Genomic DNA, 178900 nt, shown 5'->3' on the forward strand with positions numbered 1-178900 from the left:
TGGTGAAGGCGCGAAAGCATCACTGTCAGCGTTTGATTACATCATTCGTTCTGGACAGTAATTTCAGCCTTAACATACCGCATTAAAGTGTAGCCCTGAGAAAACTCTTTCTCGGGGCTTTTTTATAAGCCAATATTATCTTTACAATTTTTGAATAAAACTTTATTTAAAATCTGCTTATATTGTTCTCATCCATGCTACTTGGATACTCATTGAATTAAAAAAGGAAGATAAAATGAATAAGATTCTTGTTGCTTTAGGTCTTGCTGCTACAGTTGCTTTGGTTGGGTGTAATAAGGATAAAGCTCCTGAAACTGGCGCGACAACTGGTGAACATTTAGAAAATGCTGCTGAACAAGCAGGTGCAGATATTCAAAATGCGACTGAAGATGCAGCTCAATCAACTGCAACTGCAGTCGACAATGCTGCTGATGCGACAGCACAAGCTGCAGATAATGCTGCTGCACATGCTGAAAACGCTGCGCACAACGCTTCAGAAGCGGCTAAAGAAGCAACTGCTAATGCTGCGGCAGCTGTAGAAGAAGGTGCAGCGAATGTAAAAGAAAAAGCTCAACAATAATTTGATTTTTACCAATTAAAGCCTCTTTAGAGGCTTTAATTTTTTCTCTAACAGAGCAATTATACAGCCCCAAAATACGAATCAAGCCTATACTGTATGAATAACAACTCATTTTTGAATAACATTTTCAGATAATAAGACAAAATCCTATGAGCTATTCGCACCATACAGAACCACATTATATACATCGCACAGGTTGGTTAAGAGCTGCTGTTCTTGGTGCCAACGACGGTATAATTTCAGTCACTAGTTTAATCATGGGGATGGCAGCAAGTGGCGCGAATCAACATACCCTTTTAATCACTTGTATTGCTGGTTTGATTGCAGGCGCAACGTCCATGGCAGCTGGTGAATATATTTCAGTAAAATCTCAGTCTGATATCGAAGAAGCTGATCTAAAGTTTGAAGCAAGTGAGTTAGCACGCAATCCACAAATAGAACTGAAAGAATTAACGCATATTTATATACAAAGAGGACTATCACCCGAACTTGCTCATCAAGTTGCTATACAACTGAGCGAGCATGATGCGTTAGCTGCACATGCACGTGATGAAATTGGTATCCATGAAAATACAACAGCTCAACCTTTTCAAGCCGCTTGGTCTTCTGCCACCGCCTTTTCAATAGGTGCAGCTTGCCCTATGATCGCTATACTGATCAGTCCTCCTGCATATTTAGAATACAGTGTTGCCTTTTTTTGCATTTTAGCGTTATTTATTCTAGGGGCTTTATCTGGATATTTTGCTGGAACGTCTAAAGTAAAATCTGCATTGCGAATTACGCTTTGGGGAATCGCAGCGATGGCATTTTCAAGTTGGATTGGCTCACTGTTTAATGTACATGTCGGCTAACATATAAGAATTACAAATATATAAAATCAATATTACTCAGCAGCATTTAATGCATAAATGCAGTGTAGGACTATCAACCCACAATCAATCAATTAAAATACTGATGTGTTTTATCAGCTTTTCTTATCTTCATGTCCATTATTGCAGCTCAATCTGACCGATCACACTCATCGGTCTGGATCGCTATTGTTTTATTGATTGTAGGCACCCTTGGTGCTTATCAAATTGTGGGAATTAATCAAGCCCTGTTATTCCTTATTGGTGGTGCGCTTGGTATGACGCTCTACCATGCATCATTTGGTTTTACATCGAGCTGGCGCGTTTTTATTAAAGAACGCAAAGGTCGTGGTTTACGTGCACAAATGATTATGCTCGCACTGGCAGTGCTGCTCTTCTTCCCAGCTTTAGGTGCAGGTGAATTATTTGGTCAACCCGTTAAAGGCAACGTCAATCCCGTATCGATGTCCGTGATGATTGGTGCATTTATTTTCGGAATTGGCATGCAACTGGGTGGTGGTTGCGCATCTGGGACACTCTATACAGTCGGTGGTGGTAGCTCACGTATGCTGATCACTCTATTCTTTTTCTGTTTAGGCTCACTGATCGCTACTTCACATATTGAATGGTGGTTTGCACTGCCACACTTAGCCCCTATTTCAGTAGTACAAAGCTTTGGTGTTATTCCAGCGCTAATACTCAATTTCGTGCTATTTGGTTTGATCGCATTAGCAACAGTCTACTTCGAGAAAAAACGCCACGGTCAGCTTGAACAAGAACCTGTTGCAGCACATCAAGGCTGGAAACGTTTCTTAAAGGGACCATGGCCTTTAATTTGGGGTGGTATTATTCTCACCCTGCTTAATTTCGCCACGCTTGCATTGGCTGGTCGCCCATGGGGTGTCACATCTGCACTCGCAGTATGGGCAGCGAAAGGTGCAACATTAGTCGGAATTGATGTAACAGCTTGGGACTATTGGCAACAACCTGGAAATGCTAAAGCTTTAGCAAATTCGTTGTGGTTTGATATCACCTCTATGATGAATTTTGGCATCATGCTCGGCGCTTTACTTGCAGCAGGTCTCGCTGGAAAATTTGCACCGAGTCTCAATATCCCTAAACGCTCAATTCTAGCAGCTGTCATTGGGGGGATCATGTTGGGTTATGGCGCTCGATTAGCATACGGTTGTAACATCGGTGCTTATTTCAGCGGCATTGCATCAGGCAGTCTACATGGGTGGTTATGGCTGATTTTCGCTTTTATTGGTAATGGTATAGGTGTGAAACTTCGTCCACTATTTTTCCCGAATGAAAAGCCTCAGCCTGAAAAAATTACAGGTTGCTAATCAGCAAATATCGATATTTGAGAACGCCTAATTTCAATTGGGCGTTTTTATCTTTCTATAGTGCAATTACAACCACTTAATAGAATAAGAAAAAGAAAGGAGTATTAAATTTCAGCCGATTGAAATCAGCTAAGTCACCAAAGTTTGTTCTTATAATAAGTCTTTATGTGCTTACTTTGAGTTTGTTAAATGCTGCATCATCTATATAAAAACCCATCCGAAGATGGGCTTAAGATTTAGATATTAAAAGTGAAGTCAAGCCTCTACTTTCTTTTTCAAAGTTGCATCTAATTGTTCTTTATCTAATGCATTATCCCAACGTGCTACAACGATTGCTGCACAAGCATTGCCAACAAGATTAGTTAATGCGCGGCATTCAGACATAAAACGATCGATACCTAAAATAAGTGCCATCCCTGCAACAGGTAATGCTGGAACAACGGATAATGTAGCTGCCAGAGTAATAAAGCCCGCACCCGTTACACCTGCAGCCCCTTTTGAACTAATCATCGCAACCAACAAAATTGTGATCTGTTCCCAAATGGTCAAATCGATATTACAGGCTTGAGCAATAAAAAGAGCAGCCATCGTCATATAGATATTTGTACCATCTAAATTAAATGAATATCCAGTTGGAATGACCAAACCAACGACCGACTTTTCACAACCCGCTTTTTCCATTTTATTCATCAGCGTTGGCAGTGCAGCTTCAGAAGAGCTCGTGCCTAATACTAACCATAATTCATCTTTGATATAGCGGATGAGATCAATGATAGAAAATCCATTGTATCGTGCAACTGCTCCCAGAATAAGCAGAACAAATAAAAGTGAAGTAATATAGAACGTTACGATTAATAATAGTAAATTTCCAATACTCGAAATACCGAAAGCACCAATCGTATACGCCATCGCACCAAATGCACCAATTGGAGCTAGTTTCATCAACATACCGACAAGGTAAAATACCGGAGCGGTCAGTGTCGTTAAGAAGTCTGTAACTGGTTTCCCTTTTTCACCCACCGCTGCAAGCGCTAAACCAAATAGAACAGCAACAAACAAAACCTGAAGAATATCACCACCCGCCAAAGGACTGATTAAAGTCTTTGGTATGATATTCATGAAGAAGTCAACAATAGAGGCATCCTGAGCTTTTTCAACATAAGTTGAAACTTTGTCACCTTCTAAAGCAGCAGGATCGATATTAAGACCTTTACCCGGCTGAATAAGATTAGCAACAATCATGCCCACAATCAGCGCAAGCGTAGAGAAAGTTAAAAAGTAAGCCATTGCTTTACCCGTCACTCGCCCCACTGCGCCCATATTCGTCATACCAGCAATACCCGTGACCACAGTCAAGAAAATAACGGGTGCAATGATCATTTTGACGATTTTAATAAAAGCATCGCCAAGAGGTTTTAAACTTGCCCCCAACTCCGGCATAAAATGTCCAAGTGTGACACCCGCAATAATTGCAAAGATGACTTGAACATATAAAATTTGATAAAACTTTTGCTTCTTAGGTGGTTGAGATTGCTCATCAACGTGAATATCCATGGAAGACCCTTCTAATTCAAAAAAGTGAATCCATTGTTAAATGCAATAAATTTCACACTCAAAAATGAATTGCGCGTTAAATAATTTCAAAGGTCGAAATTCTAGTGACATTCACTTTTTGAATGAAAAAGTCGGGCTTAACTATTAGTCTAAGAAAAAAAGATTTATAGAGTCCAATTGGGCTGAGATGACTAAATATGAATCGTCATAAAAATTAACTCATATAAAATTAAGTTTTGATATTTTTAGAAAAAAATGAAAATTAAAAATTCATAAGTTAATTTTGAATATTAAAAATACAAATAATTTTATTTTATGACCCAATATATACCTATAAAGTATAATTAAATTTCAATGCAATCTAAGAACAATATATATAAATATATAATTCAATATCTTATGTAAATAACCCTTAAAGAAATATAATCAAAAAATATTAATAATTTTAGTAGTATAAATTTAAAACACTCTTACAAAATTGTTTTTATTATATTTTATCAAATAAATTCAATAACTTATTTTTAAAAAATCGTACTAAACCTGCTTTTCATTCATATATCTCCAATACCTTTTAGGTACGTATTGAACATGCAACTTAGGATTATCACGTGCCACTATATTTACACTCTTAAAATAATCCTTCCAAAGTTGATCATATAGCTCTTCTTGATCATCGAGTTCAATCATGAATGATTGACTAGAACCTATATGGATATTTTGATCAATTTCGGCTGCATTCAAATTAACTTGATGGACTTGCTTCAAATCATAGTAAATTCCGTAGCGTCGCTTTTCATCATAAATTAACCAACGCTGGTCTTGATAACGTGCTTTGAAATGCTTAGAGATTAAAGGCAGAACATTAAAATCTGGTCTTACTAATGATAAAAATAAACCATCCTTACACTTTTTAAAGCGAACAAATGCCTCCATTCGGTGCTTTTCACGACCAACTTGTTTAGCCCATTGTGCAAGCGCTAAAACATCACGATGACCGAAATTTTTTTCAACGGCGTATTGATGCTTAAAGATATAAATGGAATAATCAAATAGATGTTGGTATGCCACTTCCTGCTCAGACAAAAAAGTAAAATACCAATTACGTAAACTTGAAGCAGAAATTTTAGATTTTAAACCTTGCCAGACTCGTTCAGCTTGCTTTTCTTCACTGTAAACTCGGACTGACTCATCAAACAAATTCTGGTGAGCGTTTCCTTCAGTTTGAACTTTTACGTCGAACTCTTTGAATTGAAAAGCTCTAAAAACACAGCACAGCAACCCAGTCATGGTACCATCAAAAACATACACAGCCATTTAAAACCCAAATCCTAGTTGAGGTGACAGTTGTTTCACATATTTTGATTGCCCACTTTGTAAAATTTGCTGGCGGATCTGATGAGCGTGCTGTTCTCTTTTAAACTTAGGTGTATCAGCACATCGAATAAAATGTTGAGCACGATTATAAGCAACGCCTAAGCGCTTTAACTGATCGATATGAATTTTTCCAAAACGGCGAGCCTGTACAATTTTCTTAGCAGATCTCACACCAATGCCAGGAACACGTAAAATCATTTTATATTCAGCAGTATTAATATCCACTGGAAACTGCTCTGGATGTCTTAAAGCCCAACCTAATTTAGGATCAACCTCTAAATCTAAATTGGGATGTGCTTCATCCACAATTTCGTTGGCTTCAAATCCATAAAAACGCATTAACCAATCTGATTGATATAAGCGATTTTCTCGCAATAACGGCGGTGCAGAACCTACGGCAGGTAAAGCAGACTCTTCTGGATTGATAGGTATATATCCTGAGTAATACACCCGTTTTAATTTAAAATCTTTATAGTGCTTGTCAGCCATCAAGATTACATCACGATCTGTTTCGTGATGCGCACCGACCACCATTTGTGTTGTCTGACCAGCAGGCACAAATTTAGGAACCGACTTGATTAGTTTTCTCTCATCTTTCAATTCAATCAAACGGTCTCTCACAATACCTAAATCTTTCTGCACTTCTGCATGCGACTTTTCAGGTGCAAATTTCACTAAGCCTTCTTCTGTCGGCATTTCTAAGTTAATGCTCATCCGATCGACATACAGTCCAGCCTCATGAATAATTTCTTGCGAAGCGCCCGGAATAGTTTTGAGATGAATGTACCCATTAAAATTTTCTTCCAGTCTTAATTTTTTTACGACTTGAAGCATTCTCTCCATGGTGTAATCCGCGGATTTAAAAATTCCTGAACTTAAAAATAACCCTTCTATATAGTTTCGACGATAAAAATTAATGGTCAGATCTACCACTTCTTGGACGGTAAATGCTGCTCGCTTTACGTCATTTGAACGGCGAGAGACACAATACGCACAATCATAAATACAGACATTTGAGAATAAAATTTTTAATAATGAAACACAGCGACCATCTTCGGTATAACTATGGCAAATTCCGGAACCTGTATTACCAAGACCTTTATCTTTGTTCTTGCGGTTACTACCACTTGAGGAACAAGACACATCATATTTGGCAGCATCAGCTAAAATCTGTAATTTTTCACGGATACGATCAGACATATATGTAAGGGGAAACAATGAGATTTCGAATATTATAATTGTTTATTTATTCTACTAAATGTCGCTGATCATTCATGCGACACAGTTTGACGCTTTGCATTTTCGCACTAAATAATGAATATAATTTGATTCTCCGATCATGATTGTGCAAAGTGAAATTAAATCATGGAGCTTGATTATGTCTTTACTCGAACAATTATCCATTCAGCATCCCATTTTTTTGGCGCCAATGGCTGGGGTATCCACACCAGAACTGGCAGCTGAAGTATCCAATCAAGGTGGTTTAGGGTCTCTTGGTTTAGGTGCTGCCAGTATCGAAAGTGCTCGACAACAAATTTTTGCAACTCAAAAATTAACAGATTTACCCTTTCAGGTTAATTTCTTTTGCCACAAACCAGCTCAACTTGATTCTGAACGTAATCAAAACTGGATAAATTATCTAAAACCCCACTTTGATAACTTTAATACTGAACCACCCAAAGAATTAAAATGTATTTACCCCAGTTTTTTAGATAATGATGATTTTTTAGATTTAGTCTTAGAAACTCGACCTAAGGCGGTGAGTTTTCACTTTGGGATACCTCATGCACATCAAATAGCTGCCCTCAAAGAGGCTGGTATTATTACGATGGTATCAGCAACGAACTTAGCGGAAGCTAGAGCAATTGAAGACGCTGGGATTGATATCATCATTGCACAAGGTATTGAAGCGGGAGGACACCGTGGTATTTTTAATGAGCATTTTGACAGTGCAATCAAAACAGCAGATTTAATAAAATTACTTGTTCCTACCTGCAAGATACCTGTCGTAGCAGCTGGTGGAATCATGAATGGCTTTCAAGCTAAATATATGATGAATCTCGGAGCTTCAGCCGTACAACTCGGTACTGCATTTGTACAATGCAAGAGTTCAGCTGCAAATGCAGCTTATCGTAATGCATTATTAAGTAAGCCTTTAACTCAAATTACATCAAGCATCTCTGGGCGACCAGCGAGAGGGATAATCAACAGTTGGTCAACTCTCGTAGATTTACCTCAGCGTGAGTTAGTTGCTCCCTACCCTTATGCATATGATTTAGGTAAACAACTAAATGCAGCAGCATTAACCAACAAAGATGAAAGTTTTGGTGCATTCTGGGCAGGAAGTAATGTAAATCAAATCAGAGTTTTAGAAGCACCTGATTTAATCAATCAAATCATATTAGAAATTGATCAATATGATGCTTAAATAATCGATAAAACCCATACCGAACTGAAGTTTTTTTATTTACAATGAATTGTTAAATTATGTAGCGAAAAGTATGGGTTTTGTATTATTAGCACTTGTGGCGATTGGATTTGGAATAGACAGCTATTCACATGCTCAAGATAAAGATCAGTCCACTCAACATAATGTTGAGCAGTTAGATGCTCAAATTTTAAATTAAGATCAATAACAATCTCCTGAAGAGAAAAAATCGGATTCTCAAGTAAATTTACAACCTCTTGAATCTCAACAGTAGAATGTATGAATAACTTATCTCAGTTGAGTGCTGACATATAGAAACTCAACCTGATTTTAATAAATCCACAGATTCCACTTGAACATCACTCATAATTTGCCCTTCCGACAAAAGTAAATCGAAATAATTGGCTACGACCTTGGCTTGTTCCGCTGTACTTTCTACTTTGTAAATATTCTGACGAAATTCATTACTTGAGTGGAGACCTTTGGTGTACCACGCGATATGTTTACGTGCAATGCGACAGCCTGAATACTCACCGTAAAATTCATATAGCTCATTCAGATGTCCCAATAGAACTTCTTTCACTTCAGCAATCGATGGCGCTGCAAGTGGCTGTCCCGTTTTTAAATAATGAGCAATTTCTCTAAAAATCCATGGACGACCTTGTGCTGCTCGACCAATCATCACGGCATCAGCACCAGTATGATCTAATACATACTTGGCTTTTTCTGGGCTATCAATATCTCCATTTGCAATGACTGGAATAGAGATATTTTGCTTCACTTCTTTAATTAGATCATAACGTGCAGTATTTAAATACATATCTTCCCGTGTACGACCATGCAATGCTAAAGCTGCAATACCCGCTTGTTCTGCGCGCTTCGACACACGCATAATATTTTCATGTCCGTTTAAAAATCCTAAGCGCGTTTTAAGTGTTACAGGGACATCCACTGCCTCGACCACCGCATCTAAAATTCTGGCTACCAAGTCTTCATCCTGTAGCAGTGCAGAACCTGCTAATTTATTGCACACCTTTTTCGCTGGACAACCCATATTGATGTCAACGATTTGAGCACCATTTGACACTTGATATCGTGCAGCTTCAGCTAAATCCCGTGGGTCTGATCCTGCTATTTGTGCTGAAATTGGAGCAATTTCACCATCAAAGTTGGCTCGGTAGAGACTTTTCTTGCTCATACGCAGCGTTTTGTCAGAAGTCATCATTTCACTAACTGCATGTCCTGCACCAAAATATTTACACAAGGTTCTAAATGGTCGATCCGTTACACCTGCCATGGGTGCTACAAAAACAGGAGTTGTTTTTTCGCGATCAAATAAATCACGGATCACAGGATGTTGAGACATGAATAATACCAATGATGATGAAACAGTTTCAGAATGCTTAACTTTTTAAATCTGCACTCATTGAGAGATTGAAATTAGATACAAGCATTAAATTATATAACGTTTGAAACTAAAAATATGTTTTATCTCATTTTGCTTGAATGTTAATGGATGAACTTAAGCTCAACACTTAGATTTATATTTGAAGCATGCTGCCATTATCTTGTATACATATAAGTTCTCACAAATCGTGAATGAAATAGTATACTTCGCTAGAATCTTTATCCCTGATACTTTGCATTTATGAAAAATAGCTTTCGCTCTAATGTAATTTTTAAAGCCTGTAGTGTTGCTACATTAAGTTTATTCATGAGTGCTTGTGGTGACTCATCATGGTGGAACACACAAGATAAAACGATTGATGCAGAACAAATCTCAAAACTCATTCCTGGCCGCGTTAATAATCGTGGTTCATGGGCCGAGGATATTTATAAAATAACCGAGCAACTCGGTATACCCCAAACGAAAGAAAATGTGTGTACCATTATTGCTGTAGTCGATCAAGAATCTAATTTTGTTGCAGATCCCCATGTACCCGGACTAGGTGCCAAAGCAGTTAAAGAAATTGAAGATCGTTTAGATGAAAAATTTAAAGATAAATTAGGAGATAGTATCGGAGGCACCGTTGCGGGGTATTTCCAAGAAGTCTTAAAAAATCAACCAACACCTGAAGACAATTATCTAAAACAAATGCGAAAAGTCTCCACCGAACGAGAATTAGATGAATTGTATCGTGAGATTTTTGCTCACATGGCAAAACACTACCATGTCAGTGCACTCACTGGTGCAGCTAAACTCGTTGGTCAAGATATTGGTGAAAAACTAAATCCCATTACCACTTTAGGCTCTATGCAAGTTCATATTAGCTATGCAAAAGATCATAAGCGCCAAGGTGGAAGTATCGCAGATCTAAGATCAGACCTTTATAGTCAATATGGCGGACTCTATTATGGTATTCACCGCCTGATGATGTATCCAGCAGATTATGATCAACCCATATATCGCTTTGCAGACTACAATTCAGGCATGTATTCAAGTCGTAACGCCGCTTTCCAAAGCATGCTCAATGAATTAACAGCAGCGGAGTTAACGCTTGATGGAGACTTATTACTGTACAATAAAAATGGCAATCCAAAAGCTGAAAAGAGTCAATCTGAACAAGAACTTATCAATGTATTTGCCGCAAATAATGTATTTATTACACCTCGTCAAATTCGAGCTGATTTAAAGAAAGAAAAAGAGAAAAAGTTTGAAGATACGCAAACCTATAAAGCTGTGACTGAGCTTTACGAAAAGAAAATTGGAAAAGAAAAATTTTATGCCATTATGCCTGAAGTGGTTATTTCAGGTCCTAAGCTTAGTCGCGACTACAATACCAACTGGTTTGCTACGCGAGTTAACGGTCGATATCAAACATGTATGCAGAAAGCAAAAAGAATCAAAACCTAGCGTTATTTGATTTTGATGGAACACTGTGTGAAAAAGATAGTTTTACGAGCTTTATCTTTTACGCCTTATCAAAACGACATATTGTTAAGCAAGGACTAAAAACCCTGCCTTGGATTCAAGCCTATTTTTTAAATATTTACCCCGCGCACGCAATGCGCCCTAAGCTATTCAAGGCAATGTTTACTGGATTTTCTAGGTCTGATGCAGATCCGATTGCACTTGAATACGCCCATTCATTACAACAACACTTAAACTCACCCATTTATGAACAATTGATCAAGCATCAACTCCGTGGTGACCGCATTGCGATTGTCTCTGCATCCATTGATATTTATTTAAAACCCATTTCTCAGATTTTAAATGTAGATTTGATTTGTACTGAAACTGAAGTGCTCAATCAGTTTTATACGGGTCATTATTCTTCTCCTGATTGTAGTGGCGAAGAAAAAAGACAGCGCATACTCAAGCAATATGATGTAGACCAATTTCAATCAATTTATGCTTATGGAAATTCTTATGAGGATCAAGCGATGTTGGATATGGCTGATTATCCTTATATGGTCGGATCATCTCATCAATTACCCGATCTTGACCCACAAAAAAAGCTCGCCTAAGCGAGCTTTTATTAAATAAGAAATTAATAGATCGCCATATGATTGCGATGGATCATTTCTAATGAACGTGCTTCACCTAGAACTTGGTGTACCTTATCTGAGGGTAAGCCTTTGACAATTTCAGCGCTACGTGAACTAAAGTTGACACGACCAACTGCGACGCGATGCCGTTGCTGATCCACACACTCCACCACATCACCACGCTCGAAATGCCCTTCAACTGCTTTCACACCTACAGGCAATAAACTCCGATGATTTTCTTTGATCGCTTTCACAGCACCATCATCAATCACCAATCGCCCTGCAGTCTGCAAATGCGCAGCTAACCATTGTTGGTGAGCAGTGATTCGATCATTATCAGTGATAAACAACGTACCTAGCATCTCACCCGACATTAATCGAGTTAACACATGATTACTGTCTCCACTGGCAATCAGTGTAGGACATCCTGATTTCGCAGCTAAACGAGCAGCACGTACTTTGGTCAGCATTCCACCTCGACCAAACTTACCACCACCACCTGCCATATCAAACAAACTTTCATCTAATGCGCGAACTGTATGAAACAACTTCGCATTAGGATTTGAGCGAGGATCTGAATCAAACATCCCCTCTTGGTCTGTCAAAATAATCAATAAATCAGCATGAACTTGGCCTGCAACCATTGCAGCTAAAGTATCATTGTCTCCGAATCGAATCTCATCAGTAGATACAGTGTCATTTTCATTAATCACTGGAATCACTTTCCAATCGATTAAATGTTGTAAAGCATCACAAGAATTCAAATAACGGCGACGGTCAGCCAAGTCATCATGAGTCAATAAAACTTGTGCAGACTGAATATTGTGATTCAACAATACACTAGACCAAGTTTGTATCAGCCCCATTTGACCAATGGCAGCACAAGCTTGAAGACTGGGTAGATCCGTGGGTCGATTCTCAAGTTTCATTCGAACCATACCTTCAGCCACAGCACCGGAAGACACAAGAATAATCTCATGCCCTGCATTGTGTAGATCTGCAATTTGCCCCGCCCAATGCGAGATTGCATCTATATCTAAACCTTTTCCGTTTGCTGTGAGTAAAGATGATCCGATTTTAACAACGATTCTTTTGCAACCCTTGAGCTGACGTTGCCCATCTACCACTTCTATCATCTTGTCCTCTGTCTCTTATATAAAGAGATTAACGTACGTAGTACACTTCCATTTCGCCATCATCTTCATCATCGTCAAAATCGTCATCCTCTTGACTGGCAAGACGTTGTTTACGACGCATTTCACGATAAGCCTCTTTAGCTGCAATGGTTTGTTCACGTGTTTCAGCTTCAAGCTGATCACGGAATGCTTGCATTTCTGCTGCATACTCTGGATCTTCAACTTCGCGTTCGCGCTGTTGTTCAATTTGATCCATTAAATAATAAACGACTTCTTTGGTTCCCTCAGACATCAAGCCTGAAGTCTTAAATACTGGACCCTCCCATTTCAACTCTTCAAGGATGTGATTGCACCACTCATCTCTTGAGTCTTCAGGCAACTGATCTACTTTATTTAAAACCAACACCACTGGGAGTTTTGACAATGTTGGAGAGAACTTTAAAAGTTCATTTAAAATTGCCTTAGCATTATAAGCTGGATCTGATCCATCAATTGGCTGTACATCCACGATATGTAGAAGAATACGAGTACGCGCCAAATGTTTTAAGAAGCGAATACCAAGACCTGCACCTTCTGCAGCACCTTCGATCAAACCTGGAATATCAGCCATTACAAATGAACGGTGACGATCTGCATCTACAACACCAAGATTAGGTACCATAGTTGTAAATGGGTAATCTGCTACTTTTGGTTTTGCTGCAGAGACAGCACGAATAAATGTTGATTTGCCCGCATTTGGCATACCTAATAAGCCAACATCTGCCAAAACTTTCAGCTCTAGGCGAATTTCGCGGAACTCACCTTTGTTGCCATGTGTACATTTACGTGGAGAACGGTTCGTTGATGACTTAAAGTGAGTGTTACCTAAACCACCGTCACCACCTTGAGCAACAAGAACACGTTGACCATTTTCAATTAAATCACCAATGATGTCGCCAGACTCAGTATCTACAATTGTTGTTCCTACTGGAACATATAGTGTTACGGATTCACCACCGCGACCTGCACAGTTTGCGCCAGCACCATTTTTACCACGTTCAGCACGAAATCTACGGGTATAACGATAATCTACAAGCGTACTGGTGTTGTCATCAGCTTGAATATATACGCTGCCACCACGACCACCATCACCACCATCTGGACCACCAAATGGTACGAATTTTTCACGGCGAAAACTGGCTACGCCATTGCCACCGTCGCCAGCCTCTACGGTAATGACTGCTTCATCAACAAAGCGCATAATGCCAATCCTCTAAAAACTTTAAAACCGCCTATTCTGCCATATTTTAAAGTATTTCTCGACTATATTTATGCTGGTTGAGAATAAGTTAGCGACTTTTTTCATAAATTGAGTCTTTAATATTTTGGTGTATCACTGCATTAAATTTGATTTATTCATTACTCATTGTTTTATCAAATAACATCATTGGTTTTATTTATTTCTGAAACCACAAAATAATGCCTATAGTGCATTAAATTGCACTCTAAGATTTTGACATGGATCGCTCTGCTACCCCTTTATCCTCACAATTCGTGCTTATTATGGCTTTGGCCTGTGGTGTCTGTGCAGGTTCAGCCTATTTCAATCAACCACTGATTTATTCAATCGAAAGAAGTTTAGAAATTTCGACCAGCCAAGCTGGATTTACCGTGGTTATCGCTCAAGTGGGTTATATGCTCGGACTCATGCTTTTGGTACCCCTTGGAGATTTTTTTAATAAACGAAAACTCATTGTGAGTTTAATGATATTTGCGGCAATTTCGCAGATCCTTTTGTCTTTCAGCTCAGATATTAGCACTTTATATATCTTTACCCTTTGTGCAACATTTGGAGCCATATCAGCACAAGTATTAATTCCATTTGCTTCTTCCATTAGCCCACCGGAATTAAGCTCGGCAGTTGTAGGTAAACTCATGAGCGGATTGGTCATGGGGATTATTTTATCTAGGACATTTGCCGGCTTTGTTTCAACTTATTGGTCTTGGGAAGGCGTTTATTTCATTAGTGGTATTTTGACTTTATGTTTTGCATGTTTAATGTGGAAAAAACTCCCCAACACTCAACCTGCTTCGCATTTACAAGTCACCGATATTTACAAATCACTTTGGAGCATCGCAAAGCATAATCCGCATCTCATACGCCGTGCCTGCGCGGGTGCCCTAGGATTTGGCATTCTCTCAATGGTGTTTACATCGATGACTTTTGTTTTAGGGAGTGCCCCATATCAATTTACTGATTTTCAAATTGGTCTATTTGGTCTGCTAGGTATTATCGGAATTTATTCCTCGAGTTGGTCTGGTAAAACAGTTGGCAAAGGGAAAGAAGAATTTGTCGCTCAATTATGTATCACCTTGATGCTGTTCTCTTGTATTCCATTATATTTCGCGCAACAGAACATCTTCATTTATGCACTTGGCGTATTGATGAGCTATTTTGGTCTCACTGCATTTCATGTTTTAAATCAAAATCTAGTTTATCGTATTGATGGTCAAGCACGCTCACGAATTAATGCTGTCTATATGACCATTTACTTTTCAGGCGCTGCATTAGGTTCTTTAGGTGCTGTCTATGCTTGGGAACATTATGCATGGATTGGTTGCGTTGCTTTGGGACTGTTTTTCTCAATTTTAATTTTATGTATTGATCGTTATGATTTTAAGATCATGAAAACCATATAAACATCTCGCTCAGTACACACTTTAAACTGAGCGATAACGAAATGATGAAATATAACTATCGCGTAATAATTGCCTTACTTTCCAAAATCTCGGGTAAATTTCGCTCAATCCAATGGATCAACTCATTTAATTTCATCGCTGCATTTGAACCCAATACAGTGAGTTGATACTCCACCTTTGGAGGAACTACTGGATAGACAGTGCGCAAAATAAAACCATCTTTTTCTAAGGTTTTTAGTGTCTGAGCCAACATTTTTTCGCTCACCCCCTCAATTCTTTGTTTTAGCTCACTAAAACGATGCACACCATCACTCAAGCAACTTAGGACGAGAACTGACCATTTACTGGTGAGATGCTCCAAAATTTCACGAGAAGGACATTCACTGGATAAAACTTGACCTAATAAATCACTATGCGCATATGTATTCATCATTTTTCTCTTAACAGTTAATAACTTACTTTTAGGTACGTACTTTCATTAAGTAAGTTAACAGATTAATATGCCTTCATCAAGTTTATTTTTTAGCCACAATGAGAGGAAATTAAAATGAAAATTGCGATTACAGGTGCAACTGGTGAATTAGGTCGTTTAGTTGTTCAAGAACTTAAAAAACTTCATAGCAAGCATGAAATTATTGCTTTGGTTCGCAACCCAGAAAAAGCTAAAATTTTATTTTCTGAAGATATTCAAGTACGCAAATTTGATTATGATCAGCCAGATGATCTCGCAAATTCCCTTCAGGATATTGATAAACTCCTGCTCATTTCTGCCAATGAAATTGGTCGTCGCACTCCACAACACAAGGCTGTTATTGATGCTGCAATTAAAGCTAGAGTTCCTCACTTAATCTATACCAGCTTACTGAACGCAGATCATTCTCCGCTTGGCTTAGCCAATGAACATCGAGAAACGGAAAAATTAATACGTGAAAGTTCTATTACCTACACCTTTTTAAGAAATAATTGGTATAGCGAAAACTATTTATCTGCGCTCACCCATCAAATCGAGACAGGCATTGTGTACGGAGCGGCTCAAGATGGTTTAATTAGTTCAGCTTCTCGTTTGGATTATGCCACTGCTGCAGCTCAAGTATTAAATGATGAATCCACTCAACATTTCAATAAAGTTTACGAGCTTGCTGGTAGCGAAAGCTTTAGCTTAAATGATTTTGCGACCTTACTTTCTGAGTTTTCACAACAGCCTGTGAAATATCAAAACTTATCTCCAGAAGATTATCGTCAAGGATTAATTCAAGCTGGTTTACCACTAGGTCTCATTGACGTCATTGTAGATGCAGATCTTCACACCGCCCATGGTGCGATGTACAGTGAACACAAAGATCTTGAACATTTAATTGGTCGAAAAACCACATCGATTCGTGAAAGCATTCAGCAAGCCCTGAATGCTTAGAGGATAGACTCCCCTTAAAGGGGAGTTTTTACTTTTTAATATTGCGCAGAGGTAAATCCAAGTTCATATCTAAATTCGCCTTTGTTTCTCGCTCCAAGTTATACATTGTTGCTCTAAAACTAGATACATCCTTCATCAAAATTGGATCATTTAAATGCAATACCGGTTTGAAAACATGATCAATATCCACATCAAGCTGCTCATGCAAATCTAAATAGACAGGACCATCAAAATCAATCGTAATCGGAACCTGATAAGTACGCTTTAAATGAAATGGAACTTCAAGCTGAATAGGCAAATCTAAATTTAACGGAAATTTAGGTAAAAGTCGTGTTTTATACACCAAATCTGTTGTTGCACTAATTGGAATCGTTTGATCGATTTTTACTTTCGTTTGATAATCCACACTCACAGAAACAGGGACTTCGACTTTAAACTTGAGATTGGTTTTGTATTTACCCTGCAAATCTAAATCAATATTTTCCTGCACTTTAATTTGTGTATTTAGCGCACCAATCGCTTGTACCTCAAGATAATTCCCAACATCAATTTTTGTCGGCAATGATTCTGATAATTGTACACTTGCATTCTTCGCAGTGACTTGAATGGATGCTTGAATATTGAGATATAGCCAAAAACCTACGGCGACAATGCTTGCCACGATAATAAACAAGAGCGAACCATATCCCACGATTTTTTTAGCACTCATGCTTCTCGAGCTCACTGGGCTTTCACCGATTCAGCAGATTGATCATCCTTCTGAACTTTAATGGGTGATGCTGCTTCCACTTTTTGATTTTTTTGTAATGTTAAGGTATTGAGTGGGATAACCAACTCACCTTTTTGTATTTTAATTGGCAAAGTATTTTGTACGTTGACTGAAGCCTCTAACGCAGTTTTAATTGGTGCATTCAAATGACCTTGTACTGGTATATCCACATCTAAATCCTTATTTAATGGGATGCGTAGATTCTCTTTTAAATCCGCTTGAACAGGTGCTTGAAATTTCAAGTGAACCATTTGATCTAAGGGAACATCCATTTCAACAGGTACATCAAGTTTAATTGGAATCGTCCCTTTCAATGGCAGTGTAATATCTTTGCCCAAAATGCGAACCTTAACTTTAGTATCTACTGCTAAATTTTGATCCACAATCAAATTTTCACGGACTGGAATAACCGTTTTAATTGGTACTTGATTGTCGAAATGAACCATAGGATTCAATGTTTGTTGTACAGGAATAGAAAGATTTTCACGTATAGGAATGGTCGTTTTCACACGACCTGTCACATTCACATCCAAAGCATCATGGATTTGAACTTTCGCTTGCAATGGCTCTTGAAGATCAATATTCACGGCTTGATCTTCAAGTGGAATGTAAATTTTAAAATGTTGAAAAACCCATAAGGCAATTGCTATACCACTCGCGGCAGCCAAAGCAATCAGCACGAAGCCAATGACAAGATATTTGATGCGCAAAAATATAATCCTTTAACACTTATTTTTTTAATCACCTGCTCACAATCCATATTTTATGTGAACAAATACACAATTTTTCAATATTAAACCACTTATTTTGAAGAAACCATATTGCTCTAAAGTCTTAATTACGTAAATTTAGGCAAATAAAAAAGAGCCTCGAAAGAGGCTCTTTTTATGTCTTACAAATTATGCATTTGTTTCAGCAGGAACTTTTGGATAGCTTACGCCGCCCATTTGTTCAGCAATACGCAGAACTTGGCAGCTATAACCTACTTCGTTGTCGTACCATACATATGCTGTTAAACGGTTACCAGACGTAATTGTTGCTTGCGCATCAAAAACACCTGCAGTGCGTGAACCGATAAAGTCAGATGATACAACTTCAGTAGAGTTTGTATAACCAATTTGACCTTGTAGATTAGAGTTGATAGAAATTTGACGAATATATTCGTTCACTTCATCACGATCAACTTCTTTATCTAAAGTCAGATTAAGGATTGCTAAAGACACGTTAGGTGTTGGAACACGTACAGAGTTACCAGTTAATTTGCCTTTAAGCGCTGGAAGTGCTTTAGCAACTGCTTTAGCAGCACCCGTTTCAGTGATCACCATGTTCAACGTTGCAGCACGGCCACGACGGTCAGCTTTATGGTAGTTGTCGATCAAGTTTTGGTCATTCGTGAATGAGTGAACTGTTTCAACGTGACCATTAATCACTGTATATTTGTCATGAAGTACTTTCAACGTCGGTGTAATCGCGTTTGTAGTACAGCTTGCAGCAGAGATGATTGTATCTTCATCAAGAATGTCAGCTTGGTTAACACCAAACACAACGTTCTTCATATCACCTTTACCAGGTGCAGTTAAAATTACACGTGCAGCGCCTGGGCATTTAAGGTGCTGAGCAAGACCTTCAGCGTCACGCCATTTACCAGTGTTATCAATCACCAATGCATTTTCAATACCATATGCAGTGTAATCCACTTCTGATGGATTAGATGCATAGATCACTTTGATGAATTGACCATTCGCAATAATTGCTTCGTTCTCTTCATCTACAGAAATCGTACCTGCAAATGGACCATGAATAGAGTCACGACGAAGTAAAGAAGCACGTTTCTCTAAATCACCATCAGATGATTTACGAACAACAATCGCTTTAAGATTTAGACCACGACCAAGACCAGACTGACCAATCATAAGACGTGCAAGGATACGACCAATACGACCAAAACCATAAAGCACAACATCTTTATGCTCAACAGATGCAGCATTGCCTTGTAGTGATTTAACAGCGTCAGCAACGAATGCATCTACATCGCCACCTTTTGCTTTAAATTCTACAGCAAGTTTGCCTAAATCGATTTCAGCTGTGCCGATATTTTGTACTTTAACCAATGCTTCGAGGATTGGGAAAGTATCTACAGCAGAAAGTTCAACGTCTAAAACACGTGTACGACGATGAGCTTTAAGAATTTGGATAACCGAGCGGTTAATTAAAGAGCGACCGTATACTGTAGCTACGATGTTTTTTTCACGGTATAACTGACCAACAAGGGCAATCATACGTTCCGCGAGTTCTTCACGGTTTTTCCAGCGACCTTGGTGCTCTGCATGTAGGGCAACGATAGTGTCTTTGCTCACAGATACGTCCTCTAATTAATTGTAAATCTAAGCATAAATTTCAAAACCCCATAATTGTAAAGGAATTAACTCAGAGTTGAAATGAAAACTCGTTTTATTTTTTACTAAAGCAATTTTCTCTTTGTAAAAAATATATTTTAGCAATTGAATTACAATATAATTTTTTGAGTAAATGATTTCATTTAGATATCAAATACTGATCATTAAGCCTACAAATCCAATTTCGTCACTGAGTTACAGCCTGTTCAACTAAATACTGGTGAAGCCGAAATATCCTGACTCAACATCATATTTAAATCTTCTAAATTAAAATCTTCTAAGTTTTCTGGGAGTTTGACCAATACTGGAAGCTTAGTTAAACCATTTTGCCCCGAAGGGAATGCATAATGTCGTTCAAACTCACTTGTAGCTGAAAAACTTTCAAATTCAATAAATACACTATATTTTCGATAGTTTTTAGGCACACTTAAAATATCTAGATAAGCCTGCTTCTTGATTTTCACCATGGCCAATGAAGTTTGTTGAAGTTCTTTTTCTAACTTTTCTCCAGCCACCATTCTTTTTAAAAATGAGCCTTGAACTTCAGCATAATCTCGTTTCAAACGCATCGTATGAGACAGCATTTCTCGGTAATCTTGAATATGTTGGCTTAAATCTTCTTGTAATGCATTTAACGGTTTCTTGGAGCGCTCATGCATGACTCCACGCTCATACATATTCAATGGTACAAATATTTCATCTTTACGCTTTTCAAGTAGTTTTAAATAGGCTAACAACTTGTATTCAAACAATTGGACTGAGGAATTAAAAAATAATGAAGGCTGTTGTTTAAAATCTTTATAATTCGCCAGAATATCTGAAAATATGCGATGCACACTTTTAAACAGATACTCATATTCTTCAATATGTGATAAATGCTGTTCTAAAGCCACCACGAGAGGTTGTAGCAATTCGACAGTCAATGCTTGCTCAATCTTCCGTAAATGCTGTTTGGCTACAAAATCACTATTACTTCCAGCCATCCCTAAATTTTGTGTCAAAAGCGGTAATATCTTCTGTTCAGCAACATCTTCAAATTCTTGCACAATTTGAATGACATCTTTATGCACTTGATGCTGAATAGTAACCATCATCTGCACGTGTTCCATAAACTGTTTGATATACCCCTCTTCATTGTAACGGCGCATATCCAAAACCAACCCATTGAGATAAATTTGCTGGTTGTATTCCATTCGATCTTCAAATAAAAAACGACGGATCGAAAATGGATTTTGTTCAAACTGACTGGTTGGTGCGATGACGAATAGAAATTCAGAGGTTTTAACAATATCAAAGTGTCGAATGGACTGTTCTTTCAGCAACCATTGTGCAAAAAAAGGATGCTCCATGATCGATGAGCTTCTAGGTAGAAGGGGTTTAAACCAATACCCCAATAATTGTTGCTTAATAAATACTTCTATCATAAAGCTCTTAATCTGAGCTGAAGTTAACTGACGAGCTCCAACTGGTGTTTCAAGATTTAATTCACGAATTAACTTAGCAACATCTTGCAAAAAAACCCGACGCATTAACATTTTTTCGCGTTGTAATTTTAAATTGTCCTCAACAGCAATCTGGTCAATTTGATACAGCGCATTTTCCAAATAGTCCGCCACTTGTACGCAATCCGTCATCTCCTTCAACCATTGGATAGATTGACATAACTTTGCTGCAATAGAGCGCATTCTTTCACTAGAAAAACTGTGCTTTAAAATTCCCAGCGACGTCGTGACTTTATATTCGAACGTGTTATTCACACGATTCCAAAATATATCTTTAGGTTTTAGAATTTGACGATCAATTTCTTCGCGAACATCACTATCAGAATGTTGAAATATACGCTCTATGAGTCTTTGCCAGTTTAAATCCAGACTAGGCTCCATCTGTAATAATGCTGCTCTTGTTTGGTACTGAATCATGATTGTTAAATTAGAATTATTATTGATTTAATAAATTTATCACATTTTTATATTTTAGTTAATTGTGTCACAAATATTTTTAAAGAATAAGTAATTATTCTTATCATTCAGTCAAAAACTCTTATGTACAACTCATCCTTATGTAATGATATGAAACTTAGTGCTCATCATTTTGGGCTAGACGCGATTGTAGTTTCTTATGTTGATATTGAAGTAACTTTTCAGTTCTTCTTTGACGATAGAGATAAATTGCACCCTCCAAAATAAGGAGCAATACAGCAAACCAAATTGGAATATAAGTCAACCATTCTCCTGCTTCCACGCGTTCACCCATTGCCATTGATGCTCCTGCCAACAAAATCGGCTCTAAATAACTCAATAACCCAAAAATCACAAATGGAAGATATCTGCTCGCCAAGATGTAACTTCCAAGCCCTAAGGCACTTAAGCAACCTAGACCTAGTACGGCTAAAATGAGATATTTAAACTCAATAATCAGGGGCAATGTGTTTGAATAAAAAAATGCTAGAAAAATAGCAACTGGAATCACCAGCAATAAATCCCACCAGAATCCACCTAAATGATCTGTTCCAAATTTTCTTCTTAAAAAAAAGTAGATCGGATAAGCCACAGCAACATACATGGTCTCCCATGCCACAGTACCGATGCGCCAGATTTCATGGCTGACACCAAGAATTGCAAAAAACACAGCTGCAATTTGCCACTTTGAGAGCTTTTCTTTGTAAAGAACGCAACCAAAGAGAACCATCACCAGAGGCAACAAAAAATATCCTAAAGAAACCTCAAGCCCCCGACCATTGATTGGCCCCCACAAAAATAACCAGAGTTGAGTTGTACACAAAAATGAACTGATCAAGAGCCAAATTAAAATAGATGGTTGTTTGCAAATTTTATTATAAATTTCTCGAACATATTTTAGATCACCCGACCACCACATAAACAGCGTTAAGAAAGGTAACGTGGCTAACATTCGCCAAGCAAAGGTTTGCTCGCTGTCTAGTGGTCTAAGAAAATACGTATAAAAATATAGCACCCCAAATGTCACTGATGCCATAACTGACAATGCTATACCTTTTAACATATCTGAACCTAAATTTTACCAAACGATATTATAGCTAGAATTCGTAGCAATAGATGTTGATGCATAAAAAAACCACGCCTTAGCGTGGTTCTCATCATTTTCAACATTATTTTGTTGAACCAGGTGCTTGACCCGTTTGCTTTGTACGTATCACATCGCTTAAGTCATAACCAACGGATTTAGCATAATCAAGATACTCATTCACAACTGCTTGATCAGGATTATGCGTGCGAGAAAGCACCCACATATACTTACGTTTAGGCTCACCCACAAGTACAGTTTGATAATCCTCATCCAGTTTCAGCACCCAATAATCTCCACGACCAACTGGTAACCATCGAATAGCACTCGGCAAGAAACTAACTTTCAATTTTGTATTAAATGGCTGATTTTGTACAAATGCCTCACCCACTGACTGAGTAACTTTACCGTCAGCAGTAAAACAACGGTTATCAACATTGACATTACCATTTTCATTTAATGTATATGTCGCAGTCACATCACGATCACACTTGTTTTGGAAATAAAGTGGCTTACGTGCTACTTCATACCAAACACCTAAGTATTTATCGAGTTCAACTTTTTCAACAGTATTGAGTGGCTTGTCCTGAGCATAAACCATCGTTGCTGCCCCTAAACCAACCAATAAGGCACCACCCAATACAATCTTGCTAACATTGAAACCAGCAGATGGGAGATTCTTGATCATCTAAATAACCCCTATTTATTGAATTTGTTTGTGAGTATTCATTTACTCTTCAACAATAACGGTTATTTTTCGGCTTAATGTTACGTTATGTGATGATTTTACAGTGTTTTCTGTAAATTAAATCACTGAATTAACTGTGCTTTTAAACGCACGATCTCATCACGGAAACGCGCTGCTTGCTCAAACTGAAGCTCTTTCGAAGCTTTGAGCATTTCCTTCTCCAATTTAGCCAAATGTTTTGCCAATAGTTTTGGATCGGAAACTATATGGCGCTCATCCGCACTTAATGCACGTGCTTGTCCTGATACATTCTCATCAATTGACTCATCATCATACACTTCACCAGTATCAATTTCTTTGATGACTTGGCGGACTGCTGAACGCGGAGTGATGCCATGTTCTAAGTTAAAATTAATTTGTTTGGTACGGCGACGCTCCGTTTCATCAATTGCTTTTTGCATTGAATCCGTAATCCGATCTGCATATAAAATAGCCTTTCCTTCAACATTTCGAGCAGCACGACCAATGGTTTGGATAAGTGAACGTTCTGAGCGTAAAAAGCCTTCTTTGTCGGCATCTAAAATTGCGACTAAAGATACCTCAGGCATGTCTAAACCTTCACGGAGTAAGTTAATTCCAATCAATGCATCGTAGACACCTGTTCGTAATTCATGAATGATCTTCACACGTTCAACAGTATCGATATCAGAGTGTAAATAAGCCACTTTGATCCCGTACTCTTTTAAATATGACGTCAAATCTTCAGCCATGCGTTTGGTTAACGTTGTGACCAAGACACGTTCATTTTTGTCTTTACGTTGATTAATCTCCGAAAGGACATCGTCCACCTGAGTTAATACTGGACGAATTTCAATGACGGGATCAATCAATCCTGTTGGACGCACCACCTGCTCGGCAATTTGTTCTGATTTTTCTAATTCATAATTGGCAGGCGTCGCACTGACATAAATTGTAGTAGGAATAATACGTTCCCACTCTTCAAACTTCATTGGTCGATTATCCAGTGCACTTGGTAAGCGGAAACCATAATTCACTAGATTTTCTTTACGTGATCGATCGCCTTTATACATCGCACCAATTTGAGGAACCGTAACATGCGATTCATCAATAATAAGTAATGCATCCTCAGGCAGGTAGTCGAAAAGCGTTGGCGGGGCCTCTCCAGCTGGTCGACCTGATAAATGTCTCGAGTAATTCTCAATACCATTGGTATAACCAAGCTGTTGCATCATCTCAAGGTCATATCGAGTACGCTGTTCAATACGTTGAGCTTCAAGCAATTTATCTTCAGCTCTGAAATATGCCAAGCGCTCTTTGAGTTCTTCACGAATCGTTTCGATGGCACGCTGTAAGTTATCTTTAGGCGTCACATAGTGACTTTTTGGATAAATCGTGATTCGTGGAACTTTACGAATCATTTTTCCAGTCAAAGGATCAAACCAGCGGATCGAATCCACTTCATCATCAAATAGCTCAATCCGCACTGCATTTTGTTCTGACTCTGCGGGGAAAATATCAAGAATTTCTCCACGAATTCGATAAGTACCTCGTAAAAATTCGAGTTCATTACGCGTATATTGCATTTCTACCAATCGACGAATCAACTCATCACGGCTGACTCGATCACCTGTCACAATATGTAAGAGCATATTCATATATGCGTTAGGATCACCTAAACCATAAATGGCGGACACCGAAGCAACGATAATGGCATCCTTACGCTCAAGCAAAGCACGCGTTGCGGACAACCGCATCTGATCGATGTGATCATTAATAGCAGAATCCTTCTCAATAAAAGTATCAGATGACGGAACGTATGCTTCTGGCTGATAGTAATCGTAATAACTTACAAAATACTCAACAGCATTATGTGGAAAAAAAGCTTTAAATTCTCCATAGAGTTGAGCCGCAAGGGTTTTATTGTGTGCCATTACAATAGTAGGACGTTGTAATTGCATAATCACATTCGCCATCGTATAGGTCTTACCAGAGCCTGTTACCCCTAATAGCAATTGATCCTTAAAACCTTGATGTACTCCTTTAACAAGTTTCTCAATCGCTTGAGGTTGATCTCCTGCAGGCTCGTAATTAGTTACTAATTCAAATGGACGACTGTCACTCACTCGATAATTCTCGCTATACAGATGAAGAAAATATGCAATAACACTGGTAATGCATGGCTTGCTTGCTCAAATCTTTATGATTTACTCATCTGATGATGAGGGTGAAAACCATAAATTCAATCAATTTTACTTGACCCTTACAGCAATCAATTGCACCATGAACTTAAATTGCATGTTGATGTAAAAAACTATGACTTACCAATATCACGATGAAACGATTATCAACAGTTTAAATGAAGATACAGTATTTGTATTTGGTAGTAATTTAGCAGGCACGCATGCAGGTGGTGCTGCAAAAATTGCACTTCAACATTTCGGTGCGGTTAAAGGTGCTGGCCGCGGCTGGGCTGGACAGAGCTATGCAATACCTACCATGAATGAGCATTTGCAACAAATGCCTCTATCCCAGATTGAACACTACATCAATGATTTTAAGATCTATACAAAAAACCACCCCAAGATTAAGTATTTTATTACAGCCGTTGGTTGTGGTGTAGCAGGTTACAAAGTTGCTGAAATAGCCCCCATGTTCAAAGGTATATCAAAAAATGTGATTTTCCCGATTTCGTTTAAACCTTTCGTTGAACGAACCTTTCCTAAATTAAGCCAACCTTTATTACATGCCATTTTTTCTTCTGAACTACTGTTCGCGGATTCTTTAGAAACGGCATTTGAGCAACTTAATTTAAATGAATCTGAAAAGAAACTAGCGAATATTTTGATCGAAACGCCGATGTTCCCCGTAGACAGTAATGGACGTGAACGCATCTTTGAAATCGAAGATATTCTCTACCACCTAAAAGATCAAACCTTCCAATATGAACCTAAGTCCGATCGTGCATTTATGATGGGTGGTGTGGTATTGGCCTTACTTGAACTCTACCAAATGAATGAACAAGATTTTGTTGATGTTTGGCAAGGGCTTAAGTCAATTTCTGCGCCAAAACCTGAGCATCGAGCAAAAAAATCAGTTTAATAAGATGTTGATTTTATAAGATTCATTCACTTATATTGTATAAATGAATGAATTTTAAACACCAAGGCTCGCATCTATGGATCATTTAGATCTGACCATCTTTGATTTATCTCCAATTGCGATGTGGCTACAAGACTTCAGCGGTGTTAAACAAATTTTTGAACAATGGACTGCTGAAGGTATTGAAGATATTGAAGCATATTTGATGGAGGATCACAGTCGTCTCCACCTTTGCTTGAGTACGATTCATACCTTACGTGTTAACCAAAGTACGCTTAAACTGTATGAAGCAAAAAACTTAGAAGAAATTTTAGAAAGTTTTCAGAAGTTCCTTCATCCTGAAGTCAGCACTTTCCAAATCCAATTTTTTGTATCACTTTGGAAGAATACTGAACATCATATTCCAGTGATCAATTATACGACCAATGGAAAGCGTTTAGATGTTCAATTACGCGGTATGAAATTAAAAGGTTATGAGGATAATTGGAAATGCCTACTCATGACCACCGAAGATATTTCCCAATATCAAAAAGCACGTCATTTTGCCGAATCTTTATTTACTTATAATCCAACAGCACTATGGATCATGGATTTTAGCCAAATTAAAAAAAGATTTGAGCTGCTCCGTATGCAAAACATTGAGAATTTAGACCAACACATTCATCAACATCCAGAATTTGTTGTGGAATGCTTTGAGCAAATAAATTTCATTGATGTCAATGAAGCGGCGCTCAAACTTTTTGCTGTGAAAGATAAATCTCAATTTTTACATCATTCTCATGATTTATTTGATATTAAACGTTTGGAAAATTTTAAAAGCCAGTTACTACAATTGTGGAATCATGAAGAATATCAACAGCGAGAAAGTAGTTTCTACAACGCGAATGGAGAACAAATCTTCGTTTTAGAACAATTAAATATTTTTCCACATAATTTAGATGATTGGGCGGTGATACAAGTCGCCCTTACAGATATCACTGAGCGAAAAAAATTAGAAAATCACTTACATTATTTGGGTCAACATGACATTTTAACGGATTTACATAACAGAACTTATTTTAATGAAGAAATTGAACGGATTGAGCAACTTGATCTCTATCCAGTGTCTTGTATTTACATTGACATGAACGGTTTAAAAATCATCAATGATCAGTTCGGACATGATGTCGGTGATCAGTATCTAAAAAACTTTGCCGAAATTCTTCAATTTGTCACTCACAAAAAAGATTTTTCAATTTCTAGAATAGGTGGCGATGAATTTGTATTATTGATGCCTCATGCCGATGTTGAGCAAGTTAAAATCCTTGTTCATGATCTTGAAACTCAAATACATCAACATAATCTAGATCACCCTCATCTTTCTATCAGCGTTTCACTCGGACATGCCACAAGACTTAAAGGCGAAACCTTAGAAGATATGTTACGCCGTGCAGATAAATGCATGTATATTAACAAGCATCATTTTTATCAAAATAAAAATCTAACGAATTGAGCTTAGGATTTAGCTCAACGTTAGCTTAGCTTAAAAAAGTGTCTTAAATCACGTAAATAATAAAAAATTTGAATTTTATATCAAAATAATTTAGTGCTATATTATCCACAATTTATTGTTTTAAAAGAAAAGTTCAAGGATAGTTATGGAGATACTTGATTCATCAATTTTTGATTTATCTCCTATCCCAATGTGGTTGGAAGATTTTAGTGCCATTCAAACCATCTTTAACCAATGGCGTAGTGATGGGGTTACTGATTTAGCTTTACATCTGCAACAAAATCCAGATCTTGTGACTTTATGCGCACATCAAATTAAGATTGTTAAAGTAAATCAAAAAACACTCGATCTTTTTGAAGCACAAAGCCTTAAACATCTCACCCAAAATTTAAGCACCATTTTCCAACATCAAATGTTTGATGCACATGTAGCGGAATTAGTTGCACTTTGGAAGGGTGAATTAGAGTTTACAAGTACAACCACTAATTTCACCTTGAGTGGTCAACCCTTAGACATAAAACTGCGAGCTGTCGTTTTACCTGGTTCAGAACAAAGTTTAGACCGTATTTTGCTTACTACAGAAGATATTAGTGGTTATATGCAAGCTCGGCGTTTAGAAGAAAAAAATCGTCTATTAGCTGAAGCAAGATTTAGTTATTCACCCACATCATTATGGGTTGAAGACTTTAGTCGCATTAAATTAAGACTCGATCATCTTAAATCAATTGGTATTGATGATTTCAGAACTTTTTTAGATGTGCATCAAGATTTCGTACAACAATGCATTGAAGACATTGTATTACTTGACGTCAACCAAGCAACATTGGATTTGTTCAAGGCATCGACGAAATCAGATTTATTTCAAAATCTAAAAAAAGTTTTCTCGAAAGAAATGCATCAAACTTTTAAGGAACAATTGATCGAACTATGGAATGGGAAAATTCATCATAGTCGTGAAGCGATCAATTATGCTTTGGATGGTTCAATTCGCTATGTTTTACTTCAATTCACTGTGTTTCCAGGTTATGAAGAAGATTGGGGACTTGTACAACTTGCCCTAACGGACATTACAGCGCGAAAAAAAGCTGAGAGCTATTTAGAATATTTAGGTAAACACGACGTTTTAACAAAACTCAAAAATCGCTCGTTCTACACTGAAGAAATCCATCGATTGGAACGCGCACTTATTCGCCCAGTTTCTGCAATTTTTCTAGATATGAATGGCCTTAAACCGATTAATGATCAATTTGGTCATGATGTAGGTGATGAGATTTTACGCAGAATGGGTAATATCTTAAGTAGAACGATTCACAATACCAGTTATACAGCCTCTCGAATTGGAGGTGATGAATTTGTTATCCTGATGCAAGGTGCAAATGAAACTACCGTTCAGTCGACGATTTTGACCATTCAAGAATTATTGAATATCGATAATCAATATTATTCTAACCATATCATCAGTGCATCAATGGGATTTGCTACAAGCCTTGAGAATGAAACAATTGAGGATATGTTAAAGCGTGCAGACCAATCCATGTATGATCACAAGAGACAATACTACAAATATTTATCCAATAAAAATCAATAATTTACAGTATTTATATTTTTAGATCATACATTTTATTTGCTCTTGAAACACTAGTCATTGCACTGGTGTTTTTTTTTAAAAAATCAATCTTATTTAGTTCTCATATAAGCTTTACTATATTTTTCATTAAATTATGACAAAAAATTCATGATCTTGTCTAACAAAAGCAATTGATTTTAAATTAATAAAGTGTGATTCTCATCACACTTTAATCACGTACAATGATTAAAAACACTTTATTTTTATAAGAGACTATAACAATGGCTTTGTTCAATTATAAATCATTCGATTACTTACCTAACTTTAAATTAAGTTCAGTTCTCTCAATTCCAGCTCAACTCGTTGGTAATGGTCTAATCGCTGCCACCAATGCTGTGAATACTGTTCTTGATGTAGTATCTCCTATTGGTTTAGCAGGTAATGCTTTACTTGGCAAACCTTTCGAAGCAGTGCACGAACTTGGTGATAAAATTATTGATGCAGCTTCAGATGCAGTGAATTCAGTGGGTAAAGCACTTGGTGCAACCATCGAACCGAATGACACTCATCATAAAAATGAGTGGGAAGACAAAGAACTCAGCTTAGATAACATTTTAAGCCTTCCTGGGGATTTAATTGGAAACACCATTATCGGTGCAACCAATATTGCCAATGATATTCTTGATGCTGCTGCACCGATTGCTATTGCAGGAAATGCGCTTATCCCTGGTTTTGATGTTGTTCATAAAGCAGGTGATACGATTATTGATGCTGTCTCTGATGTGGCTCATGACATTGGCTCAGCGATTGGCGGGACAATTGAACCTAAAGATACTCATTATGATAATGAATGGTCTCAAGAGCTTCCATCAGCTACTGAAAACCTAAAATCAATTGTGAATACAGTTGCAAATCAAGTTGAAAATGCACTTGAACCTATTTTCGATTATGTTCCTGATTTCAAATTTAGCTCAGTACTTTCTATTCCAGCTCAGTTACTAGGTAATGGTTTAGTCACGACAGCAAATTTAGTCAATACAGTTTTAGATGTGGCTTCGCCTATTGGCCTAGCAGGTAATGCTCTACTTGGTAAACCATTTGAAGTTGTTCATGAGTTAGGTGACCGCATTATCGATGCAGCATCGAATTTACTCAGTGGTGCTGGTGAGGCCCTCGGCTCAAATGTAGAAGCAAAAGATACACACCACAAAAATGAATGGAAAGATGGCGAACTTAGCCTTGATTCAATTTTAAAAATTCCAAGTGAGCTGGTTGGTAATTTGATTATCGGCAAAGATGGCATCGTGAATGATTTATTAGATAGCGTTGCGCCATTGGTTAAAGTTGGTGATAAATTCATTCCTGGTTTCGAAGAAATTCATAAAGCCGGTGATGCAATCATTGATCAAATTTCAGACATTATCGTAAATATTGGTAAGGATATTGGTGCCACTCTTCCACCTTCAGACTCACATTTTGATCGAGAATGGGGGCAACCAAAACAACCAGATCAATCTAATCCATCAGATGACGGTCGTCCTAAATTCTACAAAATTGACAATCAATTCAGTTACCGCGTAAGTGAATCTGCATTTAAACAAGTTCAAGAACTATATAACAAGTTTATCTCAACTGGTTCTTTACAAGGTAAAAATTTCTGGCGCCCTATTTATACCGTGATCAAAGAAGATTTAGCATCAAATGACGCAGTTGATCAGGGTACTAAAAACTGGTTAAAAGTTGCTGAAGCTGTTGCAATAGCTGATCCTCAGAGCTTCCTTTATCAATATGTTCGCTTAGGAACAGGTAAATCACTCGCAGATAAAGGCATCTATATTACGGATGAACAATTCTGGCAAGCATCAAATGTATTGATCAAAACTTTAGCTGACAATTTCTTGAATGGCGTTAAAAATGCTGATGGCGAGACTGTTGTTCCAGCAGGATATTTACCAAGCTCTGATGGTAAGTTTGGATTGGTACTTATGGATGCAACTCAAGCTCTTGAAAACTTGGGTGGCGAGCTAGGTGATTGGACAGGTATCACACCATTAAGTATTCTTGATCACTATTTAGGTGTTGATACTTCACAATTGAATGGTGGTGATAGCCGTCCGTTTACTTGGTATTTAGAGCTATTGGGTGATGTAGTTAAAGCCAACTTAAAAGCTGGTGCGAGTATCTTTGATGTTGTGAATCAGATCGTGACTGAGGGCTTAAACTTCGTTGGACAATTCATCAAAGGTGAAATATTTGATGATGGCTTCTCTTCACGTGATCAACTTGTAAATACATTGACTCAACTTGCTTACGCATATGCAGGTGATTTGGCCGGTTCTGTAGCAGTAGCGACAAACTTATTTAATCCTAACACCAACATTATTACCACTTACTCAGTTTTCGGACGTACCTTAAACGGTAAAGATGGTAATGACATCATTAAAGGCGGTGTCGGTAACGATACGCTTGTAGGTGGTAAAGGTGATGACTTGCTCTTTGGTGGTTGGGGCAATGACATTCTAAAAGGTGGTGAAGGCATCAATGTCCTCGTAGGTGGTCGTGGTGACGATACCTATTATGTACAATCAAAATATGACTTCGTACTTGAACACAACTATGAAGGTACAGACACTGTCATTAGTTCTGCAGATCAGTATCAATTAACCGAAAATATTGAAAACCTTACGCTGATCAATCCAATCAAAGAACTTTTGATTGCTGGATCAGAAATTCAACAAAGTGGTACGGGTAACCAATCTGACAACATTATCACAGGTAGCAAATTCGTAAATAACGAATTAAAAGGCCTCGCTGGAGATGACACCTTAATCGCAAACGGGGGTCTAATTAACATCTTAAATGGTGGTATTGGTAACGACAAATTGTATGGAGATCTTGGTAACGAGACATACTATTTTGATCAAGGCTTTGGAGTAGATACAATCTATGAAAAAGGTGGTCAAGATACCATTCAATTTGGTGCTGGTATCTCAATTGATGATTTACTCGTTCAAGACTCTGGGAATGATCGTATCATCAATCTTAAAGATTCTGCTGATCAAATCACTATTAAAGATTGGGCAAAAGGTGAAGCACATCAAGTTGAATCAATCGTATTTAAAGACGGTTCTACATTCAACTTACTGACTCTAGATCAAAGCTTAAGTTACGTGTAATTCTTTCCCACAAAAAAATAGGTGCTTAAAGCACCTATTTTTTTATCTTTTACCCATTGAGCGACGTGTACCACGTGGCGGCATCCATGTGCGATCAGCATAGCGCTGAGGCTTTGGACGTAGATCTTCGATTTCTTCATCAGCTTGCTTTGCGTCATTCACTTGCTTGATAGGAAATGGAAGATTCACTACAGGCTTCTTTTTGGGAGAATTTTCCGAACTCATTTGAGACCACTCATTTCAATCTAACGCTATTGTACGGAAATTTGTTTTTTTATGCGACCCACGTTGTTTAATATGGATATGTATCATTGCATTAAAATTCGATGAATTTCGTGATTTTTTGCTAATTTGCCTAGATATTGGACGACTAAAACATTCAATTTAAGCTAAGATAGTGTGCTTTTTATTTTTTAATCCCTATAAGAAGGAATACTGCCGTGGACGTACGTCTCTCTGATCGTGTCAATGCCATCAAACCGTCCCCAACGCTTGCTGTGACCAATAAAGCTGCAGAACTTAAAGCTGCTGGTAAAAACGTTATTGGTTTAGGTGCAGGCGAACCGGATTTCGATACACCACAACACATCAAAGATGCAGCAATTGCAGCGATTAACAACGGTTTTACTAAATACACCGCAGTTGACGGTACGCCAGGTCTTAAAAAAGCAATTATCGCTAAATTAAAACGTGATAATAACCTTGATTATGCTGCTAACCAGATTCTCGTTTCTTGTGGCGGTAAGCAATCATTCTTTAACCTTGCGCTTGCATTGTTAAATAAAGGCGATGAAGTAATCATCCCTGCTCCATTCTGGGTAAGCTATCCAGATATGGTGATCATTGCAGAAGGTGTGCCAGTTATTGTTAAATGTGGTGAAGAACAACGTTTCAAAATCACACCAGCTCAATTAGAAGCTGCAATTACTGATAAAACTCGCCTAGTTGTTTTAAACAGCCCTTCTAACCCAACAGGTATGATTTATACCAAAGAAGAATTAGAAGCATTAGCTGAAGTTCTTCGTAAATATCCTGAAGTATATGTTGCTTCTGATGATATGTACGAACCAATTCGTTGGGACGACGAGTTTTATAACATTGCTACAGTTGCACCAGATCTTTACGATCGCGTAATCGTTCTCAACGGTGTATCTAAAGCATATGCAATGACAGGTTGGCGTATCGGCTATGCAGCAGGTCCTGCTAAATTAATCGGCGCAATGAAGAAAATTCAATCACAATCTACTTCTAACCCAACTTCAATTTCGCAAGTTGCGGCAGAAGCTGCATTGAATGGTCCTCAAGATGTACTTAAACCAATGATTGAAGCTTTCAAACGCCGTCATGATTTGGTTGTTAATGGCTTGAATGATATCAAAGGCATTACATGCTTACCTGCTGACGGTGCATTCTATGCTTATGCAAACATTCGTCCATTGATCCGTGCAAAAGGTTTAAAATCTTGCACAGAATTCTCTGCATGGTTATTGGAAGAAACTGGTGTTGCGGTTGTTCCTGGTGATGCATTCGGTTTAGGCGGTTATATGCGTATTTCATATGCAACAGCAGATGAAGTATTGGTTGATGCGCTTGCACGTATCAAAAAAGCAGCTAACTCAATCGAAGGCGTAGATGCAGCAATTGCTTCTATCGCAGCTGAAAAATAATCTGATAAATTAATCAGATCAAAAACCCGCGATTTTCGCGGGTTTTTTTTATTAAATCTAAACCCTTCATGCACCTACATAACCCAATACGCAACATAAAACCTTTTGGTTAATACGCTCTCTCACTGAAGCGTAAAAAGTGTGCTTTTAGGATTGGATAAAAGTCAGAGATTTTTTAAAAAGCAACTCAAACATGATCCAACAGTTGTCTAAGTAGCCCGCTGATAAATTAAGCTTTATACACTATTCATAGTATCGATAGCCCAATCTGAAACATCATATTTATCACTGAAAAATCCCATTTATAGATATGCTTTGCACCATCATATAGAAGTTGGAACTGATCTAAGTAACCATAATATGGGATTTAATTAATGAAAAATAAGTTCTAGAAACACCAATTCACCCTACTAAAGAAGATAAAATGACACAGGCTAACTTGGACTATATTTAAAAAAAATCAATTCATTCAACAATTTCAGATTTGACTTGTGAAAATTTGCCTAAACCGCAAGCTGTTTATTAAACAAATGCTTTGAAGGACGAGAACAACTTAGGCATTCAACATAATATTTAAGTGGTGACTTTAATAAAATCTCGCTCACCGCATTCGACTCATTTAACCAAGCAAGCGATTTATTCGTGCCAAGAATGGCATTCCCTTTTATGGAGTAGATATAGACTTTATTTACGTTAGGTGTTAAGTCATTTGCTGCCAAATACTGTTCAAGCGTGAATGATTGATCGTGATCAACAGACCATTTTTCAGAAAACCACAGCTGTAATAACTCACCCAAAACCAGATGATGTTTTTTAAAAGGAAATACATCAATTACCGCGCCCTCTACTTCAATGAAATAAGAACTAGGCGAATTTAAGATAGACAGGTAATTTTGTTTATAGAATTCAAGATTAGAAAAGATCTGAGAAATGGTAAGCGTATTCATTCGCTTTCTCCTATTTTAGCCATTTAGTGCTGGCAAGTTGGTATAAATCCACACTGCTTAAAACTCTGTTTCAAGCGCTCTGTTGTTAAATAAATCTAACAAGCTCATTCTAAATTGGCAAGTAAATTTAAAAAAAACATTTTATTTGAGCAAATAAACAACATGCGGCTCAAAAGTGACAATTGTATGGCAATTTACACTTGACCCAATCTTAAATCCCCTTATAATCGCATTCAGATTCTCCAATAGCTCAGTCGGTAGAGCGACGGACTGTTAATCCGCAGGTCCCTGGTTCGAGCCCAGGTTGGAGAGCCAAATACTAAAAAGCCCAAGCATTTAAGACTTGGGCTTTTTTTTGCCAAAAAAATCCCCCACTTGGGAGGATTTTCTCAACCATATTTTAAGCTGCTTTTGCTGGAACTCCACTGTGAAAACGGAAGGTTTCATCAGGTGTTAAGATGAGTTGCTTTTCAACTTTTCGAATGTGCTCTATACGACTTTGAATATCCTCCTCAGGATCTTTCAATTTCGCAGTTTTAGCCACATCCAGAGCTAGAGCCAAATAATCCTCGTAATGGCGTGATTCAGATTTTAGTAAGTAGCGATAATAGCGCCCTAATTCCTCATCGACTCTGGGCGCTAATGCATAAAAACGTTCACATGAGCGTGCTTCCACAAACGCACCAATAATTAAAACATCAATTAGCGCTTCTGGTTCATACGTTCGAATTTCTTTGCGTAAGCCACCCGCATAACGCCCAGCACTTAAACCAACCCATTGCTGCCCGCGCTTATTCATAAACTCTAAAACCTGCTCATAATGCAGCATTTCCTCACGCACTAATTGAGCGAGCTTGACTTGTAAATCTACAAAAAAGCTGTATCTAAACATGAGATTCATGGCTGTACTGGCTGCTTTCTTTTCACAGTTCGCATGATCTTGCATCAAAATATCAAGATTATTTACAGCCTCATCTAACCAAGCTTGTGGAGTTTCGCAACCAAGGAAGCCTATGACAGGCTTCATTAATTCATCATAATCAATATTTGACATAGTACTCATCAATCTTATCGTGCAGCTTTGATTGCTGCTTTCATATCTTGAACTGCTTGCGTAAGTCCTTTAAAAACAGCATCGGCAATCAGAGAATGTCCAATATTCAATTCGTGTATTTGAGGAATTGCTGCAATAGGAGCAACATTGTCAAGATTAAGTCCATGCCCAGCATTTACAACCAAACCTTTAGCAGCAGCGTATTCTGTTCCACGGATAATACGTTGTAACTCTACCTGCTGTGCTTCTTCTGTTTCAGCATCTGCATAAGCACCTGTATGAATCTCAATAGTTGGCGCACCACAGGCAATTGCAGCATCAATTTGTTCAATATCAGCATCGATAAATAACGATACATCACATCCAATCGCTGCTAATTCCTGTGTAGCAGACTTAACAGCCTCAAAATTACCAACAACATCTAAGCCACCTTCGGTCGTGACTTCTTGACGCTTTTCAGGCACAAAACACACGTGATGCGGCTTTATTTCTTTAGCAAATGCCACCATCTCATCTGTCACTGCCATTTCAAGGTTCATGCGTGTTTTAAGTACAGGGCGCATGCGACGGACATCATCATCATGAATATGACGACGATCCTCACGTAAATGTAATGTAATGCCTTCAGCCCCTGCCTCTTCACAAATTAGTGCTGCCTGTACTGGATCCGGGTAGCGTGTGCCTCGAGCCTGTCTTAGAGTTGCAACATGATCAATGTTCACACCAAGCAATGCAGCCATAACATTTTCCTAATTTGATTTTGATTGAGCGTTTTGAATCCACAATTGACGACTTTTTAGTGGGCGATCACCCAATAATGAAGTAATCATTTGACGATATAATTTATTCAGTAATTGTAACTGTTCAGCGTTGAAATCTGTACCATTTTCATAATTTATCATGCTGCGAATTTGCTCACCTGTCAGTGTAGCAGCGCTTAAATAATGAACTGGTACGAATCCTTCATTTAATTGAAATTGATATTTTTGTGAAGTTAAAATTTCATTTTGGTGTGCATCTATCGAGTAATCAATCGCATAACCAAGCTCTTCTAGAAGTACGTATTCAAATTGACGAAGAATTTGCTTCAAGAATTCGTTAGGATTTGAATGTTGAGCTAATTTTTGTAAACTTTCTAATGTCTTGTGGTACTGTGCAAAAGTATCTGGCATTGCCTCTTCTAATGGGCATAATCTCAATAAGATTTCATTTAAATAAAATCCTGAAAAGAATGCATCACCATGAAAAAAAATGGGATGATTAACAATTTCTAATTTTGTGAAATTTTTTAATTCAGACTTTCCTGTCGCTTGAAGTGCGATAGGCTGATATTGCGGTGGTGGAGGTTGTCTTAGTATGCCATCTACTCGTCCATACTCTTCAGTGAATAAATGGACAATATGACTCCGCTCTCGATACTTTCGATGATGGATTAAGTATCCATGCAAAAATTCATTTCGCATCGACTAATCTTATTATTTATCTTTCTTTAGTTCTTTTTCATCATCGTCATCACCATCGGGAATAACAGCCCCAACTACTGCTGCAGTACCTTTGACGACTCCTTTGGTGGTTTTATACGCAACTTTTACAGGAACTGTGACAACTTTATGAATGCAACCTTGTAAAACCAAAGCACATACAATTATCGCAACCATCTTCATCATCATCAGCTCCTATAACCGTTTAATCCTTAGATATCACTATATCCTAGGCTTTTTAATGCACGCTCATCATCAGACCAACCGCCTTTGACTTTAACCCAAAGGGTGAGCATGATCTTTTCTTCGAACATTTTTTCCATATCAGCACGTGCATCCATACCAATTTTTTTCAACTTTGATCCTTTTTCACCGATGACAATGGCTTTTTGCCCAGGGCGATCAACAAAAATCGTAGCATCAATATAGGTACAAGCGGGCTTCATACGACCAGTTTTCTCATTTAGAGTCGCTTCTTCTGTTTTAAACGATTCAATTTGAACCGTTAAATCATATGGAAGCTCTTCACCCAGTTGACGCATGATTTTTTCACGAATAATTTCAGAAGCTAAGAAGCGTTCAGAACGATCTGTGAGTTGATCTAGTGCATACAATGGTGGTTGAAACGGTAAGTATTTTTCGATCGTATCTCTAAGATGATCAAGGTTAGCACCACGCAATGCCGATACCGGAACGATCTCAGCAAAATTCATTAATTTAGTACGTTCTTGAATTAGTGGTAATGCCTGATTTTTATTCTCAAATGTGTCCAATTTATTAATGACCAAGATGACAGGCATTTCGGCATTTTTGAGCTTCTCAAGGACTAATTCATCATTTTGAGTCCATTTGTCAGCGTCTACAACAAACAGTACAAGATTTACATCACGTAAGGCTGAATGAGCTGCACGATTCATCATTTTATTGATAGCACGGACTTCTTTCTTATGCATTCCAGGGGTGTCAACAAATACTGCCTGAGATTTCTCACGCGTATCAATACCCACAATCTTGTGTCGAGTTGTTTGAGGCTTACGAGACGTAATCGAAAGCTTCTGACCCAAAATATGGTTCATTAATGTAGATTTACCTACATTCGGACGACCTACAATTGCTACAAAGCCACTTTTGTAGTCTGAGGGAATTGTAGTACCTTGAGAACTAAAAAATTGATTGATTAAATCATTGCCGCTGTCTTGCGACTCGTGATCAGCATCGATGTGATCGGAATGAGTAGTCATGAAGACTTTTGCTCCAAAAATTTTAAAATTTCCGCCGCTACTGCTTGCTCAGCAAAACGACGACTTGAACCCTCACCCATACATTTTGGCAAGCCTTCAACCATACACTCCACTTTAAAATGTTGGTTTGGTGCATCACCCTGAATATCAACAACCTCATACACTGGGAGAGGTTTTTTACGAGCTTGAAGATACTCTTGTAAACGGGACTTAGGGTCTTTCAATTGATCTGTTGGTTCAATATGATCTAAATAAGGTTCATACCATTTCAACACAATTGATTCTAACAACTTTAAATCTTGGCTATCAGTATAAATTGCACCAATAATCGCTTCGACTGTGTCAGCGAGTATCGACTCTCTATGATGACCACCAGATTTTAATTCACCAGTACTGAGTATTAAACTCTGACTAAGTTTCAAATCTGTTGCAATTTTGCCTAACGCTTCTTGTCGAACCAAAGTAGCTCGCATACGCGTCAGACGACCTTCGTTTTCATGTGGATAAGCATGATAAAGGTAATTGGCAATAATCATACCTAACAATGAATCGCCTAGAAACTCTAGGCGTTCATAGTTATGTTTATGGCTAACCGATCGGTGTGTCAATGCAAGTTGAAGTAATTCAATTTTCTTAAACTGATAACCGATGCGACTCAGTAAGCGAGAATCACTTACTTTGAACTGACCTTTGATCAAAACTTTTCTCGAATGTGAGGACTAAATCAATATTAAATAAGAATGGCTTTCTTACTTCATATTTCTTTGTCACTTGTAAACCTTGTTTAGATTTGACAGTCGCAATATCTTTGAACTCAATGTCACGGATATTGTTCATGCTAAATTTCTGCCCCATTGTTGAAGCAAACTGTTGTGGTGTTGTCGCCTTTGAGCTGATTGCAACTTGTTCTTCAATCAATTGATTGATTAGTCGGTCATCCCAATAAGGCTGCCACAATGCTACGAGCACTTTAAGTCCAAATGCCGCAACAATTACCCCTAATAAAATCGCTGTATACGATGCACCACGTTGAGTGTTACGCATTTTTTATTATCCATATATTTGAAGATTACTGAATTTGACCATTACGACTGAATGATGGCAATTTCAAACCAGCTTCTTTATGCATCCATACATAAATTGCTTGTCCTGTTAAATTTGCCTCAGGTACGAATCCCCAGATTCGACTATCAGCACTCTGATCACGGTTGTCACCCATGGCAAAATAATATCCTTTCGGAACAGTTACTTCCCAGCTTTGACCATTTGTTCTCACAAAGCGATCATTCGCAGTGGCAACATAAGGAAGATCTTGTTTGGTTTGTGCATAATTGAAATGCGCAATAATCGGGTTTTGACCTTCCAAATTACGAACCAAATACTTATGATCACCTAAAGTTTCATAATGATAAATTGAATTTGGCGTGTCTGAAACATCTTTTTCACGATTAAATTCAGCCGGTTCCGTTACAACTTTTTCACCATTGATGGTTAATTGATTATTCTCAAAAACGATATGATCACCAGGTAAACCAATAATACGCTTAATATAGCTAATTGATGGGTTTGGTGGATATCTAAATACCGCCACATCACCACGTTCAGGCTCATTGACATTCAAGACTTTGGTGTTGCTAATCGGTAAACGAACACCATATTGATATTTGTTCACCAAGATATAATCACCCGTTTCCAATGCCGGAACCATGGATTCAGAAGGAATATTATAAGGTTCAAAGAAGAATGAACGCAGCACTAACACAACTGCAAGTACAGGCCAAAAATCATATGCCCATGTAATAATGAAATTTTCATTCCCTTTTCCTTTGGTTGCTCTTTGTTTGAGCACCAATTTATCCAGCAACCATAATCCAAAAAAGATTAGGGTTGCAGGTACGAGAATGAGGTTAAAATCAAAATCCATGGGATATTCCTTGTTGTTATCGCTCTACTTTTAAAACAGCTAAGAAAGCTTCTTGTGGGATCTCTACACTACCCACCTGCTTCATACGTTTCTTACCTTCTTTCTGTTTAGCGAGAAGTTTCTTCTTACGTGAAACGTCACCACCATAACATTTTGCCAATACGTTCTTACGCATTGCTTTTACTGTTGAACGCGCGATAATTTGAGCACCAATCGCAGCTTGAATCGCCACATCAAACATTTGACGAGGAATCAAATCTTTCATTTTTTCTACAAGTGCAATACCACGATGACGCGCATCTTGACGGTGACAAATCATTGCCAATGCATCAACTTTTTCACCATTGATCAAGACATCTACTTTTACAAGAGAAGAAGACTCAAAACGGATGAAGTTATAATCTAATGATGCAAAACCACGTGAACATGATTTCAATTTATCAAAGAAATCCATCACGACTTCAGCCATTGGTATCTCAAATGTAATGGCTACTTGGTTTGCCATAAACTTCATATCTTTTTGAACACCACGTCGCTCAACACACAACGTCATTACATTGCCAAGATATTCTTGTGGCACAAGGATATTACATTCTGCGATCGGCTCACGAAGGTCTTCTACAGTAGATCCATCTGGCATTTTTGATGGACTGTCGATATAAACTGTCTCACCACTCTTCATGACAGCTTCGTAAATTACAGTCGGTGCCGATGAAATCAGGTCTAGATCATATTCACGCTCTAAACGCTCTTGAACAATCTCCATGTGCAGCATACCCAAGAAACCGCAACGGAAACCAAATCCTAATGCATCTGAACTTTCAGGTTCAAAGAATAATGCTGAATCGTTAATTTGCAGTTTTTGTAATGCTTCACGGAAAGGTTCAAATTCACTCGAATCAATTGGAAATAAACCAGCATATACCTGTGGTTTAACTTTTTTGAACCCAGGTAAAGTTTCTACTTCCGGCGTTGTAGCAAGTGTAATCGTATCACCAACTGGCGCACCAAAAATATCTTTGATACCAGCAATCACAAAGCCGACTTCACCTGCTTCTAAAATATCAGTTTCTGTATGTTTAGGATTGAAAATACCGACAGAGGTAATGATGTGCGTTTGACCTGTTGATTTCATCAACATTTTATCGCCTTTACGCACACGACCTTGCTTAATACGAACTAAGGATACAACACCTAGATAGTTGTCAAACCATGAGTCAATAATTAAAGCTTGAAGCGGCGCTTCACGGTCACCCGTCGGAGCAGGAATGGTATTCACAAGTGTTTCTAAAACACCTTCGATTCCTAATCCAGTTTTAGCTGAACACGTAGGTGCTTCAGTTGCTTCAATTCCGATAATGTCTTCAATTTCTTGAATAACACGCTCTGGTTCAGCTTGAGGTAAATCAATTTTATTAAGTACTGGAAGAACCTCAAGACCTTGCTCAATAGCTGTATAACAGTTTGCAACTGACTGAGCTTCAACACCCTGAGCTGCGTCAACAACTAAAAGTGCACCTTCACAAGCAGCAAGCGAGCGCGAAACTTCATATGAGAAGTCAACGTGCCCAGGTGTATCAATAAAGTTCAGTTGATATTCTTCGCCATTTGGGTGTGTATAATAAAGCGTCACAGATGCAGCTTTAATGGTAATCCCGCGCTCACGCTCAAGCTCCATTGAGTCTAGAACTTGCGCTTGCATTTCGCGATCTTGCAAACCACCACAGGTCTGAATAAAACGGTCAGCTAAAGTTGACTTCCCGTGATCAATGTGAGCAATGATCGAAAAGTTACGTATATTTTTGATATTTACGGATTTTTTAGCTTGCGCCATGGGTTACCTTGAACAATAAATTGCGCTATGCATGAAATAAAAACTACATAGCAAAAGCTGTTTAACAAATTGCGGACGATTATAGCAGATGGATTTTTCAAAGTATTCATAATAATGAACACCATGTGGTGAAATATTTAATTCGTCCGACTCAAGCAATTCTTTAATTAGCGGGTAAAGAATAATCTTGAGTGAAATCCAAAGGATTTAATACCTCAGAAATAGGCTGATAAGCTTGAGTAAATGTTGGCGATAATCGTTTAGGTCTGCCTGTCGCAATCTCTACACAGGCCCATTTGGTATTTCCCACAAATAATAATGATTGGTCTGAAGGTCTAAAAAAAGCGTACTGACGGAATGAATACATCGCATTCAAATCATTAAGCCAAGTTCTTAAAATAATTTCATCATTTTCAAAACACGCCTTTCTGTAATTCATGTGATGCTCAACTGCAACCATGGCATGTTTGAGTTCTAGATATTGCTCAACCCCTAAACCCAGTTGTTCAATATGTGCTGTTGCAACATCTTGCATCCATTTTACATACACCACATTATTCACATGACCTAAAATATCAATGTCTTGTGCTGTTGCTTTTATTTTAAGGTCAAAGATTGTACTCACTGTATTCCCTTGTATTGCGTATTCATCATCAACATTCGAAAAGAGTTTAATATAATTTTAGGGTTAAATAAAAAAGACCTTGCTATCGCAAGGCCTTTTATTCAATTCATGTTTACATGATTCTTAATCCGATCATGGCATTTCGCCCTTCACGGATGATACCCACTCGTGCAACTGTATTCGTTTTAAGATTAGCCACCGCTTCCACAAAATCTTGTGTTGTACTTACATTCTTACCATTAATCGAGGTGATCACATCACCAGCCATAATACGAGATTGTGCCGCCAAACCTCCGCGTACAACCTCTTGAATGTAGACACCACCTTTAACACCAAGACGTGTTTTTTCAACAGGTGCAAGTTCGCGAATCGCAACACCTAGTGTAGGTCCGCGTTTTTTGGCTTCACTTACATTTTGCGCTTGTGCTGGTGTTTCATCTGGTGCTGATGCAAGTGTTGCTGTAATCGTACGTACACGTTCATCACGCAATATTTCTAACTGAATTTTTTGATTTGGCTGTGTTCTATTTAAGTAATTTAATAGCTCACTCGTTCTTGAAATTGCAGTTCCGTTGTACTTCAAAATAATATCATTTTGCTTTAAGCCAGCGCGCTCTGCTGGGGAATTTGGCGCAATTTCTGTGATTAAAGCACCTTCAGGTTTTGGTAGTTTATAAGCTTCTGCGAGGTTACGATCAATCTCTTGTAAATGAATACCAAGATATGAGCGAGTAACTTTACCATTTTTCTTTAATTGATCCGCCACATCCATGGCTACATCGATTGGAATGGAGAACGACAATCCCATATATCCGCCAGTACCACTGAAAATACGAGAGTTCACACCAATCACTTGACCTTGTTGATTAAACAATGGTCCCCCAGAGTTACCAGGGTTTAATGCGACATCGGTTTGAATAAACGGAACTGATGTTTCACCCAACATATTTCTTGATTTGGCACTGACAATCCCTGCAGATGCCGAGTACTCAAAACCAAACGGTGAGCCAATGGCGAGAACAGGTTCCCCAACTCTTAATTGGTCGATATTCCCCGTTGAAAGTGCTGGGTAGTTCGTACCTTCAACTTTCAGTAATGCCACATCAGTACGTTCATCACTACCAATAACTTTGGCATCAATCTCGCGACGATCATTTAACATGATGGTGATTTGTGAAGCATTTTCTACAACATGATGGTTGGTAATCAGGTAACCATCACGGCTAATAAAAAATGCACTTCCAAAACCCGTTTTCTCTTGAGGAGCTTGGCGCTGCGGAATAATAATTTGGTTGCCGAAGAATCGTTTCAGTAGTTCAGGTACTTGTTGTTGAAGAATTTCTTCTTGTGTCATTTTCTTAACAACATTCACGCTGACGACACCCGGACTTACTCGCTCTACAAGATTTGAAAAGTCAACAGTAGCCGCCGCTTGAGTTTGCACTGCCGCAGTAAAGACTGCAGCAAAAAGTCCTGATGCTATAACGCGATTTTTCATGTTAAGTGAACTCTCATTTATGATTCTTGGATAAAATAATTTTTAGCACAATCAAAATTCTCTGTGCGTAAATAAATGTTTCTATATTAATAGAAAACAATACTTTACTTAAAATATGATTAAAAACTAATAGTTCAAGTGCATAAAAAAAAAATTGATCAATCAAACTCTTGAATTTTGCTTTGAAAAAGAGCCATATTAACGCACTTTTAAAATTCAGTTTGCGAATGGAAATGCCGAAAAATACAAGTACGCATCAATTTGATGTGATTATTGTGGGCAGTGGCGGTGCGGGTTTAAGTCTAGCACTCTCATTACCTGATCATTTTAATATCGCAGTGTTAGCAAAATCTCATTTGAAAGATGCCAGCACGTATTATGCACAAGGCGGCGTTGCAGCTGTTCTTGATGAGGCTGATTCTATTCAACAACATATTGATGACACGCTCATTGCAGGTGCATATCTCTGTGAAAAACAAGCTGTTCAACACACGGTTGAAGGAGGAAAACCCTCTGTTGATTTTTTACTGAAACAAGGCGTTAAATTCACACTAGATGATGAAGATAACTTGCATCTCACACGTGAAGGTGGGCATTCTCAGCGCCGCATTATTCATTCCGCAGATGCAACAGGGAAAGCAATTTCAACCACTTTAGTTGAACGGGCACAAGAAAAAAACAATATTCACATCTTTGAAAATTACATTGCGATTGACCTCATTACAGCGCATAAGCTGGGGCATTTGAATCAGGAAAATCGTGCTTTAGGCTTATATGCTTTAGATGAGCAAACCGAGCAAGTGCATACTTTCTTAGCACCATTTACTGCACTGGCATGTGGCGGTGCCATGAAAGCATATTTATATACCTCTAACCCTGATATCGCTACAGGCGATGGTATTGCAATGGCATATCGTGCTGGATGCCGCGTCGCCAATATGGAATTTAATCAATTCCACCCAACCTGTTTATATCATCCTCAAGCACGTTCCTTCTTAATTACTGAAGCAATGCGTGGTGAAGGCGCTTATCTTCGTTTGCCTGACGGCGAACGCTTCATGCTTCGTTTCGATGAACGTGCAGAGTTAGCACCACGTGATATTGTAGCTCGAGCTATCGACTACGAAATTAAAAGATTGGGTATACGACATGTATGGCTAGATATTACCCACAAAACCCCTGAGTTCATTAAAGAGCACTTCCCCACTTTGTATGCTCGCCTACTCGAGCTGGGTATTGATATTACCAAAGATATGATCCCAGTTGTGCCAGCAGCGCACTACACCTGTGGTGGTGTCGTAGTCGATGAACATAGTCAAACGGACATTCAAGGTCTATATGCGATTGGTGAGACGTCTTATACGGGTTTACACGGCGCCAACCGTATGGCAAGTAACTCACTTTTAGAATGTTTTGTTTATGGCATGAGTGCAGCAAAGCATATTCAAGATCAACATCAAAATATTATAGATCACTATGAAGTTCCTGAATGGGATGCTTCTCAAGTCATGAATCCTGATGAAGACGTTGTCATTTTGCAAAACTGGGATGAGTTACGTCAGACCATGTGGAACTATGTAGGTATTGTACGAACGACCAAACGTTTAGAACGTGCATTACATCGCGTTGAAATGCTGAAACATGAAATCACCGAATATTATCAAGATTATCATGTCAGTAAAAATCTAATTGAGCTTCGTAACCTTGTACTCGTTTCTGAGATGATTATACGTTGTGCGATGCAAAGAAAAGAATCACGCGGATTACATTACACTTTGGACTATCCTGAGCCTTCGCAAGAATTACGAAAAACCGTACTCACCCCACCAAATTTTGAAGTGGAAACACCTTTAGTTGAGGTTTAAGTTCAAAATAAAAAAAGCGAGTTCATACTCGCTTTTTTATGCCCTTTTGGGAGGAATTGAGTAAGTCCCAGTAACGTGAGCTATCGGCTCATCATCCCCAATAGAGTACAAGTAAACCTCTCCGACAACTAGAGTTTTGCCAACTTTCATTAATTTACAAACACCCTTGATGTCACAACCACCTTTCGGTTTTTTAAGAAAGTTTATATTCATATTGGTCGTCACTGTAAGACCTACAATACCAATTTCTCCCAGTATTGCGATATACAATCCATAATCGGCTGCTGTCATCATAGTCGGACCTGAAACTGTCCCTCCAGGTCTTAAATCATTTTCATCAACATGATAAATGACTGTAGCACCACGTGGCTCTACTGACACTATTTCACATTTTTGGAGACTTTGTGGAAATTCGGTTTGTAGGAATTTGAATATTTCTTCTTTATTACTGATCATATTGAGTCTAATCGTTTTTCCATAAACAATGACTCAATATAAATCATATTTGCTTTTTTAATTAGCACTTATGCTCAGCTTTCCATGAACTAATTCGTTCAATTGCATCATTAAATACTTGCTCAGGACTTTGTGTTGCATCAATACGCTTAACACGATTCGGCTCTAACTGATGCAATTCAGCAAATCCTGCACGTACTTTTTCAAAAAAAGCTGCTTTTTCTTGTTCAAACCGATCCAATGCTCCACGCGCTCGTGCTCGTTGCATCCCGAGTTCTGTCGGAGCATCCAACCAAAATGTCAGGTCTGGCATTTTTAGGACAAAGTTTTGGTTTAAAAGCGCTAATTTTTCACGGCTTAATCCACGACCTGTACACTGATACGCGAAACTGCTATCACAAAATCGGTCACATAACACAATCGAACCATTTTCAAGTGCAGGTATTATGACTTGTTGCAAATGTTGCGCTCGAGCTGCGTACATCAATAATAGTTCAGTATCATTACTCATTCTTTCTTCATGATTCACCGTCAGAAGTACGGAACGAATTTGCTCAGCGAGCGGAGTACCACCTGGTTCACGAGTTAGAACAACTTGCTTTGATTGCTCAAGGAAGTAGTCACGAATTTTATGGATCAATGTCGTTTTACCAACACCTTCTGTGCCTTCAAAGCTAATAAACACGTCTATTTTACCCCTTATTTTTTAGATCGAATCACAGTAAGATATTCTTGAACAGCGCGATTATGGTCATCTAGATTGGTACTGAATTTGTGACCTCCATTTCCAGTCGCCACAAAATAAATATAGTCAGAATGATCTGGATGCATTGCCGCTTCGATCGCTTTATCACTTGGTAATGCGATCGGTGTTGGTGGCAATCCGTAAATCGTATATGTGTTATATGGTGTCGGCGTTCTTAAATCTTTACGGGTAATGTTGCCCGTATATTCATCGCCCATACCATAAATTACGGTTGGATCAGTTTGTAAACGCATACCTATTTTTAATCGACGAACGAATACGCCCGAGACTTTATCTAACTCATGATCAACATTGGTTTCTTTCTCAATAATTGATGCCATGATGAGCGCTTCATATTTATTTTTATAAGGCAAATCAGAAGCTCGATTTTCCCAGGCTTTATCTAGTGCCTTCATCTGATGTTGATACAAATCAGTTAAAATTTTACGATCTGTTTCACCCTTCGCAAAAAAATAAGTATTAGGCGCAAATAAACCTTCTGGATGTGAAAATGGAATATTCAATTCCTTTAATATTTCTGCATCACTCAAATGAACCAGCTCTTTCGTCACCAATTCATCATTTTTGAGTGCATTTTTTAACTGCTTAAATGTTGTCCCCTCAATGACCAAAATTCGATTCAGTTGTGCATTTTCAGAATTCGAAATCATGTCTAGAACTTGACGGACACTCATTCCCTCTTTAACTTCATAAACTCCAGCTTTCATGCTGTCATGAATCATCAATCGTTGATAAATCTTTAAAATAATGGGAAATGAAACTTGTTTATTTTGAGCTAAACGATCAATAAATTGTGAGTAAGTATCACCATGATTAATCGCGAGCATTTGCTTTTTACCCTCTACAGGATAATCCTTCCATAGACTTGTAGATAGAATCATGGTTGCAAGCAACATTAGGCCTGCAATAATGAGTAAAAGCGCTTTAGGTTTAAAGGATGTCTTGCTGTTCTTTTTCTTTGTTGATTTCTGAGGAGAGGACATAAGCTTTAAATCTGATTAAGTTGAAGGTGGTGAAAAAGATCAATACACGCTTGTGTATCTAATCGACGATCATCAAGGCAAGAGGCGATTTTCATTGGGTGGAGCGCATTACAATAAAATACACTTTGAATGTGAGGAAGCTCATTCAAATCAATTACTCTTTTTTGGAACGTTATACCATAATGATTCATGCGCTCCAAAATTTCAGCACGCATCACCCCATGAACGCCATTATAACGAAGTTCAGGGCAAATCCACGTATCATTCAATCGTATAAAGCAGTTGCTGCTGATTCCTTCAACAATATAGCCTTGCACATCTGTAACTAAGGCTTCTTGAAAACCCTTCTCATCAGCTTCCTGCTTTAGTAACACTTGTTCTAACCGATTCAGTGATTTAATTCCCACCAATTGTGGCATGGTTAAACCCATCGCTCGCTCAAGTAAACCACTCACAATGACTTCATAGTGATGATCAGTCACTTTCTGCGGATAATAATACAACCAAAGATCTGCTGAATGATGAGGTAAACTGTATCCTCGTTGCCCCTCGCCTCGACTCAGTACAATTTTAATGGTCCCGTTTAATTGATCATACTTTTGCTGTAAATACTGGATAGACTCAGAAATATAGTCAAGATTAGCTTGAAGTGACAATCGCTCAATGGCGGTATTCAATCTTTTTAAATGACGTTCAAATAATTCAATTTTATTATTTCGAATTCTTGCCGTGGTAAAACAGCCATCTCCATAATGGAAGCCTCGATCAAAAATAGATATTGCATCCATTGGCTTGGCATTTTTTAAACAGATCATTTCAAGCAACCTCATTCCGTTCTCATAGTGTAAAAAGTCACTCACAAAATGAATAGCTGTTTTGATCATAACTTTTTCATTTCTTCTTATTTTTTTATTTTAAAAAATTTCCCTATGCTCAAATCATCAAAAAACGACAAACACATAGGAATAATGATGCGTTCTTTTAAAATTGGGGTCATTGCAGCTTTACTTTCAGTCACTTCTGTTTCTACACTCGCAAAAGATTTTTTAAATGTTTCATATGATCCAACTCGCGAACTTTATGACAACTTTAATAAAGAGTTTGGAGCATATTGGAAAAAGCAGACTGGTCAAGATTTGAATTTTAAACAATCTCATGGTGGATCTGGTAAACAAGCGCGTGCGGTAATTGATGGCCTAGATGGAGACGTCGTGACTCTCGCACTCTCAGCAGATATTGATGCGATTGCTGAAAAAACCAATTTATTACCAAAAGACTGGCAGAAAAAATTTCCACAGAACTCTACACCCTATACCTCAACCATCGTGTTTTTAGTCAAAAAAGGCAATCCCAAAGGGATCAAAGACTGGGGAGACTTGATTAAAAATGATGTTGGAATTATTACGCCAAACCCTAAGACATCAGGTGGTGCGCGTTGGAATTACTTAGCAGCATGGGCTTGGGCAAAACACCAACCCGGCGGTAACGATGCTAAAGCACAAGAATTTGTACGAAAAATTTATAAAAATACTAAAGTGCTAGACTCTGGTGCACGTGGTGCAACAACAACTTTTGCAGAGCGTGGCATTGGAGATGTACTCCTGGCTTGGGAGAATGAAGCACATTTAGCTCTTCGTGAACAACCTGGAAAATTTGAAATCATTACACCAACACTTTCCATTCTTGCTGAGCCCCCTGTAGCAATTGTTGAGAAAAATGCGCAAAAAGATGGCAACCTCAATGTAGCAAAAGCCTATTTGAATTATCTGTATTCTCCAGCTGGTCAAACCATTGCTGCCAAAAACTTTTATCGACCACGAAATGCAACGGTACTTTCAAAATATCAATCCGTGTTTAAACCTTTAAAATTAGTCACGATTGATAAAGAGTTTGGAGGTTGGACAAAAGTCCAAAAACAACATTTTGATAATGGCGGGATATTCGATCAAATTGTCAAAGCAAACAGTAATAAATAAATTAAGATTTAAGCTTTAACTTATGGCTTGCCGATCATATTCATGATCGGCATTTTTTTAACAACACACCTAAATCTTTTTTTTTCATATAAAATTCATTTTTAATTATTTTTTATGCATAAAGATTAGATTTATTCTAGCGCCATGTAACAGAATATTTTCTTTTGAGGTTGCCATGCGCTTTTCAGCTAAATTAAAACTTGGGGTTCTCGCAGCTTTTGTTTCGGCTGCTTCGCTTAGCGCTTCCGCTAAAGATTTATTAAACGTCTCTTACGATCCTACTCGTGAACTCTACGTAGAAGTAAATAAAGAATTTGGTGCGTATTGGAAATCTCGGACTGGGCAAAACGTCAACTTTCGTCAGTCACATGGCGGTTCAGGTAAACAAGCGCGTGCAGTCATTGATGGTTTAAATGCAGATGTCGTGACTCTCGCACTTGCAGCTGACATTGATGCGATTGCTGAAAAAACCAATTTATTACCAAAAGATTGGCAGAAAAAATTCCCACATAACTCAACACCCTACACTTCCACAATTGTTTTCCTCGTCAAAAAAGGAAATCCAAAAAATATTAAAGACTGGGGTGATTTAGTAAAACCGGGTGTGGACATTATTACACCAAACCCTAAGACGTCAGGTGGCGCACGTTGGAATTATTTAGCGGCTTGGGCATGGGCCAAACACCAACCAGGTGGAAATGACGCCAAAGCACAACAATTTGTTCAGCAAATTTATAAACAAACTAAGGTCTTAGATTCAGGTGCTCGTGGCTCAACTACAACTTTTGCTGAACGCGGTATTGGCGATGTTTTGCTTGCTTGGGAAAATGAAGCTCATTTAGCACTGCGTGAACAACCAGGTAAATTTGAAATTGTCACGCCAACACTTTCTATACTTGCTGAACCACCTGTAGCGATCGTTGAAAAAAATGCAGAAAAATTAGGCAATAAATATTTGGCGCAAGGTTATTTGAATTTCCTTTACTCACCTAAGGGACAACATATTGCCGCGAAGAATTTCTATCGTCCGCGTAATCAAGCTGTATTAAAACAATATTCATCAACATTTAAGCCATTGAAATTGGTCACAATTGATCAAGAGTTTGGTGGCTGGGCGAAAGTACAAAAAGCTCATTTTGAGAATAATGGTATTTTTGACCAAATTACCGAAGCCAATAACACAAAAAAATAATCAGTGGAGCATGACATGATACATACACTCATTGTACCCGGCGTCGGCGGAAGTGATGAAAATCATTGGCAATCATGGTTGCAACGTCAAGTCATGCCATGCTCACGTGTTCAACAAGATGATTGGAACTTTCCCTTACTTTCAGATTGGATCAATCGTTTTGTAGAAAAAATTTCGCAGATTGATGAACCCGTACAGATTGTTGCACATAGTTTTGGCTGTTTAACGTCAGTCGCTGCTTTGCATCAACACCCAGAAATAGCACAGAAGGTTAAACAACTGGTTTTAGTTGCTCCAGCCAATCCAAGTCGTTTTGGTGAGAATGGTTTTGCTCGTTTGAGTTTGACTGATTATAGTTTTTACTTTCATCAAATTAAGATTAGCGTTCCCACAAAAATGATCATCAGTGAAAATGATCCGTGGTTAGGTTTTGAGGATGCAAAAAAACTAGCAAAATCATGGGGTGTAAAGCCGATTAACTTAGGTCAAGTCGGTCATATTAATGTTGATTCAGGATTTGGACCATTTCCAGAGATCTTCGATTTTTTGATTCATGAAAAGTTGTCGAACTATATCAATAGTATTGATAATGGCAAGTTGTATTACAAATTTGCAATTTAAAGTTCGCCACTTATTCTTGATAAATTTTTCAATTCAATTGCTTATTGATTACGGTAAGCTTTTTCTCTCATTTGAGGAGTAGTCATGTCGCAGCGATCCCGAGTGCTGCCAGGATTTGGTCTATCTCTAGGCTTTACCCTAGCGTATTTATCTTTAATTGTGCTCATACCCTTGTCGGCTGTTTTTATTAAGTCTTTAGGTATTGGCTGGGAAGGTTTATGGGAGATTTTAAGTTCTGAGCGTATCTTAAAATCATTACAACTAAGTTTCAGTGCTGCACTCATTGCTGCCTTCATTAATGTTGTATTTGGCTTATTACTCGCTTGGTGTCTCGTGCGCTATAGTTTCCCTGGTAAAAGAATTGTTGATGCATTAGTTGATTTACCCTTTGCGTTACCAACAGCTGTTGCTGGGATTGCATTAACATCTTTATATGCTCCGACAGGCTGGATTGGTCAATATCTTGAACCCTTAGGAATTAAAGTCGCTTATAGCCCTATTGGGATTACATTAGCCCTGATATTTATTGGCTTACCTTTTGTGGTTCGTACAGTACAACCTGTACTAAGTGACTTAGAGACTGAACTTGAAGAAGCAGCGTCAGCATTGGGTGCAAATCGACTACAAATTGTAACCAAAGTGATTTTACCGATTCTTTTCCCTGCATTAATCACAGGATTTGCTCTCGCATTTGCCCGTGGCGTGGGTGAATATGGTTCGGTCATCTTTATCGCAGGTAACCAACCCTTCGAAACTGAAATTGCGCCATTAATGATTATTTCTCGATTGGAAGAATATGACTATGCAGGTGCAACAACGATCGCCGTTGTCATGCTCCTTATTTCATTCGCTATCTTGTTCTTGATTAACTTGTTACAAGCATGGGCGAGTCGTCGTACAGGGAGAACTGCACAATGAGTTTGAATACAAATAGCAATGCTTTAGCGGAAAAATTGCAATCTCGTGATGCGACGCGTGAACCGACTTGGGTTCGTTATACACTCATTGTCATTGCCATGATTTTCTTCCTCAGTTGCTTAATCCTGCCTTTGATTTTAGTTTTTGTTGAAGCATTCAAACAGGGTATCGGCGTTTATGCGCAAGCTTTAGTTCATCCAGACACGTTGTCGGCTGTAAAGCTCACCTTACTAACAGCTGCAATTGCTGTACCGCTCAACGTAGTATTTGGTGTGGCTGCAGCTTGGTCTGTTGCGAAATTTAATTTCCGTGGAAAATCCATATTGACCACGATTATTGATATGCCTTTCTCAGTATCTCCCGTAATCGCAGGTTTGATGTTGGTATTGATGTTTGGTACGCAAGGTTGGTTCGGTGGATGGCTGATGGATAACGACATTAAGATTCTATATGCCGTTCCAGCAATTGTACTAGCAACCATCTTTATTACAGTTCCTTTTGTGGCGCGTGAGCTCATCCCACTGATGGAAGCGCAAGGTACAGAAGAAGAGGAAGCGGCAATCGTTTTAGGTGCTTCAGGCTGGCAAACTTTTTGGAAAATCACGATTCCAAATATTAAATGGGGCTTGATATACGGGGTTATTCTTTGTAACGCACGTGCAATGGGTGAATTCGGGGCAGTCTCTGTAGTATCGGGTCATATTCGTGGAGAGACCAATACATTGCCACTGCATGTAGAGATTCTCTACAACGAATATACCTTTAGTGCAGCATTTGCTGTTTCATCCCTCTTGGCTTTATTGGCGATTGTGACATTGATTCTTAAAACATGGGTCGAAATTCGCCAAGAGAAATTAAGCAAACGTAATGAAGATTCTACAGTTTAAAGGAAGTATCCGATGAGTATTCAAGTTAAAAATATTGAAAAACACTTTGGTGCTTTCCATGCACTAAACAATATCTCCCTAGATTTTCCTGATGGTCAACTCGTTGCATTGTTAGGACCTTCAGGCTGCGGTAAAACGACTTTACTTCGCATTATTGCTGGTCTTGAATCTGCTGACAGCGGTCAAGTGATCCTTGAAGGTCAAGACTCAACGAATGTTCATGTTCGTGAACGTCAAGTTGGCTTCGTATTCCAACATTATGCTTTATTCCGTCATATGACAGTATTTGACAATATTGCTTTTGGTTTACGTGTTCGTCCACGTTCTACACGCCCCTCAGAATCTGAAATCAAAAAACGGGTTACACGACTACTCGATTTAGTTCAATTAGGATTCTTAGCAGATCGTTATCCAGCACAATTGTCTGGTGGACAGCGTCAACGTATTGCACTTGCACGTGCGCTTGCAGTTGAACCTCGTGTGCTACTTCTGGATGAGCCATTTGGCGCACTTGATGCTAAAGTTCGTAAAGAGTTACGTCGCTGGCTGAGAACTTTACACGATGAACTTCACATCACCTCGATTTTTGTAACTCACGATCAAGAAGAAGCGCTTGAAGTTGCAGATCAAATCATTGTAATGAATAAAGGCAATGTTGAACAAATTGGCTCACCTCGTGAAGTTTATGAAAAACCAGCAACGCCTTTTGTATTTGACTTCTTAGGTCAAGCGAATAAGTTCGAAGGTCATAATCAAGCGGGAATCGTACAGATCGGAAATGATCGCATTCAACTGCCTTTAGCTAAAGATGCGCCTGAAGGTAAAGTGATTGCCTTCATTCGACCAGATGAGTTCCAAATTCATGCTCAACCTACAGATAATGCAATTCAAGCAACGTTCTTACGTGAAGTTTGGATTGCAGGAAAAGTGGTTGCCGAACTTCAAGGTCAATATGGCAATCTCATCGAAATTCTACTCACTCCAGATGAAGCTAAACTGCATCAATTCCGCCCAAATCAATCGGTTTGGTTAACGACTAATACATTGCACTTATTTGCACAAGAAAACGCATAAAAATGTGTAGATGGGGCTTTTATATAGCCCCATCATTTTAAAGGTAACAAAGACTATGAACTTTCAACAATTAAGAATTATTCGAGAAACCGTCAGACAAAATTTTAATTTAACGGAAGCTTCCGCTGCCCTTTACACGTCTCAATCAGGCGTAAGTAAGCATATTAAAGATTTAGAAGATGAATTAGGTGTTCAACTATTTATCCGAAAAGGTAAACGCTTATTAGGGTTAACTGAACCTGGTCAAGCTTTGCTCGGTATTGTGGAGCGCATGCTGGTCGATGCAGACAATATTAAAAGATTAGCCGATGATTTTAATCGTGTAGATGAAGGTACATTAACCATCGCAACCACTCATACTCAAGCGCGATATGTATTACCACCAATCGTAAATTCATTCAAAAAATTATTTCCGAAAGTCCATTTGATTTTGCAACAAGCAAGTCCAACTGAAATCACTGAAATGTTACTTTTAGGCGATGCTGATATTGGTATTGCGACTGAGAATCTGACTACTGAAGAAAACTTAGCAAGTGTTCCTTTTTATAACTGGAAACACAGTATTATTACGCCTCAAGGTCATCCACTTACTCAAATAGCAGCGAGAGAGATTAGCTTAGAACATTTGGCAGAGTATCCGATTATTACCTATCACGGTGGTTTTACGGGACGTTCAAAGATTGATAAAGCCTTTGAAGACTCAGGACTTGATGTTGATTTAGTGATGTCTGCGCTTGATGCTGATGTAATCAAAACTTATGTTGAATTAGGTATGGGTGTCGGGATTGTCAACGATGTTGCCTACGATACAGAACGAGATCATCGCTTAAAACAAATTGATACTGATTTATTCGGGGTGAATACCACTTGGATTGCTGTACGTAAAGGTCATTTGTTACGTGGATATGGTTACGAGTTTATTTCGCTATGTGCACCTAGTGCTGATATCAAAGCGTTAAAGCGTGTGGCTTATCCTGAAGATTAACAAGCTACAAATAATAAAGGCGCCTATAGCGCCTTTATTATTTGCATTAACTTGCATAAAAAAACGAGCCGAAGCTCGTTTTTTTAATTGGATCTTACCAGTGGAAGCTCACACCCACTTTACCAACTGGAAGCCATTCGTATTTGTCATCATTACGGATTTTATCTGCTTCGGCTGCAATAGATTGCTCAATTGTTGGAGCTCCAGCCGCACCAGTCAAATTACCATACGAGGTTAAGTTAACAGATGGATTACCAGTATAGAAGGCACCAACTTCACCAAACACACCGAAGTTTTTGTTGATTTTAGGAGCAAAACCAAAACCTACATATGGAGCAATTTCATTATCATAAGATAATTTACCATTCACACCACCGTTACCAACGTAAGCAACATTGTTAACCTCGATTGAGCCCTGTGCATTTTTATTACGTTTATCTAGATCATATTTTGTATCAACATAACCCACACCCGCTGCCATATATAAGCCTTGAGCCCATGGATTTTCGCTCGCACCCCAAGGACGAATTTCAGCGTTTAAATAAGCTACATTATTATCCATTTCAGCATCATACTTAGTACCGTTGATTGATAAATCATCAGACCAAGAGATATCACCACCGTTGTAACCTAAAGCAAGACCAACGTATGGGTTAGCAGTCCAAAGTAATGCACCACCGTAACCAGTTGTACCAACTTCAGCACGAACACCAGTAGGGATTAATTGATTAGCTTCAAATACATTACCTGTACGTACTACTTGAGTGTCCGCCATAGCGAAGCCTGAAACAGATAATGCTGTTGTAACAGCGAGTAATTTTAACACTTTCATTTTTTTCTCCTCAAAGAAATGAGTTGTTCTTTAATCATTAATGTGTTCGACTCGGAAGCATCTTAATGGAGATTTCAAAGCTGGTTAATATTCAAATTGATGCTTTTTTGTTATTTTTTGATACAATTTTGATTTAGTTGTTGTTTTATAAATAATTTGCACTTAAGTCTTTTATTAACTTTTATTAACATACTTATAAAGAATAGTCATTATTGTCGGACATTTTTTCAGGATTAATTGTAATTTTTATAATCAATTTAGTGTAAAATCTTTGAAATTTTTTTTGGAAGAGAAGATTATGTCTCAGCTTTCGTCAATCATCGAACAAGCGTTTGAAGATCGTGCAAACTTCACAGCTACAGATTGCCCTGCTGAAATTCGCCAAGCAGTCGAGGAAGCAATTGCTGGCTTAGATAATGGTTCATTACGTGTTGCTGAAAAGATTGATGGTGAATGGGTTGTTCATCAATGGTTAAAAAAAGCTGTTCTATTGTCATTCAAACTCAATGATAATAAACCAATCGAATCATGCGATCTCCAATTCTATGACAAAGTAGACACTAAATTTACAGGTTGGACTGAAGAGCAATTTAAAGCAGCTGGTGTACGTGTTGTACCGCCTGCAGTTGCACGCAAAGGTTCTTATCAAGCTAAGAATGTTGTACTTATGCCATCTTATGTCAACATTGGTGCTTATGTTGATGAAGGTACAATGGTTGATACATGGGCGACTGTAGGTTCATGTGCGCAAATTGGTAAAAATGTTCACCTTTCTGGTGGTGTTGGGATTGGCGGTGTACTTGAGCCTCTTCAAGCGAACCCTACGATCATTGAAGACAATTGTTTTATCGGTGCACGTTCTGAAATCGTTGAAGGTGTAATCGTTGAAGAAGGCTCAGTGATTTCAATGGGTGTTTACATTGGTCAATCAACTAAGATTTATGACCGTGAAACAGGTGAAATTCACTACGGTCGTGTTCCAGCAGGTTCAGTGGTAGTTTCTGGTAGCCTTCCTTCTAAATGCGGTAAATACAGCTTGTATGCTGCAATTATCGTGAAAAAAGTCGATGCTCAGACTCGTGCTAAAACAAGTTTGAACGACTTATTACGCGCTGACTAATTTTTTTATACTTTATAGTATTTGGAGTACACTCCACATCTCTACGGTTAGTAATAATCGTAGAGATTTTTCTTTTATATAATCTCTATTTTAGTTTGGTTTTGTCGATATGAGTAATTTACGATCTTCCGCTATTCCTGTTTCTGATCCGTCTGCGGGGTTACGTATTACGGAGATCTTCTATTCATTACAAGGTGAAGCCAACACTTCAGGCTTACCTACAGTGTTTATACGCTTAACAGGTTGTCCGCTGCGTTGTACTTATTGTGATACCACCTATTCTTTTGAAGGTGGTGAACGACACTCTTTAGAGGATATTATCCAGACCACGCTTGATTTTAAGACACCTTATATTTGTGTTACTGGTGGTGAACCATTAGCCCAACCCAATGCGTTACCACTCATGGAGCGTCTAGCAGATTTAGGCTGTGAAGTTTCCCTTGAAACGAGTGGAGCGCTAGATGTTTCAAAAGTGGATCGTAGAGTTTCCAAAGTCCTAGATTTAAAGACACCGACTTCAGGTGAAGACTCACGTAATTTAATGAGTAATTTAGACCATTTAACTCAACATGATCAGATTAAATTTGTCATATGCAATCGTGAAGATTATGAATGGTCTAAACAACAAGTGAATCAATATGAATTGCACAAGCGTGTAAGTACCGTTTGGTTCTCACCTGCGTTTGCTGTTGAAAAAGGTGCTGCAAAGTTACCGCAACTTGCGCGTGATTTAGCACAATGGATCTTAGAGGATCACTTACCAGTTCGTTTCCAGCTTCAATTACATAAGTTGCTCTGGAATGACGAAACAGGTCGTTAAAATGTAACAAATAGCTCAAATTAAAAACAGTACAGCACTTTTTGTGCTGTTTTTTTTAAGAGAAAATGATCTTTTAGTGCGCTGACACTTTAATGGTCGTGCCATTTAAATTAATCCCTTTCATTGAAATATCCCCAATTTTATTATTTATTGATGATGCATCTCCAACGCCTACTCCCCATAACATTGCATTAAAGCCATTTTGATCTCCAAGACGATTTATTTTGAGTTCCAGTCCATCTGTACGTATCGAACCTGCAACATCGAAATCAAGATTATTGATGCCGAAACGCCCTGGTTGAGTATTTTTTAAATTAATAAATTCTATTCCGAATGCGCCACCACCATCATGATCGTGGACTTTGAAGCCCTCTAAACGTAAGCCGTCTTTAAATATTCCATTCAGTTTTAAAAGACTGCCTTGAGGTGCTGAACCGAGCTGAATATTGGTAGAGAGATTGGATACATAAAATTTCATATTATCCATTATTTTAACGGGGTCACTATAGCCTCGTCCTGTTGGACTAACTTGACCCGATTTACCAACCCAAATATCACCGGTATTAATAATAATATCTTCAGGAACAAATACACCTAAATTCAGAAAAGGGCCTGTAGTACTACTCCCTCCTTGAGCATCGATTTTTAAGGTAATACTAATATCTGCCGAACCAGAAGAAAGTGATAATGGATTCTTACTACGTCCATTCGCTGTACCGAAAATTAAGGCACCTGCTTTTGTGTTTCCTTCGTTGTAATCTGGCCCGAATCCACTGTTATCGTGCCAAATCAAATCAGCTTGAATGGGTCCACCTGGTAAAAGGCTAATCGTAATACCATCTTGTGCTGCATATGTTGACAATTCTTGATCTGAAAGCTCCTCAAATGCAAAAGAATTTGTACTGATCAACGCAGCAGTGGTTAAAATTAAAGTATTAATTTGATTCATTTTCATTCCGTAAAAATTATTTTTGTAAGTTTTAATCAAGTGTTTGTTAAATTATATTTAATATTTAAACAAAAACAACAACTGTTTAAACTTTATTCGACTCAAAAGAGAGTTTTATCTCATCTTCTAAAACGAACATTTCGCGTTCTTTATAATGATCTCATTTAGTTTTGTGACTTATGCAGATCTATATATTCAAAAAATTTATACCCCATTATTCTTTATATAATCAGTTATAATTCATTTTTTATTTACTTTAATTTTTTGGAGTTCTCCTATGCGCCCTCGTGCCATTGTATTGTTATCAGGTGGTTTAGACTCAACGACTTGCTTGGCTTGGGCGCAAGCACGCTATGAATGTATCGCTTTAAGTTTTATGTATGGTCAACGCTCAACAACTGAATTGGATGCTGCACGTAAACTGACACAACAAGCAGGCGTTGAACATCGCGTGATTAATATAGATTTGGGTAATTTAGGTGGTTCTGCATTAACTGATCATTCCATTGATGTTCCTGATCAAGAACAAGAAGGGATCCCTGTCACTTATGTTCCAGCACGTAATACGATTTTCCTGTCTTATGCACTTGCAGCAGCAGAAGTGTTTGACGCAGAAGCCATCGTAATTGGAATTAATGCGGTAGATTATTCTGGTTATCCAGATTGTCGACCAGAATTTATTGAAGCATTTGCCAATATGGCAAGATTAGCGACAAAAGTAGGTGTGGAAGGAAAACCTCTTAAATTTGAAACACCTTTACTACAATTATCCAAAGCAAATATTATTCGCTTAGGCATCGAACATGGCGTAGACTACAGTCAAACGGTGTCATGCTATCAAGCAGATGACCAAGGACGAGCTTGTGGAAAATGCGACAGCTGTCGTTTGCGTAAACAAGGTTTTGCAGATGCTGGCGTTGAAGACCCAACTCGTTATATACCGTAATAACAGGGTGCCATATATGAAAAATTTAAAATCAAACATTATTCTTTCAGCGATTGTTTCTGCTGCAGCACTTTTCGGTTCTGCGGCTCAAGCAAATGAGCCGAATAATAAAATGCAGCAAGCCTACAAAAGTACTAACGTAAAATCTGCACTGATTAATGTTTGTAAGGAAGAAACTGCTAAAGGGAACAAGCTTTCTGCTACTGAAGTCAGCAAATATTGTACATGTGCAATTGAAGCAGACGGCAAGCTAACTAATGCTCAAAAATGGGAAATCCAAAGTGCGATTAACCAAAAGAAAAGCCCTTCTACTTTAGCTATCGTGAAGAAACAGAACGCTGATCTTCAAGCATGCTTCGGCCCACAGTTAACGTCTAAGCTACAGTCGTTAACAGAGGAAGCAATGAAAGCAGCACAAGCTAAAAAATAATCGCAATTTACATAAGATAGCCACCTCGTGTGGCTATTTTTTTTGAATTCCCCTATAAATGTAGTGACAAATTTTGAGGAAAATATAATGTCTACGGAAACGATTAGTTTACCCAATCAAACATTCCTAACGACTACAGGTTCTGTGAATTTAACTGAGTTGAATACAGATTGGCTCATCATTTATTTTTATCCAAAAGATTCAACGCCTGGGTGTACAACGCAAGCTGTTGTTTTTTCATGTTTGAAAGATCAGTTTGATGCGCTTCATACCACTATTTTCGGTGTTTCTAGGGACTCAGTGAAAGCCCATCAAAACTTCACCGAAAAGCAATCTTTAACAATTGATTTGATTAGCGATAAAGAAGAAGTGCTTTGCCAACACTTTGATGTGATTAAAGAGAAAAATATGTATGGAAAAAAAGTGATGGGGATTGAGCGCTCAACTTTTATTTTTCATCAAGGAAAACTCGTTAAAGAATATCGTAAAGTCAAAGCTGCAGGGCATGCTGAACAAGTGCTTGAAGATTTAAAAGCTTTGCAAAACTAATAAAAAACCCACGATTGACGTGGGTTTCATCTACTTATAATTTTTTTTAACTACAATTAGAAATCAAAGCTTACGCCAAGTTTATAAGTTCTTGATCCACCAATCAGCGCATAATTCGAGTTAAAAGCACCTTCCCAATATTTTTTATCTGTAATGTTATCAACATTAGCTAAGAACGTCGTATTCACGCCACCAAGCTTGGTCTTATAACGTGCACCTAGATCGATGACGGTATAATCTGGAAGTTGCAAGGTATTGGTATCATTTAAATACTGTTCGCTGACATAACTTGCTCTGGCATTTAAATTTAATCCTTCGAGTTGTGGGACATCATAATCCACCCCAAGCGTTGCAGTAAAATCAGGTACACCAAAAACTTGATTTCCTTGATTCATTTGAGCTTTGGAATATTTTGCATCAATATAAGCCATACTTCCCATTAGGTTTAAATCTTCAGTAATCGCTCCAGAAAATGACCACTCAATGCCGCGTGATCGAGTTTCAGCACCATCTGTTGTAATTTGATTAATTGTTACACCATTTTCTGTATAAGGTTCAATCGACTTGCTCATCGTGCTTGGTTTTTCAATTTGATAAAGTGCCAGCGTATTCAGCCAAGTTCCATGCTGATGTTTTGCACCTAACTCATATTGCTTCGTCACAAACGGCGCAAAAGTGACTTTGTCGTTTGCATCATTGACATTATCAACGGTCGATCCTTCTGATAACCCTTCTACATAGCTTGCATATAGTGACAAGTCTTCACCAAAAGGTTTAACGACGATCCCTAAACTTGGTGAAATACGGTCTTCTTGGTAATTTTTTTTGGTCTGTAAATTATTCGTTTCAATATCTTGATAACGAGCGCCTACAATCAATTGAAGCTGATCATTCAATAATGAAATTTGATCAGTCAATGTATAACTGATGTACTTATTATCTGCTAAAGGTGCAATTTCTGGACGCTGTAAAGGCATATTGCCTTCTTTACTTGGGTCATAAAGATTGGTGTTAAAATCTACAGGAGGAGCTCCACGTCCTTTATGTTGATCCGATTTTTTATTTAAATAATCTGCACGCAATCCAACATTATGCTGTATTCCAGCAGTATCAAATTTTCCTTCAACCCCAATGTGTGCTGTTTTATTTTTTTCATTTGCACCCACTCGGTAATATTGTGAAGAGGCATCGCCGTCTTCATTCTTTACGATCATTCGTGTACCGAATAAATGACCATCATATGATTTTTCAGCATATCCTAGACCAGCAAAGGTTTTCAAATAGGGAGTAAATTGATATTCACCTGATAAGCTAGCAAATTTACTGTCAGAATTCCCTTCTAACCACGGAAAATAGTTTTGGCCACCTTTAGGCGGTGCAATGACTTTGTTAACTGTATCTTTTCCACCCAGTGCAACCATTGTCGGTGACCCACCATCGCGATTTTGCTTAATAGCATAACTATCAAAATTAATTTTAAGTTTATCCGTGGTGTAATCCGCAGCGATGGAACCAAGAACTAGGCGATCATTCATATCATTAATGATATGTTCACCATCACCATATGTACCATTGACCCGGACACCAAACTCACGGTTTGCACCAAATCGTCTTGACACATCAATACCTGATTGATAGTAGCCGCCATCTTGGTATTCTGTGTTTAGTCTTGTGATGTCTTTGTCAGCGCGTTTAGAGTTGGCAATGACCACACCACCAACGCCTCCATTCGGTGCCATACCAGCGACAATTGCATTTGGTCCTTTCAAAACTGTCACTGATTCTAAAAATTCAGTCGGCACTTTTCCGTATGGTGCAACACCATAAAATCCGTTGTAGTTCATATCCTCATGATTTAAGTCAAAACCACGAATTTTGAAGTTTTCGTTTAAATGACCTTGATTTGTCGTCAGTCGAATACTGGCATCATTTTTTAAAACATCACCTACGGTGGATGCCTGTCTTTCTCGTATTAATTGCTCCTCATATTGCGTTACAGTGAATGGTGTATCGATTAATTTTTTTTCACCTAAAGCACCCAACTTAGATACATTGCTTAATTTTCCATCTGCATATGCATTTATCGCTTCAGCTTGTGTTGTAATCGTAGGAAGTTGGTTTTGATCATTTGCCCATGTGATAGTCGCTATACCGCCACTCATCATAAGAACACTTACAGATTGAGAGAGTAATTTGATACTGTAATTTTTCATTTTCGGAACAATTAATAATAATGAGAATCATTATTATATGATTCTCATTATTATCTTTATGTGAGTTTTTGTTCATTAAATGTTGTTATCTAACGACGTACAAGCTTTAGAGGAATTTATTTAATCAATATTCATATAATTAAGTTATAGGCGATGTACCACATGATTAGAGCAATCAAAATATCCAAGGCTTGCCATGCGCGGGGATTGTGAAAGTAAGCTGATAGATATTGCGCACCAAAACCCAAACTAAAGAAAAATAACCATGATGCCGTGATCGCACCTATGGCAAACGATAATAAGTGATCTTCAAATTGCGTCGATATTGCGCCTACAAGCACGACAGTATCTAGATACACATGGGGATTCAGCCATGTGAATGCCAAGCAAAAGAGAATAATTTTAAACCATGAAACAGCCGTATGATGATCAAGACACATCGATTTTTTGGTCGAAAATGCTTGATAAAAATGATGGGCACCATATACCACTAGAAATGCGGCACCACCCCATTGTGCATACGTCATTATTTGTGGATGGCCTGAGATAAACTTCCCAAATCCAAATACGCCAGCCAAAATTAGAAGTGAGTCTGAAAAGGCACAAATGAGGCAAATGGATAAAACATATTCTTTTTTTAAGCCCTGTTTAAGCACAAAAGCATTCTGAGCACCTATCGCCATAATCAAACTTAAACTCGTTACAAAGCCATTAAACAGTACGAATAAAGACATAAAACACCTAATATTTATCATTAGGCGGATTATGAACAATTCAATCTTAAATTGAGTATTATTAAATTAATATTAAGTTCATTAAGTTTTATTAAATCATGATTTTCAATTATAAAGACTGTGTCGCGTTTATCACCGTGGCGGAAACTGGAAGTTTTGATCTGGCTGCTAAAAAGCTTTGTCTCTCTGCGGCTGCAATTACTCTTCGAATCCAACAATTAGAACGGCAGATTGGGCAAACATTAATCCTGAGAGAACGACCTTGTCGTGTGACACATTCAGGTGAAATATTGCTTGAACATTTATTAAGGCAAAAGCGTCAAGAAGAAAATGTTCTGCAGCTTATTCAGGGAAAAAGTCAAAATTCTGAGTTTTATAAAATTATCATTGGAACGAATGCAGATTCATTAGAAACTTGGCTTTTGCCTGCGATTGCTGAAAAGTTAATAGAGCATAAAATCACAATACAACTTCGAATAGATGATCAGGATCATACGCATCAATTAATGGAATCAGGCTATGTAAATGCATGTATAAGCGCTGAATCCCAACCCATGACAGGTTGCCACTCAGAATTTTTGTTCACGATGCGTTATCAAATGGTGTGTACGCCAGAATTCAAATTAGCATGGTTTAAAAACGGACTAAATCGCGATTCCTTTCGCTGTGCGCCTGCGGTCATCTTTAATGATAAAGATCATTTACATGAAACGGTTCTACTCAATCAATTTGGATTACCGCAATCTAGTTATCCATATCATTATGTCCCCTCCTCAAAGTCATTTGTCGATGCAATCCAACTCGGTTTAGGCTATGGCATGGTGCCTGAACTGCAAATTCAAGACTTACTCGATCAAGGACAATTGATTTGTTTGTTGCCTGAGGCAACACAAGACGTTGATCTATATTGGCATCATTGGAAACAGCAGTCCCCACAACTCAAACATATTACTGACATACTCATGACATTAAAAAAGCAGTGATTGAATCACTGCTTTCTTTTTATCGATTTAGTTGGCTTTCCATTGCCCTTCAAGCTTGATATTCACTTTTTCGCCAATTCCACCAATCGCTTTGCGCATACCAAAATCACTACGGTTGATGACTGTTGAAGATTGTACATTCAACACATTTGGATTCGATGCATTTGGAGTTAAAGTTGTCTCAAATGAAACTGGACGTGTCACACCACGCATAGTGAGTTGTCCATCAAATTTGTATTTATTATTTCCTAAAGCACGAATTTGATTACTTTGAAAGGTCACAGTTTTATATTTGCTTGCATGAAAGAAACTGTCACCAAAGACCATATCCTTTAAAGAGTTTTTGCTCAGTTTAAGGCTATTCACATCCATCACAAATTTAGCTGAACCTTGATTAGGCTGTGCCGGATCAAAATTCATCTGTGATTGATACTTTTGAAATTGCCCATTTACAATCGACATTCCTGCAGATCGGATATCAAAGCTGATCTTACTGCTAGGTGATAGTGTCCATGTTTGCGCTTGAGCAAAAACAGAAGCAGACAATAGCACTGTGGCCAAACTCATTTGTGTAATAGTACGCACGATTTCCCTCGGTTTTCTTGTGTTAAACACAATCATTCAATTGATGCACTCAAACTTGTACTGTCTTGACGTTGGTATTTAGTTTTAAGTTGTTGGTAAATTTCTGAATTTTGAAACGCTTGTAAAAAATGAATGGTTCCGTGGGGAAGTTCTTTTTCCATAATTTCCCCCCGATAGTATGCTTCGCGAAGTGGTGTTGCAGAAATTGCACCTTTTAAACTATCAAGTTCCAACATCTCCCATTCTGGGAAAAATTTTAGATAATAGGATGAGTCATCTTTAAAGTGACCGATTAAGCCAACTTGATCATTTGGCTGTACTACACTCGCCACTAAAGATTTGACCAATTTTTGCCATTTTTTATCATTATAAACATCAATGACGTGTACAAATTTGATTCTTGCCTGTTGATCAGGAGAAAAGTTAGACAAAATCATCTGTTCACGTTCAATGGCTAAAAATGGATTTTTTATATTCCGCTCTAATTGAGCAGAACCAAGCGCTAAAATAACATTCTGGCTATGCGTTAGCGCAATTTTAATGGTTTCCATATGTGCCAAATGAAAAGGCTGAAAACGTCCGATATAAACCAAATAATCAAATTTATAATTCATCGCCAAGTCACGTTTATGAACTGATCAGTTATGTCACTCTTCGCCAGAATACGACATAATAGATTTCATAAAATCTATATTAATTGAAAGCAAGGATAGTACGATGTCATTAAGTTGTATTCAACAACCTCATGAGCATTTAAATGCAAAATTAGAAGATGGTGTGCTGACCTTGGCGATTAATCGTCCTAAAGCCAAAAATGCATTATACGGCGAATTATACCTATGGATCGCCAAAGCCTTTGATGAAGCAGACAAAGAGCAATCCGTTCGTGTGGTCATTTTACGTGGCGAAGATGCAGACTTCAGTGCTGGTAATGATATGCAAGACTTCATGAAATCTGCGGCGATGAAAGATCAAATTCGCCCAGAAGATGGTCCTCCTTTCGTACTGTTAAAATCTGCTGCTAAATTTTCCAAACCCTTGATTGCTGCGGTACGTGGTGTGGCAATTGGAATTGGCGTAACGATCTTATTGCATAGCGACTTAGTTTATGCAGATAACACTGCTTTGTTCCAAATTCCATTTGTAAGCTTAGGTCTTTCACCTGAAGGCGCATCTAGTAAATTACTAGCACGTCAAGCAGGTCATGTGAAAGCAGCAGAACTTTTATTAACTGCTGATAAATTCGACAGTGAAAAAGCATTGGCTGCAAACTTGATCAACAGTATTGAATCTGACGTTTATGCAACTGCCGCTCAAAAAGCCACTCAACTGGCTTCACTACCACTTGCTTCTCTCGTGCAATCTAAAGCCTTAATGAAACATGATGTTGATGAAATCGTGTCCTGGATTGATCATGAAGCAGTAATCTTTATGGGGCGCGTCGGCTCTCCAGAAATGATGGAAGCTGTACAAGCTTTTATGCAAAAACGTAAACCTGATTTCACACAATTTAATTAAGCTAAAAGATCCGAGTCTCACGACTCGGTGAATACTCTCTATCTAAGGAATGGATCATGACGACTGAAAAAAAACGCTACTACGAACCTGCACCACAAGGCATTGATGTTGAAAATTTCAAAAAGGTCGTGACCAGTCGTCGATCTGTTCGGAAGTTTACAGGAAAACCTATACCGTCTGATATCCTCGATCAATGTTTAGATTTAGCACTCTTGGCCCCTAATTCATCTAACTTACAACCTTGGACTTTTTATGTTGTCCAAAATCCTGAAAAGAAACAAAAGATTGTAAAAGCGTGTCTAAATCAATGGGCTGCGCGCACAGCGGCTGAATTGATTGTCTGTGTCGCACGTACAGATCGAATTAATGAAATGGCAAAGCTGAATATTCAAGAATTTCCATTTCCTGAGATTCCTCCACTCGTCAAAAAATATTACACCTATATTCCACTGAATTATAAAACGGGTTACTTAAATGCAATTGGTAACTTTAAGAAAGTAACTTTCAAAGTAGCACGTACTTTTGACAAACAAATGCCTGTTACCGCTTTTACACCTGCGGATGCCAAACTTTGGGCAGCGAAGACAACAGCTTTAGCCTGCGAAAATCTTGTACTCGCGCTCAGAGCTTATGGATTCGACAGTTGTATGATGGAAGGTTTTGACGAACCTTTAGTATGTAAAACATTGGGGCTCAATGCTAAAGAGTTTCCAATTATGGTCATTGGTGCGGGAGAGCGTGCTGAAGATGGTGTGTTCTTCCCACAATATCGTTTCGATCGAGACTTATTTATTCAAAAAGTTTAAATGTAATATCACACATTTTTGATGACTTATTTTTCGTGTTGACACTTCAAACAATTGCTTACTGTTTGTAGTGTCAATTTTTTTCTTTTATCTCGATTTATATTTTTGATTGTATTTTTCCAAAAATGATTTTAAGCCAAAATATTAATTGAGAATAAGATGAAAATTAAACTTCCCTCAAGCATTGTTAAACATATAGATCATTCAGCTCTAGTAAATGGTCAAGCTTTTGATGCAAACACTGCGATCCACACACCTCTCGGAAAATATACCTGTGTACACTACGGGATCATGATTCCCAATCTACCTGCCCCATTCAACTTCTTAAATATGATTGTGGTTGCAGGACAACCTCTCGTTAAAATATTCAGAAATTCTCATTTAATAAAAACTTCAGATTTAGATACCGCAAATCTATTAATTGGTACTGCTGCAACGCAGCCTAATTTATTTTCTGGATATAGTATACAGCATGAATGTTTACTGGCGACTAATGGTCAATATCTCAAATTCGGTAATGACTTAGTTATAGAGGTTAACTACCCAGACATTAAAGCAACTCGCCAAGGTCATGCTTTCAATTATGAACTTAAATTAAAAGCGACTGATAAAATCGCACATTTCGTTAAACTCGCCGGAAGCATGTATGAACATTGGTCACTGCTTTGTGAGTACCAAGGATATTTAGAACTCGATGGGCAGAAAACTCAGGTTCAAGGTCTATGCACCTTCGAATATGCACGTGGTGTCAATATCAACATTCCCATTCGATTTTTTACTTATCAAATCTTAAATATTAATAACCACACTCAAGTCTTATTTGTGGACACTCATGGTCCAATGGGTTTAGTTTTGCAAAGTCGTGTTTACGTTCGTTCTGTAGATCATCATGGAGGAATATACGAACGAGGGCTTAAATCTGTCGTGCATGAATATGAGCCTGAACCTGTAACTACACCAAATGGCATTAAAATGCGTTTACCTCGAGTCTTTGAATGGCAAGTCAATGATGATCAAGGCAATCTTTTGATTTCTATTTATGGCAAGGCCAATGGCGACTTTAAATATGGTATGGCTGGCGGTTATGCAGGTAGTTACCAATATTCAGGTCAATTCAAAGGTCAGCATATTCAGGGTCGAGGTTATATTGAGTATATTGATCCTATAAGCAATTAAGCGCTTCAAAATAAACTTTCAATAATTAAGCCTCATGAGATGGGGCTTTGACATTTAAAGACATGTTCATTCATTCAAATTATTTCTAAACTCATTTCAACATTATAATTTCAGCATTTTAAACTGAGGATAGAGCATCCTTAGTTTTTCCAATGCATGACTTGAGTCTTGAATATCGGTATGAGCGCAAGAAAAAGTAAAATCAGAACCGATGCTGGTATTTTTCCAAGCATGGTATACGAGACAATGCAAAATATGGGCGTTGATGTGGATTTAATATTTTCGCAATTAAATGCGTTACAACATCCAATCGACTATCCTCAACGCGATTTAAGATATGACAATCGTGTTCAAAAAAAATTCTGGGAACTCACAGAAGTTATTACACAAAATTCCAATATTGGTTTAACTGTCGGTCACCATCTCCCCACTTTTCGTGGTCAACTTTTTGAATACATTTTTTTAAGTAGTGCAAATTTTGGCGATGCATTAAAAATAGCAATGAAATACTATCAATATTTCACTACAGGATTGGATATTGAACTTCACATAGGAGATGACACCGTTACCCTAAAAGGTTTTCATCACCCTGTCCGTCATTATTTAGAATGTACGATTACCATTGTTTTATCTTTTTTTGATTATATCAGTCAGGGAAAATTTCAAGCACAAGAAATTTGGCTCAGCTACGACAATACAGAATTTCAGGACTTATATCATGAGCTATGGCATTGCCCAGTTTATTTTAATCAGCCTTATGGTTGTATAAAATTCAAAGCAGAAATTCTAGAATATGCCTCTCCGTCTGCTCAGCCTGATTTATTTCTGTTACATCAAGCTATCATTGAGAAGCACATTGAACTTGTAGATAAACATGAACTAGTCATTCAAATTGAAGAGGCTTTAGGCGAACAACTAAAATTAAGACAATTCGCTCTAGAAGATATCGCAAGAATTCTTAAACTCTCCCCGCGTAAAATCCAAATTTCACTCAAAGATATTGGAACTAATTACGAGAATGTTCTAACGTCATTCAGACAAAAACTTGCTCGTCAGTTACTAGCGAAAACCGCACTCAAACATGATGAAATTGTCTATTTAACAGGGTTTTCAGAGCCATCAGCCTTTTCTCGAGCCTTCAAATATTGGACAGGAGAATCTCCATCCTCGTATCGTCAGCGCATACAAAATTCAACCGATCATGGGTCAATAGAGATAATGTGTAAGAATTCAAAAGCTGGTTCTTCATAAGGATGACTGGCTTTTAATGCACGTGCCACTTCTATGGCTTTATCTTCAGGCACAATAGTTTCTACACGCCACTCTTCAACTTGTTCAAGCTCTCCGACTTGACCTATAAATGGTTGAGCCCCATTGACAGGTTTAAATTGACCTAAGCCCTTGACCTGCCAAGCGCATTGCTCATAATCACCGATCCCGCCTGCACCTGCTTCAAATACTGCCTGTTTCGTCAACTCTAGATGTGATTCTGGTACAAAATAGATCAGTTTAAGCATGAATAACCTCTTCCACTCTTTTCCGCTCTGTTGTCATTTGCATAAGGGCTTCAGTAATCATTTTCAATGCAATATTGTTTGAATGACGATGATAATTCGCATATAGACCAAGCTGTGGTAATTGCTCATCTGTTTTCACAATTTTGATATTATGATTTAAAAACTTCAGGAGGTATTCGGGAGCAAAACTAAAGCCCATTCCCAAATTAATCAGATTGATATGCTGTAATACATTAGTCACCCACAGCATTTGATCATCCATCTTTTCGAAGGGAACTAGAACATTTAATTTGTCATAGAATATTGGTGAAGCATTTTGTTCACACATAATGACTGATGAATTTTTTAATTCTTGTAGTTTCAATGTCCGTTCTGAAGGATGAAGATTGTCTGCAGCCACCAAATAAATTTGTTCTGTCAAAATATGGATATCTTCATAATCTGAATGATCCATTTTGTATCGAGTAAAACATATATCAAGTTCAGCATTTCTAAGTTTTTGTATTTGCTCAGTACAAGTCAAACTGTGTAAATGAATTTTAAGATTTGGAATATTCTTTTTTAACTGTGCCAGAATGCTAGGCATCAGTTTCAGTTCAGCCACATTCAAAAATCCAATGTGAATCTGATTATTCTTTTGCTGAGCGACCTGTCTAGCTGCAGCTACAGCTTGCTTGGCATTGTCCAGCGTCAAAGCTGCGTATTTTAAAAATGCTTCCCCCTCATCAGTCAGTTTGACTTTACGAGTGGTCCGATCAAATAAAGTAACACCGACTTCCTGTTCAAGATCTTTAATTTGCTGACTGAGTGATGGTTGTGCGGTATAGAGCTTTTCGGCAGCTTTAGTAAAGCTTTGCTCTTGAGCAACAGTCATAAAATACCGTAAATGTCGTAATTCCATATCTCAATCAGCCCATCGTGCATAAGTGCACGTTCATTACTTTGAATTTTATATAGATCGATAGTTTATATGAATACGACTATAGATCACTGCACTTTTTTTCTAGACTGACTCAATTCAAAAACTCTCCCCATGTATTCAATTCATTTAGGAAAAAGCATGTCTCAACATTTTGACACTGATGTTCTTGTCATTGGTACTGGTCCTGCTGGTTCAACTCTGGGGCTTGCCCTTGCCAATTATGGCGTCAAAGTTCAATTGTTTACCCAGTTTAATTGGTTAGCCAACAGTCCTCGTGCACATATTACTAATCAACGTGCCATGGAAGTCCTCCGTGATTTAGGTATCGAAGAACAGGTGAAGGAAATCGCAACACCTTGGGAACACATGGGTGAAAGCCTGATCACAACCAGTTTAGTCGGCGAAGAAATTGCCCGTATCAGTGCTTGGGGCACAGGTGATGAGCGTCATGGCGATTATATCAAAGGAAGTCCATGCCCTTTAGTGGATCTTATCCAACCTAAAATGGAAGCGCTGCTCGTTAAAAATGCGGCTAAGCGTGGCGCTATTTTTAACTTCAATACTGAATATTTATCTCACGTACAAGATGAACACGGCGTGACTGCAACATTCCTCAATCATATTACCAATACCGAATTTAGTTTACGTGCAAAATACTTGGTGGGAATGGACGGTGCACGTTCAAAAGTTGTCGAACAATTGGGATTACCACTTGAAGGCGTTATGGCGCGAGCTGGTACAGTGTATGTGACCTTTAAGGCGGACTTATCTAAATATGTTCAGCACCGCCCTGCTATTTTGCAATGGATAGTCAATCCTGAAGCAAGTTTTGGTGATTTAGGTATGGGGCTATTGCGTGCCATCACCCCATGGAATGAGTGGATTATGGGTTGGGGCTTCGATATTTCTAAGGGCGAGCCTCAAGTGACTGCAGAGCAAGTTCGTGCACGTTTAGATGCTTTCGTTGGTGAGCATGTTGAAGATGTTGAAATTCAAAAATTGTCTTATTGGTACGTGAACCAAACATGGGCAACTGAATATTCGAAAGGTCGTGTATTCTGTGGTGGTGATGCAGTGCATCGTCACCCACCATCAAGTGGTCTAGGCTCAAACACCTGCATGCAAGATGCCTTTAATCTCGGTTGGAAACTTGCATATGCAGTTAAAGGTTGGTCTCAACCTACGCTTCTCGATTCTTATACCGTTGAACGTGCGCCTGTAGGTAAGCAAATTGTTGCGCGAGCAAACCAATCACGATTTGATTATAAACACCTCAAAGAAGTTTTTGGTTTTGATCAAGGTGTAACAACCCAAAAGCAAATGCTGGAGCGTATTTTTGCTGAAAATGAACAAGGCGCTGAAATACGTACAAAACTCTACAATGCATTAGCAATTAAAAATTTTGAATTTAATGCTCAAGGTGTTGAACTGAATCAGCGTTATAGCTCAAATGTGGTCATCTCTGAATCAGAACCTGAAGTCTTTAAACAAGATGAACAACTTTACCTTCAAGCCACTACACGCCCAGGAGCAAAAGTACCGCATACTTGGCTCATCAATGCTAAAGGTCAAAAAGTTTCAACTTTAGATATTACGGGCAAAGGTCGTTTTACCTTACTCACTGGCCTGTCAGGCAAAGGCTGGAAACAAGCTGCTGAACAGCTTAATCTTGAGTATTTAGATGTCATTCAAATCGGTTCAAGAGATTATCGTGATGTCTATGGTACATGGAATGCGAAGTCTGAAATTCATGAATCTGGTGCTGTTTTAGTACGTCCAGATGGCTATGTTGCTTGGCGTTATCAAGACAGTACAAATGAATCTTTTGATTTTGAAAATACTTTGAGAGCAGTTCTGAAACAGATCCAACTTACTGTTTAAACGAATAAAGCCACCGTTAGGTGGCTTTATTCTGCTGAATTTTTTGGCTAACGTCAGGATTAATAAACAAAGTGTCTTATGATCATGGTCGAAATTTGTTAGATATGTTTATTTGACTTCCTTCATCCTATATACACACAGCTTAACTTGGTATTTCCCTGAGGTGTTTCATCCAAGCTCAGCTCACTAATCCACTTCTCGCCAAAGTATTTTTTCAGTTGATAAAGTACAGTCGATGGGTGACCTTGAAAAATAAAATAATAAGCGCCTGATTCACTCTCTGAAGTTTTAATTGCTTGAAATGCAATTTTGATGACTCGCACACCATACTTTTTAAAGTTCACAGCAAAATCATCTTGAACCATATGTTTGGTTTTATAATTCTTATAAGCATAAACACCCTTATAAATATTATGGGCTAATTTTAATTCGTGGTTTGTCTGATTTACCTTAATTCCACGCTTTTTTGTTCATTAAGATCATTTGAAATTTGAAAGATTTGCGCTGACGCTTGACAGTTTAAAGAATTTAAATTCATCAGTTTATCAACTGTAATATTTGTTGGATAAGCATGACTGCACATAAGTGCCAAGCCTGTTAAGATCAATATTTTTTTCATAGTGACTATTCTAAAATCTAAAATTTATAAAACATTAAAACCACGAACAATCTGATGACTCGATTGAGTTTTAAAGTTAAATAATAGTTACTCAGTTTAATTAGGTATTTTTAAGCTCCAAATATATTATTCATATAAATTCAACAATTTAAAAAATATTTTACTCTACAAAATTCTTTATTTAATTGTTTATTGAAATAGTAGAATTAACTTATAGAGGGCTTTTGATAAAAATCTGCCTCACTACTTGTGAGTGACTGTTTGGATATATTCCGTTATTGAACAAAATAGTCATTATTAAGTTTTATTTATACAAATTATCATTAAAGCAAAAAAATTAGCTGAGTATTCAAAGGATTGTCACATTTCTTTCATATCATGACATGGTTCAATTATGAACATATTATAATGAAAGGAGTTTAAAATGAATAAGTTAATTTTATCATCCCTACTTTTAGGTGTGTCTGTTCCAGCGCTCGCTGACTTTAATTGTAACGGTGTAATTAAGAATAAAACCATTGATGACAATATAAAAGTGAAACAACCATGTACGCTTGATCAAGTTACGGTCAAAGGCAATGTAATGCTCTATTCAAATGCGCAAGCAACTATTTTAAATAGCACGATTGACGGTAACCTCGAATCTAAAGGAAATTTTGGTCAAGTGACGGCTAAAAACAATAGCATTGACGGCAATATTCAACTTGAAAAAGGTAAAACGATCCAACTGCACAATAACCGTGTAGATGGCAATATTGAACTTAAAGAAAATCGTTCAAGCATTCAGGTTACTGCAAATCAGGTCGATGGTAATTTAAAATGTGAGTCAAATAGCCAAACTCCAAAAGGCGGACAAAACCGCGTTAAGGGGGACAAAGAAGGACAATGTCGTAGCTTGTAATCATTTATTCTATCAGCATCAACTTAAAGATTCATTAACTGAGCTTTAAATTCGAATTTAAAGAAAGCCACCTTAAGGTGGCTTTTTTTTACGCAGTTAAGAAATAACCTGCAATTAAAAATAGGATTTGAAGACTGGTCACAAAAGCGAATAGCTTCCAGCCTTTTTGCCTCAACTCGTGTTTGTTCAGTATCATCATTGTTTTGGTCATATCGTCACCTCATACCTGAGTTAAAAACGAACCACATTAAATTCTTACTTATTATGGTTAGCTATATGTCCAATAAATACACTTGTCCTAACCTCTATATAAAAGCAAAAACCAAACCAAGTCCAGTGGGAGAAAGATTTTGAAACCAAATCTATAAAAGAAAAAACCACCAAAATGGTGGCCGAATAAGCTCATGTTAGCGAATCTACATTTATTTTTCCATAAGGTAAATTTAAGATACTATTTAACAATGCTTTTTATTAATAAATTTATTCATTATTTATCTTTTAAGCTCCACGTTGAAAATAAAAAAACCGACATTGATCCAGCTAAATTGACTGCCAATTCAGCATGACGCGATGCAGGCTTAAAATTCTTTTTGCCCTGACCATGTGCATCCCCTACTTTGTTTCTCAATGATCCTAAGCCTTCAATCACTGAACTACATCCTCCAAGAATCTGTTTAAAAGTTTGTTCTGTGTGTTGAGAAGGCGCTAAATTTAATTCTTTACTGACTAATCTATACAGTTGATTAATATCAGGTGCATTTCCATAGTCAACTTGATGTTCATCAAGAATATATTTACAAGTCGACTCTAAAAGTGTCCTTGCTAATGTAATAGCACCATCAGGATCAGTTACTCTCCGCTCTAATGCTTTCTGCCATATTTGATGAATATAATCAGAACTTAATTCGTTAATTCTCAACTCCACTACTTGATCTAAGGGAGAAGTATTTCGTCTTTGTAAAACATTCAATAACTCTTTAAATTCTGAATAAATATAATTCTCACGTTCCACATAAGATTTAAAATCCCATTTAATTCTCGCTTCAAACTCATCTAAGGTATTTGTATCTTTAACAATAAATGGAATATATCCATAGAGGTTTTTTTTATCAGCAATTCTTTTCTAAGCTCTTTAAATGCCTCTGAAGCACCTTTTTCATAACTATCTGTAGCCCTAGCTATTAGCAATTCACGCAAGTGTAATACTTTTTCAATTAAACCAGACATTTGAGAACTCTTTATTTGTTTTCAACTCAATTCTACATCTTCAAAACAATAATTTACTTATGAAAAAGCCACCTTATGGTGGCTTTTTCAATCTATTGATTTAATCAACCAATAAACTTACGAGCATTACGGAACATACGTAACCATGCACCATCTTGATCCCAATCTTCAGGTTTCCAAGAGTGCTGAATCGCACGGAAGTTACGCTCTGGATGAGGCATCATAATCGTTGCACGACCATCAGTTGAAGTCACACCTGTAATTGCTTCAGGTGAGCCGTTCGGGTTCAATGGGTAATGTTGAGTTGGATTACCTTGGCTATCAACATAACGTAAAGTCACTTGATTACCCGCATTCAATGCAGCAATAGAGCTGTCCGCTGCAACAACGCGACCTTCACCATGCGCCACAGCAATTGGTAAAATCGAACCTTCCATACCTTCTAACAGTACAGATTTAGATTTTTCAACACGAACGTTTACAGCTCGCGCTTCAAACATTTCTGATACATTACGATGGAAACGTGGCCAGTTTTCAGCACCTGGAATGAGTGGAGCCAATTGAGACAACATTTGGCAACCGTTACAGATCCCGAGTGAGAACGTTTCTTGACGGTTAAAGAATTTCTCAAATTGATCACGAAGTTTAGGATTGAATAATACTGACTTCGCCCAACCACCACCAGCGCCTAAAACGTCACCGTAAGAGAAACCACCACATGCCACCAAACCTTCAAATTCATCAAGGCTTACACGACCAGCAAGTAGGTCACTCATATGGACATCAATCGTATTGAAACCAACTTTATCGAATGCAGCTGCCATCTCGACATGACCGTTTACACCCTGCTCACGCAAGATTGCCATATTCGGACGACGTGTATTGATATACGGTGCTTCAACTTCTTCATTCAAATCGAATGTCGCTTTTGCAATAAGACCTTTATGATCTTTATTCGCAATTAAACTATATTCTTGATCTGCAGTTTCCACGTTGTCACGTAAACGTTGAATCTGATGTGACACTTCAGTCCACGCTTGTTGCAGTTCAACACGATCAAGCATTAAACCATTGATCGTTAGCGTATCAGTAGTATTCACTGTACCAACGACACTGATCGCATCTTTTAAACTTGATGCTGCAACTTCAGCCTGTAGTGCATCCCAGTCTGCTTTAGCAATTTGTAATACCGCACCAATTTCTTCAGCAAATAAGCTTGCTACAGACTGATCTTCTAAAGCCACACCTAAACGTGAAGCGAACATCATCTCTGCAACAGTTGCGATTAAACCACCATCACCGATGTCATGGTAAGCCTTGATTAAGCCACGGTTGTTCCAATCTTGCACCAATGCAAAGAATGCTTTGAAGTCATCGAAGCTATCTACGTCAGGCGTTACAGAACCAATTGCTTTATACACTTGCGCAAGGATCGAACCACCTAGACGGAATTGACCTTTAGACAAATCAATACGTACAAGTACTGAATCTAAGTTTTTCAATTCTGGTGTTAATGTCTTACGCACATCAGTCACTGGTGCAAATGCTGTGATCACACCTGACATTGGAGAAGTTACAGACTTATCTTCACCTTCGTCATTCCAAGTCGTACGCATCGATAAAGAATCTTTACCTACAGGAATTGCGATACCAAGCGCAGGACACATTTCCATACCGATGGCTTTTACACCTTCGAATAATGCTTGATCTTCGCCTACTTGACCTGCTGCTGCCATCCAGTTCGCAGACAATTTAATGTCGCTGATTTTCTCGATTTTTGCAGACATGATGTTCGTAATTGACTCAGCCACTGCTAAACGTGCAGATGCCGCAGGATTTAACAATGCTACAGGTGGACGTTCACCCATTGCCATTGCTTCGCCTGTGTAGCCCACTAAACTTGTTGTTGTTACCGCAGCATCCGCTACAGGCACTTGCCATGGACCAACCATTTGGTCACGTGCAACCATACCTGTAATTGAACGGTCACCAATGGTAATTAAGAATGATTTAGACGCAACTGTTGGATTCTTAATCACACGGTAAATCGCATCTTTAAGATCAGTCACTTTAGCCGCATTAAAATCATCACCGTGACGTTCGATACAGTCATAAGCGCGGCTCATACGTGGCGTACCACCTAAGATCACTTGCATTGGTACATCAACTGGGTTGTTACCAAACAAAGGATCTTCAACCGTTAAATGACGCGCTTCAGTCGCTTCACCTAATACGGCAAACGGACAACGTTCACGCGCACAGATTGATTCAAATAATTCTAATGAAGATGGACGGATCGCCAATACATAACGCTCTTGCGCTTCATTTGACCAAATTTCCATTGGCGCCATACCTGGCTCCAATGATGGTACTTTACGAAGATCAAGTTTTGCACCTAATTCGTGGTCATTTACCAGTTCAGGCATCGCATTTGAAATACCACCTGCACCCACGTCATGTACAGACACGATTGGGTTGTGGTCTTCCATACGCCAGCAGGTATCAATGACTTCTTGGCAACGACGTTCCATTTCTGGGTTTTCACGTTGTACAGAAGCAAAGTCTAAGTTCTCGCCCATTGTACCGCTATCTACAGAAGAAGCAGCACCACCGCCAAGACCGATGAGCATTGCAGGACCACCAAGCACGATCAATAAATCGCCCGGTTGGATCGCATCTTTTTCAACATGGTCAGGACGGATGTTACCGTAACCACCAGCAATCATAATTGGCTTATGGAAACCTTTTACATCTCCATTTACATTTTGCTCGAATGTACGGAAGTAACCATTTAACGCAGGACGACCAAATTCGTTGTTAAAGGCAGCACCACCCAATGGACCTTCAATCATAATTTGAAGTGGAGATGCCATACGAGATGGTTTACCGTAGTTTTCTTCCCATGGCTGTTCGAAGCCTGGAATATTCAAGTTAGATGTAGTGAAACCTGTTAAGCCTGCTTTTGGCTTACCACCACGACCTGTTGCACCTTCATCACGGATTTCACCGCCCGAACCTGTTGCCGCACCTGCAAATGGTGCAATCGCTGTAGGATGATTGTGGGTTTCCACTTTCATTAAGATGTGGGCAGCTTGGCTCTTATATTTATAAACATAATGACCGTTTTCATCTTTTTTCGGATAAAAACGTTGCGTATCAAAACCAACAATCACTGAAGCATTGTCTTTATATGCTGACAATACATCTGTAGGTGATTCTTTATAGGTATTTTTAATCATTTGGAACAATGACAATGGTTGGACTTCACCATCAATTGTCCATTCTGAACCAAAGATTTTATGACGACAATGCTCAGAGTTCGCTTGTGCAAACATCATGAGTTCAATGTCATGCGGATTGCGACCTAACTTGATAAATGCATCAGTTAAGTAATCAATTTCTTCATCCGATAAAGCAAAACCAAATTCAGAGTTTGCTTTAACGAGCGCTTCTTTACCTTGACCTAGAATATCAATCGAGTTCAGCGGTTTTGGCTCAGTTTCAGTGAATAAAGCAGCAGCATCGTCAATTTGATTGAAAACACTTTCTGTCATTCGGTCATGCAGAATTTGCTTAATTTCATTTGAAACGTCTTTTACACCCTTCAAAGTAAACAAAACACCGCGTTCAAGACGATGAACCGGTGTGTTGCAGTTCGCGAAAATATCGGTCGCTTTTGAAGACCACGGCGAAATTGTGCCTACGCGTGGAGTGACTAAGATTTGAATCTCATCTGTGGCTGCTTGGCGTAATTCAAATGACGCACCATCATTTAGAAGCTGTAAAGCGGATTGCTGTTGTTGCTCGTTGAGCGCTTGGTCGAATAAATAAACCCATTGACTTTCTATTGATTGAACCGAACTAATTGACTGTAAACGAGTTAATAGTTGCGTTTGCTTAAAAGAAGAGTGTGCTGGTGCACCGGCCACGATAAACATGCTGATTTTGGCTCCACGGGATGGTCTTTTGAACCATGCCACAATGTGACTTGAAGAGAGCGCATATTCTACTGTGTATTGCAAAATTCAGCTAGATAGCAAAACTGCTTTAAGACATATTTTCGATCGAGTTTACGAATAAATCTTTTTTATTCAGTAAAAAAAATTGAATTGCACCCTATGATGCAATTCAAATGAGATACACCTAAATAATTCTTTAATCATCTCAACTATTGAGTGTTGGTGACTTTTAACAGATGTTGAATCGCCTCTAGAGCCATAATCATAGATTTTGGATCAACTAAATCCTTGCTATCACAAGCTTGGTGATAACATGGTGCAAAATCTAAAATTATTTCGCCCTCGTTTGCACCTGGACGTTCTTGTTCATTAAATAAAATGATCGATGTGACCGGCACTTTTCCTAGAAATGGTGCTGTGTCACTTGCTGTTAAAGTGGTAATGTCTTCTTTGATGGTTAAGTTCTTTGCTTTAAAGAATGATTTTAAATGTTCTTCAAGCGCAGTATCCCCTTGATGACTAGGTAAAGACTTTAAACCATCAATCATTGGTTTATAGTCAGATTCAGATAATCCAGCAGACTTAAACTGGGCTTCTAAATCTTTTAATGAAGATTTATCTACATCAGCAACCAAAATATTCGGATTTTTTGTACCGACCATATCAACATTAATATAAGCCTTTATTCCCTTCAGCTGTTCAGGTGTCATTTTAGCAACAAAATCTTGCGAACCTCCGATACCATCTTCTTCAGAATCCCAAAATGCAAGGTAAATTGTATTTTGAGGATGATTTTCAGATTTTGAATAATGTTGTAATAGCTCTAATAGAACGGCTACACCTGTACCATTATCATTGATCCCAGGCCCTGTGGTCACAGAATCATAATGCGCACCGATTATCGTAGCTAAATCAGGATTTTTACCTTTGATTTCAATAATAATATTTTGACCTACGAGATTATTACGATTTTCAAATGGCAACATCTGAGCGTGTAAACCAGCTTTTTTTGCCTCTGCAATAATGTAAGTTGCAGTAGCCTTACCACCATCCGTTCCAACTGCGCGATTACCGCCATGAGCTGCTGCAATATTTTCTAAGGCGCTAAGATGACTCATGAGACGTTGTTCGATCGAATTCGAAGTATTGCTTTTAGTAGTTACTTGTTGATTTTGATTTGGTGTATGTGAGCAAGCACTCAACATAAAAATACTGGTCATTAATGCTGTTAAACAAAGTATTTTTTTCATTGTCATGTGGATATCAGTTTATTAAGAATTCCATTTTAGAGAATAACCTTATTATATCCACAGATTTTTGTAATAAAAAAAGAGCCCGAAGACTCTTTCTATTTATGTTGCTAAATTTTTAATTAACCGAATCGACCCGTAATATATGCCTCAGTCAATTGATGATCAGGTTGCGTAAAAACTTTTTCTGTCGAATTCACTTCAATCAAATCACCTAAATGGAAATAGGCAGTACGGTCTGATACACGTGCAGCTTGTTGCATTGAGTGCGTAACAATTGCAATAGTATATTGTGTTGAAAGCTCAGCGATTAACTCTTCAACTTTAGCCGTCGCAATCGGGTCAAGTGCTGAACAAGGTTCGTCCATTAAAATCACTTCTGGCGAAACTGCAATAGTTCGAGCAATACACAGACGTTGCTGTTGACCGCCTGATAAACCAGTTCCAGGCTGATTCAAACGATCCTTAACTTCATCCCACAAACCCGCTTTACGTAAACTATTTTCAACGATCTCTTCTAGATCGTATTTGTCACGTGCTAAACCATGAAGTTTAGGTCCGTATGCAACGTTTTCAAAAATTGATTTTGGGAATGGGTTTGGCTTTTGGAACACCATACCCACTTGCGCACGTAGTAATACTACGTCGAGATTAGGATCATAAATGTCTTGATTATCCAACATGACTTTACCCGTTACCCGACAACTATCTATCGTGTCGTTCATACGATTTAAAGTACGTAGAAATGTTGACTTACCACATCCAGATGGACCAATAAAAGCAATCACTTCATTTTGGTAAATATTAAGATCAATACCTTTAATCGCTTCAGATTCACCATAATAAACGTGAACATCAGTTGTGCTCAATTTTACAACATCCGATTTAGCTTCTTTTTTATTTTCGCTTTGCGTGTCAAATTGTGAAACAAACGAAGTTGACGTTTTTTGATTTGCATCTTGAGATGTAAATTGTGTTTGATCTGAATTCACTGATTGATCCTTTTTTAAGGAATTTTGAGTTACTTGCGAAGTTACTGTATTCATATTTTGCTCCGACTACCAACGGACTTCAAATTTCTTACGTAACCAGATCGCTAAACTATTTAAGCTAATCATCATCGCAAGGAGAACAATAATGGCTGCAGCAGTACGACCTTCAAAGAAGTTACGAAGTTCATTACCCTGCCACAAGAAAATCTGTACAGGCAGCGCTGTAGATTGATCAAATGGACTTGCTGGAACACTGGCTACAAAAGCACTCATACCAATCAACAACAACGGCGCAGTCTCACCCAATGCTTGAGCCACACCAATAATTGCACCTGTTAAAATACCTGGTAATGCCAAAGGTAGAACGTGATGAAAAACAGTTTGCAGTCTTGATGCACCCAATCCTAATGCAGCTTGGCGAATCGAAGGTGGAACGGCTTTTAAAGAAGCCCGTGTCGTAATAATCACCGTTGGCAATGTCATTAAACTTAACACAAGACCACCCACCAAAGGAGCAGATAATGGTAAATGCATCCAACCAATAAAAATTGCAGCACCAAGCAAACCAAATACAATCGATGGAACAGCAGCTAAATTATTGATGTTGACTTCTACAATATCTGTAATCCAGTTCTTTGGTGCGAACTCTTCAAGATAGATCGCAGATGCAACGCCGATTGGAATCGAAATAAAGATTACAATCAACATCATGAACAATGAGCCCATGAATGCACCAGCTAAACCAGATGTCGCTGGTGAACTACGAGAGTCAGGACTCGTGAAAATATTCGTGTTAAATGAATTTTCGATGACACCTTTAGCCTTGAGTTCATCAGCAATTTGACGAATCTCAGGACTAAGTTGTTGCTGTTCATCTGGCAAAGAACGATCAATATTACCTGCAAGCCACACATCAATATTTGCATCAGCAAGGACTTTTACATCGACTGTTTTACCAACCAAGCTTGGATCATTCATCACCATATCACGGATACGATATGCTTCAGAGCTCGTATAGATATAGCTTAAATCATCACGTTGTGCTTCAAGTTGAGGATCTTGTTTGATCATTGCATTGATGATCAATGCATCCCAATCCACCATGCCAACTTCAGTCTGCCACTCAATAAAGCGTTCTTCATACTGAGCTGGATTCTCACCTTCAGCCAGTACAGGTTTTGGACCAACTTCAATAATTTTTGGATCGAAATAGATTGGCAAATTCATGCTACTTTGCCAAAAAGCAGGCAAGCCTTTCGCTAAAATACTACCGAATAGCAATACTACGAAGAATAAGCCAGCAATCACTGCTGAAAAACCGAAGAAACGGAACGTCTTTTCTTTACGATGACGTTTAGCTAAAGAATTCTGAATAGTCTTCTTACGCTTTTCTCTAAGCTGCTCAGCTGTTGCTGAATCAACTGTCTCGAGAGTATTAGGATTAGAAGTACTCATTAGTCGTATTGCTCACGGTATTTACGCACGATGTAAAGTGCAACAATGTTCAAACCTAAAGTAATCACAAACAATGTAAGTCCTAGTGCGAAAGCTACTAATGCTTGCGGACTTGCAAAGTCAGTATCACCTGTTAATTGATTAACAATCGTAATCGTTACGGTCGAAACAGCTTCTAATGGATTTGCGTGTAAAAGAGGACTGTTACCAGCTGCTAGAACTACGATCATAGTTTCGCCAATTGCACGGGAAGCAGCCAATAAAAATGCACCAATAATGCCAGGCAACGCTGCTGGAATGACCACTTTACGAATCGTTTCAGATTTGGTCGCCCCTAATCCTAAAGATCCATCACGTAATGCTCGAGGCACTTGAGTAATAATGTCATCAGATAAAGAAGACACAAAAGGAATGATCATGATTCCCATGACAAAACCTGCAGTGAGCGCACTCGTTGCGTTGATATCAATTCCAACCATTGCCCCTACAGTTTTAATAAATGGGCCAATAATCATGAGTGCAAATACACCATAAACGATCGTTGGAATACCAGCTAAAACTTCAATGGTCGGTTTTGCCCAAGAACGGAAGCGAGGAGAAGCATATTCAGCCAAATAAATCGCGATCATTAAACCTACTGGTACAGCAACCAATAGTGCGATCCCACTGACCATGAGCGTACCCCACAACAATGGAAGTAAACCATAGCTTCCTTCTGCACTTCCCGAAGTACTGAAACCCGGGTTCCACTCTGTTCCAAAGAAGAAATCAAAAGGATTAACAAAGCTGAAGAAGCGCATCGCTTCTCCAAACATCGACATTACAATTCCAAGTGTTGTAAGAATTGCTACACCAGAACATAAAGCTAAGCCAACATTGATGACTTTCTCGACCTGATTACGCGCTCTAAAATCTTGGCTAATTCTTTTTTTTGCCCATACTAAACCTGCCAATGCAGCGCAAATGACAACTGCTAATTTTGCAAAAGAGGCAATAGTTGAAAATTTACTCAGTTGCTCTGCAGCTGCAACTTCATAGGACGTTGCTGTATCACTGACACCAAATCCGGACGCAATCGCTTGAACACGGTCAACAACTACGTTTAGGCTTGCTGGATCTAGACTTGCTTTAATATCCTGTGGCAAATGATTAAGCACCACCTGCTCCAAGATCGTTGGCTCAACCAAGTTCCAAACAATCAAAATTAAAAATGCAGGGATACCACACCACAACGCAACTAATGCCCCATAGTAACCAGGACGTGAATGCAAAGCGGCAGAGTTATTTCCCTGACCTGCTAAGTTACGGCTTTTGCGTAATCCGATTTGATAGGCAATGGCGATGATCGCCAGTAACACACCTATAAGTAGCAGATTCATGTATTCTCCACTGTCTTTTCAATTTTCATGGTTTGAAAAAACTTTTTTCAATGAAAAAACCAATGGCAGGATAATTCCTGCCATTAGTTTGTCGTTTGATTACTTAACAGCTTTACCTGCTTTAAAGTTTGCCAAAATTGATGCGCGCTCTTTGTCAGAGAGTGAAATTAAGCCCGCTTTTTCTAACTTAGAACCTTTACCTGAAACACGCTTGTTTAAGAAATATTCAGTAAACTGTGGTAAACCTTTGATTGATTTCAAGTGTTCACCTTTTACATAGAAGAATAATGGGCGTGATACAGGGTAAGAACCATTTAAAATCGTGTTTTCAGACGGTGCCACATTGTTCACAGTTGCAACGCGTAAACGGTCACGGTTTTGATCATAGAAACCTAAACCAAACACACCAACAGCACTTGGAGAAGTTTTTAAGCGTGCAAGTGTTTCTGTATAGTCACCCGCAATTTCCACAACACGACCATCTTTACGGAACGTTGTGCAAGCTTTCTTTTTGGCATCTTTATCTAAAGCTTTAATAGCAGCATACGATTCACAACCAGCGTCCACCATTTTCTCCTGGAAGACTTCACGTGTACCATGATTCGAAGCTGGGATTACAAGCGTGATTGGCTCATTTGGTAATGATTTATCAATTTGATTCCAACGTGTATATGGGTTTTTTACCATTTTACCGTTTGAAGGCAATTCAGCTGCCAAAGCTGCAAATACATGTTGTGGACGTAATTTATAAGCTGCTTTGTTAGCATTTGAAGCAAATACGATACCGTCGTAACCGATTTTAATTTCTAATACTTGGTTAACGCCATTTTTCTTACATTCAGCCAATTCGCTCGATTTAATTGCACGAGATGAGTTAGCAATATCGATCGTATTGTCGCCAACACCATTACAAAATTGTTTTAAACCACCCGACGAACCGCCTGAACCAACTACTGGTGTTTTAAATTGAGGGAAGTTATTACCGAATTCTTCAGCCACAATACTTGCATATGGCAATACTGTAGAAGAACCCGCAATTTGAATTGTGTCACGTGCTGCATTTGCGGTTGTTGCTACAGCTGCCCCAGAAAGTGCTAATGCAATTGCAATATTTGTAAAGCGCATCATGTTATCTCTCAATTTATGCAAATTTGGAGTACGCTACTTTTTATTGAAGTATTGTACTTATTTCGATACATGCATTTTGATTTGATAATATGACAATAAGGTTACAGCTTTATTACGATTTTATTATTTTTATTACACCAACCTGCTTATTTATTTTTTAATTATATTTCAACAATTTATAATAATTACGGTTAAATACTGATGTTTTTATTACCTACTTATTCTTTAATAATTATCCCCCTAATTCTGCATAAAGATTTTTTCAATCATGATCTAAAAATATGTCAAAGTTATGAATTTTTAATATCAAAAAAGCGCTCAATTGAGCGCTTTTTTCAAAAAACAATCTATTAATCGATTGGTGGCGTATATGTACCATCAGCAATTGAAGCTTTGATGCGATCAGACTCAGCCAGTACAAGCGCAAGCAAGTTCTTCACATTGTCTAAAGTTGCTACTGGACTTAAAGTTGTCATTTTCAATGATTGAACCTGACCGACTTTAGTCACACCAATATTCGCTTCACCACGTGCAAACAATTCATCCGCAACGTTTTGGTTCAGTGTATCGAGTAATTCTGTTGGGTAACCTTCAGGAATTACACGGAATAAGACTGATGCAAATTGTGGCTCAACCAATAACTCTAAACCATCTGTTGCTTTAATATAATCTGCAACATCACGCGTTAAAGTAACACCATGGTCAATCATAGAGCCGTAAAGCTCTTCACCGAGTGCTTCAATCGTCATCCACAATTTCAACGCATCAAAACGACGTGTTGTTTGTAGCGATTTAGACACTAAGTTTGGTACACCATGCTCTTCATCATAAGCAGAGTTTAAGTATTCCGCTTCATAATGCATAAAGCGATAGTTCGCTTCATCTTTAAGTAAGAATGCACCACAAGAAATCGTTTGGAAGTAATGCTTATGGAAATCAAGTGTGATTGAATCAGAAAGCTCGATACCATCTAACAAATCACGGTGATTATTAGATAGGATTAAAGCACCGCCCCATGCTGCATCGATATGCATCCACGCGCCGTACTTGTTGGTGATTTCACGGACTTTCTTTAAAGGATCAATTGCACCCGCATCGGTAGTACCTGCAGTTGCAACCACACATGCCACAATTTTGCCTTCATTTTGAAGGTGTGCCATGGTTTTCTCTAGTGCATCCATGTCCATACGCGCATTTTCGTCGACAGGCACAGTCACTACAGATTGGAAGCCCATTCCCATCATCGCCATGTTCTTTTGCACAGAGAAGTGAGCATTTTCAGAACAAATGACTTTAACGTTTCGCATCGCTTCCGCAGGTACGCCATCACGCTGAACAGACCACGGATTGCCGTTTTCGTCTTTCCAGTTTTTCGCGATACATGCATCACGTGCAAGCAATACACCCATCAAGTTTGACTGCGTACCGCCAGAGGTGAACACACCTGCTTGACCTGCACCATAACCAACTTTTTGACGAAGCCAATCGATCAACTGAACTTCCATCAATGAACCTGCAGGGCTTTGATCCCATGAGTCCATCGATTGGTTAGTTGCGTTAATGAGTACTTCTGCGATTTGGCTAGTCACCATAGTAGGACAATGCAAATGCGCTAAAGAATGAGGATGATGTACTTTTAAGCTCTTATTAAGGAATAGCTCAACCATACGCTGTAATGACTTTTCCACACCCAATCCTTCTTTAGAAGGATTAAATGCAATTGCACTGCGTAGCTCTTTAATGCTACCGCCTGTGTACATTTTGTCATTTTTTAACCAAGCTGCTACTGCTTGAGTTGCCTGATCCATTGCTGACGTATAGTCAGCAATGGATGCAGCATCATTACAGAGCAAAGCTTTACGGTGTTCTGCAAAATCTACCATGAATTAAGCGCCTCGTACCGCAACTAATGCTTCAGAAATTGCTTTCTTAAAGCGCACAATTACTTCTTCACATTCAGCTTGGTTAATAATTAATGGGCAAAGTAGACGAATCACTGTACCGTTACGCCCACCCTTTTCTAACAACAATTTGTTGTTGAAACACGCTGCTTGGATTGCAGCAGCCAATTGACCATCTGCAGGAAGTGAACCCATATGGTCAGCAGGTTTACGCTCATCAACGATTTCGATACCGATCATTAAACCGCGGCCACGTACATTACCGATACATGGGAATTCTACAGCTAATTTCTTCAATTCAGCTTGAAGGAAATCACCGCGCTCTTGTGCGTTTTGCGCAAGATTTTGCTCTTTAATCGTTTTGATCGTAGCAAGACCAGTACCCATAGCCAATTGGTTACCACGGAAAGTACCCGTGTGACCTGCAGGCTGCCAAGCATCAAACTTACGCTTAATACCAAGTACTGCAAGTGGTAAGCTTCCACCTACTGCTTTCGACATCACTACAACATCAGGTTCGATACCCGCATGTTCAAAGGCAAACATTTTTCCTGAACGCGCGAAACCAGCTTGTACTTCATCAAGAATTAAAACGATGTTGTGCTTTTCAGTCACTTCACGAATTTTTTTCAACCATTTCACAGGTGCTGTAACCACACCGCCCTCGCCTTGAATCGCTTCAAGGATAACTGCAGCAGGCTTAGTCACACCGCTTTCAACATCTTCGATGAAGTTTTCAAAGAAATAAGTAAGCGCGTCAACACCCGCTTCACCGCCTAAACCTAGTGGGCAACGGTATTCATGTGGATACGGCATGAATTGAACGCCTGGCATTAAACCATTAACAGCGTTTTTAGCAGACAAATTACCTGTCATTGCTAATGAGCCGTGAGTCATACCATGGTAGCCACCAGAGAAGCTGATCACAGTGCCACGGCCAGTATATGTTTTTGCAAGTTTAATTGCTGCTTCTGTACCATCTGCACCAGATGGACCACAGAACTGTAGGCAGTACTCTTCTTTACCACCCGGTAATTCAGCAAGTAAAGCTTCAGTAAAAGCATCTTTTAAAGGTGTCGTTAAATCCAAAGTATGTAATGGAAGACCACTCGCTAAAGTGTCTTGAATACTTTGAATGACCGCAGGATGATTATGGCCCAAAGCCAATGTTCCTGCCCCAGCTAAACAATCGAGGTACTCTGTACCTTCAACATCAGTAACCCAGCAACCTTGTGCTTTTGCTATCGCTAACGGCAATTTACGTGGATAGCTACGAACATTAGATTCCATCTGACTTTGGCGAGTCAAATAGTATTCGTTAGTAGAATTAGGTGCAGGATTTACAGAAGAAACGCTCATATCGAATTACCATCTCTGATATGGGTTAATAGAAATAAGTCGGGTGACTTGCGGTCCTTTGACTCGGTGCTTTATAGAGTTCTAGTTAGCCTATTGTGTAGAGTTATAACTAGAGGGCGCGATGATAACGAATTTTGAAATAAAATAAATAGATTTCTATCGTTTTCACCAGCAGATTCTAAAATATTAATGTGACAAATTGATAACTTGTATAGATTTCAAACTGTACCACTTCTATTTTAGATAAGTTTGAACTTGAGCTAAAGTAAAACAGTCCAAATTATGCAAAAAATGTCCAATTTTTTTTGCTGATTTGAACTGACTTTTTCAGTATTCCTAAATTCGAGCTTGGGCTAAAGCATAGTTTTGTAACATTATGAATCTTATATATTCATGTAGTTGTACGTGTGTGATTAAAACCACTTTTTTCACTCATTTTTTTAAGAATAGTTTCAAGAGCTCTCGATTAAAATACATCAGCAACCCCATCATCACAACGACAATCCCCCACAAGGCGTCATTATGAATAATTTCATTATTTAAGGATGCCCCCAAAACTAGGGCGATGACTGGCGTCATGACATTACTCAAAGACACTGTCGACGCTGCTAAGCGGCGAATTAACCAAAAATAGCACAGCATCGCAACAATTGATGACATGATCATTGTGAATAAAAAACCCACCATCGCTTGTGTACTTGGTAGCACGGTTGGGATTTGTTTCCAAATAAATGGAATGATTAAGAGTGATCCTAGAGCTGAAACGATTAATGAACCAGTCGCCTGACTCATGGGGCTTAAAGGTGCATTAATTTGTTTGACCCAAAAAATCGAACTGATATACGACACCATACTGATCAGCATCAAAACCACACCCCAAGGATTGACTCGCTCATCTGCAGATTCTGCAAAAACAAATGTGAGACCTAATACGGCAATGACCATTCCACTCCATTGCAAAATAGACAACTTATGTGTTTTTAGAATGAGATGTCCAATGAGACCTGCAATCAATGGCGAAAATCCGAAGATCAGTGCCATTAAGCCTGACGTTAAATAATTCGCTGCCAAATAGATAAATAACTGCGCACCTATTAAATTTAGGCTACCAGCTACATAACTTTTCAGCGATACATGATCAAACGGGAGTGGATCACGCATCATTTTGAGTAACGCCAAAGCAATTATAGATGCACCAAAGTATCGAATGATGAGCACCCACATTGGATGAATTTCTGCAACACTCCATACAATGGCAAGTGGTGTTGCAGCCCATATCAATACCAATAAGGCATATATACTCGCAACGACCATTATATTTGAGGAACTAGAATTCATAATTTGCTCAAAATTAAATCAATATTTTCTTAGGCACATAAAAAACAGACCTAAGTTACCCTAGGTCTGTTGCACAATCTTACCAAGTTTACTTCACAAGTTTACGAAGGTCTTGGCTAAGATCTAAATATTTATCTGCTTCAAATGCAGCTTGTTTGCTAATCAATTTTTTAAGATGACGCATTTCTTTAGCCGCATTTACCGTAATACCACCAACAATAATACCGTCAGTCACACCGAACAATACAAATGAAGATTCTGCGCGTAGCTCAGGATTGATTTCACCACGTACTAACCACTCAGCTGCTGCCATATCACCTACGAATTGGTAGTTAATGTCCAACTGGTCTGTCCAAAACCATGCTGGATTAGGAGTAGGATGTTCTACACCCATCACATGGCGTGCAAAGATACCTGCTTGAAGATTAGCATTTTCCCAAGTCTCAACACGACGGTGGTTACCACAGTCACGAAGTTGAGTTGCCACATCACCTGCCGCATAAATATCAGCATTTGAGGTTTGGCAATTTTCGTTTACTTTGATCGCGAGATCAACGTCAAGACCAGCGTCAACTGCCAACTGCGCATTTGGCACAATACCGATACCATAAACCACAGCATCCGCACGAAGTTCTTGGCCATCGGCTAAAGTCACCACGATTTCTTCACCATCAAGCTTGCAGTCTGCAATTGAGGTTGAAAGACGGACATCCACACCTGCCAATTTTTGCTGTTCAAGCAAGAATTCACTCAAGATACGTGGCGATGAACGACCCATCACCATTGGACCCATTTCAATGACAGTGACTTCACACTCTTTGAAACGCGCAGATGATGCAAGCTCAAGACCGATTACACCACCACCAATCAGGATGATACGTTGACCTTTTTGTAACACTGGTACAAGGGCTTGTGAATCTTCAAGATTACGCAGCGTGTAAACATGTTTGCCAAGTGCATCGAAGTTTGGAAGACGACGTGCTGCACCGCCAGTTGCAATCAGCAATTTGTCATAAGCAACAACATCACCATTTTGAAGTTCGACAGTTTTGGCTTCAGCGTTGATTTTCACGACACCATTACCGCGAATTGCTGTCACACCAAGATCTGCTAATTTTTCTTCAGATAAAATTTCAATCTTGGTTTCTTCAGGTTTTAAAATCACGTCTTTAGACAGTGGTGGACGCTCATAAGGAAGATGCGTTTCATCACCAATTAATGTGATTTTACCTTCATATTTGTTTGCACGAAGCTCAAGGATCGCACTTGCGCCTGCTTGACCCGCACCAACGATGACGATGTTGTTTACATTGCTCATGGGATTAACCTTTTAATTCCGCAGATACGATACCGAAGCCCGCAATCCACTCACTAATATCTTCATAGCAGTGAGTTGTCATTTCATACTCACCAACTTCGCTCAGTGCAGCAAATGCTGCCATCCAGCAACGCACTTCTTGACCACCACGACCACCTTCGACACGAATTTCTGCCTCAGTCATCGCTTCCATTGCAGCAAAATCTGCTTGTTTAAATTTCTCAAGCAATGCGATATCCCATTCAGGGCTCAGCGGTACTGCAACTGATGTATCTCCAGCAGCAAGTTTCTGACCAACTGCAATAATTTTCGCTTGACGCGCATTACGTGCTTCTTCAGTTGGATTACGGCCAGCAATTAAAAACTCTTCAACTTCTGGTGGCACTGAACCCATTTGAGGTGTTGGTGGATCATGAGACAAACCACCTGTACCCAATACAAGTACACGCTCATTTTCAAGATTAAGTGACTTAATATATTGTCCAACCGCACGGCCTAAAGCAATGGTACGCTTTGTGGTTGGCATTGGTGCGGCAGCGCCATTAATAAATATTGGAATCGTTTTATAACGATCAAGTTTTCCATCACAAAGGAAGTGTAATGGTTGAGTCACACCATGGTCAGCCTGCATACGATATGAGTATGCAACATCAACACCTTCATCTAGAACTTGACGCACAAGTGCCAAAGCCTTGTCTTCAGGAACATCGATTTTATTGTCAATTTTACCGTAATCCCAGTCACCAGCAGCCGTAGCACGGATACCGACACAGAAACTTGGCATAAGGTCGTAGAAAAAACCGTTAAAATGGTCTGGACCAAAAGTAATGATCAGTGTTGGATCGTAAGCTTTTACTTCAGCAGATAATTGTTCAAAAGCAGCACGTACTTTTTGCTCTTTTGACTGATCTTGAGGTGAAGCAAATTCCATTAAAGGACTGTGCGAAGCACAAATAAGTTTAACGGCCATGAGAGACTCCTTAAAAGGAAGGCAGCCTTAGAACAGGCTGCCGATAAGTCCATTTTTTAGACTAGATTTTATTCGTCAAAGAAACCAGCACGTGGTTGACGTAGACCACGAATACCCAAACCACATTCTGCATTGATCAGAACACCAGTTAAAGGTCGGTTATTTTGACGAGATGCCAAGAGCACATAAGAACCTGTCATTTCTTCAGGCTCAGGTAAGAAGTTCAACGGCATACCACGCGCGATTTTCTCAGGATCACGCGCATCTAAAAGACCTAGATTTTCTTGGCCTAATGATGCAGCACCTTTAATGTTTACATTCATACCTGACGGCGCAACAGCATTCACACGAACTTTGGGTGCAAGCTCGTACGCCAATTCCTTCATGATGCCTACGCCAGCATGCTTAGATGCTGTGTAAACTGGACCACCACCCGCAGAATATAATGCTGAGTTAGATAGTGTGAAGATTATCGAACCTTCAGATTTTACTAACTCATCAAGTGCAGCTTTAGCACCTAGAATTAATGCTTTCGTATTAATTCCCATGATTTCGTCAAACGCTTTATCAAGTTGCTCACCTGAAGTATTGACGATATCTGCGTAGTGATCCCAGATTCCTGCATTACCAATAAAGCAATCAAGCTTACCAAAACGCTCAACAGTTGCTTTTACAGCACGGACATTGTCTTCATAGTTGGCAACATCACCAGCGATTGCAACAATTTGATCACCAAAGCGTTCTTTTAAAGCATCGACTTTAGATTGTGAACGTTGTAACACACCAACGTGTGCACCTTCTTCAAGGAAGCGTTCAACTAAAGCCCAACCTAAACCAGAACCACCACCTGTGATCAGTGCAACTTCGCCTTTAAGCCAACCCATGATTACTCTCCTGCCATCTCAACGTATAACGCACCATCTTCAACAATCACTGGGAAAGTTTGAATTGGATCTGTCGCTGGTAAACATAATGCTTGACCGGTTTTTAAACAGAAGCGAGCTGAATGCAATGGGCATTCGACAGTGCCATCGTCTTCAAGATAACCTTCTGACATTGAAGCATTACCATGAGAACAACGGTCATTCATTGCGAAGAACTCACCACCATTGTTAAACACTGCAAGCGCATCGATACCGTTAACGCCGCAATCTACTTTCAACGCTTCGCCTTCGTCTAATTCGTCAACTTGGCAAACAAAAATCTTATTCATTAGAAGAATACACTCAGGTTGTGAGAGTTATAGGTAACTTGATCAAGCGTGATCTTACGGTTGAAAATTTGGAAGCCTAGGCCACCTTCAACTTTACGGATCTTGTCATGACGTTTACCACAGTAAATCGTGACATCTTTCTCTTTTTGTGTACGGTACAAAAGATATGTAACGTATACATCGTATTCGCCTTCCACTTCAGTAGCTTCTACGATCACGTTACTCACCATATGAGTTGTACGTGATGGAGGCTCTTCAGCCCAAGCCATACCTGTTTCAAGACGAGCAACACGACGCTCTAAAAGATCTTTCGTATCATTGAACACCCAAGTTGTAGGTGGTTCAATTGAACGACGACGGTCACGTGTTTGAGCATTTGGTGTTGTACGTAGCGTGTAAGAAATATCTTCAGCTAACGTATCTAACCAGTCGCGGAATTTCCAATCGTCAAGCAATTTCGCTTCACGATAGAGGAATTGGCTAATTTGATGGTGAAGTTCTAAACTCACTTGACTCATTTCATAAGCTCCTTCTCATATTCGTCAGCTGCTTTCTCAACATCTTCCCATTTTTCATGGATTAGCAAGTCTGCCCAACGACGGTACATGCCGCGTGCCGCAGTTTCTGAGAAAATGTAGTTGGTGATACCAGGGATACCATCTTCACGAATTTTCTCGTTGCCAAGACCCATTTCCATAATGAGTTTGTTTTGACGCGCTTTGTAACCACGTAATACTTTTTGAATTTCGATCCAGTTTTCAGAGTCATCTTGCTCTAAGAAACCAGCTGGACCAAATGCACGTGTCGCAGAACGTTCAAACGCTTCTTTCACTTCTTGTGACGCTTCAGCATCCGCAATACAGAACGCCCATACTTCAGTTTTGTTTGGACCACGTGGGTGCCATACGCGAAGTGTTGCTGTACCGTTTAACCAAGACAATGTTGGGAACATAGTGTTATGACCAGCAAGACGTAACGCACGAATTTCACCAAGACGCTCTTTAACTTCTTCGTAAGTTTCGCGGAAATAGTTTGCTACTTCACCATCAACCCATACGTTTGCATCTGGTTTCTCTGTAAAGAAGAAGCCTGAACCGTGACCACGTGAACCATATTGGATCGCGTCTTTCGCAGTTTCCCATACAGGACGTGCAGTTTGCGCAGCACCTAATTTCTTAGTAGATTCGTCATCAGGTTTAGCACCTAATACTTGAATCGCAGATGCGTGAGAGAACAATGCATGGTATTGGTCAGATGCAAACTGTTCAGCCGCAAATTTCCAGTTACATTCGATTTCCCACTTATGAACACCACCGATGATCTCAGTACCACCTGGACGACGATCTAATACGCCATCTAAGTACCAAGCGATATCACCCATGTATTCTTCAAGGTCTGGAGTTGTTTCATCCCAACAACCGAAGATTAAGCCTTTATAAGACTTCACACGGTTTACTTCGATCAAACTCCACTTCTCTTTACATGCGCCTTGAGGGAATGCACGATCTTCAAGAGGAATATCTTTAAGAGAGCCGTCTACGCCATAAGACCAACCGTGGTATGGACATGTAAATGCACGAGTGTTACCGCAGTCAGCAAAGCTCACGCGCATTGAACGGTGACGACATTGGTTTAACAATGCTTTGATTGAACCGTCTTTTTGACGTACCACGATGATCGGATCTTCACCCATATAGGTATTGAAGAAATCACCAGCCTTTGGAATTTGGCTTTCATGGCAAAGGAATAACCATGTACGACCGAACACACGTTCAAGTTCTAGTTCATAGATATCTGGATCTGTATAAATAGATGGCGTGATACGTCCATTTTGTGCATCGACTAAAGCATCGATTTCGCGCACATCAATTTTCCCACTCATGAAAAGCTCTCCTGTGACTAAATTAGACACAAACTAATAGACTCAACTTTGCAGAGATAATGAGTTTTGAACGAGTTTTGGGGAAATATTTTTTTTGTTTGAATCAAGATGTTTTATCGATAAATTAATCAATCGCTGAATACGTGAATTTTACCATATTTTAATAATAACGTTGATATTTCAATATGCTCAGCCCCACTTCACCGAATATCCATTTGTGAACTATACTCGCACTTGATCATATTTAGACATTATATGAATCAATCTTTGGATGATTTTTTATGGAACTACGACACCTACGATATTTCATTGCTGTGGCAGAAGAACTCAACTTCACCAAAGCAGCCTTGCGCCTTTATACTGCTCAGCCATCATTGAGCCAGCAGATTAAAGATCTTGAAGATGAAATTGGCGTCCCTTTGCTTTATCGTACAAAACGTAAGGTAGAACTCACTGAGGAGGGTCAAGTCTTCCTTGAACAAGCTCGCCTCACGATAGCCCAAGCAGACAAAGCAGTCGCAATGACTCGTCAAATTGCCAAATCTAAACAGCAATTGTTACGTATCGGCTTTGTTCCCGTCGTTGAAATGAAAATTTTTCCTTACGTTCTCCCTAATCTTCGTGTTCAAAACCGGGATTTAAAGATTGAATTGTTAAGCTTAAACAACTCCGATCAGTCAAAAATGTTAAAAAAAGGCGAAATTGATATCGCTTTTACTCGTCAAAATCTATTTAGTGATGAAATCGAAAGTCAATTTGTTTTACGAGAACCTTTGATTTTCTTACTCCCCAAAGATCATCCACTCGCTAAATACGATCGCATTCCAGTAAAAGAGCTCGATGGAATCGATTTCATTATTCCTTCTGAACAGCAATCTCAAACCCTAAATAAGATCATTCTAGATTTTGCAAAATATCATCAAATCAATTTAAATATTGTTCAAACTGCAGACAATATCCTCTTTAACATTAATTCTATTGGCATGAACCTGGGCTGTACTTTTCTACCTGGATATATCGCACCACTGACGATGAACAACACCGTGATTCGCCCGCTAGACGTGGAATTACCTTCAATCGATTTATTTGCAAGCTATAGAAAAAGTACTAACTCAGAAGGCGTCAAAAAATTTATGGACTTACTGAGCTCTGTTTTTTATCTTGATATTAATCGTAATTAATTAATTTTTTCAAATTAATGATCACCGTTAGAAATAGCGGTGATTTTTATTTTTTATTTTAACTGCCCACCTTAGACTTTAGTCTAATAAAGTTTTACGAATATCATCATAAATTCTATGAATTCAGGCTTTAGATTAGACTATTTTTTAAACAACCCATTAACTAACTAGACTTGATCTACCACTTAAGTCTAATGCATTAAAACAGATCAATGCTCAATATTGATTATCAATATGCAGATTTAAACGTATTAAACACATGTTCTATATTTTCAGTTTTAAAAAAGAGGATGATCAAATCATCCTCTTTTTTAGTTTTTTAGGATTTTAAATTATTTAACACCATGAACTGCTAGATAATTTTTAATCACTGTATTAAATTCTTCTGCTTTTTCAACTTGCGACCAGTGGCCACACTGACTAAAAATATGTGCATCAGCATTTGGAACGATATTCAAAATGTCCCAAGTACGCGACACAGGAATTACCACATCTTGAGTACCATGAATCAACAATACAGGAACTGTAATGTCTTTCATTTTTTCAAAGTCTAATGGGAACTCGAAACGATCACGGTCACGCGCACCCACAACATCCATTAAACGATCAGATGCATAGTCATTCGCCGCAGAATCAAAACGTACTTTTACCAGCTCATCTGTAATTAAGTCTTTATTTACAACGAACATTGAAAGTGTCTTACGAATACCTTCTTCTGTTAAAACTGGGTTTGCATGCGCTTTTAGGGCTGCAGTTTGTTTTGCACCACCTGTACCCATTGAAACAATACCGAGTACACGCTCTGGATAATCAAGTGCCAATTGGAATGCTAACCAACCACCTAGCGAATTACCTACTAACCATGTTTTTTCAATACCAAGTGCATCAAGAGTACGAATTGCATGATCAACCCATGCACGGATACCGTATTGAGTTCCTGGTGCAACGACAGTTTGACCATAACCAATGGTATCAATTGCGATACAACGCGCTTGCTCACCAATTGCAGGTAAATTCAACCACCAGTTAGCAGCTGCTGATACACCAGTACCAGAACCATGAAGGAATAAAATAGGCGTGCCTTCACCAATTTCATGATAATGGGTTAACTCGCCTTCTGCTGTTTCAATCCATTTATCTTCCAAACCAAAAAAAGCATCTGTTTTATAATCAGGAATCTGAACAGTACTCATAAATCTTCCTCGTAAAATCCAATATTCATCCATGTTCAGATAAATATTGTCGGTGGGTTTAAATTCAGCTTTACGCCACATATAAGCATGAATTTTAAAGCTTCACCATTTTTTTAATCATACTAAATAACGATAAAAAACAATCTTATATCTATAATTTAAGTTTTTGATTTCATTAAATATTTAAATCACTAACACTGAGATCCATACAACCAAATAACAGCCAAGCATTTATTGAAAATGATGCGGCATCATTTGATACCGCATTGTGTTAGCGTTAACACCAACTGGTAACAATATAGGCATTGAATCGCTTATATTGAAATTCGACTTAGAATGTATAGGTATAGGTTGTTGCTACACGGTGCTCTTCAAGGTCATTACCGAAGCTATAATCTGTATCGATAAACATATAGTTGAAGCCCAAGCCTTTCAGCTTTCCTTCAGGCACGACATAGTTCACAATCACATTATTTTCTTTCTCTTCACCTTTAGCTTTGCCTGCACCAAAATCAATGTTATCACCATTGAAATGACGAACTGTTGCAGTTAAACCAGGAATGCCTGCATCTTTAAAGTTATAGGTATAACCTACACTCCAAGAACGCTCATCTTTACGAATAAAGCTTGCAACTGACCAGTTGTCTAAATACGGCTGCGGCACCCAACCACCTAATGTTGGGAACATGCCTGAACCACCCATGTCACCAAACATTTGCTGGTAGCCCAATTGAACGGTGTGCATACCATGATTAATTTTCGTACCTACTGAGACCGCTTGACTGTCGATTTCGCCGTACAATTTGTCGCCTGAATCACTATTATTAAAATAACGTACATGGCTATCAAGCTTAGTTTTCTCAGTTAAGTTTGTTTTGAATGTTGCTGCTGCATAATGCTGCTGATAGATGTCTGTTACATCAGCATACCAATAGCTACCACCAAGTTCTGGCGTAAATTGATGATCTACACCCGCAATATACATGCCATCAGTATTTGTTTTGGCAATTGCAAAGTTATTATGTGGGAATAAGCTAAAGTCTTGGTACTGGTTGTCGTAACGCGCATTAATCCCATCAATATACGCCAAAGTGAGCTTTGTATCTTTGATATCTTTTGATTCGAACCAAGCACCACTATATGTAGTCAACAATTGACGTGATGGATCAAAAAACAATACAGGTGACATTGGTAATAAATCACCTACTTTTAACTCAGTTTTTGCGTATTTAACTTTTAATGTTGCGCCTAATTTTGCGTTATCTTTTTCAACTTTTTTGTTCGCATAATCATATGGCATGTGAATATCATCGACAGTGCCTTGAGACTTTAAGCCCACCGCATATTGTGCCAAAAGGTCTGCACCGACTTGAATGCCTGCACCGATATCATGATAGCCAGATTTAGCATCTAAAGTGACTGCTTGTGTCCAGTTACCATAGCCACGTGTAACGTCACGTCCTGCTTCATGATTATATTCACGATCTAAATAAAAGTTTTTGAATTTCAGTTGAACATTGCTGTCTTTTACAAAATCTGCGTGTACTGTTGCACTCATCCCTGTTGCAGCAATCATTGCTAGCCATAATTTTTGATGACGCATGGCTTCATCCTATACTCAAATCAGCGTTGATGAGCATATTGCTAAATTGTGCACTCTGAAGAAATCAGACTAGAGTCTAAAAAAAATTTAGACTTTTCCGATGAAAAACAATACTTTAAAAACTCTCATTGTTATAAACAATTAATAATAGCTCAGTAACTAAGCAAATTAACTTTTACTATGGATAATTTATTATATTTTAATATCTTACAAATTAACTCAGAAGCATTTTGCCATTTTATTTAATAGTTTTTAAGTTTAACAATCACGATACGCTCTACACCAAATCACTCAATATAAGCACCCAAACATCTCACGCAATTGTTTTTTTATATGTATCTTTTCTAAATTCATAAAAAAAGCACTCCTAAGAGTGCTCTTTCAAATCAATTTTAAATTATGCGTTAAGTTCTTTTGCTTTAGCCATAGTCAAAGCTAGATCTTCAATCATGTCTTCCTGACCACCAACAGTACCACGGCGACCAAGCTCCATTAAGATTTCACGCGCAGATACGCCATATTTCGCTTCAGCACGTTTAGCGAACAATAGGAATGAAGAGTAAACACCCGCATAACCTAAAGTAGCTGCATCACGGTCTGCACGAATTGGGTTGTGCATCATTGGAATCACAAGATCTTCAGCAACATCTTGTACTTTGAATAAGTCAACGCCAGTGTCCATACCCATACGGTTAGCAACAGCGATGAACAATTCAAGTGGAGTGTTACCCGCACCAGCACCAAGACCTGCAGAAGCTAAGTCTACACGTACTGCACCTGCTTCAACCGCAGCAACAGTGTTCGATACACCCATACCTAAGTTATGGTGACCGTGGAAACCTAACTCAATACTTGGATCTAAGTGTTGACGTAAGTGACCTACACGGTCTTTAACGTCTTGAGGAAGCATGTAACCTGCTGAGTCAGTCACATAAATACAGTTTGCACCGTAAGACACCATCTTCTTCGCTTCTTCTAAAAGACGCTCTGGAGATGCCATGTGAGCCAACATTAAGAAGCCCACTGTGTCCATTTCTAATTTACGCGCAGCGGTGATGTGCTGTTCAGAACAGTCAGCTTCAGTACAGTGAGTTGCAACACGAATCGTTGATACACCGATTTCATGTGCCATTTTCAAGTGGTCAACCGTACCGATACCAGGAAGAAGAAGTGCAGAAACTTTTGCATTCTTCATACGCGGTACAACAGCAGACAAGTATTCTTCGTCAGTCGCAGCAGCAAAACCGTAGTTTACTGATGAACCACCAAGGCCGTCACCGTGAGTGACTTCAATTAATGGTACGCCTGCATCATCAAGTGCTGTTGAAATTGCAATCATTTGCTCAACAGTCGTTTGATGGCGCTGCGGATGCATACCATCACGTAAAGTCATATCATGAACAATAATCTTAGACATGCGGTTGCTCCTTAAGCTTCTTCTTTGTTGAATACGTGTTCAGCAAACATTTCTGCTGTACGAGCAGCTGCAGCTGTCATAATGTCGAGGTTACCTGCATATTTCGGCAAGAAATCACCCAAACCTTCTACTTCCAAGAAGATAGAAACACGGTTACCATCAAAAATTGGACCATTTACAAGTTTGTAACCTGGTACATATTTTTGCACTTCTTTAATCATCGCGTGAACTGATTCAGTGATCGCAGCTTGATCTGGCTCACCTTCAACAAGACAGTGTACTGTGTCACGCATCATAAGTGGTGGCTCAGCAGGGTTAATGATGATGATCGCTTTACCTTTTTTCGCACTACCAACTTTCTCAATAGCACCCGCAGTTGTACGTGTGAATTCGTCGATGTTTTTACGTGTACCAGGACCTACAGATTTTGTAGACACAGTCGCGATGATCTCACCATATTCAACAGGTTGAACACGTGAAACTGCTGCAACCATAGGAATTGTCGCCTGACCACCACACGTTACCATATTCACGTTAGGCACTTCACCTTCTGCAAGTAAAGCTTCTAAGTTCACAGGTGGAACACAGAAAGGACCAATTGCAGCAGGTGTTAAGTCAATCATCAGTACACCAAGTTCATTTAACTTGCGGCTGTTTTCAGCATGTACATATGCAGACGTTGCATCAAAAGCAATTTTGATATCATCTTCAATGACGTGAGGAAGAAGACCATCAACCCCTTCTGCAGTGGTTTTTAAACCCATTTTCGCAGCACGAGCAAGACCTTCAGAAGTAGGATCGATACCCACCATCCAAACTGGCTCTAACCATTCGCTACGTTGAAGTTTGTAAAGCAAATCAGTACCAATGTTACCTGGTCCGATCATTGCACATTTAATCTTTTTCATTAACGTACTCTCTCAAAATTCCGACTTATTCAGCAGCGAAAGCAGCAGTCACTGAACCAAAGCCTTCAATCTCAACTTTGAATTCATCACCTGGGTTTGCTACAACCATAGGGCCTAATGCACCTGTTAAAATAATGTCACCAGCTAACAATGGACGACCACGACGTACCATTTCATCAGCAAGCCAGACAGCTGCATTTAAAGGGTTTGCTAAGCAAGCCTTACCAACACCTTGAGACACGACTTCTTCACCACGTGTCATGATCATTTTACAATTCACTAGATCAAGGTTATCGAGTTTTACAGGACGTGAACCCAATACAAATGCAGCTGAAGATGCATTATCTGCGACAGTGTCAATCAAACTGATCTTCCAGTTTTCAATTCGACTATCCACCACCTCAACAGCAGGAAGTGCATAATCAGTCGCGCTGATAATGTCAGCATAAGTGTGTTTTTCTTTCGTTAAATCTTGTTTGATCACCAAAGCGATTTCCGCTTCTACTTTAGGTTGGATCAATAGACCTGCAGGAATCGCCTCTCCATCACCATAAGCCATGTCTGCAAACAGCATACCGAAGTCAGGTTGATCTACACCGAGTTGTGCTTGAACCACTTTTGATGTCAAACCGATTTTACGCCCAACTAAACGACGACCTTCTGATAAGGCACGCGCTGTATTCACTTCTTGTACAGCGTAAGCGATATCTACATCAGCAGCTTCACCACCCAACGTTGGGCGAATTGGTGCGATTGCACTTTGTGATAATTCAGCAGTTCGTAACGCTTGTGCTACTGATTCAACTACAGCAGAATTAGACATCAAGACTTCCTTCAACTTCATTCGATGATCTATTTGACCTTAGGAAATTGCTTGAAAACAACCTTCTAAAGGACAAATTCTTTTAGAGAGATACCTGCATCTCTGATGAGAGCTAGAATGGAAAAATCTTGACCTATATGCCAATACTTATTTTCTTTATGACAATAGTTTCAGACTATAAATAATTTATCAAATGAAGACACTATCTTATTGTTTTACATGTTTTTAAAATTTTATTATTTAAATATACAGAATGTTTAATCTATTTCTAATACTACTTATTAGACCATTGATAATAGAATTATCCATGAATTACAAATTATTAATGCACTAATCCAAAGACAAGTTATATTCTTTTATTGTTCAACTACAATTCAATTAAAATACATTTTAAAAGCCTTGTTAAGGCGACTTAAGTCGTAAAATCGGTGTTGAATATTACAATTGCTACTATCTCATCACCAAATAATCACATTTTCTCTCCATCAAAAAAGATTAGAATATTCATCAGGTGAAGATACAGAGACAACAATGAAATTATTAAAACTGCCACTATTGATCTTAGCTACCGGGATTAGCTTTTCGGTACTTGCTGACACAGAACCTAAAACTAATATTATTAATCTTCAAGCAGACGCTTCTAAACAAGTCTCTAATGATGAAATGCACGCCATTCTATTTATTGAAAAAAGTAATAAACAGCCTGCACAACTTTCAACACAAATGACCCAATTGATGAATCAGGCCATCAACATCAGTAAAAAATACCCCCAAGTTAAGGTCGAAACAGGTTCTCAGACCACTTACCCTGTCTATGACAACAATAATTCAACAAAACTGAAGGAATGGCGCGGCCGAGCTGAAGTGAATATTGAAAGCAAAGATTTTAAAGCAGCGAGCCAATTAATTAGCGAGTTACAACAAGATTTTCAAACACAATCGATTAATTTCACTGTTTCCACTGAAAAACGAAAGCAGGTTGAAAATGAGTTATTGACAGAAGCCACGCAAAATTTCCAACAGCGCGCTCAGGTTCTCACTAAAGCTTGGAATCGTTCTAGTTATAACTTGGTTAACTTGAATATGAACACCAATAATTATTCACCAAGACCATTAGCCATGGCACGTGCCGCAATGGTTGTAGAGAGTGCACCCGCTGCAGACTCACAAAATATGGCTGCTGGAGAATCAACAATCACAGTCAATGCAAATGGATCAATTCAATTAAAATAGTTCGCTATTAAAGTTAAAAAAGCCACTCAATAAGTGGCTTTTTTTGTTTCTTACTTTTTAAATGGGAAGGCATATTTCACAATACGTCCCAAAACCTGACCATATTGTTTAAATAAACTCGCATTATTGTAATTCAAGCCGTATTTTTCACACACCGCTTTCACTTTAGGCCCCATTTGACGGTAACGTCGAGCAGGAATATCTGGATAAAGATGATGCTCAATCTGATGACTCAAATGCCCCGTCAAAATATGGAATCCTTCAGAACCTGTCAGGTTAGAAGACCCACGAATTTGACGCATATACCAATGGCCACGGCTTTCATTTTCTAAAACTGACTTCGGAAAAACTTCCACATCTTTGGTGAAGTGACCGCAGAAAATGATACTGAATGTCCAAATATTACGAATACCATTAGCGACTAAATTACCTGTGAAAACGGGTAATGCTGCAGGACCTGCAATGAGTGGGAAAAAAACATAATCTTTAAATAACTGTTTCCCCATTTTCTTTTTCATCGGGTTCAAACGTTGTTGAAATTCTTCTTTGGTCATGCGCCCTTTTAAGCGCTTACCAATTTCTAAGTTCTGAATCGCTACACCCCACTGGAATAACAAACAGAATGGAATACTGTAAAGTGGTTGTAATAAATATCCTTTTTTCCAGCGTTGCTCTGGGAACAAACGAAGAATTCCATAACCAATATCATCATCCATACCTTTAATATTGGTATAGGTATGGTGTTTGTAGTTGTGGGTTTGGCGCCAATCATCAGATGTGCCGACGATATCCCATTCGTAAGTTGTCCCTTTAAATTTAGGGTCGTTCATCCAATCATATTGACCATGCATCACATTATGGCCCAACTCCATGTTTTCCATGATTTTGGCAAAACCAAGCAAGCCTGTGCCTAAAAGCCATGCTGGAGGAAACCAGCCAGCAAATAAGCATGCACGTCCAAGGATTGAACTGTAGCGAATCGCTGCATACACTCGCTTAATATACTTTTCGTCTTTTTCACCTAAATCATCAAGAACTTCCTGCTTAATTGCATCAAGTTCACGTGCGAGTTCATCAAGTTGTGCATCAGTGAGTTCACGATTTTTTGGGTTTTTGAAATATTGTGCTTGAACTGGCATATTCATGATTATTCTCGCTTATAGGTCGATAGTGAGATCAGACTGAGCTGAATTGATACAGATTTTGAGCAGATTTCCAGGCTCAGTATTTTCTGCACCATTGACGAGGTTTTTAGTTGCACCTTGCGCTTTATGGCATGCACATTTATTACATACCCCCATGCGGCAACCGTGCTGTGGGCGAATATTTTGTTGCTCTAAACTTGCAAGTATTGATTGTCCCTTTGGAATCGTGACGACCTTATTTGATTTCGTAAGTGTGACCTGAACAAAACCAGTTTCATCACTAATGAATGGTTCAACACTGAATGCTTCACCTTTAAATTTATGAACACGAGTATCAGTTAGTTGTTCAGCAACTTGCACAAATCCTGCTGGACCGCATGCATAAACCGTATATTGATCTAAGGATTCGATAGCAGTTAAATGAGAATCTTCTAAACGGGAATCAGCCACTTCATCTTGAGTGGTAAAAAATTCAACATTAAAATTTGAGTGTTGATTCGCCAAAGCAATCAACTCTGTTTGAAATGCTAAATCTTCTGTTTTTTTTGCCCAGTACATCAATTTAACTGGCTGAACTAATTTTTTTTCTTGCTGCAATAATGCCTTGATCAAGCTGTACATTGGAGTAATACCACTCCCTGCGGCCAGCATTAATAGAGGTGTATTTACACTTTCAAGTGTCATATCACCATAGGGTGCACCAAACTCAACGATATCCCCTACCTGAGCTATATCGTTAATCCATGAACTGACTACCCCCTGATCGATTTTCTTAGCAGTCAACAATACATGTTGAGTGTTGATTTTGGTCAAACTATAGGTACGTTCAAAACAACGACCTTGTGTCGTGACAATAACTGGATGATGTTGCCCTGCTTCACCAAACTGAAATTTACGATTAACCGCAATTTTTAAGCTGACCATATCATTTGCAACTTGAGTACGTTCAACAATTTTGCCTAATGATTGATTCACCGACCAAGTTGGATCGATCTTTTGCAACCAAAAATTGGCAGCATTCGGATCAAATACAGCATTTACTGCGGATCTAATCAAATTTTTAGGTGGCTTAACTGCTTGCATTATGGGCTCATCACAGTGGGTTTTGAATTATTATACACATGTATATATATTTGTATAGACACTTGTATATCATCTATTGATTTCCATATCCTGACACAGAGCGATATAATGCAACTCTAACTGTAAACTTCTGATATTTATGAGCAGCTCTACGATTACTCTTTCTCCTCTACATGCCAGTGAATCCGCATCCATTTTGGAGCATCCAACTGCACGTACAGTCGGAAGAAAAGCCACAATCACGAAAGAAGAATTATTCCAAGCTGCTCTCAACCTTATCGGACCTCAAAAAAGCATCGCATCTTTAAGCTTGCGCGAAGTTGCCCGTGAAGCAGGAATTGCGCCAAACAGTTTTTATAGACATTTTAAAGATATCGACGAACTTGCCATTGAATTGATTGATCGCTCAGGTATTGTTTTACGTCAAATCTTGCATCAAGCTCGCTTAAAAGCAGTTCGCAATTCAAGTATTGTGCGTAGTTCAGTTGAAGTATTTATTGAACAGTTAGATGCTGACGAAGGTAATCTGAGCCTGTTGTTACGTGAAGGTTATACTGGTTCTGCCTCTTATAAAGAGGCGGTTGAAAAACAGCTTAATTACTTTCAGCAAGAACTCATGGATGATCTTGTTCGTCTTGAGCAAAATAACCCTCATAAAATCAAGCATCCAGAATTGGCTGCAAAAGCGATTACTCAATTGGTATTCACTATGGGTGCTAAATTAATCAACATGCCACACGATGAAAGAAAAGTTGTAGCTGAACAAACGATGACGATGATCCGAATGATTTTAGAAGGCGCACGTCATCTGAAAGAATAAATACTGAGTGTAAAAAAAGCCCTTCAGTTGAAGGGCTTTTTTATTACTTTTCCCAAATAACTTCTTTATTTTGAGCAACCCAAGTTGGAATAAGGGCTTCGTACTTCGCCTCAATTTTATTACGCTTAATCTTCATAGTCGGCGTCAACATATCGTTATCCATCGTCCACAAATCCATGATGACCACAAAGAATGCAATTTTTTCATGTGGCTCAAGCTTTTCATTAATTTCATTCTTCAACTCAATTAATTTTGCTTCGATATCATCACGTTTATTATCTTGTTGCAATTTATTGCGAATTTCTTCTGCCAACATCACAAAGGCGATCGGCTGTTTATGGCTTGCACCACCAACACAGACAGATTCAATCATTTGGTTATTACCAATCTTTTGTTCAATTGGTACAGGCATCACATACTTACCTTTCTGAGTTTTAAAGATGTCCTTTACACGTCCAGTAATTTTTAGACGGCCAGTCGCATCAATTTCACCCATGTCTCCTGTTCTTAAATAACCATCCTGAGTCAAATCTTCAGCTGTTTTTTCTGGGTTCTTGTAATAACCCAACATTGTTCCTGGGCTTCTGACTAAAATCTCACCATTCTCATCAATCTTGCAGTCTACTCGTGCTTGAACATGTCCGACATATCCACTCATATATTCACCCATACGTGTGATATGCGAGTATCCACAGTTTTCTGTCATTCCATAAACTTCAAGCAACTCTAAGCCCAAATTACGATACCATTTAATAATATCTACGGGTAAAGGTGCAGAACCCGTTAAAGCATAACGAACATGATTCAAACCCAATTTTGCCAAGAGTTTTTGCTTAATCTTATTGCCCAAGAATGGGATTTTAAACAACACGTTTTGTACATTAAGTGGAATTTTTTCATTAATCCCCAAATAAAATTTAGTCCATAAACGTGGCACAGAAAAGAAGATCGTTGGTTTTGCACGATTAAGATCTTCAATAAATGTATCTAATGAATTGGCAAAATAAACGGTAAAACCACAAATCATCACGGATGATTGAATAAATACACGCTCTGCAACATGAGCTAGCGGCAAGTAAGATAAAGCACGATCTTTTTCTGAAACACCAAACGTAGATTTCAGCTCACTCGCAGGTGAGAGCAAGGTCTTATAACTTTGCATAACGCCCTTAGGTAGACCTGTACTGCCCGAGGTATAAATAATGGTCGCAAGCTCATCCTCGTTTGGAAAATAAGGCTCACTGGTTGGTGCTGTTTTCGCAGTGATTTCATCCCATGTTGGCGCATTATAGTCAGGTGCCAATGGCAATTTAATACAATGCATATCTTGCGGGATGATTTGTTTCACATCGTTCCAACTGTCTCCAATACCATCCAATTTACCGATAAACAAAGCCTTAGTTTCACTATGATCTAGAACATATTTGGTTCCTTCACCATTGAGAGTCGTATATAAAGGAACCGACACATGACCTGCCATCCAAATTGCAAGATCTGCCATAATCCAATGCGCACTATTCTTACCAAAAATTGCAATCTGAGAACGACCAGGCAAATTCAAAGATTGTAAATAAGCAGCCATTTTTTTGACTTGACTGGCCACTTCTCCCCAAGTGTATTTAATCACCTGACCATTTGGTAAAGGCTGAACCAAGAAATCTTGGTTTGGCGATTTCTTTTCCCAATACATTAAATAGTGAATATGAGTCGGTAAAAACTCAAATTGGTTGTTGTTCTGATTTACTTCCATGTGTAATGACTCCCAATAACGCATCATTGTTGTTATGTAATGACTCATAACCGAAAGCTGATTTAATCGTTTTAAACTCGTCCTGAGTTCCTGATTGCCGAGTAAAAACTACAGCTTTACGATTTAAATTTTCGAATTATTTTCTATTTTCTATCATGAATTCTGATCAAAATCCAACCATTATTTTGCTCAGTTTAATAGCGCTATATTTTTGATAAAATTGTAATTTAAGACCAATGTGTTGATGATTATCGCCAATGTACTTGGTCAATGATTATCCTATAACTAAATCAAACTCATGGATAGAGATTGATCATTATGGCTCAGATTGCCACTATTTTACGTGCAAAAACTCAACTCATGGCTGTCAAAGCCCTCACCCTTGCAATCCCAGTATCACATCCTCTCGTATTTGCGGGTGAAGATTCATCAATGCAATTGTGTGGCAATATTGCTCAGCTCGGCATGAAAAAAGTGATGATTGTGACTGATGCAATATTGGTCAAATTAGGTGTCATACAACCCATTCAAGATCAATTACAGCACAATGGGATTGAAGTTGTTATTTTCTCTGATGTAAAACCTGATCCAACTTGTGAAATTGTCGAAAAATCTCTAGCACTGTTTAAAAATACCGCATGCGATAGCGTATTGGGTATAGGGGGTGGTTCGACGATTGATACAGCAAAAGTATTAGCGCTCGCAGCCGCAAACCATAAATCGCCCAAACAACTTTTTGGAATTTTAAAAAGCCGTAAACCTGCATATCCATTGTTCGTGATTCCGACCACCGCAGGTACAGGTTCTGAAGTTACCATTGCCGCAGTTATTTCAGACAGTGAAACTCATATTAAAGGCTTAGTTATTGATCCCAAAGTCGTTCCATTAGCAACTGCTTTAGATCCCGTCATCATGAAAGGCATGCCACCTGCTATCACTGCTGACACTGGCATTGATGCCCTTACTCATGCAATTGAATCGTGGGTAAGCGGATTCGCCAACAAACAATCAGATTATTACGCCAGTGCAGCCATGAAATTGATCATGGAGAATTTAAAAAAAGCATTTGAAGATGGTCAGAATATTGCAGCACGTGAAGCAATGGCGCTCGGTTCTCATTATGCTGGTTTGGCAATGAATAGTGCTGGAATTGGCTATGTACATGCTTTGGCGCATCAATTAGGGACTCGATATCAAATCCCACACGGACGCGCTAATGCCATTATCTTGCCTCATGTTCTAGAATTTAATCGTAAAGCATCAGAAAAACGCTTAGCACTAGCAGCGAAGAAAATTGGTTTAAGCTCGTCACACACTTCGGATGAACAAGCCGCAAATATATTCATTCAAAGCGTAAAGCAATTACTCAAAGATTTGAAAATCAATACTGAGATTCCGAATTTAAAAAAGCAAGATTTCCCAGAGATGATTAAATCTGCTTTTACTGAAGCCCATGGAATTTATGCCGTACCAAAATACATGAATTATTCAGATGCTGAGCAAATTTTAAATCGACTTTAATGCCAATAAGGCACGAATAAAAGCTCAGTATACAATCGTGTCTACTGAGCTTTTTTAATTTGCGACAAGGAATGCCGCCATGTTAAAAAATTTAGATTCACTAAACCCTTTTATTCATGTCACGATTGAGAATAGAATCCTGACCATCAAAATTGATCACCCCGAGCAAAAAAATGCTTTAACTGGGGAAATGTACAATGACATTGCAAAAATATTGGATGCAGCAGATCAATCTCAACAAGTGAATGTTGTGATTTTACAGGGTAACGAACATGATTTTACCGCAGGAAATGATCTGAAAGATTTTATGTCTGCCGCTCAAAAATATGTTGGTTTAGCCGCTGATGCTACACCACCCTTTGTCTTCCTAAAAGCGATCGCAAGATTTTCTAAACCTATTATTGCTGCGGTACGTGGCTGCACTATAGGCGTTGGCATCACTATGCTATTTCACTGTGACATGGTATACGCCCACCCCGATACAGAATTTCAAATTCCATTTGTAAGTTTGGGATTATCTGTAGAAGGTGGCACCAGCCTTCTTTTCACTGAGTTGGCTGGTTATCATATGGCTGCCGAATTATTGCTCACAGGTCGAAAATTTTCAGCGGAAGAAGCGCTAAAATGTCGAATCATCAATCAGATTTGCGAGCAACCTGAACAATTAGCTTTGCAGCGAGCTCAACAGATGAGTCAACTGCCAATGACCACGCTAAAAATTATTAAAAAACAAATTCGACCCGAGCAAGATCAAATTCAGAATTGTATTGTTCAGGAAGCTGAGGTTGTTGCAGAACGTTTAACATCACCTGAAATGATTGAAGCCGTGATGGCTTTCTTACAAAAAAGAAAACCTGACTTCAATCAATTTCTGCAGTCCTAAAAAAGCACCCTAGGGTGCTTTTTTTATTTTATGGCTTTACCACCACCAAGACTCGAATCGCTTCAGGCGTTACAGTTAAACCTTCTAAAAGGCTTAAGCCTTCTTTTTGAAGCTTCTGCAAACGTGCAATTTCATCTTCGCGAATACTTGGGTTAAATTGTTTCAAATAACTTAAACGATCAATTTCATATTGCCATTTATTGCTATAGATTTCTTTCGCTTGCTGTTTTAATTCAGGCAAAGCACCTTTTGCAATGTCTAAAGCTTGTGCATAACGTTGTTCAACGACATCACGACGTGCTTTCACCACTTGGCGACAACTATTACCGTCAAGATGATGTAAGTATGGTTTCAAAATATCTGGTGCAATTTTAGCTGATAAATCTTGGCCTTTTTCACTTAATAACACACGAATCAATTGTGTTGGTAAACTCGCTGGCAAGTTCAATGCTTTCGGTGCAATCACATCCACTTTGAACCACACCTCAACTAAAACTGAACCTTGTGGTAAAGCTGCAGATTTCAATAACGCCACATTGGTACTACCGAACGATTGCGTATTGATCATTTCCATGACACTTTCAGTGAAAGGATGCTCAAGCGTTATGTATTGCGCATCTTCACGGATTTGAGCCTGATCACGATAGAACGTCACGGTCATGCCTTCCTCATCCAAAGTCAGACCTTGGACTTGCATTTGATCAGTAGGCTTGATAATCACCGTGCCATTACTTTGCTCATCAAAATCAATATTGGTTGATGCCATGAAGCGTTTCATAAACATTGGCAAAGTCGTATTATCATCATACTCTTCAAGTGCTTGCACAATTTCTTGCGCAACCATTGGACGACAAGAATTGTATTCCAATAAACGATCACGTCCTGCTTGTAGCTCTTGCTCTAAAGCTTCACGTTGCACACTTACGGCTTCAAGCAAATCTTCAAAGGCTTGACCTTTATCAGCCAACAAGCAATCTTTAAGATCAACAATAAAATTTTCTTGTAAGGTTTGCGCAGTTGGAGAAATATTGCTGAAAATATTTAATGCTTCATTGTACCAACGGAACATACGCTCTTGTGCAGTGCCCACTAAATATGGCACATGAATCTGAATACGGTTTTCTTGACCAATACGATCCAGTCGACCGATACGCTGTTCAAGCACATCAGGATTCGCTGGCAAATCAAATAGGATTAAATCTGAAGCAAACTGGAAGTTACGACCTTCTGAACCAATTTCTGAACACAATAAAATCTGAGCACCATAGGAATCTTCTGCAAAATAAGCAGCTGCTTGGTCACGCTCTAATAGACTCATGCCTTCATGGAACATTGCTGTACGAATCCCTGCATGGATACGTAATGCATTTTCTAAAGCTTCAACCACAGGCCCACTACGCGCAATGAGTAAGACTTTTTTATGCTTTAACTGAGTACGGAGCATTTCCATAATCCACGTTACACGCGGATCAGTTTCCATCCAAGCCCCGTCCAATTGCGCTTCTTCTGGCCACATTTGTTCACGAAGTTTACCATCCATCGACCATCCTTCTGGCGCAGGTAATGGTGCAGGCTGACAATCACGACCAGGGAAGCCTTGAATCGCTTCACGTGTATTACGGAATAGTACACGTCCCGTACCGTGACGATCTAACAATTCATGAATTGCACGGAAACGCTGTTCTGGCTCATCTTCAATCTTGTGACCCAGTAACTGCTCAATTGCTTGAAAATGATCAGCTTCAAGGGGTTGATCCGACATCAGCACTTCTGCAATTTGAGCTGTTTGCTGATATTTTTCCTCTTCATCTAAGAAACGATCAAGCGAACTAAAACGTTGCGGATCGAGTAAACGTAAACGGGCAAAATGAGACTCGACCCCTAACTGTTCAGGCGTTGCAGTCAGTAAAAGTACGCCTGCAGTTTTTTCAGCAAATTCTTCAACAAGGTCATAGCGGTCATTACCACCCTCTTCTTCTGACCACATCAAATGATGTGCTTCATCCACCACAAGCAAATCAAAACCTGCTTCGAGCGCTTGCTCACGTAAATCTTCATGGTCGATCATGAGATCAACAGACGCAATGATGCACTGTTCAGTTAAGAAAGGATTCAATTCTGGATCATGTTCTTTGATCGAAGCAGTACGCGTTAAATCAAATAACGAGAAATTCAAATTGAAACGGCGACGCATTTCAATCATCCACTGATATTGCAGCGAATCAGGTACTAAAACGAGGATGCGTTCAGAACGTCCTGTTTTAAGTTGCTGGTGTATGATTAAACCTGCTTCAATGGTTTTACCTAGACCAACTTCATCCGCCAATAAGACACGTGGAGCAAAGCGCTTACCTACTTCATGCGCGATATAAAATTGGTGAGGAATCAATCCAACACGAGCGCCCACCATGCCACGTAATGGACTATTTTGCATATTAGCTTGCATTTGTAATGCTTCAATACGCAGGTCATACCATTCTTTATAATCAATTTGGCTTGCCAATAAACGATCAAGTGGTTTAGACAATTGAATCGTCGCGCCAACACGGGTTTCATTTAATGATTTGCGTTCATCAGTACCATCTTGTAACTGACGAATGACGTTGTAACGAATAACGCCACCACGCTCTTCTAATGATTCGACTTTCCAGACGATGCCCTCTTGGTCTTGAAGCTCATCATTCACATTGAACACAATTCGAGATAAAGGTGCGTTACTACGTGCATAGACACGGGTTTCGTCACTTTTAGGAAAGAGGATACTAATTGATCGTTCATTTACATCAATCAAAACCCCTAAACCTAACTCTGTCTCTGTGTCTGATAACCAACGTTGACCAATAGCAAACTGCTGCAATTTTTCCACCTTATCTCAAGTTAGGACTGAAAACTTATGCTCAAACAGGAGATGATTTGAGCAGAATTTAACGTCTATAAGCAATATATTTTGACATAAAGCCCACCAAAAAGTGAGCAATATTTAGCACCGATCTATTTAATTGATCATAACCAAGATTTCATCATGATCAGATCATAAAATATTCGTATGCTGATTTAAAAATGTGTTTTTAGAACGGCACTGGACAATGAAAATTCAGTCGTTCACCAGTAACAGGATGATTGAAACTTAACTGCTCTGCATGCAAACAGAGTCGATCTTTCAAAGCTTGTTGCGCTGGTGTTGCATACAAAGTATCACCTACGATGGGATGCCCTAAATGCTGCATGTGAACGCGAAGTTGATGTGCTCGACCTGTGATTGGCGTTAATTTTACGCGTGTCACCCACTGATCTTGAATTTGAAATTGTTCAATTGCTTCCCAATGCGTTAACGCTGCTTTATTGTGATGCGCATCTACGATATGCAATGGCGGACGCGATGGGTCGTAAATCACAGGAATGTCTACAGTTCCTTGACCTTCTACACATCCCGCTACTAGTGCTTGATAAGTTTTATCCGTTTCACGTTCTTGAAATTGGCGCGAGATCGATTTTTGACCTGCTTTGCTGAGTCCAAATACCAATAAGCCTGATGTATCGCGATCTAAACGATGAATAAGAAGTGTACGCGGTTCTTCTTGAAGAAGACGATTGATAACGCAATCTTGAAGGTCAGGCGTTTTGCCTGGAACAGAAAGTAATCCAGCTGGTTTGTGAATCACCATAAAATCTTGATCACGATGAATGAGATGTTCCTGAAGAAAATGACTCAAATTTCTATTCCTAGCAGATCGTGAAAACAAGGCGGCAATAATAGAAAGCTTAGCGATAAATTACAATCTTGAAATGGACAAACAGTGACGATTTTTCCGATATCTGATAGAAATTAAATCAATCTAACGATTCAAATGAATTAAGTTTTGTTTGTGACATCTAGCTGTCTTTTCTCAGGATAGGAAGCAATTGAGAAAGTGTGCAATTTTGCCCAAATGATTCAAAATCTATATGTGCGCCATTGGCTCTCCACAAGCCAATCAAACTCACCATTGCGACCGAATCTAAGCCATAGCGTCTTAAATCTTGAAATGGATCAATTTCTAAAATATCGAATTCGAGGTATTCAGCAATAGACAGCAATATACCCTTTTCAGAAAGAATAAATGAGGACGGCGCACTCAATTCCAGCATTCGAATCATGGCAGAGGTGTTCATATGATGAATACCTTGTTCTACACAGTTCTCAATCCACTGTAAATGTTGGCTCTTCGTTTCTACATGAACAGCATCGTTCACCACACAAATTTGAGGAGTAATCGAAATGATATGCTGTAAAAGTTGCTTTATAGGTGAATTGATCATGCCAGACACAATCAGTTGTTTTTTTTCTGCCAGTAATTCACCCAACTGCGCTACTTTAGAAAATGATTGCTGCTCTTCAATTTCAATCACTTCAATATCTAAAGCCTGCGCTTTTTTAATTAAGCGATTTAAATGAATTAATAATTCTTGATGTTGGTCATTGCTATATTCAGCTAAACGTTGAAATCCAAAAACCACCAAGACGCATTGTTCAGCTTCAATGGACCACTTTGCCAAACTCGCGCTGAGTTCAATTTTTTTGGGTGGTGTATAAAAATATGACATTGCCACTCTAATCAGCTAAAGCCAAGAAAACTTCAATGGCATGCAGCGCAATTTCAGCATCTTCAAAAGATTTAGCACCTGAAACTCCCACGGCTCCCACCAATTGCCCTTGATAAATAATGGGTTCCGCACCTTCTAACATTCCCGACAATGAGTGAACAGTCAGAAAACCCAATTGCCCATCTTTGATCAGCTCTTCAAAAATTTGAGATGGGTGGCGGCTCAAAGCTGAACATTTTGCTTTTTCAGCTGACAAATTCGCAGTCATCGGAGATGCACCATCCATGCGTTTCATTGCAAGTAAACTTCCAGTTTCATCTACAACAGAAATACTGACATTCAACTTTTTATCAATCGCATATTGTTGCGCACGCGTCAGTAAGAACTCCGCGTCTTCTAAAGTTAAATAATGTTTTAATTTCATTTCTATTTTAAGTCCGTGAATTTTATACGTGCAAAAAAGCCTACAGTATTTACACTGTAGGCTTATGTTAATAGATTTTCAAAAAAATTCTATTTTAAACGCGCAAATACATTCTTAGCTGCTTGAATAGTGAACGCAATATCTTCATCGGAATGCGCACTTGAGATAAAGCCGGCTTCAAAAGCAGAAGGCGCTAAATTTACACCTTCATCCAACATGCCATGGAAGAATTTACGGAACATTTCAACATCGCATTTCAACATTGAATCAAAGCTTGTGATGTCTTCTTGATCAGTGAAATACAATCCAAACATACCTCCAACCTGTTGAGTCTTAAATGGTATACCTGCTTCATCTGCGGCAGTCTGTAAACCAACCAATAACTTTTCGAGCTGTGCAGTTAGATTTTCATAGAAACCTGGTTGACGAAGATGTTTAAACATCTCAATCCCAGCTCTCATTGCCAGCGGGTTACCTGACAAAGTTCCTGCTTGGTAAACTTTACCTAGAGGCGCAATACATTCCATCACCTCCCGCTTACCACCAAATGCACCTACAGGCAGACCTGCACCAATAATTTTACCTAGCGTAGTTAAATCAGGTGTAACGCCGTAGTGTGCTTGAGCTCCACCTAATCCCACACGGAATCCAGTCATCACTTCATCAATAATGAAGACTGAACCATGCTCATCACACACATCTCGAATGGCTTGCAAGAATCCATCAATTGGTTTAACCAAGTTCATGTTACCTGCAACAGGTTCAACAATAACACCCGCAATTTCGGAACCAAACTTAGCAAAGCATTCTTTTAAAGTCGCAATATCATTGTATGGAAGCGTCAAAGTATGTTTTGCAAAATCAGCAGGAACACCCGCTGATGTCGCCTCGCCTTCACCACTTGTGAGTAGACCAGAACCTGCTTTCACTAAAAGTGAGTCTGAGTGACCATGGTAACAGCCCTCAAACTTAACAATCTTGTCACGACCTGTATACCCACGTGCAAGACGAATCGCAGTCATTGTTGCTTCTGTCCCTGAGTTGGTCATACGTACCAATTCAATTGACGGCATAATTTCACAGATAATATCTGCCAATGTCGTTTCATGCACTGTAGGTGCACCAAAACTTAGACCATCAACAGCGGCTTCTTGAACAGCTTTAATGATCGCAGGGTGTGCATGTCCTAAAATCATTGGTCCCCATGAACCAACATAATCCACATAGCGTTTGCCATCTACATCGTACAGGTAGGCACCTTGAGCTTTTTCAATAAATACCGGCGTACCGCCTACACCATTAAAAGCACGTACTGGTGAATTCACACCACCAGGAATATGTTTACTGGCTTGTTTAAATAATTGTTCTTGCTTAGGAGATAAACTCATGAAAATCACTCAACTCGAAAAAGTAAAAAATTTAAGCTTGTTTAGCAAATAGCTCTGACCAGTCGTAAACACGTTGACCAACAGTTGACATAGACCGACCCAATACATCGCTAATGACAGCACAAAGATCTGCTCCAGCAGCAATCACTTCAGCGCCATTTTCAACCGTCAAACCTCCAATCGCGCAAATAGGTACATTTAATTTTGCTTTTGCAGCTTTTAATGTTTCTAAACCAATATTACCTGCTTCAGGTTTGCTTTGTGTCGCATAAATTGCGCCGAAGGCTACATAATTTGCGCCGTCTGCGATCGCTTGCTCAGCTAGTTCAATAGAATTATTACAACTACGTCCAATTAAGACGTTTTTTGGCAATCTTTCCACAGCCTCTTGGATTGAACCATCATCTTGACCAAGATGCACACCCACGCCATATTTGACTGCGGCCTCTAAATCATCATTGATGACAAAAGGAACCTTATATTGATTACACATATTCTTCATGTATTCAATTTCATAAGCTTGATCTTCTTTCGCAACGTTTTTACGACGATACTGAAGTACTGCAACTTCATAAGTTGCCATCGCTCCTTCAAGCTTTGCTAATAGAAGTTCAATAGGATCATCGTTGGTGATTAAATACAAACCGCGCATAAAGAATAACTCTAGGCAAATACTAAAAATTTAAAACATTATAGGACAAAGCCTTGGAAGAACACATTGATAAAATGTAGAAATTAACAGGCTCTATTGTTGACTAAGCGTGTTAAAGATATTGATTGAAATGAATTTGTGAAATTTAATCCAAGAAAATTTGACTAATCATTCGAAGCTAATTGCTGGATAGACCTTTTTGGCAAAATGTGACAAAAATTAATCAAAAACGAAATTTCATCTATTTTATATTTTTTCAAGCTCAAATTCATCCACAAGTTCTGTGGCCAACTCTTGAGATAAATATTGAGGTTTAATTGAATATTTAAAATATATATAAGAAAAAATAGATGTTTATGAGAATTTTAATTTTATTATTAGCTAATAATTTCGCTCATGCAGAAATGATTTTTTAAACATGACAAAGAAGGGTTTGTTGATCGCTCTTGGTATGAAGCTGAAAATCAAATTATTGAAAGAAAGCTTTCAGCACAAGCTCCTAGTGAAAAAATTTATGAACTAAGACAGAGATTTAAAGTCATTGACTCAAATACGCTTGAATATATTCCATATAGTTCTTCGAAAGACACGCTTATGTACATAAAGGAAGTTTGCGAAAAAAGAGAGATGTTACCTGCGAAGGAGCCCATACTTGGCATTAGTTATAGACGAATCAGTATGAAAACACCTTTTGGCATGTCATGTACAGCAAATGATTAAGAGATTCCCTTTTAAGATTAGGAGGCAAATAAAATATTATTAAAAATCATAAACTTATGTATAAAAATAATAGTAAGGACTTAGTAAATGTAATTATTTAAAAGTAAATAACGATTTATCTAATTAAACCACTTTCAGTGAAAATTTTCTGACACGAGTAAAGAAAGTCAAATTGAATTTATTTGTTTTAAAGAAAATTTAGTAAATATTTATTTTGATTTTGAAGAAATTTCGGTAGTACTAGATGGCAAAGACATTACGTCCGACTATCCAGTAAAGAAAATAGATAGCAGAAGAATATTTGAATTATACAAACCGCTTACATGTGTAAGGTGTAGTTAAAAAAGATGGTGTTGCACTTCAAATGCTAATCTAAGATTTATGAAACAGATCTATATGTTCTAAAAAATTCTTATTTGAACAACAATACACCATATAATTGAATAATTCAGGATCTCAACGTAATATTATTTATATCCTAACCAATATGTATAGAAGAGAAAAATGGATCAATTAAAAAAAATAAATGATGATTTGCATCAAGCCGCCATATTATTAGACAGTATTCCTAGTAAGATTCAATCAGATCCATCACTAGAAAATAGAGAAAATATATTACTGATAGGAAAAGCTCTAAGTCATATTTTTGAACTCCAAAATAATATTTATAAAATTCGACCTGATTTAAAAAACTTAGGATGAGCTCTATTATGTTAAATAGTCGCATTTAATTATCTGATTCATCACTTAATCCATTCAATTCTATAAAAAAAGTTATCATATGAGTTAATTTTATCATTCATCATACGCCCTCTTTATTTATTCTATTGATAGCTAGCTCTAATTCATCATAATGATGAATACTCTCATCTGTAATAGGTTTTTTTAGTATTTGATTTGGGTGAAAAAAAATAGTTTTCATACCAACATTTTTTGCACCTTCTATATCAGCTTTAGGATTGTCACCAATAAAAATACAATCAGAAGGTGAACAATTTAACTGGTTACAAGCATAAGCAAATATTTTTTTATCGGGCTTTCTTAAGCCAATCGCTTCTGAAACTATGATAGTCGAGAAATATTCGGTAAGACCTAAAGCATAAAAATTATGTTCCTGAAATGGGCTTTTTCCATTGGAGACTAACCCAATCTTATATCCCTTTTGATAAAGATCTGAAATGACTTTTTGGACGTCATCAAAACCAATTGAAAATTTATTGAAATCAGTAATGTAAGAATTAAGTAATTCATCAACAGTAAATTTTTTTATATTAAAATCTTTGATTAATTGACTGTAAACGATATCTTTCCAAACATTTCCATTATCATCCAATTCAATAAATTTTTTTATAAATGCATCTTTTAGTTCTTGTGGTACTAATTGGAAAAAATTTACTTGCCAACTTATAAAACGAATAAGTGACTCATTCCTATTCAAAATAGTTTGATCCAAATCAAACAGAAGTATGTTTCGCATTAAAAATACTCACTCTCATAATAAAAGTTCTATATATAGTTCATCTTCTTTTTTTTCAGTATTATTTAAATTAACATAATATGTATTATATGCGGTTTATCAGAATAATACCGTTAACTCATCTAACTGAATACGTTAATTTTTTATTTAATCCCAATATTTATAATTTGGATTTATTCATTGGATGTTAAGCCTCTCCAGCTATCATATAATCATATTTTTGTGTAGCTTTCTTAAAACATTTCATGACAAAAAAAGCCCAGAATCTGCTGAGCTTTTTTAACAATATATAAATTTAGCTATCAATTTTATCAAATTTACGATCTTTCAAACTCAAGTTTCCGCGCAAAATATCCGATAACATTCTCCAGTCTGAAATAAAGCTATACAACGGTTGTTTAAAGCTTGCTGGCTTATTTTTTTCAAAAACAAAATGCCCCACCCACGCGCATGCGTAGCCTGAAACTAATCCGTAGACCAGATATTTAGCTTTACGCTGACGAATCGCTTGAGTAAAAAAATAAATACCGATTGAGCTACCTGCTGCATGTAAACGACGACTCATAATGCTGCGGTGTTCAGTCAAATAAAAACGATAAAATTCTGAGTAATTCTTGATGGGTAATTGAAATTTAGCTTCTTCTTGCGATGAAGATGGCTCTACATAAGCATTCATTGTTGTATTCCTGTCCTTTTTTTGACCACCATAATTCAAAAAATCGCACTTGAAAAGCTTATCTTACAAATATTGTGATTAATCATTCATTCAAGTAAATGTAAGTGAATTGTCAAGATTGTGGTTCTAACTGAATCAGTTACAATCCCCTTTAAATTAAAAGGCAATCAAATGTCTTACTTCTACGAAAATGATTGATCGATTAGGAAAATCACATGCTTGAAATTGAATTAAAGTTTCAGATCCCAGAAGCTCGACGGAATGCGATTTTAAAAGCAATCGATCCAAAAAAGTCTGAACTCATTCAAATGCAAGCAAAGTACTATGACACTCCAGATCGCCTACTCTCTCAGCATGGGATAGCCATTCGACAACGTCTTGAAAATACCAATTGGGTTCAAACCCTAAAAGCGACGAAAAGTAAAAGCCATTTACACCGTTTCGAACATAATCATGATTTAGGTAATCTTGAGGCTGCACCGAATTTAGATCTATCTATTTATTCAGATGATTCCGAAGCTTATGAGGTCTTAAATGACGCATTGAAAGGTGATTTTGACCAATTAGTCTTGCAGTTTGAAACAGACATTCAACGTACAGTTCGAGTGATTAGCTTTGAAGATGCCGAGATTGAAGTGAGTCTAGATATTGGCGTTGTACGATCAGATGATCGAGAACATGAGATTCATGAAGTAGAGTTTGAACTCAAACAAGGAAAAGTTGAAACATTACTAGCGTTTAGTTTTGAGTGGGTCAAAAAATATCAACTTTGGCTAGACGTTCGAAGTAAGGCTGAGTTTGGTAATTTATTGGTTTCAAATTTAGTTGTAAGCCCAGCGCGAACTGAAAAAGAATGGATCGTTGCAAAAAAAGAAAGCGCAGAAAAAACGATTCGAATGATGATCGGTCACCATATGCAACATTTGCTGCCGAATATTGCTGCGATTTCTGCGGAAGTGGCTGAACAGGAACACATCGAACAAGCACATATTGCTTTGAACTATTTGTTTTTAAGTCTATCTATTTTTAAAGACTGGACATCAAAGAGCACAGATAAATGGGCACATCAGTTATCTGCATTTAAAAGTCATTTTGAAAACCTAAAACATTATGAGCATATGCAACACACCTTAGGTGCTATTCTGCAAAACCCTAAAACTGCTGAAATGCTCAGCAAAGATGTGCTCTACGCCCGAGAAAAATTAAATAACTTAGTCAAATCTACCCAAAACGTTCAACACTATCTTGAACTTTTGAGTTTTAGTTTAGGCAATTCCAAGAAGGTGCAAACCCAAGACCTCAAAACCTATGCTCAAAATACGCTTCAACAGCAGTATAAAGTTTTACAGGAATGTCTGAATGAAGCTGATCCTTCTAACTTTGAAAGTCTTGACCAATTGGCAATACATTTAAGTGAATTAAAATTCAGTTTCCCAGTCTTAACACAAATTTTTGATGTGAAGAATTTACAAAAATACGGCAAGGCGCTTAATGATGCACATTATGCAGCTGAACAATATCAAGTATTGTCTTCCTCATCATCCTACTTACAGCAAACAGAATTAGAAGCCAGTGACTGGTTCGCCTTAGGTTGGTTGACGGCAAAGCAAGAAATTTACGCTGAAAAACTTTTGGAAGCGACTGAACAATTCTTAGTAAGCAGAAAATTTATCAAGTCATAAAATTCAAGTCAGAACTTTTCGTCAGTGAGAAGTTCTGACTTAAAAATGATCCCAAGTTTGCATCGCCATGTGTACAACGCTTTCCAATTGTTCAAAAGTTGCGCCATCACGTGCTTGTAAGCTTAGTCCTTGCAAAATCGTCATATAATAATCTGTCATTGCCTGAATATTAGTTTGTACACTAATTTCACCTGAAGCTTGGGCAGCTAATAATTTTTCTAGTAAATTCGATTTAGATAGCTGTCTTTTTTGCGAAATTGATTGTTGTATTTGTTGATTTTGAATCGAACAGTTCATTGTCGACACGACCAACATACATCCTTTAGGTTTGTCTTCTTGCACCAGTCGTTTTAGATTTTCAATCAAATAGAGTTCCATTGCTAATTTTATGGAATGTGCCTGTTTAAAAATCATTTCCATCGAGCATGATTCGTGCCTGAGATAATAGTCAATGCAACGATTAAAGAGCTCAGATTTATCACCATACGTACTATAAAGACTAGGTGCAGTGATTCCCATGGCGAATGTTAAATCACTCATTGAAGTGGCTTCATAACCGTATTTCCAAAATAGTGTCATGGCTTTTTCAAGTGCTTGTTCTTCATTAAAACACTTAGGACGTCCACGCCCCTTTGATATTGATTTGGCACTATCCATTTGATTTATTGGCTTTGAACTTTCCTGCATATTCAACCCAATTAATTTTATAATGATCATTAATAAATTAATTGACCCAGATCTTAAATTCAAATATTTTATTTCTATAACAATCATTATGAAATTATTTTCAAGGAGCGTTGGTCAATGAAATCCGAATCTCATCTGACTGAAACCGCTGTTAATTCTCCATCTCCTACAAAAAATCAAGGAAATTGGTTTGCTGTTATAACACTTTCTATCACCGCTTTTATATTAGTGACCAGTGAGTTTCTCCCTATTGGTGTGCTCAATGCAATCGCACTAGATCTCAACATTTCAGTCGGTACTGCTGGCCTGTTCATTACCCTTCCAGGCGTGATGGGTGCTTTCGCAGCACCGCTTATCTCGGTCTGGGTGAAGCAACTTGATCGACGCTATTTATTAATCGCACTCACAGCGGTCATGGTCATTGCAAATTTCATTACGAGCTATTCAGAAAGTTTCACTTGGATTCTATTGAGTCGCTTTTTCTTGGGTATCGCGATAGGCGGATTCTGGGCAACTGCAATCGCCTTAAGTGGTCGTGTTGCACCTCCTCACCTACCCATCGCCAAAGCAACAGCTATCGTCATGGCTGGCGTGACTCTGGCAACTGTGCTGGGTGTTCCGGTTGGAACATGGCTAAGTGAAATTTACGGTTGGCGTAATGCCTTTATGATCACCTCGGTGATTGGTGCCATTATTCTGTTTTTTGAAATTAAATTCCTACCGAAATTACCGCCGACTTCAGCTATTCAATATAGCGATCTACCCGCATTGTTTCGAGATCCAAAAGCTCGTAAAGGGTTAATCATTGTTTTATTTATCGGATTAGCGCATTTTTCAACATACAGTTACTTGGCGCCTTTCTATAAAAATGAAGCAGGATTTGATGGTTCAACCATCAGTTCTTTACTTCTTATTTATGGAGCAGCAGGCTTCGTAGGCAATGCATTCTCCGGTTATAGCAGCAATATCAATGTCCGCTATACGCTTTTTGCTGTTGCATTGTGTTTAGCAATCGTATTCCTTACATTCCCTGTTTATGCCAAATTCTTAACTGGTGCATATATTCTTACAGCATTATGGGGTTTTGCTTTTGGTGCCTTTCCTACGACAGCCAATATCTGGATGTTTTTACATGCGCCACATGCGGTTGAAAAAGGGATGCCTCTTTTTGTCAGTATGTTCCAAATCATGATTGCAGCAGGCGCTTTATTTGGTGGTTTTATGGTAGATCACTTCAATACCAGTACCTTAATTTACAGTGTATTGATTTTTATTTCATTAGCTGTAATTGCTGTATTCACTCATAGTCGAGGATTGAATAATCCTAAAGCTCAGCAATGTACATCAATTAATTGAGTTGAGTTGAGTTGAGTTGAGTTGAGTTGAGTGTAATTTTTTACGCTCAATTCTTAAATAATTCTATGAAATATAAACTCATTTCGTTGAGTGAAATCAATTTAAGAAATTAACGCGCTAAATTCTCAACCATCATTCAAATCGATCAATGCACCAATTCGGTGACATTTGCACAAAAATGATGAATTTTTTCATGAAAAATCCGTTAATCACTCCTCCATATTATTAATTATACCTAAATTATATATTTATCATTATTTATTAGTTGGCATACAAAATGCATTCATTATGATGAGTCTATCGTTTAACGCTAGTTATTCGATTTACTTGAAAATAAAATCAAACATGAATGGTGAATACAATGAATAATTCAAATCCAACAACTTTAAAAGAACTTACATTAGATGAAATTGAAGCAGTATCTGGTGCAGGTTTAGTGACTAATTTGCTTGGTACTGTCGGCTCTCTTGTAGGATTAAAAGATCCTTTAGTGAAAATTGGCACTGGCGTAAATGAAACACTTAATGGAACAATTGATTCACTAGGATTAGGTGTATTAAAAGGTGTTGTAGACACCTTGATTTAATTTTAAAAATCTTATGAACAATAGACTTTTTAATCTTTCAAATCACTCATCAAAAGGCTCATGAATGAGCCTTTTGATTGATATCCTACAAGATTTTGAACTAGAATGCTCTATACATGGATTGTTCAGCAATACAATAATTTTCCTCTATTTATGGCATCTAAGTTCGGGGTTAATGTGAATTCTTCCGATGAGAAGCTTACTCAACCATAAGATTGGTAAATTCTGCTGCTAAACTTATATACATTCATCCCCTAAAAATACACATCAAAAGCTGAACTTTTCTCACTTTGATTAAGTCATTATTTTAAAAAGTAGCAATTTCATACTCGATAATTTTCATTATATTGATAAATTAAATATTTAATTTTTAAAGGTGCGAACTTGAAGACAATTGGTTTATTAGGTGGAATGAGTTGGGAGTCGACTGATTTGTACTATCAACAAATCAATAAGATGGTTCAAACGAAACTTGGCAAGTTACACTCTGCTAAGGTTATTCTTATTAGCGTTGATTTCGCTGAAATTGAGGAGTTACAACGCAAAGGATTATGGGAAGATGCAGGAATCTATTTAAGAGATCAAGCCATACAATTAGAAAAAGCAGGTGCAGATGGCATAGTACTTTGTACAAATACAATGCACAAAGTAGCAACTTATATTGAGGAATCAACCAACATACCATTTATTCATATAGCAGATGCGACAGCCATGGAAATCATGAGCCAGAAAATTACAAAAATTGGGCTGCTTGGTACTGCATTTACGATGGAACAAGATTTTTATAAAAGCAGATTGGAGGAAAAAGGACTTAAAGTAATAACACCTAATAAAGCGAGTAGAAAAATTGTTCATGATATTATTTACAACGAATTATGTTTAGGCATAATTAGCGAAGCTTCGCAAAAGAAATATATTCATATTGTCGAAGAATTAATATCTTCTGGCGCTGAAGGAATCATTTTAGGATGCACTGAGATTTGTATGCTTATAGGAGATCTAAAATTCTCAGTCCCTCTATTTGATACAACTTCTATTCATGCGCAAGCAGCTGTAGATTTTGTATTATCATAAATATTTCATAGCATAAAAATCATTCAGATCATGCAAAAAAATATTTAACTGACATCAAAATCTATCATCAAGTACATGAATCGTTGCTCAAGACTAAATTTAATCAAATAAATACATATTTTAAAAAACGCTTTTTTTGATTGATATTCATGCCACAACAATCATCATTTAATCCTCATCGATAGAATTTAGAATGATGTTGAAATCAATAATTTCATCTGCGATTTCTGTCGCCATACGTTCATGAGAAATCATAATGACCGTTTCAACTCGCTCTTGAATAATTTTTAAAATTTTCGAACTTGTTTTCTCATCTAAGGCTGCTGTAGGTTCATCTAAGATCAGAAGCTCTGGTTTTTTTAATAATGCACGAATGATGTTTAATCGTTGTTTTTCACCACCAGAGAAGTTTTTATAAATTTCTTGTATATCATCGTCTAACTCAATTTGATTTTTTTCCAGCAAATGGAGTAAATCAAACTCTTTTAGCCAATGTTTAAGCTCCTCATCAGAATATTTGATCTCAGTATTTTGAATCAAATTTTGTCTTAATGAGGTTGAATATACGATCGGAGTTTGGCTGACCACAGCAATCTGATCAAATATCTTTTCTGAAAATACTGAAGTGATCTCTAAATTTCTAAAGAATAGCCGTCCAGATTTGATCTTTTCTATTCCCACCAAATAATTGAGGAAACTTGATTTTCCAATACCTGTTCGCCCCTGAATTAAATATATTTTTCCACACACGATGTCTAAATTAAAATTTTCAATCGTCTGCTGACCTAGATCAAATGACACATTTTGAAATGAATACGCCACCTCACTTTCTTTCTGTTCCTCAGCTGTTAGATCATTCGTACTGAATGACTCATGTTCCAATTCAAAATATTCTAGGTACTGATCAATAGCCACAATATGACCTTTCAAATGAATGATATTTTGAGACATCATCATTAAAGGAATGGTTAAACCTATAATATAGGTACTGACTAAAACAAAATCACCTGAACTAAAACTTTGATATTCAAACATATAGACTGATAAAACCATGAATACCAAAAGAAAAAATGACACAAATAACAGTTGATATATCATGAGATACTGAAGTTTTTTATAGGTATCCTGAGTCTTTATTTTATAGTCATCGATTCTGCGGCTAAACTCTTCAAATTCGTAATATTTCGAATGACTGAGTTTGATATCATAACTTTGTTGGAGTTTTTCAATCACAAATTGATTCAGTTGATTTCGAGCACCATACATAATCGTAAAGATATCTTGTGTCTTAAAGGTAATGATGAGCGATAAAGCAACTGTACAAGCTGAGAATACGAAAAAATACACACCAAATTCAAGATTGATCGTATTTCCGAGCACATACACCATACCTAAGATTTTAAATACCGTAGGTACAATGACAAAAAATATAGTAAAAATAATTGTACCAAGTGCTTCGCTGCCACGAATTAAATTGGCATTAAATACACCGATATCTTGTTGACGTTGATCTTTTAATTTCAAATCTAGAAAATTAAATACACCAGCTTTAAGCATGGATGCATCAACATTTCTGATCATCATAGACATGGCAAAATTATTTACATTCTTCATCCCTTCATTGATAAACCAAGCAAGTGCATAAGCCACGGCGAATAAATAGAGCAGATGAATTTGAAAAAAGTCTTGAATCGAATAGTAATGATCAGGCTCACTGGTCTGGTCAATCAGCAGCTTAAACAAATACGGTAAACCAACACTTGTACCAATAATTAAAATTTGAAGTATGGCTAAAACGAAGAACACACTTAATCCATTTTCATCATGTTGACGAAATAACATCCACGCCTTTTTAAATTGTTTAATCTTTTCAGTCATCATTCTTGAAATTAGTTATTTTTTGTGATGACTATTTTAAACAATACTAATCAATAAGTTTGGATATGGATCGTAGAAGCTTTGTTCTTATATGGTAGCTAATCGTTGATTCTAATGTCTAAACTAAGTTCAATCAGTCCAACTAACGATATTTACCATAAATACGCCACGTGTTGTTATCAGCCAATGGATCGCTATATGAGTCATTTCGTTGCTTACGTGGTTTATCGCGAGCATCAACCAACTCGAAATGAGGCTCAACACTTAAGACAATACCATTTACATAAAAACGTGTTCTCGTATATTCACTTTGCCCATGCTGAAATACATAAGTTCTTAAATCTATAAATTCGCGATGCGCAACTAATGCAGCAGTGTCATCATGATCCAACCAACGACTCATTGCCAAAACTTGTTCAGGTTCAAACTGTCCACACTTCTCTAATACACTAGCAATACCACGAAAAGTCTTTGATTCCTTTGCACGTGTTTTGTTAATGCGAATTCGGTCTACATGAAAATAAAACAGCGGTAAATTTAGATGACTCGGTAAATGAATGGCATCTAAAACCTCATCTTCCATAAAAGGTTGAAATAAATCTTGTGCCCTTTCGATTAGACCTGTCCACTGCTGGTAATAAGCAGCTACTTGCTCTTTGCTTCCATAATAAATGGGAAGACCTTCGACATTCGCAAGATCAACAGGTGGCCAAATATTCTGTCTCAGTAACGCAATATCACTTTTTAAACTTTGAACTGCGATAGCATCTTGCATAGAAAAGCTCATAAAAAAATTACTTAGGCTATTTTTAGATTAAGTGAAAGGTTTAGTTTATGCAAGCCTTTGCCTATAATAGTGCTTGAATTAAGTTATTTATTAGGAACAATTCATGGTTCAAAAGATTCAAGCGACTGATGTCACTGAAGAAGAAGCATTGAATGCGATTTTCTTCGAACGTGCTGATGAATTTATTAAGCAAGCCAATGAATTTTGCCGTGTTGAAAAAGGTTCTACTGTTAAACCAGCTGATGCTCGTGGTCAAGTCAGTGCTGCGATGCTATTTGGTACTGCTCGTTTTAACACATGGGTTGCTGCCAATAACTTTAAAGATGGCAATGAAATGCGTGATGCTAAAGAACAAGTGATGTCTTATATCATGCAACAGTTTCATATGATGCTTGAAGATAATTATGACGAATACTGCGAGCAGTTTGAAAACTATCTTCGCTTCCGTCGTAATGAAGAGTTTCATGCAAATAAACATGACCACGAACATTAAATAGATTTGCATTGTGTGCATTGAGCCTCCTTTAGGGGGCTTTTTTAATGCTTAAAATCTAATATTCAAACGAAAATGCAATTCAAAAATTGATCAATTTCTCGTATGTTATTCTTATTGATGACTCAACTAAGGATAGCGATGAATCAACTCAACTTTCCCATTGTCGATGCACATATCCATCAATGGGATCCTTATCACACGCCGCACGCTGCCGCTTTAGCTGTTAAACTTTTTGGAAAACATCCAAAAATCTTGGATAAAGTCGTTCGTCTCGTAAAACCTAAAGATTTAATAGAGACAGTAGGACTTACAGATTACATCACAGCACCCTATTTACCAGCGGATTACCACAAAGACATTGGACACTATACTGTGAGCCGTGTTGTACATGTCGAAGCCAGCTGGCATCATCAAAAAGGGACTGGCGTTGTAGAAGAAACGCAATTTATTCAGCAGCTTCCTTTTTCTCAAGAAAACATCAAATTGGCTGGAATCGTTGCAACAGCTGATCCTCGTGAAAGTAATTTCAAAAAAATTCTTAAAATGCATAAAAAGGCATCTCGGCATTTTCGTGGTATTCGAAAAATGGCTGCACATCATGAAGATCCTGGAATTCATGCATGGAACGATGATCCCCACCTCTACACTGATCGAAAATTTTTAAAAGGTTTTGAAGCCTTAGCCCAGTACAATTTAAGCTTTGATGCTTGGGTTTATTCTAGCCAGCTTAAAGATGTTATTGCTTTGGCAAAACGTTTTCCTGAGACTTCGATTGTCTTAGACCATTTGGGCACACCAGCAGGTTTATTTGGCCCAGTAGGTAAACACACAGGAATCACCCAAACTGCGCGAGACAATATCTATTTCCACTGGAAAGAAGATCTTGCAGAATTAGCTCAATGTCCGAATGTATATACAAAAATGTCTGGACTCTTCATGCCTGTTTTAGGTCATCAATTTCATACACGACGAACACTAGCATCTAAACAACAAATCATTGAATTGGTCTCTCCTATGATTATTCATGCTTTACAATGTTTTGGGCCTTATCGTGTCATGTTTGCATCCAACTTCCCGATGGATAAAGTGAGCACATCACTCACAAATATCATTGATGCCTTTAGCGACATTGTCGCTACCTATAATTCAGATGTTGTTGAACAGATATTTTGTAAAAATGCGCAGCAATTTTATAAGCTTTAAAAAAAAGGCTCATTCACAATCGAATGAGCCTTTTTGAATCGTACATTGTGGTTCTAAGTTTTAGGCTTTGAAATCATTTCAGGTTGTGGTTTACCATACTGATCTGCCATAACTTCAACCAAAAACTCAGGCTTAATATATTTTTTGATCACTGCATCTATATCTTTCTTCGTCAGTTTTGCAAATGCCTGATCTCGTTCTAGTCTTGAAAGCTGTGTTTTATTTTGCTCAAGCTGACTGTTCAATCCACGATGAATACGGCGCTCATCCTCTAAATTCGTGACACGCTGTTTCATAATATTAGCTTTAGCCGCTTCAAGCTCTTGCTCCGTCACACCATTCTTTAATAAGTCAGTGAATACTTTATGCACACCTTGAGAAACTTGAGCTGATTTTCCTGCTGCATAATTAGCACTTACACCTAGAGCACCAGCATTGATAAAATTATCCAAACTCAAACTACTTCCAAAGCTGTAAACCAACGCATTTTTTTCACGTAACTCCATGGCAAGGCGTGATGATAATTGTGACTCGCCTAGAATATGGCTCAACACATATAATGCTTCTGCATCAGGATGATTATTACCAACTGGAATGGCAATAACCGCTTGATAATTACCAAATTGACGCTGTTCAGCCAGCGCATGAACTTTTTGAGCAGGATAATCTATATGACTGCCCTGCAAACGTTGGTATGGTTCTTTTGTCTTAGACTGACCTAAAGATGAATTCAAATATTTCAGAATGGCTTTGTCATCAAAATCACCAGTCACCGATATTTGACCATTTTGAGTTGTAAAATACTTTTGGTACAAAGCTTTAATTTGATCATTGGTGATGGTTTCAATTTGCTGCTTTGCTAGCTCAGGTTCAAAATGATATCGCAAATCACCTGGTTCATATCGCTCTACGATTCTAGCGATAGTCAGTCCTGCAACAGTTTCAGGCTCTGTATATGGTCGATTTAATGACGATAATGTTTGCGATTTGATGAGGTCAAACTGACTTTGCTCAAATTTCGGATTATTCATAACGTCGACAATAAACTTGAAGAATTCTGGAAATTTTTCTTTCTTCGCAGATACGTTAATCACAATACCATTATCAACAGCTGAAGCAGATGCTCGACCACCCGCCTCGATTGATTTGTCTGCAATATCTTGCAGGCTATACTGCTCAGAAGCTCTCAATAGCAAATAAGACATAAAGCCTAGTGCTTCACCTTGATGCTTGAGTGATTGTGCTGTCCCGAAATTTAAAGATATCGATGCGTAAGTTTTGTCATCGCGTGTTGAAGTTGGGAATAGTGCATAATGCATCCCATTTTTCAAAATACCACGCTTGATTTTTTTCTCTAACTTTTCAACATACTGTTTGGAATTTTTTAAGTGCTCAGCCACTTCAGCCTTATACACAGCTGGGTCTTTTAAAGGCTCTTCTTGAGTTGTCACTTGATCTAAAGTTTTTGAATCTTGCTCATTAGCGTCTAGCTCGAGTGCCTTTTTTTGATCCTCAGGCGTAGGTTGTATGTCTCCCGAAATGCGATGCTCAGCAACCAAGAATTGATTTATTGCTTGATTAACTTGATCGACATTTAAACTTTGTATCTCTGCTTGATCTTTAAAATATTTTGCCCAATCCCCATTGGATGAAACCACATAATCACTAATGAAACCGCCCACAGAAGAAGCATTGGTCATCATGCTCTCTTGACCATTTTTAATCATGTTTTTGACACGATTTAATTCTGTTTCATTAAATTGATGCTTTTTCTCAATTCCTTTTTCTAGAGACTGGGCAACTTTTTTCTCATCATGATTAGGAGCATATACTGCCCCCATAAAAACAAGATTAAAATCAGGTGTTAACCATGTCGTCGATTGAACCTGTGTGGCTGTACCTGTTTCTACAATATCTTTGTACAAATGACCACTAGGTTGCATTGTAAATAAATAAGGTGCTAAAGCGAGTGCGGTCTGTGTTTTTTGCTGGGCGCCATTGAGATAAATATTGTATTTACCTAAATCACCTCCCTTTTGCACGATAAATTGACGATCTTTGATCTTGGTCGAATCAAGCATTGGAACTTTGGTTGACTCAGGAATTTGACGCGCAGGAATTTGATTAAAATTTTTATCTACTGCTCTCAGAATATCCGCTTTATCAAATTTACCTGCAATCACTAGAACTGCATTATTCGGTGCATACCATTGTCGGTAAAATTGATTCAGTTCCTTCATGTTGATTGACTGAAGCTCAGTTAAATCACCAATCGGTAGACGACCTAGATACTGATTTCCGTAAGCAGATTTCCAAATTTGATCCATCAATACTGAAAAAGGTTGATCCATTCGAACCTCACGCTCTCGTTTTACGATTGCGATTTCTGACGGAACAAATTTTTCCTGAAGTACGAGCTTATCCATTCGCTCTGCCTCCAGATACAACATTTCATCAATGGCTTTTTTTTCTGGACGGATGACACTCATATACTGGGTAGAATAGTAGTCAGTCATCGCATTACTCATGAGCGTATGCTGATCTAGACGACGTTGAAACTCATCTCCTTTTACATTTTCTGTGCCTTTAAACGCGAGATGCTCAAGTAAATGTGCTAAACCACCTTTACCTTGTGGGTCATTCAAAGCTCCCGTTAAATACACCATATTCATAAAAATTTTATTTTCTTTAGGTATTGGTGCCAAAATTACCCGTAAACCATTTTCTAGTTTGTATTCTTCAATATTTTGTTCAGTCTTGACCAAAACAGGTTGCGCTAAACCGCTAGAACTGACCGCAACGATCATTAAAGTAAGTGAAAGTTTTTTAAAACGAGTTAGCATTGTTCTTCCAATTATTGATATAAAAAAAATTGATCACACGCCTGACAAGGGTATGATCAATAGGGTTTATGCTTTAAAGGTAAATTTCAGCTTTCATATAAAGTTTGGCATAGCCAGAAATTTCAATTCTTTGATTCTCTTTAAGTTGGCAATACAACACGCCACCTCGTTCTGAGCTTTGAAAAGCAATAAGTTCTGTTTTATTCAATTTCTCAGCCCACAAGGGTGCTAATCCTGTATGCATAGAACCTGTTACAGGATCTTCATTGATGCCTTTATGTGGTGCAAAATAACGTGCCACATAATCATATTGTTCTGATGCTGCAGTTATAGCAATATCAGGATGATCGGATGCTGTAATACAAGTACTAACCTCATATGCTTCAGCAATTGCATTAATATTGGCAAAATTAGGTTTGGCATCAAGCACATCTTGTTCACTTTCCAAGACTAAAATATAAGCTTGTTGATTTAGATAAATTTCCTTGATTGGACGATCAACCACTTCTTTTAATAACTCAGGAAACTCTTCAGTTAAATGAGGGATTCGAACAGGGAAATTCATTGTAATTTTTCCATCATCTTGTCGAGTGATGGTAAAAATTCCTAAATCTTTGACATGAAATTTAATTTTTTTCGCTTGAGTATACTCATTAAAAAGTACATAACTGCTCGCTAAAGTGGCATGACCACAAAAATCGACTTCAACTTTAGGTGTAAACCAACGGATTTCATAATTTTCATCATCAATAATTTTAACAAAAGCCGTTTCAGCCAAATTATTTTCAAATGCAATATTTTGCATGAGTGATGTATCAAGCCATTCTTCACTGACCACTACAGCTGCAGGATTCCCCTTAAACAACGCTGTAGTAAAGGCATCAACTTGATACATTTTCATAAATACACCCTAATATTTCCAAACTTCTAATTGAGAATAATAATCTTTTATCATTTCAAATCATAGATTAATTTCAATCTTGACTATAAATTATTGCTTCACAAAGATTCGTTCATAAACTGTATATTTCTAATGATTTTCCATAAAAAAACCCTCACATGAGGGTCTTTTGCTATTTACGCTTTTTGAGCGCTTTCTTTAAATCTTTTAACTTAGATTCATGCTTAGAAATTTTCTTAAGTCTCGATTTAATTTGATCTTTTAAATCTTTAATTTTTAACTTGGACTTATTCGCCATATCTTATCTTCCTCGTGTCATTCACTTTAAATTGTTAATGCTTGAATTTACTGACAAGAATGGGGCTTCATCCCTAAACTCCCATTCGATTTAAGATTAATGATTTAACGATTTTGTTGATCTAAATCAGATTGCTGTTGTGATTGTTGACGGGACTGTTGCTGATTCTGTTGCTGTTGATCTTGTTGCTGTTGCTGCTGATTGGGTTGCTGTTGATGTGGCTGTTGACCTTGTTGACGTTGCTGGTGATTTTGTTGCTGTTGCTCATTTTGATCTTGATTGTATTGATTACTCATTTCATATCTCCATGATTATCAGATTTTGATACTGATCTTGAATTCTTTTTCACTTGAATTAGACCAGTACAAATAACCATAACCCTTTTGCATGAAACTGCGAGCATAGAGCTGTATCAAAATACTGCATCGTAACTTTCATTCTGTAAGCTATATAAATTTCAGAGGATTAAAATTGATACGTGTTACGAGGCTTACAAGGCTCTATCATTTGTTTACTTGTATTAACGAGGCTTATTCCTCTGGTTTTAAATATGGATATGGATTTGTAGCACCACTCGTTAAATAAATCCCATAATGTAAATGCGGAGGTGTATTGATCGCATTGCCAGTATTTCCCACATATCCTAATACTTCACCGACTTCAACCCAGTCACCTTCTTGGATGTGTGCTGCATATTCATCTAAATGTGCATAGTAATGGCGACTTAACTGAGGTCCTACCACCCAGACCACTTTACCTCCCAAACTATTTGTGCCGATACGACTTACAATACCTTGTGTTGCACTCAATACTGGCGTACCTCGTTTGGCAAAAATATCAATTCCTTGATGTGTACGACCATTTGAACGTGCCGCGCCCCAAGTATCTGCTAATTGAGTTTCTTTTACGCCTTCAACAGGTATCGCTAATGGCACTGTCAACGCTTGCTGTTGAAGTTTCCAGTACAAATATGGATATTGTATTCCTGCTGTTTCGCCCGAAGTTGGGGGCTGACAAGCAGTAAGCATCCAACTGATTGCAATGAGTGATCCAATAATCCTTTTTTTCATATACAACCCAACCCCTTAAATTGAGTTAAATTTTAGCGTCTGATCGACGTTTGCATTGTATTGTTTAAATTAAAAGCACTTGTCAGAAACCAATAAAAGCCTGCTTATACCGATTAAATCGTCAGAATTACATATTTTTTTTGATCAATACGATACTTTCTTTTTTGAATCACGCATAATAGTCACCAATTCCCCGATTTATTTTGTTTGACTTCAATGATCGAATCCTCAGATCAATTCAGGATGTTCATAAATTCTTGATAAGTCAGACCTTTCACTATTTGCACATTATTGAAGTTTTTATATGAAAATCGTCATTCTCAATAAACCTTATGGCGTTCTCTCCCAGTTTCGTAAAGACGAAGCGCATATGACAATGTCTGATTTCGTTGACGATCCGACTTTACGTCTTGCTGGACGTTTAGACATGGACTCTGAAGGTCTAGTGTTTTTAACCGACCATGGTGGTTTAAATCAGTACATTACCAACCCTGCCAATAAGAAATTTAAAACTTATTTGGTTCAAGTTGATGGTGATGTGACTGAAGAGGCTTTAGAACAGCTTCGTAAAGGTGTAGAGCTTAAAGACGGTATGACTCTACCCGCAAAAGCTGTAAAAGTTGAACAGCCTGAGTGGTTATGGGATCGTGATCCTCCTGTTCGTTTCCGTGCTTCTGTACCTACTTCTTGGGTTGAAATTTCGATTTGCGAAGGTCGTAACCGCCAAGTTCGACGTATGACTGCAGCAGTAGGTTTCCCAACTTTACGTCTTATTCGCACTAAAATTGGATCAATAGACTTAGTACAGATGGGTCTTGAATCTGGCGAAACTAGAGAAATTGAACCATTACTTTATCCTGACTTTCAAAATGTTCCTGCAGAAGAGCCATACCGCTCACGCTCTTATGTGAAGAAACCGGGCGGTACAGGTGGCAAGCCGATTAATAAGAAAGTCAATAAAGATGGTACTAAGAAAAAATCGGGTACTAAACGTATTTGGCAAATGGAAGAACATGAGAAACCACGTCGTAAGACCAATGGTACTACTCGCCCAAATACAAAAGCTCCACGTGGACGCGCACGCTAAGCTCAAGCTATTGTATAAAAAAGTAAAAAGGATGCGATTGCATCCTTTTTTTATACATAAATTAACTTAAATAATCTCTCATTTTAAGTACACTTTTTCGATTATTTGCTTATTGTGTAGTTGATACTTATGAAAAAATTTACGCTTGCTCTTTCAGGTTTTGCATTTTCAACATTCACTTTGGCAAATCCTTTAAGTGTTCATGTGCTTAATCAAGAAACTGGTCTTCCATCCTCAAATATTGCAGTTACCCTTGAAGCGCAGCAGGGTGAAAAATGGGTAAAGCTCAACGAAGCTAAAACGGATGAAAATGGTCGTATCAAGGCTCTATATCCAGCTGAAACAGATCTTCAAAAAGGTGTTTACAGAGTAACTTTTAAAACGGGTGACTGGTTTAAAGCAAATAACAAACGTACTTTCTTCCCAGAAGTGCCAGTGGTTTTTGTGATTGATGGTAGTTTAGATCATTACCATATTCCGTTGTTATTAAGTTCATATGGTTATTCAACCTATCGAGGGAATTGATTCTCTTCCGATAATTGATACATGATTTTCATTATTTATTCGAATATCAAAGTAATGTTGCGATTGAAATTTATTTCCATATATATCTTCAAAATTAATAATTAGTCTGTATGTTAATTCGCAACATTTACTTAAAATCTCTGATTCACCTTTAGATAAATAATTTGAGATCCAAACACTAGTAAAGTCATTAATTCGGTTAAGTTGCTGTAATAGTCTAAGATTGTCAACTCCACCTAACACCTCAACAAAACATGCCTTTTCCTTACCATCATTGAAAATTCTAAACTGAAGTAATGGTGCTTCTTGATATTCTATTTTTGCATTTACCGCATCGATAGGGTGTGGATTTAATCTAATTTTTGACTGAGCTACAACTAAAATTGGTTTCACAGACTCATGTATCGAACTATAATAATTTTCTGATCATCTACTAATCTTTTCTGTTGTTTGACATTCTCTCGTATTTCATCAATTTGAAGCTGTAATGCTTTTTCTTGTTGTTCTAAGGCTTTGGTATTTTGTTCAAGCTGTTTACCTTGCTGAACATAACCAAGAACAAGCCAAAGAAAAGCAATAGGTGCAAAAATTCCAGCAAGTGCATCCCCCAATTCATTGAGAGATACTGGACTTTGTAAGTTAGCAAAAAACCAAATCAACGCAATGACTAAAAGCCATATGACTGTAATTACAATACCCCACACCAAACTTTTCTGATTCATCTTCTGACAATAAAAAACCCATAGCTAAGTATGGGTTTTACATGAATTTTATGACCTAGGCAAATTAAGCTTTAAGCCATTTCTCCACTCTAGATTGATCGGAAACCTTAAGTTCTACTTCAGTGAGTTCACTACCACCTGATTGAACTTCAAATTGCATTAATTCATCACGACGGAAAGCATGCACATTAAAAGTACCTTCCAATTTTGCATACTTGTCGAGTTGTTTAGTGGTCGCCTTCAAACCATCAACTGCGATGATAATATCATGAGCAGAAAGCCCAGCTTTAACACCAGCGCCATCACGACGAGCAGACTGAATTAATACACCTTCAGGTTTATCTACAAGTTTTAAACCAAATGGTAAAGATTTATCATGCTTTAAAACATAGTCTAAGCCAAATTCAGGGAACAATTGATCAAGCGGTAACTCATCCGTGGTATTAATCAAATGATTAATTTGTTCAGACCAATCATCACCTGTTAATTCCTGGCATAATTCATAGATGGTACGTTCATGAACCTGTGTACCCTTTTGCGTATTTTCATACAGCTTACGCATCAATGCATCAAGACTTGAACCTCTTAAACGTAAACCTAAATCTAGACACAGCGCTACTAAGCAACCCTTGTTATAGTAACTTGTGCCAGCATTGTTAGAGTTTTCATCTTGACGATAGAATTTGACCCATGCATCAAAACTTGACTCTGCAACAGTTTGAACAAAACGACCTGGATTTTGCAAATAACGATCGATCTGCGCCTTTAACAACTTCAAGTAAGATTCCTGAGAAATCACACCACTACGCAGTAGAATCAAATCATCATAGTAGGACGTAAAGCCTTCAAAAATCCACAGCAAAGAGGTGTAGCCCTCTTTGTCTAAATCATAATTCACAAAATTTTCAGGGCGAATAAATTTCACCAACCATGAATGAAAATATTCATGGCTACACAACCCTAAGAAACGCTGATAATCAGCGGAAGGTTCAACAGGCTCATTGGACTTAGGTAGATCATCACGTGGAGAAATCAAACTTGTTGAGTTCGGGTGCTCTAAACCACCATAACTGTTACCCGTCGCGATGGTCATAAAAGTGTAGTTTTCAAATGGTGCTGAACCAAACATGGATATTTCTGTCGTACAGATTTTCTCAATATCTTGTTTCATACGTTCGACATTCATCGCATGTTTGCCAGAAACCACAAACTCATGTGGTATACCATTTGCTTCAAAAGCAAAACGAGTTTGATCTGCAAGTTCAAATGGTGCATCAATCAATTCAGCGTAGTTTTTTGCCTTAAGCGTATAGCGACCACGCACTAAACTTTTAGATGCCAATCCTGTAGCGAGTTGGAAATGTTTCAATTCATCTGGCAAAAATAACTCAACTTCTACCGCTTTATCTTCTTGTCCTTCTAAACCTAAACATGCACAAGCAGGATTCACATATAAGCGTGTTTCATCAACATAAGCACCACGTACTGAGAGGTCGTATGCATAGACGTCGTACTCAACCGTAATCAGCTCAAAATCAGTATTAAATAACTGCCACTTATTTTTTTCATTTTTACGAATCTTGAGTATTCGACCATCTTCATCATAGGCACGAACAGACTCAATATGTTTTGAAAACTCTCGAATGAGATAACTTCCTGGAATCCAAGTTGGCAAGCTCAATACTTGAGTTGGTTGAGCAACGAAACGAACAGTAACGTGAATGAGATGCTGACGAAAGTCGTCAAATTCGATCTGATAATGCAACATAATGTCTTAATTGAGAAACTATAGAACCAACTTGTATTTAGATTAGCATTTTTTTACTTGGAGTTGCGCGATTCGTATTAATTGTCTACAAATCTGACTAGAGTTTCAGAAAAAAAAGGCATAGCATGCGGTGTGCTTGATGATCTATGCCATTGGATTGGCTTATATAGGTAAACCCGTTGAAACTCTACTCTGCTCTACTCATAATTTTTAGTTTTTTTATAGTAAATATCACACATGCTTCCTTGTTCGAAGTTGCACCAGAAAGTTTAGAAGCTGAAGCATGGACTGTCTTAGATCCACAATCAGGTCAAGTCATTACTGAACACAATAGCCATGTCCAACGTGCACCAGCTTCGTTAACCAAAATGATGGTGGCTTACATCGCGCTGAAAGACATTCAAGCGGGTAAAATTAGCAAAAATGAAGTTATTACTGCCACACCAGTTGTCAATGTAGTTCAATGGGATGAGTCTCAGATGTATCTGAAGCCGACTCAACAAATTACGATTGATCAGCTTTTGGCAGGCTTAATTATCATGTCTGCCAACGATGCTGCTGTCACATTGGCTGAACGAATTTCAGGATCAGTGCCTGCATTTGTTCAACGCATGAATCAAGAAGCCAAAGCACTTGGCATGAAAGATACAAACTTTGCCAATCCCGCGGGCATTACAATGGATATGCACTATTCAACAGCGCATGATTTAGCCGTGCTCGCACAAGCACTCACCAATGAAACACCCGATTACCTTGACTACTCGAAACAGCAAAGTTTTACTTACAATCAGCATTTTCACCGTGCAACGAATATCTTACTTAAACAAGATGCTACTGTTGATGGTTTAAAAACAGGGTTTACTCGTGCTGCAGGCTATAACCTTGCACTTACAGCCAACCGACCAACTCAACAATTTGACCTCAATCAAAGGAGACTTATTGTTGTGGTACTCGGTGCTCAAAGTGGCTTTAAACGCGCTGAAATCGCACATCAACTTTTAAACCTATCCTATGCCTATACACGCAATGAAATTGCAATTAAAAATAAGCAACTAATTGCTGAACTCCCTGTAGTCGCATCTACCTTAAAAAGGTTCAAAGTCGAAACTAAAAAGCCAAGTATCGTGACGACCTCTTTGTATAACGCGAATCAAATGATTGATATGCGTAATTTTGACAATCAAACTCATCGTTTGATTCAAGCAGATGCTTTTGGATTCACTTCAGCTCTTGAGCCTTTACAGCAAACTCAAACGCATATGAACGTCGAGCTACTAACACAATCATTAACCGCACCTATCGCGCAAATTCAGCAGTTGGCACGTATTCATATCTATCAAAATAACAGACTCATTCAAACGGTATTGATTGAAGATGAACTTCAAATTGATGAAGCATCATGGTTTGAAAGTATTTTGAATTGGTTTAAACAATTATTTAGTTTTGGATCTGGCAGTACAAATCAAGCAAAAATCTATCCTTTAAACTGATTGCAGTTTTTTATTGTAAATCTGTAACTTGTAATACAAAAAGAACAATTCTTTTAAAAAAGAGATGGCATATTAACCCCATCTCTTTTTTATTTATGACGCTATAAAAATAGGAATATTAAATGTCGAATCTTCATCATATTGTCATTGTGGGTGGTGGTGCTGGTGGCTTAGAACTAGCAACACAACTGGGTGACACGCTGGGCAAATCGAAAAAAGCAAAAATTACATTAGTGGACCAAAAGCTCACACATATCTGGAAACCACTTTTACACGAAATTGCAGCAGGTACGTTGAGCCCTAGTGATGAAGAAACAAATTATTTTGGTCATGCTGCGAAGCATCATTATGAGTTTGTATTGGGTAAATTCGAACAATTAGATCGTGAAGCCAAGACCATTCAATTGCTCAAACCTGTTGCATCAACCTATGACCAATCGACTGATCATTTAACGCTAAGTTATGACACTCTTATTCTGGCGGTTGGTTCGGTTTCCAATGATTTCAATACTTCAGGTGTGCAAGAACATTGTCACTATTTAGATAATCCAAAACAGGCTGAACAGTTCCAGCAGCATCTACTTCATCTTTATATCGAAGCTCAAAATAATAATGACCATCGTGAGCTGCATATTGGCATTATAGGTGCAGGTGCAACTGGCGTTGAGCTTGCAGCTGAATTAGTTCAAGCCAAACAAAACTTCTTTAAATACGGTCTTAATAAAATTGACCCTAAAAACGTCAAAATTTCGTTAATCGAAGGCGCTGATCGTATTTTACCGGCTCTTTCTGAAAAAATGTCAGACCACAGCACTAAGCAGCTTAAGCGCATGAATGTGGATATTTTAACGTCTAAGCGTGTCGAAAAAGTGGATGCTGATCAAATTTACTTTAATGATGGAAGTTCAATTCCAGCACAATTAAAAGTTTGGGCTGCAGGCATTAAAACTCCAGCAGTGATTCAAAACCTAGAAGGCTTCGAAAAAGATCGTATGGGTCGCTTACACGTATTTGCAACACTCCAAACAAAAGTAGATCCGAATGTTTTTGCTTTCGGTGATTGCGCATACTGTATTTTAGATGCCCGTGAAACAGCTTTAGGACCGCGTGCGCAAGTAGCAAGTCAACAGGCTGCTTTCCTCGTTGATGCAATGAAAGCGCGAATTTCAGGAAGATCACAACCGATGTTCAATTTTTCTGACAAAGGTTCACTTGTGTCTTTAAGTGAGAATAAAGCAGTCGGCGAATTACTAGGTCAGGTCAATGTCCAAGGATTTGTGGCGAAGTCGATGTATGTATCTCTTTACCGACTGCATCAAGCCACGATTTATGGTTATGCACAGGCAGGATTACTCACAGCCAAAGATTTTGTGACCAGAAAAATAGCACCTAAAATCAAATTGCATTGAAAAATCTAAAAGACGCCCCAATGTAATATTTAAGCGTTATAAATTATCGAAACTGCATTTTTTTTAGAAAATTGTCTACAAAAATTGGTTTTCACTTTATGATGTACCCTTAAAATATTTGAATGGATCATTAACATGACAGTTATTGCAAATGACCTTGTGGTTTTATTTAACTATAAATTGACTAATGCAGAGGGTGAAACTCTCGATCAATCTCAAGGTGAACCACTTGCATATTTGCAAGGCGCTGGCAACATTATCCCTGGCTTAGAAAAAGCAATGTTAGGTAAAACGACTGGTGACAAATTCACAGTAACGATTCCTGCTGCTGAAGCTTATGGTGAGTACAACACTGATTTAGTTCAAGAAGTACCTAAACAAATGTTCCAAGGCGTAGACAACATCGAAGCTGGTATGCAATTCCAAGCGCAAACTGATGATGGCGTTCAAATTGTGACTGTTAAAGCTGTTGAAGGCGAAAACGTAATCGTTGATGCTAACTTCCCGCTTGCTGGTCAAGACTTAACATTTGATGTTGAAATCGTTGAAATCCGTGAAGCTACTCAAGAAGAGTTAGATCACGGTCACGTTCACGGTGTAGGTGGTCACCACCACTAAGATCTACGGATTTTAGGACAAAAAGGTGAAGCTCCTGCTTCGCCTTTTTTTTATGCAAAAAATTACAATGCTTAACGATTTAAATGATTCAAATTCTTATAATTTCCTGAGGATATTTGGATATTAATCATATGAATCTCATTTGGTTTCGTCAGGATTTAAGAGTTAGGGACAACACGGCGTTAATGGAGGCAAACCGGCATGGGAATACTTGTGCATTGGTGATACTTTCACCTGAACAATGGAAATTGCATGATGATGCAGTGATTAAAATTGACTTTTATCTTCGCCAACTTAAATCACTTGAAAGTGAGTTAAAGCAATTCAATATCCCACTTGTAGTGGAAATCGTTCCCCAATGGGATGATGTACCAGCTAGATTATTAACTTTCGCAAATAAATATCAAATTACTGCGATACACGCCAACATTGAAATCGGCGTGAATGAGTTACATCGTGATGCACAAGTCCAGACCTTATTAGAATCGCATCAAGTAACTGTCGAGTATTATCATGACCGCACAATTTTCCCACTTGGATCAATTCGTAATAAGACGCACCAGCCTTACCAAGTTTTTGGTGCTTATAAACGTGCATGCTATGAGATCTTGAATATCTCTGTTCCTCAACCACTCCCTGTACCGAAAGTACAGCCTCATGAGCTTATACAACGCTTTCATACCTCCAAAATTCCATCGATACATGATTTTTATCCTGATGCTCAGATTAAATATCAATGGCCTGTTGGAGAATCATATGCACTACAAATGCTCGAGAAATTTGTTGACGAGAATTTAGAGCCCTACAAACAACAACGCGACTTTCCAAACATTGATGCTACCAGTCAATTATCACCGTATTTAAATCTAGGAATTATTTCGATTCGACAATGTTTGGCTGCAATTTTTAGTCGCTCAAATGGCAATTTTCATCTCTACTCTGATGGTCAACAAACTTGGTTAGATGAGTTATTATGGCGAGAATTTTATCAACACATCCTATTTGATTTTCCAAGATTATCGAAATATCAACCATTCAATTTAAATACGTCTAATGTGCCATGGCGTGATGCACCCGATGAATTAAATGCTTGGAAATTTGGACAAACGGGTATTCCAATTGTGGACGCTGGAATCCGTCAAATGCTTCAAACAGGTTGGATGCACAATCGTGTCAGAATGATTGTCGCCATGTTCCTTAGTAAGAATTTGCTCATCGACTGGCGTAAAGGCGAACAATGGTTTATGCAACATTTGATAGATGGGGATTTAGCGGCAAATAATGGTGGCTGGCAATGGTGTGCTTCAACAGGTACAGATGCTGTACCTTATTTCCGTATTTTTAACCCCATTAGTCAATCACAAAAATTTGATAGTCAAGGTGATTATATTCGCAAATGGATACCTGAATTAGCTCATCTTGATGCGAAAATCATTCATGAGCCTTATGCTAAATATCCGAATCTTAAACTCAATTATCCAAAACCTATTGTTGATTTAAAGATGAGTCGACAGCGCGCATTAGCTGCTTTCAAATCAGCCTAACGAATGCTCGCTCAAAATTTTGTTTGGCTTGATTTTCTTAAGTGTCATGAAAATATGCTGTTTTATAAATGGATTCCATTTGATAAAAGCTATTAAGAACTTCATTTCGTTTTAGTGTAGAAATTTCAGAGGGTACCCAACTGAATTCTTGATGAATTTGCTGCTGATATTCTTCAAAACGTTTGGCGGTTGAACCAAGAATTGCAAGATCAATATCAAGTAAATAGTTAAGGTCTGAATCAACTGAAGCACGATGCTCTTTGGTCGCTAATATCCACTGATAAATTTTCTCATATCTCCTCATCTCCATGTGGGGAGATATGATGTTCAGCATCAGATCAGCACTTTGTTGTTCATTATCGTGTGCCTTAGGCTCATATATGACATCATGAAACCAAAGAGCTATAGAGACTGATAAAGGATCTTTTAAATTTGGTAGAACCAATTATAAGTGATCCATACATTCAACGATATGCTGCACTGTATGATAATGCCGATGAGGCTCACTGTAATGAACTTCTAATCTATCAAGAATAGATATGGAATCCTCTGAGGATAGTTCAAGCTGTTGTGCAGTAACGGCCCAGTATCTTCTCAACTGGTTTAAATATGCATCAATCATCAGACACCTTGCCCCGCTACCGCCTATTTATTTTTAAGCAGCCTGCTCATCACGTTTAAAAACGAGCTCACCTTTCAAAGAACTTTCAGCATCGAAATAATAGCCGTCTGTATTGAATGATTTAAGATCATCCACCGTGTTAGGTTTATTTTCGATAATATAACGTGCCATCAATCCTCGGGCTTTTTTAGCATAGAAACTTATCACTTTATATTTTCCATTTTTCTGGTCTAAAAATACAGGCTTGATAATTTCAGCTTTAATTTTGCTTTCTTTCACCGATTTATAATATTCATCGGATGCGATATTGACCAATAAATCACTCTTGGCTTCTGATAAGTCTTCGTTGATCAACTGGGTAATTTCATCGCCCCAAAATTCGTAAAGATTGTGACCGCGTGGATTTGCTAATTTCGTGCCCATTTCTAAACGATAAGGCATCATTAAATCCATTGGTCGAAGTAATCCATAGAGACCAGATAGCATTCTTAAATGGCGTTGAGCATATTCTAAATCAGCTTGCGTAAGCGAATACGCATCCAGACCTGTATAAACATCCCCCTTAAAAGCAAAAATTGCTTGGCGTGCATTTGATAAATCAAAGTCTGATTGCCAATCTCTAAAACGCTCCACGTTAAGATTCGCAATCTTTTCACTCACACTCATTAATTTGGCGATTTCTGAAGCAGACAATTTACGACTTACGTCTATAAGCTGTTGTGAGTGGTCAAGCAATCTTGGTAAAGTATGCTCATCAGTTGGAAGTGTAGATTCATAATCTAATGTCTTAGCAGGAGAAATTAAGGCAAACATAGAAACCTGATCAAAAAACAATTAATCAAACTATAACAGTAGACTTATTTTATTTCCAATTGTGTTTTTTTTAATTATTGACGTTAAAATATACGATTCTCCTGCACGTTAATCGGTATTTTTATGTCTGAACAAATGTTCATTCAAGGCCCTGTTGGCAAAATTGAGGTTTTTGTAGATTATCCTCAGTCTGAAGTAAAAGGATTTGCGGTCGTTTGTCACCCTCACCCGCTTCAAGGTGGTACTCCTCAACACAAAGTTCCCACTCTGCTAGCTCAAATGTTCCTTGAGCGTGGTTATATCGTTTATCGTCCAAGTTTCCGTGGATCAGGTCAAAGTGAAGGGGTTCACGATGAAGGATTTGGTGAAACAGAAGATATTTTAGAAGTCATCCGTCAAGTACGTGCAAAACACCTTACATTGCCTTTCTATGTTGGAGGCTTTAGTTTTGGTGCACATGTTATGGCGAAGGCCTATCATGCACTACCTCAAGAAATTCAACCTGAACAAGTCATTCTATGTGGTTTACCAACAGCCACAGTTGCTGGTATCCGTCACTATGTTACTCCGGCAATTAAAGGTGATATTCTGTTTATTCATGGTGAAGCAGATGAAGTCACTTTATTATCCGATTTAATTGAATGGGCAAAGCCTCAACGCCATATTATTACAGTGCTACCTGGTGCTAATCACTTCTTCACAGGTTATTTGAAGCAACTTCGCGTCGCGATCACTCGCTTCCTTACGGCTTAATATAAATATTACGTGTTTCAGAAAAACCCAGTGTAGATTCTTTACATTGGGTTTGTTTTATTCCTCGTTAGGATTTCCATTCTAGCGACTGGAACGACTCATCTTCTCTTAATGTCTGCTCTACTGCTTGCGCAAGTTGTTTAATCACACTCTGCGTCTCAATTTTTTGGAACCAATCCTGTTCCTCGTCTGCATGCGCACTTATTTCACATACAAAATGTCCTTCGCCATCTGGTTGATTACAGTTCACCCCTAAAGCGATTGGGTGATCAGAGACACTGACTTCTAATTCATGCGGATTCGTAGTTTGAGTGTGAAATCCATGTTGCACCAACTGTTCAGATAACAATGCTGTAACGTAAGTTTGTGCATTATCATGAGAATGACTTGAATGAGCCTTAGCGTATTTCGTTTGATCAACTAAAAATTGTAATTTTTTCATTTCCTCATCCAAAGGCTTTTTAATTATATAGAATTAGAATAAGCAATATAAACAAAACAGCCAAGCTTTTGCTTGGCTGTTTGAAAAGAAATATACAAATCTTTGGTCGTATTATTCACTAACTTGAATAGATAAACCCGCTTGTTCAGTGAGTTGAGTAAATGTTGGGAAACTTGTTGCAACGGTTTCAGTTCCCACAATTTTAATTGCGCCTGAAGTACGCAGACCCGCAATGGAGAAACTCATTGCAATACGATGATCATGATGTGACTCAATTTCACCACCTGTAAAGATAGCAGACCAATCACCAGACTTACCTTTACCTTCAATAATAATACCGTCTTCCGTAGGCGTACAATCAACACCCATTGTTTTCAATCCATCAGCCATCACTTGGATTCGATCAGACTCTTTTACACGAAGTTCAGCTGCACCAGTTAACACTGTTTGACCTTCAGCACAAGCTGCAGCAATAAATAATGCTGGGAATTCATCAATCGCTAAAGGCACTTGATCTTCAGGCATGTGGATGCCTTTCAAAGTACGAGTGCCACGAATTCGAATATCAGCGATTGGTTCACCACCTGCAATTCGTTCATTCTCGACTGAAATATCAGCCCCCATTTGCTTCAAAATTTCGATCACACCAGTACGAGTAGGGTTAATACCCACTGCCTCAAGTGTTACATCTGAATTTTCAGTAATGGCAGCACCCACCATAAAGAACGCAGCAGATGAAATATCTGAAGGCACTTGAATATTCGTGCCAACTAACTTACCACCACCTTTTAAAGAAATACGGTTACCTTCAGTTTTCACATCATACCCAAATGCACGTAACATACGCTCAGAGTGATCACGTGTCGGTTCTGGCTCAGTCACCGACGTTACACCTTCTGCCCATAAACCAGCGAGCAGAATGCCAGACTTCACTTGTGCAGAAGCCATCGGTAAATCGTAATGAATACCTTTTAGTTGCTGATTACCTGTGATCGATACTGGCGGTGTGCCACGCTCACCTGTTGTTTGAATTTGAGCACCCATTTCACGGAGTGGCTTTGCAATACGTTCCATAGGACGTTTGCTCAACGATGCATCACCAGTCATTACTGAGTCAAATTTTTGCGCAGACAACATCCCTGACAGAAGACGCATCGAAGTCCCAGAGTTACCCATATAAAGCTCACTTGCTGGAGCTTTAAGGCCATACATTCCTACACCATGAATCGTGACTTCACCATTTTTTGGACCTTCAATATTTACACCCATATCACGGAATGCTTGAAGTGTTGCTAAGGCATCTTCACCTTCTAAGAAACCAGTAACATGTGTTGTACCTTCAGCGATCGCACCAAACATGATTGAACGGTGTGACACAGATTTGTCACCTGGCACGCTAAATTTTCCAGAAAATGATTTAGCACCCGGCAGAATAGTAAATTGCTGTGTCACAGTTTTGTTCTCCATTAAAGGTTTCTTGGCAAGCATATGGTTAAAATGTTGGCGTGCTGCTTGAGCATGTCCAAGCAATCCCATGAGTGCTTTTGAATCTTCGTTTTCAATGAGCTGTCGAATATGAGCCAATTGGTTCTCAAATCCATCAACAGCATTCAAAATCGCTTTTTTATTGGCAAAGAATATGTCATGCCACATTTGTGGATCACTCGCCGCAATGCGAGAAAAGTCTCTGAAACCACCTGCTGCATAACGGAAAATGTCCAGATTATCTTCACGATTTGCAAGTTGCTCAACCAAATTGAATGCCATTAAATGTGGCAGATGACTTGTATGCGCAAGCACCTCATCATGCTTTTCCACATCCATACAAATTACTTCAGCTTGAGCAGCTTGCCATAACTGAATCAGTTTTTGCACTGCCCACTCAGCACTTGTTGCTAACGGCGTTAATATCACTTTGTGGTTAGCAAATAAATCTACTTTACCTGCATGAACACCAGTATGTTCAGCACCAGCTATTGGATGCCCTGGAACAAAACCTGCGGGTAACTGCTCACCAAAAACCGCAATTGCAGCCTCAACCACATTGCCTTTGGTACTGCCCACATCTGTAATTATAGTATCAGGAGTAATCACAGATTTGATCGAGTTCAATACAGATTGTGTAGCTCTCACGGGTAAAGCAAGAACAATTAAATCTGCATCAACCACTGCATCTTTGGCATCAGCATATCCTTCACTAATCAAACCTAAAGCTTTAGCATCTTCTAACGTTTGAACAGATCGCGTAGATGCCACAACATTTTCAGCAAGACCATGTGCTTGAATGACACGTGCTAAACTTGATCCAATCAATCCTAGCCCAATAAATGCAACTTTTTTAAATAAAGGTTGAGACATATCTAAGTTTCAACTCTTTTTAAAGTACCGCAATTGGGTATGAACCAAGAACACGGATTTCTTTGACTAATGGACGAATTTCTTCGACAGCCGCACGTACGTTCTCTTGTTCGATATGCCCTTCTAAATCGATAAAGAATACATAAGCCCATTTTTCAGGCAAAGCAGGTCTTGTTTCGATACTGGTCAAGCTAATGTTATGTTTAGCGAACGGCGCTAAAATTTCTAATAACGCACCTGCACGGTCATGTGCAGAGATCAATAAAGAAGTTTTATCATTACCACTTTGTGGTACTTTTTCACGCCCAATAACTAAGAAGCGTGTTGTATTTTCTGGATTATCTTCAATATTGCTATGTAAGATTTCTAAATCATATAAGCTCGCAGCTGTTTCAGATGCGATTGCCGCAGAATGCCATTCATTACGGATACGGCGAGCAGCTTCAGCATTCGAACTCAAAGCCACACGTTCAACACCTGGATAATGAGCATCGAGCCAACCACGACATTGAGCTAAAGTTTGTTGATGCGCATAGATTTGTTTAATGCTATCTTTACGCGTATTTGAAGAAATCAAAAATTGATGATGAATACGTAATTCAACTTCACCAATCACATTTAAATGTGACGCTTTAAAACAATCAAGCGTGTGGTTAACCACACCTTCGGATGAGTTCTCAACAGGAACTAAACCATAATGTGCACTGCCTGCTTCGACTTCACGGAACACTTCATCAATTGTAGGAAGTGGGCGCACAACCGCATCATGTCCAAAATGCTTCAGTACTGCCGAATGGGTGTAAGTTCCTACTGGACCAAGGAAAGCAATGCTTTGTGGTGCTTCTAAAGCAAGACACGCAGACATAATTTCTCTAAACAAACGCGCCATCGTCACGTCAGATAAAGGACCTTCATTACGCTCCATCACATTACGCAAAACTTGTGCTTCACGCTCAGGACGATAAAACATTGGATTTTCTTCAGAAGCAAATTTTGCTTTTGCTACAGCTTCAGCAAGTCGTGCTCGACGGTTAATCAGTTGTTGGAGTTGTTGATCTACTGAGTCGATATCTTCGCGTATTTTAGCTAAGTCTAAAGAATTCGTCGTGTTTTGATCATCGTTGATCATTGTAATGTCGCCTTACAGAATCAGTTATGTAAACAGTATAACAATAGTTAGCTTTCAAATGTTAAGCAACCAAACTTTATGGCAATAAGACTTAAAAATATACAGTTGAAATAATCATCAATCCAATACGCGCTATAAATTAGAAAAAAGACAAGAACATTGAATAGGATAGCTTTAATCTTTTTTTTTAAATCAGTTCGTTCTATAAGTTTTAAAATTGAAAACACATTCGAATACATCTCGCTTGTATTCCTCAAGCGAGATGTAAATACGGATAAAAATTAACGTCCTAGCATGCCACGTGCTACGATTTCTTTCATGATTTCGTTGGTTCCGCCGTAGATTCGTTGAATACGTGCATCCACAAAGAAGCGTGAAATAGGATATTCCGTCATATAGCCATAGCCACCAAAGAGTTGCAGTAGATTATCCGCCACTTTCATTTGCATATCTGTACTGAAACTTTTTAATGCAGCTGCTGTTTCAACATCCAATTTCCCTTCTTTATACAATGCTAGGTTTTGATTATAAAAAGCGGCTGTAGCCAGTTCATCGATTTTCGCTTGTGCTAAAACAAAACGAGAATTTTGGAATTGTCCAATTTTTTGACCAAAAGCCTGACGTTCTTGGACATATTGAACTGTCACATCAATTGAACCTCGAATTGCTCCTAATGCTGTCGCAGCAATCGCTGTACGTTCACGTGGTAATTCTTGCATCAAATATGCAAATCCCTGACCCGCTTGACCTAAAAGCTGATCAGCTGGAACTTTGACATTGTCAAAAAAGAGTTCCGAAGTATCTTGCGAATGCAAACCGATTTTGTCGAGATTTGTGCCTTTTTTAAACCCTTCTAAATGAGTATCAACCAATAGAAGTGAGACGCCTTTAGCACGTGCCTGAGGATCTGTTTTAACGGCAAGCACAACCAAGTCTGCATGCTGACCATTTGAAATAAAGGTTTTAGAGCCATTCAAAACATAATGATCACCATTCAAAATGGCATTCGTACGGATGGCTTGTAAATCAGAACCAGCACCTGGCTCTGTCATTCCAATTGCTCCCACCACTTCACCAGAAACCATTTTTGGCAACCAGTATTTTTTTTGTTCTTCGTTCGCGATGTGTAGAATATATGGTGCTGCAATTTCTGAGTGACATGAAATACCTGTCGATAATGCGCTATAACCTGCACGTGCCGACTCTTCAACCAACATTAAAGAATATTCTGTTGGAACACCATAACCACCATATTCTTCAGGAACATCTACGCACAAGAAGCCATTTTCACCAAGTGCATTCCACACTGAACGTGGCATTTTTCCTTCGCGTTCCCACTGCTCATAATAAGGAGCAACGTGCTCACTCATAAAACGTTTGAAATTATCACGGAATAATTCTAAATCTGCATCATATGCCAACATTCTTGTGTTCCTTACACTTCATTTTTTTATAAGTTTTCATGCTATCCCGTTTTTTTCCAGTTGTCATGGACAAAAGCGCTTGAAAATTCATACAATTTGGTCAGTCTCAAAAGCTAAAAATAATGCTTGATCATTGAATTTGATATTTAGCTTTTATTCGAAGCATCATTCCACGTTACAATGTCATTAAGAACATCCAACTGCATTGATCATGAATACAAAACGTAATTTATATAAAGACTTTGAACATCCATTTGCGCAATTTGTTCGTATTCTTGGCAAAGGAAAAAATGGTGCGCGATCACTGACCTATGAAGAAGCCTATCAAGCATTTGAGATGATTTTAAAAAATGAGGTATTAGACGTTCAGCTGGGTGCTTTTTTAATGCTTTTACGAGTGAAAGAAGAATCTGTAGATGAACTGGCTGGCTTTGTGCAAGCGACTCGTGATCAACTTAAATTTAGAGCTATTGATGTCGACCTAGACTGGTCTTCTTACGCGGGGAAACGCAAACACTATCCGTGGTTTATCTTATCGGCGTTAACCTTAGCAAAACATGGTCATCGTATTGTAATGCATGGGGCTTCTGGACATACCCTCAATCGATTATATACAGAACAAGTTTTACAGTATTTAGGTTATACCATTTGTCAAAATGAAAACGAAGTGGCATCAGAACTGAATCAGCATAACTTTGCCTATATACCACTCGAAGTCATTTCACCTACCTTGAGTGATTTAATTGCATTACGCAATATCATGGGCTTACGCTCACCCATTCATACGCTTTCACGACTCATCAATCCCTTCAATGCCAAAGCCACTTTGCAAGCGATATTTCACCCTGTGTATCGCAGTTCTCATCAACAGACTGCTGCCAAATTAGGTTACGTTAACAGTGCGGTGATTAAAGGTGAAGGCGGTGAATTTGAACGAAACCCAGATGCAAAAACCTTAATTTGCGGTATACGAGACGGTGAACTGTATGAGCTTGAACTTCCGAAACTCACAGCTGATCGTTCAGCAATTGAAGAAGAGTTGAACTTAGATACTTTCAATGCCGTATGGTTAGGTGATGCCCACCATAGCTATGGAGAGGTGGCTGTTATTGAAACTATGGCAATCGCAATCTACACTATGAATGTGGCTGAAACATTTACACAAGCACAGACCTTGGCTCAAGAATACTGGCAGTCACGTCATCGAGTTTAACTTCGGATTAAAAAAAGACACCATCAGGTGTCTTTTTTAACATAGAAGATTATACAAAACGTATAGGTTGAAATTCTGGCTCTGGAACATGTGAATCACATTCATCACCTTCCTCTTTATGACCTTTATCAATATACCCTGATCTTTCTGTTTCTGGCAGATTTTTAGCTTCCCAAGCAATGACTGCTTGCATTGAAATCTGACGCTGCTCTTGAGTTAAAGCTACACCGTTTGGCCATTTACCGATTTCAACGGCAGTTCTTAAACGAGCAACGATGTCTGCATCCAAAACTGATAACATTTGTTCAATATTCATGTTTAGTCCTGCTGATGAAATGAATCGTAATCTTGATTCCATCCTAGTTTGGTACGACATGCCATATAAAAGTCGTATCCAGGTGGATGTAATAAAGTAAGTTTGAAAGGATGTTTGCGAATATGCAACCAATCACCTTCATTTAAAGAAACACTGTGTTGCCCATCAGCACTCACCATTGGCAACACTCGATTCTTACGAATTTGAATTTTAATTTCACTTTGACCACCCACCACAATCGGACGAGAAGAAAGCGTATGCGGGTGCATTGGCACTAGCGCGATCGCATCCATACTTGGGTGCAAAATTGGACCGCCACCAGAAAGTGCGTATGCTGTTGAACCCGTAGGTGTCGATACAATCAAACCATCACTGTGTTGGCGATAAACATATTGACCATCAATATGAAGATCAAACTCAATCATATGGACTGACTTACCTGAATGCAGAACCACATCATTCAATGCTATTGCATCATAAATCAGTTCATTTTTACTACGAACTTCGACTTCTAATAAAAAACGGCGATCTAGCTGAAACTCACCTTTCAAGACTTGATCTAATTTAAATAACACTTCTGTCGGTTTGATATCTGTTAGGAAACCTAAACGCCCACGGTTTACCCCGATGACGGGAGTATTGTATTTCACTAAAGATCTAGCCGCTTGAAGCAATGAACCATCACCACCTACGACAATCACCAAATCTGTAACTTCACCCAATAAAGCTCGACTGACCGTTTGCGAATTTTTATAAGGGACCAATTTAGCGGTTTCTGAATCAAAAACTGGATGCAAACCTAAACTAATCAAATGGTCATGAATTAGACTTAAAGTCTCAACCACAGATGATTTATCTGGTCGTCCAATTAATCCAATATTACGAAATGACTTTGCTGAAAGTTGCACGTATGCTACGGCTCCAGATGAATTATTGAGTATCATATCATCATCATTCTGTGACTTACATATTTCAAGCCTGTTTCATGTTATGAATTTCACGAATAATTTCACATTTCCCCAACTTAAAATCTTAATTTTCTCCTTAATATTGAATTAGATAAATCATTACATTTATCTAAAAAAGGCATAAATTCACAGTTTAATTATTGCAAATTATAAAAAAGCTTCGCATGATGAGCGCAATAAAACAGGGTTTTGCTTTTTGATCTATGAAGTTTGAACGTGGTATTGGCTTAATTGCATTGATTTTCTCAGTGCTGGTGATTTCTGCATTTGTGGCTTTTAGTATTTATCTAATCCGTTTAGATAATATTATTCGCGATAAATTTGAAGGCAATCGTTGGGATATTCCAGCGAAAGTATATGCACGCCCCTTGGAAGTTTATGCTAATGCACCCGTTGAGCAACAAAACTTCATTCAAGAGCTAGGTCTGTTGGGTTATAAAAACGCTGAAGACTATACCAAGCCAGGTAATTTTTTGGTTCAAGGTAATACCATTTATGTCCACACGCGTGGTTTCGATTTTGGTGATAGTGTAGAACCAGAACAAATCCTCCAAGTCAGTTTTGGCGCTAGTCAAATTTCAGAGATTAAAGCAACAAAACCATCGAGTACGGGGATTGCCCGTCTAGAACCAATGTTAGTTGGGGGAATCTACCCTCAACACAACGAAGACCGTGTTCTCATTAAACTCAATCGTGTTCCTAAACCTTTAATTCAAGCGCTTATTGCCACTGAAGACCGTAACTTCTATCACCATCACGGCGTCTCGTTTCGTGGTACAGCACGCGCAGTTGTAAGCAACGTTACTGGTGGTAAGCGTCAAGGTGGTTCTACACTCACGCAGCAATTGGTTAAAAACTTTTATTTGACCCCTGAACGTACAATCAAACGTAAAGTAAATGAAGCCTTTATGGCGTTGTTGCTTGAGTTTCATTATGACAAAGATGAAATTCTGGAAGCATATTTGAATGAAGTTAATTTAGGACAAAATGGTAATTACTCGATCAATGGCTATGGTTTAGCGTCTCAATTTTATTTTGGTTTACCACTTAGAGAATTGAGTGTAGCGCAACAGGCTTTCCTTGTTGGACTCGTTCAAGGTCCTAGCTTATACAATCCTTGGAGAAATCCTGAAAGTGCATTAAAACGCCGTAATGTTGTTCTAAACAATATGTTAGTCATGGGATATTTGACTGAAGATCAATATGAAACTGAGTCAGCTAAACCTTTAAACGTGATTAAAAAACCGACTTTAGGCCCAGCTCGCTTCCCTGATTTCCTAGACATCGTTCGTCGTCAACTCAAAACAGAATACCAAGAAAGCGATTTAACGAAACAAGGTCTTCGAATTTTCACCACATTAGATCCAATCGCACAAATCAAAGTACAAAAATCATTTACAGATTCAGTATCAAGACTGTCTAAGACCAATCCTGCACGCTTGAAAGAGCTTCAAGGCGCGGTATTAGTTTCTCACCCTGAAAATGGTGAATTGATTGCAGCCGTAGGTTCAGTATCTGACTTCACAGGTTTTAACCGCGCAGTTGATGCAAAACGTCAGGTAGGCTCATTATTAAAACCTGTTATTTTCCTAACTGCTTTGGAATCTGGTCGTTATAACTGGGCGACGGCAATCGAAGACTCGCCAATTAGTGTGCCAGTCGATCGCAATCAGACTTGGACCCCAAAAAATTATAGCGGAACTTCGTATGGTTACGTCCCAATGGTTCAAGCTTTAGCCAATTCATATAACCTATCTACAGTTCGCTTGGGACAAGAATTTGGACTTTCTTCATTTACCAATCATTTAATGAAGTTTGGCGTGACTTCACCTATTCCGAATTATCCATCGATTTTCTTAGGGGCTGTTGAAATGTCACCTATGGAAATCATGAATATTTATGGCAACTTTGCAACTGGAGGGTTTAAATATCCTACAAAATCTATCCGAACAGTTGTTGATACCAATGGTCAGCTCATTAATCGCTATAGTTTAAATGTTCAACAAACGATCGACCCATCGGCTGCTTATATTTTAAATTACGGATTACAACGTGTGATGTCGGCAGGTACAGGACGTGCTGCTTATAACGGCCTCGCTCCGAATCTAAATCTAGCGGGTAAATCAGGTACGACCAATGATACAAGAGATTCTTGGTTCGCGGGGTATTCAGGTAATCATTTGGCAGTTGTCTGGCTTGGATTAGATGACAATAAAGTCACAGGCTTAACGGGCTCATCTGGCGCTTTACCCGTGTGGACCAATGTAATGAAGCAACTGAAGCAAAAACCAGTCAATTTACGTCAACCTGATGAGGTACAATGGCATTGGATTGATTCAAATAGCGGCGAGCTTTCAGCTCAAGGTTGTCAAGGTGCGCTCTATGTACCGATACTTAAATATACTGTTCCACGTCGCGCAACAGCATGTGGCTTACCACACTACCAAGTAGAGCCGACTTACGTTCCTGAAACGAATGCAGAAGAAATTCCAGCAGAAGACAGCATCGACCAATATATTCGTGAGAGCGAAACAGAAATGGAACGGGATTTAAATACGAATGCCACTCGAGTACTTTCGAGTGGAAGTTATAATCCTTAAAATAAGTTTAGGAGGAGTTAAGGTTAATGACAAAACTGAATTTTAGCGTACTATTCGCCAGCATATTACTCTTAGGCGGTTGCCAAACTTTAACCTCCTCTCAAAACTCACAACCGTCTCAGAAACCTAAACAAGCTGAGACTAAAACAACACCATCCCAAAAAGATGCCGATGGTATTAAAATTACGCCTTACGATCGACCTGAGATTAAACGGGAACAATTACAAATTGTTATTCCTGAACAGAAAAGCTCAACTCAAAAATTCGATGATGGCCGCCAACTTCCCGCATTTAAAAACTTAATGCAACAAACCCATCATGCATTTCGTCAAGCAAAATGGAGTGAAGCTGAGAAAGCCGCACTCCAAGCACAAAGACTTGCCCCTCAATCTGCAGAGACCTATATGTATCTCGCGATGATTGCCAATCAAAAAAATGAGGCAAAAAATGCTGAATCGTTGGCAAAACGAGGTCTCAGTTATGCTCAAACAGCAACGATGAAACGACAACTTTGGCAAATTATTTTGAAATCAAGCCAACTCCAAAAAAATCAAAAACTCATCCAAGAAGCACAAAACCAAATCAAGAAATTTTGATTTAAGCATGAGTTTTACTTTTTAATGCCTTTAAAAAGCACGAATACCAGCAATTCCATAAGCTCCATGTTGTATGGCCTGATCTAATAATTCAGGCTTCATACCGCCTAGCGCATAAACTGGTATATGTATATCTTTTGATAACAATTCAAACTGCGTCCAACCTAAGGGTGCTTGCTGAGGATGCGATGTTGTACACAGTACTGGACTTAAAAATATTGCATCAAAACCTAACGCTACAGCTCGACTGACACTAGAATGGTCATGACAGGATGCGATGCGTTTAATGCCCTTCCATTCCTCCATAAATGAATCAGAATTTAATTGCATCAATTGATCATGTTTAAATTGTACGGCAAATACTTTTTTCTGATTTGATTCTGATAATCCTATCCACACATCACGATTGATAATGAGCTGATCCAGTTGATTATACTGGTTGAGTTGCAGCGCAAAATCTAAAGCATTTTCAGTTCTCAAATAGCTAACTCGATTAAGATCAATGGTTGTATCGAGACGATCTATATTTTTTATTGCAATTTTATTCGGCCAGAGTAGTCGTTTAACAATGGCATCATTAGCTTTAGGAAAATTCAAAATGGTTAGTGCTGAACGATCATGCCATGTCCAAGGACTTTGAATATGATCTAGTAGAGACTGATCAACATAAGCCTGATAAATATGCAATTTTACGATTAGATCTTCATATTCATGCGTAATAAGATCAAATAAATAGACATGATCTAGAAAAATTCCCACCTCTTCTTGAACTTCACGCTGGCAAGCTTGTTCAGGAGTTTCTCCTAACTCGACTTTCCCTCCAGGAAACTCAGCTTTCCCCCCCTGATGTAAAGAGGCTTCTCTCCACCCTACAAGAACTTGATTTTTATGGAATAACAACGCTATAGAAACATTAATCGTTTTTTTTGACATGATTATCTTTCAAAAAATGAGTGCTTAATTGTAAGCATTTTATGTTTTTTTATAAATGAGAAAAATTATCGTTGACAGCTATATTCGATAATGATTATCATTTAAATAGTTCACCACATACCACGGAGTCCAAGGAATGAACGCACCATTTAGCTTATTCACACGTAATAACGAAAACCACCAAGCATTACCAATGCTTCACTCAAACAATCTATTTGCTCTAGGCAGAGAAATTCGCATCATGCATGCAGGTGAAGAATATCGCCTTCGTCTCACACGAAATAATCGACTCATTTTGACAAAATAAAAATTCTAAAATTTGATAATAATAATCGTGGAACTAAGCAGTATGAATCAGCGCATACTGCTTCTTTAATTTTATTTCTTCAACTTTATAGACAATTAGTTTTAATGAAATTTTATTTCAACTTTTAAACCACCTAACTTCGATTTCTTAAATACAATCTCGGCTTGATGTAATTCGACAATTTTACGGCAAATTGATAATCCTAATCCTGAGCCCGTTGTACGTGTGCCTAACTGACGATAAAATCTTTCTCCCAGCCGATCAATCACTGTTTGCTCAATGCCGTGACCTTCATTTTCAATCACAAATAGAATTTCATTATTATTTTGTTTGATTAAAATATCAACGATTCCATTCTGTGGCGTATAGCGGATGGCATTATCGACTAAATTTCGAATGCAGCTAAACATTAACTCAGGATTTGCCTTAATCGCATGATTTCCTAACTCAGTTTTAAACTGAATATTTTTTTCTTGGCTCAAAGGTTGTACTGAATGTAAAACCTCTTTCGTCAAACGGTCTAAATCTATGGACTGTATCGGTACATCTTGCGTTGAAGACGGATCAAGTCTGGCCAACAAAAGTAAATTTTCTAAAATATTTGAGCCCCTACTCACATCTTTTAGAATCTGCTCTAAGTCTTGTGACAAATCCTCATGATCAGACTGGTATTTTCGTTTTAAAAGTTGTAACCGCATTTGAATCGCTGAAAGTGGCGACCTTAATTCATGGGATGCATCTGCTGTAAAGCGTTGTTCCGCAGTAATTGCACGATCTAAACGCTCCATCATTTGGTTTATTTGATGCACAATAGGTTGTAGTTCTTTTAGTTCTGGTTTTGAAGGTGTAATCGGTGATAAATCCTTAACAGTCTTTTGCGATATTAATTTTGAAAGTTGGTGAATAGATCGAAACTGACGTCGTATAATAAAGTGTAGAATAAACCATTGAATGCCCCATAAAATAATGAGAACACCACCGTAGCCCAGCAAACTTTTGAATAACTGATCAACACGCGCTGACATGGGTTGAAGCATAGTTAGAATTTGCTGATCACTTTGCTCACTGTAATAACGAAATAATCGTCCTTCTAGCCAAACAAAACCAAAGTGATCATTCTGAAAAAAGACCTTGGAACCAATTTGACTGAAAGCAAGGTCTTGCGATTCAATCAAAATAAGTTCATTGAGCTTTAACTCATATTTGATATCAAATTGTTCACTTAAATCATCTAACTCATTTCCCACATGACTTGAAATATCACTGACCAAAATCAAATCGGCGATTTCATCCATCATATTGTCATGGGTCTGCATGTTCTGGTAAAACGAGATCACCAATAAAAGAATTAATGCGACAACGCCCGCCAACATCGAACTGAGCATTGAAGACTTAACAAGACGATGTTGTAAAGATATAGGTTGCTGATCCAACACTGTTCTACCTTAAACCTGATCCAGATTCATTCGATAACCTAATCCACGAATCGTTTTAATCATGGTTGAGCCTATTTTTTTCCGAATCTGATAAATAAAAACTTCAACTGCATTACTTTCGATTTCATCACCCCATGCATATAAGGACTCTTCTAGTTGCTCACGTGTCACAACACGTTCAGGATGTTGCATCAACTTATATAAAATTTGGTACTCTTTCGCTGTAAGATTGACAATTTCTGAATTCAATTTAACAACTTTGGTTTGGGGGTCCAAACTCACGGATCCATACATTAGGATTTGAGACGTGCCTTTGTGCTGAGTACGTAGTTGTGCTCTCACTCTCGCCGAGAGCTCATCTAAACTGAATGGTTTAACTAGATAATCATTAGCACCCAAATCAAGTCCTCCAACACGATCTTGGATACTGTCTTGGGCTGTAATAAAAATAACTGGTGTATTGTGTTGGTGTTTTCTTAAATGTGTCAGAATGTCATCACCAGTTGCTTTCGGTAATCCACGATCAAGTAATAAACAATCATATTGATGCTGCTCAATTGCTAATATCGCATGATCTCCACGCTCGACCCAATCAACACTATATCCATCCATTTCTAACCAAGCTTTGATACTTTCAGCTTGTGACACATCATCTTCTGCTAATAATATACGCATGTCTCTCTTCACTAAGTCACAATTCATTCACTATAAAGTTTTTCAAAAAAAGATGCATAAAAAAACCACATTTCTGGAGAATGTGGTTTTTTTGGTTTGAGTACTTGAAAGCCATAAATCAAATACTCAATTTAGTAGATAGCTCATTAAAATTGAACTTGATCTACATCAATTTCTACACGCTTAGCAGGCTTATAATCAATATCCACTTCACCAATTAATACCACAGGTGTTTTTGCAGAGATTGGTTTACCTTGCCAAAGTTCATCATCAATATCCACAGTGATCACACCCGTGCTATCGCGGAATTGATATTTTTCATCACCAGTTGCCTTAACAATATAGCCTTTTAATTTCACTGGAGTATCATCTTTGGCAGTTAAAGCACTTTTAACAGTCGTAATTGCTTGCGGTGCAATTGCTGCATGATTAACAGCACTTTGGTTCACTGCCGTATTAGCCATTGCAAATGTAGTTGCACCGACTAAAGCTGTCGCGATTAAAGCTTGATTTAACACTTTCATTTTCTATACCTTTTCAAGTGATGTTTGTTTCGATGAAGCTATTAAAACAAACAAAGCTGAAGCGAATCTTAAGAAATATGAATATTTATTAATCTTTGACAATTAACTTAGTGGTACGACTCTTAGCACCTCTTCTAACGTCGTTACCCCTTCAAGGACTTTTCGAGCACCCGCAATACGCAACGGTTCTACACCTTCTTTTTTTGCGTGAGCACGTAATTCATCTAAATTAAGATTAGCACTGATTTTTTGTTTTGTTTCTAGAGACACAGGCATAAATTCATATATACCCACCCGCCCCTTATACCCTGTGTGACGACAATGTTCACAGCCTTTGGCATGATACACTTGAGCAGGCATCTTCACTAAATAGCCATAGGTCAGATGCTCCCATTCTTGAGCATTAATTTCCCGTTTTTCTTTACAATGAGAACATAATTTTCTGACTAGCCTTTGCGCCAAAACCCCTAAGATTGTTGCCGCTGTTAAAAATGGCTGCACCCCTAGATCATGTAAACGAGTCAAGCTTGAAGGTGCATCGTTTGTATGAAGTGTTGAAAGTACGAGATGACCTGTTAACGCAGCTTGAATCGCCATATTCGCTGTATCTTGGTCTCGGATTTCCCCTACCATGATAATGTCTGGATCTTGGCGCATGAGGGCACGTACACCATCGGCAAAATGAAGATCAATTGCAGGGTTTACCTGCATCTGATTAAAGCTCGGCTCTATCATCTCGATAGGATCTTCAATCGTACAAACATTTAATTGCTCAGTCGCAAGTTGTTTCATTGATGAATACAGGGTTGTGGTTTTACCTGAACCAGTTGGACCTGTCACTAAAATGATGCCGTGACTATTTTTGGTAATGGCATTCCATTGTTCTAGCAGTTTTCCTTCAAAACCCAGTTGTTGGAAACTCCTCACTAATACTTCAGGATCAAAAATTCGCATTACCATTTTTTCGCCTGCTGCAGTAGGCAGAGTTGATAAACGCAGTTCAGTTTCTTGACCCTTAGGTGTACGCGTTTTTAAACGCCCATCCTGAGGACGTCGTTTTTCTGCAACGTTCATACGACCCAGAATTTTAATACGCGAAATTACTGCCGTGAGTGTATTGCTAGGCATGTTATAAATCGTATGCAGCACACCATCGATACGGAATCTAACACGTCCTTTCTCCGCACGAGGCTCAAGATGAATATCACTCGCACCCTGTTCAAAGGCAAATTGAAGCAACCAGTCGACTAATTTTACGATGTGCTGATCGTTGGCATCAGGATTTTGACTATCACCCAATTGTAAAAGGGATTCAACACCTCGGCTCTGTCGGTCGTAAGCTCCTGAATATTGAGAAGAGTTTACTGCTCGGCTCACTTGATAATATTCAATCAAGTAACGTTGTAACTGCTCTGGATTCAGTAAAACCTTAACAATTTTTTTAGGACTTAAGCTCTTTTCTAAATTCTTAACCCAATCATCCAAGAATGGTTGATCTGTACCGATTAAGATCTGATCAGGATGCACCTCCACCGCTAGAATTTTATTTTTGAATGCATATTCTTGTGACATGACCTGGGTCAGTGCTGCAACATCTGCTTTAAGCGGGTCAATCACATAATATTGGAGTTGTGTTTTTAATGCTAACCACTCACATAAGCGTTGCAGTGTTAACTTATGTTGAGGTTGAACTTGATCTACCAATTCAAAATGAGCAATCCACTGCAATGGATGCCATTTAAATTGATCTTTTTGGCGGTGTCGGGTTTGAATGAGCAACTTATCTCGCTCTAAAATACGACCATCTTTTAGTAGTTGTTCTAAACACCATGTTGTATCAATTTCAAAATTAAAATTCATTCAAATTGCCCCATTCCTTGAGCCCAACTATAACAAATTCTTTATTCAACATAAGCCTTTAGCCTGTTCAGAATTTACAATTAAATTCATTAGATCAAATTCAGCTTTAAATACATCAGTCCAACAATTTATTCGTTTGCACAAAGTTCCAGTGCAACGATCTCAACCTCAGTATCCACTTTAAATTTGACATTTAAGGGGCCGAAACTTAGCCCATAAGTTCGCTCAGGATCATTTTGATAAGATGGTCTTGGATCAAATGATAGAACTTGCTCCAATTCTTTGATTAAACTTTCTGCGACATGTTGTTGCACTAACAGTTCATTTCTTTGAATTTCAGCAGTTTTTGACCAAACAACATTTTTTTGAATTGGTTTATCTTGTGCATAACCGCTCGTCGCCTCAACTACGGCATCAGAATATTGAATATATGGTTTGATATCGATAACTGGTGTTCCATCTAATAGATCGCTGCCTGACACATACAGCCTCAAAGAATCACCTTCTTTAAAAAGTTTTTTGAATTGAACGACTGACATGCCGATAGGTGCTGGACGGTACATGCTTCTTGTCGCAAAGACTCCCACTTTTTTATTTCCACCTAAACGTGGTGGTCTGACTTGAGGCTTAAATTTTTGATTATCTTGATTTTTATTATCGTGAAACTGCCAAATCAGCCATAAGTGACTGAAATCATGTATACCTTCAAAAGCCAGTTCATCATTATATGGCGCCAATAGTTCAATATAACTTTCAACATTTACTAAATTTGGCTGACGTGGAATACCAAACTTTTCTTTGTAGGGAGATCTCATTATACCAATCACAGGTAAAGTCAGCTCATTCATAATCACTTTTTTTGATAAGCTCAATTAAATATATTCAGTTTATCGAGAATGGTTTTAGTTTAGAATAGCAAGCTGTTCTAATTTGATAATTTATTGAGACCTTTAATGGCTGCTTTTAACGTCGAAAAGATTACTCACGTACACCACTGGAATGACACATTATTCAGTTTTAAAACGACTCGCGATACAGCATTGCGTTTTAAAAATGGTCAATTTGTGATGATTGGTTTAGAAGTCAATGGCAAGCCTTTAATGCGTGCGTATTCGATTGCTAGCGCGAACTATGAAGAAGAACTTGAGTTTTTCTCTATTAAAGTTCCAGATGGTCCTTTGACATCAATCCTACAAAAAGTAAAAGTTGGTGATGAAATTTTAGTTTCTAAGAAACCGACTGGTACACTTGTTCTTGATGATTTAAATCCTGGTAAAAACTTGTATCTTTTATCATCAGGTACTGGTTTAGCTCCTTTCCTTTCGACTATCCGTGATCCTGAAACTTATGAGCGTTTCGAGAAAATCATCGTTGTACACGGTACACGCTATATCTCAGAATTGGCTTATCAAGACCTTATTCAAAATGAAATTCCAAACCATGAGTTCTTTGGGGAACTTGGTGCGAAAGAAAAGTTAATTTATTACCCAACAGTTACACGCGAAGACTTCCATACTCAAGGTCGTGTTACAACTGCGATTGAAACTGGTGCTCTTTTCGAGAAAATCGGCTTACCTCGTTTTAATCCTGAAACTGACCGTGCAATGTTATGTGGTTCTCCTGCATTCCTTGACGATGTAGCTGCACTTCTTGATCAACATGGCCTAAAAGAATCTCCACGAATGGGTGTTCTTGGTGATTATGTGATTGAACGTGCTTTTGTTGAAAAATAAAAACTTGTACATTAAAAACCGAGCTTTTTTGCTCGGTTTTTTGTCTCAGTGTTCAATTAATCCTTTTAAATAACTTATTGAGTCTTTGTTTAAAACTTTAGTAGTTTTTATTAATTAATGAATTTCTCTATGAATTAATCTACCATTAATTTATGGTTCATTTAATCTAAAACTAATCAGGATTGAATGAAGATAATAATAGCTTAACAATTATTATTTTTTAATCATATATCCATACCAACATGAAATTTGAATTACTCCGATGATTCTTTTACTTCATGCTCAGCATTTTCGAGTGCAATTTGTTCATGGACTGGTCCTAATTTTTTATCCACTCTTTTACCCTTCCAACTCCGTTTAGATTCATAAACAGTTCTTTGTCTAAAGTAACTAAATGGTTCAATATTTGCCACAAATCCGACTTTCGAATCATGAACATAATTGGAGTAAAAATCCACGACATCTTGATCAACTGTTGTTTCCCAACTTTTTAATTCCCAATCATCTAAATCGATTAAAAATTCATATGCTTTTGCTAAAGGGTAAATAATTCTAAATATTTGTTTTATACCTTTTAAATTTGATTGATCAAATGTGGTGAAGTTTCTAGCTTTTTTTACTCTTTCGACTTCAGTTGCCATATCTACAGGGCCTGTTGGTGAAGCGAAGTTCTCTCTTCTGGCGATTTGGCTCACTGAAAGATAGGCTGGATCTTCTTTAGAATTACCCTGTGCTAAATATTGTTGTCTTTGACGATGTAAAGTTCCATAAGCACCATAATGTAGCTTCATATAGTTTTTGATATCCTCCTATACATCACCTGTGGAAGCTCCAGCAAATTTTTGCACTGATTCAAAAAGTTGTTGTGTTTTTTCTTCTATATTAAATTCATCCTCGAATAAAATTGGATCTTCTTCCTTGAGCTTCTCATAAGTAAAAACTTTTACACCAGCCGTTTCAGCCCTTTCAAGCATATGTTTCAATGGTATTCGAGCAAAATTATTACTAATTGTTTGCGAGTTTGGCTCATACCCTCCTCCAACATCGGAGTGCATACCAGGATATACAATTTCCTTCCATGTTCTTGGGTTAGCAAATTTTCCATCTATGCGAATTGAATCTACTGGAAAAGCAAAACGTAATTCATTTCCTGCGACTTGATGCACACAATTTTTTACTCTAGGATCAACGACCATATCGCGACCTTTAAAACTAAGTTTATTTGGCATGTTAGTCGCAGGTAAGCCAAACGAAGCAACCGTGTCAAATATCCCTAAAAATTGAATTTCCATTGGGGCAGGCTCAGCCTGACCTGTCACTGAATACTTTAGGCTCAAGTCTTCTATTTCAGTTTTCCAAATCATTTCGTTAGAAAATACACGTGCTAATGCTGCACCACGCGAAAAACCAAAAATAGATAAATTAATTTTTTTAATTAGTCGATGCTCATTTAAATTCGACTCGATTTTTACTAAAGCTTCGTTTTTACGTGCTTCTACTTGAGGCTTTAATGTAGCTTCGACTTGTTCTATTTTCTGTTTTAAAGTGTTTTCAAGGCTAATCCCAATTTGAGATTCACCATATTTCAACCTTCTTATCCCTCCCCAACCTGTTGCCCCACCAGTTGGAAAAGTATCCTGTGCTGAGGCAATTTGACCATTAAGCCAATTACGTGTATCTCCGTTAAATGGCGTACCAACCCCAGATATGTATTGGATGATTGAGTTTTACAGGTGATTTTGTACGCTCTATTTCGTATAAGCTATATGATTGTGCATTACGCCATAACTTTGCTGGATTGGCTAGTTTTCCTTTATCCTGATCCTTCTCTAAGTTATTACCTGTACCATCAAAAAATACTGAAATATGCACAACATCCTTACAGTCCTGTTTTGATTGCGGAGGATGATTATCGACATCTTGATTACTATTTTTTATTTTTTGTAACTCAGAAACCATAAATTTACCTTTTTATTTTTTATCGTTCTCATTTAGTTCATCAATGAATTTAGATCTTATTTCTAACCCTTTTTTTGTCGCACTTGGCATATTTCTTCCCTCAGTCAATGTAATTTCTACTGTGTCATCAGGATAAAGGTGAACAGCCAAATAACTTTTTCCTTTTAAATCTTCTTTTGTCAAATAAGGAATATTTTTTGCAACGTGTTGTTTACGAATATTGGTTTGTCCCCATGTGATATATTGAGGACCAGTGATCACAGCAGATCGCTTCGTAGCAGCGCCAAAACCACCACCGACCTCCTCTCCATTTAATTTTACAATATAAGGTCTATAGCTCGGATCATATCCAAACGATGTTGTCGTCAGAACATATATTTTGCTTGAGCCCACACTACAACCAACTAGTCCTAAAGACAAACTCACTGGTAGCATGAAATTTTTTTTTAGTATATTCATTGACTCACCTCTATATGTACTCTGATTCTCAAATCAAGTACAACTTGATCTGACAATGAATTAATTCTTACTATCAAACTGCCAATACACGTCTCCCCAATCACTTTCAAAGTCAGGAAATATTTCTCCTTGTTTAAAGTATTGACGTGAATTTTCTTTTAAATGCGTAAACCAGTAACCTGAATGTGGACAGTGTTCCCCTGCAAGTACGATCTCTATTCTTTCTTCGTATACTGGTTCTATTTCAACATGTTTAAGCTCTGGCCATGTGCTGTCTTCATCAAATCGAGCAATCCATTGTTTTGCACTTATAGCGTCAAATCTAGGATTTGGATCATCAGCCCATGTATCTAAGGTGGTGAGTTTTAAGTTGTCGCACCGAATCGGTTTTATCAACTCATTCGCCTTAACCAATAAATCTGGGACACCCTGTTCCACTGGATAAAGTGATAATTCGCCTAAGCGTATCCAAAGACTAAATTTTGTAGGATCACTAGCATCTTCTATTTTTGTGATTTCTATGCGTGGATCATTCAGCTTTTCTCGGATTTGTTCTTCGCTTAATCCTAGTTTGTCTAGCCAATAGGGAGAAAGTAAAAAGCACCATGTAGGAGTACGAATACCACCGCCCAAACCATCACGATCTTCTGCAATAAACATATTATCATGGGAAAATTCCATACCAGGATGATCAATATCGAGTCCGTAGAAATAATCTGAAAAAGTACGCTCAACAGTTTCATACTCAGGTGAAATATATGCAAACTGTCCAGTATTACCTATTTCATATCCGCTATATGCTTGAATTGGATTTATTTTTTTTATTATTTTTTCAACAAAAGCATGCCAAATAATTTTATTTGACTGATACCATTGATCACCAAAAGTTAATTTAATACTAGAATAACGTTCATTTGTGTCTCTAATTTTAGCACCTAGGGCCCAACGTGCACTTTGATTAGGAGATTCTGCAGATGTTGCACCAACGTAGTAAATAAAATGTTTTTTATATACCTTTGTCATTTCCGTTAACATTTCGTCACGATTTTTTATCCATGAGCTTGCATTTTTCCAAATTTCTGTATCGCATCGAAATCTTAAATTAAATGGTTTATCAATTATTTGATTTTCGAATTCATGATATATATCAATTACCTTCTCAAGAAAAGCTTGAGGATTTATTTTTGTTTGATCAATATAAAATGAAATATAAGGACATACTCCGAATTCTTTTTTTTCTTCACCGTAAATTATTGACGTATCAAGAGGAATATCCTGAACTAACTCTTCTATTTCTTGACTATTCAAAAATAAAGTTGATGTGCTCATCTACAAATCCTAATTAATAAGCTAATTTAATTTCTTCCACGACGATTATTAGATGAATTACCGTGAGGCTTATCATCGTTAGATTCTGGTGACTTATCTTCAGGATAACGAAACAACGGTAACTTAAATCCTTCACCAACCGTAATACCACTAACTCTATTTATTGTTTAGATTGATTATTTAATTTGCAATATTCATCAAATTGTTTTTCTGATTGATCTGCCCATCTACACTGAGATGTATATCTTCATTACTTTCTATGGCAATGGAACTTGGTGAAGCCAAGAGCATGACCGCTTGTTTAAAGGTAGCGGCTTTGCTTTGGTCTTCGCTCTCTAAGTTCTTGAGATAGCCCTGTAGGTTTTCGAGTAAGCTCAGTGGATCAGTTTGTTGATTTTTTGCCACTTCACTGAGGTCTTTCGCTTGTTCCTGTTTGTAGGTAGAGATGAGTATACCTTCTCCTGCACGCACTGCCCCCTTTGATCTGTTCTGAGTTCAAAGATTTCATCATAAGGGGTAGCATGACAAAGCGTTCAATTAAATAAAAGCCTAGAATGACTTTCTATTCTTCACCGTCATATACCCAATATTCTTCGCCCCAATCTTTACTAGATTTATTCATTATGGTTCCTTTGTTGAAATACAATCGTTTTGCCTTATCATTAGATAAAATCCAATAACCTGTTCTTGGGCATAATTCTCCCCCTATAACTTTTAAATCAGGTGTAGTAAAAGTATCTACATCCTCACCGCCAATATCTTCAAACTCCCCATCTACTAATTCAACAAAGTACCAACTACAATCAGCCTTAGAAAAAACATTATTTGCTAATAAAGATGGCCCTAGTTCCAATTGTACTTCTCGATCTGATTTTAAATAATCCCAATCATCTTCTATTCGCTTATTTTTAATATTCTCAATAGCGAATGCTTTTAGCTCTTCAGAAGGAGTCCATGCTGTGTATTCATTAAACTTAGAAAATAAGTCCTTTCCTAAAACATTGAGTGTCTTGCATTCCTCTAACTGCCCACGTGTAGGACTATTTTCATCACGATAAGTCCAAGCAAATTGTGGTACGCCATATCGATCACCCATAGGAATATATACCCCTGTCTTTGATATAGGTTCTCCACTATTTACTCGTATATCTGTACGAAGTTTAAATTTAGGTACTTTATGTTCAAAAATTCCTAGTTCTTTAATCACTTCAAATAAAGTATATAAATCCCATGATCTTGGTGGTTTTACACAAGAATCATAATAACTACATAATCTGTATAATTCATCAAAGCGCGTTTTAAAATCTGTTTCTTCTTCTTCTGACATCCAGTTGGGTTGAAACTCGCCTAACATGCGTGCTGTATTATATGCAGCTGTCCAGCCATATTTTTCCTGTTTCGTCTGTTCTATAATCCTAATTAAATCTATTCTGAAATCGAGTAAAGATGGGTAAGCATAGGTACTCCAATTGGCTGAGCTATCCCCCATTCCCCATCCCTCTTGCAAGAGGACACGGTCACGATACTGCTGATCAGCCAAATCAATTACTCCACCAGTATGTTGAATCAACTCATCCAGTTTGGTCAGTAACATTTCCAAATAAGATCGTGAAGTAACATAATAAATTAGGGCAATTGATTGTTTTTGAAAACGAGTCAATTTAGAACAGCTTCTAAGCATAAGTTAGTCATCACTATCAAACTACCAAAACTCCTCATCCCAATCAGATTTGATCTCAGGTAGAATTTTACCATCATCAAAACTTTATCATTATTTTGACAATCCAATCTTTTATATATAAATTATTTCTTATTAGTAACTTCTAAATACCAAATCGTTTCTCCCCAGCTATTATTCTCAATCTTCGGAAATACTTCTCCCTGTTCAAAATAACGGGATTGCAATTGATTTGCAGGACTCCACCAATTACCTGACTGTTGACAAGTCTGCCCAGCAAAACCTTTTAAATTTTCAGCTTGAATAGTCTCAGATGACCCACCCTCGTCTGCAATTCGTTCAACCAATACCCATTCCGTATCTTCCTCATGATCATATTGTGGGCAATCTGGATCAAGTCCCACTAATGCTTCTATCGCATCATGCCCTTTAAGCAGCAGCTGTGCACTTGCTTCCTGTATTTCAGGAATGTAAATACCATCCTGTGGCACAGTTTCGCCTGTTTTTACCGTAACATTTTGGTTTAACTTATATATTGGTAAAGATGATGGTAAGTTTAACTCTCCTAAATAATCTGAATCATAGTCTTCTTTTAAAAAAGTCATAGGCCAGCTACCAAAAACTGTAGCTTTAATATTAGATGATAACTTACTAGCTTTACTTTGCCATTGATCAAATAAGGCTAAATTACCCTCATCCATCCAATCAGGGAAATAGTCTATTCTTTGATTTCTAAAGTCAGTCACCACATTCCCTGCATATTGCAAAGCAGATAAATCACCCTCTAATAAACGTTTATATCCATAATTCAAGCTCTCAAGAGTTGATCTGAAATTAGGCAATACATGCTCACCCCAAACTATGTCAGGTTGTTGTGAAATATGTTGGTTTCGATAATCATAAGGTAAATCCTGCATAAACAGCTCAAGTGCATTTTCCGCTGCATCGAGCATATTTTTAAAAGCATCTACCAGTTCTTTAAAATATTCAGCCGAACTATAGCGTTCAAGTAGGAAAATTTCCTGCGGACGAATTTCAGATGATTGCGACATTATTTTTTATCTCCATACCAATTCTGCTCTAAACGCGGCACACCAACCATATTGGTTTTCGTTTCAACAATTAAACCACTGTCATAGCCCCAAGGGGTTGCTTCACGCTTACTTACATTTGCTCGTACTAAATCTTTTGGGTCCAGAACAATTTGTATGCCACCACCTTCAAGTACAAATATCTCGCCTTTGCTATTCACTTTTTCAACTTTACCCGCACTATTTTTAAAAGTCTGACTTGCGGCTGGACCTTCCCATACATTGATCCCACCCCTTGGCACTCGGTATTTAACAACCTCACCATTATGATTCCATGATGCAAATACCGCAAAATAGCGTCGCCAATCGGCTTTACTCTACTTGGGTTGTGCCTGAGGGTACGGGTGGTCCGAACTATCCGAATATGTAATCTCGTTTGAGATCAAAAAAACCCGCGAAAGCGGGTTTTTTATTAAACTTCCATCAATGCGAAAGTTTTCACCTTGAGCGATATAGTTTTATTCTTCTCCATCAAACTGCCAGTACACCTCGCCCCAATCACTTTCATAATTTGGAAAGATCTCACCCTGTTTAAAGTATTGCCGTGAATTTGATTTCGCTGTTGTATACCAATAGCCAGCTTTAGGACAAACCTGCCCAGCCGCTATACTTAATTTTTCAGTTGATTCAGTTTCGGGTTGATTGGATTGTTTTCCTATATTTTCTATATCAAAAATATAATTCTTTTCTTCCTCGGGTATGGTTCCATCTATATAGCGATTGTCTTCCCAAATTAAACGCCATTTAACATCGTACCAATCATCGGTCCCTTCCAATTTATATTGGGTTGCTTCTGTCCCTTCTAAAAAGTAGTTTGGACATCCAACATAAATATTATAGTCAGAATCATTGGTTAATTTTTGATAGACAGGTTTTTCGAACCATGGTTCATAAATGCCTGAAATTTGGATTTCTTCACCTGAATGAATTTGACCTTTTGAGCTTTCATTATAATTTGGGCAAGGGATGATCGGTTCAACGATTTGCTTACATGGTGGCCAGTTTAGTTTACTAAATAAAGATTCATAGCTCCATTTCTTATAATAAATTCGATTATTATTTGGTACATCATATGAAACGTTATACAAAGTATTAACTGTGATACCCTCCATAGCTCTTGCTATCAATAATTTTAAAATATGTCGTGTGTGGTCATGTTCAATAAAAATATTTCCATTTGGCTCTTGACCTATGCCTAGGTTTTGATAAAAAACATCATATAGCAAGCCATGTTCATCACCATAGCGACCAAAAATCCTCCCCTGAATATTCCCTTCAAAATAAAGATCATATGCTTCTTTTTTGAATTTGCTTTTTCTCAGTTCCGTTAAACCTTTTTCTGTATCACTTAGATCACTCAAATAATATAATAATTCTTCTTCATGACTCTCCTTAAAGCCTTCAGGTTCATTCAATAAGTTTAGAGGAGGATGCCTTAATTGTTGCTCAAATGCGTCTACAAATTCTTTCTCCAGTTCATATGCAACATATAAATACCGATAACTGGTATATTTTTTCATGAGATAAAAAGTTTGGTCTCTCGCTTTCTGATCAATGATATACATCATAAATTCCCTTAATTCGCCTTACTTTGCTCATGCTTAGTATTTGCTCGACCTGTCGCAGACACACCACGAGCTACCTGACCCTGTTGAACAGTTTTCTGTGCTTTTTCTCTTGCCGCCAAATACGCAACCGTATCTTCTAATTTTTTTGGAAGAATGGCATCATTCCAATTGGTTTTTTGAATTTTAACCATGTTTTCAATATATTGCCTGATCGGCTGATTGTCTGGGTGGCCAAAATCTATATATAACTGTTTTTCACCACCAGCTAACAACAATCCACTGCCTTGCATTTTTTCTAAATCAAGTTGCTCTGCAACCTGACCTTCCCATACTTTTAAGCCTTGCCAATTTTTAGGTACAACAATATTTAATTTTTCTAACTCAGCTATGGTAGGTATACGGTCTAGGGCCACAAATATACCATTTTTTGACCAGTCACTTTTTACAGCATAATCAAAACGCCATGCTGTGCCATTAATTGGCATTTTATCCGCCCAATACGCACCAGATTTAAATGGTTTTTTTTGATCAATGATTCGTTTCCAGCCAACTCTAGCACCAGGTTTATATAACTTTGCTTCAATATTAGCTTTCTGACTAAATGAGGCTATTACATAATATTTTAAAACATCATTTGTCGCAGAATCATTTTTCTTCTTAGCTAAATCCGGCCATCCGTCCTTATGCTTATAATGGCTTAAAGGCGCAGGTTTATGACCCTTGCTCGCAATCGTATTTCTAGCAGTAGAAGCCAAACGTGCTTCCGTGGTTAAAACTTTAGTTTCTCCACCACCTATCTTCGCACCAGCTTTATTCATCTGGTTGATCATTTCAGATCGGACTTTATTTAAAGCACTGTCCAACTCTTTAATTGCAGAAGGAATCATTTTATCTGCGAGTTTGGCAAGCTTATCTAACTCAGGTAAAAATGAGTTTAATTGTTGTTGTACATGCTTAGGTAGAACGACTCTCGTTTTTGATAAGAAAAACTGAATCGAGGATTTTAATCGCGCAATAAATTTTTTAAACTCGGATAATATTTTAGTTTGGTATTTTGAAAATTTAAGTGCGTTTATAAATTTAATTGGGTCTCCATAACCCATTTTTCTTAAAAAAGCCAAAATTGCAATTGCTACTTCTGCGGCTTTACTGGCATCTTTAATCACAGTAATGAGTAAGCGCCCAATACCTTTTAACACACCACCAAATATTGGAATGAGTGGCAATAAACACAAAATAATACTAACCCAGTTCAGGACTTTATTTTTCTCTTGTTCACTACCTGCCATGCGATTTGAAATAGCGATTAAATCCCTAACAGCTGTGGCTTCACCTGCGACAGGAAACATACTAATAACTGCATCAAATACGATCTGACCTAAAGTTGATTTTTCGTTAAATTCACCTTGTAAGGCTCCACCTACCCAACTGCCGGCAGCCTTGGTATTCGACCAAAGCTCTGAACCAATTTGAATTATAGCTATTTTATTTTCTGCACTCATTTTTTAGAATCCTTAAGTGCTTGTTGGTATGATTCTTCTAGATCTGAGATGTTCCAATCTGCTTTAAAATTAATATTTTCTTCTGCTTGTGCTACAACTTCATAAGATCTAGCATCTTCCCCAAAAATAATCTCTGCTTCACCATCAGGCGCATCTCTTATATCAGCTATCCCTTCATCATTAGTCACACCTGAAAATATCTGACCATTTGCGTATTTCATTTTAAAGTTTACACCTTTAACAGGCTCATCATCATGATATTTAATTGCAATCTGTTGTCTTATTTCATTTGGCATGAGTGGAAAATTCAACGGCACCTTTGCTCCCCCCACAAATTGATGCTGCCCTGCCTTAACCTCAAACTTACCAGCTGTGGTCGGTAAAACTCCCGAACTGCTAATTTCAATCTGTGAGCCACCACCGATCAACACTATTTTTTTTGCCGCTTTAATTTCAATTCGATCTTCCGTGGAAATAATCTGCACACCCTTTCTTGCAATCAGATCAGCACCATCCCCTTGAGCTTGAATCTCGATCTTGCCTTTGCCTGCATAGACTCGTGCCCCTTCTTGCGCTGCAAATAAGCTGATCTTTTTGCTGGCATGTCCGATGATGCTGTCTTGCGTGCTGGTGTTAATGCTTCCTTGTGCAATCTGGTTGATCTGCCCATCTGCACTGAGGTGGATGTCTTCGTTACTTTCTACGGCAATTGAACTTGGTGAAGCCAAGAGCATGATCGCTTGTTTAAAAGCCGCGGCTTTGCTTTGGTCTTCGCTCTCTAAGTTCTTGAGATAGCCCTGTAGGTTTTCGAGTAAGCTCAGTGGATCAGTTTGTTGATTTTGTGCCACTTCACTCAAAGCTTTGCCGTTGTTTAAGCTACTTTCGAGTTGTTGTTTGGCTTCGCTTGCATCTAAATGGTTTGCTTTGGCTTGTTCTTGTTTGTAGGTGGAGATGAGTATGCCTTCGCCTGCTCGTACTGCACCCCATTGGTCTGTTCTAAGTTCGAAGCCTTCGCCGCGTCCTTCACTTTCTGCGGTTGCTTTGGGATGACTGAGATTCCCTAGGTTGAGTTGGCTCGTCCCGTGGGTGTTTTGCAGTTGGGTGGAGATTTGTCCTGTGGTGTCATCAAAGCGGAGTTGTCCATAA

General features: G+C 38.1%; 168 protein-coding genes, 1 tRNA gene and 1 pseudogene. 59 read left to right on the top strand and 111 right to left on the bottom strand.

The annotated features are described in order from the left end of the window. Positions 1-235 precede the first annotated feature (235 nt). The 3 genes from AC1M9N_RS06355 to AC1M9N_RS06365 all read left to right on the top strand — a co-directional run bounded on the left by AC1M9N_RS06355 (position 236) and on the right by AC1M9N_RS06365 (position 2774). Positions 236-580, top strand: a complete 345-nt coding sequence (locus tag AC1M9N_RS06355; protein WP_035265393.1) for a hypothetical protein — start codon at positions 236-238, stop codon at positions 578-580. A 149-nt stretch (positions 581-729) separates the two neighbouring features. After that, positions 730-1431: a VIT1/CCC1 transporter family protein gene (locus tag AC1M9N_RS06360; RefSeq protein ID WP_035265394.1), complete on the top strand. Its 702-nt coding sequence runs from the start codon at positions 730-732 to the stop codon at positions 1429-1431. 131 nt (positions 1432-1562) lie between these two features. Then, entirely contained in the window at positions 1563-2774 is a 1212-nt protein-coding gene (locus AC1M9N_RS06365; RefSeq protein WP_481954455.1) for a YeeE/YedE family protein, read from the top strand. Positions 2775-3029: 255 nt separating this feature from the next. Here the strand turns inward: AC1M9N_RS06365 and AC1M9N_RS06370 are convergent, their stop codons facing one another. The 3 genes from AC1M9N_RS06370 to AC1M9N_RS06380 form a co-directional block, all read right to left on the bottom strand. After that, a complete protein-coding gene (locus AC1M9N_RS06370) occupies positions 3030-4328 on the bottom strand; it encodes a dicarboxylate/amino acid:cation symporter (protein WP_035265514.1) in 1299 nt (432 codons plus the stop codon). Positions 4329-4862: 534 nt separating this feature from the next. Further along, positions 4863-5642: a TIGR03915 family putative DNA repair protein gene (locus AC1M9N_RS06375; RefSeq protein WP_481597344.1), complete on the bottom strand. Its 780-nt coding sequence runs from the start codon at positions 5640-5642 to the stop codon at positions 4863-4865. Continuing rightward, on the bottom strand, positions 5643-6902 hold the full coding sequence (locus AC1M9N_RS06380) for a putative DNA modification/repair radical SAM protein (RefSeq protein ID WP_180028409.1): 1260 nt from the start codon (positions 6900-6902) through the stop codon (positions 5643-5645). Between the two features lie 178 nt (positions 6903-7080). Here AC1M9N_RS06380 and AC1M9N_RS06385 point away from each other — a divergent pair, with 178 nt between their 5' ends. Then, positions 7081-8130: an NAD(P)H-dependent flavin oxidoreductase gene (locus AC1M9N_RS06385; protein WP_092767188.1), complete on the top strand. Its 1050-nt coding sequence runs from the start codon at positions 7081-7083 to the stop codon at positions 8128-8130. A gap of 73 nt (positions 8131-8203) precedes the next feature. Further along, positions 8204-8329: a hypothetical protein gene (locus AC1M9N_RS06390; RefSeq protein WP_481608846.1), complete on the top strand. Its 126-nt coding sequence runs from the start codon at positions 8204-8206 to the stop codon at positions 8327-8329. 120 nt (positions 8330-8449) lie between these two features. Here AC1M9N_RS06390 and dusB read toward each other — a convergent pair whose 3' ends face one another. Continuing rightward, positions 8450-9496, bottom strand: a complete 1047-nt coding sequence (gene dusB, locus AC1M9N_RS06395) for a tRNA dihydrouridine synthase DusB (protein WP_481954456.1) — start codon at positions 9494-9496, stop codon at positions 8450-8452. Between the two features lie 282 nt (positions 9497-9778). On the opposite strand from dusB, the gene AC1M9N_RS06400 reads away from it, so the two are divergent. Further along, positions 9779-10984 carry a DUF1615 domain-containing protein gene (locus AC1M9N_RS06400; RefSeq protein WP_035265483.1) on the top strand — a complete coding sequence of 402 codons (1206 nt, stop codon included), beginning with the start codon at positions 9779-9781 and terminating at the stop codon, positions 10982-10984. Next, positions 10951-11598, top strand: a complete 648-nt coding sequence (locus tag AC1M9N_RS06405; protein ID WP_481587802.1) for an HAD-IB family hydrolase — start codon at positions 10951-10953, stop codon at positions 11596-11598. The genes AC1M9N_RS06400 and AC1M9N_RS06405 overlap by 34 nt, the downstream gene beginning before the upstream one ends. 23 nt (positions 11599-11621) lie before the next feature. On the opposite strand, the gene proB is transcribed toward AC1M9N_RS06405, so the two are convergent. Together proB and cgtA are read right to left on the bottom strand one after the other, a co-directional pair. Beyond that, complete coding sequence (gene proB, locus AC1M9N_RS06410; RefSeq protein ID WP_035265485.1) at positions 11622-12755, bottom strand: glutamate 5-kinase; 1134 nt, start codon at positions 12753-12755, stop codon at positions 11622-11624. 28 nt (positions 12756-12783) lie between these two features. Continuing rightward, the gene (cgtA, locus tag AC1M9N_RS06415) at positions 12784-13995 is read right to left on the bottom strand and encodes an Obg family GTPase CgtA (protein WP_481954457.1); all 1212 of its coding nucleotides are present in this window, start codon (positions 13993-13995) and stop codon (positions 12784-12786) included. A 257-nt stretch (positions 13996-14252) separates the two neighbouring features. On the opposite strand from cgtA, the gene AC1M9N_RS06420 reads away from it, so the two are divergent. Next, positions 14253-15434 (top strand): MFS transporter, encoded by a 1182-nt coding sequence (locus AC1M9N_RS06420; RefSeq protein ID WP_092767040.1) that lies wholly within the window; start codon positions 14253-14255, stop codon positions 15432-15434. 55 nt (positions 15435-15489) lie between these two features. On the opposite strand, the gene AC1M9N_RS06425 is transcribed toward AC1M9N_RS06420, so the two are convergent. Further along, positions 15490-15864, bottom strand: coding sequence for a winged helix-turn-helix transcriptional regulator (locus tag AC1M9N_RS06425; RefSeq protein ID WP_092767041.1), 375 nt, complete (start codon positions 15862-15864; stop codon positions 15490-15492). Between the two features lie 117 nt (positions 15865-15981). Between AC1M9N_RS06425 and AC1M9N_RS06430 the strand changes: the two genes are divergently transcribed. Beyond that, positions 15982-16845: an SDR family oxidoreductase gene (locus AC1M9N_RS06430; protein ID WP_481954458.1), complete on the top strand. Its 864-nt coding sequence runs from the start codon at positions 15982-15984 to the stop codon at positions 16843-16845. A gap of 28 nt (positions 16846-16873) precedes the next feature. On the opposite strand, the gene AC1M9N_RS06435 is transcribed toward AC1M9N_RS06430, so the two are convergent. The 7 genes from AC1M9N_RS06435 to uvrB form a co-directional block, all read right to left on the bottom strand. Beyond that, positions 16874-17554 (bottom strand): hypothetical protein, encoded by a 681-nt coding sequence (locus AC1M9N_RS06435; protein WP_481597351.1) that lies wholly within the window; start codon positions 17552-17554, stop codon positions 16874-16876. 11 nt (positions 17555-17565) lie between these two features. Then, the gene (locus AC1M9N_RS06440; RefSeq protein WP_481597352.1) at positions 17566-18324 is read right to left on the bottom strand and encodes an MFS transporter; all 759 of its coding nucleotides are present in this window, start codon (positions 18322-18324) and stop codon (positions 17566-17568) included. A gap of 189 nt (positions 18325-18513) precedes the next feature. After that, positions 18514-19971 (bottom strand): glyceraldehyde-3-phosphate dehydrogenase, encoded by a 1458-nt coding sequence (locus tag AC1M9N_RS06445; protein WP_180028420.1) that lies wholly within the window; start codon positions 19969-19971, stop codon positions 18514-18516. A 245-nt stretch (positions 19972-20216) separates the two neighbouring features. Then, positions 20217-21929, bottom strand: coding sequence for a hypothetical protein (locus AC1M9N_RS06450; RefSeq protein ID WP_481954459.1), 1713 nt, complete (start codon positions 21927-21929; stop codon positions 20217-20219). A gap of 157 nt (positions 21930-22086) precedes the next feature. Beyond that, positions 22087-23031: an EamA family transporter RarD gene (gene rarD, locus AC1M9N_RS06455; RefSeq protein WP_481613013.1), complete on the bottom strand. Its 945-nt coding sequence runs from the start codon at positions 23029-23031 to the stop codon at positions 22087-22089. 106 nt (positions 23032-23137) lie between these two features. Further along, complete coding sequence (locus AC1M9N_RS06460; RefSeq protein ID WP_481591429.1) at positions 23138-23740, bottom strand: lipocalin family protein; 603 nt, start codon at positions 23738-23740, stop codon at positions 23138-23140. Positions 23741-23862: 122 nt separating this feature from the next. Further along, a complete protein-coding gene (gene uvrB, locus AC1M9N_RS06465) occupies positions 23863-25884 on the bottom strand; it encodes an excinuclease ABC subunit UvrB (RefSeq protein ID WP_481954460.1) in 2022 nt (673 codons plus the stop codon). A gap of 190 nt (positions 25885-26074) precedes the next feature. On the opposite strand from uvrB, the gene AC1M9N_RS06470 reads away from it, so the two are divergent. From AC1M9N_RS06470 to AC1M9N_RS06485, 4 genes are all read left to right on the top strand, one after another. Next, positions 26075-26860: an A1S_2505 family phage non-structural protein gene (locus tag AC1M9N_RS06470; protein WP_481608838.1), complete on the top strand. Its 786-nt coding sequence runs from the start codon at positions 26075-26077 to the stop codon at positions 26858-26860. Between the two features lie 76 nt (positions 26861-26936). Continuing rightward, on the top strand, positions 26937-28352 hold the full coding sequence (locus tag AC1M9N_RS06475) for a diguanylate cyclase (RefSeq protein ID WP_481954461.1): 1416 nt from the start codon (positions 26937-26939) through the stop codon (positions 28350-28352). Between the two features lie 145 nt (positions 28353-28497). Continuing rightward, positions 28498-29940: a sensor domain-containing diguanylate cyclase gene (locus tag AC1M9N_RS06480; protein ID WP_481954462.1), complete on the top strand. Its 1443-nt coding sequence runs from the start codon at positions 28498-28500 to the stop codon at positions 29938-29940. A 260-nt stretch (positions 29941-30200) separates the two neighbouring features. Continuing rightward, positions 30201-33095 carry a calcium-binding protein gene (locus AC1M9N_RS06485; RefSeq protein WP_481954463.1) on the top strand — a complete coding sequence of 965 codons (2895 nt, stop codon included), beginning with the start codon at positions 30201-30203 and terminating at the stop codon, positions 33093-33095. A gap of 42 nt (positions 33096-33137) precedes the next feature. Here the strand turns inward: AC1M9N_RS06485 and AC1M9N_RS06490 are convergent, their stop codons facing one another. Next, complete coding sequence (locus AC1M9N_RS06490; protein WP_179997905.1) at positions 33138-33320, bottom strand: hypothetical protein; 183 nt, start codon at positions 33318-33320, stop codon at positions 33138-33140. A gap of 215 nt (positions 33321-33535) precedes the next feature. On the opposite strand from AC1M9N_RS06490, the gene AC1M9N_RS06495 reads away from it, so the two are divergent. After that, positions 33536-34762: a pyridoxal phosphate-dependent aminotransferase gene (locus tag AC1M9N_RS06495; RefSeq protein WP_481954464.1), complete on the top strand. Its 1227-nt coding sequence runs from the start codon at positions 33536-33538 to the stop codon at positions 34760-34762. A 503-nt stretch (positions 34763-35265) separates the two neighbouring features. On the opposite strand, the gene AC1M9N_RS06500 is transcribed toward AC1M9N_RS06495, so the two are convergent. Continuing rightward, the gene (locus AC1M9N_RS06500) at positions 35266-35709 is read right to left on the bottom strand and encodes a hypothetical protein (protein ID WP_481954465.1); all 444 of its coding nucleotides are present in this window, start codon (positions 35707-35709) and stop codon (positions 35266-35268) included. Positions 35710-35948: 239 nt separating this feature from the next. Here AC1M9N_RS06500 and AC1M9N_RS06505 point away from each other — a divergent pair. Continuing rightward, positions 35949-36024 (top strand) — tRNA-Asn (locus AC1M9N_RS06505). Between the two features lie 85 nt (positions 36025-36109). Here the strand turns inward: AC1M9N_RS06505 and AC1M9N_RS06510 are convergent. The 11 genes from AC1M9N_RS06510 to AC1M9N_RS06560 all read right to left on the bottom strand — a co-directional run bounded on the left by AC1M9N_RS06510 (position 36110) and on the right by AC1M9N_RS06560 (position 45366). Then, entirely contained in the window at positions 36110-36763 is a 654-nt protein-coding gene (locus AC1M9N_RS06510) for a MiaE family protein (protein ID WP_481593444.1), read from the bottom strand. 14 nt (positions 36764-36777) lie between these two features. Then, positions 36778-37503, bottom strand: coding sequence for a pyridoxine 5'-phosphate synthase (gene pdxJ / locus AC1M9N_RS06515; RefSeq protein WP_035267175.1), 726 nt, complete (start codon positions 37501-37503; stop codon positions 36778-36780). 9 nt (positions 37504-37512) lie between these two features. Next, a complete protein-coding gene (recO, locus tag AC1M9N_RS06520) occupies positions 37513-38226 on the bottom strand; it encodes a DNA repair protein RecO (protein WP_481594682.1) in 714 nt (237 codons plus the stop codon). Positions 38227-38238: 12 nt separating this feature from the next. Beyond that, positions 38239-38430 carry an NF038104 family lipoprotein gene (locus AC1M9N_RS06525; RefSeq protein WP_180028433.1) on the bottom strand — a complete coding sequence of 64 codons (192 nt, stop codon included), beginning with the start codon at positions 38428-38430 and terminating at the stop codon, positions 38239-38241. Between the two features lie 26 nt (positions 38431-38456). Continuing rightward, positions 38457-39485 carry a GTPase Era gene (gene era, locus AC1M9N_RS06530; protein ID WP_035267178.1) on the bottom strand — a complete coding sequence of 343 codons (1029 nt, stop codon included), beginning with the start codon at positions 39483-39485 and terminating at the stop codon, positions 38457-38459. After that, entirely contained in the window at positions 39482-40183 is a 702-nt protein-coding gene (gene rnc, locus AC1M9N_RS06535) for a ribonuclease III (protein WP_035267179.1), read from the bottom strand. Before rnc ends, era begins: the two co-directional genes overlap by 4 nt. After that, positions 40155-40529 carry a DUF4845 domain-containing protein gene (locus tag AC1M9N_RS06540; protein WP_035267180.1) on the bottom strand — a complete coding sequence of 125 codons (375 nt, stop codon included), beginning with the start codon at positions 40527-40529 and terminating at the stop codon, positions 40155-40157. Before AC1M9N_RS06540 ends, rnc begins: the two co-directional genes overlap by 29 nt. Before the next feature lie 25 nt (positions 40530-40554). Further along, positions 40555-41409 carry a signal peptidase I gene (lepB, locus tag AC1M9N_RS06545; RefSeq protein WP_481608832.1) on the bottom strand — a complete coding sequence of 285 codons (855 nt, stop codon included), beginning with the start codon at positions 41407-41409 and terminating at the stop codon, positions 40555-40557. A 16-nt stretch (positions 41410-41425) separates the two neighbouring features. Continuing rightward, positions 41426-43243, bottom strand: coding sequence for a translation elongation factor 4 (gene lepA, locus AC1M9N_RS06550; RefSeq protein WP_035267184.1), 1818 nt, complete (start codon positions 43241-43243; stop codon positions 41426-41428). 163 nt (positions 43244-43406) lie between these two features. Further along, positions 43407-43868 (bottom strand): acyl-CoA thioesterase, encoded by a 462-nt coding sequence (locus AC1M9N_RS06555; protein ID WP_481595972.1) that lies wholly within the window; start codon positions 43866-43868, stop codon positions 43407-43409. Between the two features lie 112 nt (positions 43869-43980). Next, a complete protein-coding gene (locus AC1M9N_RS06560) occupies positions 43981-45366 on the bottom strand; it encodes a Do family serine endopeptidase (protein ID WP_481954466.1) in 1386 nt (461 codons plus the stop codon). A gap of 227 nt (positions 45367-45593) precedes the next feature. Between AC1M9N_RS06560 and nadB the strand changes: the two genes are divergently transcribed. Beyond that, a complete protein-coding gene (gene nadB, locus AC1M9N_RS06565; RefSeq protein WP_180028438.1) occupies positions 45594-47231 on the top strand; it encodes an L-aspartate oxidase in 1638 nt (545 codons plus the stop codon). Positions 47232-47267: 36 nt separating this feature from the next. Here the strand turns inward: nadB and AC1M9N_RS06570 are convergent, their stop codons facing one another. From AC1M9N_RS06570 to pabC, 4 genes are all read right to left on the bottom strand, one after another. After that, positions 47268-47687: a PaaI family thioesterase gene (locus tag AC1M9N_RS06570; RefSeq protein WP_035267192.1), complete on the bottom strand. Its 420-nt coding sequence runs from the start codon at positions 47685-47687 to the stop codon at positions 47268-47270. Positions 47688-47748: 61 nt separating this feature from the next. Further along, positions 47749-48372, bottom strand: a complete 624-nt coding sequence (tmk, locus tag AC1M9N_RS06575; protein WP_481954467.1) for a dTMP kinase — start codon at positions 48370-48372, stop codon at positions 47749-47751. Between the two features lie 14 nt (positions 48373-48386). Continuing rightward, on the bottom strand, positions 48387-49436 hold the full coding sequence (mltG, locus tag AC1M9N_RS06580; RefSeq protein WP_481954468.1) for an endolytic transglycosylase MltG: 1050 nt from the start codon (positions 49434-49436) through the stop codon (positions 48387-48389). Between the two features lie 5 nt (positions 49437-49441). Further along, positions 49442-50251, bottom strand: coding sequence for an aminodeoxychorismate lyase (gene pabC / locus AC1M9N_RS06585; RefSeq protein ID WP_481954505.1), 810 nt, complete (start codon positions 50249-50251; stop codon positions 49442-49444). Between the two features lie 153 nt (positions 50252-50404). On the opposite strand from pabC, the gene AC1M9N_RS06590 reads away from it, so the two are divergent. The 7 genes from AC1M9N_RS06590 to AC1M9N_RS06620 all read left to right on the top strand — a co-directional run bounded on the left by AC1M9N_RS06590 (position 50405) and on the right by AC1M9N_RS06620 (position 57089). Continuing rightward, positions 50405-51412, top strand: a complete 1008-nt coding sequence (locus tag AC1M9N_RS06590; protein WP_481954469.1) for a sulfate ABC transporter substrate-binding protein — start codon at positions 50405-50407, stop codon at positions 51410-51412. 175 nt (positions 51413-51587) lie between these two features. Then, positions 51588-52604 carry a sulfate ABC transporter substrate-binding protein gene (locus AC1M9N_RS06595; protein ID WP_481954470.1) on the top strand — a complete coding sequence of 339 codons (1017 nt, stop codon included), beginning with the start codon at positions 51588-51590 and terminating at the stop codon, positions 52602-52604. Between the two features lie 15 nt (positions 52605-52619). Then, positions 52620-53225: an alpha/beta hydrolase gene (locus AC1M9N_RS06600; protein ID WP_481952050.1), complete on the top strand. Its 606-nt coding sequence runs from the start codon at positions 52620-52622 to the stop codon at positions 53223-53225. 84 nt (positions 53226-53309) lie between these two features. Further along, positions 53310-54143, top strand: coding sequence for a sulfate ABC transporter permease subunit CysT (gene cysT / locus AC1M9N_RS06605; protein WP_035267202.1), 834 nt, complete (start codon positions 53310-53312; stop codon positions 54141-54143). Then, positions 54140-55030, top strand: a complete 891-nt coding sequence (cysW, locus tag AC1M9N_RS06610) for a sulfate ABC transporter permease subunit CysW (protein ID WP_481589027.1) — start codon at positions 54140-54142, stop codon at positions 55028-55030. The genes cysT and cysW overlap by 4 nt, the downstream gene beginning before the upstream one ends. A 12-nt stretch (positions 55031-55042) precedes the next feature. Beyond that, positions 55043-56104 (top strand): sulfate/molybdate ABC transporter ATP-binding protein, encoded by a 1062-nt coding sequence (locus AC1M9N_RS06615; protein WP_481613022.1) that lies wholly within the window; start codon positions 55043-55045, stop codon positions 56102-56104. Between the two features lie 55 nt (positions 56105-56159). Then, entirely contained in the window at positions 56160-57089 is a 930-nt protein-coding gene (locus tag AC1M9N_RS06620; RefSeq protein WP_092767071.1) for a CysB family HTH-type transcriptional regulator, read from the top strand. Between the two features lie 94 nt (positions 57090-57183). On the opposite strand, the gene carO is transcribed toward AC1M9N_RS06620, so the two are convergent. Further along, positions 57184-57921 carry an ornithine uptake porin CarO gene (gene carO, locus AC1M9N_RS06625; protein ID WP_481589026.1) on the bottom strand — a complete coding sequence of 246 codons (738 nt, stop codon included), beginning with the start codon at positions 57919-57921 and terminating at the stop codon, positions 57184-57186. Between the two features lie 298 nt (positions 57922-58219). On the opposite strand from carO, the gene dapD reads away from it, so the two are divergent. Further along, complete coding sequence (dapD, locus tag AC1M9N_RS06630) at positions 58220-59041, top strand: 2,3,4,5-tetrahydropyridine-2,6-dicarboxylate N-succinyltransferase (RefSeq protein ID WP_179997889.1); 822 nt, start codon at positions 58220-58222, stop codon at positions 59039-59041. Between the two features lie 109 nt (positions 59042-59150). Beyond that, positions 59151-59861, top strand: coding sequence for a 7-carboxy-7-deazaguanine synthase QueE (queE, locus tag AC1M9N_RS06635; RefSeq protein ID WP_481589025.1), 711 nt, complete (start codon positions 59151-59153; stop codon positions 59859-59861). A gap of 73 nt (positions 59862-59934) precedes the next feature. Here the strand turns inward: queE and filA are convergent, their stop codons facing one another. Then, positions 59935-60810, bottom strand: coding sequence for a putative pilus system protein FilA (filA, locus tag AC1M9N_RS06640; protein ID WP_481954471.1), 876 nt, complete (start codon positions 60808-60810; stop codon positions 59935-59937). Between the two features lie 277 nt (positions 60811-61087). On the opposite strand from filA, the gene queC reads away from it, so the two are divergent. The 3 genes from queC to AC1M9N_RS06655 all read left to right on the top strand — a co-directional run bounded on the left by queC (position 61088) and on the right by AC1M9N_RS06655 (position 62735). After that, positions 61088-61756, top strand: a complete 669-nt coding sequence (queC, locus tag AC1M9N_RS06645) for a 7-cyano-7-deazaguanine synthase QueC (protein ID WP_180028449.1) — start codon at positions 61088-61090, stop codon at positions 61754-61756. Positions 61757-61772: 16 nt separating this feature from the next. Beyond that, on the top strand, positions 61773-62186 hold the full coding sequence (locus AC1M9N_RS06650) for a hypothetical protein (protein WP_481590297.1): 414 nt from the start codon (positions 61773-61775) through the stop codon (positions 62184-62186). A gap of 87 nt (positions 62187-62273) precedes the next feature. Further along, positions 62274-62735, top strand: coding sequence for a peroxiredoxin (locus AC1M9N_RS06655; protein WP_481954472.1), 462 nt, complete (start codon positions 62274-62276; stop codon positions 62733-62735). A gap of 56 nt (positions 62736-62791) precedes the next feature. Here the strand turns inward: AC1M9N_RS06655 and AC1M9N_RS06660 are convergent, their stop codons facing one another. Beyond that, positions 62792-64948, bottom strand: a complete 2157-nt coding sequence (locus tag AC1M9N_RS06660) for a TonB-dependent receptor (RefSeq protein ID WP_481954473.1) — start codon at positions 64946-64948, stop codon at positions 62792-62794. Positions 64949-65079: 131 nt separating this feature from the next. Further along, positions 65080-65682, bottom strand: a complete 603-nt coding sequence (locus AC1M9N_RS06665) for a LysE/ArgO family amino acid transporter (protein WP_481613993.1) — start codon at positions 65680-65682, stop codon at positions 65080-65082. Positions 65683-65783: 101 nt separating this feature from the next. On the opposite strand from AC1M9N_RS06665, the gene AC1M9N_RS06670 reads away from it, so the two are divergent. Further along, on the top strand, positions 65784-66665 hold the full coding sequence (locus AC1M9N_RS06670; RefSeq protein WP_481614022.1) for a LysR family transcriptional regulator ArgP: 882 nt from the start codon (positions 65784-65786) through the stop codon (positions 66663-66665). Between the two features lie 27 nt (positions 66666-66692). Here AC1M9N_RS06670 and AC1M9N_RS06675 read toward each other — a convergent pair whose 3' ends face one another. Both AC1M9N_RS06675 and AC1M9N_RS06680 read right to left on the bottom strand, forming a co-directional pair. Next, positions 66693-67250 (bottom strand): YceI family protein, encoded by a 558-nt coding sequence (locus tag AC1M9N_RS06675; protein ID WP_481591406.1) that lies wholly within the window; start codon positions 67248-67250, stop codon positions 66693-66695. Between the two features lie 32 nt (positions 67251-67282). After that, positions 67283-67864 (bottom strand): nicotinate-nicotinamide nucleotide adenylyltransferase, encoded by a 582-nt coding sequence (locus AC1M9N_RS06680; RefSeq protein WP_481954474.1) that lies wholly within the window; start codon positions 67862-67864, stop codon positions 67283-67285. A 103-nt stretch (positions 67865-67967) separates the two neighbouring features. Between AC1M9N_RS06680 and AC1M9N_RS06685 the strand changes: the two genes are divergently transcribed. From AC1M9N_RS06685 to AC1M9N_RS06700, 4 genes are all read left to right on the top strand, one after another. Continuing rightward, the gene (locus AC1M9N_RS06685; RefSeq protein WP_481954475.1) at positions 67968-68768 is read left to right on the top strand and encodes an enoyl-CoA hydratase-related protein; all 801 of its coding nucleotides are present in this window, start codon (positions 67968-67970) and stop codon (positions 68766-68768) included. Positions 68769-68824: 56 nt separating this feature from the next. Next, positions 68825-69574 (top strand): nitroreductase family protein, encoded by a 750-nt coding sequence (locus AC1M9N_RS06690; RefSeq protein WP_092767080.1) that lies wholly within the window; start codon positions 68825-68827, stop codon positions 69572-69574. Positions 69575-69733: 159 nt separating this feature from the next. Then, on the top strand, positions 69734-70750 hold the full coding sequence (locus AC1M9N_RS06695) for a DUF6670 family protein (RefSeq protein ID WP_481954476.1): 1017 nt from the start codon (positions 69734-69736) through the stop codon (positions 70748-70750). 180 nt (positions 70751-70930) lie between these two features. Continuing rightward, on the top strand, positions 70931-72001 hold the full coding sequence (locus AC1M9N_RS06700; protein ID WP_481954477.1) for a helix-turn-helix domain-containing protein: 1071 nt from the start codon (positions 70931-70933) through the stop codon (positions 71999-72001). Here AC1M9N_RS06700 and AC1M9N_RS06705 read toward each other — a convergent pair. Together AC1M9N_RS06705 and AC1M9N_RS06710 are read right to left on the bottom strand one after the other, a co-directional pair. Then, positions 71950-72267 carry a YqfO family protein gene (locus AC1M9N_RS06705; protein ID WP_092767083.1) on the bottom strand — a complete coding sequence of 106 codons (318 nt, stop codon included), beginning with the start codon at positions 72265-72267 and terminating at the stop codon, positions 71950-71952. The genes AC1M9N_RS06700 and AC1M9N_RS06705 overlap by 52 nt on opposite strands. Next, the gene (locus AC1M9N_RS06710) at positions 72260-73168 is read right to left on the bottom strand and encodes a LysR family transcriptional regulator (RefSeq protein ID WP_481954478.1); all 909 of its coding nucleotides are present in this window, start codon (positions 73166-73168) and stop codon (positions 72260-72262) included. Before AC1M9N_RS06710 ends, AC1M9N_RS06705 begins: the two co-directional genes overlap by 8 nt. Positions 73169-73327: 159 nt before the next feature. Between AC1M9N_RS06710 and AC1M9N_RS06715 the strand changes: the two genes are divergently transcribed. Beyond that, positions 73328-75070, top strand: a complete 1743-nt coding sequence (locus AC1M9N_RS06715) for an FAD-dependent monooxygenase (protein ID WP_481954479.1) — start codon at positions 73328-73330, stop codon at positions 75068-75070. A 122-nt stretch (positions 75071-75192) separates the two neighbouring features. Here AC1M9N_RS06715 and AC1M9N_RS06720 read toward each other — a convergent pair whose 3' ends face one another. Continuing rightward, complete coding sequence (locus AC1M9N_RS06720) at positions 75193-75414, bottom strand: hypothetical protein (RefSeq protein WP_481587768.1); 222 nt, start codon at positions 75412-75414, stop codon at positions 75193-75195. A 699-nt stretch (positions 75415-76113) separates the two neighbouring features. Between AC1M9N_RS06720 and AC1M9N_RS06725 the strand changes: the two genes are divergently transcribed. Further along, positions 76114-76590, top strand: coding sequence for a hypothetical protein (locus AC1M9N_RS06725; protein ID WP_481954480.1), 477 nt, complete (start codon positions 76114-76116; stop codon positions 76588-76590). Between the two features lie 88 nt (positions 76591-76678). Here the strand turns inward: AC1M9N_RS06725 and AC1M9N_RS06730 are convergent, their stop codons facing one another. The 18 genes from AC1M9N_RS06730 to hcaE all read right to left on the bottom strand — a co-directional run bounded on the left by AC1M9N_RS06730 (position 76679) and on the right by hcaE (position 97961). Further along, complete coding sequence (locus tag AC1M9N_RS06730) at positions 76679-76801, bottom strand: KGW motif small protein (protein WP_481954481.1); 123 nt, start codon at positions 76799-76801, stop codon at positions 76679-76681. A 276-nt stretch (positions 76802-77077) separates the two neighbouring features. Continuing rightward, on the bottom strand, positions 77078-77602 hold the full coding sequence (locus tag AC1M9N_RS06735) for an abortive infection family protein (RefSeq protein WP_481954482.1): 525 nt from the start codon (positions 77600-77602) through the stop codon (positions 77078-77080). Positions 77603-77643: 41 nt separating this feature from the next. Beyond that, positions 77644-77817: a hypothetical protein gene (locus tag AC1M9N_RS06740; protein WP_481954483.1), complete on the bottom strand. Its 174-nt coding sequence runs from the start codon at positions 77815-77817 to the stop codon at positions 77644-77646. Between the two features lie 104 nt (positions 77818-77921). Continuing rightward, positions 77922-81755, bottom strand: a complete 3834-nt coding sequence (gene purL, locus AC1M9N_RS06745; RefSeq protein ID WP_481954484.1) for a phosphoribosylformylglycinamidine synthase — start codon at positions 81753-81755, stop codon at positions 77922-77924. Between the two features lie 230 nt (positions 81756-81985). Then, positions 81986-83032 (bottom strand): M20/M25/M40 family metallo-hydrolase, encoded by a 1047-nt coding sequence (locus AC1M9N_RS06750; RefSeq protein WP_481954485.1) that lies wholly within the window; start codon positions 83030-83032, stop codon positions 81986-81988. A 116-nt stretch (positions 83033-83148) separates the two neighbouring features. After that, on the bottom strand, positions 83149-84072 hold the full coding sequence (gene pstB / locus AC1M9N_RS06755) for a phosphate ABC transporter ATP-binding protein PstB (protein WP_035267112.1): 924 nt from the start codon (positions 84070-84072) through the stop codon (positions 83149-83151). Between the two features lie 12 nt (positions 84073-84084). Next, positions 84085-85473 (bottom strand): phosphate ABC transporter permease PstA, encoded by a 1389-nt coding sequence (gene pstA, locus AC1M9N_RS06760; protein ID WP_481591394.1) that lies wholly within the window; start codon positions 85471-85473, stop codon positions 84085-84087. Next, positions 85473-86852 carry a phosphate ABC transporter permease subunit PstC gene (gene pstC, locus AC1M9N_RS06765; RefSeq protein WP_481595950.1) on the bottom strand — a complete coding sequence of 460 codons (1380 nt, stop codon included), beginning with the start codon at positions 86850-86852 and terminating at the stop codon, positions 85473-85475. Before pstC ends, pstA begins: the two co-directional genes overlap by 1 nt. Before the next feature lie 99 nt (positions 86853-86951). Further along, positions 86952-87977, bottom strand: a complete 1026-nt coding sequence (locus AC1M9N_RS06770; RefSeq protein WP_179997953.1) for a substrate-binding domain-containing protein — start codon at positions 87975-87977, stop codon at positions 86952-86954. Positions 87978-88330: 353 nt separating this feature from the next. Further along, positions 88331-89863: a pyridoxal phosphate-dependent decarboxylase family protein gene (locus tag AC1M9N_RS06775; RefSeq protein ID WP_481954486.1), complete on the bottom strand. Its 1533-nt coding sequence runs from the start codon at positions 89861-89863 to the stop codon at positions 88331-88333. A 3-nt stretch (positions 89864-89866) separates the two neighbouring features. After that, complete coding sequence (locus AC1M9N_RS06780; protein ID WP_481591392.1) at positions 89867-91240, bottom strand: diaminobutyrate--2-oxoglutarate transaminase; 1374 nt, start codon at positions 91238-91240, stop codon at positions 89867-89869. 432 nt (positions 91241-91672) lie between these two features. Next, positions 91673-92578, bottom strand: a complete 906-nt coding sequence (locus AC1M9N_RS06785; protein WP_481595948.1) for a DMT family transporter — start codon at positions 92576-92578, stop codon at positions 91673-91675. 88 nt (positions 92579-92666) lie between these two features. After that, entirely contained in the window at positions 92667-93896 is a 1230-nt protein-coding gene (gene hcaD / locus AC1M9N_RS06790; protein WP_481595947.1) for a 3-phenylpropionate/cinnamic acid dioxygenase ferredoxin--NAD(+) reductase subunit, read from the bottom strand. A 4-nt stretch (positions 93897-93900) separates the two neighbouring features. Then, positions 93901-94866: a 3-carboxyethylcatechol 2,3-dioxygenase gene (locus AC1M9N_RS06795; RefSeq protein ID WP_481591390.1), complete on the bottom strand. Its 966-nt coding sequence runs from the start codon at positions 94864-94866 to the stop codon at positions 93901-93903. A gap of 68 nt (positions 94867-94934) precedes the next feature. Next, complete coding sequence (hcaB, locus tag AC1M9N_RS06800; protein WP_035267124.1) at positions 94935-95750, bottom strand: 3-phenylpropionate-dihydrodiol/cinnamic acid-dihydrodiol dehydrogenase; 816 nt, start codon at positions 95748-95750, stop codon at positions 94935-94937. A gap of 2 nt (positions 95751-95752) precedes the next feature. Then, on the bottom strand, positions 95753-96079 hold the full coding sequence (hcaC, locus tag AC1M9N_RS06805) for a 3-phenylpropionate/cinnamic acid dioxygenase ferredoxin subunit (RefSeq protein ID WP_005181999.1): 327 nt from the start codon (positions 96077-96079) through the stop codon (positions 95753-95755). Further along, the gene (gene hcaF / locus AC1M9N_RS06810; RefSeq protein WP_035267127.1) at positions 96079-96597 is read right to left on the bottom strand and encodes a 3-phenylpropionate/cinnamic acid dioxygenase subunit beta; all 519 of its coding nucleotides are present in this window, start codon (positions 96595-96597) and stop codon (positions 96079-96081) included. The genes hcaC and hcaF overlap by 1 nt, the downstream gene beginning before the upstream one ends. Further along, a complete protein-coding gene (gene hcaE / locus AC1M9N_RS06815) occupies positions 96594-97961 on the bottom strand; it encodes a 3-phenylpropionate/cinnamic acid dioxygenase subunit alpha (protein ID WP_092767097.1) in 1368 nt (455 codons plus the stop codon). Before hcaE ends, hcaF begins: the two co-directional genes overlap by 4 nt. Before the next feature lie 281 nt (positions 97962-98242). Here hcaE and hcaR point away from each other — a divergent pair, with 281 nt between their 5' ends. Further along, the gene (gene hcaR / locus AC1M9N_RS06820; protein WP_035267131.1) at positions 98243-99142 is read left to right on the top strand and encodes a DNA-binding transcriptional regulator HcaR; all 900 of its coding nucleotides are present in this window, start codon (positions 98243-98245) and stop codon (positions 99140-99142) included. A 332-nt stretch (positions 99143-99474) separates the two neighbouring features. Here hcaR and AC1M9N_RS06825 read toward each other — a convergent pair whose 3' ends face one another. From AC1M9N_RS06825 to AC1M9N_RS06845, 5 genes are all read right to left on the bottom strand, one after another. After that, the gene (locus tag AC1M9N_RS06825) at positions 99475-100335 is read right to left on the bottom strand and encodes an alpha/beta fold hydrolase (protein ID WP_481597384.1); all 861 of its coding nucleotides are present in this window, start codon (positions 100333-100335) and stop codon (positions 99475-99477) included. Between the two features lie 331 nt (positions 100336-100666). Continuing rightward, positions 100667-101938, bottom strand: a complete 1272-nt coding sequence (locus AC1M9N_RS06830) for an OprD family outer membrane porin (protein WP_481954487.1) — start codon at positions 101936-101938, stop codon at positions 100667-100669. 397 nt (positions 101939-102335) lie between these two features. Continuing rightward, positions 102336-103355 (bottom strand): 4-hydroxy-2-oxovalerate aldolase, encoded by a 1020-nt coding sequence (gene dmpG / locus AC1M9N_RS06835; protein ID WP_481954488.1) that lies wholly within the window; start codon positions 103353-103355, stop codon positions 102336-102338. Positions 103356-103366: 11 nt separating this feature from the next. Beyond that, positions 103367-104263: an acetaldehyde dehydrogenase (acetylating) gene (locus AC1M9N_RS06840; RefSeq protein ID WP_481954489.1), complete on the bottom strand. Its 897-nt coding sequence runs from the start codon at positions 104261-104263 to the stop codon at positions 103367-103369. 25 nt (positions 104264-104288) lie between these two features. Beyond that, positions 104289-105086, bottom strand: a complete 798-nt coding sequence (locus AC1M9N_RS06845; RefSeq protein WP_180028836.1) for a 2-keto-4-pentenoate hydratase — start codon at positions 105084-105086, stop codon at positions 104289-104291. A gap of 531 nt (positions 105087-105617) precedes the next feature. Between AC1M9N_RS06845 and AC1M9N_RS06850 the strand changes: the two genes are divergently transcribed. Further along, positions 105618-106319 (top strand): SIMPL domain-containing protein, encoded by a 702-nt coding sequence (locus AC1M9N_RS06850; RefSeq protein ID WP_180028835.1) that lies wholly within the window; start codon positions 105618-105620, stop codon positions 106317-106319. Positions 106320-106369: 50 nt separating this feature from the next. Here the strand turns inward: AC1M9N_RS06850 and AC1M9N_RS06855 are convergent, their stop codons facing one another. Continuing rightward, the gene (locus AC1M9N_RS06855; protein WP_035267144.1) at positions 106370-107464 is read right to left on the bottom strand and encodes a fatty acid desaturase family protein; all 1095 of its coding nucleotides are present in this window, start codon (positions 107462-107464) and stop codon (positions 106370-106372) included. 12 nt (positions 107465-107476) lie between these two features. Beyond that, a complete protein-coding gene (locus AC1M9N_RS06860; protein ID WP_481954490.1) occupies positions 107477-108547 on the bottom strand; it encodes a flavin reductase family protein in 1071 nt (356 codons plus the stop codon). Between the two features lie 139 nt (positions 108548-108686). Here AC1M9N_RS06860 and fabR point away from each other — a divergent pair, with 139 nt between their 5' ends. Beyond that, the gene (fabR, locus tag AC1M9N_RS06865; protein ID WP_035267148.1) at positions 108687-109367 is read left to right on the top strand and encodes an HTH-type transcriptional repressor FabR; all 681 of its coding nucleotides are present in this window, start codon (positions 108687-108689) and stop codon (positions 109365-109367) included. Between the two features lie 43 nt (positions 109368-109410). Here the strand turns inward: fabR and AC1M9N_RS06870 are convergent, their stop codons facing one another. Continuing rightward, positions 109411-111117, bottom strand: a complete 1707-nt coding sequence (locus tag AC1M9N_RS06870; RefSeq protein ID WP_481954491.1) for an AMP-binding protein — start codon at positions 111115-111117, stop codon at positions 109411-109413. A gap of 318 nt (positions 111118-111435) precedes the next feature. Between AC1M9N_RS06870 and AC1M9N_RS06875 the strand changes: the two genes are divergently transcribed. Both AC1M9N_RS06875 and AC1M9N_RS06880 read left to right on the top strand, forming a co-directional pair. Beyond that, a complete protein-coding gene (locus AC1M9N_RS06875; protein ID WP_481591384.1) occupies positions 111436-112638 on the top strand; it encodes an iron-containing alcohol dehydrogenase in 1203 nt (400 codons plus the stop codon). Between the two features lie 79 nt (positions 112639-112717). Then, positions 112718-113521, top strand: coding sequence for an enoyl-CoA hydratase-related protein (locus AC1M9N_RS06880; protein WP_481954492.1), 804 nt, complete (start codon positions 112718-112720; stop codon positions 113519-113521). Positions 113522-113549: 28 nt separating this feature from the next. On the opposite strand, the gene rapA is transcribed toward AC1M9N_RS06880, so the two are convergent. The 6 genes from rapA to thiE form a co-directional block, all read right to left on the bottom strand. Then, positions 113550-116387 carry an RNA polymerase-associated protein RapA gene (rapA, locus tag AC1M9N_RS06885; RefSeq protein WP_481613043.1) on the bottom strand — a complete coding sequence of 946 codons (2838 nt, stop codon included), beginning with the start codon at positions 116385-116387 and terminating at the stop codon, positions 113550-113552. A gap of 202 nt (positions 116388-116589) precedes the next feature. Next, entirely contained in the window at positions 116590-117234 is a 645-nt protein-coding gene (locus AC1M9N_RS06890) for an RluA family pseudouridine synthase (protein WP_481591381.1), read from the bottom strand. Between the two features lie 160 nt (positions 117235-117394). Next, the gene (locus tag AC1M9N_RS06895; protein ID WP_481591380.1) at positions 117395-118105 is read right to left on the bottom strand and encodes an acyl carrier protein; all 711 of its coding nucleotides are present in this window, start codon (positions 118103-118105) and stop codon (positions 117395-117397) included. 7 nt (positions 118106-118112) lie between these two features. Then, positions 118113-118529, bottom strand: coding sequence for a GlcG/HbpS family heme-binding protein (locus AC1M9N_RS06900; RefSeq protein WP_035267160.1), 417 nt, complete (start codon positions 118527-118529; stop codon positions 118113-118115). An 89-nt stretch (positions 118530-118618) separates the two neighbouring features. Beyond that, positions 118619-119917, bottom strand: coding sequence for a glutamate-1-semialdehyde 2,1-aminomutase (gene hemL / locus AC1M9N_RS06905; RefSeq protein ID WP_481613045.1), 1299 nt, complete (start codon positions 119915-119917; stop codon positions 118619-118621). Positions 119918-119948: 31 nt separating this feature from the next. Further along, complete coding sequence (thiE, locus tag AC1M9N_RS06910) at positions 119949-120569, bottom strand: thiamine phosphate synthase (RefSeq protein WP_481586403.1); 621 nt, start codon at positions 120567-120569, stop codon at positions 119949-119951. Positions 120570-121793: 1224 nt separating this feature from the next. On the opposite strand from thiE, the gene AC1M9N_RS06915 reads away from it, so the two are divergent. Then, entirely contained in the window at positions 121794-121991 is a 198-nt protein-coding gene (locus AC1M9N_RS06915; protein WP_481588997.1) for a hypothetical protein, read from the top strand. 100 nt (positions 121992-122091) lie between these two features. On the opposite strand, the gene AC1M9N_RS06920 is transcribed toward AC1M9N_RS06915, so the two are convergent. Both AC1M9N_RS06920 and AC1M9N_RS06925 read right to left on the bottom strand, forming a co-directional pair. Then, positions 122092-122766, bottom strand: a complete 675-nt coding sequence (locus AC1M9N_RS06920; protein ID WP_481591378.1) for an HAD family hydrolase — start codon at positions 122764-122766, stop codon at positions 122092-122094. A 295-nt stretch (positions 122767-123061) separates the two neighbouring features. After that, positions 123062-123442 (bottom strand): Mpo1-like protein, encoded by a 381-nt coding sequence (locus AC1M9N_RS06925; protein ID WP_180028595.1) that lies wholly within the window; start codon positions 123440-123442, stop codon positions 123062-123064. A 215-nt stretch (positions 123443-123657) separates the two neighbouring features. Here AC1M9N_RS06925 and AC1M9N_RS06930 point away from each other — a divergent pair, with 215 nt between their 5' ends. After that, complete coding sequence (locus AC1M9N_RS06930; RefSeq protein ID WP_481608815.1) at positions 123658-125124, top strand: CYTH domain-containing protein; 1467 nt, start codon at positions 123658-123660, stop codon at positions 125122-125124. Positions 125125-125163: 39 nt separating this feature from the next. Here AC1M9N_RS06930 and AC1M9N_RS06935 read toward each other — a convergent pair whose 3' ends face one another. Beyond that, positions 125164-125811 carry a TetR/AcrR family transcriptional regulator gene (locus AC1M9N_RS06935; RefSeq protein ID WP_481608814.1) on the bottom strand — a complete coding sequence of 216 codons (648 nt, stop codon included), beginning with the start codon at positions 125809-125811 and terminating at the stop codon, positions 125164-125166. A gap of 117 nt (positions 125812-125928) precedes the next feature. Between AC1M9N_RS06935 and AC1M9N_RS06940 the strand changes: the two genes are divergently transcribed. The 3 genes from AC1M9N_RS06940 (at position 125929) to AC1M9N_RS06950 (ending at position 128827) form a co-directional block, all read left to right on the top strand. Further along, positions 125929-127167: an MFS transporter gene (locus tag AC1M9N_RS06940; protein WP_481597396.1), complete on the top strand. Its 1239-nt coding sequence runs from the start codon at positions 125929-125931 to the stop codon at positions 127165-127167. A 361-nt stretch (positions 127168-127528) separates the two neighbouring features. Continuing rightward, entirely contained in the window at positions 127529-127753 is a 225-nt protein-coding gene (locus tag AC1M9N_RS06945; RefSeq protein ID WP_180028591.1) for a hypothetical protein, read from the top strand. A gap of 384 nt (positions 127754-128137) precedes the next feature. Then, complete coding sequence (locus tag AC1M9N_RS06950) at positions 128138-128827, top strand: aspartate/glutamate racemase family protein (protein ID WP_092767123.1); 690 nt, start codon at positions 128138-128140, stop codon at positions 128825-128827. A gap of 168 nt (positions 128828-128995) precedes the next feature. Here the strand turns inward: AC1M9N_RS06950 and AC1M9N_RS06955 are convergent, their stop codons facing one another. Both AC1M9N_RS06955 and AC1M9N_RS06960 read right to left on the bottom strand, forming a co-directional pair. Next, a complete protein-coding gene (locus tag AC1M9N_RS06955; RefSeq protein ID WP_481608812.1) occupies positions 128996-130669 on the bottom strand; it encodes an ATP-binding cassette domain-containing protein in 1674 nt (557 codons plus the stop codon). A gap of 178 nt (positions 130670-130847) precedes the next feature. Next, the gene (locus tag AC1M9N_RS06960; protein WP_035268706.1) at positions 130848-131480 is read right to left on the bottom strand and encodes a hypothetical protein; all 633 of its coding nucleotides are present in this window, start codon (positions 131478-131480) and stop codon (positions 130848-130850) included. Between the two features lie 115 nt (positions 131481-131595). On the opposite strand from AC1M9N_RS06960, the gene AC1M9N_RS06965 reads away from it, so the two are divergent. Together AC1M9N_RS06965 and AC1M9N_RS06970 are read left to right on the top strand one after the other, a co-directional pair. Next, positions 131596-131985 carry a DUF3144 domain-containing protein gene (locus AC1M9N_RS06965; protein ID WP_092767127.1) on the top strand — a complete coding sequence of 130 codons (390 nt, stop codon included), beginning with the start codon at positions 131596-131598 and terminating at the stop codon, positions 131983-131985. A 141-nt stretch (positions 131986-132126) separates the two neighbouring features. Then, complete coding sequence (locus AC1M9N_RS06970; protein WP_481954493.1) at positions 132127-133191, top strand: amidohydrolase family protein; 1065 nt, start codon at positions 132127-132129, stop codon at positions 133189-133191. 53 nt (positions 133192-133244) lie between these two features. Here the strand turns inward: AC1M9N_RS06970 and AC1M9N_RS06975 are convergent, their stop codons facing one another. The 5 genes from AC1M9N_RS06975 to AC1M9N_RS06995 form a co-directional block, all read right to left on the bottom strand. Then, positions 133245-136034 carry a M16 family metallopeptidase gene (locus AC1M9N_RS06975; RefSeq protein WP_481954494.1) on the bottom strand — a complete coding sequence of 930 codons (2790 nt, stop codon included), beginning with the start codon at positions 136032-136034 and terminating at the stop codon, positions 133245-133247. A gap of 73 nt (positions 136035-136107) precedes the next feature. Next, positions 136108-136935 (bottom strand): PhzF family phenazine biosynthesis protein, encoded by an 828-nt coding sequence (locus tag AC1M9N_RS06980; RefSeq protein ID WP_092767133.1) that lies wholly within the window; start codon positions 136933-136935, stop codon positions 136108-136110. Between the two features lie 172 nt (positions 136936-137107). Beyond that, positions 137108-137233 carry a hypothetical protein gene (locus AC1M9N_RS06985; protein WP_257219857.1) on the bottom strand — a complete coding sequence of 42 codons (126 nt, stop codon included), beginning with the start codon at positions 137231-137233 and terminating at the stop codon, positions 137108-137110. Between the two features lie 104 nt (positions 137234-137337). After that, positions 137338-137529, bottom strand: coding sequence for a hypothetical protein (locus tag AC1M9N_RS06990; protein ID WP_035268717.1), 192 nt, complete (start codon positions 137527-137529; stop codon positions 137338-137340). Between the two features lie 234 nt (positions 137530-137763). After that, the gene (locus tag AC1M9N_RS06995; RefSeq protein ID WP_481954495.1) at positions 137764-138303 is read right to left on the bottom strand and encodes a M23 family metallopeptidase; all 540 of its coding nucleotides are present in this window, start codon (positions 138301-138303) and stop codon (positions 137764-137766) included. A gap of 304 nt (positions 138304-138607) precedes the next feature. Here AC1M9N_RS06995 and AC1M9N_RS07000 point away from each other — a divergent pair, with 304 nt between their 5' ends. Beyond that, positions 138608-139390, top strand: coding sequence for an rRNA large subunit pseudouridine synthase E (locus tag AC1M9N_RS07000; RefSeq protein WP_035268720.1), 783 nt, complete (start codon positions 138608-138610; stop codon positions 139388-139390). 129 nt (positions 139391-139519) lie between these two features. Next, complete coding sequence (gene uraH, locus AC1M9N_RS07005) at positions 139520-139915, top strand: hydroxyisourate hydrolase (protein ID WP_481591371.1); 396 nt, start codon at positions 139520-139522, stop codon at positions 139913-139915. Here uraH and AC1M9N_RS07010 read toward each other — a convergent pair. From AC1M9N_RS07010 to AC1M9N_RS07020, 3 genes are all read right to left on the bottom strand, one after another. Further along, positions 139895-140308 (bottom strand): hypothetical protein, encoded by a 414-nt coding sequence (locus AC1M9N_RS07010; RefSeq protein ID WP_481608809.1) that lies wholly within the window; start codon positions 140306-140308, stop codon positions 139895-139897. The genes uraH and AC1M9N_RS07010 overlap by 21 nt on opposite strands. After that, positions 140305-140637, bottom strand: coding sequence for a hypothetical protein (locus AC1M9N_RS07015; RefSeq protein WP_481608808.1), 333 nt, complete (start codon positions 140635-140637; stop codon positions 140305-140307). The genes AC1M9N_RS07010 and AC1M9N_RS07015 overlap by 4 nt, the downstream gene beginning before the upstream one ends. Before the next feature lie 64 nt (positions 140638-140701). Then, on the bottom strand, positions 140702-142405 hold the full coding sequence (locus AC1M9N_RS07020; protein ID WP_481608807.1) for a M61 family metallopeptidase: 1704 nt from the start codon (positions 142403-142405) through the stop codon (positions 140702-140704). 179 nt (positions 142406-142584) lie between these two features. Between AC1M9N_RS07020 and AC1M9N_RS07025 the strand changes: the two genes are divergently transcribed. From AC1M9N_RS07025 to AC1M9N_RS07040, 4 genes are all read left to right on the top strand, one after another. Further along, positions 142585-143895: a D-alanyl-D-alanine carboxypeptidase family protein gene (locus tag AC1M9N_RS07025; protein WP_481954496.1), complete on the top strand. Its 1311-nt coding sequence runs from the start codon at positions 142585-142587 to the stop codon at positions 143893-143895. Positions 143896-144017: 122 nt separating this feature from the next. Continuing rightward, positions 144018-145304, top strand: coding sequence for an NAD(P)/FAD-dependent oxidoreductase (locus tag AC1M9N_RS07030; protein WP_481608805.1), 1287 nt, complete (start codon positions 144018-144020; stop codon positions 145302-145304). A 135-nt stretch (positions 145305-145439) separates the two neighbouring features. Then, positions 145440-145922, top strand: a complete 483-nt coding sequence (locus AC1M9N_RS07035; protein ID WP_092767151.1) for an FKBP-type peptidyl-prolyl cis-trans isomerase — start codon at positions 145440-145442, stop codon at positions 145920-145922. Between the two features lie 131 nt (positions 145923-146053). Beyond that, complete coding sequence (locus tag AC1M9N_RS07040) at positions 146054-147466, top strand: cryptochrome/photolyase family protein (protein ID WP_481608804.1); 1413 nt, start codon at positions 146054-146056, stop codon at positions 147464-147466. A 37-nt stretch (positions 147467-147503) separates the two neighbouring features. On the opposite strand, the gene AC1M9N_RS07045 is transcribed toward AC1M9N_RS07040, so the two are convergent. Further along, complete coding sequence (locus AC1M9N_RS07045; RefSeq protein WP_481608803.1) at positions 147504-147911, bottom strand: HD domain-containing protein; 408 nt, start codon at positions 147909-147911, stop codon at positions 147504-147506. A 210-nt stretch (positions 147912-148121) separates the two neighbouring features. Further along, positions 148122-148901 (bottom strand): peroxide stress protein YaaA, encoded by a 780-nt coding sequence (yaaA, locus tag AC1M9N_RS07050; RefSeq protein ID WP_481608802.1) that lies wholly within the window; start codon positions 148899-148901, stop codon positions 148122-148124. A gap of 123 nt (positions 148902-149024) precedes the next feature. On the opposite strand from yaaA, the gene AC1M9N_RS07055 reads away from it, so the two are divergent. Continuing rightward, positions 149025-149654 (top strand): alpha/beta hydrolase, encoded by a 630-nt coding sequence (locus tag AC1M9N_RS07055; RefSeq protein ID WP_035267316.1) that lies wholly within the window; start codon positions 149025-149027, stop codon positions 149652-149654. 67 nt (positions 149655-149721) lie between these two features. Here the strand turns inward: AC1M9N_RS07055 and AC1M9N_RS07060 are convergent, their stop codons facing one another. From AC1M9N_RS07060 to AC1M9N_RS07075, 4 genes are all read right to left on the bottom strand, one after another. Next, the gene (locus tag AC1M9N_RS07060) at positions 149722-150096 is read right to left on the bottom strand and encodes a hypothetical protein (RefSeq protein WP_092767159.1); all 375 of its coding nucleotides are present in this window, start codon (positions 150094-150096) and stop codon (positions 149722-149724) included. Between the two features lie 111 nt (positions 150097-150207). Further along, positions 150208-152454, bottom strand: coding sequence for a bifunctional prephenate dehydrogenase/3-phosphoshikimate 1-carboxyvinyltransferase (locus tag AC1M9N_RS07065; RefSeq protein WP_481608801.1), 2247 nt, complete (start codon positions 152452-152454; stop codon positions 150208-150210). A gap of 19 nt (positions 152455-152473) precedes the next feature. Continuing rightward, the gene (pheA, locus tag AC1M9N_RS07070) at positions 152474-153583 is read right to left on the bottom strand and encodes a prephenate dehydratase (protein WP_035267321.1); all 1110 of its coding nucleotides are present in this window, start codon (positions 153581-153583) and stop codon (positions 152474-152476) included. A 281-nt stretch (positions 153584-153864) separates the two neighbouring features. Then, a complete protein-coding gene (locus AC1M9N_RS07075; protein WP_481597408.1) occupies positions 153865-155007 on the bottom strand; it encodes an acyl-CoA dehydrogenase family protein in 1143 nt (380 codons plus the stop codon). Between the two features lie 211 nt (positions 155008-155218). Here AC1M9N_RS07075 and AC1M9N_RS07080 point away from each other — a divergent pair, with 211 nt between their 5' ends. Then, complete coding sequence (locus tag AC1M9N_RS07080) at positions 155219-156220, top strand: glycosyl transferase family protein (protein WP_481608800.1); 1002 nt, start codon at positions 155219-155221, stop codon at positions 156218-156220. A gap of 49 nt (positions 156221-156269) precedes the next feature. Here AC1M9N_RS07080 and AC1M9N_RS07085 read toward each other — a convergent pair whose 3' ends face one another. Continuing rightward, positions 156270-156536: a YeaC family protein gene (locus tag AC1M9N_RS07085; RefSeq protein WP_035267325.1), complete on the bottom strand. Its 267-nt coding sequence runs from the start codon at positions 156534-156536 to the stop codon at positions 156270-156272. Positions 156537-156538: 2 nt separating this feature from the next. Next, positions 156539-157480, bottom strand: a complete 942-nt coding sequence (locus AC1M9N_RS07090) for an NAD(+) kinase (RefSeq protein WP_092767167.1) — start codon at positions 157478-157480, stop codon at positions 156539-156541. Between the two features lie 227 nt (positions 157481-157707). Between AC1M9N_RS07090 and mrcB the strand changes: the two genes are divergently transcribed. Together mrcB and AC1M9N_RS07100 are read left to right on the top strand one after the other, a co-directional pair. Beyond that, positions 157708-160104, top strand: coding sequence for a penicillin-binding protein 1B (gene mrcB / locus AC1M9N_RS07095; RefSeq protein WP_481608799.1), 2397 nt, complete (start codon positions 157708-157710; stop codon positions 160102-160104). Between the two features lie 26 nt (positions 160105-160130). Further along, positions 160131-160700 carry a tetratricopeptide repeat protein gene (locus AC1M9N_RS07100; RefSeq protein ID WP_481608798.1) on the top strand — a complete coding sequence of 190 codons (570 nt, stop codon included), beginning with the start codon at positions 160131-160133 and terminating at the stop codon, positions 160698-160700. 30 nt (positions 160701-160730) lie between these two features. On the opposite strand, the gene AC1M9N_RS07105 is transcribed toward AC1M9N_RS07100, so the two are convergent. After that, a complete protein-coding gene (locus AC1M9N_RS07105; RefSeq protein WP_481608797.1) occupies positions 160731-161633 on the bottom strand; it encodes a thiamine phosphate synthase in 903 nt (300 codons plus the stop codon). Between the two features lie 136 nt (positions 161634-161769). On the opposite strand from AC1M9N_RS07105, the gene hemP reads away from it, so the two are divergent. Further along, positions 161770-161940, top strand: coding sequence for a hemin uptake protein HemP (gene hemP, locus AC1M9N_RS07110; RefSeq protein ID WP_035267337.1), 171 nt, complete (start codon positions 161770-161772; stop codon positions 161938-161940). 101 nt (positions 161941-162041) lie between these two features. On the opposite strand, the gene AC1M9N_RS07115 is transcribed toward hemP, so the two are convergent. The 5 genes from AC1M9N_RS07115 to tsaA all read right to left on the bottom strand — a co-directional run bounded on the left by AC1M9N_RS07115 (position 162042) and on the right by tsaA (position 167283). Further along, entirely contained in the window at positions 162042-163376 is a 1335-nt protein-coding gene (locus AC1M9N_RS07115; protein ID WP_481608796.1) for a sensor histidine kinase, read from the bottom strand. A gap of 9 nt (positions 163377-163385) precedes the next feature. Next, entirely contained in the window at positions 163386-164051 is a 666-nt protein-coding gene (locus AC1M9N_RS07120) for a response regulator transcription factor (RefSeq protein ID WP_481588976.1), read from the bottom strand. A gap of 146 nt (positions 164052-164197) precedes the next feature. Next, on the bottom strand, positions 164198-164575 hold the full coding sequence (locus AC1M9N_RS07125; RefSeq protein ID WP_035267340.1) for a NirD/YgiW/YdeI family stress tolerance protein: 378 nt from the start codon (positions 164573-164575) through the stop codon (positions 164198-164200). Between the two features lie 102 nt (positions 164576-164677). Beyond that, the gene (gene tfpB, locus AC1M9N_RS07130; RefSeq protein ID WP_035267342.1) at positions 164678-166435 is read right to left on the bottom strand and encodes a type IV pilus assembly ATPase TfpB; all 1758 of its coding nucleotides are present in this window, start codon (positions 166433-166435) and stop codon (positions 164678-164680) included. Between the two features lie 128 nt (positions 166436-166563). Continuing rightward, positions 166564-167283: a tRNA (N6-threonylcarbamoyladenosine(37)-N6)-methyltransferase TrmO gene (gene tsaA / locus AC1M9N_RS07135; protein WP_481613966.1), complete on the bottom strand. Its 720-nt coding sequence runs from the start codon at positions 167281-167283 to the stop codon at positions 166564-166566. Positions 167284-167388: 105 nt separating this feature from the next. On the opposite strand from tsaA, the gene AC1M9N_RS07140 reads away from it, so the two are divergent. Then, entirely contained in the window at positions 167389-168168 is a 780-nt protein-coding gene (locus AC1M9N_RS07140; protein WP_035267346.1) for a ferredoxin--NADP reductase, read from the top strand. A gap of 254 nt (positions 168169-168422) precedes the next feature. Here the strand turns inward: AC1M9N_RS07140 and AC1M9N_RS07145 are convergent, their stop codons facing one another. The 12 genes and pseudogenes from AC1M9N_RS07145 to AC1M9N_RS07200 all read right to left on the bottom strand — a co-directional run. Continuing rightward, positions 168423-168959, bottom strand: a complete 537-nt coding sequence (locus tag AC1M9N_RS07145) for a hypothetical protein (protein WP_481954497.1) — start codon at positions 168957-168959, stop codon at positions 168423-168425. Positions 168960-168977: 18 nt separating this feature from the next. Then, on the bottom strand, positions 168978-169757 hold the full coding sequence (locus tag AC1M9N_RS07150; protein WP_481954498.1) for a T6SS phospholipase effector Tle1-like catalytic domain-containing protein: 780 nt from the start codon (positions 169755-169757) through the stop codon (positions 168978-168980). A gap of 94 nt (positions 169758-169851) precedes the next feature. Beyond that, positions 169852-170127 (bottom strand): hypothetical protein, encoded by a 276-nt coding sequence (locus AC1M9N_RS07155; protein ID WP_481954499.1) that lies wholly within the window; start codon positions 170125-170127, stop codon positions 169852-169854. 12 nt (positions 170128-170139) lie between these two features. Continuing rightward, positions 170140-170586, bottom strand: a complete 447-nt coding sequence (locus AC1M9N_RS07160) for a hypothetical protein (RefSeq protein WP_481954500.1) — start codon at positions 170584-170586, stop codon at positions 170140-170142. A 60-nt stretch (positions 170587-170646) separates the two neighbouring features. Further along, the gene (locus AC1M9N_RS07165) at positions 170647-171915 is read right to left on the bottom strand and encodes a type VI immunity family protein (RefSeq protein WP_481954501.1); all 1269 of its coding nucleotides are present in this window, start codon (positions 171913-171915) and stop codon (positions 170647-170649) included. Between the two features lie 210 nt (positions 171916-172125). Then, positions 172126-172421: pseudogene (locus tag AC1M9N_RS07170) on the bottom strand (type VI secretion system Vgr family protein); the annotation flags it as partial. Positions 172422-172477: 56 nt separating this feature from the next. Next, positions 172478-173596 (bottom strand): hypothetical protein, encoded by a 1119-nt coding sequence (locus AC1M9N_RS07175; protein ID WP_481954502.1) that lies wholly within the window; start codon positions 173594-173596, stop codon positions 172478-172480. A gap of 122 nt (positions 173597-173718) precedes the next feature. Continuing rightward, positions 173719-174645, bottom strand: coding sequence for a hypothetical protein (locus tag AC1M9N_RS07180; protein WP_481954503.1), 927 nt, complete (start codon positions 174643-174645; stop codon positions 173719-173721). Next, positions 174645-174926 (bottom strand): hypothetical protein, encoded by a 282-nt coding sequence (locus AC1M9N_RS07185; RefSeq protein WP_481597415.1) that lies wholly within the window; start codon positions 174924-174926, stop codon positions 174645-174647. The genes AC1M9N_RS07180 and AC1M9N_RS07185 overlap by 1 nt, the downstream gene beginning before the upstream one ends. 216 nt (positions 174927-175142) lie before the next feature. Continuing rightward, complete coding sequence (locus tag AC1M9N_RS07190) at positions 175143-176249, bottom strand: Imm72 family immunity protein (protein ID WP_481595899.1); 1107 nt, start codon at positions 176247-176249, stop codon at positions 175143-175145. Between the two features lie 11 nt (positions 176250-176260). Continuing rightward, positions 176261-177754 carry a hypothetical protein gene (locus AC1M9N_RS07195; protein ID WP_481597416.1) on the bottom strand — a complete coding sequence of 498 codons (1494 nt, stop codon included), beginning with the start codon at positions 177752-177754 and terminating at the stop codon, positions 176261-176263. Further along, on the bottom strand, positions 177751-178900 hold a 1150-nt coding region (locus AC1M9N_RS07200; protein WP_481954504.1), incomplete at its 5' end, for a DUF2345 domain-containing protein. The genes AC1M9N_RS07200 and AC1M9N_RS07195, both read right to left, overlap by 4 nt.

It is taken from the genome of Acinetobacter sp. ANC_7655 (genome assembly GCF_056784015.1).

What these genes read in the sequence shown, in the direction of transcription:
- AC1M9N_RS06355 (WP_035265393.1), top strand. Translation starts at nt 236, where the DNA reads ATGAATAAGATTCTTGTTGCTTTAGGTCTTGCTGCTACAGTTGCTTTG.
- AC1M9N_RS06360 (WP_035265394.1), top strand. Translation starts at nt 730, where the DNA reads ATGAGCTATTCGCACCATACAGAACCACATTATATACATCGCACAGGT.
- AC1M9N_RS06365 (WP_481954455.1), top strand. Translation starts at nt 1,563, where the DNA reads ATGTCCATTATTGCAGCTCAATCTGACCGATCACACTCATCGGTCTGG.
- AC1M9N_RS06370 (WP_035265514.1), bottom strand. Translation starts at nt 4,328, where the DNA reads ATGGATATTCACGTTGATGAGCAATCTCAACCACCTAAGAAGCAAAAG.
- AC1M9N_RS06375 (WP_481597344.1), bottom strand. Translation starts at nt 5,642, where the DNA reads ATGGCTGTGTATGTTTTTGATGGTACCATGACTGGGTTGCTGTGCTGT.
- AC1M9N_RS06380 (WP_180028409.1), bottom strand. Translation starts at nt 6,902, where the DNA reads ATGTCTGATCGTATCCGTGAAAAATTACAGATTTTAGCTGATGCTGCC.
- AC1M9N_RS06385 (WP_092767188.1), top strand. Translation starts at nt 7,081, where the DNA reads ATGTCTTTACTCGAACAATTATCCATTCAGCATCCCATTTTTTTGGCG.
- AC1M9N_RS06390 (WP_481608846.1), top strand. Translation starts at nt 8,204, where the DNA reads ATGGGTTTTGTATTATTAGCACTTGTGGCGATTGGATTTGGAATAGAC.
- dusB (WP_481954456.1), bottom strand. Translation starts at nt 9,496, where the DNA reads ATGTCTCAACATCCTGTGATCCGTGATTTATTTGATCGCGAAAAAACA.
- AC1M9N_RS06400 (WP_035265483.1), top strand. Translation starts at nt 9,779, where the DNA reads ATGAAAAATAGCTTTCGCTCTAATGTAATTTTTAAAGCCTGTAGTGTT.
- AC1M9N_RS06405 (WP_481587802.1), top strand. Translation starts at nt 10,951, where the DNA reads ATGTATGCAGAAAGCAAAAAGAATCAAAACCTAGCGTTATTTGATTTT.
- proB (WP_035265485.1), bottom strand. Translation starts at nt 12,755, where the DNA reads ATGATAGAAGTGGTAGATGGGCAACGTCAGCTCAAGGGTTGCAAAAGA.
- cgtA (WP_481954457.1), bottom strand. Translation starts at nt 13,995, where the DNA reads ATGCGCTTTGTTGATGAAGCAGTCATTACCGTAGAGGCTGGCGACGGT.
- AC1M9N_RS06420 (WP_092767040.1), top strand. Translation starts at nt 14,253, where the DNA reads ATGGATCGCTCTGCTACCCCTTTATCCTCACAATTCGTGCTTATTATG.
- AC1M9N_RS06425 (WP_092767041.1), bottom strand. Translation starts at nt 15,864, where the DNA reads ATGAATACATATGCGCATAGTGATTTATTAGGTCAAGTTTTATCCAGT.
- AC1M9N_RS06430 (WP_481954458.1), top strand. Translation starts at nt 15,982, where the DNA reads ATGAAAATTGCGATTACAGGTGCAACTGGTGAATTAGGTCGTTTAGTT.
- AC1M9N_RS06435 (WP_481597351.1), bottom strand. Translation starts at nt 17,554, where the DNA reads ATGAGTGCTAAAAAAATCGTGGGATATGGTTCGCTCTTGTTTATTATC.
- AC1M9N_RS06450 (WP_481954459.1), bottom strand. Translation starts at nt 21,929, where the DNA reads ATGATTCAGTACCAAACAAGAGCAGCATTATTACAGATGGAGCCTAGT.
- rarD (WP_481613013.1), bottom strand. Translation starts at nt 23,031, where the DNA reads ATGTTAAAAGGTATAGCATTGTCAGTTATGGCATCAGTGACATTTGGG.
- AC1M9N_RS06460 (WP_481591429.1), bottom strand. Translation starts at nt 23,740, where the DNA reads ATGATCAAGAATCTCCCATCTGCTGGTTTCAATGTTAGCAAGATTGTA.
- AC1M9N_RS06470 (WP_481608838.1), top strand. Translation starts at nt 26,075, where the DNA reads ATGACTTACCAATATCACGATGAAACGATTATCAACAGTTTAAATGAA.
- AC1M9N_RS06475 (WP_481954461.1), top strand. Translation starts at nt 26,937, where the DNA reads ATGGATCATTTAGATCTGACCATCTTTGATTTATCTCCAATTGCGATG.
- AC1M9N_RS06480 (WP_481954462.1), top strand. Translation starts at nt 28,498, where the DNA reads ATGGAGATACTTGATTCATCAATTTTTGATTTATCTCCTATCCCAATG.
- AC1M9N_RS06485 (WP_481954463.1), top strand. Translation starts at nt 30,201, where the DNA reads ATGGCTTTGTTCAATTATAAATCATTCGATTACTTACCTAACTTTAAA.
- AC1M9N_RS06490 (WP_179997905.1), bottom strand. Translation starts at nt 33,320, where the DNA reads ATGAGTTCGGAAAATTCTCCCAAAAAGAAGCCTGTAGTGAATCTTCCA.
- AC1M9N_RS06500 (WP_481954465.1), bottom strand. Translation starts at nt 35,709, where the DNA reads ATGAATACGCTTACCATTTCTCAGATCTTTTCTAATCTTGAATTCTAT.
- AC1M9N_RS06510 (WP_481593444.1), bottom strand. Translation starts at nt 36,763, where the DNA reads ATGTCAAATATTGATTATGATGAATTAATGAAGCCTGTCATAGGCTTC.
- pdxJ (WP_035267175.1), bottom strand. Translation starts at nt 37,503, where the DNA reads ATGGCTGCATTGCTTGGTGTGAACATTGATCATGTTGCAACTCTAAGA.
- recO (WP_481594682.1), bottom strand. Translation starts at nt 38,226, where the DNA reads ATGCGAAATGAATTTTTGCATGGATACTTAATCCATCATCGAAAGTAT.
- AC1M9N_RS06525 (WP_180028433.1), bottom strand. Translation starts at nt 38,430, where the DNA reads ATGATGAAGATGGTTGCGATAATTGTATGTGCTTTGGTTTTACAAGGT.
- era (WP_035267178.1), bottom strand. Translation starts at nt 39,485, where the DNA reads ATGACTACTCATTCCGATCACATCGATGCTGATCACGAGTCGCAAGAC.
- AC1M9N_RS06540 (WP_035267180.1), bottom strand. Translation starts at nt 40,529, where the DNA reads ATGCGTAACACTCAACGTGGTGCATCGTATACAGCGATTTTATTAGGG.
- lepB (WP_481608832.1), bottom strand. Translation starts at nt 41,409, where the DNA reads ATGGATTTTGATTTTAACCTCATTCTCGTACCTGCAACCCTAATCTTT.
- lepA (WP_035267184.1), bottom strand. Translation starts at nt 43,243, where the DNA reads ATGGCGCAAGCTAAAAAATCCGTAAATATCAAAAATATACGTAACTTT.
- AC1M9N_RS06560 (WP_481954466.1), bottom strand. Translation starts at nt 45,366, where the DNA reads ATGAAAAATCGCGTTATAGCATCAGGACTTTTTGCTGCAGTCTTTACT.
- nadB (WP_180028438.1), top strand. Translation starts at nt 45,594, where the DNA reads ATGGAAATGCCGAAAAATACAAGTACGCATCAATTTGATGTGATTATT.
- AC1M9N_RS06570 (WP_035267192.1), bottom strand. Translation starts at nt 47,687, where the DNA reads ATGATCAGTAATAAAGAAGAAATATTCAAATTCCTACAAACCGAATTT.
- mltG (WP_481954468.1), bottom strand. Translation starts at nt 49,436, where the DNA reads ATGTCCTCTCCTCAGAAATCAACAAAGAAAAAGAACAGCAAGACATCC.
- pabC (WP_481954505.1), bottom strand. Translation starts at nt 50,251, where the DNA reads ATGATCTGTTTAAAAAATGCCAAGCCAATGGATGCAATATCTATTTTT.
- AC1M9N_RS06590 (WP_481954469.1), top strand. Translation starts at nt 50,405, where the DNA reads ATGATGCGTTCTTTTAAAATTGGGGTCATTGCAGCTTTACTTTCAGTC.
- AC1M9N_RS06595 (WP_481954470.1), top strand. Translation starts at nt 51,588, where the DNA reads ATGCGCTTTTCAGCTAAATTAAAACTTGGGGTTCTCGCAGCTTTTGTT.
- AC1M9N_RS06600 (WP_481952050.1), top strand. Translation starts at nt 52,620, where the DNA reads ATGATACATACACTCATTGTACCCGGCGTCGGCGGAAGTGATGAAAAT.
- cysT (WP_035267202.1), top strand. Translation starts at nt 53,310, where the DNA reads ATGTCGCAGCGATCCCGAGTGCTGCCAGGATTTGGTCTATCTCTAGGC.
- cysW (WP_481589027.1), top strand. Translation starts at nt 54,140, where the DNA reads ATGAGTTTGAATACAAATAGCAATGCTTTAGCGGAAAAATTGCAATCT.
- AC1M9N_RS06615 (WP_481613022.1), top strand. Translation starts at nt 55,043, where the DNA reads ATGAGTATTCAAGTTAAAAATATTGAAAAACACTTTGGTGCTTTCCAT.
- AC1M9N_RS06620 (WP_092767071.1), top strand. Translation starts at nt 56,160, where the DNA reads ATGAACTTTCAACAATTAAGAATTATTCGAGAAACCGTCAGACAAAAT.
- carO (WP_481589026.1), bottom strand. Translation starts at nt 57,921, where the DNA reads ATGAAAGTGTTAAAATTACTCGCTGTTACAACAGCATTATCTGTTTCA.
- dapD (WP_179997889.1), top strand. Translation starts at nt 58,220, where the DNA reads ATGTCTCAGCTTTCGTCAATCATCGAACAAGCGTTTGAAGATCGTGCA.
- queE (WP_481589025.1), top strand. Translation starts at nt 59,151, where the DNA reads ATGAGTAATTTACGATCTTCCGCTATTCCTGTTTCTGATCCGTCTGCG.
- filA (WP_481954471.1), bottom strand. Translation starts at nt 60,810, where the DNA reads ATGAATCAAATTAATACTTTAATTTTAACCACTGCTGCGTTGATCAGT.
- queC (WP_180028449.1), top strand. Translation starts at nt 61,088, where the DNA reads ATGCGCCCTCGTGCCATTGTATTGTTATCAGGTGGTTTAGACTCAACG.
- AC1M9N_RS06650 (WP_481590297.1), top strand. Translation starts at nt 61,773, where the DNA reads ATGAAAAATTTAAAATCAAACATTATTCTTTCAGCGATTGTTTCTGCT.
- AC1M9N_RS06655 (WP_481954472.1), top strand. Translation starts at nt 62,274, where the DNA reads ATGTCTACGGAAACGATTAGTTTACCCAATCAAACATTCCTAACGACT.
- AC1M9N_RS06660 (WP_481954473.1), bottom strand. Translation starts at nt 64,948, where the DNA reads ATGAAAAATTACAGTATCAAATTACTCTCTCAATCTGTAAGTGTTCTT.
- AC1M9N_RS06665 (WP_481613993.1), bottom strand. Translation starts at nt 65,682, where the DNA reads ATGTCTTTATTCGTACTGTTTAATGGCTTTGTAACGAGTTTAAGTTTG.
- AC1M9N_RS06680 (WP_481954474.1), bottom strand. Translation starts at nt 67,864, where the DNA reads ATGAATTATAAATTTGATTATTTGGTTTATATCGGACGTTTTCAGCCT.
- AC1M9N_RS06685 (WP_481954475.1), top strand. Translation starts at nt 67,968, where the DNA reads ATGTCATTAAGTTGTATTCAACAACCTCATGAGCATTTAAATGCAAAA.
- AC1M9N_RS06690 (WP_092767080.1), top strand. Translation starts at nt 68,825, where the DNA reads ATGACGACTGAAAAAAAACGCTACTACGAACCTGCACCACAAGGCATT.
- AC1M9N_RS06695 (WP_481954476.1), top strand. Translation starts at nt 69,734, where the DNA reads ATGAAAATTAAACTTCCCTCAAGCATTGTTAAACATATAGATCATTCA.
- AC1M9N_RS06700 (WP_481954477.1), top strand. Translation starts at nt 70,931, where the DNA reads ATGAGCGCAAGAAAAAGTAAAATCAGAACCGATGCTGGTATTTTTCCA.
- AC1M9N_RS06705 (WP_092767083.1), bottom strand. Translation starts at nt 72,267, where the DNA reads ATGCTTAAACTGATCTATTTTGTACCAGAATCACATCTAGAGTTGACG.
- AC1M9N_RS06710 (WP_481954478.1), bottom strand. Translation starts at nt 73,168, where the DNA reads ATGGAATTACGACATTTACGGTATTTTATGACTGTTGCTCAAGAGCAA.
- AC1M9N_RS06715 (WP_481954479.1), top strand. Translation starts at nt 73,328, where the DNA reads ATGTCTCAACATTTTGACACTGATGTTCTTGTCATTGGTACTGGTCCT.
- AC1M9N_RS06725 (WP_481954480.1), top strand. Translation starts at nt 76,114, where the DNA reads ATGAATAAGTTAATTTTATCATCCCTACTTTTAGGTGTGTCTGTTCCA.
- AC1M9N_RS06730 (WP_481954481.1), bottom strand. Translation starts at nt 76,801, where the DNA reads ATGACCAAAACAATGATGATACTGAACAAACACGAGTTGAGGCAAAAA.
- AC1M9N_RS06740 (WP_481954483.1), bottom strand. Translation starts at nt 77,817, where the DNA reads ATGTCTGGTTTAATTGAAAAAGTATTACACTTGCGTGAATTGCTAATA.
- purL (WP_481954484.1), bottom strand. Translation starts at nt 81,755, where the DNA reads ATGTTTATCGTGGCCGGTGCACCAGCACACTCTTCTTTTAAGCAAACG.
- AC1M9N_RS06750 (WP_481954485.1), bottom strand. Translation starts at nt 83,032, where the DNA reads ATGACAATGAAAAAAATACTTTGTTTAACAGCATTAATGACCAGTATT.
- pstB (WP_035267112.1), bottom strand. Translation starts at nt 84,072, where the DNA reads ATGAATACAGTAACTTCGCAAGTAACTCAAAATTCCTTAAAAAAGGAT.
- pstA (WP_481591394.1), bottom strand. Translation starts at nt 85,473, where the DNA reads ATGAGTACTTCTAATCCTAATACTCTCGAGACAGTTGATTCAGCAACA.
- pstC (WP_481595950.1), bottom strand. Translation starts at nt 86,852, where the DNA reads ATGAATCTGCTACTTATAGGTGTGTTACTGGCGATCATCGCCATTGCC.
- AC1M9N_RS06770 (WP_179997953.1), bottom strand. Translation starts at nt 87,977, where the DNA reads ATGCGCTTTACAAATATTGCAATTGCATTAGCACTTTCTGGGGCAGCT.
- AC1M9N_RS06775 (WP_481954486.1), bottom strand. Translation starts at nt 89,863, where the DNA reads ATGGTAGATTTTGCAGAACACCGTAAAGCTTTGCTCTGTAATGATGCT.
- AC1M9N_RS06780 (WP_481591392.1), bottom strand. Translation starts at nt 91,240, where the DNA reads ATGAGCGTTTCTTCTGTAAATCCTGCACCTAATTCTACTAACGAATAC.
- AC1M9N_RS06785 (WP_481595948.1), bottom strand. Translation starts at nt 92,578, where the DNA reads ATGAATTCTAGTTCCTCAAATATAATGGTCGTTGCGAGTATATATGCC.
- hcaD (WP_481595947.1), bottom strand. Translation starts at nt 93,896, where the DNA reads ATGAGCAATGTAAACAACATCGTCATCGTTGGTGCGGGTCAAGCAGGC.
- AC1M9N_RS06795 (WP_481591390.1), bottom strand. Translation starts at nt 94,866, where the DNA reads ATGGCCGTTAAACTTATTTGTGCTTCGCACAGTCCTTTAATGGAATTT.
- hcaB (WP_035267124.1), bottom strand. Translation starts at nt 95,750, where the DNA reads ATGGGTTGGCTTAAAGGCGAAGTTGCACTGATCACAGGTGGTGGTTCT.
- hcaC (WP_005181999.1), bottom strand. Translation starts at nt 96,079, where the DNA reads ATGAATAAGATTTTTGTTTGCCAAGTTGACGAATTAGACGAAGGCGAA.
- hcaF (WP_035267127.1), bottom strand. Translation starts at nt 96,597, where the DNA reads ATGAGTCAAGTGAGTTTAGAACTTCACCATCAAATTAGCCAATTCCTC.
- hcaE (WP_092767097.1), bottom strand. Translation starts at nt 97,961, where the DNA reads ATGAGTGGGAAAATTGATGTGCGCGAAATCGATGCTTTAGTCGATGCA.
- hcaR (WP_035267131.1), top strand. Translation starts at nt 98,243, where the DNA reads ATGGAACTACGACACCTACGATATTTCATTGCTGTGGCAGAAGAACTC.
- AC1M9N_RS06825 (WP_481597384.1), bottom strand. Translation starts at nt 100,335, where the DNA reads ATGAGTACTGTTCAGATTCCTGATTATAAAACAGATGCTTTTTTTGGT.
- AC1M9N_RS06830 (WP_481954487.1), bottom strand. Translation starts at nt 101,938, where the DNA reads ATGCGTCATCAAAAATTATGGCTAGCAATGATTGCTGCAACAGGGATG.
- dmpG (WP_481954488.1), bottom strand. Translation starts at nt 103,355, where the DNA reads ATGTCTAAGATTATTGTTCATGATATGACTTTACGTGATGGTATGCAT.
- AC1M9N_RS06840 (WP_481954489.1), bottom strand. Translation starts at nt 104,263, where the DNA reads ATGAAAAAGATTAAATGTGCAATGATCGGACCAGGTAACATTGGTACT.
- AC1M9N_RS06845 (WP_180028836.1), bottom strand. Translation starts at nt 105,086, where the DNA reads ATGTCTAATTCTGCTGTAGTTGAATCAGTAGCACAAGCGTTACGAACT.
- AC1M9N_RS06850 (WP_180028835.1), top strand. Translation starts at nt 105,618, where the DNA reads ATGAAATTATTAAAACTGCCACTATTGATCTTAGCTACCGGGATTAGC.
- AC1M9N_RS06855 (WP_035267144.1), bottom strand. Translation starts at nt 107,464, where the DNA reads ATGAATATGCCAGTTCAAGCACAATATTTCAAAAACCCAAAAAATCGT.
- AC1M9N_RS06860 (WP_481954490.1), bottom strand. Translation starts at nt 108,547, where the DNA reads ATGCAAGCAGTTAAGCCACCTAAAAATTTGATTAGATCCGCAGTAAAT.
- fabR (WP_035267148.1), top strand. Translation starts at nt 108,687, where the DNA reads ATGAGCAGCTCTACGATTACTCTTTCTCCTCTACATGCCAGTGAATCC.
- AC1M9N_RS06870 (WP_481954491.1), bottom strand. Translation starts at nt 111,117, where the DNA reads ATGGAAGTAAATCAGAACAACAACCAATTTGAGTTTTTACCGACTCAT.
- AC1M9N_RS06875 (WP_481591384.1), top strand. Translation starts at nt 111,436, where the DNA reads ATGGCTCAGATTGCCACTATTTTACGTGCAAAAACTCAACTCATGGCT.
- AC1M9N_RS06880 (WP_481954492.1), top strand. Translation starts at nt 112,718, where the DNA reads ATGTTAAAAAATTTAGATTCACTAAACCCTTTTATTCATGTCACGATT.
- AC1M9N_RS06895 (WP_481591380.1), bottom strand. Translation starts at nt 118,105, where the DNA reads ATGTCATATTTTTATACACCACCCAAAAAAATTGAACTCAGCGCGAGT.
- AC1M9N_RS06900 (WP_035267160.1), bottom strand. Translation starts at nt 118,529, where the DNA reads ATGAAATTAAAACATTATTTAACTTTAGAAGACGCGGAGTTCTTACTG.
- hemL (WP_481613045.1), bottom strand. Translation starts at nt 119,917, where the DNA reads ATGAGTTTATCTCCTAAGCAAGAACAATTATTTAAACAAGCCAGTAAA.
- thiE (WP_481586403.1), bottom strand. Translation starts at nt 120,569, where the DNA reads ATGCGCGGTTTGTATTTAATCACCAACGATGATCCTATTGAACTTCTA.
- AC1M9N_RS06915 (WP_481588997.1), top strand. Translation starts at nt 121,794, where the DNA reads ATGGATCAATTAAAAAAAATAAATGATGATTTGCATCAAGCCGCCATA.
- AC1M9N_RS06920 (WP_481591378.1), bottom strand. Translation starts at nt 122,766, where the DNA reads ATGCGAAACATACTTCTGTTTGATTTGGATCAAACTATTTTGAATAGG.
- AC1M9N_RS06925 (WP_180028595.1), bottom strand. Translation starts at nt 123,442, where the DNA reads ATGAATGCTTATGTAGAGCCATCTTCATCGCAAGAAGAAGCTAAATTT.
- AC1M9N_RS06930 (WP_481608815.1), top strand. Translation starts at nt 123,658, where the DNA reads ATGCTTGAAATTGAATTAAAGTTTCAGATCCCAGAAGCTCGACGGAAT.
- AC1M9N_RS06935 (WP_481608814.1), bottom strand. Translation starts at nt 125,811, where the DNA reads ATGCAGGAAAGTTCAAAGCCAATAAATCAAATGGATAGTGCCAAATCA.
- AC1M9N_RS06940 (WP_481597396.1), top strand. Translation starts at nt 125,929, where the DNA reads ATGAAATCCGAATCTCATCTGACTGAAACCGCTGTTAATTCTCCATCT.
- AC1M9N_RS06945 (WP_180028591.1), top strand. Translation starts at nt 127,529, where the DNA reads ATGAATAATTCAAATCCAACAACTTTAAAAGAACTTACATTAGATGAA.
- AC1M9N_RS06955 (WP_481608812.1), bottom strand. Translation starts at nt 130,669, where the DNA reads ATGTTATTTCGTCAACATGATGAAAATGGATTAAGTGTGTTCTTCGTT.
- AC1M9N_RS06960 (WP_035268706.1), bottom strand. Translation starts at nt 131,480, where the DNA reads ATGCAAGATGCTATCGCAGTTCAAAGTTTAAAAAGTGATATTGCGTTA.
- AC1M9N_RS06965 (WP_092767127.1), top strand. Translation starts at nt 131,596, where the DNA reads ATGGTTCAAAAGATTCAAGCGACTGATGTCACTGAAGAAGAAGCATTG.
- AC1M9N_RS06970 (WP_481954493.1), top strand. Translation starts at nt 132,127, where the DNA reads ATGAATCAACTCAACTTTCCCATTGTCGATGCACATATCCATCAATGG.
- AC1M9N_RS06975 (WP_481954494.1), bottom strand. Translation starts at nt 136,034, where the DNA reads ATGCTAACTCGTTTTAAAAAACTTTCACTTACTTTAATGATCGTTGCG.
- AC1M9N_RS06980 (WP_092767133.1), bottom strand. Translation starts at nt 136,935, where the DNA reads ATGAAAATGTATCAAGTTGATGCCTTTACTACAGCGTTGTTTAAGGGG.
- AC1M9N_RS06985 (WP_257219857.1), bottom strand. Translation starts at nt 137,233, where the DNA reads ATGGCGAATAAGTCCAAGTTAAAAATTAAAGATTTAAAAGATCAAATT.
- AC1M9N_RS06990 (WP_035268717.1), bottom strand. Translation starts at nt 137,529, where the DNA reads ATGAGTAATCAATACAATCAAGATCAAAATGAGCAACAGCAACAAAAT.
- AC1M9N_RS06995 (WP_481954495.1), bottom strand. Translation starts at nt 138,303, where the DNA reads ATGAAAAAAAGGATTATTGGATCACTCATTGCAATCAGTTGGATGCTT.
- AC1M9N_RS07000 (WP_035268720.1), top strand. Translation starts at nt 138,608, where the DNA reads ATGAAAATCGTCATTCTCAATAAACCTTATGGCGTTCTCTCCCAGTTT.
- uraH (WP_481591371.1), top strand. Translation starts at nt 139,520, where the DNA reads ATGAAAAAATTTACGCTTGCTCTTTCAGGTTTTGCATTTTCAACATTC.
- AC1M9N_RS07015 (WP_481608808.1), bottom strand. Translation starts at nt 140,637, where the DNA reads ATGAATCAGAAAAGTTTGGTGTGGGGTATTGTAATTACAGTCATATGG.
- AC1M9N_RS07020 (WP_481608807.1), bottom strand. Translation starts at nt 142,405, where the DNA reads ATGTTGCATTATCAGATCGAATTTGACGACTTTCGTCAGCATCTCATT.
- AC1M9N_RS07030 (WP_481608805.1), top strand. Translation starts at nt 144,018, where the DNA reads ATGTCGAATCTTCATCATATTGTCATTGTGGGTGGTGGTGCTGGTGGC.
- AC1M9N_RS07035 (WP_092767151.1), top strand. Translation starts at nt 145,440, where the DNA reads ATGACAGTTATTGCAAATGACCTTGTGGTTTTATTTAACTATAAATTG.
- AC1M9N_RS07040 (WP_481608804.1), top strand. Translation starts at nt 146,054, where the DNA reads ATGAATCTCATTTGGTTTCGTCAGGATTTAAGAGTTAGGGACAACACG.
- yaaA (WP_481608802.1), bottom strand. Translation starts at nt 148,901, where the DNA reads ATGTTTGCCTTAATTTCTCCTGCTAAGACATTAGATTATGAATCTACA.
- AC1M9N_RS07055 (WP_035267316.1), top strand. Translation starts at nt 149,025, where the DNA reads ATGTCTGAACAAATGTTCATTCAAGGCCCTGTTGGCAAAATTGAGGTT.
- AC1M9N_RS07060 (WP_092767159.1), bottom strand. Translation starts at nt 150,096, where the DNA reads ATGAAAAAATTACAATTTTTAGTTGATCAAACGAAATACGCTAAGGCT.
- AC1M9N_RS07065 (WP_481608801.1), bottom strand. Translation starts at nt 152,454, where the DNA reads ATGTCTCAACCTTTATTTAAAAAAGTTGCATTTATTGGGCTAGGATTG.
- pheA (WP_035267321.1), bottom strand. Translation starts at nt 153,583, where the DNA reads ATGATCAACGATGATCAAAACACGACGAATTCTTTAGACTTAGCTAAA.
- AC1M9N_RS07075 (WP_481597408.1), bottom strand. Translation starts at nt 155,007, where the DNA reads ATGTTGGCATATGATGCAGATTTAGAATTATTCCGTGATAATTTCAAA.
- AC1M9N_RS07080 (WP_481608800.1), top strand. Translation starts at nt 155,219, where the DNA reads ATGAATACAAAACGTAATTTATATAAAGACTTTGAACATCCATTTGCG.
- AC1M9N_RS07085 (WP_035267325.1), bottom strand. Translation starts at nt 156,536, where the DNA reads ATGAATATTGAACAAATGTTATCAGTTTTGGATGCAGACATCGTTGCT.
- AC1M9N_RS07090 (WP_092767167.1), bottom strand. Translation starts at nt 157,480, where the DNA reads ATGATACTCAATAATTCATCTGGAGCCGTAGCATACGTGCAACTTTCA.
- mrcB (WP_481608799.1), top strand. Translation starts at nt 157,708, where the DNA reads ATGAAGTTTGAACGTGGTATTGGCTTAATTGCATTGATTTTCTCAGTG.
- AC1M9N_RS07100 (WP_481608798.1), top strand. Translation starts at nt 160,131, where the DNA reads ATGACAAAACTGAATTTTAGCGTACTATTCGCCAGCATATTACTCTTA.
- AC1M9N_RS07105 (WP_481608797.1), bottom strand. Translation starts at nt 161,633, where the DNA reads ATGTCAAAAAAAACGATTAATGTTTCTATAGCGTTGTTATTCCATAAA.
- hemP (WP_035267337.1), top strand. Translation starts at nt 161,770, where the DNA reads ATGAACGCACCATTTAGCTTATTCACACGTAATAACGAAAACCACCAA.
- AC1M9N_RS07120 (WP_481588976.1), bottom strand. Translation starts at nt 164,051, where the DNA reads ATGCGTATATTATTAGCAGAAGATGATGTGTCACAAGCTGAAAGTATC.
- AC1M9N_RS07125 (WP_035267340.1), bottom strand. Translation starts at nt 164,575, where the DNA reads ATGAAAGTGTTAAATCAAGCTTTAATCGCGACAGCTTTAGTCGGTGCA.
- tfpB (WP_035267342.1), bottom strand. Translation starts at nt 166,435, where the DNA reads ATGAATTTTAATTTTGAAATTGATACAACATGGTGTTTAGAACAACTA.
- tsaA (WP_481613966.1), bottom strand. Translation starts at nt 167,283, where the DNA reads ATGAATGAGCTGACTTTACCTGTGATTGGTATAATGAGATCTCCCTAC.
- AC1M9N_RS07140 (WP_035267346.1), top strand. Translation starts at nt 167,389, where the DNA reads ATGGCTGCTTTTAACGTCGAAAAGATTACTCACGTACACCACTGGAAT.
- AC1M9N_RS07145 (WP_481954497.1), bottom strand. Translation starts at nt 168,959, where the DNA reads ATGAAGCTACATTATGGTGCTTATGGAACTTTACATCGTCAAAGACAA.
- AC1M9N_RS07155 (WP_481954499.1), bottom strand. Translation starts at nt 170,127, where the DNA reads ATGGTTTCTGAGTTACAAAAAATAAAAAATAGTAATCAAGATGTCGAT.
- AC1M9N_RS07160 (WP_481954500.1), bottom strand. Translation starts at nt 170,586, where the DNA reads ATGAATATACTAAAAAAAAATTTCATGCTACCAGTGAGTTTGTCTTTA.
- AC1M9N_RS07165 (WP_481954501.1), bottom strand. Translation starts at nt 171,915, where the DNA reads ATGAGCACATCAACTTTATTTTTGAATAGTCAAGAAATAGAAGAGTTA.
- AC1M9N_RS07175 (WP_481954502.1), bottom strand. Translation starts at nt 173,596, where the DNA reads ATGCTTAGAAGCTGTTCTAAATTGACTCGTTTTCAAAAACAATCAATT.
- AC1M9N_RS07180 (WP_481954503.1), bottom strand. Translation starts at nt 174,645, where the DNA reads ATGTCGCAATCATCTGAAATTCGTCCGCAGGAAATTTTCCTACTTGAA.
- AC1M9N_RS07190 (WP_481595899.1), bottom strand. Translation starts at nt 176,249, where the DNA reads ATGTATATCATTGATCAGAAAGCGAGAGACCAAACTTTTTATCTCATG.
- AC1M9N_RS07195 (WP_481597416.1), bottom strand. Translation starts at nt 177,754, where the DNA reads ATGAGTGCAGAAAATAAAATAGCTATAATTCAAATTGGTTCAGAGCTT.